We start from the raw sequence: 230,686 nt of genomic DNA, 5'->3' as shown, positions 1-230,686 counted from the left end.
CAACGGTTATTTGCTCCAAATACAGAACCTCCATCTCTTCTTACTGTTCCCTGCAAAAGATATTTGTCATTGTAGTTATAATTTACACGCGCAAATTGAGAAATCAAACGTGTCTTTTGATATGCCTGACTGTCTCCAAAATTCACCACATAACCTCCTACTGAAGTATAATTACTTAAAGCTAAATTATTATAGCCCACATTATCTACCGGAAAATTAGTTGTAGTAGCCTGAAAACCATTACCTAAAGTATTCTCCTGCCATGAGTATCCTAAGACAGCTTTAATTTTATGATCTCCTAATTCTTTATCCCAATTCAAGAAACTCTCTATAATATTATTGGTGTTTTCATAATAATTTCTTAATGCTGAACCATTTACACCAAAATTCACTAAAGTTTTTGTCAAAGGCGGATCTGGATTGTTGTAAAAGTTAGCACTATTATATTGAGAATAATAGCTATCATAAAACTCTCCGTGAGAAGTACTTAGTTTTTGATGAGCAATATTTAAATTATATGTAAATCCAAATGGAAGTTTTACTTCTGTAGTAAAATTTCCAATAAGATTATTTGTCTTAGTTTCATCAGTCCCGTGCTCAATTAAAGCTACCGGATTGAAATATCCTGTACTGGTAAAATTTTCAAAAAAACTGCCATCTTCATTTCTTACCGGAGAAACCGGAAGATGATTTATCGATTGTAAAAGAACCGTATTACGTTGAGGAACATTTACGTATTCACTAACAGAATTAGTAACATTTAATCCAAATTTTACTTTATCATCAAATGCATATTGTTCAACAGATAAACGGGCAATTACACGTCCAAAATCGTTTTTCTTAAGAATACCTTCTCTTTTAATAGAAGTAAGACTGGCAGAATAGCTACTTTTTTCACCTCCGCCACTTATAGATAAATTATGGCTACTGGACAGTGCTCCTGATCTTAAAATCTCATCTTGCCAGTTTGTGTTTGCTCCTTTATCATTTTCAGGAGTAAAATTCAAATTATTTTTGGTTGTAAACTCTCTCAATTGAGCAGCATTCATCATATCCAATTGATTCGAAACATTTTCAATACCAAAATAACTGTTGTAAGCAATCTGAGTTCTTTCCTTACTTCCTTTTTTAGTAGTAACCATGATAACTCCATTTGCAGCTCTGTTCCCATAAATTGCAGTCGCAGCAGCATCTTTAAGTACATCAATAGTTGCGATATCATCCGGTGAAATCATCGAAATATCCACACCCGGAATTCCGTCTACCACATAAAATGGACCTTGAGAACTATTTAAAGTAGAAACACCACGCATTACTACAGAAGCTGCTCTTGTTGGGTCACCACTGGATGAAATATTCAAACCGGCAACTTTACCCTGAAGCAATTGTCCCACATCACTAATCGCTCCTTTATTCATATCTTCTGCTTTAACAGAAGTTACAGAGGTAGTTAAATTTTTTCGGGATCCTTTACCGTAACCTACAACCACTACCTGCTCTAAATTATTAGCTCCTGAAAGTAATTTAATGGTCAGATTCGTTTTTGCCCCACTTAATTTAACACTTTGATCAGCAAAACCAACATAAGAAACCACTATTCCAGCATTTGGATTAGAAACTTCCAGTCTAAATTTTCCATCTAAATCTGTTACTACACCATTTTTCGTTCCGCTTTCTAAAACATTTGCACCGGGTAAAGGCAGATTCTGATCGTCTACCACCTTACCGGACACCTGTGTTTTTTGCGCCCACGAATTAATTGAAAACGCTATTAAGAAAAATAACGTCAATAATTTGAAATTGGTTTTTTTCATTTTAATTAGTATTAGTTAATAATATTATGGTAAAATTAACAGTATTGTGAATTTTCGGAATGGATAAATTCGTCAAAAACATATAAAATACAGTCAAAAAAGCACAACAAAAAAGCATTTAAAATATATTTTACACTTTTTATAGCAGTATTTTTTTAATTATAACCAATAAACACTCCTAATTAAGAAGATTTATTCATTTTAACAACCCTTAGCTTTATTATAAAGATGAAGTAGATTTTCTAAACGTTTTTAACATTTAAAAAACCTAAAAACAACCTAAATTCTTACTTCATAACATCATTACTTAATAAATCATCTCAATTGTTTCTTAAATCCATAAAAACAAATCTTCCTTCTAAATAAACATTATGTAATTTATTAAGTCAAAAATTATCACTATAAAAAATTTATCCATGTTTTTGAATCATTTATCCATTTTAAGAAACGGACATCTGTTTAATTTTGATATTCATTAATTCAGAAGAACATCTTCTCTTACAACTATTTACCATTATTTAAAAACAAACCCAAAATGGAAAAAATCAATAACTCAGACAAATTCAATAACCCAATGCATCAAATTGACGATTGGGAAGAAAATCTAATCGAACGCTATCCGGATCCTGCTGCTGACACAAAAGAAAAAGAAGAATTCCGTAATTACGTGGATTCAGAAAGAGTAGAAACCGTAAAAGAGTTTTATCGAATTAATCATACGTATCAGACTTATGATTTTGTGTGCGAAAAAGAAAAAGAGTTCTTAAAATTTGACCGAAAAGAAATGTCCTTATGGGAAGCAGTAGATTTCCTGAATACTTTAGTAGATGATAGTGATCCGGATATTGATTTGGACCAATTCCAGCATTTACTGCAAACATCAGAAGCCATTCGTGCCGATGGACATCCGGATTGGTTTGTACTTACCGGATTTTTACATGATATTGGGAAAGTGTTGTGCCTTTTTGGAGAACCTCAGTGGGCTGTTGTGGGAGACACATTCCCGGTAGGCTGTCAATTCTCAGACAAGATTGTATACCCTGAGTTTTTTGCTGCAAATCCTGATAGTACTAATAAAAAATACAATACTAAATACGGTGTTTATACTCCTAATTGCGGACTGGATCATGTAAAAATGAGCTGGGGACATGACGAATATTTATACCAAATCATGAAAGATTATTTACCGGAACCGGCATTGTACATGATTCGCTACCATTCTTTTTATTCTCAGCACCGTGAAGATGCTTATACGCATTTGATGACAGAACATGACATAGAAATGTTTGAATGGGTAAAAAAATTCAACCCATACGATTTATACACCAAAGCACCTGTCAAACCGGATTCAAAAGCTTTACGTCCTTATTACGAAGAATTAGTGGCTAAATATTTACCTGCCAAACTGAAATTCTAATTTTTTATCCTGTAAACTTAATATCCTTTTGAAATGTTATACACCTATTTAGGCTTTTTTGGATTCACGCTCCTAGTCATAATTTACACCAGTTACAAACTCCGAAAAGATAATCTTGACACTTCAAACGGCTATTTTCTGGCTGGAAAAAGTTTGACTGCTCCTATCATTGCCGGTTCGATGATACTGACAAATATTTCTACCGAACATTTAATTGGAATGAATGGGAGTTCATACAAAAACGGAATTATCGTTATTGCCTGGGAAGTTACCTCTGCAATAGCTTTAGTTATAGCTGCTATTTTTATAATTCCGCGGTTTATGAAAATGAAACTTACCACTATTCCTGAGTTTCTGGAAAAAAGATTTGATTCTCAAATTCGCTCTATCGTAGCTTTTTTATTAATGAGTTCTTTTGTAGTTACCTTATTGCCTATTGTTCTTTATTCAGGAGCTATTAATATTGAAAGCATTTTTGATTTCTCTGCGATATTTTCAATTTCAAAAGAACAATCTTTGGTTTACACGGTTTTAGTAATTGGCATTATCGGTTCAGCTTATGCTATTTTTGGAGGATTGAAAGCTGTTGCGTTTTCTGACACCCTTAACGGAGTTGGCTTAATGCTCGGCGGTTTATTAGTTCCCGCGATTGCTTTGTACCAAATTGGAAATGGGAATGTTTTTGAAGGTGTAAGTACCATTTATAACTTTGCTCCAAAAAAATTCGACATTATAGGAAGCGAAGATTCAGTATTGCCTTTTTCAACACTTTTTACAGGACTTATGATCAACCAGATTTATTTTTGGGGCATGAATCAAACCATTATTCAAAGAGCTTTTGGTGCTAAAAATTTAGTGGAAGCACAAAAAGGATTGATATACACCGGTGTTTTCAAATTATTTATGCCGCTGATTATTGTACTTCCCGGACTGATAGGTTATTATTATTTTCAGGAACAACATTATGACAAACCTGATTTAATTTACCCACTTTTAGTTAAAAAAGTTTTACCTACCTACCTGTATGGATTATTTGCAGCTGTAATTTTAGGAGCAGTACTAAGTACTTTTAACAGCGTATTAAATTCTGCAAGTACTATTTTTTGTATGGATATTTACAAAAAAAGTTTTAACAAAAACATATCAGACAAAAAACTGGTGTATTACGGGAAGATTTCATCGGTGGTGCTTGCTGTTTTATCTATTTCTGTAGCACCATTAGTAGCTTATGCTCCTTCGGGATTATATTTTTTATTACAGGAGCTGAACGGAATCTTTTTTATTCCGATTTCTTCAATCCTCGTAGCCGGTTTATTTTTTAAGCAAATCAATGCTGTCGGTGCTAAAGCCGGATTATTTTTTGGTTTTGTTTTCTATATCTTAACCTCATTTGTATTCAAAATAGATATTCATTTTGTCCATTTATGGGGAATTGAATTTGTTTTAAACTTCATCATTATGTTTGTATTTTCAAAAATGTATGCAACTTCAAAATCAAACACAGAATACGAAGAAAATTTAGCTAATAATTACGAGAAATCCTGGTCAGGAATAAATATTGCGGGAAGCATTTTAGTGTTCCTGACTATCCTGATTTATATTTTACTGTCATAATAGATTTAATTCATTTTCAAAACACGAAAAAACATTACCATGATAAAAAGCAATATTGATAAAGCTACAGGATTTGAAAAACGATTTGAAAACATCAACACGGTAGTTTTTGAAAATTCGAAAACAGCTTCTGTAGCCGTTGCACAAGAAATTGCAGCATTAATCCGATTGAAACAACAGCAAAATAAATCTTGTGTTCTGGGACTTGCAACCGGATCATCTCCAAAGGGTTTATATGCTGAACTGGTAAGAATGCACAAAGAAGAAGGTCTTAGTTTCAGCAATGTAATTACCTTCAATCTGGATGAATACTATCCCATGGAACCGGATTCCATCAATAGCTATGTCCGCTTTATGAAGGAATTATTATTAGATCAGGTAGATATTTTACCTGAAAACTATAATATCCCGGATGGTACTTTGTCTAAAGAAAAAATACAGGATTATTGTGCTCAGTATGAAGAAAAAATAGAAGCTTTGGGCGGAATCGATTTGCAAATTCTGGGAATCGGCGGAAATGGACATATTGGTTTTAATGAGTCGGGTTCTTTACAAAATTCAAAAACAAGATTAGTTGCCTTAGATCATATTACAAGAGTAGCTGCAAGTAAAGATTTCTCCGGATTAACTAATACACCAAGAACTGCTATAACTCTGGGAGTAAAAAAAATAATGGAAGCTAAACAGGTGATTTTAATGGCTTGGGGCGAAGGAAAATCAAACATTGTAAAAGCCTCTGCTGAAGGTACAGTGACCAATCAGATTCCGGCTTCTTTCTTGCAGGAACATGATAACGCTGTTTTTGTTTTAGATCAGGAAGCCGCTTCTAAACTCACCCGAATCAATACTCCATGGCTAGTTGAAAAAATTGTCTGGACCGATCAATTAACGCGGAAAGCTGTTTTACGAATGGCTCTGGATCTTAAAAAACCCATTCTAAGACTTACCGATGCCGATTATATCGAAAACGGAATGAGTGATTTATTAGCTGATTCAGGTCCTGCTTACAACATTAACATCAATATTTTTAATAAATTACAGCATACTATTACCGGATGGCCCGGAGGAAAACCCAATGCCGATGACAGCAACAGACCGGAACGTGCGGAACCGGCCCGAAAAAGGGTGCTTATTTTTAGTCCGCATCCAGATGATGATATTATTAGCATGGGAGGAACTTTTATGCGTTTGCAGGAGCAGGGTCACGAAGTGCATGTAGCTTATCAGACTTCCGGAAACATCGCTGTAGCCGATAGCGAAGCCGAGAGATTTGCCCGTTTTGTATGCGATTATAATGAAAAATTCAATATAAGCAGTCCGGAAGCAGCTACCATTTACCATAAGGCGCACGAGTTTCTTATCCATAAAAAAACAAGTCAAAAAGACATTTCTGAGGTAAGACATCTTAAAGGGCTTATTCGAAAAGGAGAAGCTCGCGCTACAGCTCATTTCGTGGGTTTAACTGACGATCAAATCCACTTTATGGACTTACCTTTTTATGAAACCGGAACTATTGAAAAGAAACCTTTAGGAGAAGCTGATATCCAACTAACAATGGATCTTATTGAAAAAACAAAACCACATCAGATTTTTGCTGCCGGTGATCTTGCCGATCCGCACGGAACACATAAAGTATGCTTAGATGCCATTCTGGAAGCCGTAAAAAATCTTAAGTCTAAAGATTTTATGAAAGATTGTTGGCTTTGGCTTTATCGTGGTGCCTGGCAGGAATGGGGAATTGACGAAATAGAAATGGCCGTACCTATGAGCCCTGATCAGGTATTGGCAAAAAGACATGGAATTTTTAAACATCAATCTCAAAAAGATGGTGTGGTTTTCCAAGGTACAGATTCCAGAGAATTTTGGCAAAGAGCTGAAGACCGAAATAAAGAAACTGCTGAATTATATGATCAGCTTGGTTTATCAAATTATGCCGCAATGGAAGCCTTTGTAAGATGGAAATTTTAAAAATAATACTCCATTTAGTTTTTACGAAAGCTGTGTGAATTTAGATAATTTGCACAGCTTTTAAAATAATATACTATATCGGTATTATTATTTTACAATGACACTTTCGATATAATTAGAATGTAAATGATTCTCAATAAAATTATAATTTGAAACTGCTTTCAGATATAAAAAAAACCTGTGAAAATAATTTCACAGGTTCTTCTAAACACTAAACTTATTTTAAAACTAACTTAATAAAAAAAACAATTTCCTAACCAAAAAAATTATTTTATTCTTCAGACACGATAGGTCTTTTATCCATTTCAACAGCAACATTCATAAGATACGCCACACCACTATCATTAATCATAGTCATATTAAGCGTATCCAACATGGCTAACTTTTTTGTCACCAGACCATTGAATTTATTATAAGAAATATTCATTTCTTTTAAATTATCTAATTTTTCTATCGACAGAGGCACTTGTCCCTGAAGATTATTCTCGAATAAACTAAAATTTGCTAACTGAGTCAGATTAGCAACATCCGGACTTAAAGTTCCGGTTAATTTATTACTGTTCAGCAACGCTACTTTTAGTGATTTCATTTGGTAAAAAGAAGACGGAATAACACCTTCAATTTCATTATTAAAAACAGCTAAAGTTTCCAGATTTTGTAAATTCCCTAAATTAGAAGGTAAATCGCCTGATAGCCGATTCATGTACAATTCTAATTTTCTTAATTGGTTTAAATTACATATTGAAGACGGAATAGCTTCTGATAAATTATTAAAAGATAAATCTAAAACTTTCAATTCCTTTAAATTTCCAAGACTATTAGGAATACTTCCTGAAAGCTTATTTTTATGCAGATTTAATTCTTCCAGACTTTGCAAATTCCCTAACTCTGCCGGAATGAATCCTACTAAGTTATTATCCTGTAAATCTAAAGCAATTACTTTGTCATTTATCACTTTAACACCTGACCAGGCAGTAACATCCTGCGATAAATCCCACTTTATTTTCCATTGACTACCATTTGTAGCCTCATACAATTTTATTAGAATTTCTTTGTCTGAAAGTGACACATTAGCCATCAGAGAAAATGAAGCAAAAAAGGCTAAGATTAAAGTAAAGATATTTTTCATATTTCCTGCTTTTGATATCGAGATTAAATATAACACAAAAAACGATTAAAGCACTAAAATAATCGACGAAATGCATATAAAAATAAAATAAAAAGGTATTAAACTTACAAATACACTCCTTTATTAAGGAAAAGAATTTTTATTTATATTTGAAATAACTAATCAAAACAAACAATTATATGGAAATTAATTTCTTAGCACTATTTGTAGCTGCTATATCAACACTAGTCGTTGGGTTTATCTGGTATAATCCAAAAGTATTTGGAACCCTGTGGATGAAGGAATCCGGTTTGACAGAAGAAAAAATGAAAGGAGCCAATATGCCTTTAATTTTTATCATGGCAGTTTTTTTCGCATTTCTGATTGCAATGGTTTTACAATTTTTAACCATTCATCAATGGGGTGCTTTTGGTATGATTGGAGGTGGAGCTGCCGCAGAGATTAAACCTTCATACGCTGCTTTCATGAATGATTATGGCACTGCATTCCGTACTTTTAAACACGGAGCCTTACATGGTTTCCTGACTGGTTTGTTTCTTGCTTTCCCTATGATTGCAACCAATGCCTTATTTGAACGAAAAAGCTGGAAATATACTTTTATAAATGGTGGTTATTGGATTATCTGTTTCATAATTATGGGTGGGATTATTTGTGCCTGGCAATAAAAAACAAAAAACTTCTCTGTGTTAGCAGCAGAGAAGTTTTTTTGCTTTAAAATAATTTTTCTATGGCTTTAGCCAAATCAAAATCTTTCTCTGTAACCCCTTTAGCATCATGAGTTGACAATCGGATATTAACTTTATTATATACATTAAATAATTCAGGATGATGATTTTTAGTTTCTGCCAGCACTCCCACCTGAACGATAAAAGCTAATGCCTGATTAAAATTCTTGAACTCAAATTTCTTTTCGATTCCGTCATTCTCAAAAATCCAGTCCTTTAGTTCCGACAGAAAAGATTGTGCTGTTATTTTATCATAAATTTTCATACGCCTGTTTTTTTATTATAAACTTAGTTAATTTTGAGGTTTTAGACTAACTCTTTCACTTAAAATAGTATCTTCGACGCTATTAATTCCGCAGCATTTGAAATCAGATTTTTCATTTAAAATATACAATACTGTTGATGCACTCAGCACGCAATGGGATCTTTTGGCAGCGAAAAACATTTTCCTTAGCAGAGATTATTTAAAGACTTTAGAAACTGCTGCTCCGGAGAATATGACTTGTCATTTTATCGCTCTATTCCATAATGAAAAGAATATTGGAATTGCGATTTCTCAATTTTTAGACTTAAGCAAAATTCCTTCTTTTGGAGACCGAGATAGTTGCCTGAGAACAAAAATCAGAAATTTTGTTTTTAAAAGAGTGGGCTCAAAAGTACTTATTATAGGTAATAATATGCTGACCGGACAAAACGGAATTGCATTTGATAAAGAAACAGATTTAACTACGGTCATAACTCTATTAAAACAAGCCACTGATTCTTTAGAAAAATACTTTATCAGGCAGGGTAATAAACCGCATCTTACTATTTTTAAAGATTTTTCAGAAACTGAAATTAAAGATTTTAATATTCCTGTCTTTCGTTCTTTTTACAGGTTTTCCACGCAACCTAACATGATCTTTAACATTAAGGACTCCTGGCATTCTTTTGATAATTATATTGCAGATTTAAGCAAAAAATACCGGGATCAATATAAGAGAGCTCAGAAAAAATCATCTGATATTACCAAACAAAAAATGAGTCTTAATGACATTATTCATCATAACCGACGCATCCATCAGCTTTATCTGAATGTGGCTCAAAAAGCTGCTTTTAATACTTTTTATCTGGGTGAACATCATTTTGAAACCTTCAAAAAAAACTTAAAAGACAAGTTTTTATTTTACGGATATTTTAGTGATGACAAATTAATAGGTTTCAACACCTTAATTAAAAATGGTGACGATATAGATACTTATTTTCTAGGATATGATGACACATGCCAAAAAGAAAAAATGCTGTATTTAAACATGCTTTATGATATGATAGGATACTCTGTCAATAAAAAATACAGTCGGATTATTTTTGCCAGAACAGCATTAGAGATAAAAAGTTCTGTGGGTGCCAAAGCGGTTCCCATGTATGGACTTATCAGACATAATAATCCTATTCTTAATCTGTTTGTTTCTAAAAGTTTTAGTTATTTTGAGCCAAAGATAGAATGGCAGGAACGAAATCCTTTCAAATAACTGCGGTTTTTAAAATAGCCACTTTCAATTTTTTAGTTGAAATAGCAATCTTCAGTTGTGTTTCTTTGTTACAGTATTCTCCATCTATTTGAAAGCTTGTTGGCTTATTAATAGAAATCATTGCTTTATCAGTAGAAATAACGGTTACATGTCCGGATGAGATGGGTATTTTACCCATAACTATTTTTAAAAAAACACTAAAAGTAATCTTCCTTAAAATAATTAGTTCAAACTTTCCATCACTCATAATTCCTATAGGATTGATGACCACCCCTGTTCCGTATTTCTGGGAATTAGCAATAACAATCATTTGGGCTTTAGTTTCAATCAATTGTTCATCATTTTTTATACTTACGTGAAATGATTTTCCGGCATTCATCAAGGTTTTAAATATTTGCAGCGCATAACCTACTTTCCCTCTGACAGCACTTTTTTCATAATTTTTAATTAAATCAGCATTCAGTCCTAAATCACTCAAATGGATACACATTTTATCATTAATCGTGATGTAATCTATCTCTACAAAACTATCTTCAAAGGCTATCGCTATATTCTCTTCCTGAGTTTTTGTCAGCCCCAGATCCGTTGCTAAACCGTTTGCAGATCCTACCGGTAAAATTCCAAAAATCACATCATATTGTTCTAACGCTTCGGCTACCAGCTTTATGGTTCCGTCCCCTCCGGCTATAATGACCCGTTCCGGATGAAACTGCTGATAATAGTCTCTCAATTTTTCCAAATCATCAATTCCGGTCGTTTCAAAACAATACAAATTGATATTCAGATATTTTGCATAATGCGATACCTGATCAATAAGGCCAGCTTTATTAACACCTCCCGAAATGGGATTAACAACCATTATCACATTTTTTTTTGACATTTTGCTTTATTTTATGCTTAAAAATAAGTAATTTGGAGTACAATACAAAAGAAACACTATAAATGAAACCCATTTTAAAATTATATCGCGGTTATGCCAATGATCAGGAATTAATTGTAATGGGACATGTATTCCTGCCCACAAAAGGCGAAGATTATGATTTTCAGGATAAACATTTTAAAAATGCAAGTTCTATTATAGGAATGTATCGAATGAAAACCTGGTCTAATGCAGATATTTATTTAACACATAACAACACCGTTATTCATACCAAGACACTAGGTGACGGTTATTTTAAATTCTGTATTCCGCTTGCCGAAGATGAATATGGATGGGTTAAATATCAGGTAAGTCTTAATTATAAAAAAGAAACAATTACCGCAAAAGACAGCTATATTCGTCCAAAAATCGACCATCTAGGAATCATATCTGATATTGATGATACTTTTTTAGTTTCTTATACCATGAATCCTCTAAAAAAATTATACAACTTATTATTTCATAATATCAACAGACGTAAAATTTTTGAAGATGTAACGGCGCACTATCAGGCATTAAGTGAGGCGGGCAGAAAGCAAAATGGAGAATTAAATACTTTCTTTTATGTTTCCAGCAGTGAATGGAATTTGTACCGTTTCATTGTAAAATTCACTGAAATCCATAATTTACCCAAAGCTGTTTTATTATTAAAAGACATTAAAACCAGTTTGTCACAATTTTTCTGGACCGGCAGAGGCGGTCACAATCATAAATTTGAAAAAATCAAACATATTTTGGAATTTTACCCTAATTTAAAATACGTATTGATAGGCGATGATTCACAGGAAGATCCTTATTTGTATGAAGCTATTGCTAAGATTTTTCCTTTGACTATTCAGGCAATCTACATTAGACAAACAAGCAAACGCAAAAAACAAAAAGTGATTAATACGCTTAAAAATCTCGAAAGTCTTAAAGTAGAAGTTTGTTATTTTAAGAAAAGTAAAGAAGCGATTGCGCATTCTAAAAGAATAGGATTGATCCAGTAAAATTTTAAAACCATATAGCTCCGCAAAATCTCCAACTTTAAAAATATTTTAATCTATTCTGTCACAGAAAAATTAGTCGGTTAAAACCTAAAATTACAGTCATAAAGTTACAAACCCTGCGGAGCTTAGGAAATAAATCCTACTACAAATTATCAATCTCTTCCTGAACGATTTCCCAATCTAATAACAACTGGTCTAAATCAGCTTTCTTTTTATTGTAAGCTTTAAAAAAAGCAGCATCTTCAATGTGTTTATCATAATTGGAAGCCAGCATTTTATCATCGTGCTGAATGTCTTTTTCTAACTGACTAATTTGGCTTTCAATTTTACTCAAACGGTTTTGCAAGGTCTTCCCTTTTTTCTGGTCTTCGTAAGAAACTTTTTTATTTTCTTTAGGAGCGGCCGTTTTAACCACTTCTTTTTTCTCTACTTCACGCATATTTTCCATATTACGCTGTTCCAGAAAAAAGTTGATATCTCCTAAATATTCTTTTATTTTTTGGTCTTTGAATTCGTAAACAATATTAGACATGCCCTGAAGAAAATCCCTGTCGTGAGAAACCAATAATAAAGTTCCACCAAATTTTTGTAAAGCGGCTTTCAATACGTTTTTAGACTTAATATCCAAGTGGTTCGTAGGCTCATCCATTAGCAACACATTTATAGGCTGCAATAATAATTTACACAACGCCAAACGGTTTCTTTCGCCTCCTGAAAGCACTTTTACCTTTTTCTCTACATCGTCTCCACGAAACAGAAACGAACCTAACATATCGCGTACTTTTGAACGGTTCGTATCCAATGCAGCATCTTCCATCGTTTGCAACAAGGTAATTTCGCCATCTAAATATTCGGCTTGATTTTGAGCAAAATACCCCAACTGAACATTGTGCCCTAATTTAATAATTCCATCGTATTCAAATTCATTCACCAATGCTTTGATAAAAGTAGATTTTCCCTGACCATTTTGTCCTACAAAAGCAATTTTACTGCCTCGTTCTACCAGCAACGAAATGTCTTTTAAAATGGTTTTATCTCCGTAAGCTTTGGTTACGTTTTCAGCTTCAATAACAACTTTTCCGGGCTCTTTAGATACAGGAAACGAAATATTCATCACTGAATTATCGTCTTCATCGACTTCAATTCGCTCTACTTTATCCAACTTTTTGATTAAAGACTGTGCCATCGAAGATTTGGTCGCACTATAACGGAATCTGTCAATCAGTTTTTGAGTTTCTTCAATCTTTTTGGCTTGATTTTTTTGAGTAGCCAATTGCTTTTCACGAAGTTCCTGACGCAATTCTAAATATTGCGAGTAAGGTTTATTGAAGTCATAAGCTTTCCCCAAAGAAATTTCAATGGTTCTGTTGGTTACATTATCCAAAAACATTTTATCGTGCGAAACAATCACCACTACACCGGGATAATTGCGAAGGAAATTTTCTAACCAAATGATACTTTCAATATCCAGGTGGTTGGTAGGCTCATCCAGCAACAACACATCATTATTTTGCAATAATAATTTGGCAAGTTCAATACGCATTCGCCATCCTCCCGAAAAAGTTTCCGTTTGATTGTCAAAAACCTCTCTTTTGAAACCTAAACCTAACAGAATTTTTTCGGTATCCCCTACATAATTATAACCGCCTAGCAATTCAAAGCGATGCGTATAATCAGATAAGTCTTCGATGATTTTAGTATATTCCTCACTTTCATAATCGGTTCGGGTAACCAACTGATGATTTATTTCTTCCAGCTTTTTCTCTACAATTTTAATTTCTGTAAAAGCTTCGTAGGCTTCTTCAAGCACTGTTCTTCCTCTTTCAAAATCAATATCCTGACGCAGGAATCCCATTCGGATGTCTTTTTCCTGAGAAATCACACCTGAATCAGGCTTGAAATCACCAGCTAACATTTTAAGCATGGTTGATTTTCCTGCACCATTTTTTCCGACTAAACCAACTCTGTCTCCGGCTCCCAATCGGAAAGTTACTTCTTCAAACAAATAAGTACCTCCAAACGAAACCGATAAATTGTGTATATTAAGCATATATTGTGACTAATGTTACATGGGTACTTTCTATAAAAATGTACCTTTGATAAAAATTTTTGCAAATGTTAAAAAAAGGATCCAAACTAAATAGTATTTTAACAGGAACTTGTCCTAAATGCCAAAATGAGAGCATGTATGTAGATAAAAATCCGTTTCATTTGGCTAATGTTTTAAAAATGAATACCAAATGTTCACATTGCGGTCTGACGTATCAAATTGAACCTTCCTTCTTTTATGGAGCTATGTATGTAAGTTATGGTGTGAATGTAGCCATAGGAATTGCAGCTTTCATTGTTTCTTATTTATTTTTTAATACCAGCTTAAAAACATCATTTATTGCCATCCTAGCAACCCTTATTATTCTGGGACCGCTGGTATTAAGATGGTCAAGAAATATATACATCAATATGTTTGTACATTACGATCCGAATTTTAAAGCCTGAAATTATCTTTTACGTTTTTCAAATCGGTTTATATTGATTTCTTTTTCCAAAGGAATTCCATATTCAATATTTTCGAATAATGCTTTGGCCATTGCCGGTCCGAGCATTACACCACGAGTTCCTAAACCGTTTAAAAGATGAATGGATTCATAATCAGTATGTGTTCCCACTAATGGTCTTCTGTCTTTTACTGTTGGACGAACGCCAGCAAAATGAGAAATAATTTCGAATTCGCAATTGATAATTTCCTTTATCCGATCTACTAATTCCTGTTTTCCTTCTTCAGTAGGCAAATCGGTTTTGTCTTTCCAATTGTAAGTAGCACCCACTTTAAATAATCCATCACCCAGCGGAAGAATAAACACAGAGGTATTTATAATGACATCTAAATCCAGATTAGGAGCTTTGATAATAAAAAGTTCACCTTTAGTTCCATCCAAAGGCAAATGACTGAAATAAGGATTAGCATGCATCCCAAAACCTTCAGCAAAAATAATGTGTTTTGCTTCAATATTTTTATAACGAATACTATCTGATAAAACTTCCAGAGCTTCATAATCAAACGATTCCAGCAGCATCAGTGATTCCTGTAAAAGATATTTTTTATAATTTTCTAATAAGGCTGCAGTATCTACATAACCCGTATGCAAAACCTCACCATAATGGAACGGAGAATCTATTCCTGAATACTTTTTTGTAATAATTGAAGCAGATAAAAAAGGAGCCAAAGCAGGTTTATCTGAAGCAGCAAACCAATTATTCTGTTCTTCGACAGAAAAGAATTTACGTAATATAGGCTTTTTAAAATCAACCTTAATCTGAAGTTTTTGCTCTAAATCAGCATAAAACTGATTCATCACAAGCAGTTGTTCCCGTGCCTGCCAGACTTCGCTGAAGCGCTTTAAAATAACCGGATTGTACAAACCTCCTGCAATTTTAGAAGAATTTTGAGAATCATTGTCCACTACCAAAATACTTTTAGCATTTGCTAATGCCATTTCAGAAAATGAAATTCCGGCTAATCCACATCCTACAATTAAATAATCAACCATACTTTTTAAATAAAACGCAAAAATACAGAAAACAAAAAACTCTTACCATCAGGTAAGAGTTTTTGTAAAAATATCATTGAAATTAATAATTCCACATATCCGATTCAAAATCACGGATTTTTTCTTTCACACGTTCAGCTTCCAGCAATTGGTTTTGAGCATTATCTTTCATATACTCTTTAATTTCTCTATCGCCATAAACGTTTTCTTCTTTGTAAATTACACTATTAAAACGTCTTGAATTTAATATTTGGTCAAAAGAAATAGGCATGGCCGAGTTTTTATTATTAAAAGCTTTAGCTTCATGCAAAACCTCTCTGGCATCAGGATAAAAAATCCAGAACAATTCAATATAATCCTTCTCGTCACTATTCATCGTGTACACATCCGGAGTAACCGGGCAAATAGCAAGTAAGCGGTATTTTAATTCGCTTTGACGCTTGTCGAAATACCAGAATCCTTTAATCTTGTATTGCGTTACATCCTGAGCTGTTAAATCAGATCTCAAAACATATTCTTCAGAAACAGTCTGACCGGCATTTATTTGTTCCCGACCGGCATCCGTAGTATCTATTCTGCTTAATGAAGCCTGAATATCTTTATAGGTCTTTTTTGTATTAAAATAACTATCAGAATACACTTCAGTTATCATTTCTTCTTTAATTGCCCGCGTTAAAACATCATATAGCGAACGTCTGTTTGAACCAATATTAGCGGTATCCACAGGGAAATAAAGAGGGAAATTAATTTTCTCACTCAAATCAATAATTTCCCATACCATTTTACCCATTAATACATCTCTATCATGAACATAACCATAAGTCAGAGGCTTATCATTATCTGAAATAAGTTGTGCAGGAGTCTTAAGACCAATTTCCTCCGGAATCTTAGCATTCAGTAAATTAGACTGAGCATAAGTAGCTATTCCTCCCAACAAAGAGATTGCAATTATCAAAAAATTTCTCATATTCATCATAGTGTCATTAATAAGAATTGACGCGTACCGCTATTGGTAAAACGTTTATTGAATTTCAAAAATAACCGGAGCTGTTCTTGGCAATAAATAATTACCTGCACCTACCAGTTTTGTTTTTATTTCAGAAATAGTAACCTGATCGCCTCTTCCCGCTTTAGACAGAACTGCTTTGCATTGCGCATTTAATTTATTACCCTGAACAACCACTGTAGGCTGACCGGTAATTTTTAAATTAAATCCAACAACATCCAGATTTACATCAAAATCAAAATCTTCTAATTTAGCTCCAATAGTAGCAATTTCAAGATTCGATTTAGGCCCTTTTACCACACCTGTTTCTCCTCTGATGGTACCTGTTGGACCAGGGATTCCTTTGATTCTGAATACTTTTTTGTCAGAAGCCACTTTTCCGTCTGACATTTTACCAGAAACGTTAATTACCACTTCGTTTCCTCCTTGCGGATTCATCACGTATTTTCCGTTTCCAACTTTAGACAAACCCGGAGCTGAAGCATTCACATCTTTATCTGAAATACCTGCAAACGAAATAGAGATTGGATTAGAAACCCCTCTATATACTACATTCATTTTATCAGCAGAAATAGTAGCTGAATTAGGCCTTGGAACTACCACATACTTTCCGGAGAATTTTAATGGAACTGTTTTTCCATCTTCCACAAAAGTAAATTGACCTCCAATAGTCTGCTCACCAACTCCACCAGCTGTCAAAGAAATAACTGCCTGACCATTAACAATTTTACCAGGTCCTGAAAAAGAGGTTGGCTTAGTATTTTCGTCATAACGCCCTAAAACTACTTTTCCAGTAACCGCTTCTCCCTGAAAATAAGCATTCTTATCCAAAACAACAATAGCCTGATAATTGCTATAAGAAGCCGCCGCTACTGCCGCTTTTCCTAAAGCTGCACTATACACATCAGATTCTGCTTTATTGATATCATTTTGCCATGCTGATAATTTTGCAACCGTAGCAATGGCAGGAAAATCTTTAAAATGGTACGATAAAAATTTTATAGCAATACCTTCTTTGTTTTTAACATCAGAAACATCAAATTTTGTTTCAATTTCATTCACAATAGCAGCATACTTTTTATCAGCTAAAGCTGCTTTCATATCTACTTTATATTGATTGATGGCGGCTATAATCTCATTACCTTTTTTATCATAACCTTCTCCGGTAAACCAATCTGCGATATTATCGCCTTTATCCATTTCTTCATAAGGCAGTTTTCCGGTTTCAGGATCTACTTCATAACCTTTAGTTGCCTGCTCTTTTAAAGAAGCAATGTAATTATAAAAATTATCTGTTATTGCTTTTACTTTGTGAGCTGTTACTGATGCTGCAGCAAATTCTCCTTTAGCTTCAGCTGCTTTAGCATCCAATGCGCCTAACATTTGTTCGTTAGACAGTTTTGAGTTTTGATTAGAACTTTCAAATTTTTCGTTCATTAATCCAAAACCTGATATTACTTCTTTTGAAACATTCATTGCCAACATAGCGATGAAAACCAAATACATCAGGTTAATCATCTTCTGTCTAGGGGTTAGTTTTCCTCCTGCCATATTTTCTAATAATTAGGTGTAGTAATTTTTTTCAATATCTATTTTCTGACTAATTATTATCCTTTATTATTCATTGCAGAAAGCATACCTCCATAAACATTATTCAATGAAGAAATGTTAGCTGTCATCGATTGCATTTGTTCTTTTAATTTAGATGCATTTTCAGCAATTTCTTTATTAGCCTCGGCATTTCGGGATGCACTTTCTAATTGTACTTTGTACAAACTGTTTAAAGCTTCCATTTGTGCAGCAGCCATAGACAATTCATCACTGTATTTTTTTGTAGCAGCAATTCCGTCAGCAGCAGGAGCAATACCTTTAGCAGCCGATTCGAAATTTTTGATACTATTTCCTAAACTTGCCATTAATTCACCATCGATTTTAGCATCTTTTAGTAAATTATCTAATTTTTGAGACAATAATCCCTGAGCTTCAGATGGAGATTCTGTTTTTTGTCTTTTATTGGCATTCGGTGTTCCATTCGCTAATTCAGGATAAACTAAAGTCCAATCCAATTCATCATCTACAGGTTCAAAAGCAGAAAGTGCAAAAATAAATGCCTCAGTTAATAAACCGATAGAAAGCATTAACGTACCTGTTAATGGTCCTATTTCGAAATGTGTAATTTTAAAAAGAGCTCCAACAATTACAACTGCTGCTCCCATTCCGTAAGCAAAATTCATTGCTTTTTTACCTAATAATGCCATAATCTTAAGTTTTTTTTTAGTTAGTGTAGGTGTTATTTATTAATAAATTAAAGGGGTATTCTAATTATCTTGTTTTTCCTGCGCCGCTGCCAGTTCCTGTAGTCTGAACTCCCATATAATCCTGAACTGTTCTAAAGCCAATAAAACTTCTGGCTGAATCAGCATATTCAAAATCTCTGGTACCTACCTGAAGGAAATAAGCAACATCTTTCCACGAACCACCACGGACTACTTTTCGTTTATTTGAAGCATCCAAAACATTTGGGTTCATAGTAGAAACATATTCGTATGCATTTGGGTCATAAGAAGAATCCGTCCATTCCGACACATTCCCTGCCATGTTGTAAAGATTATAACCATTAGGCTCATAAGATTTAGCTTCAACAGTATATAAAGCCTGATCTGCTGCATAATCTCCTCTGTTAGGCTTAAAGTTAGCTAAGAAACAACCTCTGTCATTTTTAGTATAAGGACCTCCCCAAGGATAAGTAGCTGATTCCAGACCACCTCTTGCAGCATATTCCCATTCAGCCTCTGTTGGTAATCTAAAAGAATTAATCAGGTCGCGACCACTCTTTTTAGATTTAATATAGGTGTTTTTATTTAGAGTTCTCCAGGCACAAAAAGCTTTAGCCTGTGTCCATTTTACTCCTACTACAGGATAATCGCCATAAGCTTTATGCCAAAAATAATCATTATGCATAGGCTCATTGTAGGAATAAGCAAAATCTTTAATCCAAACCGTAGTATCCGGATATACTTTTACTTCTTCTGTCCTGATAAAATCTTTTCTTTTACCCACCTTAGCTTTGGCTGCAGCCTGAATATCCATCCATGAATAACGAAATTTCAATTTATCAACATCAATAGTACGTAAACCGTTATAAGATTCTTCAATTGGAATATACATCGAATCCATAACCTCAGTGTAATATTCATCAGGATACAACTTAGGATCCTTAATTAGTTTGATATTTCTGTTCAGTCTTCTACCGGCATAAGGATCTTCATCAGTCCCTATACTATAATAATTATCATACATATATTTATCATAGGCTGTCATCTTCTCCGGATCTGCATCATTAAATGCAAAGTCTCCAATGCTTCCTGCTTTTTTTCCCTTACCATCACCAGGTTTAGCCCCGGTATCATCGGCTAAAATGGCTAATTTCATTCGTATAGTGGAATCCTTTACCCATTCTACAAACTGACGGTATTCACTATTTGTAATTTCAGTTTCATCCATATAAAAGGAACGAACAGTAACTGTCTTTGTCTGAGCATCCTGTACACCTGCTATATCTTCATCAGATTTACCCATGATATAGGCTCCACCTGGAACCAAAGCCATACCGTAAGGTTTCTCCGGATGCCATTTTGCACCTTTAACACCGACTAATTCTCCTTTATCACTAGATTTACCACAGCTTACTAAAAGTGACAAAATTGCCATAAACGCAATGAACTTCTTCATATAAATTCGGGTTATATATTCTTTATTTTTTAAGTGTGTAAACGTATTTATTATTTATTAATAAAACAATATTTTTTTTCTTTAATTAAATCCTTAACCAAAAGTAAAGTTAAATAAATTATAAAAAAAATATTTTATCGACAAAACGCAAAAAAATACGATTAAAAACACATTTGTCCGACGAAACGTATCTTTTTAATTGCAAAAAACACAGAAAAAACCTTTTTAAAGCACATTTTTTCTCTGCGCCTTCCACCATCTTTCCGGCAATTCCTGATTACAGGCTCCTAAATATTCTTCATAGGAACAAGGTAATAACGTATTTCGTTTTAATTTATTATTACCATCAGTAACAAAAGGAATTTCTATCCACCAACGGTCGGTTTTATCGCTTTTGTAAAACACTAAAGTCTCCTCTTCAATAGGCACGCTGTATTTTATATAATTTTCTCTGCTCCCAAAAGGATACTCATGAGAACGATAATGAAATCCTTCAATAAAATACCAGATAATTTGTGTAATTAAAACAGATTCCTGAGGTGAATTGTGGTGATTAAATACCCCAAATACAGAAACCTTATCACTGATTCCTGCATATCTTGCTAAGGCACATATTTCTTTTCCGTTAAATCCATTAGGAGCAAAAGAGGTAAAATTTCCTGAATCTGATGATTTTACGGCATTCAAATCCAAACTAACAATATCGGCATCTCTGAAAACAGGTTCTGCAATTGCAATATTATTTGAAACTTCCCCTAAACGATAGGCATCAAAAAATAATTTTTCAATTAAATCAATTTCCTCCTGAGAGTTATAGTAGGTCTGATAACCAATATTACAAAAATTAAACAGGTTATTAGGCTCATCAATAATCATTTGAGACAAATAGGAATTAGCAGACATGAGTTCCTCTTCTTTGCCAAAATCAAATTTACTGTCAATAGCGACTAAATTTACCATTTGTTCCAGTTCATCATAAGCACGATACATACTGTATGTCAAATCCTGACTACCTCCAATAATAACAGGTATGATTTTTCTTTTAATCAGATCAGAAGCTACTTTTCGTAAAGCAAAATAAGTATCTTCTTTAGAATTTCCCGGTAAAATATCACCCAAATCAGCAATACCGGCATGCCAGTTACCCGGAAACATACTATAAAATTCCTTTCTGAAAACTGATGAATCAACAAAATTCTCAGCATTACCACCTCTGTTTTCAGGAACAGCTATTAAAGCTATTTTTACGGTATCTAAATCCGGAAATTCATCTTTAGTATGAAAAACCACTTTACTGCCCAGTTGTTGAGAACTTAACGATTGTATCCATCGAAGTATATTATCATTTATTGGCTCCAGAAAATCAAATCCCATCATAATAATTTATGCTTAACTTTTTACTTCCTAAGAATAACAGGAAAGCTAAGGTTATTTCTTTTTAGTTGTCGTTTTTTTAGCTGCAGGTTTTTTAGCCGTTGTTTTCTTAGCCGGCGTCTTTTTAGCAGGAGTTTTTTCAGCAATCAAAGCCTGTACTTCTTCCAAAGTCATTTTTGAAGCATCAACATCTTTACTCAGTTCAATCTTGATTTTTCCTTTCAGAATTACTGAACGTCCCCATCTTGCTTTTTCAACTACAATTCCTTCTTCTTCCCAATTATGAATAACCTTATCAATATTTTTCTGAATTTTATCTTCTATCAAAGCCTCAATATCAGCTTGTGATAAATTATCAAAATCGTATTTCTTACTCACATTGATAAACATACCACCCCATTTGATAAACGGTCCAAAACGCCCTGTTCCTTTTTGCACTCCTTCACCTTTATAAGTAGCAATTGGAGCATCGGCTTTTATTTTCTCATCAATTAATTCCTGTGCTCTCTCTTTAGTAACCGCTAGTGGATCTTCTCCTTTTGGCAAAGAAATAAAAACACTACCATGACGTACATAAGGACCAAAACGGCCATTATTTACCTCTACTTCTTCCTCTTTATAAGTCCCTAAAGCTTTTGGTAACAAAAATAAATTCAAAGCTTCCTCTAAAGTGATATTTCCAATATTTTGCTCTTTCATTAAGCTGGCAAACTTCTTATCTTCATCTTCTGCATCACCAATTTGAGCCATTGGACCAAATTTCCCCAAACGAACTGATACCGGTTTTCCTGTTGCCGGATCCTTTCCTAAAATTCGCTCTCCACTTTCTCTGTCCGCATTAGCTTCAACATCTTTTACCGTTGGATGAAATTGATCATAGAACTCCTGCATCATGGTTGCCCATTCAATATTTCCTTCGGCAATTTCATCAAAATCCTGTTCTACTTTAGCCGTAAAATTATAATCTAAAATATTTCCGAAATTTTTCACTAGAAAATCAGTCACAATAGTTCCAATATCAGTAGGAACTAGTTTTCCTTTATCTGAACCTGTGTTTTCTTTCAGCAGCTTTTCTGCTAATTTACCAGATTGTAAAGTTAATTGAGTATAATTACGCTCACTTCCTTCCAAAGTTCCTTTCTCCACGTAATTTCTATTAATAATAGTAGAAATTGTTGGCGCATAAGTGGATGGACGACCAATACCTAATTCTTCTAATTTTTTCACTAAAGAAGCTTCAGTATAACGAGCTGGCGGACGGGAATATCGCTCCGTAGCGGTAATAAAATTATTTTCTAATCTCTCATTCACTTTCATTGCAGGCAACATTCCTTCCTGTTCTTCTTCATCGTCATCATGACCTTCTAAATATACTTTCAGGAAACCTTCAAAAAGCAATACTTCTCCGGAAGCAGTAAATATTTCCGAATGATTATTAGCTTCAATTTTCACATTGGTACGTTCTAATTTAGCATCACTCATTTGCGAAGCTAAAGTTCGTTTCCAAATCAAATCATACAAACGTGCCTGGTCTCTATCAATATTCACGGTGTGACGTGACATATCAGTAGGACGAATAGCCTCGTGAGCCTCCTGAGCTCCTTTGCTTTTATTAGCAAATGTCCTGGGATTAGAAAACTCCTTCCCGTAAGATTTTATGATTTCAGCTTCGGCAGCTTCCATTGCTTCTTTAGACAAGTTTACACTATCGGTTCTCATATAAGTAATCAATCCCGCTTCATACAAACGTTGTGCTAATTGCATGGTAATTCCAACAGGCAAATACAATTTACGCGCTGCTTCCTGTTGTAAAGTAGAAGTGGTAAATGGTGCTGTAGGTGATTTTTTTGTTGGTTTCGTTTCTAAATCTGAAACTTTATAAGCAGAACCGATATTTTTATTTAAAAAATCTTCGGCTTCTTTTTTGGTGTTGAAATTTTTAGGCAACTTAGCTTTGAATGATTTCCCTGCTTCATTTGTAAATTCTGCTACAACCGAATAGGAAGCTACTGCATTAAAATCCTGAATTTCACGCTCGCGTTCTACAATCAAACGAACAGAAACCGATTGAACACGACCAGCCGAAAGTCCGCCTTTAATTTTTCTCCAAAGTACTGGTGACAATTCATAACCCACCAAACGGTCTAACACCCTGCGTGCCTGTTGCGCATTCACTAAATTATAATCTATCTCACGGGGATTATCAATTGCTTTTAAAATAGCATTCTTAGTAATCTCATGAAAAACAATACGTTTTGTTTTGTTTTTATCTAATTTTAATTCTTCCGCCAAGTGCCATGAAATAGCCTCTCCCTCGCGGTCCTCATCGGAAGCCAGCCAAACCGTTTCGGCTTTCTTGGACAAAGATTTCAATTTAGTAACAAGAGCTTTTTTATCCGGAGAAACTTCGTATTTAGGTTTAAATCCATGTTCTACATCTACCCCAATTTCCTTCGAAGGCAAGTCGGCAATGTGCCCGTAACTTGACTCTACTTGGTAATCACTTCCTAAAAATTTCTCGATTGTTTTTGCCTTTGCAGGTGACTCAACTATTACTAAATTCTTTGCCATTGCTATATTTTTCTGGAACAAAAGTATCTATTTTTTTTAAATACAACGGCTTTAGATTTTTTTTTTGAAAGAATTAGTCACTATCACTAAATTATATATTCCTTTCCAATTTAATTTTAAATTCAAAAATTCAAAACCTCACTTTAGATTTTCATTTTTGAGATATCTACAAAACCTTTTGAATTCAAAAGCCTTAAATTTTGTTAATTCTTCATCTGACATCTTGTCATATCCGTTTGATTTCTCTTATCTTTGTGCTTTGAAACAACTCCAATGGAAAAGATTATTGAAGAGAGCAAACAAGGTGAAAATCTTGTACTGGAAAACAAACCAGAGAATACTAAAAAATTATATATTGAAAGTTACGGTTGTGCGATGAATTTTTCGGACAGTGAAATAGTTGCTTCTATATTATCCGGTAACGGATACAATACCACAACAGTTCTGGAAGAAGCCGATCTGGTTTTGGTAAACACCTGCTCAATTCGTGATAAAGCAGAACAAACTATCCGTAAGCGTTTAGAAAAATACAATGCGGTTAAACGCATTAATTCAAAAATGAAAGTCGGCGTTTTAGGCTGTATGGCCGAACGTTTGAAAAGTCAATTTCTGGAAGAAGAAAAGATTGTCGATTTAGTTGTTGGTCCGGATGCTTATAAGGATTTACCCAATCTGTTAAGCGAGGTCGAAGAAGGTCGTGATGCCATCAATGTCATTTTATCTAAAGAAGAAACTTATGGTGATATTTCTCCTGTACGATTAATGAGTAACGGAATTACTGCTTTAGTTTCTATCACCCGTGGCTGCGACAATATGTGTACGTTTTGTGTAGTTCCTTTTACCCGCGGACGTGAACGCAGCCGTGAGCCTCAAAGCATCATGACTGAAATACAAGATTTATGGGATAAAGGTTTTAAAGAAATCACGCTTTTAGGACAAAATGTAGACAGCTATTTATGGTATGGTGGCGGACTGAAAAAAGATTTTGAAAACGCCAGCGAAATGCAAAAAGCAACTGCTGTCAATTTTGACCAATTATTAGAAATGGTAGCGGTTTCTTTCCCAAAAATGCGTATTCGATTTTCGACTTCTAATCCGCAGGATATGCACGAAAGTGTGCTGCACATTATTGCTAAATATTCAAACATTTGCAAACACATTCACCTGCCGGTACAATCAGGAAGTAACAGAATTCTAAAGGAAATGAACCGTTTGCACACTCGCGAAGAATACATGACTTTGATTGATAAAATAAAAACCATTATTCCAGAAGCAGCCATTTCACAGGACATGATTGCGGGTTTCCCAACCGAAACTGAAGAAGATCATCAGGATACTATGAGTTTAATGGAGTATGTAAAATATAATTTTGGATACATGTATTCCTATTCAGAACGTCCGGGAACTTTGGCAGGAAGAAAAATGCAAGACGATGTTCCTGAAGAAACTAAAGCAAGGCGATTACAGGAAATTGTCGATTTGCAACAAAAACACGCCTGGTATCGATCGGAAGAATTCATTGGAAAAACCGTGGAAGTATTAATTGAAAAAGTTTCTAAAAAATCTAAGGAAGAATTCTCAGGTAGAAATTCACAAAGTATCACGGTGGTTTTCCCAAAAGAGAATTATAAAATAGGTGATTTCGTCAATGTAAAAATTAATTCCTGCACCAGCGGAACTTTAAAAGGAGAAGCTGTTGGTTTGAGCGAAATGAATTAAGTTTAGAAAAATGACAAAAAAACAAATACTCATCGTTATACTCACTTTCATCATTGGATTTGGAGCTACTTTCTATATTATTAGAACGTACTTTCCTAAACAGAAAGTAGAAAAAACAAATACCGTCAAAGATACTTTGACTAGTAATAAAGAATAATCTGCGAATCTACGTTTAACAAAAACCTCGCTACAAAAAAATGGAAACAGTTCAAAACATAAAACAACGATTTGAGATTATTGGGAATGACCCAAAGCTTAATCGTGCGATAGAAAAAGCCATTCAGGTAGCTCCAACAGACATTTCGGTACTGGTTACCGGAGAAAGTGGTGTGGGGAAAGAAAACATTCCCAGAATCATCCATTCACTTTCTCATAGAAAACACGGAAAATACATTGCTGTAAACTGTGGTGCTATTCCTGAAGGAACTATTGACAGTGAACTTTTTGGACACGAAAAAGGAGCTTTCACAGGTGCAACCAGTACACGTGAAGGTTATTTTGAAGTAGCTAATGGCGGAACAATTTTTCTGGACGAAGTAGGTGAATTACCTTTAACAACTCAAGTACGTTTATTAAGAATCCTTGAAAACGGAGAATTCTTAAAAGTAGGTTCTTCACAAGTGCAAAAAACCGATGTTCGAATTGTAGCTGCTACCAATGTCAACTTATTTAGTGCAATCGAAAAAGGAAAGTTTCGGGAAGATTTGTATTATCGCTTAAGTACAGTAGACATTACATTACCTCCTTTAAGAGACCGAAAAGACGACATCCATTTATTGTTTCGGAAATTTGCTGCCGATTTTGCTCATAAATACAAAATGCCACCATTAAAACTCGATGACAATGCAGTACAATTATTGCAAAAATACCGTTGGAGCGGAAACATTCGTCAGCTAAGAAACGTTGCCGAACAAATTTCGGTTTTAGAAACCAATCGCGATATTTCGGGTGCCACTTTACAATCCTATTTACCGCCTACAGAAGGCAGCAATCTTCCATCGGTAATTAAAAGCAATAAAAGCGAAAGCGATTTTAGTACCGAAAGAGATATTTTATACAAAGTGCTTTTTGACATGAAAAGCGATTTGAATGACCTCAAAAAACTGACTCTGGAACTGATGAAAAGTGGCGCTGCCAAAACTCAGGACATCAATCCGAATTTAATTCAGAAAATATATGGCTCTAAAAATGAAGACAGCGAAATAGAATTTGAAGAGCAACCGGTAACCGCTGTGATGACTCCAAATCACAATGAAAATTATAATAATACTGAAGACAATTACCTCTTTGCAGAGACCATTGAAGAAGAAGAAGTATTACGCTTAGAGCAAAAGGAAATCGAAATGATTAAAAAATCATTAGAAAAAAACAAAGGAAAAAGAAAAGCTGCGGCCGATGAATTAGGAATTTCTGAACGTACACTGTATAGAAAAATTAAACAATTCGATTTATAAAAAAATAAAAACTCAGATTCCAAATTCCAATTATTATATTTGAACCCAATTGGAATTTAGACATTGGGATTTTACCAATAAATAATATGAAAAAAACAATTTCTTTTTTTGCTTTGATTAGTCTCTTTATGTTGAGCAGTTGTGGTATTTACAACTTTACCGGAACCGGAAAAATTGATGCAAAAACTTTTCAGGTTAATTTCTTTCAAAATAACGCAGACTTAGTGGAACCTGGGATTGACAGAACTTTTACCTTAACACTTCAGGATCTTCTACAAAACCAAACTAATCTTAATCTGGTACAAAATGGTGCCGATTTAATTTATGAAGGAGAAATAGTAGATTACCGAATTAGCCCAATGACTGCCACTGCTGATCAGCAAGCAGCCCAAAACCGTTTAAAAATCAGAGTAAATGTACGGTTTACCAACAGAAATAAAGAGTCTGACGATTTCGAAAAAACTTTTGAATTTTATTACGATTATCCGGCTACCTCTCAGTTACAAGGCGCAGTTTTAACGACAGCATTAGATGAAATTTTTGAAAGAATTACCCAGGATATTTTTAATGAATCATTAGCTAAATGGTAAAATGTTGATTCGGTTATTTGTTGATTCGAATATTCGATACCAAATAACCAAATAACCAAATAAAACTTATGAACGTAACCGATTATACCTATTTAATCAATAAACCTCATACCATTACGCAAAAGCAAACACTTGCTTTAGAAAAAGTACTGGAGGAGTTTCCGTATTTTCAAAGTGCCAGAGCTCTGCGTTTAAAAGGACTTTATAACGCAAACAGTTACCAGTATAATTCAGCATTAAAAGTTACGGCGGCTCACACTACTGACAGAGCCGTATTATTTGATTTTATAAGTTCGGATGATTTTAATGCTATTCAGAATGATTTCTTCGAAAAGAAAAACAATGCGTTATTATCTATAGATGTGGTTGACAGCATCGAAATTAGTGCTGATCAAAAAACAGCATCTGTTATAAACAATGCTGAACCCGACAATGCTGAAAAAACTGCAAATACGACTGAAGAAAAATTAGAATTAGGAAAACCATTAGAGTTTTCTAAAAATGAGACACATTCTTTTCAGGAATGGCTGCAACTCTCCAGAATACAGCCTATAGTCAGAGCAACTGAAACCGAAAAAAGCACACAATTTAACTCAGAAGAAGAAGCGCTCAGAAAGAAAAAAGAGTCTATTATTAATAAATTTATCGAAAGTAATCCAAAGATTTCAGCAGTAAAACACGGAACACCGTCAATAAACATAGATATCAATAAAGAGGACACCAGCTCATTAATGACAGAAACTTTAGCCAAGGTATATTTAGAACAAAAAAAATATCAAAAAGCAATTCAGGCATATGAAATATTAATTTTGAAATATCCGGAAAAAAGTAGTTTCTTTGCAGACCGCATATCGGATATTAAGATTTTACAACAAAACAATAATAATTAAGTAATGAGCACATTTTCAATTTTTTTAGTTTTAATAACAATAGTTTGTTTCCTACTGATTGTAGTAATTATGGTTCAAAACCCTAAAGGAGGAGGATTATCTTCTACTATTGGCGGATCACAAATGTTAGGTGGTGTACAAAAAACCACTGACTTTTTGGATAAAAGTACCTGGACTTTAGCCATCGTTTTGATTGCTTTGATTTTATTATCAAGCTTAAGTTTCACGGGTTCATTAAGCGACACCGATTCTAAAATTATTGATACTACTGAAGCTGCTGCTCCTGTTACACAGCCTGCTCCTGCTACTCCAGTAGTTCCTGCAGCTCCTGCAAAATAATTAGTCTCTAATATAGATTAAAAAATGCCAGCCTGTCAAAGCTGGCATTTTCTTTAAGAAAAAATGGCAGTCAAAATGGAATGGCACAATTTCTGAAAATAGAACAGCATCAATAAAAATTATAATTTAAAATATAAAAACATGGCATTAAACATTAAACCACTTTCAGACAGAGTTCTTATCGAACCAGTTGCAGCCGAGACGAAGACTGCTTCAGGAATTTTCATCCCTGACACTGCAAAGGAAAAACCTCAAAAAGGAACTGTTGTTGCTGTAGGAAACGGAACAAAAGACCACACAATGACAGTAAAAATTGGAGATACCGTATTGTATGGAAAATATGCCGGTACCGAATTAAAACTAGAAGGTACGGACTATTTAATCATGCGAGAAGACGATATTCTTGCAATAATTTAAAACCCCCCACCCAACCTCCCCAAAGGGGAGGAGATTTGAATAAATAAAAGTATTTACAAACAAAAACCACCTCGGCTCCCTCTCCTTTGGAGAGGGCTGGGGTGAGGAAAAAATTAACGAAATGGCAAAAGACATAAAATTTGATATCGAAGCACGTGACGGATTAAAACGTGGTGTGGATGCATTAGCAAATGCAGTAAAAGTAACTTTAGGACCAAAAGGACGTAATGTAATCATTGGAAAAACTTTTGGAGGACCAACAGTTACTAAAGATGGTGTTTCTGTTGCAAAAGAAATTGAATTAAAAGACCCATTAGAAAATATGGGAGCTCAAATGGTTAAAGAAGTAGCTTCTAAAACTAATGATTTAGCAGGAGACGGAACTACAACTGCCACTGTTTTAGCACAGGCTATTGTAAAAGAAGGTTTAAAAAACGTTGCTGCCGGAGCTAACCCAATGGATTTAAAAAGAGGAATTGACAAAGCAGTCGAAACTATCGTTGCTGACCTTGCTAAACAATCTCAGGTTGTTGGAAGTGATTCAGATAAAATCAAACAAATTGCTTCTATCTCTGCAAATAATGACGAAATCATTGGCGAATTAATTGCTACTGCTTTCACAAAAGTAGGTAAAGAAGGAGTAATCACTGTTGAAGAAGCAAAAGGAACTGATACTTTTGTTGATGTTGTAGAAGGAATGCAATTTGACAGAGGATACCTTTCTCCGTATTTTGTTACCAATTCTGAGAAAATGGAAGTAGAACTAGATTCTCCATACATTTTATTATACGACAAAAAAGTGTCTTCTTTAAAAGAATTATTGCCTGTTCTTGAGCCGGTTGCACAATCCGGAAAACCATTATTAATTATTGCAGAAGATGTTGACGGAGAAGCGCTTTCAACTCTTGTTGTAAATAAATTGCGTGGCGCTTTAAAAATTGCTGCTGTAAAAGCACCAGGTTTTGGAGACAGAAGAAAAGCAATGCTGGAAGATATTGCTATCTTAACTGGTGGAACTGTAATCTCTGAAGAAAGAGGTTATACTCTTGAAAACACAACTATCGAAATGTTAGGAACTGCAAAAAGAGTTGCTATCGATAAAGACAACACTACAATTGTAAGCGGTGCAGGTGAAGCTGAAATGATTAAAAACCGTGTGAACCAGATTAAAGGTCAGATGGAAGTAACGACTTCTGATTACGATAAAGAAAAATTGCAGGAGCGTTTAGCTAAATTAGCCGGAGGTGTTGCAGTACTGTATGTAGGAGCTGCTTCTGAAGTAGAAATGAAAGAGAAAAAAGACCGTGTAGACGATGCACTTCATGCAACCCGAGCAGCTGTAGAAGAAGGTATTGTAGCCGGTGGTGGTGTAGCATTATTAAGAGCAAAAAAAACTTTAGCAAATCTAAAAGCTGAAAATGCTGATGAGGCTACCGGAATCCAGATTGTTTCCCGTGCTGTTGAAGCACCATTAAGAACCATTGTTGAAAATGCCGGTCTTGAAGGTTCTGTTGTAGTTGCAAAAGTTGGCGAAGGAAGCGGTGATTTTGGATACAATGCTAAAACAAATGAATATGTGGATATGCTAAAAGCAGGAATCATCGATCCTAAGAAAGTGACTCGTGTGGCATTAGAAAATGCGGCATCAGTTTCAGGAATGATTTTAACTACCGAGTGTGCTTTAATCGACATTAAAGAAGAAAACGCTGGTGGCGGAATGCCAATGGGCGGTGGAATGCCGGGAATGATGTAATTCCTAAATTCTCACAGATATAAAAAAACCGTTCTGATTCTTATCGGAACGGTTTTTTTTATTTTTCAGAATCAGTAACTTTTTTTTTTTACTCTTTCGTTTCTGTTGATTTTTTAGCTAATTTTAATATTACAGGCAACAAAGTCACAATAACCAATCCGATGATAATAAGTTCAATATGATTTTTTAAATCTATTTGATAGTTATTCAATAAAAAACCATACAAATAATGTCCTGCAAATATTAATATAAAAGACCATAAAAAGGAACTTATTACATTATAAAACATAAACTTTTTTTTCTCCATCATTACAATACCGGCTACAATGGGAGCAAAAGTTCTGAAAATAGGCAAAAAACGGGCAAAAATAATAGCTCTTCCTCCGTGTCTTTCAAAGAAAGCTTTAGACTGAACCAGATATTTTTTCTTAAACCAGAAAGTATCCTCTTTATTATACAAATAATAACCGCTTTTAGCTCCGAACCAATAGCCCACAATATTGCCTAAAATACCCGCAAAAGCTACCATAACCGAGAGTAAGGTGACATTGATAAAATCACTCTCAATAAACAGGATATTTTCAATCAATTCTCTGTTATAAATTCCCGCAAGAAAAAGAAGACTATCTCCTGGCAAAAAGAAACCTGCAAACAATCCTGTTTCAGCAAAAACAATAAACAATACAATAAAAACGCCTAGTTTAATTCCATTTATATCAAAATGAATATAAAAAAGCGGGTCTATCAGGTTTTTCCAATCAAAGCTATTCATTCGTCAGGATTTAGTCAAAAATATTTCGAGCGTGAAAGTAAGAATAAATTAGTTTAACCACAATTTATTCATTTGTTTTAAAGTTTTATTAACGATAAAAAATGAATTCTTATTTACTAAATGCATCTGTTTAATAAACATCAAAAATAAAACTCCTGTCCCATCAGTGGAACAGAACAATTTATACCATAGTTTTCTCTTATTTTTATTCGTAATTCATCAGCTGCAGCATGCTCTCCATGAACTAGAAATATTTTATGAGGCTTGTTCTTCAGTTCTGAAAGCCAATTCAACAAATCAGCCTGATCCCCGTGAGCCGAAAGACCATTTATTTCTATTATTTTGGCTCTTACTTTATAATAATTACCAAATATCTTAATTGACTTAGCTCCTTCAATTAATTTCCGTCCTCTTGTCCCCTCTGCCTGATAGCCTACTATAATAATTGTAGTTTCAGAAACCCCTATGTAATTTTCTAAATAACTCAAAACACGACCTCCGGTAATCATTCCGCTTGCAGCAATGACCACTTTGGCTCCTTTATTATTAATAGCAGCCAGTGTTTCTTCATAATCTGCATTAATAATAAACATTTTACTCATTGCCTGACAATCGGCTAAACTTAATTTATGCCACTGAGTATTATTAAAAAAAACTTCAAAAGCTCCTATTCCCATTGGAGAATCAAGAATATAAGGAATATTAGGAATTCGTCCTTCTTTTTTCAATTCCCACAATAAAAACATGATACTCTGAGCCCGTTCTACAGCAAAACTTGGAATGATAACCGTTCCTCCTTTTTTAAAAGTTTCATTGATATTATTTTCTAATTCCGTTTTTGGATCATTATCAGCATGCAAACGATCTCCATAAGTACTTTCTAAAAAAACCAGATCAGCATTTTGAGGTTTCACCGGCGGATACAATAAAACATCATTATCTCTCCCTAAATCTCCCGAAAAAACTAAAGTTTTACCTTCCAGTTCAAGACTTATACTACAGGCACCTATAATATGTCCTGCCGTAGTAAATACAGCTTCAATTTCCGGCTCAACACTTACTTTTACGTTAGGAGCTACAACATTAAAAAGCGGAAATACTTTCTTGGCTTCTTCTACAGTATATAATGGCTTCACTATTTCATGTTTTGAACTGTTTTCCTGAATGGCTTTTTTAGCATCTTCCTCCTGAATTTTAGCACTGTCAACTAATATTAACTTTGTAATTTCCATTGTAGGTCCGGTACAGTAAATTTTTCCCTGAAAACCCTGACTTACTAATCTTGGCAGCCAGCCACAATGATCTAAATGCCCATGAGTCAGTAAAACATAATCAATTGTATCTGCCAAAACGGGCAAAGGTTCCCAATTGAGTTCCCGCAAAGACTTTAATCCCTGAAACAGTCCGCAATCAATTAAAATACGGATTCCGTTAGTTTCTATTAAAGTTTTTGATCCTGTAACTGTTCCGGCTGCTCCTATAAATTTAATTTTCATGATATTATCTTTTAAAGTTTAACCGCATTTACAGAGTTCTGCTACTTCTTTCAACACATTTTTGATTCTGAAATTGCTTATCCCTATTTCTTTTAAATCAATTCTGTTAGCAACCAATTCTTTTACCAAAATAACATCCAGCAGCAGTAATTTTTCTTTTTCAGCCTTAGTTAAAGTGGTCAGGCAGGTTACGGGATACAAACAATCGTTATTATTCATCAATTTCAAATTCCTTTTTTCGGGATAATCCCAACTTAGTAAATGAATTCCGGAACATTCTGCAAAAGCTATAGCATCAGCAGTAAAACGGGTATTAGTAACTATCCAGCACTCAGAAATTTTCTCTTTATTCGAAAAAAGCGTGTAATTATTGAACCGTAAATCATTAAACCGGGAAAACACATATAACGGAATTTTCACATCTGAAACCCCTTGTTTACCTCCGTGAAATTTACATTCCACCATAGCAATTACATTGTTTTTTTTAATCAAAACATCTATTTCATGGAGCACACAATTGCCCTGTAGAATAACATTGGTCTGCGTCTGGTATTTTTGGGATTCAAAAATACGGGCTATGTATTTTTCGAAAAAGAATCCTTCCGGACCTAACATTTGGATTGCTGCCCGAAGATTGTATCGTGCCGCGTGAGAATTAGTATGATTTTTTAATAAAGCAAACGCCTTTTTATAAATACTTTTAGTTGAAATTCCCTCATAAACATCTTTAATGATTTCTTTTAAAATAAAATCTGCTGTAAATGTGTCTGCTCCTGACCTTAATAAAGATTGTCTAAGTTTATCAGGATTAAAATCAACAACAGCACCGGAATGTTTGACTACTTTCATAATTACTAATTATTTACTGTAACAACTTACTTAAAGTTACGTAAAAAATATTAGGAATTTCGCTTTTGAAAATAAAACCCGGGAATAAAAAGCAATACAAATAAAGGCTGAATTAAAAACCTTCGAATATAAAACAATAAAAAATTATTGTCAGAACCGTAAAAACGGATAACCAGAAAGAAGGAAATAATTAAAACCAAAAAAGCAATGAGGTATAGAAAGAATGAAAACTGAACCATCATTTTATCTTTGAAAATTACATAAATCAGTCCCAAAGAAATAATCATATTCAGTCCATACCGGAAAAGCAAATTAAAAATCAGACGAAAAACATCAAATTCCGGCAAATCCATTTTATTGAAATCACTTTTAAAATAAGCCAAAAACGGATCATAAAACAATGTAGTTTCATAAAAACGAACGAACACAAAACAAAGTAACAGCCCACAAGCGAGCAAAAGTTCCCGCCGATGAGTATAAATTTTATTTAGCATATAATGAAAATTTATTGACCCAGATTATCCATAAAATAAAAACAACTCCATAAATAAACAGCGGAAAAACAATTTCATGCAGCAATGACTGATGTTCCGGAAACCAATACAAAGCAAGACACAATAAAGCAATTCGGATTACATTTAGAATATAAATAAAAATACTCCCTCCAAAAATAAAAAACAAAGTCGGTTTTAATTTTCCCGAAAAAGAAACCACAAACGAAATAAACAAAATAATCACACTTACGGCATTGCAACCCTCAATCATTCGGGCAGCGGCCTGCTGATTATAATAAAAAATAATGTTAGTAGTTTTCGGAATTATTTTAATATAAAAATCGGCACCAAAAAAAGTAAGAAGCTGCATGGTATTTTCAGCAACTAACTGCGTTATTGAATCGACTTTATTTCCCTCAAAACCAGATAAAAAAAACTGATAAACAAGGCTTAAAATGAAATAAGTCAAAAAAAACTTTGCTAAAAAAACTAAAAAAGGGCGATACAGAATAAGATATTTTTTCAACTTTTTATTTTTATCAAATTTATGGAAAATAAAAATAATCTTTCCAGATTAAGATTTACTAAAAAAAAACAACAATTGTAATATAATACTGTAGTACATTTCATTATATTTGAAAAAAAAAAAAAAAAAAAAAAATTATTCAAATGAAAACCAACCTATTAACAGCCACATTATTATTAATTTCGATATCTTTTTTTGCTCAGAATAAAGACAGTAAAACTATTCTGCTTGATTCACTACATAACCCTACTACAGACAAAAACTACTCTTACATTAGAATCATTGAAGATTATAAAAGTAATAAAGACTTATACTCTGTTTCAGAATATACTAAATCAGGAAAGCTAAACATGAAGGCTTTTACTAAGGACAAAGACATCTTGAAATTTGAAGGACTACACATTGAGTATTACGAAAACGGAAACAAAAAGCAAGAATCCAACTATACAGACAGTAAACTTAATGGTAGTCGCTTTAATTACCATAAAAACGGTAATAAAAAACAAGAATCTAATTATATAGACAACAAACTTAATGGGTGGCAAATTGAATGGTATGAAAACAATCAAAAAAAATCCGAAAAAGAAATAACCTGGGATGATAAGAACAAAAAAAGCATCCTAAAAATCATTCAATTCTGGGATAAAGACGGACAACAAACTATAATCGACGGAAATGGTCAATATGAAGAAATAAGCGAAAAACATTCTGATACAGGTAATATAAAAAACGGTCTTAAAGATGGCGTATGGCAAGGAAAATATAATACAAAATATACGTACATCGAAAAATACCAAAAAGGAGAACTAATTTCAGGCATAAGTACTGATAAAGACAAAAATGAATATCACTATACTGTTTTAGAAAGCAAACCGGAACCGATAAAAGGAATTCAAAACTTTTATCAGTTCATTGGAAAAAACTTTAATATTCCAAAAGAATACAAATCATTAAACGGTAAAATATACATACGGTTTATTGTAGATAAAGAAGGCATAATAGTGGAACCTAAAATTATAAAATCATTAAACGAAACATTAGACAAAGAAGCAATTAGAGTTATAAGCAGTTATGAAAAATGGATTCCTGCCAAACAAAGAGGACAATATGTTAGAGTTTTATATAGCCTACCTATTACATTAAAAGCTTCAAAATAACAAAGAGATTCTCAAAACAATTTAAAATTGATAATAGCTTTACCGATTCAAAAAATAAAAAATACTTTTTGGGGTCATAATTGATAATTATTTTTTACTTTTGCAGCCGTCTATCAACTAATGATGAGACATACATAATAATCATTAAATAATATTAGCATGTACTTAACTAAAGAAGTTAAAGAAGAAATCTTCGCAAAACACGGAGGAAAAGCAGTAAACACTGGATCTGCTGAAGGGCAAATCGCTTTGTTTACATTTAGAATCAACCACTTAACTGGTCACTTGAAAAAAAATCGTCACGATTATAATACAGAGCGCTCCCTGGTAAAATTGGTAGGTAAAAGAAGATCTTTGTTGGATTACTTGAAAAAGAAAGAAATCAACAGATATCGTGAAATTATCAAAGAATTGGGTATTAGAAAATAATACATTAAAAGAGGTGCGCAAGTACCTCTTTTTGTTTACATAGTATTGCATAAAAAAAAGTTTGGTTTTTCATTTGGTTTTAGATTACAACAACTACACAACAACAACACAACTAAAACCCATTGTACAATCAAATTAAAGGAAAACTTATGATTCCACAAGTAAAACAAGAAATTATCGATTTAGGAGATGGAAGAAGCATCTCAATCGAAACAGGTAAATTAGCCAAACAAGCCGATGGTTCGGTTGTCGTTCGTTTAGGAAACTGTATGTTGCTTGCAACAGCAGTATCTGCAAGAACTTCTAACCCAGGTGTTGACTTTTTACCACTTACGGTAGATTACCGTGAAAAATTTGCAGCTGCAGGTCGTTTCCCTGGAGGTTTCTTCAAGAGAGAAGCACGTCCTAGCGACAGTGAGGTATTAACAATGCGTTTAGTTGACCGTGTATTACGTCCGCTTTTCCCGGATGATTACCACGCTGAAACTCAGGTAATGATTCAGTTAATGTCTCATGACGATAACGTTATGCCAGACGCATTAGCCGGTTTAGCAGCATCTGCCGCTTTAGCAGTTTCTGACATTCCTTTTTACAATTTAATTTCCGAAGTACGTGTTGCACGTGTGGATGGAAAATTAGTGATCAACCCTAGCAGAGAAGAATTGGAAAAATCAGACATCGATATGATGATTGGTGCTTCTATGGATTCTGTTGCGATGGTGGAAGGTGAGATGAAAGAAATTTCAGAAGCCGAAATGATTGAAGCAATTAAATTTGCTCACGAAGCAATCAAAGTACAAATTGCAGCACAACAACGTTTAAGAGCGGCGGTTGGAAATCCTGACTACAGAACCTATGAAGGTGAAGTAGAAGATGAAGCGGTTTATGCAAAAGTAAAAGCTGCTGCTTACGACAAATGTTATGCTATTGCAGCAGAAGCATCAGGAAAAAGCGAAAGAGGCGAAAAATTTGCTGCTGTAAAAGAAGAAGCGAAAGCTTTGTTTACAGAAGAAGAATACGCTGAAAACGCTGACTTAGCCGGATTAGTTGGAAAATATTTCTACAAAACCAATAAAGAAGCAGTTCGTAACGTAATTTTAGAACAAGGAATTCGTTTAGACGGAAGAAAAACAACAGAAATCAGACCTATCTGGTGTGAGACTGATTATTTACCTTCTGTACACGGTTCTTCATTATTTACACGTGGAGAAACTCAGGCATTAGCTACAGTAACTTTAGGAACTTCCAGAGAAGCAAACCAAATTGACTCTCCATCTGAACAAGGAGAAGAAAAATTCTACTTACACTATAACTTCCCTCCTTTCTCAACTGGTGAAGCTCGCCCTTTAAGAGGAACTTCAAGAAGAGAAGTAGGTCACGGAAACTTAGCACAACGTGCGTTAAAAAATATGATTCCTGCTGATTGTCCCTACACCATTCGTGTAGTTTCAGAAGTATTAGAATCTAATGGTTCTTCTTCTATGGCAACAGTATGTGCCGGAACTATGGCATTGATGGATGCAGGAGTTCAAATGGTGAAACCGGTTTCCGGAATCGCTATGGGACTAATTACAGATGGTGAAAAATTTGCGGTACTTTCAGATATTTTAGGAGACGAAGATCACTTAGGTGATATGGACTTTAAAGTAACGGGTACTGCTGACGGAATCACTGCCTGTCAAATGGACATCAAAATTGATGGATTGCGTTATGACATCATGGAACAAGCCCTATCTCAGGCTCGTGACGGACGTTTACATATCTTAGGAAAATTAGTTGAAACTATCGCTACTCCAAGAGCTGATGTTAAAGCACATTCACCTAAAATTATCACCAGAACTATTCCTGGAAGTTTTATTGGAGCATTAATTGGACCTGGTGGAAAAGTAATTCAGGAATTACAAAAAGCTACCGGAACTACAATTGTAATCAATGAAGTAGACGAACAAGGAGTTATCGAAATTTTAGGAACTGATCCTGCCGGAATTGAAGCAGTATTAGCTAAAATTAAATCGATAACTTTCAAACCTCAGGTTGGAGAAGCTTATGAAGTAAAAGTAATCAAAATGCTGGATTTTGGAGCTGTAGTTGAATATACTGAAGCACCAGGAAATGAGGTTTTATTACACGTATCTGAATTAGCATGGGAACGTACAGAAAACGTAACTGATGTAGTAAATATGGGTGATGTATTCCAGATAAAATACCTGGGAGTTGACCCTAAAACTAAAAAAGAGAAAGTGTCCAGAAAAGCACTTATCGCAAGACCTCCCCGTGAGACAAAACAAGAGTAATCAGATCTTAGTTTACTAAAGGTTAATTATAAAAAATCCCGACTCGTTGTAAAAAACGAGACGGGATTTTTGTTTTTCGCAACGATAAAATTAAATTAGTAAAATTTTTTGAAGATTTGTAACTTTTTTATAACTCCATACGTATAACCATTTGTACACTATAAAAAATGGGACAACAATAACATGAGACAACTTAAAATTACCAAGCAGGTTACCAATCGTGAAACTGCTTCATTAGACAAATATTTACAAGAAATTGGAAAAGTTGACCTTATTACTGCTGATGAGGAAGTAGAATTAGCACAAAAAATTAAAGCCGGAGATCAAAGAGCTCTGGAAAAATTAACAAAAGCCAATTTACGTTTCGTTGTTTCGGTAGCAAAACAATATCAAAATCAAGGATTAACCCTTCCTGATTTAATTAACGAAGGAAACTTGGGATTAATTAAAGCCGCACAACGTTTTGATGAAACACGTGGTTTTAAATTCATTTCGTATGCAGTTTGGTGGATTCGTCAATCGATTCTTCAGGCCTTAGCAGAACAATCCCGTATCGTTCGTTTACCATTAAATAAAATTGGTTCTATAAACAAAATCAACAAAATGTATGCTTTATTAGAGCAATCTAATGAGCGTCCGCCTTCTGCAGAAGAAATTGCAAAAGAACTGGACATGACCGTAAATGATGTAAAAGAGTCTATGAAAAACTCCGGTCGTCATTTATCTATGGATGCACCTCTTGTGGAAGGAGAAGATTCTAACCTTTACGACGTTTTACGTTCAGGTGAATCTCCTAATCCGGACAGAGAATTAATCCATGAATCATTACGTACTGAAATTGAGCGCTCTCTTGAAACATTAACTCCTCGTGAGGCTGATGTAGTTCGTTTGTATTTTGGTCTTGGTGATCAGCACCCAATGACTTTAGAAGAAATTGGAGAAACTTTTGACCTGACACGTGAGCGTGTTCGTCAGATTAAAGAAAAAGCAATCCGCAGATTGAAGCATACTTCCAGAAGTAAAATCTTAAAAACATATTTAGGTTAATCCTAATTTTATTATCTTAAACTCCGGCTCAGACCGGAGTTTTTTTTACACCAACAATCATTTATTTTGGGCGTGCCACCATCTGAAAAAAAAGAGCTAAGCCTCTTTGCGCGTATTTGCTCTTTTTTCCAGCTGCTGTCGTGCTATCCGCTCCGCTTTGGCGGAGTGCTCCTATCACTCACGCAAAAACTGCTCTGTCAGGAAAACATAATTTCTAATTTGATTTTGTACCTTTGCAAAAATTCAACACACAACACAACCATAATGAAAAACACACTTATTGCTCCATCAGTATTAGCTGCTGATTTTGCTAATCTGGAACGCGACGTCAAAATGATTAATACCAGTGACGCAGATTGGTTTCACATCGACATCATGGACGGCGTTTTTGTACCCAACATTTCTTTTGGAATGCCAGTTTTAGAAGCTATAAAAAGACATGCTACAAAAACTATCGACGTACATCTGATGATTGTTGATCCTGATCGCTACATTTCGACTTTCAAAAAGTTAGGAGCTGATATATTAACAGTTCATCTTGAAGCCTGTACCCATCTTCACAGAACCTTACAAGCCATCAAAGCTGAAGGAATGAAAGCTGGAGTTGCTCTGAATCCGCATACCAATGTTGATTTACTCGAAGATGTAATTAACGACATAGATATGGTGTTAATAATGAGTGTAAATCCTGGTTTTGGCGGGCAATCCTTTATTGAAAATACTTATGATAAAATCAGAAAGTTAAAAGCTTTAATCAATAAAAAAGGAGCTTCAACTATTATCGAAATTGACGGTGGTGTTACCAACAAAAACGCTGCTCAATTAGCAGAAGCCGGAGCAGATGTATTGGTAGCCGGAAGCTATGTTTTTAGCGCTTCCGATCCAATTGCAACGGTAGCAGATTTAAAAAAAATCACCAATTTGTAAAAAACCACCAAAGCCTTCTCAAACGAGAAGGCTTTTACATTTCGAAAATGCTAAAACAATTCACGAATCCTTATAAAAACCTATAAAACAAACAATTATATAAAAACCTACTCAAATTCTATAAAACTTTATCATCTAAATCAAAGAGCTTTGTCTAAGCTTTAATTACAAATTTAATTCTCCAATAAGATGATAAAAATTAAATCTCTCGCCATTTTATTCATTGCATTATTTAGCATACTCAGTTGCTCAAATGATAACGATTCAACCAATAACCCGGGTACAATTACAAATCCGGTAGAAACCGAAAACCCTAACACCAGTTTCAAACCGGCATTTAATGGGCAAACCCGTATAAATGGGATTCAAACCAATACGGATTATGAATCAAAAATAATTACTACCGCTCTGACAAAACCCTGGAGTATTAAAAGTCTTCCGGATGACAGACTATTAATAGCTGAAAAAGACGGTGCTTTTCGTATTGTAACCACAGCAGGAGAAGTAAGCGACCCAATTTCCGGAATTCCTGCAGTAAATGCTGCAAATCAGGGGGGATTATTAGGTTTTTGCTTGGATCCTGATTTTGAATCCAACAAATTACTGTATTGGGTATTTTCTGAAGCTGTATCTGGTGGAAACATTACAGCGGTTGCTAAAGGTAAACTATCCGGCGATTCAAAAAGTATAGAAAATACTACTGTTATTTACCGAACTACTCCTGCAAACAGTAGTACGCTTCATTATGGAGGACGTATCCTTTTTGACAAAACAGGAAACCTTTTAGTCAGTACCGGAGAACGCTCTGTACTTGAAACAAGACCATTAGCACAATCTACATCGACAAGCTTGGGCAAAGTCGTCCGAATAACAAAAAATGGACAAGCAGCTCCTGGAAATCCAACTTTTAATCAGTCACAATCATTAGCCGAATTGTACACAATTGGACATAGAAATCCTCAGGGATTAGCTATGCATCCTGTTACAGACGAAATCTGGCTCAGCGAACACGGACCTCGCGGAGGCGATGAAATCAACCGTTTAGAGGCAGGTAAAAACTATGGCTGGCCTGTAATTACTTATGGAATAGAATACGGTGGAGAAATTATTGGTGAAGGAATTCAGCAAAAAGAGGGCATGGAGCAACCCGCTTATTATTGGGATCCGGTAGTATCACCAAGCGGAATGACTTTTTATACCGGAAATCGAGTACCGGAATGGCAAAATAACCTTTTTATAGGAACTTTAAGTGGTATGCATATTGTTCGTCTCGCCATTAAAGAAAATCGGATCATTGGAGAGGAAAGACTTCTTGCTCAGGAAAACCAAAGATTTAGAGACATTACCCAGGGAAATGACGGCGCTTTATATGCTATTACTGATCAGGGCAGACTATACAAAATTGACAGGAAATAATATCAAAAGATTCTCTTTAAAATAAAAGCCTCAAAAAATAATCTTTTAAATCTGATTATTTTTGAGGCTATTTGAATGTGACCGCGGCAGGGTTCGAACCTGCAACCCTCAGAGCCGAAATCTGATATTCTATCCAGTTGAACTACGCAGCCATTATAATTGTAGATTGCAGAGTTTAGATTTTAGATCTAAAATCCGAAGTCTAAAACTGAAATTATTTTAAACTAATAATTTTTTTACAATAGTAGAAACTGTTTTTCCTTCAGCAGTTCCTCCTAATTGTGCAGAAGCTAATCCCATTACTTTTCCCATTGATGCAATTCCGGATGCTCCTGTTTCTGCAATAATTTTAGCAATGACTGCTTCAATTTCTTCTTCACTTAGCTGAGCTGGTAAAAACTTCTCAATTACAGCAACTTGCGCCAATTCCGGTTCAGCTAAATCAGGACGATTTTGCTCTGTAAAAATCCGGGCACTTTCTTTACGTGTTTTCACCAGACGTTGCAATAGTTTGATTTCTTCATCTGCTGAAATTTCTTCTTTTGATCCTGAAGAAGTCTGAGCTAAAAGCAATTCTGACTTAATTGCTCTCAAGGCTTCTAAAGCTACGGTATCTTTGGCTCTCATGGCTGATTTAATTTCCTCCATGATTTGTATTGATAAACTCATTGGTTTCTTATTATTAAGCAATAATGCTGTGTTTGACATTCTTTGTAAAAAGAGTTCAAGAGATAATACTTATCCTGAAACTCTGTTTTTTTTTTTGCGAAGGTAAAAAAAATAACCCGAAAATTAAATGCAACTTTCGGGTTATTGTATGCTAAAATGGATAGATTAATCTACGTTGTCGTGCAAATATGAATTATTAGAACGCAATTGCAAATCATTATTACTGTCTGTTCCAACCGAAATTCTTGAATTCGCATTATTATTAGTCTGATTATTTGAAATATCAATACCTAATCTTTTATAAGCTGGTTCTTTTTCATATTCATCAATCTTAGAAACATTATTATGAAACTTATAATTGAATTCTTTCAATTTTTTTCTTCTTTCATCAGCTCTTAAGCGTAATGTTTCTTCAATTGTCATTTCGATAGGAGAAATATCTTCTGCTTTTGAAAAATCTTCTGAAGGCATTTCTACTTTTTTCATAGTAATATTCAGTTCTTCAGGAATCACTTCTTCAACTACTTTTTCCGTCGGTTTAGACGAAATTAATTCGTTTTCGGCTTCCATATACTCTTCAAGAGAATATCTGATTACTCCTTTGTCTGACAATTCAGTTACAGGAACAAACTGCACAGCTTGGTTTACCTTAATATCTTTAGTTTCATTTGTCAGTTCAAATAAAATCTTTTCTTCTTTTTCCTGAACTGGTTCTGGTTTAACCGGCTCTGATTTAAAAAGAGGCAAATCAAAAGAAATAGAAGTTTGTTCTTGTTTTTCGATTGCTTTAGGCTCTTCAATAGTTGGTTGTTTTACCTCTTCAGCTTTTGGTGCAGAAAATGTAAATTCTTCTTCTTTTATTGGAGAAACAATTTCGAAAGTAACATCAATATTTTTAATAAATTCAGACATTGCCATCAATTCCTCGTTTCCCTCTACAGGAACAACTTTTTCTACCGGAGCAGCTGCAACAACTTCCTCTTCATCAATTAAGTCAAAAATAACTCTTTCTTCAACATTGCTTACCGGTTTATCAATATCTAAATCAAAACCTGCAACTGTATTGTTACTTAGATTATGAACACTTTTTTGTTCATCTTCCAAGGTATGAATGATTTTTTTTGGCTCCGTATTTACAATTCCGTTTTGTTGTTCAATATCAAATCCAGTTGCAATAATAGTTACTGCGACAGCATCACCTAATGTTTCATCTTCACCAACTCCCATGATGATATTAGCATTGTAACCGGCTTCACTTTGAATATGGTCATTAATTTCGCCTATTTCATCTAAGGTAATTTCGTTAGATCCAGAAACGATGAGCAACAATACGTTTTTGGCTCCTGTAATTTTATTATCATTTAGCAACGGAGAGTCTAAAGCAGCAATAATTGCTTCTTTAGCTCTGTTTTCGCCTGAAGCTACAGAAGAACCCATGATAGCAGTTCCGCTGTTTGCTAATACCGTTTTAGCATCACGTAAATCAATATTTTGAGTATAGTGATGCGTAATTACTTCAGCAATTCCTCTTGAGGCTGTTGCCAAAACTTCATCTGCTTTAGAGAATCCTGCTTTAAAACCAAGATTTCCATATACTTCTCTTAATTTGTTGTTATTGATAACAATTAAGGAATCGACTTGTTTACGTAATTTTTCAATTCCGATAAGTGCCTGTTCCTGACGCACTTTTCCTTCAAAGGTAAAAGGCAAGGTTACAATACCTACCGTCAGAATTTCTCTTTCTTTAGCCAGTTGAGCAATTACCGGCGCCGCACCGGTACCTGTACCACCACCCATTCCGGCAGTGATAAAAACCATCTTAGTATTGCGGTCTAACATTTTTTCAATGTCAGCAATACTTTCGATAGCAGATTGTTGCCCAACATCCGGATTAGCTCCGGCACCAAGACCTTCTGTTAAATTTACACCTAATTGAATTTTGTTAGGAACCCCACTATTTTGTAATGCCTGTGAATCCGTATTACATACAATGAAATCAACACCTTTGATTCCTTGCTTAAACATATGATTGATAGCATTACTACCGCCTCCACCTACACCTATTACTTTTATTACATTTGATTGATTTTTAGGTAAATCAAATGAAATACTTCCAAATTCTGAGTTGCTCGTCATATTATTTGGTATTTTGATATTAATATATTTTCTCTTTATTCTTCTTATTTTCTACTCTGCGTTATCTAAAAAATCTTTAATCTTATCCACGTAACGATCAAAGAAAGAACGCTTAATTTTTTCCCCTGTTGACTCTTCCTTTTTAGAAAAACTTTGCGTTTCTACCTCTTCTACTTCCTGCTGAATACGCTCTACAGTTTCAACAACCGGCTCCCGATAGAAAACATTTCTTTGAGAAACAACCTCTTCTTTTCTGGTTGCACTCTGTGTATTATTCGAGATACTGTTCATCACTAATCCCACTGCAGTGGCATATAGCGGACTGGAAAACTCTTCATCTGAATTTCCTGCTAAATGCTCATTAGGATAGCCTATTCTGGTATCCATTCCGGTAATATATTCCACCAACTGTTTGATGTGCTTTAATTGAGCACCACCACCGGTAAGTACAATTCCGGCAATTAGTTTCTTTCTTGGATCTTCATGACCATAGGCTTTTACTTCTGTAAAAACTTGTTCGATTATTTCCACCACACGGGCATGAATAATTTTTGATAAGTTTTTTAACGAAATTTCCTTTGGCTCTCTGCCTCTTAATCCCGGAATAGATACAATTTCGTTGTCTTTATTTTCTCCCGGCCATGCCGAACCAAATTTCACTTTCAATAATTCAGCCTGTTTTTCTATAATAGAACAGCCTTCTTTAATATCATCCGTAATGACATTCCCTCCAAAAGGAATTACCGCGGTATGACGAATAATTCCATCTTTGAAAATGGCCAAATCAGTTGTTCCACCACCGATATCGATTAATGCAACTCCAGCCTCTTTTTCTTCCTGGCTTAAAACCGCATCAGACGAAGCTAATGGCTCTAAAGTCAATCCTGACAGTTCGATTCCGGAACTTTGAATACAACGTCCTACGTTACGTATTGACGATGCCTGACCTACTACCACATGAAAACTGGATTCTAAACGCCCACCGTACATCCCGATAGGTTCTTTTATTTCCGATTGTCCGTCTATTTTAAATTCCTGAGGTAATACGTGGATAATTTCTTCTCCTGGCAACATGGCTAATTTATTCACCTGATCAATCAGTAATTGAATATCATCACCCCCTATTACTTCCTCCGGATTACTCCTGCTGATGTAATCTGTATGCTGAATACTGCGAATGTGCTGACCTGCAATCCCTACAACAACATCTTTTATTTTATAACCTGAATTAGTTTCCGCTTCATTTATTGCTTGCTGAATAGACTGAATAGTTTGTGTAATATTATTAACCACACCTCTGGCAACACCCAGACTTTTGGATTTTCCTACACCCAAAATTTCTAACTTACCATACTCATTTTTTTTGCCAATCATGGCAACTATTTTGGTTGTCCCTATATCTAGACCTACTGCAATATTCTCTTTTTCCATTTTCTATTATTTAGTGCAAACTACTTGTTTTGTAAACCTGAGGTCAATCTTCTTATATTTATACAATGTACTATCTAAAACTGCTTTTTGAAAAAAAGCTTTATAGTTCTTAAATTTTGTTTCAAAATTCACCATACTACCAAAATCTATCTGGTAATCGTAATTCCTATTGAACATTTTTAAGCCGGCATTAGGCATTACCTCAATAGCAATGATATTTTTTTTCAGAAAATCATCTTCATAAATTGCACAAAATAACTGTGCTAATTCTGCTTCATTCCTGCTGTTTATATTCCCTGAAACCAGAGGAACCCTAGCCGTAAAATTATCCGATAATGGCATCTTACCTCCCTTATAATCAATATAAAAAGATTCTACATCATTCACCACTCTGGCTACAGGAGTCTTTTGCTTCACAACCGCTTTTAGCACGCCATCAATACTTACAAACACATCAGATTCGTCAATCATCGCATTTGAATTTAGCTTTCTTTCCAGCTTATTCAAATCTAATTTATCTTTTTCAATAGCTAAGGGGTTACTCGTATTTTCTATTAACAATTTATTAACCGTTTCCTCTTTAACAAAAAGATTGTTTTCTCCTACAAAAAAGACCTTGATTGCGACTATTTTCCGTTTTTCATTTCGCTTTGAAGTGAATGAAAAAAGAAAAACAACTAATCCCAACATTAGGATTAATCTGATGTTTGTCCAATTAAATATTTTTTTCATTTAAAGCTGTTTTAATTGCTCCCACCATTTCACCAATATCCCCTGCCCCGATTGTAACCAGAATTGTTGCATCACTTTTCAGCATAGCTGGTATTAAACCTTCTTTAGAAACTATTTTTTTATCCTGATTCTCTATCATCGACAGCAACCATTCTGAGGTAATTCCTATCATAGGCAGCTCCCGAGCCGGATAAATATCCATCAATAACACTTCGTCAAACTGAGAAAGACTTTTTGCAAAATCATCAGCAAAATCCTTAGTTCTGCTAAAAAGATGCGGTTGAAAAACTGCCAGTACTTTTTTACCCGGATACAATTCTCTTACCGCCTGATGCACCGCATTAATCTCAGTAGGATGATGTGCATAATCATCAATATAAACCAGATTTTCAGTTCTGATCTGGTAAGAGAAACGCCTTCTTATTCCTTTAAATGAAGCTAAGGCTTTTGCAATGGCATCGGTTGGGGTGCCGAAATTTACTGCCATTGCAAGAGCCATTAAAGCGTTCATTAAATTATGCCTGCCCGGTAATCCAAACCGAAAATCTTTTAAAAGAGTAGTTGGTGTTTGTACATCAAATACATAACTGCTATTTTCTATTCTAATATTAAAAGCATTATAAGCTGCTGATTCATTTACTCCTACAGTCACTCCTGAAAGAGGTAAATCAGTAGTAATAAACAAATTAGATTTATCTTCTACTTTATCCGCAAACTCAGTAAAAGATTCTTTAATTGCTTTATCTGTTCCATAAATATCAAGGTGATCCGCATCCATCGAAGTCACACAAGCGATATTAGGGTGCAAATGCAGGAAAGAACGATCAAATTCGTCGGCTTCAACAACCGTTACAGTTTTTCCGCTTCCTATTAAATTTGAATTATAATTCTCTACAATTCCACCAATAAAAGCCGTAACATCAGCACCGCTTTCGTGCAAAATATGTCCTAAAATACTGGATGTAGTTGTCTTTCCGTGTGTTCCGGCTACAGCAAAACAAAAAGTATCTTTGGTTATAATCCCAAGAACTTCGGCTCTTTTTTTGACCTGATAATTACGCTCTAAAAAATAATTCCATTGTGCATGTGTTTTAGGAACTGCCGGGGTGATGATAACCAGCGTATTTTCCACAAAATAATCCTTAGGAATCAAATTAATATCATCTTCAAAATGAATATCAATACCACTTTCGATTAACTCATTTGTTAAAATTGTTGGTGTTTTGTCATAACCGGAAACCTGCTTTCCAATATACTTAAAATAACGTGCCAAAGCACTCATACCGATACCACCGATACCGATAAAATAAACATTATGTATTTGGTTTAGATTCATTTTTAATGTCAATATCAATTACAATGTCAACACTCAATAATTGACATCATGATTGGATTAATTATTCTTATTTTATTCTTTATGAAATTGTCATTGTCAAATGCTATTTAATCAATTTCACAATTTCATCTGCAATTTGCTTAGTTGCTTCCGGCAATGCGAGTTCTTTTATATTTTCACTCAATTGTGTTTGCTTTCCCGTATCTTTTAACAAAGCTTCAAAAACCAAACTAAATTCGGCGTCCAACTGTGATTCTTTCAACAATAGCGCTCCTTTTTTATCAACGATAGCTTTTGCATTTTTAGTCTGATGATCTTCGGCTACATTGGGCGACGGAATAAAAATAACCGGTTTCCCCACAATGCATAATTCTGATACCGAAGAAGCACCTGCACGAGAGATAATAATATCTGCCGCAGCATAAACAAAATCCATTTTTTCAATAAAAGCCACCACCTGAACATTTTCTGAATTGTATTTTTTATATTCTTCAAAATACAACTTCCCACATTGCCAGATAATCTGAACCCCTTGTGAAATAATATTCTTCAGTTCTTTCTCAATCAGCTGATTAATTCTTCTGGCACCTAAACTACCGCCAAGAACCAACAATGTTTTCTTTTTGGAATCCAGTTTAAAATATTCGATTGCTTCTGTTCGCTTACTTTCTATAGCAATCAAATCCTGACGAACAGGAGTTCCTGTCAAAATCATTTTCTCTTTTGGGAAAAAACGTTCCAGATTTTCATAAGCCACACAAATTGCATTAGCCTTTTTACTCAACAATTTATTTGTAATTCCTGGAAAGGAATTTTGTTCTTGAATTACTGTTGGAATTCCCAGCATATTTGCCATTTGTAACAAAGGACCACTGGCAAAACCTCCGGTTCCTATAACCACATCGGGTTTAAATTGCTTAATTATTTTTCGGGATTTCCATAAGCTGCTCATTAATTTCAACGGAAACATCGCGTTTTGCAATGTTAGTTTTCTTTGCAATCCCGCAATCCACAAGCCTTTGATAGCATAACCTGCCTGCGGTACTTTTTGCATTTCCATTTTATCCTGAGCTCCCACAAAGAGGAATTCAGCATCCGGAAATCTTGATTTTAATTCATTAGCAATTGCAACTGCAGGATAAATATGTCCTCCGGTTCCTCCGCCACTTAATATGAATTTATATTGTTTCATTACTATCAATCTATTTATTTAAAACAGCATTCATCGGATTTGCCACTTTATCTTCTATCGAATAAGACTCTTTTTCCTTTTCTTCAGAAGCCAATTCAGCATCAATCAATCGCTGAAGCGCTTCTTCTCTTTTAGCCGCTTCTTTCTGTTCCTGCTCTATTTCTTCTTCTTTTTTGGTTACACCAATGATAATTCCTAATGAAATGCAAGTCATCCAGATAGATGTCCCTCCACTACTTATCAAAGGCAAAGTCTGTCCTGTGACCGGCAATAATTCGACTGCTACCGCCATATTAATCATGGCCTGAAAAATCATTGGAAAACCAAGTCCTATGACGACTAATTTTCCAAATATAGTATTAGCCTTATGCGACGCAACCACAAACCGGAAAAGCAACAACAGGTACAAACAAAGCACACCTAAACCACCTACTAATCCATATTCTTCTACGATAATGGCATAAATAAAATCTGAAGAAGATTGGGGTAAAAAGTTCTTCTGAACACTTTTCCCCGGACCTAATCCGTATATTTTTCCTGATGCAATAGCAATTTTGGCTTTCTCTATCTGATAATCATCTTCATCCGGTTTATCAGTACTGAAATTTTCAATTCTGCTTTCCCATGTTCTGACCCTGCTAAAGAATTTTGCATCCGGAAAGGCTTTGGAAACCAAAACAAAAAAAGTAAGAAATACAATTCCCGAACCTACTATAATACCTATATATTTCATTGGATATTTCCCGATGAAAACTAACATTAATATCATTGAGAAAATTAACGCTGTAGTAGAAAAATTGGAAGGGAGAATAAATATCAGCGTAATAAAAACAGGCAACCACAGTTCCTTTAATGATGCTGCAAAATCAATCGGTTCTGTTCTTGTTTTAGACAAATAACGCGCTACAAACACAAATAAAACCAATGCTGCAAATGCTGAAGGCTGAAACGAAATCCCTACAAATGGAATCTGAATCCATCTGCTGGCATTAGCTCCTCCAATTACCGTTCCTTTGATCATTGTTATGGCTAAAACTATCCAGACAACAGGCAACAGCCATTTAGATATAGAACGGAAATAATGATAAGGTATTTTGTGAACGTAATAAATAATAGCAAAACCACAGCCAATATGAGCCAGATGTTTCAGTAAATACCCTAAAGTATTTCCTGTTCCATGCCCCAAATACGCCAAATTACTACTAGCACTAAAAACAGGCATAAAGGAAAACAGGGCCAATAAGGCCACAAATGACCAAATCCCTTTATCTCCTTTTAATCTGCTAATTAGTTGTTTCATTTTTAATTTAGATTTTAGATTTCTGATATTCGATTTTAGATTTACTTTTGATTTATTCGATTATTAACCGTCTTTAATGTACTTACAAAAATTGCAGTTAGCTCATTTCCTTCTTTCCAAATAGAATCTAATTCTAATTTATCAAACCATTGTTTTTCAATAATAATTTCTATCCAAAATAAAGTTTCATCTGCTTCTTCTAAAACTATATTCATTTTAGAAACAAATTCTCTATCACTTCTAGCTCTACAAACTGCTCTGTAATTAGCCCCAACAGAAGCTCCACTTCTTACTATTTGATTGGCAACAACTTTTGTCGAAATTGAATTTGGTAATTTTTCAACTAAATCAATTATCATCAAAGAAAAATTCTTTGTTCTTTGCTTGAGTTGATTTGTTGTCATACATAAATCCTTTGTGTAATTAGCTTCAATCAAAAATCTAAATTCTGAAATCTAATATCTAAAATTGAGAATTTACAAATTTTGCACTGCCTCTTTAAATTGTCTTCCTCTGTCTTCGTAATTTTCAAATAAATCAAAACTGGCACAAGCTGGTGATAATAAAACCGTATCTCCTTTTTCAGTAATACGTTGCGCCATTCTCACAGCATCGTTCATATTATTTACCTCTACCATAATGTCCACGACATTCCCAAAAGCATCAATAATTTTTCTGTTATCAACACCCAGGCAAATAATAGCTTTTACTTTCTCACGAACTAAAGCCATTAATTCATTGTAATCATTCCCTTTATCAACACCACCTACAATCCAGACAGTTGGTGAATTCATACTGTCTAATGCAAAAAAAGTTGCATTTACATTGGTTGCTTTCGAATCGTTGATGTATTGTACATTTTGGATTTTCAATACTTTCTCAAGACGGTGTTCTACACCCTGAAAGTTTGATAAACTTTCACGAATTGTTGCTTTTCTGATTTGCATCAATTTAGCTACAGAAGTTGCTGCCATTGCATTCTTTAAATTATGTTTTCCTTCTAAGGCAATTGATTCTGTTTCCATTGTAAATTCCTCTTGATTGATTATTGCTTCCATTGTATTATTTTTTATAAAGACTCCTTCTTCAAATGTTTTTACCAATGAAAAAGGAATTAATTTTGCTCTTGTTTTGTTCTTTTGTAACCAGTCTGAAATTGCTTCATCGTCTGCATCATAAATGAGATAATCCTCTTCAGTCTGATTCATCGTGATTCTGAATTTCGAATCAATGTAATTCTCATATTTATAATCGTAACGGTCCAGATGATCCGGACTGATATTCGTTATAATAGCGATATGCGGTTTATAATTTATAATTCCGTCCAGCTGAAAACTACTCAATTCTAACACATAACTATCGTATTTATCTTCGGCAACCTGTTCCGCAAAACTCTTTCCAATGTTTCCTGCCAGTCCCACATTCAATCCCGCAGATTTTAGCAAATGATACGTTAGCATTGTGGTGGTCGTTTTCCCATTGCTTCCGGTAATCCCAATTGTAACTGCTTTAGTAAAAGAAGCTGCAAATTCAATTTCAGAAATTACAGGAATTCCTTTCTCAATAAGTTTCTTAACAATGGGCGCTTTTTCCGGAATACCGGGACTTTTCATTACTACATCAGCATTCAAAATCAGAGATTCTGTATGCTTCTCATCTTCCCAATCGATACTGTTTTTTATAAGAACTTCTTTGTAACTTTCTTTTATTTTCCCAAAATCAGATACAAAAACATCATATCCTTTTTGCTTTCCTAATATGGCTGTTCCCACACCACTTTCGCCTCCACCTAAAACTACTAATCTCATACTATCTCAATTTTAAGGTAACTATTGAAAGTATCGCTAACATTATGGCTACAATCCAAAATCGGGTTACAATTTTACTTTCGTGATAGCCTTTCTTTTGATAATGATGATGCAATGGCGACATTAGAAAAATTCTTCGGCCTTCGCCAAATCGCTTCTTAGTGTATTTAAAATAACTCACCTGCAAAACCACGGACAAATTTTCTACCAGAAAGATTCCGCATAACAGTGGAATTAATAATTCTTTTCGGACTGCAATTGCCAGAACTGCTATAATTCCTCCGATTGTTAAACTTCCTGTATCACCCATAAACACGGATGCCGGATAGGAGTTATACCATAAAAACCCAATGAGTGATCCTACAAAAGCTGCAATAAAAACCGTCATTTCCCCTGAGTTAGGGATATACATAATATTGAGATAATTAGAAAAAATGATATTTCCTGAAACGAAGGTAAAAATGGCGAGTGCCAAGACCGAAATTGCCGACGTTCCGGCAGCTAGTCCGTCAATTCCATCGGTTAAATTAGCTCCGTTAGAAACGGCAGTAATAATAAAAATCACTACCGGAATAAAAATAATCCAGGCCCATTTTTCATATCCTTCACCGGTCCAGGCTAATAATTCGGCATAATCAAATTCGTTATTTTTAAAGAAAGGAATCGTAGTAGCAGTTGATTTTTCTTCTACAGCAGCAGGCATAATAAAGGCTTCGGTAGTAGTAGCCACCTTAAATACATCTGTTTTCCCTGTGTCAGTACGTACGGTTACCTGCGGATTAAAATACAATACACTTCCCACAATTAACCCTAATCCTATCTGACCAAAAACTTTAAAAATTCCTTTTAGCCCCTGTTTGTCTTTTTTAAATATTTTGATATAATCATCTACAAAACCAATTGTCCCCATCCATAAAGTCGTCACAATCAACAGAACAACATAAATGTTATGTAATTTGGCAAACAGAAAAACAGGAATTAAAGTGGCAAAAATGATTATTAAACCTCCCATTGTAGGTGTACCGGCCTTTTCATTTTGACCCGCTAAACCCAGTTCACGAACAGTTTCCCCTACCTGCTGTCTTTGTAAAAAACTAATGACTCTTTTTCCATAAATTGTAGATAACAACAACGAAAGAATAAAGGCCAGCGCCGATCTGAAAGTAATGTATTGAAACACTCCTGTACCGGAAAGATTCAATACTTTGTTAAAATAATCAAATAAATAATACAGCATAGTTTTACTATTTATGGAGTTGGTCTAAAATTTCTTTAACAATTTTCATATCATCAAAATCAGTTCGTATTCCTTTGATTTCCTGATACGTTTCATGTCCTTTTCCAGCAATTAAAATAATATCATTAGGCTGAGCCAATTGACACGCAATTTTTATAGCCTGTTTTCTGTCAGTTACAGCAAAAACTTTTTTATGATTTTGTGGCGGCACGCCCTGTTCCATCTCACTGATAATAGTATCCGGATCTTCATCGCGGGGATTATCTGAAGTCAGGATGGTTTTATTACTCAAATCAGATGCTATTCCGGCCATAAGCGGTCGTTTTGCTTTATCTCTGTTTCCTCCGCAGCCCACAATCGTTATCAATTGTTCGTTATTAGTGCGCACTTCATTAATGGTTTTCAAAACATTTTCTAAAGCATCCGGAGTATGGGCATAATCTACAATAGCAGTAATGTTAGTATCCGACACAATGTATTGAAACCTTCCTGAAACACTTTCTAATTCAGACAATAAACGAAGCGCTTCTAAAGAATCCATGCCTAATTCGATTGCAGTGGCATAAATAGCTAATAAATTATACGCATTAAATACACCAATTAATTTTACCCAAACTTCATTCCCTTCAATTTTTAACAAGGAACCTGACAATAAGTTCTCTAAAATTTGTGCTTTGTAATCGGCATACGATTTCAGAGCATAGGTTCTTTTTTGAGCCACTGTATTTTGCAGCATTACCGCTCCATTCTTATCATCAATGTTAGAAATAACGAAAGCAGATTTGGGTAAATTATCAAAAAAAGACTTCTTGACATCCCTGTATTCCGCAAAAGTAGGATGATAATCTAAATGATCGTGAGACAAATTTGTAAAAACACCTCCTGTAAAATGTAATGCTTCGGTACGTTTTTGATGAATACCGTGTGAACTTACTTCCATAAAGCAATACTCAACACCGGCACCAATCATTTTGTTTAGATAATGATTAATTGTAATGGAATCAGGAGTGGTATGAGTTGCTTTGAACTCCTCATCATCCACCAAAATTTTTACAGTAGAAAGCAAACCAACTTTAAATCCTGCTTTTTTAAATAATTGATATAATAAAGAAGCAATTGTTGTCTTTCCGTTCGTTCCTGTTATTCCCACCAGCTTTAATTTTTCAGATGGGTTTTCAAAATAATTAGCTGCCATAAATGCAAGCGCCTTATTAGTATCATTTACCTGGATATAAGTCACCTCATTGCGGAATTTTTCCGGAAAAGTATCGCAAATTATAGCTTTAGCACCTAAATCAATGGCTTTTTGAATGTAATCATGTCCATCTGAAACAGAACCCCGAATGGCAACAAACACATCATTGGCTTCGATTTTTCTGGAATCGAAATCCAATTTACCTATAGCGATATCAGTCGAACCATGAACGGCTTCAATTGCTACTTTATATAATATGTCTTTTAATAATCTATTCATTTTTTTATTTTTTCCCTGACTTTAAAATCAGGTAAGACTACAATAATTCTAATGTTATAGTTGTATTTTTAATAATATTCTGTCCCGCCTGAAGCGATTGTTTTTTTACTTTTCCAATTCCTTTTGTCCTGACATTCATTCCTAAATTTTCCAATAAAGCAATGGCATCCATTCCCGGCATCCCTTTAACATTAGGAATCAGTTGTTGTGATTTTTGAAGCTTAGCAAAATATTCATTATAGTTTTTCTCCTGTTTTGGAACTTTTCTGTCCAGTTTTTTGATTTCATTTGTCGATGGAACTTCCGTGAAAATCTTTTGGGCAATTCTCTTAAAAACCGGACCAGCAACACCAGCTCCGTAAAAATCACCTTTTGCTGTACTTGGTTTATGAACCACTACTATACAGGAATATTTTGGTTTATCTGCCGGAAAATACCCCACAAAAGAAGAAGCATAATGCATTGGAGTACCGTCTCTTTTTCCATAATTCACCTGAGCTGTTCCTGTTTTACCAGCCATAGAAAAATCCTTAGAATACAATTTAGATGCCGTCCCTCTTTTAACAACATTCTTTAAAACTTCTTTCAGTTTCAAAAGTGTCTCTTCAGAACAAATCTTAGGATTGATAACTTCTGGCTCCATTTTCTTAATGGTTCGGTTCCATTCTTTTATTTCAGAAACAAATTGTGGTTTTACCATCACTCCATTATTTGCAACGGCATTGTAATACGCTAAAGTCTGCATTGGCGTAACCGAAACACCATACCCAAAAGCCATCCATGGCAATGAAATATTAGACCAGTTTTTATCTGTAGGCTGCGGAATAAAAGGACGTCCTTCTCCTTTAAAATCCATGTGGAGCTTTTTATTTAAACCATAAGAATTAACACGGTTTACAAATTTTGACGGATTGTTTTTGTAATTATCATACACCGCCTGAACCAAAACGGTATTGGACGACAATTCAAAACCTCTCGCTAAAGATATTTTACCATAACCTCCTGTATGTGAATCACGTACAGATTTACCTGAATATTTTATAATTCCGCCATGAGTATCATAAACCGTACTGGTATCAGCTACTTTGTCTTCTAAAATAGTCATCAAATCAACTAATTTAAAAGTAGAACCTGGTTCATGAGATTCAGCTACCGCATAATTAGTGGTTTCATAATAAGTTCCATCGCTAGCTCTTCCTAGATTAGCAATCGCTTTCACCTGACCGGTATGTGTTTCCATTACCACAACGCAGCCGTGATCAGCCTCATAATCTTCCAGCTGCTTCAACAAAGCGTGATGTGCAATGTCCTGAATGTAAACATCAATTGTCGAAATCACATCGTATCCGTCCTGAGGATCTACCTCATTTAAATCGCGAATAGGTTTCCACTGTCCTTTAGCAATTTTCTGTTTTAAAATTTTTCCGTCTTTACCATTTAGATAATCCTTATATGCCCATTCAATTCCTTTTCCATCCGAATGCCCTTGCTGATATTGTCTCTCATAACCTATAGTACGCTCAGCGATTTTTCCTATCGGATGTTCACGAACTGTTTTTTGTTCAATGATAATTCCGCCTTTATAAGCCCCCAGATTAAACAAAGGAAAACCCTTTATTTTTATATAATCGGTATAACTCAGATCACGTGCTATTAAAAAATAACGGTTATTATTGGCTCTCGCTTTTCTTAATTCGTTTTTATAATAGGTCGCTGGTTTATTTAAAATAGTAGCCAAGGAATCCGCTAATGCATTAACATTTTTTTCAAAATTTTCTTTTTTTGGAGCCAAAGCATCAAAACGGATACTGTATTTTGGAATTGAAGTCGCTAGCAAACTACCATCAGAAGAATAAATATTTCCTTTATTAGCCGGAATAACAAAATTCCTAACCGTTCTTTCCTTAGCTAGTTCCCGATAATAATCACCTTCAACCCATTGAATATTGGTCAGCTTAACAGCGATTGCTATTGCCATTAAAAAAATAGCAAAAGCAACCAGATAAATTCGATACGATATGTACTTATCTTCTACTGCCATATTTTTTTCAAAAGACTTTTTTCTTCTTCTTTTTTAACTTTTATTTTTACAGGAGGTACTGTGGACGGAAAAATTTCTTTTTCTACCATTTTTTGTGAAACTGTTGATTCCATTCTTAATTTCATCAAGTCAGAACGTCTGTCTACAAACTCTGAACGCAATTCTTTCACCTCAGCAGTGAGTTCTGCAATCTTAAATACTTTTTGCTCGTAGCGCTGTGTATTAGCAATCATTATAATTGCCAGAACAATCAAAAAAACAATAAAACGCCAGTTTTTAACCGCATCTTCATCGATTAGAAATCTTGCTTTTAACAGATTGTAAATACTCATTTTCATAAATTATTAAATCTTTTCGGCAATTCTTAACTTAGCACTTCTGGCTCTGTTATTAACTTTTATTTCCTCTTCATCAGGAACAATCAGTTTTCCAATTAATTTAAAGGGCACCGAATAGTTTCCAAAAAAGTCTCGTTCCGGTTCTCCTTCAAACATTCCGTTTTTCATAAAACGCTTTACCAGTCGATCTTCCAGAGAGTGATATGAGATTACACTTAATCGTCCTCCCGGATTTAATACTTCAAGTGATTGTTCTAAAAATTCTTTTAAAACATCCATCTCCTGATTTACCTCAATTCGTATAGCCTGGTAGATTTGTGCCAATACTTTATTACGAACTCGTTCCGGTAAATATTTAACCAAAACTTCTTTTAATTCGTCGGTCGTTTTTACAGGCTTGCGCATTCTTGCCTCTATGATTGTTCTTGAAAGAACAGGTGCATTTTTCAGTTCACCATAATCTAAGAACACTCTTCTCAGATTAGCATCATCATATTCATTAACTACTTTATAAGCATTCAAATCATTTTTCTGACTCATTCTCATATCTAATTCGGCATCAAAACGGATCGAAAAACCTCTTTCCGGTACATCGAACTGATGAGAAGAAACTCCTAAATCTGCTAAAATTCCATCTACATTTCTTGCTCCGTAAAAACGTAAAAATCGTTTTATATTTCTGAAATTTTCATTGATCAGAACAAATCGTTCATCCGGAAGCGCATTTGCCAAAGCATCTTCATCCTGATCGAAAGCAAATAATTTTCCGTTAGGTCCTAGACGCTTTAAAATTTCTTTTGAATGTCCGCCACCACCAAAAGTAACATCCACATATATTCCGTCAGGCTTAATATTTAAACCATCAACTGTTTCTTTAAGCAAAACCGGATTATGATATTCCATTGTCGTTGTCATTTATATTACCCATTACCTCTTCTGCTAAATCTGCAAAATCAACTCCGTCATCAATCGATTGTTCGTATAAATCTTTATCCCAAATCTCTACAATATTTACTGCGGATGAAAAAACAACATCTTTAGCAATACTGGCAAAATTCACCAAATCCTTAGGAACCAGTAAACGACCTAAAGCATCAATTTCAACCACCTTAACACCGGCAGTAAACTTGCGAATAAAATCATTGTTCTTCTTAACAAACCGATTGAGTTTATTGATTTTTTGCATCATCAAATTCCACTCTTCCATTGGATACAACTCTAAACACGGCTGAAACAACGAACGCTTCAAGACAAAACCGTCCTGAAGTGAAGCAGCCAATTGCTTTTTTAAAGGCGCAGGCAATAAAACCCTCCCTTTAGCATCGACTTTACATTCATATGTCCCTATAATTGTATTCAAAAGAATCGCTTTAAATGATATAGAGCAAAAATATAAAAAATTTTACCACCTTTTACCACTTTTTACCACTTTGTTGATAAGTTTCACCACATTAGAACAAAAACCCTTAATTTTTGGACAATCAATGTATTAGCCTCCTCATCTTTTCTTACAGACAATAAGTTTTAATAACCAAAAACGCAGCTAAAAAAGCATCATTTTTGCGAACTTACAATTCAAAAAATTTCACAAAAAAAGAGTAGATAATCAATAACATAACTAAAATTATTATTCAGAAACTGAAGTAAATCTTTAAGAAGAGCTTCAAAAAAAGTTTTCAAAAACTCTTTTTTACTGATTATATCCTATATTTGTCGAAATTGAAATTCGCATTCCAAGAGCATGGACAAAAACTATAAAAAAGAAGGCAGATACAGCTATTACGAAGCAGGAGAAGGAAATCCTATTGTAATTTTGCATGGCCTGATGGGCGGCTTAAGCAACTTTGACGGAGTAGCCCGTTATTTTTCTGACAAAGGATATAAAATTGTTATTCCGGACTTACCCATATACACACAAAGTCTTTTAAAAACCAATGTAAAAAGCTTTGCCAAATATGTAAAAGACTTTATCACTTTTAAAGGTTTTGACAGAGTCATTCTTTTAGGAAACTCTCTGGGCGGACATATAGCTTTGTACCATACTAAAATGTACCCTGAAAAAGTAGCCGGACTTGTAATCACTGGAAGTTCAGGGCTTTACGAAAGCGCCATGGGAGATAGTTATCCAAAAAGAGGGGATTACGAATACATCCGAAAAAAAGCTGAAGATGTATTTTACGATCCCAAAATTGCTACACCTGAATTGATTGACGAAGTGTATGCCACCGTAAACGATCGTATTAAATTAATAAAAACTTTAACCATTGCTAAGAGTGCTATTCGTCACAACATGGCTAAAGATTTACCAAAAATGCATGTGCAAACCTGTATTATCTGGGGAAAAAACGACAAGGTTACTCCACCGGAAGTAGCAACTGAATTTAACAAATTGCTACCCAATTCAACCTTATACTGGATCGACAAATGCGGACATGCAGCCATGATGGAGCATCCGGATGAGTTTAACAATTTACTGGAAGACTGGCTTAACAAAACTAATTTAAAAGCTGCTTCATCAGTATAAAAAAGCTTTTTTACCTAAAAAATATGAAGATTAATACCGCCGAATTCGTAATTAGCAACTCAGATGTAAGCAAATGTCCCAAAGACTTTTTGCCCGAATATGCTTTTATAGGCAGATCAAATGTGGGAAAGTCATCATTAATTAACATGCTGACCAACCATAAAAAGCTGGCAAAAACATCAGGAAGACCTGGAAAAACACAATTAATCAATCATTTCCTAATCAACAATAATTGGTTTCTGGTAGATTTACCGGGTTATGGTTACGCTAAAGTTTCCAAAAAGACAAAATCTGTTTTTCAGCAGTTCATCACCGATTATTTTGAAAAAAGAGAACAACTTGCCTGTGCTTTTGTTCTGATTGATATTCGCCATGAGGCCCAAGCCATCGATATTGAATTCATGAGCTATATGGGCGAAAGCGAAATTCCTTTTTGTATTATTTTTACCAAAGCTGATAAAATCAGTAAAGTAAAAATTGACTCGCATGTTGCGGCTTACAAGAAACAGATGTTTGCCAACAACTGGGCCGAAATGCCTCCTTATTTTGTAACTTCTTCAACTGAAGGAACAGGAAAAGAAGAAGTTTTAAGCTATATTGACGAAGTAAATCAGGAGATCTTTAAGAACAACAGCGGCGGATTTTAAACATTCCCAACTTATCAATAAAAAATCCCAAATTTCAATTGTAAATATTGAAATTTGGGATTTTTTTATAGTTTTTACTTATTTAGTCAACTCTAATTTCTCCGCAAAATATTCACAGAAATCTTTCATCGTTGCTGACATTTTCTCATCACCTGTTGCCCGGTGAAAGGTATCCGACATAGCTACTAATGTCTGATGAAAGAAAATTTTCATTTCATCAACAGGCATATCCTTTGTCCACAAATCAATACGCATGCTCTCTTTAGCTTTACTGTCCCAAACAGACAACATAATTGCTTTAGATTCCTCCAATTCTATTCCGCCGTCTTTTGCAGTCCAGAACAATTTTTCCGGAATACGGTTTTCATCTAATTCTACAAGAAAATTTATTTCTGATTTATTTTTATCTGACATCACTTTTTAGGTTTATAATTTGACTTTTCGAATATTTCTTTTGCATTAGTCTGCATTAACTGAGGCAAAGATACTTCATTATTTTTCATATAAGAACGAACAATTTGCCATCCTGTCCAGGCACCCACATTACCCGGCGACTCATTATCTATTTCTAAATAAAATTTAGAAAAAGGAGCCGGATTCACAAAACGTGGCAACAACTTAGGATCATCATCATACAACAGTTGATTCTCAATAAAATAACGCCACATATAACTTTCATTTTCCTGACACCATTGCAATTGATCTGCGGTATATCCTATTTTATCTTCGTCATTATATTTCGGCAGCATCACATCTTTTAGGTACAATATTTTTCCGGCCCGAATCATAGCTGTCATAAAATTTTTCTCTGTATCAGTTTTTATCACTCTTTTCGATAAAGCTTCTACTACATCAGGCATCATTTGATTAGGTTCAAAATTCTGTTTAATATAATCTGGAAACTGATAAAACTTATGCTCTTTACCTAAATACATTTCGAGCGAAATAATCAATAAACTATCTGCATAAATCACTTTATTGTTATAATCCATTTCAGAGATAACAGTATAAACAGCAGGTGTTTTTGTTTTTGGAAAATAATATTTTACATGTTTAAAAACAGTATTAAGTTCTGCTTTATAAGTATCAAAATCAGAAAACTTTTTTTGGACCTCAGCATAAAGTTCTCTCCAAAGCGGATTTTGCATTTTCTCTAACCAAACTGCATCTTCATTTCCTACCGGGAAAAAAAACGGAAATTGTTTTTTAATTTTCGGTAAATCATTAGGTTTGGTTTCGAAAAATATTTTATCAAAACGAATCACTTTTAAATCTACAGGTACAGCCTCTATTTGTTTTTCTTTCTTAGTTGTCGTATTACAGGAGAAAAAAAAGAATAACAGAACTACGGAAAATACACAAGTTTTCATTTTATTTTATTTAAATTTGCATGATTATATCAGGATAACCAGTATGTTACTGAATTTTGTTCGCAAAGATACATTCCTGAATACTAAAATTTGAACTATTTATGACTAAAAAAAGCACTATCATAGTTGAACAGGTAAACACTCAGATTGTCAATTGGTTAAAATCTTATGCCGAAACTGCAAAAGTGAATGGTTTTGTAGTAGGAATTTCAGGAGGCGTAGATTCAGCAGTAACCTCAACATTATGTGCTCAGACCGGACTTAAAGTGTTATGCGTTGAAATGCCAATCCATCAGCATGAAAGTCATGTGAGCCGGGGCAAAGAACATATTGAACAACTTAAAAAACGTTTTCCAAATGTAAGTAGTGTACAAAGCGATTTAACATCGGTATTTGAAACTCTGAAAAAAGAAGTTCCTGCAAATTTTGAAGAAAATAAACTGAACCTGACATTAGCCAATACAAGAGCGCGACTAAGAATGACTACGTTATACTATTATGCCGGAGTTCATGGACTGTTAGTAGCAGGAACAGGAAACAAAGTAGAAGATTTTGGAGTAGGTTTCTTTACTAAATATGGTGATGGCGGTGTTGATTTAAGTCCAATAGCCGATTTAATGAAATCAGATGTCTTTGCATTAGCCGATTATTTAAAAGTCCCTAATTCAATATTAATTGCCCAGCCATCCGATGGTTTATTTGGCGATGAAAAAACAGATGAGCAACAATTAGGCGCCACTTATGACGAATTAGAATGGGCAATGACTGAAGATGAGAACAATAGTCCTCAAACCAACTACACTACCAGACAAAAAGAAGTCTTTGAAATTTATAAAAGACTGAACAAAATTAACCAACACAAGATGAATCCGATACCAGTTTGTGTCATTAATCGGATTTAATACGATTTTATCCATAAAAAAATTGTATTTCCAATTTTTTTACTAATTTTATATATATAATTCACACAAGAACAACCCTAAAAAAAATAAAATCATGATTAAAGTTTGTCTAGCTGATAACTTTCCAGTAGTACATTTTGGAGTAAAATCGTACTTCAAAGACCATTCAGACATATCGATTGTTGCCAATGTGGGCAGTTTTTCGATGATTCAGGATATTCTACAAACAAAAGAAGTTGATGTTCTGGTCTTAGACCTTGAACTTGAAGGTCTTTCGAGTATTTTTGAAGTAAAAGCACTTTTAAAAAATTTCCCTAAAACTAAAATTATCATTTTTAGTGGACTATCTGAACAAATCTACGCTCCCAATGCTATTAAAGCTGGAGTTTCAGGATATGTTCATAAAAAAGAAAAATTAGAGACTTTAGGTCAGTCTATAATCAAAGTAGATCAGGGTAAAATTATCATGAACGAAACAGTTAAGAAAAACCTGGCTTTAATTGCAAAACAAAGTAAAAGTGAACGTTTATACCGTAAACTTTCTAATCGTGAAGTAGAAGTATTACGCTACTTAAGCGGTGGAAAGAAAAACCATGAGATTGCTGAAATCTTAGGCCTTAACGAAAAAACAATCAGTACTTACAAATTGCGTTTATTAACTAAATTAAATGTTACCAATTTAGTTGATTTAGTAAACAAAGCTAAAAGTTTAGAGATCGTTTAATTAAAATCGGGACATGACCCTACCAAGTTTTTTTGAAAAAGCCCGAGTAAGTTCATTGTAATCTCTAATCATCATCAAAGACTCCATATTATCTGCATCAGGTGATATGGAGTTTTTTAATTCTTCAATTATCCTACCAACCAGATACCATCTCAAAGTCAAAATTGTTTCGGAAACATTTTGGCCTATTGTGTCCTGCTTTGTTTTTGGAAAAATATTCTGCCCTTCCCAATTGTGCATGACTAATCGTTCATCTTCCATTAAAATATCCGTCACTTCCTGAGCATATTCAGCAGGCAGATGCATCAAATAATGCTCTAAACTAAAACTATCGTGCTGAAGGTAATAATTAATCAAATCATTAAAAATATCCCGAAATAAAGGATTTGCCAATTCGACTTCATCTTCCTGAAGACTGAGGTAAATACGCTGAAAAACTTTATATGATTTCATTTCTGAAACATATACTATCTCACCATCTTCATTGGTTTTCATCAGAACATCTTCAAACTCCTCTTCTTTATTTCCATACAAAAGTAAAATTTCAATTATTTTGCGTTCTAAACGATACAAAACATCTACTTTTTCTGTGGTCTCGCCAGGATATCCCATTTCCCCAGGATAATCCTCCGGAGGTCCAAATCTGGGATCTTCAGGATCTCCGCCTGAATATCCTGTATTTTGTGGATTTTGATTTCTATGGACTTCAAAAGGTTTTTGCTCCTTTTGCTTTTTAGCAATTTCAGCAACATCTTTTTGAATCAATTGCGCTAAAGTACTCACCAAAACCTGCTCTGAAATATCCATAATCCGGGAGCATTCCTGAATATAAACTTCTCGCTGAATACGATCCGGAATTTTAGAAATACTTTGCACCATATCCCTAATCAAATCAGCTTTCTTGATGGGATCATTTTTAGCTTCATCCATCAAAAGAGAAGCTTTGAATTGTATAAAATCTTTAGCGTTATTTTCTAAATAAGCGACTAAATCATCGTGAGAAGTTTTTTTAGCAAAACTATCAGGATCATCACCTTCCGGAAAAGTACACACTTTAACATTCATACCTTCCTCCAGAATCAAATCGATTCCCCGAACAGAGGCCCGAAGTCCGGCAGCATCACCATCAAAAAGCACCGTAATATTTCTGGTCAGTCGGTTGATGAGCCTGATTTGATCGGGAGTTAAAGCTGTTCCTGAGGAAGCCACGACATTTTCAATTCCGGCCTGATTAAACTGAATCACATCCGTATAACCTTCAACCAAAAAACAATTATTCAGCTTAGCAATAGACTGCTTAGCCTGAAAAATTCCGTATAAAACTTTACTCTTATGATAAATTTCACTCTCTGGTGAGTTCAGGTATTTTGCTGCTTTTTTATCATTTATCAGAATACGCCCTCCAAAACCTAAAATACGCCCGGACATACTTTGAATCGGGAACATCACACGACCTTTAAATCGGTCAAAAGGGCGATCTTCTCTGGGAATTGTCAAACCGGTACTTTCCAGAAATTCTAACTTGTAACCTTTCCCTAAAGCCTCTTTAGTCAAAGCATCCCAGGTTTCCGGCGAATATCCTAAACTAAACTTCTTAATCGTTTCGGTAGTAAATCCTCGTTCTTTAAAATAAGACAGTCCAATAGCCTGCCCTTCTTCAGTATTTAAAAGTGTTTTATGGAAATAATCTTTGGCAAATTCCGAAACCAGATACATACTTTCACGGGCATCCATGTTGGCTTTTTCAGCATCCGTTTGCTCGGTTTCTTCAATTTCGATATTGTATTTTTTAGCCAGGTACCGAATCGCTTCCGGATACGTAAAATGCGAATGTTCCATCAGGAATGCCACGGAATTTCCGCCTTTTCCAGAACTAAAATCTTTCCAGATTCCTTTAGCAGGCGACACCATAAAGGATGGTGAACGCTCATCAGAAAACGGACTCAAGCCTTTGAAATTACTTCCTGCGCGCTTTAATTGCACAAAATCGCCAATAACTTCCTCTACACGGGCAGTTTCGAAAACAGTATCTATGGTCGCTTTTGAAATCAATTTTTAAGGTATAAAGTTAGAAAGTATCAAAGATACAATATCAATTCCAATGTCAAAAATCAATCAAATAGCAATGATAATTTTAATTAGAATACATCTTGTTAAAATTGTTATTGTAATTTATTTTATTGTCTATTTTTTCCGTTCGATAACGTAATTAACCATAATGATTAATGCTGTTTTAAAATCAGAATCGGGGTAATCCTCTAACAAATGAAGCGCTTCCTGCTGAAATTCGACCATTTTATTTTCAGCATAAGTCAAACCATTATTATCTTTCACAAAAGCAATCACTTCTTTAACGCGTTTCTTGTCTTTGTTATGATTTTTTATGGAATTTATGAGCCAGGATTTTTCTTTTTTTGAACAGGTATTCAAAACATGAATCAAAGGCAACGTCATTTTTTGTTCTTTGATGTCGATTCCTGTTGGTTTTCCAATAGCCTCTTCGGTATAATCGAATAAATCATCTTTTATTTGAAAAGCCATCCCAATGAGTTCTCCAAATTTTCGCATATTCTCCACTTGAATAGCATCTTCCGAAACCGATTTGGCACCCAAAGCACAACAGGCAGCAATAAGTGTGGCTGTTTTTTTTCGAATGATTTCGTAGTAAATTGCTTCGGTGATATCGAGTCTTCGGGCTTTTTCGATTTGGAGTAACTCCCCTTCACTCATTTCGCGTACAGCGACAGAAATAATCTGGAGCAAATCAAAATCGCCATTGTCTATAGAAAGTAATAATCCTTTTGACAATAAATAATCACCAACAAGAACCGCTATTTTATTTTTCCAAAGGGCATTGATAGAGAAAAATCCGCGACGACGGTTACTATCATCCACTACATCATCATGCACTAAAGTTGCCGTATGAATTAATTCAATTACCGATGCTCCACGATATGTTCTTTCATTAACAGTTCCTTCTGAAACCATTTTGGCTACCAGAAAAACAAACATCGGACGCATTTGCTTCCCTTTCCTGTTTACTATGTAATAGGTAATCCTGTTCAACAACGCCACTTGTGAAGACATTGATTCGTAGAACTTTTTTTCAAAAAGTTCCATTTCTTTTAATATGGGCTGTTTTATTTGAGAAGTAACATTCATTCGAGTCCAAATATACTGTTTTCCGAATAAAAAAACAGGAATTTTCACAACTGAAAGTCGTTTTTTATGCTTCTTTATTAGCTAATTGACCACAGGCAGCATCAATATCCTTACCGCGGCTTCTTCTTACCTTTACCACAACTCCAATAGACTCAAGCCCTTTTATATAAGCATTTATCGATTCTTCTGAAGCTTGTTGAAATTCACCATCATCAATCGGGTTGTATTCAATCAGGTTCACTTTACAAGGCACATATTTACAAAATTTCACTAATGCATCTACCGAAGCTTTATTGTCATTGATACCTTTCCAGACTACATATTCATAGGAAACTTTACTTTTAGTTTTTCGATACCAATATTCCAATGCTTCCCGTAAATCAGCCAAAGGAAAATTTTTGCTAAAAGGCATAATCCGGGCTCTGATTTCATCAATGGCAGAATGGAGAGAAACTGCTAACTTGAATTTTACCTCATCATCGGCCATTTTCTTAATCATCTTAGGAATCCCTGAAGTAGAAACAATAATCCGTTTTGGAGACATTCCTAATCCTTCTTCTGAAGTAATCATATCAATGGCTTTAATCACATTATTATAGTTCATAAGCGGTTCCCCCATTCCCATAAACACAATATTAGACAAAGGATGATTATAATACAGGCGACTTTCTCTGTCAATAGCCAGTACCTGATCGTAAATTTCGGCAGGTTCTAAGTTTCGCATTCTTTTTAATCGAGCCGTAGCGCAAAAATTACAATCCAAGCTACAGCCTACCTGACTGGAAACACAAGCAGTGGTACGGGTTTCAGTAGGAATTAAAACCGATTCTACCACCAAACCGTCATGCAAACGCACAGCATTCTTAACAGTTCCATCCTCTGAACGCTGCATTGCATCAACCTTAATATGGTTAATAACAAAATTATCTTCCAGCATGGCACGCGTTCCTTTGGACAGATTCGTCATGTCCTCAAAACTGTGCGCTCCTTTACTCCACAACCATTCATAAACCTGATTCCCACGAAATGCTTTATCGCGATTATTAACAAAAAAATCGCGTAATTCTTCTTTAGATAAGGCTCGTATGTCTTTTTTCTCGATTTGCATGCTGCAAATTTAATGACTATTTGTTGATTTGTTGTTTTGATAATTTGATAACTTTGTTCGAAATTGAAAAAAAATCAAAAATGCATTTCATCTCCCCCGAATTAGAAGACTACATCGAACAGCATTCTGAAAAAGAACCCGAATTATTAGCAGCATTAAATAAAGAAACCTATCAAAAAATTCTTTTACCCCGAATGCTAAGCGGTCATTTTCAAGGACGTGTTCTGAGCATGTTGTCTAAACTAATCCGTCCTGTAAATATTCTTGAAATAGGCACCTACACCGGGTATTCGGCATTGTGTTTATGTGAAGGAATGCAGGAAAACGGTCAACTTCATACGATTGACATCAAAGAAGAGTTAGTAGATTTTCAAAGAAAACATTTTGATAAATCTCTCTGGGGAAAACAAATTGTGCAGCATCTTGGTGAAGCTATTGACATCATTCCAACACTTGATTTAAAATTTGATTTGGTTTTTATTGACGCAGATAAGGAAAATTATCTGAATTATTTTGAATTAATAATTCCAAAAATGAATAAAGGCGGAATCATATTATCAGACAATGTACTCTGGAGCGGAAAAGTTTTAGAACCTTTAAATCCAAAAGATATTAGCACAAAAGTCTTATTAGAATACAACCGATTATTAAAGGAAGATCCAAGAGTTGAAACCGTTTTACTTCCCATACGTGACGGATTAACCGTCAGCAGAGTACTTTAATTTTATTATCTAAAGAAAAAGCGCAGATTTTTTTAGAATCTGCGCTTTTTCTTTATCGTTTCTATCCTACTAAAGCGGGAAATATTTTATTTGTGTAAACTGATAAATTTTAAAAACAAATAATCCTGTCATCGCTCCAAAAACATAACCACATAAAATATCCAGAGGATAATGCAATCCTAAATAAATACGACTGTAAGCAAAAACCAAAGGCCATAAAAACAGCAAGTAGGTGTATTTAAAATACTGCTTAAGTAAATGGTATATAAACATAGCAGCTGCCATCGTATTTGAAGCATGTCCGGAGAAAAAACTAAATGACTTGGAACTTTTTACAACCCGGATTACCGAAAGAATTTCAGGATTATTACATGGTCGTAATCGCTGGAAAGTGTACTTTACAAGGTTTGTAAACTGGTCAGTGATTAAAATAAGTACAGCAATAAATAAAACAACACAAAGAGTTTGCTTAACACCTATTTTTTTATAGATAAGATAAAACAAGAACAAGAAAAACGGAATCCAGTTAAACTGTTTGGTTATAAAAAGCCATAGCCCGTCATAAGATTCAGAACCTAATCCGTTTAAATAAACAAATAGCTTAACATCTAAGGAGAGAAGTTGTTCCAGCATTATCGACTACGTTTTACCGGACCTGCGATATCTTCAATATCTTCTTTCATTTTAGCTGCCTGAGCAACTGAATCTCCTAACAGGTCGTCTTTAACTTTATTTATCTGAGAATTAAAACCACCAGTCATTTCAGTTAATGATTTAGAATCTAAACCATTTTCTTCTGCTCCTTTTTGAATTTCACTCTTGATATCATTAGTAGCATTCTTTAACTGCGCCATAGCTTTTCCCATAGTTCTTGCAACTTCCGGTATTTTATCAGAACCAAAAAGCAACAGGACTATAAACATGATAAAGACTAATTCTCCTCCTCCTATACCAAACATATTCTATAATTTTAGCGCAAATATACCAAATTTCAAAAAAAGCTTCTTCTAATTTTTTCATAAAAAAGCTAATAACTCAGCAATGCTTTTTCAATTATCCTATTTCAAAAACAATTAGTTGGAATGTGTAATTCGCTTATATTCTTTATTTTTATTTATAAAAAAGTCCATCAGCTTAAACTCCTCTCCAGGCTGCATCAATTCACGGGATTTAGAATCATTTTCGCAATAAATCAAAAACAGTTTGATCTCATCATCTTTTAGATGCAATGTATTAGAAAAAAAAGAATAATTTAATTTTTGCAAAGCAAATTCAGAGAAACTGGTGTCTTTATAAAAATCATTTTTCTTGGGATTTTCTTTTCTTAAAACCCCAACAACATCTTTATAAATCCTGACAAAATCCATTCCGTTTTCAATTCCTCCTACAGGTGGCATTGTTTTATTTTTCGGAGAAGATTTCTCATCATCAAAAAACTTCATGTCTACATATTTTTGAGAATTCCCTCCTAAAGGATTTAATTCTTTTTTAGCACGGATAAGTACTTCTGCTAATTCATTTGTAAAAACATCCAGCTGTACTATAAGCCTTGGAATAATAAATTCTTTCTCGGTAAGTACAATCTTTTTAGATTTAAATGCTAAACTAGAAAAAACCAAAGTATCATTAACCTTTGCCTGAATTGTAAAAGAACCATATTGATTAACCAATACTCCTGTATTTGAATTAGCATTGAAAACAATAACATTTTCCACAGGAACTAACTCATTACGAACTTGACCTTCTAATGGTTTTCTGTCAGTCTGACTAAAAGAAATCTGAGCTAAAAGAAGAAAAAACAAGGCGCTTACTTTAGTTTTCATACACAATTATTTTGTTATAATTTTGAGCCAAAGTTAGAATATAAAACTTTGACAGAGTTTTGTTTTTAGATTTTAACGCTGAGACAAAATCATTATTTTCAATACAATACAACTGAAAATCCCTTATATAATCTCTCTTAATTTTTAAAGTCTCAATATAAAAATTTTCTTCAAAAAGATACTCCAATTTTGCCATTAATTGTTCTTTTTCGGATACCGCTAATTCCTTTTTCAATTGAGCAGTTCTTCCGGAGATCCAGTTTAACGGCCGGTCTAACAAACCCGATCTGGCCGTATACAATCTTCTTTCGGCAACAGTATATTTTTTTTGATCAGAGGGGATAATACCCAGACTTTCGGCAGTAATTTTAGATTCTTCTTTAATGACAACTTCTGTTAGTGGTATCCTTTCTGTTTGCAACTGTACGAGTAAAATCGTCTTTTCTAAATCAGACTTAACAATCACTTTTTGTAAAGTTACAAGATTTACTGCAGAAAATACAATGAGATCGCCTTCTTTTAGAAAAAGAGTAAAATTTCCGTTTTTATCGCTGGAAGTTGCTTTCTGAGTTGTTTTATTTACAATATTTACACGCTCAACCGCAGCAGAATCGACCTGGACAATTCCGTGAATTTCTTCCCTGTCAGAGTTTTGACAAAAAACTATCTGACAGAAAAAAAGTAAAAATAAAAAGTAAGTATTATTCGCTTTCACAGGCTAAAATCTGTTTGTATTTTCAGCTAACTCTCCTAATAATTCAATTGCTGTTATATTTTCTACTCTAATATTTTGCAAATTTCTCATTCTCCACCATACAATATTCAAAGTCTTTTTATAATCCAAAGGTAAATGCAAAGTATTAATAAAATGAACTCTATCAAGCATTTTTTCTAACACTGCCATATAAGGCTCCTTCTTCTCCACTTCCATTTCATTTTTCTAAAACCCGCAAGGGTAAAAATAAACCAGACCTATCCCAATTTGATACTAAAAGCTGGTAAATATTTGTTAATAAATAAAACAATAACGAAGCCTGTTTTATATCTTTATCTAAAAAAAACAATGAAAAACCTGCTTTTAGCAAGCACTTCTACCTTGCACGGAAGTGATTATCTGGAATATCTTCTTCCTGAATTAAAACATCATTTTAAAAATTGTAAAACAATACTTTTTATTCCCTATGCAAGGCCCAGCGGTATTTCATATGAAAAATATACCGAAAAGACAGCTTTGGCTTTCGCCAAAATCAACCTCCTGATACGCGGAATTCATGAATATGAAAACCCAGTGGAAGCCATTCAAAATGCTGAAGGCATTTTTACCGGAGGAGGCAATACCTTTTTACTGGTCAGCGAATTGTACAAAAATAAAATCATGATTCCGCTGAAGGAAACTCTGCAAAAAGGAATCCCTTATTTAGGCACCAGTGCCGGAAGTAATATTAGCGGTTTAACAATGCAGACTACTAATGATATGCCCATCGTCTATCCTCCAAGTTTTCAGACCTTAGGTCTGATTCCGTTTAATTTGAATGTGCATTTCCTGGAAGCTGATACACAATCAAAACACATGGGAGAATCCCGGGAAACCAGAATCAATGAATTCCATCAGTTTAACAATTTTCCCGTTTTAGGATTAAAAGAAGGAAGCTGGCTTGAAATAAAGAACAATAAAATAGTTTTAAAAGGAGATTTATCGGCAAAATTATTCCAAAAAAACAAAACACCAATTGATATTGCAGCAGAATCAGAATTGAGTTTTATCCAATAAAAAAACCGAAACTTTTAAGGTTTCGGTTTTAAAGAGCGAAAGACGAGGCTCGAACTCGCGACAACCAGCTTGGAAGGCTGGAGCTCTACCAACTGAGCTACTTTCGCATTAATTATGCTGCAAATATAAAGAATAAGTTAAGTTTAAAACAAATTTTTTGAGCATAATTTTTATTTAAAAACTCATTTAAACCCTAACATTTTTAAAACTAAATTGTTACCTCAGTACTTTTTTTTAGTTTTTATATTCCGGGCAAAACCATTATCATTATTTAAGACACCAAACGCGATAACTGCTTATACGATTTTGACGGATAGTAAATAAACAAACAGGTTTTATTTTGAATAGTCTCTATCAACTTATTAGTAACTTCTACCGGTACAGCCGGGCATCCAAGACTTCTTCCCAACCTTTTATTGTTTTGAATAAAAGAATTCGAAACATAATTAGCTCCGTGAACCACAACCGCACGGTTTCTAGCATTGTCGTTTATACCTTTCTCAATTCCGTCTAACCTTAAGGATTTACCATGTTTACCGTTATATACTTCAGCAGTGAGATAAAAACCTAAACTGCTTTTATAAGATTCTGCTGCGTTAGAAAAACTACTGGCATACTCCTGACCTGTATTTCTGCCGTGGGCAACAAGAGAATGTAACAAAATCGTACGGGTATCTAAATCAATCACCCATAGTCTTTTAGTATTTGCCGACAGGCTAAAATCAATCAGCGTAATTATATTCTTAGTAACTTTTCCCTGATCTTTTAGCTTATTAAACCCTACTAAAGCTTCTTTAAAGCTTTCTAAATTAGGCAAGCTAAAATTCGCAGAATTTAAGTCACTATAGATTTCCTCAACATTTGACAATTCTGTATTGACCTTCAATACATTAGTTTTTAAAATTTTGGAATTTGTGTTTGATCTGGAAAAAAACACATTTGTAGACATTAATAAAAAAACAAAAATAAAAGAGATTGTAAGCTTCTTGTAAATCATTGATTATTATTTAATTATACGGAATAAATTGACGCCAAAAGTAAAAAAAATTAACTCTAAAAAAAAACCAAAACAGTCACTATAAGAGGATTTTAACTTATTAGTAGCTATTTAAGCACAAAACCAGCTGTTAAAGAATTGTTAATTTAACCTTATTTTATTACTTTTGCCTTACATCTTATCCATGCATGAAGCCTTTCCGTTTATTAACATATTGCTTTTTCACGCTGCTAAACCTTAGTATTTATGCTCAAAAGAAAACCATTTTAGCAAAATCCAAAGAAGGGAGCATTGCAATAGACGGAAAACCTGACGAGCAGGACTGGGAAAACAATACTGAAACAGCCTCACAATTTATTATGTTTTTTCCGGATAACGGAAAGCCTATCGAAAAAGAAAAAAAAACAGAGGTAAAAATTCTGTATGACAATGAAGCTATCTATATTTCAGCTATTTTAAATGACAATGAAGCGGATAAAATTCAACGGGAACTAACAGAAAGAGATGTTTTTGGTGTAGCTGATCATTTTGCAGTTTACATTAATGGTTTTAATGACGGACAACAGGATTATCGATTTTATGTAAGTGCTTCCGGAACGCAAATGGACTGCCTGGCTACCGAAAGCAATGAGGATTTTAGCTGGGATGCTATTTGGCAAAGTAATGTAAAAATAACCCCTTCGGGCTGGACAGTGGAAATGAAAATTCCGTATGCCGCTATACGCTTTCCAAAAAACAAAAAACAAAAATGGGGCATTAATTTCATGCGGGAAATTAAGCGAAGAAACCAGAAATTTACCTGGAATCACATTAATACTAAAATTAGTGCCGTCCTGACACAATCGGGAGAAGTGGAAGGAATTGAAAACATACATCCGCCCACCCGCCTTTTTCTGATTCCTTACACATCTGCTTATTACCAGAAAGACAACACGAATAATGACAAAACCTTTAAAGCGGGACTGGATATAAAATACGGAATTAATGATGCTTTTACTTTAGACGCCATTCTGGTTCCGGATTTTGGACAAACTAAATTTGATAATGCAATCCTGAATCTAGAACCATTCGAACAACAACTCAATGAAAACAGGCCTTTTTTTACCGAAGGAACTAACTTATTCAATATAGGAAATCTGTTTTATTCCCGAAGAATTGGCGGAAGTCCAACACAAAATCCATTTTTAAATGAAAATGAAGAAATAACTAATTATCCTGCCAGTGTAGATTTAATAAATGCTGTTAAAATATCCGGAAGAACTAAAAATGGTTTGGGAATTGGTTTTTTAAATGCCGTCACCGAAAAAACATTTGCAACAATAAAAAACACAGCTACTAACAAGTCCAGAAAAGAAGTGATTGAGCCACTGACAAATTACAACATCTTAGTATTCGATCAGCGGTTCAGGAAAAATTCCTCTATTTCACTTATTAATACAAATACTTCCAGAAACGGCAGTTTCAGAGATGGAAATGTTACCGGATTAATATTCGATTTAAACACAAAAGCAAACTCTTATAATCTTTCAGGAGATTTCAAATACAGTACTATTAATGACATTCAGGATTACAACGGTTTTAAAACCTATCTTACATTTGCAAAGACAAGCGGCAAATACAGGTACATTCTAACCGGAAAATACATTTCTGAAGATTATGATGTAAATGACTTAGGAATTATTTTTTACACTAATTATCATAACGCTTACGCCAATGCGAGTTACAGAATACTAAACCCAACCCGATTTTTTAACACCTTTGCTATTGAACAGGAAGTCAATGCAGAGATACAAAATACTACAGGAAAACTACAGGAATTCTGGTACAAAACATTAGTCAAAACCACAACATTAAACAATCATTATTTTGAAACTGCCGTTTTTATAACTCCATTTGAGAATTTTGATTTCTATGAAGCCAGGCATACAGGCAGCTACGTCTACATACCCAAAAGAATCTACAGTTATATGGGTGTAGAATCTAACAGAAACAATAATTTAACGATTGATGTTACCTTATCAGGAACAAAATATTATGAAAAAGGAAGGTTTACTTATGGAATTTATGCCGGACCCAAATACCGTTTTAACGACAAATTCTCTTTATCTTATCATTTAGACTACAATCATGAAGATAATGATATTGGCTGGGTAGCTACAGATGATTCAAATATTATTCTGGCCAGAAGAAATACAGAAACACTTCAAAATGATTTTGCCGGAAAGTATTCCATCAACAACAAAATGACTATCAACCTCATTGCGCGCTATTACTGGTCTTATTCTGACAATAAAGAGTTCTTCAGTTTACAAAAAAACGGTTATTTAGCACCAAATAATGGCTTTGACAGTAATAAAAACAGGAATTTTAATTCTTGGAACATCGATTTATCTTATTCCTGGTGGTTTGCTCCTGGAAGTCAGTTGACGGTATTGTACAGGAACTATGCGCAGGAAGAAACAAATACCGTGGAAAGAAATTTAAACAGAAACATTAAAACCATTTTTAATGCTAATATGACAAATATTTTTTCAGTAAGCCTGCGTTACTTTTTGGATTACAATAGTATAAAAAACAAATTCTAGCATACATTTATTTCAACAAAGAAAGCGTTTCACAACAAAATCTTCATTTTTATCGTTGCATAATTTATAAACAGATAATAGTCGTTTAATTCGTAGAGAAGATTTTAGAAAAAATTTATCTTTGTTGAAAATTAAAAACTAATGAGCAAAAAAGTAATCTTAATGATTTTAGATGGTTGGGGAAAATCACCTGACCCTAAAGTATCTGCAATTGATAATGCAAATGTTCCTTTTATAAACAATCTTTATAAAAAATATCCCAGCGCACAACTTAGAACTGATGGTTTACATGTAGGTTTACCGGAAGGACAAATGGGAAACAGCGAGGTAGGACACATGAATCTTGGTGCCGGAAGGATTGTTTATCAGGATTTAGCTAAAATTAATTTGGCCGTAGCCAATAAAACTCTGGCTCAGGAACAGGTATTAAAAGATGCTTTTCAATACGCAAAAGATAACAATAAAAAAGTTCATTTCTTAGGATTAGTTTCCGATGGAGGTGTTCACTCACATACTTCTCACTTACGTGGATTAATAGACGCCAGTCAGGATTACGGATTAAATCAGGTGTATGTTCACGCTTTTACTGACGGAAGAGACGTTGATCCTAAATCAGGAAAACAATATATTCAGGATTTAGAAAATTATATTGCTGATACACCTGTAAAAATTGCCTCAGTGATTGGTCGTTATTATGCAATGGATCGTGATAAACGCTGGGAAAGAGTAAAACTTGCCTATGATCTGGTTGTAAATGGTGAAGGTGCAAGAGCAATTGACCCTGTAGCTGCAATTTCGGCAAGCTACCAAAACGATATAACTGATGAATTTATCAAACCTGTTGTTATTGTTAACGAAAAAGATCAGGCGTTAGCAACCATTCAGGAAGATGACGTGGTGATATTCTTTAATTTCAGAACAGACAGAGGCCGCGAATTGACTGAAGCGCTGTCGCAACAGGATTTCCACGAACAAAACATGCATAAATTGAATTTGTACTATGTTACATTAACCAATTATGATGAAACGTATCAAAATGTCAAAGTAGTTTACAATAAAGATAATATCACGGAAACATTAGGAGAGGTTTTAGAAAAAGCGGGTAAAAAACAAATTCGTATTGCTGAGACAGAAAAATATCCACACGTAACTTTCTTTTTCTCCGGAGGAAGAGAAACTCCTTTTATAGGGGAATCCCGCATCCTTAGAAATTCACCTAAAGTTGCCACTTATGATTTGAAACCGGAAATGAGTGCTTATGAATTAGCCGATGCACTTTGTCCTGAACTGGAGAAAGGAGAGGTAGATTTTGTATGTCTTAATTTTGCCAATGGAGACATGGTAGGACATACCGGAATAATGGAAGCAGCAATTCAAGCCTGTGAAGCTGTAGATAAATGTGTTGAAAAAGTTATCACTACTGCCCTTGCAAATGGATATTCTACTCTTGTAATTGCTGACCACGGTAACTGTGAAACCATGATTAATCCTGACGGAAGTCCTAATACAGCACACACAACTAATCCTGTCCCTTTTATATTAGTTGATAATGACCAAATTAAGGTTCATGACGGAGTATTAGGTGATATTGCACCAACCATTTTAGACTTAATGAAAGTAGTACAACCTGCTGTTATGTCCAGTCATTCTTTATTGGTGAAATAATTTCAGTAAAATAATTCAAAAAAAAGCTGTTTCAAAAATCTGAAACAGCTTTTTTGTTATAGTAATTGCTCCGCAAAATAAATTATAAGACCTACAATCCCACCTACAACGGTTCCGTTTATCCGGATAAACTGAAGGTCTTTTCCAACCTCTAACTCTAATTTATCAGCTATTTCTTTTTTATCCCAGCTTTGTACAGAAGTTGCAATTAAATCCCCAATGGCTTTTTTATTTCGAATCAAAACACTCAACAAATCAATCTTTATAAAGTTATTAATCTTAGTAGTCATCACTACATCATTTTGAATATTCGAACCAAAATTCCGAATCATTCTGGTTAAATTTAATTTAATTTCAGAACCCTCTCCTTTCTCTAAATCAGTAAGAACAGCATTTTTTAATTCCTGCCAAATCGAACCAATGTATTCCTGAACTTCATCCTTCTGCGTAAATTCAAGAATTACAGTAGTGATTTTTTGCTGCATTTCTGGAGATTTTTTTAACTCTTCAATAAAATTAAGCACGTACAAATTAATTTTTTTCCGAATAGAACTCTCCGGTTGTTTTGCCATATCGAGAAATTCATAAAGTCCGTTAAAAACGCCATCGGCAATTTTTTTATCAGCAACACCCAGCGTATACCAGGGCGTAGCATTTTTAACTTTTTCCCGGATTTCCATTCTGTTTGCTTCTAATTCCGCTGACAGAATACTAAGTACATTGGTTATCAATTGGGCTTGTTTATCATCTTTTGACAAAGATTCCAAACCTATTGCAATCCACTCACCAAAATTCAATTGCTTCAATTTAATGTGAAATTGTTGCTGAATGAACTCTTTTACATTTGTATCATCTATTGTTTTTAAAACTCCGGGAATCACATTCTCTACGACTAATGAGGAAATAATGGCAGCGTTTTTCTCCTCTTTCAACCAATTAGTTGCTTTTGCTGCAAAATCAAATTCGTCCAGTTTAACTTCGAGTTTTTCCTTAATTAAAAATTCGTCTGAAACAAAAGTCCCCAAGTTCCGCCCTATAGCATCTTTATTATCAGGTATTAAAGCAGTATGCGGAATCGGAATTCCTAAAGGGTGTTTAAACAAAGCCACAACAGCAAACCAGTCGGCAATTCCGCCCACCATTGCTGCTTCACTAAAAGCTTTTAACCAGCCTATTTTATAATAAAATCCTAAGAAAAAACAAATCACAGCTGACCCCAGAACACAAAGAGCAACACTCTTCATTTTAATTAAATCTTCTTTCTTAATATGATTGTTATCCATTCTATTTTAATTTTTTACAATCTCTAATTTACTAATTTCTTTCCAGACACTTTTCTTTTTCAAATCAAATTATCAATCATTGAGTTACAAAAACGCTATGAAATTTTTCCAACATTAGAATAACATTAGAATTAGCTGCTTTTTGATATAATTAAATGTTAAAATCCCAAAATTAAAAGTAACACTATTAAATTTGTATAAAAAAAATTGTCAATGAATAATCTGTTGGATAATTTCAAAATAATAGTTAACGAAAAACTATACCTTAAAGACCCTGAAACTTCCGAGTTGGGAAAGAAAATAATCCAAAACAGCATCTTATTGATTGATGAAATTGGATTAGAACACTTTACTTTTAAAAAACTTGGAGAAAGAATCAGGTCTAATGAAAGTTCTGTTTACCGTTATTTTGAAAACAAACACAAACTGGCTATTTATTTATCTGCATGGTATTGGGGATGGATGGAATACAAACTTATCTTTGCTACCAACAACATCCGGAACCCAGATGAAAAATTAGCTAAAGCTATCACCGTAATAACAGAAAAAATTGAAGATGACGATAGTACCAAACATATTAACGAATCTGTTTTAAATAAAATTATCATAGCTGAATTCAATAAAACACTTTATACTAAAGATGTCGATGAAGAAAATAAAGACGGCTATTTTTTTGTTTATAAAAAAATAATCAATCAGTTAGCCAGCATTATTCAGGAAGCTAATCCTGATTATCCTTACCCAAAAAGTCTGGCATCAACAATAGTAGAAGGAAGCTTACACCAGCATTTTCTGAATGATCATTTAAACACTATAACAGACTGTAATGAATCAACAAGTGTAACTTCATTTTACTTTGATCTGGCAAACCGAATATTAAAAAATAAAATATAATTCCTATTATGACACCATTAAAACGATTTTACAATTTACTTCAATTGGATAAAAAAGATGTAGCACAGATTTTTTTCTATGCCATCTTTGCCGGATTAATCAGTTTGTCTTTGCCTTTAGGTATTCAGGCAATTATTAATTTTATACAATCGGGGCATGCCAGTGTTTCCTGGATAGTTTTAATCATTATAGTAATTATTGGGGTCGCGCTTGTAGGGATTTTATCCTTAATGCAACTTCGTATTACTGAAAATCTACAACAGAAAATATTTATCCGGGCATCGTTTGAATTTGCAAGCAGATTACCTAAAATAAAATTTGAAGCACTTTACAATTCTTATCCGCCGGAAATTGCCAATCGATTTTTTGATACATTAACCATTCAGAAAGGAACTTCTAAATTGTTAATTGACTTTTCTGCTGCTTTACTGCAAATCGCTTTTGGTCTTATCCTCTTATCTTTATACCATCCGTTTTTCATTATTTTTGGAATCCTGTTGTTCTTTTTATTGTATTTTATATTTAAATTTTCTTATAAATCAGGAATGGAAACAAGCTTGAAAGAATCAAAGTTCAAATATAAAGTTGCAGGCTGGTTACAGGAAATTGCCCGTAATAATTTTAGTTTCAGAAATGACCTGAATTACAACTATGCGCTACAAAAAAATGATTCTATTGTTTCTCATTATATTGACTACCGTGAAAAACATTTTGATGTTATTAAAAAACAATTTATCCAGTTAATTGGCTTTAAAGTTTTGATTACAGCAACTTTATTATCTGTTGGAGGTTATTTAGTACTATCTCAACAAATGAATATTGGCCAGTTTGTTGCTGCCGAAATCATTATTTTATTAGTGATAAATTCTGTAGAAAAAATCATTCTGGGATTAGAAACTTTCTATGATGTATTAACTGCTGTCGAAAAAATAGGTCAGGTTGCCGATATGGAGCTTGAAGAAGAAACAACCGATACGTTTGACAACTGTTATACTAATATCAGTTTAGAAACTGAAAATCTGATGTTTAGATTTCCGGATTCAAAACAAAAAACCCTGAGCATGATTAATTTAAAAATTGATCAGGGTGAACGCATATTTCTGGACGGAAAAAACGGCTCGGGAAAAACCACATTAATTCGTGTGTTATCCGGATTGTTGCAACATAGTGCCGGTTCTTTTTACATAAACGATGATACATTTAAGAAAATCAACCTCAAACAATATCGTTCACAAATAGGATCCATCATTTATGGAGAAACCCCTTTTGAAGGAAGTATTTTAGATAACATTACCTTTAACAACAAATCTGTAAGTCAGGAAAATTTAAAATGGGCTATTTCTGGATTACAACTTAATAGTTTGATTAAATCATTGCCGGAAGGACTGGAAACCATTATTTTTCCTGAAGCGAGACAACTGACCTCGTCTAATGTACAAAAGATTTTATTAGCCAGAAGTATCATCAACAAGCCTAAAATCCTTTTTTATGAAGATCCAACTGATACTATGGATGAAAATGTTGCAAATGAAATTATTGATTTTTTAACCGCAAAAGAGCATAACTGGACAATAATTGTTTCTTCTAAAAACCCCTATTGGAAAACAAAGAGCAATCGCATCATTACAATGGAAGACGGTAAAATAATGGCAGACTTAAAAAAATAAAAAAATGCTGAATATTTCAAATAACAACAAGCCTAAACAATCCTTAGCGCAGTTTAAAACGGTTAGAACGCTTGAAAGCAAAGTGCATTATAAAATTCTGAATAAGATTATCGTTGGTATTTCGATAATTGGAATTGCAACGTTATTTTTACCCTGGACCCAAAACATTTCGGGATCTGGTGCGGTAACAACCTTAAAACCCAATCAACGCCCGCAATCTATACAAAGCGTTATTTCCGGACGTATTGAAAAATGGTATGTGCAAGAAGGAGATTTTGTTCGAAAAGGAGATACAATCTTATTTATCTCAGAGATAAAAGAAGATTACATGGATCCTAATTTAGTTCAAAACACTAAAAACCAGGTAGAAGCTAAAAAAAGTGCTGTTAACTCTTATGAATCTAAAGTAGTCAGCTTAGAGAATCAGTTAACAGCAATTGAAGCTGAAAAAAATCTGAAACTGGAGCAGGCACACAATAAAATTAAACAGGCTCATCTTAAAATTAAAAGTGACAGTATTGATTTAGTTGCAGCACACACCCAACTTAAGATTGCTACAACACAATTCAATCGTGCTATAAAACTAAATAGTGAAGGATTAAAACCCTTGACTGATGTAGAAGAAAAAAAACTGAAACTTCAGGAAACAGAAGCTAAAATCATTAATCAGGAAAATAAACTATTAACCAGTAAAAATGATTTAATTAATGCAAAAGTTGAAATAAGCAGAATCAAAGCAGAATATTCTGAGAAGGTTTCTAAATCTCAAAGTGATAAATTTACTGCTTTGAGTAATCAATATGATGCAAAAGCTCAGGTAAACAAATTGGAAAACCAACATGCTAATTACAGCATCCGTAACAAAATGTATTATATCCGGGCAGCTCAAAGTGGTTATATCAACAGAGCGTTACAATCAGGAATAGGCGAAACTGTTAAAGAAGGAACTGCTATAGCAACCATTATGCCTGCCGCTTATGAAATTGCTGTTGAAACGTATGTAGACCCTATAGATTTGCCTTTAATTCATAAAGGTGAAAAAGTGCGGGTTTGGTTTGATGGATGGCCGACTATTGTCTTTACCGGATGGCCTGATATTTCTTATGGTACTTTTGGAGGAACAATTGTGGCCATAGAAAATTTCATCAGTCCTAACGGAAAATACAGAGTCCTGATTGCTCCTGACAAAGAAGAAGCCAAATGGCCTAAAGAATTAAGTATTGGCTCTGGCGCTCAAACGCTGGCTTTATTAGATACAGTTCCTATCTGGTTCGAAATCTGGCGAATTTTAAATGGATTCCCGCCTAATTATTATAAACAAGAAACACCAACAAACAAAGAAAAGAAATAATGAAAAAACTTTTCTACATATTCGTATTTTTCCCTTTAACATCGCTTATTGCACAGGACTCAGTTCCTAAAGAACTGAGTTATAATGAATTTCTGGGGTATGTAAAAAAATACCATCCTCTGGTCAAAAATGCCCGGCTGACACTCAACAAAGCGCAAGCCGACTTGATGATGGCAAGAGGAGCTTTTGATCCAAAAATCGAGGTAGATTATGCTAAAAAACAGTTTAAAGACAAAGAATATTACTCCCTTCTGAACAGCAGTTTTAAAATTCCAACTTGGTATGGAATTGAAATCAAAGCGGGATTTGAAAACAACGAAGGTTATTATTTAAATCCGGAACATACAACTCCTGTAGATGGATTAGCTTCTCTGGGAATAAGTATTCCTGTGGGACAAGGTTTGTGGATTAACAAAAGAATGGCTGACTTAAGTAAGGCAAAGACTCAAATAAGATTAAGCGAGGCAGAGGTCAAACTACAGGCCATTGCTGTGTTATATGATGCTTCATTAGCTTATTTTAACTGGAAAAAAAACTATGAAGAAGTACAATTATATCAAAATTATATTCAGAACGCAAAATCAAGGTATAAAGGAATTCAGGCCTTAATTGAACAGGGAGACAAACCTGCAATTGATAGTATTGAAGCGGGAATTACCGTTAAAAACAGGCTTTTAAGTCTGGAAGATTCCAATCTGAAACTGGCTAAAGCTAAACTGGAATTATCCAATTATCTGTGGCTGGATAATGCTGTTCCTATGGAAATTTCAGATGAATTAATCCCTGAAACGCAACTGGAAAGTACAATTCAGGAAACTCTAAAAACCAACAGTTTACTTACAGAGTCAAATACATTAGATAATCATCCAAAAATCAATGCCCTACAAAGTAAAATTGACATTTTAAATATAGAGCGCAAATTAAATGCTAATGATTTACTGCCTAAAATCAATTTAGGCTATTCTTATCTGTCTGATGCTAATTATCTTAAAGATTTTGACAGAGAAAATTACAAAGTAGGTGTTGATTTTTCTTTTCCTCTATTTTTAAGAAAAGAACGCGGTAAATTAAAATTAACCAAATATAAAATTCAGGAAGCTGAATATATTATAGATGTGGAAAGACAACAACTTTCAAATAAAATTCAGGCACAAAAAACAGAAATTCAATCGCTTAACAGACAATTGGAAATTATCAAAAGATTAGCTCAGGATAATAAAACCATGCTGGATTCAGAGGAACGGTTATTTACTTTTGGAGAAAGTTCCTTGTTTTTAATCAACACCCGCGAAAACAATCTGGTTAGTGCTAAACTGGCTCAGATAAGTTTATCCAACCGGTTTTATATTTCAAATTCCGAACTTTTTAAAATTATGGCGAATCCGGATTAAATAATTTTTAAAATTGTACTTTTGCCGACTGAAAATCCGAAATTATGATTATAGTAAAATCACGTGAAGAAATAGAATTAATGCGCGAAAGTGCCTTAATCGTATCAAAAACATTAGGAATGCTGGCTTCTGAAGTAAAAGAAGGGGTAACTACTCTGCATCTTGACAAACTGGCTGAAGAATTCATTCGTGACCACGGAGCTGTGCCTAGTTTTCTGGGGTTGTATGGTTTTCCAAACTCGCTTTGCATGAGTCCAAATGCTCAGGTAGTACACGGAATTCCTAACAATACTCCTCTGGTAAGCGGTGATATTATTTCTATTGATTGTGGTGCCTATAAAAATGGTTTTCACGGTGATCATGCCTACACTTTTGAAGTGGGTGAAGTAGCTCCGGAAACTAAAAAATTATTGCAGGTAACTAAGGAGTCCCTGTATGTGGGAATCCGTGAGTTTAAAGCCGGAAACCGTGTTGAAGATGTGGGAAATGCAATCCAGAAATACACTGAAGGCCACGGCTACGGAGTAGTTCGTGAATTAGTAGGCCACGGTCTTGGACAAAAAATGCACGAAGATCCGGAAATGCCGAATTATGGTAAAAAAGGACGCGGAAAACTTTTTGTAGAAGGAATGGTAGTTGCACTGGAACCGATGATTAATCAGGGAACACGTAATATCAAACAACTAAAAGACGGCTGGACAATTCTTACTGCCGATGGAAAACCTTCGGCTCATTTTGAACATGACGTCGCTTTGATAGATGGAAAACCGGAATTGCTTTCTACTTTTGCATATATTTATAAAGCTTTAGGAATTGAAAGCAATGAAGAAGATGAGTTTAGAAAAATCCCATTGGTATTATAATGAAAAAACTTTTCAAACTCGTCCTTAATACCATTCCCCGTCCATTATTAATTCGCCTGAGTTATGTGGCCCGTCCTGTTATTGCTTATTCGTTAAAAGGAAATAATTTTACAGATCCTATTGACGGGAAAAGTTTCAAATCGATGTTGCCTTACGGTTATGAAGAACAACGCAATAATGTTCTTTCACCGAGCACACTTTCACTGGAAAGACATCGTTTGCTTTGGTTGTATCTGAATGAACAAACTGATTTTTTTACAGCTCCTAAAAAAGTACTCCACTTTGCACCGGAACAGGCTTTTTATAAACGATTTCGAAACCAGAAAAACCTGGATTATACTACAACTGATTTATTTTCACCTCTGGCAGATGTAAAAGCTGACATTTGCAATCTACCATTTGAAGACAATCAATATGATGTAATCCTTTGCAATCATGTTTTGGAACATATTCCTGATGATACTAAAGCCATGCAGGAATTGTATCGGGTTTTAAAACCAGGCGGAATGGCTATTTTACAAATCCCGCAAGATTTAAATCGTGAAGTTACATTTGCTGACGACTCAATTACCGATCAAAAAGAACGTGCTAAAATTTTTGGTCAATACGATCATGTACGCATTTATGGCAGGGATTATTTTGACAAATTGAGAAGTATTGGTTTTAATGTTATTGAAGAAGATTATACCAGCAAAATCAGTTCTGAATTAGTAGAAAAATATTGTCTGGCTAAAGGAGAAATAATACCTGTTTGTTTCAAATAAAACTATAAAAGACTACTCCGCTTAGATAATAAATTATGGCTTAATTTGTTATATTTACACCATAGCAATTAAAATTATGTCTAAATCTTTTATTTTAGGAACTTTTTTTATTTTCCTTTTTACTTTAGCTACGGCTCAGGTTCAAAAAGAAATGACTCCGCCATATAATATTAAAACCGTTACTTTTGTAAAGAACAATGAGAATGTAGTTCCGGTTTTTGAATTAGGCAGTTCATTCGAATTTCAATTTGATGATCTTTTTGGTAATGAAGCTAACTATTATTATGAAATCATTCATTGTGACTACAATTGGATTCCTTCCAACATTCCTAAAAACGAATACTTACGGGGCTTTGACAACCAAAGAATTCAAAATTATTCCAATTCTTTTAATACCTTACAACTTTATTCACATTACAGTTTAAGCATCCCTAATCAGTTTACACAACAATTGCGTTTAAGCGGAAATTATATTCTTAAAATTCTAAATGATGACAAAGAAGTTGTTTTTTCCAGAAAATTCAGGCTTTATGAAGATATTGCATCAGTCCCTTTACAAATAAAAAGAGCACGAAACATTAGTGTTGTCGAATACAAGCACAATTTAGATTTTGCCATAAAATCACAAAATCTTACTTTTCAAAATCCTCTGAAAAATATAAACGTAGTTTTAATTCAAAATGGAAATTTCAATACCGAAATAAAAAACATCAAACCACAATATACTATTGGAAATGATTTAATATACAAATATGATATTGAAACCCAGTTTTGGGCAGGAAACGAATTCTTATATTTTGAAAATAAAGATATTAGAGTAGCTAACAATAATGTGGCCCGGGTAGATGCCAGTACTGATATTTACAATTGCTTACTTTATACTAATAATGCCCGAAGAAATTCCCCTTATACCTTATTCCAGGATATCAATGGAAATTTTATGATAAAAAACACAAACGCAACAAACAATGATATTGAAGCTGATTATGCCTGGGTTTATTTTAGTCTTTCAGCACCTGCATACAGACTGGACAAAGGAATTTATGTGAGCGGAATGTTTAATAACTATAGTTTATCGCCAGAAAATAAGATGGATTATAATGAGAAAAAGGGAATTTATGAAAAAGCAATTCTGATTAAACAAGGGTTTACAAACTATAATTATGTAATTGCAGACAATAAAGGTGGCATTGATAATGAAAATGCGATAGACGGAAATTTCTATCAAACAGAGAATGAATACACTGTTTTAGTATACTACAAAGAGAATACCGGGCGGTATGACAGAATCATCGGCAAGGGTACTGCTAACTCCCTGAACATCATTAATTAAAAAAAGTTTTAAAAATGAGGAATACGAAATGAAAATTTTGTAATTTTGTCCTTATTAAACATAGATTTAATATTTTACTATGGTTTCTCAGATAACAAGAGGCATAAAAATAACCGTTTTGACTAGTTTTGAAGGCACTTACTTCAAAAACTACAAGATTCATTTTGCCTTTAGTTACCATATCACGATTGAAAACCACAGTAAAGATTCTGTACAACTTACCTCCCGTCATTGGGAAATATTTGATTCTCTGAACAATATTGAAGTGGTAGATGGTGAAGGAATCATTGGTAAAAAACCTGTTTTAAAACCGGGTGAAAATCATACTTACAGTTCAGGTTGTTTACTTTCCTCTCCTTATGGAGCTATGAAAGGACATTTCAACATGATAAATTTTACCAATACCAAAACTTTTAAGGTAATCATTCCTACTTTCAGACTGTGCGCTCCATTTGCGCTTAATTAATTACTGCTTACTTCAATTACCTCATCTTTTGTTATTGCATAAACAATATCATTTTCTGTGGGCATTAAATAACAATTCCCTGTAAATTCTCCAAATGCCGGAAAGATTAGTTGCTTCTGTTTTCTAAAAAAACAAGATACATTTAAAAATTGCCTGCCCAAACCTCTTAATTTAACTCCCGGATGGATGTGCCCGCAAAAATTAAAAAACGCTTCACTTTCTGTAGGATGGTGTGTTAACAGAAAATCATCAATTACCAACTCATTATAAATTTCGATATCCAAATCAGAATAATGATGCTTGCCTATGATATCATGATTACCCTCAATCAGGATGACTTGTTGAGAGATCTTTTTTTTCCAAGCTACAAATAACGCCCATTCATTGTTGATTTTGCTATGAAATAAATCACCCAGAAAAATGATAATTTCTGAATCAAACAATTCTAAAACGGCATTTAAACGTGTAAAATTTTCCTGACTTGCATCTTTAGGAATCCCAATTCCGTATTTTCTAAAGTGTGCTACTTTGCCAAAATGTACATCTGAAATCAAAAGTATTTTTTTCTCTTTCCAAAAAACAGCACCTGATGGATGCAAAATAAATTCCTGATTATTAATTATTATCTTCATAAACAATTATTTCATATAACTGGCTGTCATTTTTTTAATTCTTTCCAGTAGCGTTTCGCTGGATAATTTTTCCCGTAGCCGGTCTGTAATTATCGGAAAGCTAAAGGGTGTTGGCTTTTTACATTGTTTCCATACAATCTTTTGCTGGTTGATTCTTTCTAAAGCCTGGATCAAACGCCCTTCTTCCAGCTGATGTTCAAAAGTTTCGGTAAAAGCCTGCTGAAGCAATAAATTATCCGGTTCATAATCCCGGAACACTTCAAACAATAACTGCGAACCACTTTGCAAATGTTTCGCTTTAACGGGTTTTCCGGGCATTCCGGTAAAAACTAATCCGGCAATTACTGCAATATCTCTGAATTTTCTTCTTGCCATTTCGGTTGAATTCAGACTTTTTTGTAAATCCTGATGTACATATGCTGTGGAAAATAAATTATTATCAAAAACTGCTTCCATATCAATTTCCTGATCCGATAGCAATTCGAAACCATAATCATTATATGCTAAAGAGAAGGTTATGGAAAACAACAGACTAATCCGGTATGCCAGCATACTCGCCAAAGCTTCATGCACAAATCTTCCTTCAAAAGGATAAAAAACGGCATGAAATCCTTCTCTGGTTTTAAACGTTTCTATTAAAAATTCATCGGCATCAGGAACAATACTTTCCTTACGTTGCCTTTCAAAAATGGGCTTTAAAGCTTTGAGTTCCGGCGTGAGTTTAGCGGTATTGGCAGCATATAATTCCACCCGCAATAATTCACTCATTTGTACTGACAACGCCATTCTTCCTCCCATCCAGCTAACCGTTCGTGATGCCTTTTTAGGATCTGCTTTTCGTACCAGTACCTGCATATTTTTAATTCGGAATAATTCCAGTTTTTTTCCGGCAAAAGTAAAAACATCTCCCGGTTGCAATTTAGACGCAAACCATTCTTCAATAGAACCAATGTAACCACCGCTCAGAAACTTCACATGCAATGCCGAATCTCCCACAATTGTTCCAATTTGCATCCGATGGTGCATAGCAATAAACCGGTTATTGATTTTGAAACGTCCATCTTCTTCAATCTCTACCTTTTTAAATTCATCATAAATATGAAGACTCTGACTTCCATTGGTAATAAAATTCAGTATCCAGTTCCAGTTTTCTTTGGTAATATTCTGATAACAAAAAGTCTTTTTTACTTCTTCAAAAATAATGTCCGGAAAAAAACCATCCGAAACCGCTAAGGTATTCAGGTATTGCACCAGTACATCCCAACTATTTAAATATGGAATTCTGTCTTCTACAATAGTTTTGTCCACTGCTTTTTTCAGAGCCGAAGCTTCAATTAATTCGATAGCATGGGTAGCAAGAAAATAGATTACACTTTCTTTTCCGGGCTGGTGTCCGCTTCGTCCTGCTCTTTGCAAAAAACGCGCCACTCCTTTTGGACCTCCTATCTGAATAATTGTTTCAACAGGCGCAAAATCGACCCCTAAATCCAGACTCGAAGTACAAACCACAACTTTTAGTTCTTCATTTCTAATAGCATTTTCAACCCACAAGCGGGTTTCTCTGCTGATACTTCCGTGATGCATGGCCATTTCGCCGGCAAATTCCGGATATTTTTCCAGAATAGCCTGAAACCATATTTCACAGGCAGAACGCACATTAGTAAAAATTAAAGTCGTTTTGCTATTTCTGATGATCTTCGCCACCTCATCAATCAAATGTAACCCCATGTGTCCGCGCCACGGATAACTGTCCATTTTTTCAGGTAATATCGAAAGCACTTTTATTTTTTTGTTAATATGAGCCTTTATCAAAACCGAATTCTGATACGCTTTTGAATCAGGCCCCAATAACACCTGTTGCGCTAATTCCAGATTTCCTATGGTTGCAGAAATTCCCCAGATTCGCATTCCGGCTGCAACCGTTTTTAAACGAGACAACGCCAGTTCCATTTGAACACCGCGTTTTGTTCCTAACAATTCGTGCCACTCATCAACTACAATAGCAGAGCAATTCGCAAAAGTTTTAGCAAATTCTTTAGATGCCAAAAGCAATTGTAAACTTTCAGGTGTTGTAATTAATAAATCGGGCATTTTTTTACTTTGTTTGGTTCTTTCGCTTTGCGAAGTATCTCCGGATCGAATCCCAACTGTCAGTGGCAAATCCAAATCTTCAACAATGCGGTCAGCAGCTTGTTTAATTTCAACAGAAAGTGCCCGTAATGGCGTAATCCAAATGGCTTTTAATCCGGGTTTGTGCCTGGTTTTATAATTGGGATTCTTTTTCATGTAATCCAGAACTATCGGAAACCATAAGGCATAGGTTTTTCCGCTTCCTGTAGGAGCGTTCAGTAAACCATTTTTTCCCTGTAAAAAGGCAGTCCAGGTTTGAGTCTGAAAAGGAAAAGCCTTCCAACCCTGTTTTTTAAACCAATTCTCTGCAATAGTATATAGTTCTTCTCTGTTCATGAGGAAGTTTTCACTTTAAGGAATCATATTTTTTAAATCTTCAATGGAATTTGCGTCTTCAATTTTTTTGTCATGCCGCCATCTCAGAATCCTTGGAAAACGCGTTGCAACGCCACTTTTATGCCTTTTTGAAAGTGCAATCCCTTCAAATCCAATTTCGAAAACCAATTGTGGCGTAACACTCCGGACAGGACCAAATCGCTCCAACGTATTATTCTTTATAAAATTATCTACTTTTCGAAATTCAGCATCGGTTAAACCGGAATATGCTTTTGCAAAAGTTACTAATTCTTTTTCGCCTTGTTCATTATTTTGCCAAAGGGCGAAAGTATAATCCGTAAAAAGATTCGAACGACGACCATGCCCCCGCATGGCATAGGTCAAAACCGCATCAATTACCAAAGGTTCTACTTTCCATTTCCACCAGTCTCCTTTTTTCCTTCCTACCTGATACGAAGAGTCGTTTCGTTTCAGCATCAAACCTTCACTTTTCATTTCGCGAGCCCGCATTCTTTCGGTAGTTACCTCTTCCCAGGAACAAAACAAAACTCTTTCTGAGAGTTGAAAATTGGGCAGCTTATCTTTTACAATATCATACAGTTGTTCCAGTAATAATCGTCTTTCTGAATAAGGCAAATTTCGAATATCCTGTCCTTTCCATTCTAAAATATCGTAGGCTTTTAGAATTACAGGTACTTTTTGCAACAATGTTTTACTTACGGTTTTACGACCAATACGGGTTTGCAAATCATTAAAAGTCCCTATTTCTCCTTCCGGAAATGCTAAAATTTCAGCATCAATAACAGTTCCGTTTGGGATTATTCCAATAAAAGACTGAAACTCCGGATATTTATCTGTGACTAACTCCTCTCCTCTTGACCAGACATACATTTCATTTTCCCGAATAATAGTTTGCGACCGGATCCCGTCCCATTTATGTTCTATCGACCAGTCTTCAGGATTTCCCAGACTTTCTATGTTATCTTCAATGGGATAGGCAAGATAAAAAGGATAAGGTTTTGACAAATAATCACTGCTTTTTTCATCCAGAATCAATTCCTGAAAAGTGATCGCATTGGGATCCCAATTCCCCATTAATTTATAAGCCAGAGCATCTTCATCAACATTTTCTGCACGGGACAAAGCTCTGGTCATTAATTTTTGGCTTACGCCAATTCGCAAACTTCCGGTAATTAATTTGGTAAAAACAAAGCGCTCATAATAATTCAAAGCCAGCCAGTTCTGCTGTAAATATTCTTTTTTTTCTGCATCTGATTTCTTTTTTAATGCAATGATTTCCTGTAGAAATTCGGTCAGACTTTTATCCGAATGTTCTTTTGTGGTGGGAATAATCAAAGCGATAGTTTCTGCCAGATCGCCCACAATATGATAACTTTCTTCAAAAAGCCATAACGGAATATTCGCCAGTTCGTTTGCCCAGGTACGCAATAAAGTCGTGTTCACAGGTCTGGGCGGACGCCGATGGGACAAAATTGCAATGGTCCACACCTTATCTTCCGGAGATGCATTTTTAAAATAGGCTGTCAGTGCATCTACTTTTACATTGGTTTTATTAGAACTGTCAAGGGTTTTGATAAGTTGGGCAAAATTTTTCATCTAAAGTTCTTTTTCCGTTTCCACATCTTTTTCCGTTTCTTCGCTTTCTCCTTCATATTGTGTTTTCTCTGTTCGGGCATCATAACCCAATTCTCTTAGATATTTCGAAAAAATATCGGTGTAACCGTGCGTACATATTATTTTCTCAGCACCGGTCGCTTTGATGCTGTCCAATAAAGAAAACCAGTCACAATGGTCGCTTAATACAAAACCTTTGTCAATAGCCCGTCTGCGTCTGGCTCCGCGAAAAGCCATCCAGCCGCTTGCAGAACCCGTCACAAAAGGCGTCATTTTTCTAATCCATACACTTCCGTGAGCACTTGGCGGAGCCAGAACAATATTTCCTGCAAAATCTTCTTTTTTGGTTTCACGGGTTATTAATGTTGTAGGTGGAAAATCCACCATCGGACGCAAAACATTCGTCATGTTTTCAATTGCTCCGTGCGTGTAGATTTTACCGATGTCAGTATCTAAATATTTTAAAAGCCGTTGTGCTTTCCCTAAAGAATACCCAAAAAGAACAGATGTTTTTCCCTCAGCTTTATTTTCTGCCCACCAATTATTGATTTCAGTAATCACTTCGGCTTGCGGAGTCCAGTTGAATGCCGGCAGCCCAAAAGTGCATTCGGTGATAAAAGTGTGGCATTTTACAACTTCATAAGGAACAGCAATTCCGTCATCTTCCATTTTATAATCTCCTGTAAAAACCCAGACTTCTCCTTTATGTTCCACTCGAATTTGTGAGCTTCCTATAATATGCCCGGCCGGGTGCAGTGAAAATTTCACGTTATTGATCACAAATGTTTCTCCCCACTCTTTTCCAGTTACATTTATTTCGCCCAAACGATGCTTAATAACAGGAACATTAGTATGATGTGTAATATAATTTTGATGCCCCCAGCGTGCATGATCAGAATGTCCGTGGGTTATAATAGCGTTCTTTACCGGTCGCCAGGGATCGAGATATACATCGGCCTGTTGACAATAAATTCCTTTATCATTAAAAGCTAAAAGTGGAATTTTCATAATCGTTCTTTTATATAGAAAACAGTGCTTTCATTGGTACCAAATTTAATTCTTAACCAGCTTAACTACCTTATAATTTCATTCGATTAATTTATTAAATTCCAACATTTTAATATTGTATTGGGAGAGAAATAAAAATAAGCTTTGTATTTTTGATAAAATCAATAATTTATAATTTAAATAGTACAATATGCTAAAAGGATTTTTCAAAGTACCCAAAGCTGTCAACGAACCCGTAAAAGGATATGCTCCTGATTCTCCCGAAAAAGAAGCCGTTTTATCTGCTTACAAAAAAATGTGGAATGCTAAAATTGACGTTCCGCTATATATTGGAAAAGAAGAAATCAGAACCGGAAACACTCAAAATATTACTCCTCCGCACGATCACAAACATATAGTAGGTAGTTATCATATTGCCGAAAAAAAACATATTGAAAGCGCCATTGCAAATGCTTTAGCATCAAGAACAGCCTGGGCTAACATGGCCTGGGAACAACGTGCCGCTATTTTCCTGAAAGCAGCCGAATTAATTGCCGGACCTTACAGAGCCCGAATTAATGCCGCAACGATGATTGGTCAGTCTAAAAATATTCATCAGGCAGAAATTGATGCTTCCTGTGAATTAATCGATTTTCTACGTTTCAATGTCGAATTTATGACACAAATTTATGCAGATCAACCTACTTCTGACTCTGCTATCTGGAACAGACTCGAATACCGCCCGCTGGAAGGTTTTATTTATGCCATCACCCCTTTTAACTTTACGGCTATTGCTGCTAATTTGCCTGCAAGTGCTGCTATGATGGGAAATGTGGTAGTCTGGAAACCGAGTGACAGTCAGGTTTTTTCGGCAAAAATTATTATCGAAGTTTTCAAAGAAGCAGGTCTTCCTGATGGTGTTATCAATGTCGTTTTTGGAGATGCTGCCATGATTACCGATACTATTTTAGCAAGCCGAGATTTTGCAGGATTGCATTTTACCGGTTCCACTCATGTTTTTAAAGATCTTTGGGCAAAAATTGGAAGCAACATTCATCATTACAAAACCTATCCAAGAATAGTAGGTGAAACAGGTGGAAAAGATTTTATTATGGTTCATCCAAGTGCCAATGTAAAACAAGCTGTTACCGGAATGGTACGTGGTGCATTTGAATTCCAAGGGCAAAAATGTTCCGCAGCATCCAGAGTTTATGTCCCAAAAAGTTTATGGCCAGCTATTAAAGACCAACTTACAACGGATATTAAATCTCTAAAAATGGGGTCTCCTGAAGATTTTGGGAATTTTATCACAGCTGTAATCCACGAAGGCTCTTTTGATAAATTAGCCGGGTATATTGACAGAGCTAAAAATGATGCCGATGCCAAAATTATCATCGGAGGGAATTATAACAAATCTGTTGGTTATTTTATTGAGCCAACCGTTATTCTGACCACAAATCCGAAATACATTACGATGGAAACCGAATTATTTGGTCCTGTTTTAACTATTTATATTTATGAAGATTCTGATTGGGCAGATACTTTAAAACTTATCGACGAAACATCTGATTATGCACTTACAGGAGCTATTTTTAGTCAGGATCGTTATGCAATCGAGGAAGCAACTGTAAAATTACAAAACGCATCAGGAAATTTATATATCAATGACAAACCTACCGGAGCCGTTGTAGGTCAACAACCTTTTGGGGGTGCCAGAGCATCGGGAACGAATGATAAAGCAGGTTCTGTTTTAAACTTACTGCGTTGGGTTTCACCAAGAACAATTAAAGAAGTTTTTGTCTCTCCGGAAGATTACAGATATCCGTTTTTAGGAGAATAGATTCTGATTTTAGATTTTAGAAATCAGATTTTAGATTTAAAAAAACTACCCAAATTCAAATTAGTTGAATTTGGGTAGTTTTTATTTTTTTATTCTGTAGAAATCTAAAAAGGCAAACTATTAAAAACCATAATCTGAAATTGTGCTCTGCTGTTATTGGTCATCATTTGCGACATAATTCCAGCTTCGACTTTTATACTTTTGTTAAAACAATACCCGATTCCGCCATAGAGGCGATTTCTATCAAACTGATTCTGTTCTGTATTCAGAAAGATTTCATTGTATGCAGAAGCATAAACAGCATTTTTCTCCATTACTTTTTTATTGATGGGGACATTCAAAGAAATAAAATAACGCAACCGCAATTTGAAATCATCTTTTACAAATCGTTCTTCAATCCTATAACGATGCTGAATATTGATTCTGCCAAATTGTTGTTTTGTGATAAACTGTTGAAAAATGCGATGCTCATCGGTTTCCAGTTTATCATCCGTTCCTGCCACATAAGGCTCGGAATGAATATAAGCATATCCCAACAACAGATTATTATTGTTTTCGGATAAATCATACCCTATCCCTGTTCGCAATAATAATTGTTCCAAATCTCCGGCAAAATTATAATTACGGTATTGCACTTCGTTATGCCAGTTCCAGCGATTATTAATTTTTTGATTTCCAAAATACAGAAACCAGTTTCCTGTATCCGTTTTTTGTGCGTTTAGATTAGCAGCTACAAGTAATACTAACAAAAAACAGCCTGATCGTAATTTGTTTACCATTATAATTCTGAAAAATTTAAAAGTTAAAAAGTTATTTTGTTCACAAATTTTAAACCACAAACTTCAACGGTAAATGCACCACTTTCTTTGTTTCAAAAAATTCATCTTTAAAATGATCTGCTAAATCGTATTGTGTGGCTTTTGGAAAATCTTTTAATTCTTCAGATAAATCTCCCCCTTTTAAGTACAGAATTCCATTTTTTAATTCGTGCTTCTGTTGCTTCTTGATTTTGGTTTTTACCCAGGAGACAAAATCCGGCATATTAGTTACAGCACGACTCACGATAAAATCAAAATCACCTTTTACATTTTCGGCACGAATTTGTTCTGCTTTTACATTTTTAAGTCCTAAAGCATCAGCCACTCCCTGAACTACTTTTATTTTTTTAGCAATTACATCAATCAGGTAAAAACGGGTATCGGGAAACAGAATAGCCAATGGAATTCCCGGAAATCCGCCACCGGTTCCCACATCCAGAACATAACTGCCAGGTTCAAATTTCATGATTTTAGCAATTCCTAAAGAATGCAGCACGTGTTTAGTATATAAGGAATCAATATCTTTTCGGGAGATTACATTTATTTTTTCATTCCAATCGTGGTATAAAAAATCCAGTTTTTGAAATTGTTCTTTTTGAATATCGGTCAAATCCGGAAAATAGCGCAATATTTCGTCCATCGTTTTATTTTTTTTAACAAAAGTACTATTTTTAAGTTTGAAATATTTAACTCAATTTTGCAGAGTTAAAATTTATAAATAATTATCTTTGAACGCTATTTTTGAATTATATGAATACAACCGCACCTACATTTGCTAAGCAAGACAAACTAAAGTTTTTTAGAACGCTTAACTCGCGGGTAAACAATTACTTCAAAGAAAATAACATTTCAAAAGCAGGTAATTGGAAACTCCATTTAAAAGCGATTATCCTTTTTACCGTTTTCCTTGTTCCTTATTTTTTAATTCTTACCCTTAATATGCCTTTTTGGGCACACCTGCTTTTAACTATTGTTATGGGAATTGGGATGGCCGGATTGGGTATGAATGTCATGCATGATGGCAATCATGGTTCTTATTCGAATAAAAACTGGGTAAACAAAATTATGGGCGGAACCATTTATGTGTTAGCCGGAAATGTCTACAACTGGCAGGTACAACATAATGTACTGCACCACACCTATACCAATATTCCCGGGCATGATGAAGACTTAGACGCAGGAAGAATCATTCGTTTTACTAAAAGTGCTAAATGGCATCGTTTTCATCGTTTTCAACATTATTATTCTGTTTTTCTATATGGATTATTGACTTTTAATTGGGCAATTACAACCGATTTTAAGCAAATGAGAAACTATCTGAAAAGAAAATTATCTTATGGTGAACCTAAAAGTCCTAAAATTTTATGGACTACTTTAATCATCACTAAGATTATTTATGTTGCTATCTGGATTGTTTTACCAATCGTAATTGGAATTGTCTGGTGGAAAGTATTAATTGGATTCTTTATCATGCATTATACTGCAGGATTGATTTTAAGTATTGTTTTCCAATTGGCTCACGTAGTAGAAGAAACCGAAAATCCTTCACCCAATGAATTAGGGGAAATGGAAAACACCTGGGCTATTCACCAATTATTTACCACAACTAATTTTGCTCCTAAAAACCGATTAGTAAACTGGTACACCGGAGGTCTAAATCATCAGATAGAACATCATATTTTTCCAAATATCAGTCACATTCATTATGGCAAAATTGCAAAAATTGTTCGTGAAACCGCACAGGAATGCAACCTGCCTTATTATGAATACAAAACCATGCGAGATGCAATTATTGCACATTTCAGGCATTTAAAAGAATTAGGAATGAAACCAGAAATGGCTTAAAAAAATAAATGAAGTACCTGGTACTTTTGAACAATAATTAATTAAAATAAATAATTAACCACCCTGTTTCCAATAAAAAAACTCAGGGCTATCAACACTTTATTAATGAGTAATCCACTTTCAGACAGAATTAACAATCTTGCTACATCACAAACATTAGCAATGGCGGCTTTGGCCAGAGAATTAAAAGCGCAGGGTAAAGACATCATCAGTTTAAGTTTAGGAGAACCTGACTTTAACACGCCTGACTTCATTAAAGAAGCCGCTAAAAAAGCGATTGACGAAAACTACAGCACCTATTCGCCGGTTGACGGATATGCTGAATTGAAAGATGCTATCTGCAGAAAATTCAAGAGAGACAATGACTTAGACTACAAACCAGCAAATATTGTAGTTTCTACAGGAGCTAAACAGTCTTTATACAACATTGCACAGGTAATGTTAAACGACGGTGACGAAGTAATCTTACCAGCACCTTACTGGGTTTCTTACTTCGAAATTGTAAAATTATCAGGTGGAGTTCCTGTAGAAGTTCCCACTTCTGTAGAAACTGATTTCAAAATCACACCGGAACAATTAGAAGCGGCTATCACACCAAAAACTAAAATGATGTGGTTCTCTTCTCCTTGTAACCCTTCTGGATCTGTTTACAACAGAGAAGAATTAACAGCTTTAGCTAAAGTTTTAGAAAAATACCCAAACATCTATGTAGTAGCTGACGAAATCTATGAGCACATCAATTTCTCAGGAACTTTTTGCAGTATTGCATCTGTTCCGGGAATGTTTGACAGAACCATCACTGTAAACGGAGTTGCAAAAGCTTTTGCTATGACCGGATACAGAATTGGATACATTGGAGCACCGGAATTTATTGCTAAAGCCTGTACTAAAATTCAGGGACAGGTAACTTCAGGAGCAAACTCTGTGGCACAACGTGCTACTATTACTGCAGTAGATGCTGATCCATCAGTATTAAACCACATGGTTCAGGCTTTCCACAGCCGTAGAGATTTAGTTGTTGGCTTATTAAAAGAAATCCCAGGAATTAAAATCAACGTTCCGGAAGGAGCTTTCTATGTATTCCCTGACGTTTCTTCTTTCTTCGGAAAAACTTTAAAAGGAACTGAAATCAAAGATGCTAACGATGTTTCGATGTATCTTTTAGCAGAAGCTAATGTAGCAACAGTAACCGGTGATGCTTTTGGAAACCCGGACTGTATTCGTTTTTCTTATGCAACCAGCGACGAATTGTTGAAAGAAGCATTAAAAAGAATTAAAGATGCTTTAGCTGGATAGTCTAAAGTTCGATTTTCATATAATCAGCCTCAAGGAAACTTGAGGCTTTTTTTGGCACTAATTTTGTGATAAATGCGCCAAATCAACCAACCCTATAAACCAATTATGAATAAAAAATTTACTTCAGGTTTTCTTAGAAAATCAGTTATTCTGCTCTTATTAATTTTCGGAATTAGTTCACACATGCAGGCGCAACGAATAGTAGAAAAACTAAATCGAGGTCTTGTTGCCACGCGTGTCAACCCCAATCAGGTATATATTAACTGGCGAATGCTGGGAACCGAACCTACAGATGTAAGCTACAATTTGTATTGCAATGGCAAAAAAGTGGCAGAAAGTCCTTTTACTACAAAAACCAATTTCACTCACGAAACAACCACAGATGACAACTATTATATCCGTGCGATTGTGGATGGTAAAGAAGAAGCTGCTTCAGAAACCGCGAATGTATAGGCTAATCCCTATTTAGATATACCGATGCAAATTCCCGCTGGCGGAACCAGTCCTGACGGACGTGCTTACACTTACAACGTAAATGATTGCAGTGTGGGCGATGTGGATGGAGACGGACAATATGAAATTTTTGTAAAATGGGATCCTTCCAATGCGCATGACAACTCGCACAAAGGCTATACCGGAAATGTATTTATTGATTGCTATCGTCTGGACGGAACTTTGCTCTGGAGAATTGATTTAGGAAAAAATATTCGTGCCGGAGCACATTATACCCAATTTATGGTATATGATTTAGATTCGGACGGAAAAGCTGAAATGGCCTGTAAAACTGCCGATGGAACTATCGACGGAACTGGAACAATAATAGGATCAGCTACTGCAGATTATAGAAATGAAAACGGATTTATCTTATCAGGCCCTGAGTTCTTAACGGTTTTTAATGGATTAACTGGTAAAGCAATGGCAACTACTGATTATTTACCTGCCCGTGGCGGAAACGGTATTGGCTGGGGTGATGATCATGGCAATCGTGTAGATCGTTTTATTGCAGCCGTTGCTTATCTGGATGGAGAAAAACCTAGTCTGGTTATGGGACGCGGTTATTACACCAGACTTGTTCGTGTGGCATGGGACTGGAGAGATAACAAACTTTCTAAACGATGGATTTATGACAGTGACGATGCTGAAAACAAAGCTGCCCGCGGACAGGGAAACCATCAGATGACTGTGGGTGATGTTGACGGAGACGGGAAAGACGAAGTCTGTAATGGCAGTAATGCGATTGATGATGACGGAACAACATTATATTCCAATGGTCTGGGGCATGGGGATTCTCTGCACATGACTGATATGGATCCCGATCGTCCCGGACAGGAAGTATGGCAATGTCATGAAAGTCCCAGAAGTTACGGTCAATACGGACTTGAATTCAGAGATGCCAAAACCGGAGAACCATTATGGGGTGTAAATGGTCAGGGAATCGATGTAGGTCGTGGTCTGGCTGCTGATATTGACCCTCGCCATAAAGGCTATGAATACTGGGGTTCAGTAGGAAATTTATACAATTGCAAAGGAAACGAAATAGGAACTGCTAAACCTTCGATGAATTTTGCCATCTGGTGGGATGGCGATTTAAGCAGAGAATTATTAAACTCCAACAGAATTGACAAATGGGATTACACCAATGCTAAAAGCGATAATTTACTAACTGCTACAGGTTACAAATCAAACAACGGAACAAAAGCAACACCTTGTTTAAGCGCGGATCTTTTTGGAGACTGGCGTGAAGAAGTAATTTTACGCAAAGAGGATAATACTGCTATTAGAATTTATACTACTAACATCCCTACTGATCATAAATTATATACATTGATGCACGACACCCAATACAGAGTAGCGATAGCCTGGCAAAATTCATCTTACAATCAGCCACCTCACCCTGGTTTCTATTTAGGTACAGATATGACACCACAAACTAAACCAAATGTAGTTGTGCCAAAAACAACTAAATAATTTTCTAATAAAACGATGAAAGACAAAGCCTCAGGTAAAACTTGGGGCTTTTTTGTGGCGTGTCCCTAAAGGGTCGGGCTATTCGCTGCAATCTTTATGTTTTTAAAGGAAAAACATAAAGGATTTCCACTACTATCCCTCACGCAAATCCCAATCCAAACTAGATAATTTTTTATTCTGCTTCACAAAGAATTATGTCATTGTATTCTATTGCTAACCGGGCCATCAAAAACTCAATATTCGTTTTATTTTTTGATTTCAAAATACTACTGTTTTTTTCATCCTCCACGCAATAATATTGAAATCCTTTGATGTGCTCTTTAGGAATACGTAACTTTTTTGTATAATATTCTTCATCAAAAAGATATTCTATTTGATTTAACAAACTAGATTTTTTTTCGATTTCAATCATATGCTTAATTGATTTAGTCCGACCATTTATAGCATTTATAATTGGGTCAAGTTCTAAACCTCCACCCAAAAGTCCCAGTAAGTGTATGGGTTTAAAATCACCTGCCGTGTACAATTTTCTTTCCATCTGAGTAAAATGTTTTACTTTTTTAGGAATAATTCCCATCGAAACGGCATTTATTTCCGGATGTTTGTTAACTACCACTTCATCAAGCTGATTGATTTTATCAAACATTTTGATGGTTAAAAATTCTGATTTCAAATCTTCTTCTTCAATAAGCTTACGATGGATTTCTAAATTAGAAGAAGAAAAAACTAATAAATCTTCGACTTTTGCCAAAATATAAAATTCACCATTACTGTCGCTTACAGTAGCTTTTTCATTAACGATATTCACAATCGTGACTCCATCAATATTTCCGGAATTTGCCACTATTTTTCCATGAATTAGTTTCCCTTCAACAGATTGTCCAAAACTCCATTGAAATAAAAAAAACAGCAGTAATGGTAAAAATCCTTTCATAAGCAGGAAAATAAAATTATTTCTCTCCTATAAAAGTATTACAAAAGCTACATACCTCATTGTTAAAAAGTTGGTAAATTTTTCAGTGAGAAAACACATTAGCATTCGCAATTCTGAAATTTTATAAAAACGTCCCGAAATAGTATAAGATTAAAAAGACTTACTATCCCCATCTTTGTAATATATAAATCATTAAAAATCAATATCATGACAAATACAGATGAAAACAGAACAGAAATAGTAAGCACATTAGACGGACTAATTGCCATTTTGGAAGATGGTAAACTAGGATATACCAATGCTGCGGAACATGCAGAAGAACCACTGATTAAATCGAATTTTACAAATTATGCCCGCGAACGTGCTTTGTTCATTGTTGAACTTCAGGATGAAATCAACAGATTAGGAAAAACAACAGATACTGCAGGAGGCGGACCATTAGGTGCTATACACCGTGCATGGATTGACATTAAATCAACATTTACAAGTAATGATACCGAAGCAATTATAAATGCCTGCATTACCGGTGAAGAAGCGGCTGTCGAAAAATACGAAATGGCTTTAGAAAATGAACATCTTAGTCCTAATCAGGTAGCACTCATCAGCAAACAACTCAATAGTATCAGAGCTGTTTTAATGAAGTTAAAATTAAACTCCTAATTAGCACTCTACAAATACAATAACCTCAGGACTTTCTGGGGTTATTTTTTATAAAAACAGACCATCTTTCACTTTTTAAAATTTAGACATGAAAACTTCTTTATTGCAAAATATTTTCAGAATACTGCTAGGCTCTCTTATGGTACTGGCCGGTGTAGGTCATCTCACTTTTCAACGTCAGGAATTTACGGCACAGGTACCTATGTGGCTGCCCAGAGATCCAGCTTTTATAGATTTTGTAGTAGTTTTTTCGGGGGTTGTAGAGATTGCTCTGGGTCTGGCAATGATTTTTCTGTCTAAATATCGTATTCAAATCGGAATTGCTTTAGCCGTATTTTATGTGTTGGTATTTCCGGGAAATATATCACAGTATACCAATGGCATTAGTGCTTTTGGTCTCGACACTAATCAAAAACGATTCATACGTTTGCTGTTTCAGCCCGTATTAATTGTATGGGCACTCTGGTCTACCAATGCGTTATACTATATAATTAACAGAAATAAGAAACCATAAGAGCAGCTATGCAGCTTATATCGTCCTGTACATTTTTCGATATCTGGAAGGTGACATTTGGACAAATTTCTGAAACTGACGATTAAAAAAACTCAGATTATTATAGCCTACCTGATACCCTATTTCCGATGCGGTTAAATCCGTATTGATCAACATTTTAGTCGCCAAACTAATTTTGTACTCATTGATAAATTCAAAAAAAGACTTGCGAAAGGTTTTCCTGAAAAAGCGACAAAAAGAATCCTTATTCATCGCTATTTTTTGAGCAATATCCTCTAAGGTAATCTGCTGATTGTAATATTCTTTGACATAATTGTAAATCAAATTGACACGCTCGCTTTCCTTCACCGTCAAATTGCTCGTAAAACCTTCTCCTGCCAAACAATTATGATGAGCTTTGGTCAATTCTTGTAAGATTTGCAAAAAAGACAAAAGCCGCTCAAAAGGAGGCAAATCGATTAATTCCAACATTTTTTTTTCGACCAACAGCGCATGATCTTTAGGGAAATGAATTCCACGCGAGGCCAGTTGCATCATTTGCCTGATGTATTGAAACTCTTCTTTTTCTAACCAACCGCTCAGCAAATCTTCATCCCATTGGATAATAATACAGCGCACTTCTTCCTTTTGTTCACCAACCGTTTTCCAGCAATGCGGCAAATTAGAACCCACTAAAACCAAATCGCCGTACTCAAAATTAGCCATATTATCCCCCACATACCGAATCCCACTGCTACCCAAAATATAAGTCAGTTCATACTGCGGATGAAAATGCCAGGAAGCGATAAATTCTTTTCCTTCAAAAATACTGGTTCTGAACGAACTCCCCGGCGACGGGCTAATACTTCGGTATTCTGCTTTCATAGACTCTAAACGGATGTAAAACGGTAAAAATAACACTATTTTGCATCAATATAGTGTCTGAAATTGCTTTTATAATGCAAATAGTGTTTATTTAAGATTTGTAATATTGCAGATACTAAAATCATTACAGCATGAACTCATCGATCGCCATTAGAGACGTAAAACTATACAAAGCGACTTCCACGCTTAAAAAACCAATTGCCGATGCTACCCATACGCTAACCGAAATCTCCTTTATTGTGATGAGAATCCAATTAGAAAACGGCATCATTGGAGAATCCTATTTATTGTCTTTTCAATATTCTCCCAATGCCATTGTAGGTGCTTTAAAAGATATTATTCCGGTTATAAAAGGTTATAATGTCAATGAAACTGCGGCTGTTTACCAAAAACTAGACGAATTAGCGGAATATTTTGGAAACCAAGGCGTATTGCGTTGGGCACAAGCCGCTATCAACATCGCCATGTGGGATGCCTGGGGAAAAACTTTGGGACAACCCATCCATAAAATCTTAGGCACACACAAAGAAAAAGTTTCCATTTACGGAAGTGGCGGTTGGATTTCCTATTCTATTGACGAATTGATTGAAGAAGTAACCAATTATGCCGACCGTGGTTTCAAAGCGGTAAAAATAAAAGTAGGTTCTCCAAAAGTGAGCACCGATGTCGAGCGTTTGCGTTTAGTGCGTGAAGCCGTGGGCGACAAAGTCGATATTATGATGGATGCCAATCAGGGAATGGATTTGCCATCGGCAATGAAACTGGCGCGCGAAGCCAGGGATTTAAACATCAACTGGTTTGAAGAACCCATCCATCACCAGAATTTCCAGGGTTATGAAATCCTGAAAAACCACACCGGAATTTCACTGGCTATGGGAGAAAGAGAATTTGACACTTTGCCGCTTAGAGAATTAGCCACCCGAAATGCCTTAGACATTTGGCAACCCGATATTTTGAGAATTGGTGGTGTCGAAGCCTGGCGCGAAAGTGCGGCTTTGGCTAAAAGTTTTCACCTGCCTGTGCTCCCACATTATTACAAAGATTATGATGTTCCGTTGTTGTGTACCATTTCAAATGGCGTGGGCGTGGAATCTTTTGACTGGGTCGATCCATTAATTGACAACCCAATGGTTATTCAGGATGGTTTTGCAAAACCGCACGATTTACCGGGCTGGGGGTTTCGTTTTATCGATGACCGAATGACTGAAATTAAGTTGTAAACCAGATCCAATAGGTAATTCAATTACCGCAACAACGAGCCTCATTGTAATGAATGAGGCTTTTTTTTGTCTCAATGACAAAATAAAAAAGTCAATATTCAGTCCAAAAATACGCGACATAGCCTGTTTTAACGGAGTTATACACCGGTAAAACAGGCTAAGTACTCCCCAAAATGGGTATAATACCACCTACAAAACAGGTGTACTATACCCTGAAAACAGGTGTACACCACCTATAAAACGGGAGTACTTATACCTATTTACAGGTGTAATAGGGCATTTTTAACGGAGCAATGGGTGCTTAAAAGGAGGTTTAACTGGAATTTACTTCTCTAAAAGAATTAAAAGGAAATAATTAGAGAGCAGAACTTTTGTAAGATATTTTCATATATTTGAAAACTATATAAGTCTGACAATAATCAGACTTACATACAAGTTAGGCAAGATTATAAGAAATCTCATAATCAGAATTCATGCAAGATAAAGATATTAAAAAATTAAAGAGAGTATTAGATTACAAAGGTCGTCAAGACTTATCTGCTTTATTAAGTAATTCCATATCATATCTTGATGAATCAAGTACATTTGGAAGTAGATGGTATTCAAGATTAAGCACATTTGAGATAAAGTCTCATCCAAAAATTCAAGCGGAAATTGATAAACTTTCACCAGCTGATAAACAAGAAATATTTAATGCAGTATTACAAATTTATCCTTTAAAAGATAATGAACCAGAAATAACCCAAGTTACATATTTTCCAGATTTTGAAATAGAAACTACTGACTTGGTTGAAACTAAAGAGTTAGATAGAATTTCTTTTGAATACATACACGAGCAGATAAAAAAGTGTAATTCCAAAATAGCTGAAAAAGATTATGACGGTTCCATAACAAATGCCAGAACTTTAATTGAATCAATTTGCCTATTCATTGTCGAAACTAAAACACAAGAAAAATATGAATATGATGGTAACTTAATTAAATTATACAAAGTAGTTTCAGCAATATTAAAAATATCTCCAGGAGATTCTGAAAATGAATATCTAAAACAAATTTTATCAGGGATTTTTAGCATCATAAACGGTGTTTCCGGACTTCGGAATTCTTATAGTGATTCACATGGAAATGGACCATTGAAATCTGAATATAAAATTGAGGAAAGGCATGCTATATTAAGTGTTAATTTAGCGAAAACAATTTCAGAATATTTATTTTTAAGCTTTGAAAAATCACAATGACAACATTACTTAACAACTCGCAACGCCGTTAATTGAAATTTGAAAAACCCAAATACTAGGCTTAATTTACTTTCAGATCCACTGTAAATAAAACGTTTTGAAATATTAAACAAACAATTATAATTAAATAACTATTATGAAAAAAACAATTACATTTTTCACTATTTTTTTGTCAATTATTACTATGTATGCACAAGAGGACATCAACTTATTGACTTACGAAAACACTCAAGACATTAACTTTTTCAGCTCAATTAAAAGTGGTTCTCAAGTAAAAGAATATTTAACAACCAGTAAGAATAGTGTCAAAATAGGTGATACTTTAGTACTAGGAGTACCTACATCTCAAGAGATGAATACTAGAACTTACTCAGGTAGTTATGGAACCAAAGCAAGAGGAGGTGTGGGACAATCAAGAAGTACTTCTAAAAAAACTTACGAATTTGTACAAATGGGCAGACCTGCTGGATTTGGAAGTATTATGACAGCCATGGGCGGAGATGCACAGAATATGGCAGACAATAGTTTAAAGAATACTACCGTTGTTGTCAAGGAAATAAAAACATATCATAGGGGTAGTAAAAACAAACCTTTGTACGTTATTATGGTTTTGGGAGAAATAAATGGTAGAGCTTTTGGAATAAATAAATATTTAAGCGTAATGGATACCGAGTTAGCGATTGAGTCTGGTGAAATTTTATTAAAAAATAGAAAAATGACTAGAGATGAAGCTATTGCAAAATTAAAAGAATCAAAAGAATTGATGGAAATTGACATGATGAGTAAAGACGAATTTGAAAAATTAAAAACAGAACTTACTCCAATCATTATGATTAAAAACTAAGAATAATACTTATTAGAATATAAGTAACTACGATTCCCTATGGCAGTCTAAGTTTAGTACTTGTGACCATAAAGATTAAATTATAGAACAATACTTTTACTTATAAATAGTTTAAAATTTGAAGTCGCAATACTCCAAATTTTAAACTATTTTTGTTTTCGCAATAAAATCATAAAAATGGCAAAAATCCTCCTTCTCGGCTCAGGCGAACTTGGTAAAGAATTTGTAATCGCAGCACAACGCATCGGGCAAACTGTGATTGCAGTTGACAGCTATGAAAATGCTCCGGCTATGCAAGTGGCTCACGATTTTGAAGTGATTAATATGCTGGATGGCGACGCTTTAGATAAGATTGTAGCCAAACACAATCCTGACTTCATCGTTCCTGAAATAGAAGCCATTAGAACCGAGCGTTTTTACGATTACGAAAAACAAGGCATTACCGTTGTTCCATCGGCTAAGGCGGCCAACTTTACAATGAATCGCAAAGCCATTCGTGACTTAGCTTCTAAAGAATTAGGATTAAAAACTGCCGAATACCGTTACGCTACAACAGCCGAGGAATTACGAAAAGGCGTTCTTGAAGTAGGCATTCCTTGTGTCGTAAAACCATTAATGTCTTCGTCAGGAAAAGGACAATCTACGATAAAAACCGAAGCTGATATTGAAAAAGCATGGGAATATGCTGTAGCAGGTTCGCGTGGTGATGTGGTGGAAGTAATTGTGGAAGCTTTTGTAAAATTCAATTCGGAGATTACTTTATTGACCGTAACTCAAAACAACAATCGTACTTTATTCTGTGCGCCAATTGGTCACCGTCAGGAACGTGGCGATTATCAGGAAAGCTGGCAACCTGCCCGAATTTCCGATAAAGATTTGTACGAAGCGCAGGACATGGCCGAAAAAGTAACCGAAGCCTTAGGTGGAGCAGGACTTTTTGGCGTTGAATTTTTCATAGCCGATGATGGTGTTTATTTCTCTGAACTCTCGCCTCGTCCGCATGATACCGGAATGGTAACACTGGCAGGAACACAGAATTTCAACGAATTCGAATTGCATCTAAGAGCGGTTTTGAGTTTACCCATTTTCGAAATTACCTTAGAAAAAACAGGAGCAAGTGCGGTTATTTTAGCATCTGAAAATAGTTCGAATCCAACATATACTGGAATTGAAAAAATTGCTGCATTGCCTAAAACTGATTTTAGAATCTTTGGTAAACCATCGTCAAGAATGTACCGAAGAATGGGAGTTGCATTAGTTAATGATACTTTAGAAACACCAATTGAAGAAGTTGTAGAAAAGGCCGTAAAAGCGGCGAGTTTAGTGAATGTAAAGTAATTTTCTTTTTTGCTTAATCAAAATTAACTAATCCAATATCTCATCTATAACGGTTCTCGATACATTTTTTATTTCATTGCATTACGTAAAAAACATTACCAATCGCGTTTTTAATAAAAGTAAAATTATGGTTTACCAATTTTCTTTTTTGCTTGATCAAAAAAGAAACAAAAAAATCAAGTCTTACACTTCCTCGTCGGTCAAATTAGTTTTCAAATGCTAAAAGAAAAGAACTCGCTGCGCTCAAACAACTTTTCTTTTTACGCATTCTTCAAACATTTGACGCTCGACTGCGGAAGCTAAGGACAATGAATTCGTTAAATAAAAGTAATTTGCGCAATTTGCGGTTAAAAATCTATATTAAAAAAAATAACTCCTAATCTTTTTTCAATAATCGGAAAGCGGTGGGTGTTACACTCGTGTGTTTTTTAAACAAGCGACTAAAATAAGAATAATCGTCATAGCCCAACTCGGTTGCTATTTCATTGACGGTCCAGTTTTTATCCAGCAGCATGCGTTTGGCTTCCAGCACTACCCGATCCACAATTACTTCGGTGGTTGTTTTTTTTAGGATTTCATTACAAATTCGATTCAGATGTTTCAGCGTAATATGAAGCTCCGATGCGTAATAAGCCGCCGATTTTTCTTCTTTGAATTTTTGCTCTAAAAGTTGTTCCAGATTTTTAATTTTCACATTATAAGAATGCGCTTCATGAACATGAATCTGACTGTACTTCCGTGCCAACTCAATGTGAATACTGTCCAAGAGATTCATAATCTTATCCCGCTTCAATAACTGATTGCTTTGACTTTCGGCAATTAAGTTTTCAAAATAAGGCAAAACCTGATTGATTTCTGCTTCCTCTAAAACAATTTCAGGACTATTTTGTACCGAAAAATAAAAAGGATAATCCTCGATTTTTTTATTACCAAAATATAAATTATACATTTCAGCCGTATAGAAAACAATAAAACCTTCTATATCTTCAGACAAAATCCAATGGTGCATTTGCCCGGGCTGTAACACAAAAACACTACCCGGACGAATATCAAAGCGATCAAAATCGACTTCGTGCATTCCGGAACCATTGATAAAAAAAACCAACAGATAAAAATTATGGCGGTGCGGTTTCTCTATAAAACTATGGCTGACCAAATGATTTTTAAACGTATTAATATACAAATCACTGCTAACTGAATTGCAGTTGAACTGTTCGATACTATAAACGGGATATTTTTTCATTCTGACAAATGTCTTTTTTGTGCTACAATAAGCGAATATAGAAAATAGCCGGCAGATAGCTAATAAATACCTTTGTAAAAAAACAGAAATTATGTCAAATACACTTATCCATATTCTGAAAAATGATTGTCCGCATTGTCATCAGGGGAAAATTTTTAAAGAAAAAAGTATTTTTTTCCGGTTTGGTTTTCCAAAAATGAATGAATACTGCCCACATTGTCATTATAAATTCAAAAAAGAACCAGGTTATTTTTTTGGTGCCATGTATGTGAGTTACGGGCTGACGGTAGCTCAGGGAATTACGACTTATGTGATTGCCAGTTTCTTTTTTAAAGAAACCTTCGACCTGAGAATCATTCCTGCTATCATGGCAGTTATAGTCGCTTTAGCACCTTTAAACATTCGGCTATCCCGCTTGTTATGGATTTATATGTTTAAAAATTATTCGAATTAAGCAAAGCAACACCTATTGTCCCTATAAACTCTGGAATAAAAAAGACCACTTCCTTATCGGAGAGATAAGGAAGCGGTCCAAACAAACTAAACTAACCACCAATTAAGTTTTCTTTTTATTTATAAGCCTCGTTTTGAGTAATTACATTAGGATTCTGATTAATTACTAAAAACGGAACCGGTAACAGCAAATCATCTGCTGTTTCAATAGTTATATTTTTACTGCTGTTTTCAATCACTGTAATTGCTCTTCCGGTTCTGATCAAATCAAACCAACGATGAAATTCGGATGCAAATTCTACCTGTCTTTCATGTTCTAATGCCAGTTCGATTGTATTGTACTGAGCCGGATAACCCGCAGTACCATAAGCTGCTAAACCTACACGGTTACGAACTTCATTCAGATATTTAGGATCAGAAGTTGCTTCTGTAAGCATTAACAGCACATCAGCATATCTGAGAATCATAAAATTATTATCCGAAGCCTCTCTTAAACCGCTCACCGGGGCTGCAGTATCTTTCCATTTGATTGGAAATTTTACATCTACAGTTGCTCCGCTGGCTGTCTGATAGCCATTTTGGATAGAAATATCACGTCTGGGATCTCCAGCTTCATAAGCATTCCACAAATCATCGGTAATCTGATTGAATCCGCCACCCCAGGACGTAACAACCCGGTTATCAACCGGAGTGAACATTGCCCAGTATAAACTGTACGGATTAGAAATACCGCCTTTGTATTGAATTTCAAAAATAGACGATGCTCCGTTTTTTTTAGTTAAATTCCATAAATCTGCATAAGGAACCAGGCTGAACCTGCCATATACTTTCATTAACGCCTCAATCGCTTTAGGTTTATTTCCCATAGTTAAATACACTTTCCCCAAGAGTGTATTTGCTGCTTCCTGACTGGCAGCACCTACAAAACGCTGACTGGTTTTCACCGGTAATTTTGCGGCAGCAAATTCAAGATCTTCAATAATCTGTGCATAAACCTGTTCTTTAGGCGTACGTCCCTGAGCATATGAATCAGCCACACTTAAAGGAGTGGTAACCAGAGGCACGTCGCCCCAGGCACGAACCATATCAAAGTAATACAAGGCACGTAAAAACTTAGCTTCACCAATTAATGCCTCCTTAGTAGTAAAATCCAGCTTTTCGGCACTGACAATGATGTTATTTACAATATAAATAGCTTTGTAGTAATTGTTCCAGAAATTAAAAACCAATTCATTATCAATCGCCATGGTATGCAATTCAAAGCCTTCATAATCCTGAATTCTTCCGGCGGCATTGTCACTATAGGCGTTATCAGACATTAGCTCCCCATAAAAAGATGGCAGACTCTCAGGACCGTACAATGTATAAAGTGAATTATAAGCTGACCATAATGCCGTTTGAATATCCTCTTGAGATTTATAAAATTCTACTTCATTAGCATTTGAAATAGGAGCTTTGTCTAAAAAGTCGCCACTGCATCCTAACAGGAATAGGTTGCAAAAAAGTGTTATATATAATATCTTTTTCATTTTTCTTATGTTTTAATGATTTGTATCGTTTTTTTAGAAACTAATATTTACTCCCGCAGTAGCTGTAAACGGATTAGGATATGCTCCGTAATCAAAACCTACCATGACACCGGACTGATACGTACTGCCTTCAGGATCAAAACCTAAATAATCAGAGAAGACATGTACATTTTCCATATTCAGATATAATTTTACATTACTCAGTTTCATTTTTTCCACAAAAGTTTTAGGCAGATTATATCCTAAACGAATATTCTGAATACGAACAAAGGAACCGTCTTCCACCCAATAACTGGATCCAAAATCACGAACAGTTGTTGGCAGCATACGTGGTTTAGGAATCATTCCGTTACCCGGTTCTGCTTCCGATTTCCAGTAATTATTCACAACGGAATACATATTTCGGTTACCGCCTCCTACTCCTGATTTCAAATAACGGGCATTATGATTAAGAATTTCACCTCCCTGAGAACCTCTTAATAAAACGGAAAGCTCAAATCCTGCATAAGAAAAATTATTAGTCAGACCCCATTGAAAATCAGCCTGATTGTTTCCAAGATAGGTACGGTCATTAGAATCAATTTCACCATCATTGTTAACATCTCTTACTCTTGGATCACCCGCTTCACTTCCCGGCCATACGGGATAAGCATTATTGTCTAATTCAGCCTGTGACATGATAACACCATCAATAACATACCCATAATACATTCCAATAGGTTTTCCTACAGCTGTACGCGAAGTCATACTACTTACATTAATATCTATTGGAGCATCATTAACCCCCAGTTTCAATACTTTATTGCGATTTGCAAAAATATTAAGATCAGTACTCCATTTAAACTCACTGTCAATATTTTGTGTGCTGAGATTTAATTCAAATCCTCTGTTCTCCAGTTCTCCGATGTTTGTTAAAGTGGTTGAGAATCCTGAAAGAATAGGAATAGGAACATTCAGCAATAAATCTTTTGTTTTCGAATAATAAATATCTCCGGTAAATTTTACACGCCCATTAAAAACACTAAAATCAATTCCAAAATTAGTCTGACCTGTTTTTTCCCATTTCAGATTTTTATCAGCAAAATTAGTGGTATAAATTCCCTGGTTTACAGTACCTGAGCTCACATACGGACTGTACCCCAACACCCCGATTGATCCGTAATTTGGAATCTGGTTGTTACCTGTAGCTCCATAACTCAATCTGGCTTTCAGGTTACTAATCCAGGAAACCTCTTTAAGGAAATCTTCTTCAGAAACACGCCATGCCAGCGACCCTGATGGAAAATATCCCCATCTGTTATTATTACCAAAACGGGACGAACCATCCGCTCTGATAGCTGCCGAAGCCAGATATTTTCCTTTGTAAGAATAATTGGCACGAGCCAGATAAGATACCAGCGACCATTCTTCAGAAAAAGTGTTACCTGCATTGACAACTCCTGCATTTAAAGTATGGACTAAATCATTAGGAAAGTTTCCGGCAGTCATACTACTCAGATCAGTAGTCTGTTCCTGAGCAGAATAACCCGCCAGTATATTTAAATTATGATCTTCATTGAAGGTTTTATTATACGTTAATGTAGTTTCTGAAATCCAGTTGTTGGATTGTAAGGTTTTAAAATCAGCCTGCGCCGGAACCCATCCGGAATATCCCCAGTTTTGTCCTGCATTCCAGTAAAAATTATGAACGGTATTTTCAATATTAGAACTTGCAGAAGTTTTAATCGTTAAATCTTTTATAATATCCCACTCCAGATAAGAAGTAACGGTTGCTATATTAGTTACTTTTTTAGCTGTTGCTTCTCTTGTCAAAGCATACGGATGCCAGAGCTGGAAGCCATATTTTGTAAAAGTATTCCAAATAGAAGCTGGATCTTTAAAACCAAGACTTCCTGTTTCAACATACAATGGAAAAAAAGGATTACTTTGCAAAGCCAGACTCACTACATCACTTTTCCCTCCGGTTCCGTAAGGAGCTTCATTGGCGCGACTCAGTCCTATATTTACTCCCATACGTACTTTATCATTGAACTTATGTTTAATATTAGATCTCAAATTGATTCGGTCATAGGTATTCCTGTCCACTACCCCTTCTGAATCTAAATAACCCAGTGACACCATAAATTGTGTTTTCTCACTACCACCGGATGCCGAGAGTTGAAAGTTTTTATTATGTGCGGTTCTGAAAGCCACATCCTGCCAGTCAGTTCCCTTGCCAATACGGGCAATCCATTCCGGATCAGAGAATTCTACTGGAACAAGAGTATTATTCCCTCTTACCGCAGTGGGGTTTGCTGCAACAATAGTAGCCCATGAATTATTTCTGGCGGCAGTATTAAAAGCAATAAACTCTGAAGCATTCATCATGTCGGTTTTACGGTTTACATGTGAAAAACCGGTTTCAAAAGTGGCATCAATTTTAGTTTTTCCCGCTTTTCCCTGTTTAGTAGTAATAATTACCACACCATTAGCTCCTCTGGAACCATAAATAGCCGCAGAAGAGGCGTCTTTTAAGATATCAATTGATTCAATGTCGTTTGGATTAATAAAGTTCAGTGGATTTCGGTTAAAACTCAAATTACTCCCTGAACTAATTCCGGTATCCGTTGAATTTGTGGTATTATCTTCCAGCGGAATCCCATCAATTACATAAAGCGGTGTAGTTCCTGCGTTGATTGAAGAAGCACCACGAACTTTAACCGTAGGAGCCATACCGGGTGCACCCTGAGATTGCGTGATTTGCACTCCTGTTGCCTGTCCCGCCAGCGATTGCAGCACATTACTATTAGACCTTCCTTCCAGTTTATCGGAACCAACAGAAACCACTGATCCGGTCAAATCTTTTTTCTTCACGGAACCGTAACCAACCACTACTACTTCTTCTAAGGTTGCAGAATCTTCTTCTAATTTAATTACCAGATTAGTTTCTCCGTTTGTTTGAATTTCTTTTGTTTTAAAACCAATATAAGAAACAACCAATATGGCTTTACTGCTTTTTACTTTTATTGAAAAATTACCATCAAAATCCGTTTGAATTCCGTTTTTAGTTCCTTTTTCAACGATATTTACTCCGGGTACAGGCTGGCCTGAATTATCAGTAACCTTCCCGCTTATTACTTGTTGCTGTACATAATTATTTGTAGTTACAGGCTTTTCTTTAATTAAAATGGTATGATCATCAGTAAGTTCAAAATGGAGATTATTAACTGAAAGACATTGCCCTAATAATGTAGATACTGCAATTTTGCCTTTTTTCAGTGCTATCTCCGGCATGTCTTTAAAAACTTTTCTGGGATAGATAAAGTTTAAATCCGTCTGTTGTTTTATAATTTTAAAAACCTCATAAATGGTTACAGACTGGTCTTTATCTATGGTTACATTTACTTGTGCAAATGTGCTGTGTACATTCAGACAAAAAACATTGGTACACCATAAAAAGATAAATGCTCTCATAACAGTTTTAATCAGCTTTTCTCTGCCGAGATCAAAAACATTCAATACTTTAATTTTCATAATTTTCTGGTTTGCTTGGTTATACAATGGATTAACAGATTAAATGGGCGGAATAAAGAAAGCATAATGAGCTTTACTTTGTGGTTTATTCCAGAACTACTTGTTTGTCTTTTATTTCATAGTTTTTAATAATTTTAAAATATTTAATACTCTTCAGAATTTCATCTAATGTTTGGGTTTTTCTTAAAACACCATCAAAAATTTCATTTTCAATTGCTTTATTTTTAAATATAAAATCGACATCATACCAGCGCGATAATACCTTCACCATATCTTTAAGAGTTATTTTTTCGAAAGTAAAAACCCCTTCTTTCCATGATATTTCACTGTAGACCTCTATTTTTTTTACAACCGGATTGTTTGTTATCGTATTTAAACTTAATTGTTGATTGGGCGTTAATTTTAGTTTTTTATTTCCAATATTTACCGCTACTTTCCCCTCGACTAGAGTGGTATAACTATGAGCATCATCTTTATACGCTTTGATGTTAAATTCGGTACCTATTACATCAACCTGCTGTTTGTTACTTAATACTTTAAAATGAGCTCCTTTATGCTTTACAGCAGGCGATACGGCAAAATAAGCTTCCCCGTACACTAATTCTACTTCTCTTGTTTGTCCCTCAATAAATGCTACCGGAAATTTTAATTTAGTTTCCGAATTCAGCCAGACCTGAGTACCGTCGGATAATTTAATAAAGAACTTTCCTCCTCTGGGAATAGTCAGATAATTATAAACTACTTCAGCTGTGTTTTTTTCATCAGCTTCATAAACGATTCCGGCACCATTACTTTTAGCATTCTGGGTTTGAAGTGATGTTCCGTTTACTAAAGCAATCTGAGAACCGTTAGCCAGTGTAAGTGTTGCTTTATCCGTACCGGGTTCCAGGCTTTTTGGGTGCTGTTTTATCACTACCGGAATAGCAGAGTCCGGCTTGTTGAAAATATCATCCCTAAAGAAATAGCTCATCGTTAAAAGTCCCACAAAAATTGCTGCTGCAGCATATTTGATAAAATAGAACTTGTTTTTTGATGTCTTTGGCTGTTTTTGCGGAGTTGCTAATATGGTGTTCTGAATGCGAATAGCGTCCTGCTCTGTCATCATGGGTTTCTCGTCTAAAATTGCGAGTACTTCTTCTACAGTTGGAAGTCCGGTTGAATCCGTTAAATCCTGCACATACTGTACTACTTCATCAACCTCTTTTTCAGAACATTGATTCAGAATGAACTTTTTTAATATTTTTTGGATATGAGTATCGTGTTGCATAATATACGTTCTTATATATAATACAGATGAGAAAACGAAAAGTACTATCGGGTATTATTATTTTTTTTGAAAAATAATAAATTTACCTCCAAAAAGAAACAAATACAAACAAAAAGAAAGTGAAAAGAAAGTGAAAAAGAAGAAAATCTGAAGGGATTTTTTACGAATTTATTCTAACCAACGGGCAGAAATAAGGCTTATAAGAAGTGCAACATCACCGTGAGTTTCTAAAAAATCTCTAATTTCGGCTAAGGCCTTACTCATTTGACCTTTTACTGTACTTACAGAAATATTCAATTCTTTACTGATCTCCTCATAACTCATTTCTTTATTACGGGACATTTCAAAAATAATTCGACGCTTAGGAGGCAATTGTTCAATAGCTTTGTTCTTTATGGCATCATAATCAGCATCTGCAATGGTATCTTCAACAGGATTGTATGATTTTTGGCTGTTGTAAAATACCTCTTCTTTAAATTTACGATTATTTGCTATTTTACTGATCAGATTAAAAGTTAAGTTGCGTGTAATAGTAAACACATAAGATTTAAACGATAAATCAGGATTAAGTCTGTCTCTATGCTGCCAGATGTTCAAAAATACATCCTGCACTATTTCTTCTGCAAAAATCTGGTTTTTAAGCATACTTAAACTATAAGCATAAACATCATTATGATAGTAATTAAAAAGCTCACTAAAAGCTTTTTCATTTCCTTCCATAAGATTTACAACCAGTAGTTTGTTATTAAGTTCTTTTGTTTCAGACATTACAAAAATTTGCTAAATATAGAAATTGCCGATTTATTACGAATCAGTCTGTTAAAATTAAAAATTCTTAGTGAGCGTAACGCTAAATGCTAATATACCAATTTAAACAACAAATTATTGAATTTAAGAATATATAAAAAATAACATTCTGAATGAAAAACTTTAAGCATACTCCAATTTAAAAAAGAACAAAAAAAATTAAAAATAAGTATATTGCGTAATCAAATTTTAAATAAAAAGAACGATGTCCCTGATCATAAATAACATAGAAAAAATTGTTTCACTAACCCCTGAAGAAAAAGAACTCTTCCTAAATAAAACAGAAATTCGACACTACAAAGCAAAAAGTATTTTATTGAATTCAGGCGAAGTTTGTAAATATTCTTATTTTGTGAATTCCGGGATTTTGAGAAGTTTTAACATTAACGACAACATTGTAGAATATGTTTTAAGTTTTGCCTGTGAAGGCTGGTGGATGGGTGACATGTACAGTTTAATTTCGCAAAAACCTGGAAATCTATTTATTGAAGTAATAGAAGACGCAGAAGTGGTATTACTTTCTAAAGAAAACCAGGAACTGCTTTATAGTGAAATTCCAAAACTGGAACGTTTTTTCAGAATTCTGACCGAAAATTCATTAGTGGCCAATCAGGAACGATTAATGGATAATTTAAGTTTGTCGGCCGAAGACCGTTTTGATAAATTCAATAAAAGATATGCTTCTCTGGCTCATAAAATACCTCAAAAACAAATTGCTTCCTATATAGGAGTAACACCGGAATTTTTCAGCAAAATGAAATCACGTTTATTGCGAAAATAAACAGCCGCTTGAACAATCTGGTTCCTTACCAGTTTGCAAAAGAAACGCCTATCCCTATTGTTGTCTGGCTTACATTATAATCAATTAAAGTTTCTCCATAACCGTGAAAAACCTGAGCATGCCCCCTTAAATGTCCATGAATAGGAAATACATAATTCAGCTGAATATTCCCTTTTTCAAAAGTACTGAAAGAATGGTTTATGATAGTATAAAATTCATGTTTACCAAAGTGGGTGCCTAATTCTAATTCTGCATCTCCCACATATCTGGTAATTCCCGGATTTTCGTCTTCGGTATCCGGCATACGATACCAGGGTCTGAAATTCACAGTCCAGTTGTTGAATTCGTAACCAATATTTAAAATAATTCTATTCCAGCTTCTCGAAGTAGGAATATCTTTTCCATTAGACTGATGGTTGAGTATAATTCCAAAAGTCCTTATTTTTCCCTGAAACAAATCAATATTCACCGGAAAATTTAAAATTATTTCCGGCTCATAATTTAGTTCTCTAAAAGCTCTGGACAACTTTTTATTATAAACCTGCCAATGCGCTTTTTGAGTATATCCAGCCCATAAATCTCCTGTACCAAAGAATAGTCCCTGAAATAATTTAGTTTTAAAACTGATTTGGAATTTAGTTTCAATATTATTGAAAATGTTTTTTTCATCCGTGGCAAATTCGCCGCTTTCATCAAAAGGCGCTTCATTTCTTTTGCTCGACCAACGTGCTGCAGCAAAATAAATAGGACGATAGGAAACTAATCTAAAAGTTCCTTTTTTATCAATACTATCCAATTCCCATTGTTGGGATATATTTTTTCTAATAATTAATTTGTTATAATCCACCTGAGAAAAAGCACTTGAAGAGATTAAAAACAAAAATACCAGCACTTTATATAACTTGATCATTCCGGGAATTTTAGATTATTTTCTAATCACAAAAGTACTTACTGTTTGCACCATTCATGTTGCAGCTATTTCTAATATATTTATATAATTATCATACTGAATAACTATACACCCCAAAAAAAACAGTAAATTCATGTTTTCTTTTTCTTAATCTAGGTTAAGTGCAAAATGCTTATGACAGGGGTATCTTTGTAATATAATAATCAATAAAACAAAAAATATCATGGCAACTACAGTTTTTCACAAAGCAGATACAAGAGGACACGCAGATCACGGATGGTTAAATGCATACCACAGTTTTAGTTTTGCAAGCTGGTACAATCCGGACAGAGTACAATTTGGAGCACTTCGTGTTTTAAATGATGACACTGTTGCGGCAGGAATGGGTTTTGGAACACATCCGCATGACAATATGGAAATCATTACCATTCCGCTGGAAGGAGATTTAGCTCATAAAGACAGTATGGGAAATGAATCTACTATCAAAAACGGAGATGTACAGGTAATGAGTGCCGGTTCAGGAATAAGACACAGTGAGTTTAATCCAAACGCTGACCAGAGAACAAAATTATTTCAAATATGGGTTTTCCCAAAACAAAGAGATGTTACTCCAAGATACCAGCAAATCACACTGGACAAATCTCTAGAAAAAAATGATTTTGCTCAGATTTTATCCCCTGATGCTGAGGACGCAGGAGTATGGATTCATCAGGACGCCTGGTTTTATTTAAGTGATTTTGATGCTGATTTTTCTAAAAAACTATCCCTTAAAAAAGAAGGCAACGGTTTTTACATTATGAATATAGAAGGAGAAATCGAAGTAAATGGCAATACATTAGAAACAAGAGATGCGATAGGAATCTGGGAAACTGCCGAAATTGAAATTAAAGCTAATAAAGCTTCTAAATTTTTAGTAATGGAAATCCCAATGAAACACTAAAAAAATAAAAATCATGGAAGAAACTATTGGATTAGAATACAACGAAAGAAAAGGTTATTTTTACGTAGCAGTAAACAATGCACAAGCTGCAAAAATGACTTTTGTTTTTGCCGGACCACACAAAATAATCATTGATCATACAGAGGTAAATCCGGAATACAATGGCAAAGGATTTGGAAAAAAAATGGTTGAAAAAGCCGTTTTATTTGCCAGAGAAAAAGAATTAAAAATTCTTCCTTTGTGTCCGTTTGCAAAAAAAGTTTTTGATAAAACTCCTGAATTTAGTGATGTTTTATAATTTATAAAAGGTTTTAGATTAGTAATTATATCATGAAAAACATATTAGAAAAAGACATCACGGCACACATTGGTACTCAAAAATATTTTTCCACGATTAGCTGGCGTAACGGCCAGTTTATCATGGATGAACCTGAAAACATTGGAGGAAAAGATTTAGGTCCCGATCCTTACACCGCTCTTTTAGCTTCATTGGCCAGCTGTACTATCGCCACTTTACGCATGTATATTGACCGTAAAGGCTGGGATATTCCCGAAATAAACATTACCGTAAATGCCGCTCAGGAACAAGAAGGAGAATTTGAAACCATTTTTTCCAGACAGATTACTTTTTCTAAGGAAGTAACTACAGCACAGAAAGAAAAATTGATTCTTATTGCCAATAAATGTCCTGTTTCTAAAATTTTAAAAGGAAAAATAACTATCAAAACCCAACTTTGATTATGAATCCGCAAGACATCACAAAAGAATATTCCAATGGTGAAGTTACAATTGTGTGGCAATCAGGAAAATGCGTTCATTCAGCAAATTGTGTCCGCAATAATCCTGATGTCTTTCAGCCAAAAGAAAAACCATGGATAAAACCGGAAGGTTCAACAACAGAAAAAATTATTGACACGGTAAAAAAATGTCCTTCGGGAGCGTTGACTTACTTTTTAAACAAATAATAATGACTAAAAAAATTATTGCTTTTGGAGCTTCATCCAGCACCAATTCTATCAACAAACAATTAGCTGCTTATGCGGCATCTCAATTTGAAAACGCAGATACAGAAGTCCTGGACTTAAACGATTATGAAATGCCTATTTTTTCTTTAGACAGAGAAGCAAATAGCGGGATTCCGGAATTAGCCCATCATTTTTTTGAAAAACTGGGAACTGCCGACCTGATTATTGTTTCGCTTGCTGAGCATAACGGAGCTTATTCTACGGCATTTAAAAATATTTTTGACTGGACTTCCCGAATAAATCCTAAGTTTTTTCAAGGGAAACAAACGCTTATTTTAGCTACTTCTCCGGGACCAAGAGGAGGTCTTACTGTTTTAGAAATTGCAAAAAACCGTTTTCCTTTTCAGGGTGCTGTAGTTAATGGCAGTTTTTCCCTACCTAGCTTCAATGAAAATTTCAATGCTAATGAAGGAATTACAAATGAACAACTTAAAAATGATTTGTTGGAAATTATAGAATCTATCGAACTTTAATCCCGTCAAACCCTATGAGAAAGCGTTACATACAGTGACGCTTTTTTATTTTGCTAAAAATTAAACCTTTACAAAGACTCTTTTTTTTACAATATGCTGTAAAACAGGATTCCGGACTAAGATATTCGCAAAACGGAAATTTAAAATTTAATTTTGCAAAATTTTAAGAACACAATATCTATTTTTGGTACAGTGTAAAAAAAATCATTTATGAAACTACTTATTGTTGAAGACGAACCTAACCTTCTATCTATTATACGAAAAGGACTTTCGGAGAAAAACAATGAAGTAAGCGTCGCTCTTGACGGAACCACAGCTCTGGAAATGATTTTAAATCATAATTTTGATGTAGTAATTTTAGATATCATGCTTCCGGATATTAACGGAATCGAAATTTGCAGACGCCTGAGAGCTGCTAAAAATTTTGTTCCTATTTTACTTTTAACTGCATTAGGAACCACTGAAAATATTGTTACCGGATTAAATTCCGGTGCTGATGATTATCTGGTAAAACCATTTAAATTTTCTGAATTAGAAGCCCGGATTTCTGCCTTAGCCCGAAGATCAAATCAGGAACATAAACCAAATGATCTGATTAAAATAGATGATTTGGAAATTGACTGCAGGGCAAAATCAGTAAAAAGAAACGGAGCACTTATTCAGCTAACCGCTAAAGAATTTAAATTATTACATTATTTAGCCCGCAATGCCGAAAACATCTTATCCCGGGAAAAAATTTTAGATAATGTTTGGGATATCAATTTTGACATGAATACAAATGTTGTTGATGTCTACATTAATTATCTGAGAAATAAAATCGATAAACCTTATCAAAATAAACTAATCCACACCATTAAAGGCTTAGGGTACATTCTAAAATCATAATTTATGCAAATCAGAAAAAAAATAACCATCACTTATATAGCATTATCGTGCTTTAGCACTTCGCTTTTGTGCCTCGTTATTTTTTCTCTGTTCAAGCAAAACAACGAATACTATTTTATAAAAAGACTTCAGGACAGAGCTAAAATTGCTTCCTCAGCTCATTCTCAAAAAACCGTAGAGAAGAAAAATTATTTTCAGGAATTCAAAAAAGGAGGATTAGAAGAGCTCATTGAAGAGAAAGATTATATTTTAAAAGTAAAAGGAAAAAACACCTTTGAATACAATACCGATTTAAACCTGCCGCCGGAATTTTACAATACGATAATGAAAAAGGGCTCCAGCTGGTTTGAAGAGGATTACCGCTATTATTACGGACAACTATTTGGGGAAGGAGAACACAAACACATAGTAATTGTTACAGCAAAAGACCGCCGTGGCAATACAAGTGCAATCTATATTTTACAAATTTTGCTTTTTGGAGGTGTTGGATTTTTTATACTGGCATACTTTTTTGGTCAATTTTTTGCACAAAGAGTTATCAACCCTATCGCCCGCATTACCAAAGAAGTACAAAGAATCAGCGCATCAAATCTTCACAACAGACTGGCTGATACAAACGGAAAAGACGAGATTTCTGATTTGACTGAAACTTTTAACGACATGCTGGATCGTTTAGAAACTTCATTTGAAATTCAGGCAAATTTTATTAATAATGCTTCGCACGAATTAAAAACGCCCATTACCACTATTATTGCCGAAACAGAAATCATGCTCCTGAAAGACCGGGACAAAGAAGAATACATCCATTCCTTAGAAAATATCAACAAACAGGCTTCCAAGCTGGGAAATCTTACCGAAAGCCTTTTAAAACTAACCCAAACAGGCTATGATGGTACTAAGCAGGTATTGGATATTGCGCGAATGGACGAAATCCTTTTAGAAGCAAAAGCTTCTATTGATACTCTTTTTCCGGATAACCGCGTTAACATAAAATTGAAATCCATTCCGGATGATGAATCCCTGTTAACCATTCCCTGCAACCGCCCATTGTTAGAACTGGCCTTGAATAATATTATTTCTAATGCTGTAAAATATTCTAATAACGATGAAGTCTTTGTAATTTTGTCTGTTGATAAATCAAAAATTAAGATCGCCATTACTGATATTGGAATTGGAATTCCGCCTGAAGATATTCCTTACTTATACGAACCTTTCTTCAGAGGAAAAATTGCTTCTAAATACAATGGATACGGACTGGGATTGCCTTTAGCCATGAAAATAATCCGAATGCATAACGGAGAACTTCAAATTCAGTCAGAAACCGGGAAAGGAACGGTTGTGAATATCACTTTTGAAAAAAAGTAACATTAGAATTTCTAATTTACATTCTTAGGGAATTTTAATTTTAACCAAAGTACATTCTAATAATCAACAACTTAATTTGTATGTATACCTAAATAATACATATGAAAAATTTATTAATACCTTCCACATTAGAATTAGATACTATAAATGCTGTCAAAGTTGCAATTCAGCAATCCAAAGGAAAACAATGTACCTTAACCTTAGCCTTAGTAAGCGAAATTCCTGACACCTATTCTACAGCAACTTTTTTGAGAAGTATGAAAAGTGAGCTTTCTGCATCCCAAAAAAATGTATTAGAATATTGCAGAGAACTGGTTACTATTTCACAAAACTGTACTCTTAAAATCCATTATCAGTACGGAATTTCGACTCCGCTAGTGAAAAATTTAATTGAACATCTGGGCATCGAATTAACTATTCTTACTCCATCATACAGAAACACTGAAAAAAGAATTCACAATCAGTTTGTACAAATCCTTTGCAATTGTAAAAATCCTATTTTACATCTCAGCTCAAATTTTGAAGAACAGCAGCTGTCCAAAGCTATGTATCTGGAACAAACAAAATCTAAAATACAACTTGAAGATTTACAGGAATTAATTCCTGATCACTTTAGTTTCAAGATTGTAAGCCAGGCTAAAATTTTTAATGATCAGAATACTGAAGATCTTGAATTATTGTTAAATGATGCAATAACTAAAAATAATATTGATCTCTTAATCGAAACCCGAAAACCAAAAAAGATTAAACTAAAAAAAGAGAACATACATACTACCGAAAATTTTGGGCTGCCTATTTTATCATTGTATGAAGAAATTGTCTAGTGTGTAAAAATTATTAATTATAAAAAGAAAAGCATGTTATTAAAAAAGAAAATCCCAATGAAATATGTACTGGGAAAAATTAGAGTAGAGCTTTTTCTGGTCATTTTATACGCAATAACATTTGAAGCATTTAATACTTATTATGACAATGAGGCTATCAATATTCCTATTGCCATTCCCACAATTGTAGGAACTATTATTTCGTTGTTACTTGCTTTCAAATCGAATCAGGCTTATGATCGCTGGTGGGAAGCCCGTATTGTATGGGGCGCCATTGTAAATGACTCCAGATCATTAATACGTCAGGTCAGTTCTTTTTACAAAGACCCTGATTTTTCAATTGAAGCAAATGATTTCAAGGAAAATTTTGCCAAAAGACAAATTGCCTGGTGCTACAGTCTTAATCAGTCGCTTAGAGAAAAAGATCCTTACAAATCAATTAAGAGAATCTTAAACGAGGAAGATTTTCAATATGTCAAGAGACATAAGCATGTGCCAAATGCTATATTAATGCTGCACTCAAAAGCGTTAAGAAATGCATATGAAAATGACAAAATAAATACTTATCAACAGGTAGAGATAGACAATACTCTTACCCGCCTATGTGATTATATGGGGAAATGCGAACGAATAAAAAACACCATTTTCCCAACTACTTACAGTATGTATATGAGATTCACCCTTTGCCTCTTTATTATTTTATTGCCTTTTTCCTTAACAGATTTATTGGGCTGGTTACAAATTCCACTAGTAACAACAATTGGGGCAGCATTTTTCCTTATCGAAAAAATGGCAATTCATTTACAGGATCCTTTTGAGAATAAACCAACAGATACTCCGATGACGGCTATTTGCGGTACTATTGAAAAGAACTTAGTTCAGATGATCCATGAATTTCGTGATGAATTTGAGTTTCCTCATAAAAAATCAGAAACAGAACTTCAGGATAACCGTGCGGTGAAAAACCCGTATTTTGTACTCTGACAATACTGTTATTGCAGTATTATTTTTTATTTCTTAATCTAGGTTAAGTGTTGTTTTCTTATCGTTACTGTAAATTTGTAGTATTAAAATAAAATAATAATTAAAAAAAATACAATTATGGCAACTATTAAATGGACAATTGACCCAACACATTCAGAAGTTGGATTTAAAGTAAAACACATGATGTTTACAAATGTTTCTGGAAAATTTGACACTTATGAAGCATCTGTTACTACTGAAGATGATAATTTAGAAAGTGCAGCTATCGAATTTTCGGCTGATATTAATTCTATCAATACCAATAACGCCGACAGAGACAATCATTTGAAAAGCGGTGACTTTTTTGATGCTGAAAACCATCCAAAGCTGACTTTCAAATCTACTTCAGTCACTAAAGACGGTGAAGATTATAAATTAACGGGTGATCTAAGCATAAGAGGTGTAAGCAAACCGGTTACACTTGCAACTGAATTTAGCGGATTCATGAAAGACCCTTGGGGAAATACAAAAGCAGGATTAAACATTTCAGGAAAAATAAACCGAAAAGACTGGGGATTAAACTGGAATTCGGCTCTTGAAACTGGTGGTGTCTTAGTTGGAGAAGAGGTACGCTTAAACATCGAAGTACAATTAATCCAGGAATAAAGATTATTAATCGCTGATTCTTTTAAATACAAACGGCTAAACTTTAAATTTGAAGTTTAGCCGTTTTTGTATCTTTTCTGTTAAATCCTAAAAAAACACTACTTTTGCATCCCGATTGAATAATTTTTCAATCTTTTAATAATGTCACCCTGAGCGCGCCGAAGGGTTAATCTTTAAATTAGAAAAATATGAAGGCATATGTATTTCCGGGTCAGGGAGCACAATTCACTGGAATGGGCAAAGACTTATATGAAAACTCACCATTAGCAAAAGAATTATTCGAAAAAGCCAATGAGATATTAGGTTTTCGCATCACAGATATTATGTTTGAAGGAACTGCAGAAGAATTAAAAGAAACTAAAGTTACCCAACCGGCAGTTTTTTTACACTCAGTTATTTTAGCTAAAACCCTGGAAGATTTCAAACCAGAAATGGTAGCGGGTCACTCTTTAGGGGAATTCTCTGCTTTAGTGGCTAATGGCGCTTTATCATTTGAAGACGGATTAAAATTAGTTTCCCAAAGAGCTTTAGCGATGCAAAAAGCCTGCGAAATAACTCCTTCCACAATGGCTGCTGTGTTAGGATTAGCTGATACTATTGTAGAAGAAGTTTGTGCTTCTATTGACGGAGTTGTGGTTGCTGCAAACTACAACTGTCCTGGACAATTAGTAATTTCGGGTGAATTTAAAGCAGTTGAATTAGCTTGCGAAAAAATGAAAGAAGCAGGTGCAAAACGTGCGTTGTTATTACCGGTAGGTGGTGCTTTTCACTCACCTATGATGGAACCGGCAAGAGAAGAACTGGCTGCAGCTATCGAAGCAACTACTTTCTCAACTCCAATTTGTCCTGTTTATCAAAATGTTTCGGCAAGCGCAGTCTCGTCCGCAGACGAGATTAAGAAAAACTTAATCATCCAATTGACCGCTCCTGTAAAATGGACGCAATCGGTACAACAAATGATTGCTGATGGTGCTACTTTATTTACCGAAGTTGGTCCAGGAAAAGTATTAACCGGATTAATTGGAAAGATCAATAAAGAAGCTGCTACTGCAAATGCATAAGTAGATTTAGAAAATAAACAATACAGAATCCTCATAAACCAAATGTTTGTGAGGATTTTTCTTTATTAAAAAATTTTGAAATACAAAATAGCCCCATAATTGCAGCCTGATTTTTAGCTATCTTTGTTCAAAGATTTTCTTTTTATGATTCCAAATTTACGAACAGTAAACGTTACCCGATACATTACACCACTTAGAGAAGGTGGCTCCTTACCTGCATTGGCGGAAGCCGATGACGATTTTAAATATGTCTTAAAATTCAGAGGAGCTGGTCATGGCGTAAAAGCTTTGATTGCCGAATTTTTGGGTGGTCAAATTGCAAAAATTTTAGGTTTACCAGTACCTGAATTAGTTTTTGCCGAATTAGATGAGGCTTTTGGGAGAACAGAAGCCGATGAAGAAATTCAGGATTTATTAAAGTTTAGCCAGGGTTTAAACTTAGGTTTACATTATTTATCCGGAGCCATCACTTATGATGCAGCAGCCAATGATTGTGAAGCTTTATTAGCTTCAAAAATTGTTTGGTTAGACGCTTTCATTACGAATGTTGACCGGACTTTTAAAAACACCAATCTATTAATCTGGAAAAAAGAACTTTGGTTGATTGACCACGGCGCTTCGTTTTATTTTCATCATTCCTGGACTAACTGGGAAAAAACAGCTGTAACGCCTTTTGCCTTAATTAAAGATCACGTTTTACTTCCTAAAGCATCTTATCTTGAAGAAGCACATGAAACATTTACTGCTAAACTAAACGATTCCATCCTTGAAGAAATTGTCAATCAAATTCCGGAAGATTGGTTGCAATGGGAAGATCAAACTATAAGTCCAGCCGAAATCAAAGCCATTTATTTTCAGTTTTTAAGCCTGCGCTTACAAAACGCCGAAATCTTTTTAAAACAAGCTCAGGATGCACGAAAAACACTTATATGATTATGCTGTCATTCGTGTGGTACCAAGAGTAGAACGCGAAGAATTCATTAATGTGGGATTAATGCTGTATTGCAAGCGTCAAAAGTATTTACGCATTCAGTATCAAATTCCTGCAGCTAAAATCAATGCTTTTTGCAAAGAATTTGATTTGGAGCAACTCAAAATTAATTTAGATTCTTTTGTGGCTATTTGCGAAGGCCAAAAAAACGCAGGTCCAATTGCTCTATTTGAAAAAGACGAACGCTTTAGATGGCTTACCGCAGTAAAAAGTTCAAGCATACAAACCTCAAGACCACATTCGGGTTTTAGTGATGATTTAGACAGCACTTTTGAAAAACTGTACCAAGAATTGGTTTTGTAATAAAAAATCCCAAATTAACCTAAGTTAATTTGGGATTTTTAAATTATTACTTTCTGTTTATACAGGCAATTTGTACGCTTGTCTCGCTACTAACAGCCATTTCCCTTTTTGCTTTTGCCAAACTAACATAATACCTATTTTGATATCTTTTTCAACACCACTATCCTTAGTATGTGCAGCCAAATTGTGTCTTACTATCGCAACATCTCCAATAACTTGAATACTTTGATTTTGAAATTCTATCGTTACAAAATCCGATTCACCATTCAGTAATTTTTCAATAAAAACGGTTTGATCCTGAAGTACGCCACTGGAATGACCATAGCTCAAATCCTTTGATGTTAATGCTTTCAAGTTCGCTTCAGTAGGATCTATCAAAGCTTTTCGAAGAGCTTCTACCTGATTTGCAACCGCAGTTTCTTCATTTGAAACAGTTTTTGTTTGCGCCCGATTTGAAAATGAAATTAATACTAAAACAAGCAGTAAGAAATACTTTTTCATAATTATTTATTTAAAAATTCTAAAATACTATCTGTAATAAACTGAATTTGTTCGTCTTCTAATTCTGTATGTATAGGAAGTGCAATAACTTCTTTAACCAACTCATTCGTTACCGGAAAATCCTCTTCGTTATAACGAACATCAGCATACGCTTTTTGCGAATGCAATGGAATTGGATAATAAATAGCACAAGGAATTCCTTTATCTAACAAATGCTGCATCAATGCATTTCTATCGGCATTGATAATGCGTAACACATATTGATGAAAAACATGATTGTTTTCTGTATGGTCAAATGAAGGTGTAATAATATTTACATGACCCGCTAAAGCCGTATTATACTTAGCCGCCGCTGTACGACGAGCTTCATTATAATCATTCAAAAATGGCAATTTAGCATTTAAAACCGCTGCCTGAATACTGTCTAATCGTGAATTTACACCTACCACATCATGATGATAACGCTCGTACATTCCGTGATTTACAATTCCTCTAATGGTATGTGCCAACGCATCATCATTGGTAAAAATAGCTCCGCCATCTCCATAACAACCTAAGTTTTTAGATGGAAAAAATGAAGTAGCACCTATATGACCTATCGTTCCTACTTTTGATTTTATTCCTTTCGAAATATAATCCGCTCCTATAGCCTGAGCATTATCTTCAATAACATATAAATCATGTTCCTTAGCCAAAACCATAATATCATCCATATTTGCCGCACGACCAAATAAATGTACCGGAACAATTGCTTTTGTTTTAGGTGTAATAGCTGCTTTAATTCTTTCCAAAGAAATATTCATAGAATCCACATCAACATCTACCAAAACAGGGGTTAATTGTAACAAAGCAATTACCTCGACAGTTGCAGCAAAAGTAAAATCGGCAGTAATTACCTCATCTCCTGGCTGTAACCCTAATCCCATCATCGCAATTTGCAATGCATCTGTACCATTCGCGCAAGGAATTACGTGTTTTACTCCTAAATAATCTTCTAAAGATTTTTGAAACTGATGCACCTGAGGTCCATTAATATAAGCAGTATTATCTAAAACTTCCTGAATAGAAGTATTTACTGTAGCAGCAATTTTATCATATTGACTTTTTAAGTCAACCATTTGAATTTTCTTCATTTCAAATTAATTAATAGTTAGAAAGCTGTTGTTTATACACTTATTCAACAACAATAAAACTTTCATAAAAGGGAAACAAAAATAGGTATTATTGATTTCAAACCAATGATTTTAAGCCAAAGAAATGTATTTTAGCCCCAAAAAATATCCGAATGCTTTTTCTATACAATTTCATCATTACAATTGCCGATTTATTCTTAAAAATCGTAGCACTTTTTAGTCCAAAAATGAAACTGTTTGTTTCAGGAAGAAAAACAGTTTTTGATACGCTTTCGCAAAAGATAGACACAAAAGACAAAACCATTTGGTTCCACGCCGCTTCTTTAGGCGAATACGAACAAGGGCTTCCTGTTATTGAAAAAATAAAAGAAAAATATCCTGCACATAAAATTGTACTAACTTTCTTTTCTCCATCAGGTTATGAAGTCAGAAAAAATAACGCCGTAGCAGATGCAACAGTGTATTTACCAATAGATACTAAAAAAAATGCACAAAAGTTTCTAAAACTAGTTCATCCTGAAATGACTTTCTTTATTAAATATGAATATTGGCCGAATTATCTGAACGAATTAAAGAAATCAAATACCCCTACATATTTAATCTCAGGTATTTTTAGAGAAAACCAAATGTTTTTTAAATGGTACGGACAATTTTACAGAAATGCATTAAATAGTTTCACTTTCTTTTTTGTCCAAAATGAAAAATCTAAAAAACTGCTACTTGAGTTAAACCATACAAATGTGGCGGTTTCCGGCGATACACGCTTTGACAGAGTAGTTAGCATTTTAGAAAAAGACAACACTTTAGATTTTATTGCTGAGTTTAAAAACAACACGACTACTATAGTAATAGGAAGTTCATGGCCAAAAGACGAAGACCTTTTAGTTAAATACATCAATTCTACTACACAAAAAGTAAAATTCATCATTGCGCCACATAATATAAAGAGCGAGCAAATCCAACAATTAAAAAACAACATAACTAGAAAGACCGTATTATTCTCTGAAAAAGAAAACAAACACTTAGCAGATTTTGATGTATTCATCATTGACACTATCGGGATACTGACAAAAATATACAGCTACGCTGACATTGCTTATGTAGGAGGTGGTTTTGGCAACCCTGGCATACATAACATATTAGAGCCGGCCACTTTTGGTGTACCCATAGTAATTGGACCTAACTATTCTCATTTTGCCGAAGCAATTGATCTGGTAAATCTTGAAGGTTGTGTTAGCATTTCAAACAGCAACGAATTAACCGAAACTTTCGATTGTTTGCTTACAAACGAAATTTATCGTAAGAAAAAAGGCGATATTTGCGAAAGCTTTGTAAAAAATAATAAAGGAGCGACATCTATAATTTTAGGGGAAATTTAATAGACACTGAAACCATTTCTAAACAAAAATTAGAAAATCAGTATTTTAAAAATATTCTTTTTATACTAAAAAATAAAAAAAGAAACCCATTATCCGAATCGCAAAAATCATGGATTAAAAAAATTTTATTCTTAAAAAACAAACCCTCCATTTTCGGAATCTCTAAATACAGCGTTTTAGCTGAATTAAAAAAACATAAACAACTCACAATCAAAACACTAAAAACAAGAGTCAAAAAAACATTATTCACAGCCATTTAAGAAAAATCTTTTGAATACAATTCAAATATCATATACAAAACTTACATTTTATTGCGCAAAATATAATCGAATAATATTTTAAAAAAAAAATGAAAAAATATTTTACATATCAAAAATTTTATATCTTTGCCTCGAATTAATAATTAACCTTTTATAATAAAGTAAGATGAAAAAAGTATTTTTAAGTTTAGCTGTAGTTGCTGTTTTAACTGTTGTATCTTGTAAAAAAGCTGAAGCTCCTGCTGAAGAAGTTGCTGCTGACACTACTGCTGTAGTTGTTGACACTGCTGCTGTTGCTGTTGATACTGCTGCTGTTGCTGTTGATACTGCTGCTGTTGAAGCTCCTGCTGCTGAGTAATTTTAAATTACAGTAAAAAATAAGCCGTTACAATGTAACGGCTTTTTTTATGCTTATTATTTTATCTTCACTCACAACATTCTTCCTGCTAATCTTCAAAAACAAAATCATTATTAGCAAAATCTAATATCTCTGCTTTCGAACCATATTTTATTATCTCATCAATTCCTTTCTGAACCATTAATTCAGTACTGTATTTCCTGCTTACAGCAATAACCCGGCCTTCTGACACAACACGAAAAAAAAACTTCCCTTTCGAAGTCTTAAATTTAACAAATGAACAAGTCTCAAACACTGATCGCAAATACTCCGCATCAGCCTCACAATCCATCCTTAATTCATACGCATTACTCGTGAAAATAGTTTTTCCTTTTCTTGAAGTAAATTCAAACTTATAATCTCCGCTAAATCTTTTACTAATAACAAAAGTGCCCATATTTTCTATTCAAACAAATTTCAAAAATCACCTCTATAACAAGCCTTAAATTACCAAATTAAACAACAAAAAACTGATTTTAATAGAAATAAAAAAAGCCCCAAACATTAGTTTGAAGCTTTTTGTACTCAGAGCGGGACTTGAACCCGCACGAACATTGCTGTTCACTGGATTTTAAGTCCAGCGTGTCTACCAATTTCACCATCCGAGCATTATCTGATGCTGAGCGAAAAACGGGGCTCGAACCCGCGACCTCGACCTTGGCAAGGTCGCGCTCTACCAGCTGAGCTATTTTCGCATTATCAATCCTTAAAAAGAACCGCTATACTTGTTGTGTATTGCGGATGCAAATTTAGAACTTTTTTCCGCCTAAACAAGACTTTTTCGAAAAAAAATTCAATATTTTCAGTAAGGTTTTGATTTACTTTACTTTAAAAGTAAAAATTATTTTCTGGTCAGCATTCTTTTAATTTCATTAAGCTTCATTAAAGCTTCCACGGGAGTAACCGAATTAATATCGATATTTAAAATCTCTTCTTTTATTTCTTCCAGCAAAGGATCATCCAGATTAAAGAAACTCATTTGCATTTCTTCCTTATCCGATTTGATGCCGTTTAAAGCATCACCAGAATGATCTTTTTCCAGCTTTTTCAAAATCTTTTGTGCTTTCAAAATTACAATCTGAGGCATTCCTGCCATTTTTGCTACATGAATACCAAAACTATGTGCACTCCCCCCTTTTACCAATTTCCGAATAAAAAGTACATTATCCTTTAACTCTTTAACCGATACATTATAATTTTGAATACGTTTCAGGGATTCTCCCATTTCATTTAACTCATGATAATGAGTAGCAAATAACGTTTTAGGTTTTGAAGGATGCTCATGCAAAAATTCAGCAATAGCCCAGGCAATCGAAATCCCGTCATAAGTACTGGTTCCTCTTCCTATTTCATCCAGCAAGACTAAACTTCTGTCAGAGATATTATTTAGAATTGAAGCCGTTTCGTTCATTTCAACCATGAAAGTGGATTCTCCCATCGAAATGTTATCACTCGCCCCTACTCTGGTAAAAATCTTATCCACTACGCCCATTTTTACACTATCGGCTGGAACAAAACTTCCCATCTGAGCCAACAGTACAATTAAAGCTGTTTGACGCAAAATAGCCGACTTACCCGACATATTAGGCCCTGTAATCATTATTAATTGCTGTGTTTCTCTGTCTAAGAATACATCATTAGCAACATAAGGAACCCCCACAGGCAATTGTTTTTCGATAACCGGGTGTCTTCCGTTCTTAATATCTAATTCAAAAGTTTCATCCAGTTCCGGACAAACATACTTATTTTCAATGGCTAATTGTGTAAAAGAACACAAACAATCCAGTTGCGCCACTAAATTTGCATTTAATTGCACGGGTTTAATATAGGTTGCTATCCAGGCTACTAATTGTTCGAATAATTCTGTTTCTATTTTATGAATCTTTTCTTCAGCACCCAGAATCTTAGCTTCATATTCTTTCAATTCTTCAGTTATATACCTTTCTGCATTAACCAGTGTTTGTTTGCGGATCCATTCTGCAGGAACCTTATCTTTGTGCGTATTTCTAACTTCAATATAATAGCCAAAAATATTATTAAAAGATATTTTTAAAGAAGAAATTCCGGTTCTTTCAGATTCTCTTGCCTCAATACCTTCTAAAAACTCCTTTCCGGAAGTAGAAATCGCCCTCAACTCATCTAATTCCTGACTTACCCCTTTTGCAATAGCATTTCCTTTAGCAATAGCTACCGGAGCATCCTGATTTAAAGTTATTTTGATTTTTTCACGCAACAAATCGCAACTGTGCAAATTATCACCTATTACTTTAACCGCTTCCTGAGGACTTGCCAGAGCTAATGTTTTTATTGGTATTATCGCATCTAAAGATTCTTTTAAATAAACCACTTCACGAGGAGAAACTTTTCCGGCTGCAATTTTAGAAATCAAACGCTCCAAATCAGAAATCTGCTTAATCTGGTATTGCATTTTTTGCAACACCTCCTGATTTTCTTTCAGATAAAAAACCACATCATGACGGCTTTGTACTTTTTTGATATCTTTTAGTGGCAGTGCCAGCCAGCGTTTTAATAAACGACCTCCCATTGGCGAAAGCGTTTTATCAATTACATCCAAAAGTGTTACGGCATTAGGATTATAACTGTGATACAATTCGAGATTTCTTATAGTAAATCGGTCCATCCACACATAAGCATCCTCAGCAATACGCTGAATAGCCGTTATATGCTGTACTTTGTTGTGCTGTGTTTCGGAGAGATAATACAAAATTGCCCCTGAAGCTATTATTCCTTCTTTCAGTTCTTCTACGCCAAAACCTTTTAAGGAAACTGTTTGAAAATGTCTGGTTAGCGTTTCAAAGGCATAATCTTCTTTATAAATCCAGTCTTCTAAATAAAAACAATGAAAATCTTCTCCAAAATGTCCTTTAAAATCATTTTTATTGTTTTTTTGAATCAAAACCTCCGAAGGACTGAAATTTTGTAATAACTTATCAATATACTCAGCATTTCCCTGAGCTGTTAAAAACTCACCTGTAGAAACATCCAAAAAAGAAATTCCAATGCATTTGCTGGTAAAATAAACCGAAGCCAGAAAATTATTCGTTTTAGAATGTAAAACTTCATCGTTCATAGAAACACCGGGCGTCACTAATTCAGTCACACCGCGTTTTACAATTGTTTTAGTCATTTTAGGATCTTCAAGCTGATCACAAATAGCCACACGAAGCCCTGCTTTGACTAGTTTTGGCAGATAAGTATTGATTGAATGATGTGGAAATCCTGCCAGTGCAGTCTCTGTTTCTGATCCTGCTCCTCTTTTAGTGAGTGTGATTCCCAGTATCTTTGAAGACCTGATAGCATCCTCTCCAAATGTCTCATAAAAATCACCCACCCTAAACAACAAACAAGCGTCAGGATACTTTCTTTTTATCTCATTATACTGCTTCATTAACGGGGTTTCCTTCGCCACTTTATCTTTAGATGCCAATTTTATAGTCTGTTTAGTTTATGTGAAAAATTTATGAAAGCGAATTTAAAAATTTTATAATGAATAACTACCACTTCAAAAATTAAAAATATTTTTAAGGATTTTTTATACCATTGGCATGATTTTTTCTTTAGCTTTGTTCTACAAACAAAATTCTAATAAAAATGAAAAAGATAATTTTACTTGCTGCACTAGTTGTTTTTGGAGTTACTACTTCTAAAGCACAGGAAACAACAAAAAAAATCAAAGCTACTGCTACTAAGATGGCAAAAGTAAACGGAGCGGGAATGGTTTTTGAAAATGAAACTATAGATTACGGAACTATTGCTCATAATGCAGACGGAAAACGCGAATTTGTTTTCACAAATAACGGAAACAAACCATTAATCATTACAAATGCTGTAGGTTCTTGTGGGTGTACAGTACCTTCAACTCCAAAAGAACCAATTGCTCCTGGAGCTAAAGGTGTAATTGGAGTAAAATATGCAACTGACAGAGTTGGAGCTTTTTCAAAAACGGTAACGGTATCTTCTAATGCTGCCGGACAACCTACAAAAACTTTAACAATCAAAGGAACAGTACTTCCTGATGATGCAAAAAAGAGCTAATTTTTAAATTATATAACTTTCAAAAAGCTTCCCTTTCCTAAAATCGGAAGCTTTTTTTATTTCATAAATTATTTTCTAAAATGAGAAAACTAGAAAACAGTGAATTAGAACGCAAATCCATCGAAGATTTTAAAAATTCAGAGAAAACACCTCTTATTTTGGTTCTGGACGATGTACGCAGTTTACACAATATTGGTTCGGTTTTTAGAACCGCAGATGCCTTTCTGATTGAAAAAATTTATTTGTGTGGAATCACCGCAACACCACCCAACAAAGAAATTCATAAAACTGCTTTAGGAGCCACCGAAACTGTAAGCTGGGAACATAACGAAAATGTAATTGACACTATAAGCACTTTAAAAAAGCAAGGAATAATCACACTGGCTATCGAACAAGTAGAAAGTGCTGTTTTTTTACAAAATTTTGAAGTCAAAGAAAATCAAAAATATGCGCTGGTTTTTGGAAACGAAGTTCATGGTGTAGCTCAGGAAGCTGTAGCTGCATGTGATGGCTGTATTGAAATTCCACAATTAGGAACCAAACATTCCTTAAATATTTCAGTGAGTGCCGGAATTGTAGTCTGGGATTTATTTCAAAAAATACATTGGTCAAAATAAGCCCATCTCAAAAAAAATAATACTTTTATAATATGAGAACCAAGCTTTTGCATATTATAATAATCATAGTATTATTGATTAAAACCACATGTTATTCAAGCATTATTGATCCGCCAACTATAACAGCAGACGGAAATAATATTTATTGCCCACAAACGTATACAAAGATTGCAGAAAATGTTATTATCTCTAATGATGATGAATCAGAAACAAGTACAGATGCAGTGTATATTCAAATAGCTTCCGGTTACGTAAACGGACAAGATATCTTAAAATTAAATGATGATTATATTGCTGCTCATCCTGCGATAACAAGTTTTTTTAATGTTACTGAAGGCAAGCTTAAAATTTACAGTACTGCCGGCACTTTAGTCCCTTACACTGAATTTATTAAAGCTATTGAAGCCGTGGAGTTTTTCAATTCATCTGCGAGTCCGTCCGGATCAAGGAGTTTTTCAATCAGCATAGGGATTGGAAATTTGAGTTATTTACCCCGAAACGGACATTATTACGAATACGTTCCTTCATATGGAGTCTCCTGGACAAGAGCAAAATACGAAGCTGGTATTCGCAAATATTATGGGCTACAAGGCTACTTAGCCACTTTGACAGCTGCGGATGAAGCCCAATTAGCCGGTGCACAGGCTCCAGGTGCAGGATGGATTGGAGGAAGCGATGCCCAAACGCAAGACGTATGGAAATGGGTTACAGGCCCCGAGGCCGGGACAACTTTCTGGATTGGAAAAACCAATGGATATGCAACCGCTCCTTATTATTATGCCAATTGGAACTCCCCTAATGAACCTAATAATGCTACAAATAGTAATAAACCAAATGGCGAAAACTATGCCCATATAACCGCTCCGGCTGTTGGAAGACTCGGAACCTGGAATGATTAACCTGATCAAGGCGATCCTCCAAACGTTATTAATTACCATCCCCGGGGATATATTGTTGAATATGGCGGAATGCCCGGAGATCCTGTATTAAAACTTTCAGCGAGCACAATTCTTACTATACCACAAATTACCAGTACTACACCAGCTGCAAGATGTGATAACGGATCACTAACTCTAAAAGCAACCGCTTCGGTCAGCACCATAAGCTGGTATGACGCTCCTGCCGGAGGAAATTTATTAGCAACAACTGATAGTTTTACCACCCCTTTTTTATCAGCCACCACCTCTTTCTATGTTCAGGTCACTGACTGTGAATCTACAAGATTAAAAGTTACAGCAACTATCAATACTATTCCAACCTTAAACATCCCTAACACAACAGTTCCTCTATGCGGAACAGGAACTAGTACTTTAACAGCATCTACTGATTTCGGAATTATAAACTGGTACGCGTCTTCTGCCGATACCACCATTTTAGGAAGCGGAGAACAATTCACAACTCCTGTACTTACTGAAAATACCACTTATTATGCCGAAGCAGTTAATAATGGATGCAGCAGCGGAATCAGAATTCCTGTGAATATTGTAGTATACCCTAAACCCGAAGTAACAGATGAAACTGTCATTTTATGCAAAGGATCTGAAACAGAACTAAATGTCGGATTAACAGATATGCAATATTTGTGGTCTACAGGTGACACATCGGAACAAATCACAGTCAACACTGCTGGTACTTACACTGTAGATATTACTAACCCCGACAATTGTACCAGTAGAAAAACAATCACCGTTTTGGAGCGCAATATCCCTGAAATCAACTATATTGATGTGAATGAAACCACAGTAGTGATCTATCCTAAAAAAGAAGAAAACTATTTTGAATACGCTGTTGACGGTATTAATTATCAAAATTCCAATGTCTTTTTTAATGTTTCAAGCGGTTTACATACGGCTTATATAAGAGAAATTAACTTTTGCGGAACAGCTGTTAAAGACTTTATAGTTATAAATGTTCCAAAATTTTTTACTCCGAACAACGATTCTTTCAATGATCGGTGGGAAATTAACGGACTGCATTTTTACCCCGGAGCTTCGGTAACAATTTTTGATCGCTATGGAAAGTTAATCCATATTTTAAACAGCAACAATCCCAGTTGGGATGGAACTTATCATAAAAAAATGCTTCCTGCTGCTGATTATTGGTATGTACTAAAAATTGATGATTCAGGAACTGAAAAACGGGGTCATTTTTCTTTAAAAAGATAATTTTATTCCTGAATTTTCTTTTGAATTTCGTCTAAAACAAAAAGATAATCCTCTTGATTATTGACAAAATCCCTGTTACTCATATCGATAATTAAAACATCTAAACCGGTTTGCAGATTCAGATAATCCAAATAAGCTTCATTAATTTTTTCTAAATATCCAACCGAAATTCCCTGCTCATAACTTCGTCCTCTTTTTTGAATATTTTTTAACAACTGCTCCGGTTTTTGCAATAAATAAACATACAAATCCGGCTTGGGCATTTCTTTATAAATAATCTCAAATAACTTTTTATACAATAAAAACTCCTGCTCTTCCAGAGTAACTTTTGCAAAAATCAATGATTTAAAAACATGATAATCGGCTACCAGAAAATTGTTTTCTAAATTCAAAAGTTTTAAATTTTCAGAAAGCTGTTCATATCGGTCAGCTAAAAAAGATAATTCTAATGAAAAAGCATACCGTTCCTGATCGGTATAAAATTTCTCTAAAAAAGAATTATCTGCAAACCGTTCAAATAATTTTATACCCTTAAAATCTTCAGCTATTTTATTAGCCAGTGTTGTTTTTCCCACTCCAATATTTCCTTCAAAAGCGATATATTTTATCTTTTGAAAAAAAATAGTATTCTGTAACGGGTTTTCTAAAGATTCTACTACAATACAGTCTCCCTGATCCGGACAATCGGTTATTAATTCAGCAATTGTTTTGTGAAAAACAGGATGCACCCAGTTGATTTTTAAATCCTGAAAAGGCAACAAAACAAATTTCCGGTTCTGCATTAACGGATGCGGTATACTAAGCACTTCCGTTTTGATAATTTCCTCATCAAAAGCAATCATGTCAATATCTATAACCCGGGATTGATAACCGCTTTCATTTTTGCGTATACGACCTAACTTTTGCTCAATCGATAATGCTTTCAGAAGAACTTCCTGAGCCGAAAACTGGCTGTGTAAAATTAAGGCACAATTATAGAAAGCATCGCTGTCAAAACCCCATGCCGCCGTTTCATAAACACGGGACAGCCTGATTATCGTTCCTATTTCCCGATGTATCAGGCAGATGCATTTTTTGATTGTTTTGAGTCGGTCGCCCTGATTACTCCCAATGGATAAGATAACCTGATGTTGTGCTTTCATATTAAGCACAAATTAACTAAAGAATTTTAGAAATAACAATATATTTGCATAAAGTGTCAGCATCCTATTTCAATACAACAATCAGGAATGAGAATGTTTTTCACTAATAAATCAAAACTATTATTATGAAGTTTTTAAGTAATGTTATTGCGACTGTTGTAGGGTTGTTTGTATTTTTAATGCTGTTTTTCTTCGGAATTATATTCATTGCCGCAATTTTTGGTGGAGAATCAGAAACAGAAAGCCTTAAAAATAATTCAGTAATTGAATTAAATCTTGAAGACATACATTATGACTATGCCGGAAAATACAAAGATCCGTGGATGAGTTTTTTCTCTGAAGAAAAAAATATTGGACTTTCAGATGTCATAGATGCTATCGATGTTGCTTCAATTGATGATAATATCAAAGGTATTTCCATCTTAAACAACAATTCCCAATTAGGAATGGCACAAACTAAGGACTTGAGAAATGCTTTAGAAAACTTCAAAAAATCAGGTAAATTTATCATGGCTTATGCTAATAGCTATTCACAAAAAGAATACTACCTGAACTCCGTGGCTAATAGTATTTACTTAAACCCTGTAGGCGAACTTGATTTTAAAGGGTTATCTTCTGAAATTATGTTTTTCAAAGATTTACAGGAAAAAACAGGTGTAAAAATGGAAGTACTCCGACATGGAAAATACAAAAGTGCTGTTGAACCTTTTTTAGAAGATAAAATGAGTGATGCAAACAGAGAACAAACAACAGTATTATTAAACAGCATCTGGAATTCTGTTGCTGCTGATATTTCAAAAAGCAGAAAACTCTCGATCAGCAAATTAAACGAAATAGCCGATGGACTGCTGGCCCGGACTCCTGAAATGGCTAAAAAAGAAAAACTTATCGACCATATTACCTATGAAGACATTTATCATAATGACATTAAAAAAGCACTAAAAGCAGATACTGAAAAAGATTACAATAAAATATCAATCACTGATTACACACGCAAAATGACTACAACCGCAGTTATTACGGAAAGCGATAACAAGATTGCTATTATTTATGCTCAGGGAGAAATTCAAAGTGGCGAAGGTGATGTAAATACTATTGGCGAAGGTTCTATGCGCCGTTCCCTGCAGGAAGCCCGAAAAGACAAAAAAGTAAAAGCAATTGTATTAAGAATTGATAGTCCCGGAGGAAATGCACTGACTTCCGATTTGATCTGGAGAGAAGTAGAATTAACTAAAAAAGTAAAACCTGTAGTGGTTTCTATGGGTAATTATGCTGCTTCGGGAGGCTATTATATTGCCTGTAATGCCAACACTATTTTTGCTCAGAATAACACCATAACAGGTTCAATCGGAGTTTTTGGAATTTTACCTAACTTTAATGAGCTATCTAAAAAAATCGGCATTAACACAGAACAGGTAAAAACACATGAAAATGCTGCAAGTTACAGCCCGTTTGTTCCTGTAGATGAAAAATTCAAAGCCGTTACCTTAGAAAGCATTGAACATATTTACAAAACCTTTGTACATCATGTTGCCGAAGGACGAAAAATGAATTTTTCAGCAGTTGATTCTATTGCTCAGGGAAGAGTATGGTCTGGTTCTGAAGCATTAAAAATTGGTTTAGTAGATAAAATCGGAGGTTTGAATGCTGCTGTTGCTGAAGCGGCACGTTTATCAAAAATTAAAAATTACAGCACTCAGAATTATCCTGAATATGAAAAAGATTTCGACGATGTACTTTCTCAATTTCCTTTTGCAAGCAGTAAAAAGAATATAATAAAAGAAGAAATTGGTACAGAAAATTACCAGTTATTACAGCAAGTTAAAAAATTCCAATCCCGAAAAGGAGTCCAGGCGATTATGCCTTTTGAAATTTCGATAAATTAAAAAAAAATCGGTTTGAGTTTAAACTCAAACCGATTTTTTTTAAATAGAATTTCTATCAATAAAGTTAAACGGATTTTTAATTTTTCCCGATTCTTTATTTAAAATCATACTGGCAGCAGTCGCTCCCATGACTTTAAAATCAGTTGAAATGACCGTGATTCCCAACAATTCTTTCAAAGGAGTATCATTATAGGATATCACACCTATTTCTCTACCTAATTCAAAATCTTTATCTCTTATTTGTTTAACCAGACTCACTAAATCTGATTCTTCGATTGTAATAAACAAATCTCCTTTTTTCAACACAATATCATCATAAACCTCTCTTAAAATCTCGTACTCTAATCCTGAATCAACACAAAACCTTTTAAACCCGTTGAGAATCCTTCTGGGATAAGGATAAACAGAACTTTCGGGATAAATTAATATTAGTTTATTATATCTTGAAATCTTTTCGATACCTTGTTTTAAAGCACCATAAATATCGTTTTCATAATCCTGACAAACTTCAATTATGGAATCTTCAATTCCTTTATTATTATCTAAGATGACTAATTTTTCTTTTGGAATTTTATTAATTGCCTGTAAAACGCTCTCTCCCGAACTAAAGTGGGTTAAATTATCCGTTTTAAAATGAGGCATAATTACATAATAATCATATACTCCTATGTATTTATCAATTAAATTAAGGAACAATGTCTGATCACAATGGTAAATGTGTAAATCTGTCTGAGAATTTCCTCCAATATTATTTATAAAGGAATTGTAAATTCTCATTTTATAAGAACTTAACTTATTGATTAAAAAAAGTACATTAACTTTTGCAATTAACTTGGTACGTGTTACATAATATCCCTTACCTCTGATAGGAGTTATTATCTTTCTTTTTTTCAGAATATTATATGCTTTTTCAACTGTGTCCCGTGAAAGATAAAATTCCTCACTAAGCATATTGATAGAAGGCAACTTTTGATCCATCTGTAATTTGCCTGTAGAAATACTATCAATTATCGAGTCTACTATCTGTTTGTATTTTGGGATTCTTGAGTTTTCACTTAAACTCATTGAAAATGAAACTCCCTCATCAATCATCTCTTTTGTCAAAAACTTTTCCATTTCCCTATAAATTAATTTTACTTTTCCATACGAACAATTCTCTTTTCAATTTAAAAAAAGAGAAATTAATATCTCCAAATAAACCCATGTAACCAATTACCAAATATAAAAATAATTTTACTATAAAAAATAAAAAGTCCAAAAATAAAACAAAATCACTATAATTTACGAAAAAATATATCATATACACAAAAGCCGGATTGATTGTGTAAAAACTAATCAAACCGGCTTTAAAATTTATGTAGCGATGTTAAATAAAAAATTTATTGTTTCATTAACTGCGTAAGTACTGATTTTGGTATTTCTAAAACAGTTCCGTGACGGGTTCCTGAAGGGAAACTAATTTTATCCGAAACATCTTCCCAGCCGGTTCCTGTTTGTTTTAAAGCACCGTATTTATGATCTCTGTACTTATCAAAATACACCATCCACTTTCCGCCTATTTTAATAGCTGTTGGTCCTTCTGCCCAGTAATTCCCTGTAATTGGAGTACTGGCTTTTGAATAAGGCCCTGTTAATTTATCACTATATGCTACTTTAAGATTTTTTTGCACAGGAACTTTTGTTTCATCTTTTAAAAACATAATATATCCTTTATCATCTTTCATAATCGAAGAATCAATTACATTAAAACTGGGCTCATAAAGTAATTTTGTCGGCGCATAAGTTTTAAAGTCCTTCGTAGTGGTATAATAAATTCTGTGATTATAGCCGGTATCTTCAGTAGATTGTGTTTCAGGAAATTTTCCTGTTACAGTACTCGCCCAGTAAATCATGTATTCTTTCTTCTCTTCATCATAAGTGATTTCGGGAGCCCAGGTATTACGTGTTCCGTTTTCATGAGTCATAACCGGTAAAAATTCCTGTTTTGACCAATGGATTAAATCTTTTGAAGAAGCATATCCTATCCCTTTATCAGTCCAGCTCACTGTCCACACCATATGATACAAGCCATCACCTCCTTTTATAATACAGGGATCTCTCATAAGTTTATCTTTACCTACTTCCGGAGTCAGAAACGAAGCATCGTTTTTCAAAGATTGCCATTTATATCCATCTTCACTGTAAGCGAAATGCAAGCCATCTTCACCATTTCCTTTGAAATAAGAAAAAAGATAAACCGATTTTTCAGCTATTATTTTATTAGCCGTTAACCAATGTTCCAAAGCTTTTGGCCAATCGGTATTTGTACCCACTACCCCAAGTCCGAAACCATGACCTCCATTTTGATAAATATGCATTTCGGCAGGAACTTTATTCTTTTTCAAAGCCATATAATAGTTAATACTATTCTCTACCGGAACAGCACCATCATCTGTTGCATGAATTAAGAATGTAGGCGGTGTATTTTCATTTACTTCTTTTTCATTCGAATAGTTAGCAATCAAATCAGCCGAAGCTGTTTTTCCTAAAAGGCTTTCTTTCGAACCATTATGTGTGATTCCGTTTTCCATAGAAATTACCGGATAAATCAGCATCGAAAAATCAGGACGTGCACTCATATCATCCTTAGCATCATATACTTTATCCAAATAATGAGTGGAAGCCGTTGCGGCTAAATGACCTCCTGCCGAGAATCCGATGATTCCAATTTTATCCGCATCCAAGTTCCATTTTTCAGCATTTCTGCGAAGAACACGAATAGCTTCTTGTGCATCCTGTAATGGCCCCACCGTTTTATCCTTCATGATATCATCGGATGGCAAACGGTATTTTAATACAAAGGCCGAAACTCCAATAGAATTAAACCATTCAGCTACTTTTATTCCTTCTTTATCAATAGATAAAACTGAATATCCTCCTCCGGGACAAATAACAACTGCCGCATTTTTAGATGATTTGTTTTCAACCAAAAACGGCATTAACGTTGGTTCAGTTACCTTTCTGATTCCTGTTCGGTTGCCTTTTGAATCCAATCTTGGTTCTTCTTTGTAAGCTTCATTTTTAATCGCTCCCGGAACCTTATCCCACAATGCAAATGCCGCACTCTCCTGAGAAAAGCCATTTAGTGAAAATCCCACTAAAAAAGCAATTCTAAAAAATAATCTTTTGTTTACTTTAATCATATTTTATTTCATTAATTGTATCCTTTTTATAAATAATCTAATTATTGTCTTTCAAAACATCCTAAATCCGGTGCGTTACCTTTAAATGAAAAACCTAAATCAATTCCCGCATCTAGTAATTTACTTAAAGGTGTTAATTTTAAGAAATCAGTGTCGGGCAAACTTCCATCTGCCTGACGCGGAGCCATCAATAATTTTTCATCAAGACTCCTGAAATCAGAAGCGGTTACATTTATATTAGCCAAATCAAAAGAATTGTTTTTCAATACACAACGGGATTTATCAATATTTGCTAACTCCCTAACTTTAGCATCAAACCCCAGATTATTAACTAATTCATGATTCCATCCGGGACCATCCGTTCCAAAATCAACAGGATTTAGAGCCAGACAATTAAGCATATCATAATTTATTCTGTTTTTATAAGCCGTATTATTGTGCCAATAATTGCCTTCTAAATGATGATTAGCATAAAATCCGCCTTGTTTATTTCCAACCGCCAAGCAAAAACGGATTGTGTTTTTGGGAATTGGAGTGTAATTAGCAATTACATTGCTGTACGGATTTCTGCCTTTAGCATAACCACCTGCCTTAAACCCGTTTCCATCAGCTCTGGACACAAAATCAGGAGTGTAACCATTGTAAAAAGCCCAGCAGTTTTCTATCAAAACAGCTTCGGCATTATTGATTAAATCAAAGCCATCATCACTATTAAACCACGCACGACAACCTCTGAAAACATTATTGATATCTCCTTTTTGAAGATGAGCACCAAAACCATCGGTATTACCACCCTTTCCTCCTTCGGAGACAGAATCCCAGTTATTGTAAGCATCGCAGTTTAATATCAGATTATTTGAACCACTCAGCATATAAACTCCAATAGCCATATTATCATGCATATTGAGTTGTTCCAAAACATTATGACTTCCGCGAACTTCAAAACATTCTGATTGAGTGTGGGTTTTAATTGTTACCTGAACACCTCTAACTTCTATTCCTTTTATTCGAATATAATTTGCATTTACTAAAAAGGCGATGATGCGTTTTCCGGCAGGCTTAATGTTTTTATAATCAAAAACCGGTTTTTCATTTTTATAAGCCAGATAAGAAATTCCGTTTTTATCTAATTTAGTAACATATGCCCAGATGCCTCTTGACTGTGCAATTTGTTCCTCTCTCATCGAATAATTTCCTCCTCTTATAAAAACCGTATCACCTGAACCGGCTAGCTGCTGTGCTCTTTGTATCGTTTCAACAGGATTTGTAATTGTTCCGTTATGAGCATCATTTCCCGAAGGAGCAACATAGAATTCTTTTGCAAAAAGAAAAAAGCTATTCAAAAACAGTACGGCAATCAGGATTTTAGATTTCATCTTACAGCAATTGATTTTAATTAAAAAGGGAAGCTTAAATAACTTCCCTTTTCCTGTTACAAACTATTAAGCTTACTTACAGGAAGAAAGCAAAACAGTATTTCTTAATTATTTCATTTTGTAAATTTCTGATCCGGCTAACAAGAAACAACCCAAACCATAATCTTCAAAATCAGGAATTTTATCATAGCTTAATGGCATACCATCCTTTGGTTCTTTTCCTGTAGATTGCAGGTATCCTAAAAATCCATTTTTGTGCAAACTCTCAGTGGTTAATGCTTTCCAGGCTTTTTCAATAACCGGCAAATAGGTTTTCTTATCTAAAAGACCATTGTTAATGCCATAAGCAATTCCATAAACAAACAAAGCAGTTCCCGATGCCTCTTTTTCTCCATAATTATTTGGATCATGCAAACTTGCATTCCAGAAACCGTCGGCTCTCTGAATAGGCACTAAGGCTTTCGCCATTGCTTTCAAATCTTTTACATATTGTGCTCTGTGAGGTGCATTTTCAGGAATGATGGTCAATACTTTTGCCAATGCTCCAATTACCCAACCGTTTCCGCGGCTCCAGTAACAGTCTTCTCCGTTTGGTTCTTTATAAGGAGGATCAAAATCAGCATCACGCCACCACAAACCGTCTTTTGGATTGAATAATCCATTATCCCCGTGTTTATTTCTGGAAAACATATACATTTCATACATTTTCTCATAATACTTATTATCGTTTTCTAAAACACCCATTTTAGCAAAAACCGGCATCCCCATCTGAATAGCATCAATCCACGACCAATCGTCATTTTGTGGAGTATTCAGCAACATATTAATATTTGCTCTCGTATTTTTAAGTTTTTTAGCATCCGGTTCTAAATTATACAAATCAATATAGGTTTGAGCCGCACAATAATTATCCGCGTTGCGTGTGGTATTTCCACCTCTGAACCCCCATTTGTGGAATTCTGCCCAGTCGTAAGCATATTTATAATAAGCTTCTTTTGGATAGATTTCGTGCAAAGCCATTAATCCTTCATAATATACTCCGCGGGTCCAGATATTACTTGGGCGTTCTGTATTAGTGATAATTGTTTTTCCGGTATCTGGCCATTTGTCCATGAAATATTTATTAGCCAATTCCATTTGAGCCAGTACTTCCTTCTTGTTAAAAGGATTTTGCGCACTCAAAGCCGAATTGTATAATAAAAAAGAGGTAACGATTAAAACCAGTTTCTTCATTTGTTTATTTTTTGTGAATTAATAATAAATTTAAAGTTCCTATTTTTGATAAAAATAATTAATTAGGTAAAAATAGCTTAAGAGTCTCGCTTTTCCGTCCTGTAGCATCCTGCTAAATTAAAATTTATAATCAATTTTCGGCATAAAAATTGCGATTCGGACACAGAAATTAAAAAAATACTGCCTCTCAATATTTTTTGCCTGAAATTTTCAAAAACAAACATTCACTAAAATGAACCGATTAAAAACGATTACAGTACTCACTTCAACAATGTTAATCCTGCTTTGTTGTAATACAAAAAAAAACTTAAAGACACCAACTGAGACCATCAACATCATGACCGAAAATGAAGTGGGTGTAAAAATGCTTTCTGACGAAATAGAACCGGTCAAAGCTCCTTTTACCACAATCAATTTTGAAAAACCCCTATTCCCTTCTGAAAAAATAATTTTAAGATTATCTGCTACAGAATTAAACACTGCAAAAATTCAAAAAGCAATTGACGACTTAAGTACTAAAGGTGGCGGAACGGTTATTGTTCCTGACGGAAAATGGCTCACCGGAAGAATCCAGCTGAAAGATAACATTAACTTTCACTTAGAGAATGATGCTGAATTAATTTTTAGTGGCGAAATAAAAGATTTTCTCCCGGTTGTTTTTACCCGAATTGAAGGAATTGAAGTGATGTCTCTGGGTGCTTGTATCTATGCTAATGGAGCAACTAATATTGCTGTTACCGGAAAAGGAAAGCTTGTTGGACCTCAGCCGGGATCTATTCGTGACCGCATTTTAACAAAAGACGTGATTGATAATGTGATTGATCCCAAAACATCCGTTTCTGAGCGAATTGTTGACGGAAAAAAACAAGACTGGATTTTCCCTCCCATGTTTATTTCGCCTGTTAATTGCAAAAAGGTTTATATCGAAGGTGTTTCATTATCCAACACTGCTTTTTGGAATATTGTTCCTATTTACTGTGACAATGTCATTATTCGGGGTGTTACAGTAAATTCTGCCGGAATAGCCCGCGGTGACGGAATTGACATAGAATCCAGCAAAAATATATTAATTGAATATTGTGATCTTAGCACTGGTGATGATTGTTTTACCATGAAAGCCGGCCGTGGAGAAGATGGCATCAGAGTCAACAAATCAACCGAAAATGTAGTGGTACGTTATTGCCTGGCTTTAAAAGGACATGGCGGAATCACCTGCGGAAGCGAAACAGCAGGAATGATTCGAAACCTCTATGTTCATGATTGCGTATTTAATATAGAAGGAGTTGGCATCCGTTTTAAAACCCGAAGATCACGTGGTGGAGGTGGCGAAAACATAACCTATGAACGCTTCAGAATGAATCTGGAACAAACAGCTATCAAATGGGATATGCTGGGTTCTTCCGGCAGTGTGGGTGACCTAGCAGATCGCTTACCGGCAAGACCCATTAATAAACTGACTCCAAAATTTCGAAATATCACAATCAAAGATATCATTATCGAAAACTGCTCCACTTTTATAAAAGTTTTTGGAATTCCCGAATCCCCGGTAACCAATTTAACGATTAAGAATGCCAATGTGAATTGCACCGAATTATTTAACGCACATGATCTTAAAAATGCTGCTTTTCAGAATATGTCAATTACAACCAAAGATTCCTCTTTATTTTTATTAGATTCTAAAAATATTGTTTTTGACAACATTGATTTTAATACACCTGAGTATGTAAAACTGGCTATCAAAGGTGGCTCTTCTGATTCGATTATTGTTCGTTCCTCTAAAAACATTCAAAACAAAATATTTTTAAAATAAGGCTATTAAAACAAAAAACCTTCCCAATTGTAATCTTATTCAAATTATAATTGGGAAGGTTTTCTTTTTAAAAAAAATTAAAACGGTTTAATTCACTTCATTTTTCAAAGGAGTTATCGTAACCGGACTTGTTAAACCGGAAGGCATTGGAGTCCATTTAGTAGCATCAAATTTATTATAATCCTTATCCACCATATTAATTTCGTAGAAAATCTTCCATTCTTTTCCTTTCATTTCCATATCGCGAACTCTATTGGCAGAAAGATTAGTCACCTGAACTTTCAACTCATTTTTCCCTTTCTTCAATTTTCCTAAATTGATTGTAAATGGTACAGACCACGCTTCACCGATATACTCCCCATTCAGCCAGATTTTAGCACTTTCTCTCACATCACCCAGATTTAATTGCCAATTATCCGCAGCTACTTTTGGTGCATCAAATTGCAAAGTATATAGTGCCGTTCCTGAAAAAGCTTCAGTTTCAGGGCTAATTTTAGTCCATGATTCTAATGTACTTATTTTTGCAGGAGCCGGTAAAGCAGGTCCTCCTTTTTCAAAAGTCAGCTTCCAGTCTCCTTTTAATACAATAGGCTCAGCTGCAGCTTCATAATATTTCCAAGGTTTTTCAGAAGCAGTATTTTCGGTTTTCAAAAGCAATGATTTTCCGGATTCAATACGAAGTTTTACTAAAGTAGTTTGCCCTTCTTTCTTAACTATTGCATTTCCTGTCTTTCTGTTTAACGGATCTAAAATCAATACCTCTTTATTGGCTACAGCCAAAGGGATAAAACCTTCAATAGTCTTAGCAGTATGATTTACCAGATAATAGATTTTTTCTCCATCCAAATCTCGTCTGATGAATTTTAAACCGGTTGTTACCAATGTTTCCGGTTGTTCATTGGCTTCCGCCAAAGCTTTAAACAAATCATTTACCGGATTTACTATTGTTTTGTTTGACGAAAGTAATGCCTCTAATTTTTCATTTTGTGCTTGATATTCATTGAACCCCGGAACCGATTTTGGCAAACCTTCAAAAATAATGTGTGCTCCTTCTTTTTTCAAAGCAATCAGTTTTTCTAAAGTTGGCAATGGCATTTTATCACAATTAGGAACTACTAATGATTTATAACTACCACCAGGCAAAACTAACATTCCGTCTTTTACTTTTGCCTGAGCAATAAAAGCATCTGAAACAAAATCAACGCCGTAACCGTTTTCCATTAATTTTTTAGTAGTATCATAAAACGGTGTTCCATGCAGCCACTCTTTCAACGAGTGAATCTTAAATTGGAAAAATAAATTTCCGCCTAAATTTTTTCCCCAGGTATCATAGACCGGGTAATACAATAAAGTTTCATTGTCCGGCTTTCCAGCCTGTAATAAGGATTGACAATTAGCAATGTAATTGAATAAGCCCGAAGCATCTTCCCAGATAGAATTCGTAGCATTAAAATTCACCGAAGCATAAAATTTCCATCCCGGCCATTCCGCTCTTTTAGGTGAATAAGTTGAACCGTGAAGAAAAACGTGATTGATTCCGTTAAGCATTAAATCCTCAACTTCCGGTTTACATTGTGACAAAGCCGTTTTAAAATGATCTCTCAACCACGTAAAAGTTTCTGAAGAAGTCAATGGTTTTCCGGCAATATGAGCTGCCGAAGAAGAAAACTTTAACATAACAGGATCAGCATCTCCATCACGAATATCTTCTTTTTCACGTCTGAATCCCGGGATATCATAAGGCATGGAACCAAAAGTTTCACACTCAGGAATATCAGCAGAGGCATATAAATCAATTAAATTCCCCGGAGAACCGTGTGCCTGTAACTTCGTTTTATAATTTTTAGAATTAGCCCATTTAGTCCACGGTAAATCAAACTTATTCAATAATAAATCAGAAATGGTTTCTCTGTAATCACTTTTAATTCTGTTTCCAATTTCAGAATCCTCTTTACTCAACAACTGCGGAAAGTATTTTTTCAAATCATATCCTCTTCGTTTTTCAAATTCCTGTAGAAAAAGTGGCGTAAAATCAGTTCCATACACTTCATAACTATCATTAAAAATAGCTCTCAGCTTTCCTTCAAATCCTGCTAATGCTTTATCAAAAGGAACCACATAAGCATTCAGCGCTTCAGTAGAAAAATGATCTAAAGTATAGCCTTTACCTCCGGGTGCAGCACGTTTTACCTGCTGCCCTGTTTTCCCTGCAAAAATGGCATACAGCGTATAATTTGTTTTTTTAGCCTTCCAGTTTAATACATTTCCTTTCAATTCATTTGTCAAATCAAGATAAGAACCATCAGCTCCGTAAGCGGAAACAGCTAATAATTGCGCCGGAACTTTCTCCTGAGCCGGATCTGCTTTTATATCCTTATTAAATTGTTCGTTTTTCTTTACCTCATATTTCTCCACGACTAATTTAGTTGCGGCATTTTCTAAGGAAACCTGAGGTCCGCCATAAGGCCAGCCTGTTCCCAGAACCATATCAACCTGCAGACCTAAACTATCAGCAATCTTTACTGTATAGCCCAGCATTTCCATATATTTAGGAGACAAATAATCTATAAAATTACTCTCTTCTCCTTTTACACCGTAAATAGGGGTGATTTCTACACCTCCAATTCCAACTTTTTGAAAATCGATTAAACTGGATTTTAAATTAGGCTTGTCTACAGCGCTTCCCATCCACCACCAGCGTGCCCATGGTTTGCTTACATTTTTAGTTTCCGGCCACGCAGTTTCTGATTTATTTTGCTGAGCAGCACCGTTTAAAGAAAACAAAATTCCGATGACAAACGGAAGATAAGTAAGTTTGATTTTCATTGAATTGTATTTTAATGATTTGTGAACACTTTTTAAAATAGTTTAAAACCACAAAACTATTTAAAATTATTTCTGTTTGAACAGCGAAAAATATTAAATACTTGCCTTTAATGCATCCTGCACCATCCTGTTTGGCATAAATTGATTATCAGTTGTTTTTTTAATCTACCGGATATTTTGCAGCATCTCCACATTGGATGAATAGCTAATAAGTATTTTTATAATATTCATAATTATTTTAACAGTATTTTTTTATTTTAAAAAAATAATTAATTAAAAAATAATAAAAGAATAAATGATTTTAACAAAAAACAAAAATAATTAATATACTCAGGTAATGGATTTCCCTGTAAAAACAGGCAATACAGACACAGCAGGATAGTTAAAAATATCTGAAAAATTATTTTTGAGTTAATTGCTAACCGTAATACAAGTTAATTATGAAAAACAAACTTTTTTATTTATTGAGTATGCTAATGGTTCTTTTGCTAAGTTCCAACATGTATGCTCAGGAAAAATTAGTCAAAGGAAAAATCATCGATGAATCAGGACTCCCGATCCCCGGAGTTTCCTTAGTTATCAAAGGAACAACTAAAGGAAGTACAACTGACATGGATGGAAATTATTCCATTTCAGCGAAACCGGGAGATGTTATTGTGTTTACTTATTTAGGCTATACGGCATCTGAACAAAAAGTAGGAACCTCAAACACTTACAATATCTCATTACAGCCTTCAAATTCAGAACTTGAGGAAGTTGTTGTTGTCGGATATGGTACTCAAAAGAAAAAATTAGCAACCGGTTCAATGTCTTCTATAAAAACAGATAATTTTACTGAAAGACCTATTTCAAGAGTTGATCAAGGCCTTGTTGGTCAGGTTGCAGGTGTTAGAGTTAAACAAACATCAGGGCTTCCCGGACAACCATTTAGCATAAATATTCGCGGAACCGGCTCTATTACTGCTGGAAACGAACCATTATATGTTATAGATGGTTTCCCTATACATACCGAGGGAACAAGTAGTAGTGGAGGTTTTTCTAATGGAAGCCCTTTAGATAATATGAACCCAAATGACATTGCATCGATTGAGGTCTTAAAAGATGCTGCCGCCGCTGCCATTTACGGATCAAGAGCTTCTAATGGAGTAGTTTTAATCACAACCAAAAAAGGTAAAGTGGGTAAACCAAAATTCACCTTTAATACTTATACAGGTGTAAACAAGGAAGCTAAAAGAGTAGATATGCTCAGTGCAGAACAATGGATTAACAGAGCTAAAACTATGATAGATTATCAGTGGGTCAATTCAGGAATTACTGGTGCAACTGCAGATCAAACTGTTGACGAAAGAAGAGCAGTTTTTAATGCTAATAATGCTGCGAATGTTGCCGACCTTGGACCAACTGAGTTTAATACCAGTTATATGTATGACCCACGCTGGGATATAGAAGGACATCCTGGATTAGATTATATCAATTGGCAGGATGTGATTTTCCGTACAGGTATTTTTAACAATTATCAACTATCAGCATCAGGCGCTACAGATATGGTTAACTATTATGTTTCTGGAAATTATCAAAAAAACAAAGGATATATTATTGGCACAGATTATAGCCTGTATTCCGCCAGAGCGAATATCGATGTAAATTTCTCTGAACATCTAAAAATGGGGATCAACATTGCTCCTTCATATTCAATTAAAAATGATCCGGGTGTTGAAGGAAAAGACAGTACTATTCATAAAGCTCTTGGTGCAACGCCGGTTTTTGAAAGCACTACAAATGATGAAGGAGAAAAATATACTACACGTTACGCATGGGGAAGTAGCACAACAAGTATGTTACCACTTTTAAGCAGAACAGGTAAGAATTCTATGTTTAGAAACCTGCTTTCAGGTTACATTGATTATGAAATTATTAACAACTTACATGCTAAGAGTACTATAAACTTTGATAATGCAGACAATACATTTGAAGGATATACTCCAAATGATGCACTACTCAGCATTAGAGGGAACTATAACACCTATCGAAGACAAAATATAGTTAACGAAAACACTTTAACGTATAGCGGAACAATTAAAGACAATCACAACTTCACATTACTTGCTGGACAATCTTATAATTCTTATCAAATAACTAGTTCCAATCTTTCATCTGGAAGTCTTTACAATAGCTATACTATTGAGACACTACCCTCAGGCTCAACTGGTAGCACAAATTCTGAAAAAAATGTTCAAATCTCCTACTTTGGAAGACTTCAGTATGATTTTAAAGAAAAATATATTCTTTCTGCAAGTATAAGACGTGACGGATCTTCAAAATTTGGTATTGCACAAAGATGGGGTACTTTCCCTTCTCTTTCTCTGGGATGGATAGTTACTGAAGAAGATTTTATGAAAAATGCAACCTGGCTTAACAGTTTAAAATTAAGAGCCAGTTCAGGATTAAATGGTAATAATAACATTGGTAACTATGCTGCTTTTTCAACTTTAGCTTCCTATAATTACGCTTTAGGAGGAGGAACAGGACTAGGAAAAGGAGTATCAGGCATACCAAATCCTAATTTACATTGGGAAAAATCGCAGTCAAATGATTATGGTATTGATTTCGGAATATTAAATAATAAAATTTCCGGATCATTTGATTATTACACAAAAACAAATAGTGATTTATTACTGAATGTACCAGTTTTAGCTGCTTCAGGTAACACAAGCTTGCTAACAAATATTGGCAAGGTAAGAAATCAAGGTTGGGAATTTGAATTGAATACTGCTAATATTACAACTAAGGATTTTCAATGGAAAACTTCAGCAAATATCAGCTACAATACTAACAAAGTTTTAGCATTAGGACAAGATCAGGATAAAATCGAAATTAACTCAAGTTTTAGTGGTGGGGTTCCTTTTTACAAATTAGAAGTTGGAAAACCAATGTACACCATCTTTGCTATTAAACAAGATGGGGTGATTACTCAGGCAGACATTGATAAGGGTGGAACTACCTGGTCAGGTAAACCTTTAGTATTAGGTGATCCCAGATATGTAGACCAAAATGGAGATAGTAAAATAACAACAGACGACCGTGTTGATGTTGGAAATCCTAATCCTAAATACATTTGGGGGATTACCAATACATTTAAATACAAAAACTTAGATTTAAACATCCTGGTACAAGGTCAAAATGGAGGATACATTTATAGTTTGTTAAGTAGAGGAATCAACCGTACCGGAATGGGTGCTGTTGAAAACAATCTTGACGTAAACCCTGCAGTAAGAGGAAACTGGAAAACGAATTTTGGATATGTCCCTAATACTGACTGGTTATACAAATCAGATTACATCAGTATCAGAAACATTACTTTAGGCTATAATCTTTCCAGTGCTTTAAAATCATTGAGCAGAATCGACAATGCAAGAATATATATAAGTGCTGAAAACTGGTTTTACAAAGACAAATACAAAGGAGGATTTAACCCTGAAGCTGCTAATGTTTCTGGTAGTAATAATGACAGCTTCCCAGTTCCTGCCGATTATGGCGGAGCACCACTAGCTAAATCTCTTGTATTAGGGCTTAATATTAATTTTAATTAAAACAAAGATGAAAAAACATATCTATATAATTGCAAATCTTCTTGCTGTTTTTGCTTTAGCATCTTGTGAAAGCGAACTCAACCAAATTCCACTATCACAGGAAACAACAGAGAATTTTTATTCGACTCAAAATGATTTTATTCAGGCTCGAAATGCTACTTATTCTTATGCTTTTCACGGCGCTAATGAGTATGGTTATCCTAACAGAATATTAAATTTAAGCGAAGTACGATCTGATAATTTTTATGCTACCACACAAGCTTCAAGAGATTGGGAAGGTATTAATAATTTTTTCACATCACTAAGTACCAACCCTTTAATAAAAGAAGCTTATGTATCTAATTATAACGCAATCTATAAGGCGAATCAATTATTAGAAAAATTAGAAAGTAACGGAAATGTAATTACAGCTGAAACTGAAAGAACATACATGAAGGCAGAAGCTAGCTTTTTAAGAGCATTTTGCTATTTTGATTTAATTCGTTGGTTTGGGCGAGTTCCGCTCATAAAAAACACATTATCCCCTCAAGAAGTTTCTAAAATAGGCAGAACACCTGTTACAGAAATTTATAATTTAATTCTTTCCGATTTACAGTTTGCAGTAGACAATCTTCCTCCATCTTATGACGAAGCTAATTATGGAAGAGTGACTAAATACGGGGCTAAAGGATTATTAGCTCAAGTATATATGACTCGTTCATCCCCAAATTATGGTATAGACGGTGCAATGCTTGGATTAAATGAATGGGATAAAGCATATCAACAACTTAATGATATAAAAATTAGTAATCAATTTGTATTCGCTACTGATTATGCTTCAATATTTAAAACTGAAGGAAACGCTAACAAAGAAAATGTTTTGGTTATACCATATTCTCAAAATACTGGTAATGGAGTTGGTGGAAACTTTGAAATTGAGCTAGGATATCAACCGTATTTTGCTTCCTTAAATTTATCTGAACAAGGCTCATTAGAATACAAACCCATTTCTTCCTCATTTCTAAGCATGTTTGATGTTAATGACACCCGTAGAGGAGTGACTCTGGCAGAAACTTATACAGTTACATCTGGTACATATTTAGGTACATATACAGCAAATCCTGTAGTAAAAAAATATATTGATGCATCCAGATATGGAAATGGAAGAACTGATTGGGGAGTAGACTTTATTGTTTTAAGATATACTGATGTTTTAATGTTAATGGCAGAATGTACACTCCACGGAGGAGGTGGATCACAAGCAGATGTAGATAATATAGTCAACGACATTAGAGAAAGAGGAGGTCTGGCGAGAGATGCAAGCAATGTTGATTTAAACCGATTATTCAACGAAAGAAGAATGGAATTTTTCGGAGAAGGAACAAGATGGTTTGATTTAATAAGATCCGGGAATGCAATAGCTACACTGAATGCATGGAAGACCTTAGAAGACACCTCAGGTAGCCTTGGCATTATAGACAAAAATTCATTGTTATATCCAATACCACTTCAGGAATTCCTGACGGCTCCTGGCTTGTACGATCAAAACCCGGGATACGATTAATATGCTAAACAATACTTAATTAACTCACAAAAAGACAAGTTAATTTTACCGTATAATCCAACAAAAAATCCATCTCAGTTTTAATATTCTGAGATGGATTTTTTTTATTAATATCAAACTATTTCGTTTTTGTAGTATCTGCTGGTTTTTTCTTCTTGTTGAATAAATTGTTTAATAAATCAGTAGCTTTAGCTTTTACTTCTTCTTTGGCTTTTTCCTGAGTTTCAGCTTTTGATGCAGGAACAGCTGTTTTAGCAGTATCTCCTGGTTTTTTATTCTTATTTAAGAAATCAGTCAAAGCAGAAGTTCCTTTAGTAACTAATTTCTGTTTTTGCTGCTGAACGAGCTGATTGGTCAGATTAGTCACTGCTGTTTTTAAATCGGTTGTTATTTTAGGCTTAGAAAAAGTTCCGGTCAACATGGCTTTAACAGGAATGCTTTCCAGTTTTTGAGCATCGGCAGCAGATAATTTTGCAATAAGCGCATTAGCTTCCGTACCTAAATATTTTGCCGGAACATTAAACTTAATATCATAATTCATGCTTTGGTCAAAACCATGCGTTCCTCCAATAGTTGCCTGTATATCCTGATATTTAATATTAAATGGTTTCACGTTTACTCGTCCGTTGTCAAAAGTTATTGCCGCCTTTAAATCATTTAAATTGATTTTGCTTAAATCTAAAAATTTAATATTCGAACTTAAAGCATTTAACAATGTCGAATTCTTTTCATTAACTGTTGTTGAAAGAAACTGACCTAATAAATCTCCTGAAATTGTTTTTAAATCAGGAGTAAATTCTTTTGCATCCAGATTTCCGTTTAGTTTAATCGTAGAATTGAGTTTACCATTTACAATTCCTGCAATTGGCGCCAATTTTTTAAGCATATCTAACTGGGTAAAAGATTGTGCAATATCCACCTGTTTCATCCCTAAATCCATATTAAAGACAGGTACCTTCCCTTTTGTGGACACCGAACCGCTTAGTCCCACTGAACCTCCAAAAATTGAAGTCTTCACATCTTCCATCGTTAACTTTTCATCTTTTACAATTAATTTTCCGGAAACATCTCTCAGGGTTAAATTATCATATAAAACTGTATTGGCTTTTGCAGTAAGCGTACAGTCCAAAAAAGCCGGAATCTTCATTGCTTCCGAATCTTTCTTTGTTTCATCTGAAGAAGTTTTTTCATCCGTTGTGGTCATAAAATCATCGACTGCTATCTGATTAGAAGTCAGATTAAAATTCCCCTGTAAATTTTGATTTTTAAAAATATATCCGTAAAAATTCTCTAAAACACCAGTAACGTTCAAATCACTTTTTCCTGTAGAGGCACTAAACTGTTTTAAGTTTACTCTGGACGGATTAAAAACGATTTCAGCTTTATTAATATTCATGGATTTACCATTTTCATCGGTATATTTAAAACCAGACAAGCTTATGGCTCCCGCATTATTAATGTTCTGATACTGGCTTTTTTCTACTGATTGCATGTCAAATTTAGTAGTGACATCGGCTTTTAGTATTCCGCTTAAAGGTTTGTCTAATTTAACAGGATATGCTTTTGTTACATTTGCTAAATTGATGGTTCCTTTTAGCATCGCATCAACAAGAGCATTTTCGGTGATGTTTTTAATATTAGCTTTAGCATTAAAAACATCCTGATCAATCCTGAAAGAAAGTTTATCTATGTTAACATAAGTATCGTTCAAAATCCCCGTTTGATTGATAATTTTAGTATCTATAACAATATTTTGCACTGATTTTGGCAAATCAGGATATTTAAAAGATGCATTATCTGAAGTAATTTCGACATTGAATTTTGGTACAGTAGTATCTGAATAGATTCCTTTGGCAAAACCTGTAACCGTAAAATCGCCTGTTGTTTTTACATTATCCAGATTGGCCGCATAAGTGGCAGGAATCACGCCTAAGAAGTTCTTAAATGAAGATGTTGGGGTTTTAAATTTCAAATCATATTCCTGACCCGCATCAAGTAACTGAATAAAACCGTCAAATTCTAATGGTAACTGATTGATTAAAGCCTTATTTTCTTTAAAAGTATATCTGTTATTTTCCAAATCAATTCCTAAAACGGCATCTAAATTCAGGACAACATTTTTCATGTAATTTACTTTGTCCATATCCAGACTGATTTTAGCCGATGACTGCGTATCCAGATCTAATTTAGAAGCAGCAAAATCTCCTGTTCCTTCATGATTCAGACTGTCGATAAGCATTTTTATTTTGGACCTTTCATCAAAATAGCGAAACTGAAAATTATCGATTTTATAATTCTGAATATTCAGTGCTAAGGGTTTACTTTCGGAATTCTGACCTTCTTTTTTGTCGTCTTTAATCGCAATATCATAATTTCCAATTCCATCTTTATTGAAAATAATATTGATTAAACCATTTTTTGAATTAATTCCATCAATATTTATGGGTTCATTATCGCCTTTAAAAAGTTCTTTAACAGACATTTTTAAATTTAACTCTCCCAGAGAAATCAATGTATCTCCTTCAAAAGGCGCCTTATTAATGATGGCCAGTTCTTCAATGGTGACATTTGCATTTGGAAAATTCTTAAACAAACTCAGATTAGCATCAGCAAAACTTACTTTAGCATCAACTTTTTGATTAATCGCTTCAATAATTTTCGCTTTTATCTGGTCCTTAAAAAAATAGGGAATAGCAAATAATGATCCTATAAATAAGAATAAAATAGCTCCTGTAATTAGCAACACTTTCTTTAACATGATGATGGAATTTTATTTAATAGTAAACTATTACAAAAATACCGCTTTAGAAGCTATCGGTTTTATAATATTTTCATAATATCTTATAATTTCAAATCATAATCCTAATATACACCATTCAAAAAAGCCTATTCACAATTAGTTTTCAATAAAATTAACCCTATACATCAATACGCACTACCGAACCTTCCGCTCCACGAATATTAAAAACAGTACCATCTTCAAATAATAAGTATTGCCCTTTTACTCCGGTTAATTTCCCCTCAAAAACAGGAGTTTTATCTAAATTTAAGCTTTTTACTTTTGTCGGATACTGCAAGACCGGATACTCTATCTGATACAAATCAATTTTATCGGAATAAAAATATTCCTGAACTTCGGCCGGAATTAAATTCTGTAATTTTAATCGTTCTGCAACCAGATCTACCGCTTCTATATCATTGGTTAACATTTTACGCCAATTGGTTTTATCTGCATAATGATTTTTCAATGCAACCTCGGTTATTCCTGCTAAATAGCGATTTGGAACCTCAACAACAGCAATGGCTTCATTAGCCCCCTGATCAATCCATCGTGTAGGTACCTGAGTTTTTCGTGTTACCCCTACTTTTATCTCGCTTGATAAAGCTAGATAGACAATATGAGGCTGCAATTGCGCTTTTTCTTCATAAACCAGATCTCTGTCAGCAATCCCTAAATGTGCAGTACTCAGCTCAGGCCTCATAATCCAGTCGCCCGCTGCAGCACTGGAATAAAAGCAATCATAACAAAAACCCTGACGATAGACTTTCTTTTTTTTACTGCAATTTAAACATTGAAAATCTACAAAACTGATAGTAATATTTTTGTTTAACAGCTGATTTACGTTTAAAAAACTAGTTTCAAAAACCAAATAATATTGAATTGGGTTTCCGTATTCTGTTTGCATCTTTGTGAGTACGCCTTCGTATTGCATTAAGTTTGGATTTTAAAAAGTTTGATGTTTCGTAAATTTTCCTATTTTTGGTAAAGTTATTATTCCTAAGGTAATTTTCATAACCCTATTTTTTAAAAATGCCAATACAACTCCTCAATTCATTTGCCTCCTGGGTCTTAAAACAACGAATTCATCAGATTGAACTCTTTGTAAAATATCCTAATGAAGTTCAGGAAGAATTACTTATGAACCTCATTGCTGCCGCAAAAAATACGGTGTTAGGCAAAAAATATGATTATGCTTCCATTAATTCCTATGCTGTTTTTTCAGAAAGAATTCCGATTTCTACTTATGAAGAATTACAGCCACTGATTGAAAGAACTCGTCAGGGAGAACAAAACGTTTTTTGGGAATCTCCTATAAAATGGTTTGCAAAATCCAGCGGAACAACCAATGCTAAAAGCAAATTTATTCCTGTAAGTAACGAAGCCTTAGAAGATTGTCATTATAAAGGCAGTAAGGATTTGCTGTGCATGTATCTGAATAACAATGAAAATTCAGAACTCTTTACAGGCAAAAGTTTACGTTTGGGAGGGAGTTCTCAAATTTATGAAGACAACAACAGTTATTTTGGGGATTTATCAGCGATATTAATCGAAAACATGCCTATATGGGCTGAATTCAGCAGTACGCCCAGCAACAAAATTTCGCTGATGAGCGAATGGGAATCTAAGATGGCTGCGATTATTAATGAGACCAAAAGAGAAAATGTAACCAGTTTTGCCGGTGTTCCTTCGTGGATGCTTGTGCTGATGAACAGAATGCTCGAAGAAACCGGTCAGGATAATCTGCTTGAAATATGGCCAAATCTGGAAGTTTATTTTCATGGTGGCGTAAGTTTTAACCCGTATCGGGAACAATACAAAAATTTATTACCTAAAAAAGATTTTAAATACTACGAGATTTATAATGCTTCAGAAGGTTTTTTTGCCATTCAGGATTTAAATCATTCCAATGATTTACTACTAATGCTGGATTACGGAATCTTTTACGAATTCATTCCTATGGATACTTTTGCAACTCCTAATCAAAAAGCTGTGCGTCTGGCCGACGTAGTATTAGATAAAAACTATGCTGTCGTAATTACAACCAATTCTGGATTATTTCGTTATTTAGTGGGCGATACCGTACGCTTTACTTCTCTGAATCCATTTAGAATCAGAGTAACCGGAAGAACCAAACACCACATCAATGTTTTTGGTGAAGAATTGATGGTTGAAAACACTGATATGGCTTTAGATAAAGCCTGTCAGATGACAAGAGCAGAAATTAAAGACTATACCGTTGCACCGGTTTTCATGAATGGTAAAGAAAAAGGAGCTCACGAATGGATGATTGAGTTCAAGAAAAAACCTGAAGACATGAAAGTTTTTCAAAAAGCGCTCGACGAAACTTTGCAAACCTTAAATTCAGATTATGAAGCCAAACGCTACAACAACATGACCCTAAATCCTTTGGTCATCAATGTTGCCAGAGAGAATTTATTTTATGATTGGTTGAAAGACAATAACAAACTGGGCGGACAACACAAAATTCCGAGATTATCCAATCAAAGAGATTATCTCGAACAATTGAAAAGGATGCAGGAGAAAGTGATTGTATAACAAAACCTCAATTCGGCTGAATTAAGGTTTTGTCAGCAATTCTATCATTCATTTTCATAATTATTGTTTCCCGTTTTTGTCAAAATTAACCATCCAGTTAATCCCGAATTGATCGGTAAGCATCCCAAAATAAGCCCCCCAAAAAGTATCATTCATAGGCATATGAGGATTTCCCTGTTCTGAAAGCCCATTAAATATTCTATCAGCCTCCTCTTTACTTTCCACATTCACAGAAATAGAAACATTACTCCCAAAAGTAACATCACCACTTGCTGAATTACTGTCACTTCCCATTAACATCATTGAGCCAACAGGCAGACATACATGCATAATCCTATTACCATCCTCTTCAGACAGTTCAGGAGAATCAGCGTCTTTAGGCATATCCTTAAATTTTCCCAAATACGGTATTTCACCACCAAAAACAGATTGATAAAACAAAAATGCTGCTTCGCAAGTGCCGTTAAAAATCAAATACGGATTAATTGTTGTCATACATTGTATTTTAAATTAATGATTATGCTTCCGAAAGTTCTTTGATTATGGATAATGCCTTTGCAAAAGCATCATTGAAAAAAACTACATATTTTTCAGTCGTATCTACTTTAGCCTCCAGAACAGTTATTCCATCTGTTTCTGTCAGACTATACGTTTCCATCGCATTAACCCATTCCTGAGTAGCCGAATCGACAGGCTCTATTTCAAAATTTTTAATCATTGCCAAATGCTTAAAGGCCATGTATTCGTTTACCTTTTTTTTCTCAATAACACTATGCATTCCTTCACCGTTTGGGGTAAGAAATTGTATTACACTCCCTTCCTTCCAATCGCTTACAGCATAAGTTCCTTCACAAAAAACAGCTGCCCATTTCCTGTAAGTTGTATCATCCCATAAAAGTGACCAGACTTTTTCTTTGGGAGCATTAATTTCAATTTTAAAAGTTAATGTTTTCATATTCTAATCTATTAAAATTATATTTTACATCATTTTTAGTTCCATAAAAGAAAAACAAATTCTAGCTGTAGTTTCTGAATTTTTACTTGAGCTGTAACTATTTTTTCCTTTTCTTGAATTATAAAAATACAATTTTTAATTAAATTCCATAAAAAAACCTTAGTTCAAAAATCAGAACCAAGGTTTCTTATATGCTAGCATTGAGCATTTTATATATCGTCCATCATATCAATATGGCGGTCATGATATCCTAATAAATACAAAACTCCATCGAGACCCAAACTGGAAATGGAAGTAGCTGCGCTTTCTTTTACCGTAGGTTTAGCATGGAAAGCAATTCCTAATCCGGCCAGATTAATCATTGGTAAATCATTAGCCCCATCACCCACAGCAATGGTTTGATTGATATGAATGCCTTCTTTTTCAGCAATAGCTTTTAGAAATTCAGCTTTCTTTTGACCATCAACAATATCACCTATATAGTTTCCTGTTAATTTTCCGTCTTTAATTTCCAATTCATTCGCATGAACATAGTCAATTCCTAACTCTTTTTGCAAATAGTTTCCAAAATAAGTAAAACCTCCTGAAAGAATCGCAGTTTTGTATCCGTAGTATTTCAGTGCTTTCATCAATCGGTGTGCTCCTTTAGTAATAGGCAAATTGATTGCTACATTATGCAACACATCTTCGCTCAAACCTTCTAATAAAGCCATACGTTTCTTGAAGCTTTCACTAAAATCAATCTCTCCGTTCATGGCCGATTCAGTAATTGCTCTTACCTGCTCACCCACTCCTGCCAGCTCTGCCAGTTCATCAATCACTTCAGTTTGAATTAGTGTAGAATCCATATCAAAACACACCAAACGTCTGTTTCTTCTATAAATAGTATCCTCCTGAAAAGAAATATCCACATCTAAACTTCTGGAAACCAACATAAAACTAGCCGTCAATACTGTTTTATCAACAACTTCACCCGAAACAGATAATTGCACACAGGAACGCGGATAAATCTCCGTTTCTACAATGGAGGTTCTTCCGGTTAATCGTTTTATAGAGTCAATATTTAAATTTTGGTCTGACATTATTTTAGTTACCGCTGCCAGTTGAGCTGCAGTGAGTTTTTCGCCCAAAATATTAATGATATAACGCTGTTTAGACTGCGTTTTTACCCATTTTTCATAATCTTCTACGGTAATTGGGATAAACTTTACTTTAATACCTAATTCATACGCTTTAAACAATAAGTCTTTTAAAACCGGCGCTGAAGAAGAACCTGCTTCGATTTCGAACAAAATCCCTAACGAAAGTGTATCATGAATATCAGCCTGTCCTATGTCCAAAACAATGGCATTATACATTGCCAACACTGATGTTAAACCAGCTGTAACCCCTGGTTTATCCTGACCAGAAACTTTTAATAAAATAACCTCTTTATCCTCAATTGCCATTTTTAATCTATATTGATTTTAGAAGCGACAAAAATCGACAATAAATTGCTTATAAAAAAACAGATTTTGTGTTTTTTACACAGAGATAATTTCAAATAAAATACCCCAACAAAAAAACCTGCTCAAACTAATGAACAGGTTTTGAATATTTTATTTTAAAAAAAAATCTTTAAGAAGCAATCTCTAATCGTTTCAATAAATTTTTATTCAAAGTTTCCTTTGCATAATCTACGTCAATTTCAAGTATTTTATCATCAGAACTTGGCAATTCATACATAGCGTCCGTTAAGATAGCTTCACAAAGGGAACGCAATCCGCGGGCTCCTAATTTATATTCCAATGCTTTATCTACAATAAAATCCAAAGCATCATCAGTAATAGAAAATACTACCTCATCCATTGAGAACAACTTTTGGTACTGCTTAATTAAGGCATTTTTAGGCTGTGTTAAAATTGAACGCAGGGTTTCTCTGTCCAATGGATCCATATGAGTTAACACGGGCAAACGACCTATAATTTCCGGAATCAATCCAAAGTCTTTAATATCTTTAGGAATAATGTATTGTAACAAGTTTTCCTTATCAATATTATCTTCATTTTTTGAAGTAGAATACCCGACAGCCTGACGGTTCAAACGTTTCGAAATAATACGTTCTACTCCATCAAAAGCACCACCGGCAATAAACAGAATGTTTTGTGTATTGACTTCTACAAATTTTTGATCCGGATGCTTACGCCCTCCTTTTGGTGGTACGTTTACAACTGTTCCTTCTAATAATTTCAATAAAGCTTGTTGCACACCTTCTCCTGAAACATCTCTGGTAATCGATGGATTATCGCTTTTACGGGCAATCTTATCTATTTCATCAATAAATACAATGCCGCGTTCAGCCTTAGCCACATCATAATCAGCCGCTTGTAAAAGACGTGTCAGAATAGTTTCGACATCTTCACCTACATAACCAGCCTCCGTTAAAACTGTAGCATCTACGATAGCCAAAGGAACATCTAACATTTTAGCAATGGTTTTTGCTACTAATGTTTTTCCGGTTCCGGTTTGTCCCACCATGATGATGTTACTTTTTTCAATTTCTACCTCATCGTCCAGTTGCTGTTGCATTAAACGCTTGTAGTGATTGTAAACCGCTACTGACATTACTTTTTTAGTCTGGTCCTGCCCTATTACATACTGATCCAGAAAAGCTCTGATTTCTTTTGGCTTCTGCAAAATCAAATCGCCAATTAATTTTGAACTTCCGCTAGATTTCAATTCTTCCAGAACAATTCCGTGAGCCTGTTCGATACATCTGTCGCAAATGTGCGCATTAATACCAGCAATCAACAAATTAGTTTCTGGCTTTTTCCTTCCACAAAACGAACACTCTAATACTTCTTTTGCCATTCTTTATTTAAGTTACTAAGCTGCAAAGATACTAAGTTTCTAAACTTTAAAAACTTACCTCCTTGTAGCTTAATATTTTTATTTTTGTTTGAATTTCAAATTACAAATCCTTAGAAACTTAGTATATCAGTAACTTGAAAACTTTAAAAATTATCCTCTTATTAATACCTCATCAATCATTCCGTATTCCTTAGCTTCGGCAGCTTTCATCCAGTAATCACGCTCACTGTCTTTATGCACTTTATCAAAAGTTTGTCCGGAATGTTGCGAAATAATATGATACAATTCATCTTTTAATTTCAACATTTCACGTAAGTTGATTTCCATATCAGTAGCCACTCCCTGAGCTCCTCCTGATGGCTGATGAATCATTACTCTTGAATGTGGTAAAGCCGAACGTTTTCCTGCTGCACCCGCACACAACAATACTGCTCCCATAGAAGCTGCCATTCCTGTACAAATAGTTGCTACATCAGGCTTGATGTATTGCATCGTGTCATAAATTCCTAATCCTGCGTAAACGCTTCCTCCCGGAGAGTTCAGGTAAATCTGAATATCTTTAGAAGCATCGGCACTTTCTAAGAAAAGTAATTGTGCCTGAACGATGTTTGCAATCTGATCGTCAATTCCTGTTCCCAGAAAAATAATACGATCCATCATTAATCTTGAGAAAACGTCTAATTGCGAAATATTCAATTGACGTTCTTCAATAATATAGGGAGTCATATTAGTAGGATTCATTGCCGCTACTATTTTATCATAGTACATTGCATTTACTCCTTGGTGCTTTGTAGCAAATTTTTTAAATTCTTTACCGTAATTCATTTTTTTATGTTTAAAGTTTGAAAGTCTAAAGTCCGAAAGTCATATAAAACCTTAAATCAAAGTTTATACCTTTCTGTAAATGATGCCAATTTGTCTTCTTTGTATCTTTAAAAAGTTTCCGTTTTCAAGTCCTTGTACCCGAAACTTTTAAACAAAAGAGCGTCAAAAAAAACTTCTGACGCTCAAATATACTTATTTTTTATTATTTAGCCTTTGTAATAAAATCATATTATTTTGACTTTCGACTTTATTACTTTCGACTTTACAGACTAATATTTATTCTCCGTAAGACGCAGCAATAAATTCATCGTAAGTCACTTCTTTAGTTGTTGGATTTGCTTTTTCTTTAAACAATTCCAATAATTTTTCAGCAACTACCTGATCAGAAAGTCTTTTTACTTCGTCCTGGTTAGATAAAACTCTGGCAACAATTCCCTGAACTTCTTCGTCAGTTGGGTTTGTTTGACCAAATTGAGCCATTTGAACTCTGATATTTTTAGCTGTAAACTCTTTTAAGTCTTCAAAAGTGATTTTGATATCATTTTGAGCCAAAGCTTTTCCTTCGATTAACTGGAAACGCAATCCTTTTTCAGAACGTGCGTATTCTACTTCAGCTTCTTCAGCAGTTAATTTTTTCTCACCTACTGTCTGTAACCATTTTTTAAGGAATTCAGAAGGCAATTCGAATTTTGTATTTTCGATTAAAAATTCTGTCACATCACCTAATAATTTTTGGTCTGCCTGTTGCGCAAATTGAGATTCAGCATCTTCTTTAATTTTTGCTTTCAAATCTTCTAACGAAGCTACATTTCCTTCTCCGAACAATTTGTCGAACAATTCCTGATTCAATTCAGCCGGTTCAGAAACAGTAATTGCTTCGATAGTAAAATCTACATCAATTGCTAAACCGTGAACGTTATCATGACCTACTTTTAAGTAATCCATCAATTGGTGATCGTCTTCAAATAAACCGCTAGTGTTTACAGTAACAACATCACCCACTTTTTTACCAATGAATTTATCAGCAGTCGCTTTGTCTTTAAAAATATCTAAAGTGATAGTAGTCGTGTTACCAATTCCTTCCGCTTCGTTAGTAAAAATCCCTTTAATATCAGAATTTGCTTCAACAGCATCCTGAGGAATTGCATTACCAAATTGTTTTTGGATACGAGCTACTTGTCCGTCGATTAATTTATCATCAGCAGTAACTACATATTTTACGATATCGTTTTTAGCATCTAAATCCAATTCAAAGTTTGGCACTAAACCAATTTCGAATTCAAAAGTCAATTCTTCAGCTGACCAATCTAAATCTTCGTTTACTTTAGGAAGTGGAGTACCCAAAAGATTTAATCTTTCAGACTGAATATAACGCTCTAAAGCCAGGTCAACAACTTTCTTAACCTCTTCTTGTTTAATTCCTCTTCCGTATTGTTTTTCAACTAAGTCTTTAGGCACAGCCCCTTTTCTAAATCCTTTTACTTGTGCTAAAGGCATTTTTTCGTTGATTCTTTTGGCTACCTGACCTTTGTAATCCATGTGTACCACAGTCATTACAATGGTTTCAGTTACAGCATCTATTGCTACTCTTTTAATATCCATCTTCTTCTTTAATTTACATAATAAAATTGGCTGGCAAAATTATAAAATTTTAACCAGCCAACCAAGCTTTTTTTCCCGAAGCTTCGGGATTGAATTTCAACGAGTTCAAGATGCTAAAGTCCATCTCATTTCCAAGCTTTTATTTGGGCATGTCCCTTCGTAATCTGATCCATGGAACTAAGGATGTTTGCTACAAACAAAGTTCACAGAACTCCTAATTCAAATAAACATCGAGTGAGGTAATCTTTATATTTCCATTACTATTCTTCACGCCAGTCCCACAAAAAACCACATTATACTTTTCCAAAAAAACTCCACCAACTGTAAGAATATTTTTTATATTTGATAATTAAAAATTAAATAACCGCTACTAACCATGAAAAAAACCACTTTGTTAATACTATGCATTGTATCAATGATAGCCAATGCTCAGGATAAAAAAATATGGGCTAAGTCATTCATCAACAAGCAAGCTCCTGAACTCATTGTAGAAAAATGGATCTCTGAACAACCTTACATAACAAAAGATAAGTTTATACTAATCGATTTTTGGGCCAGTTGGTGTGGCCCATGCAAAAGAGCGATCCCTAAATTAAATAATTTTCAAAAAGAATTTAAAGATGATTTAATTATAATAGGAATAAGTGACGAACCTGAACATGTAGTCAAAAACCAAACCAATCCTGCCATTGAGTATTTTAACGCTATTGATACTAAAAAAAGATTATACAATATTTTTGAAGTAACCGGAATACCACATTGTGTTATTATCAATCCGGCCGGAGTTGTAGTATGGGAAGGTTTTCCCTATTTACAGGGACATGAGTTAACTTCAGATGTTATTAAAAATCTAATTAGCGAGTCCGATAAATTAATCTTAAAAAATACCACGGAAGCTAATATTTCTAAATACTCTTCTCTTTCTATTGGTGAATTGAATGACAGAAAAACAGAATTAGAACTTGAAGCTAATTATATTTTAGTAAATGATTACTTAGAACAAATAGAAAGAGAAGATGTAAATCACATGGCATTAACAAAAATTGATCATGGAATTGTAACATCCTATTGGGAAAATGCTACAGAGTTAAAAACCTATTACAAGAACTGGAAAGAAGCAGTCTCAAAAATAAGTGCTTTTGAAAAAGAGCATGCACCGGAACTTCAGGAATTAAGCACCCAATTTAAAAACAAAACAATCGATAAAGAGGTGTACCTGAGAGAAAACCGAACAATAAGAAACTATTTAAGTTCAAAATATCCAAATGAGTACACAGAACTTTCGACAAATCATATCAGAAACCTTAAAACCATGTGGAAAGCAACTGCAAGGTATATGCTGGAAGATTATAAAAAACAAAAGAAAACATTTCCTGTATACTGGATTCCCGAAAATGACAGAGTAATTTCAGAGAAAAAGAAAAAATACAGTCTCATCAATCAAGAAATTATTGCTGTACAAAATGAAATAAAAAAAAGAATCTAAAAGCAATCAATAACCATCATCATGCTAGAATTAATCTGGGGAATATTCAATTTTGCAGTGCTAATTTACTTTGTAATTATTTGCTTTAAAGCAGTGAATGTTATTCGTGAAAATTTAGGAGGCACAGCCACTCTTATTCTTGTTTTAGGTCTTATATCTTTTAAAATAAACTCAAAAGATGAAGACAAAAAAAACAAAAACTTTTGACTTACAAAATGTATCCCAAAAAACAGAACCTGAAAATTTTAAAGGAAACACTTTTTTTAATGACATAAAACTTGAACACACTCTTTTAACAGATTTTCACATGTTAATTAGATACGGAGCAGATAATAATGAAATCAAGTTGTTAACAGCTTTTGTAAACAGGACAGGAATCGAAATGGGAACCGAATGGAAACCTTCTAGTGTATTTCTAAATAAAATCAACTATAATTTATATGAATATCATGTTTCCGGCTCAATCGACTGGAAAATGTTAGGAATTAGAATTTACAGCCAGTCAAAAGAATTTGATGGAAAAATTGAATTAAAAAAACAAAATACAATCAATCAATGAAAAAATTAGCATTTACAATTCTAGCGGGATTAATTTCTCTAAGCTTTTTTGGACAGGAAATTACAGGTCAATGGCATGGTGTTTTAAAAGTTCCGGGAGCACAATTAAGATTGGTATTTAATATCGAAAAAACAGCAAATGGCATTAGCGCGACAATGGACAGCCCGGATCAGGGAGCCAAAGGAATTCCGGTAAGCAGCAGTAGTTTTGAAAGCTCAGTATTAAAAATGGCTATCGCTCAGGCTCAAATTGCATACGAGGGAACCTTAGGAACAGACAACACCATTATTGGTAATTTTAAACAATCGGGACAAAATTTTCCTTTGAATCTATCAAAAGAAAAAGCAGAAAAAGAAATACCTATTCGACCACAAGAACCTAAAAAACCGTATTCTTATTATTCTGAAGATATTATTTTCGAAAATAAAAAAGCAGGAATAGCTTTATCAGGCACACTAACATTACCTAAACAAGAAGGAGTTTTCCCAGCGGTGATTTTAATTAGCGGCAGCGGACCTCAAAACAGAGATGAGGAATTAATGGGGCACAAACCATTTCTGGTACTTTCTGACTACTTAACTAAAAACGGAATTGCCGTATTACGTTATGATGACAGAGGAGTTGCAGCCTCAAAAGGGGATTTTAAAACTGCCACAACTGCAGACTTCGCCACAGATGCTGAAGCCGCAATTGAGTATTTAAAAACCAGAAAGGAAATCAACAAAAGTAAAATTGGCTTAATCGGACACAGCGAAGGCGGTATAATTGCCCCAATGGTTGCAACCCAATCTAAAGACGTAGCTTTTATCATTTTACTGGCAGGAACAGGAATTCAGGGTGACCAATTGCTTTTGTTGCAACAACAATTAATCGGGAAAACATCAGGAATGAGTGCTGAAGCATTAGAAAAAATCAAATTCAACAATACTCAAATATTTGACATTATAAACAAATCTACCAGCACCGAACAATTACAAACTGATTTAGCCCATTATTTAAAACAAAATCCCAGCGCTGAAAAACCGTCCGGAATGACTGAGGAAGAATTTGTAAGATTGCAAATGCAACAAATTGCAACGCCCTGGATGCAGTATTTCATCAAGTACAATCCTGCAACAGCATTAGAAGAAGTAAAATGTCCGGTATTAGCCCTTAACGGCGAAAAAGATTTACAAGTACCTCCAAAAGAAAATTTAGCAGCCATAAAAGCAGCCTTATCAAGAGGAGGAAATAAAAATGTAAGCATAATAGAACTTCCTAACTTAAACCATTTGTTTCAGGAATGCGAAACGGGTTCACCACAGGAATATGCAACCATTGAACAAACACTCGCCCCGGTTGCTTTAACCGAAATAACGAAGTGGATAAAAACTCAGACGAATTAAAATCAGACATCATATTTATCTGCTTCTTCATTTTAAAATTATTTGTTACCAAACAAATAAAAAAAACACCACAGTCTCAACAAACTCGTTTTCAACAAAACGAGTTTGTTTTTTTATAAACCAGAGCAAACTCATTTATTCAATATCATTAGAATTAAAAATAAATTTTGTTATTCAAAACAATACTGATATATTTATACAACACAGCAATCAGCCATATGTTTGGAGCCCCTATAAGCATGCTGATATTTAAAATTCCCACTAAGAATGCAACAACCTACTATACCCATAAATGAAGAAAAAAGAATTGCAGAATTAGATTCTTATAAAATAATAGGCGAATTAGAAAGTGAAGATTATGATTTTTTAACTCAAATGGCAGCCCAAATATGCGAGACTAAAATTGCCCTAATTAGTTTAATAACTAATGACAAACAATGGTTTTTATCGCATCATGGTATAAAAGAAAGAGAAACACCAAAAGAATTAGCTTTCTGTGCACATGCCATTAATCAACCCGAAAATGTTTTTATTGTTGAAGATGCCCGAAAAGACAAGCGTTTTCAGGATAATCCGCTGGTTACGGGTTACCCAACGGTAATTTTTTATGCAGGTATGCCATTAGTAACAGAAAATGGTTTCCCTTTAGGAACAATCTGCGTTATTGATGATAATCCTAAAAAACTGTCCGAAAAACAGATTAATTCTTTAAAACTGCTTGCTAAGCAAGCCATCAAGTTACTCGAACTTCGAAAAAAAACATCATTATTAGAAGAACAAAATAACACCCTCAAAAAAACAAATCTTTTATTCAACGAAAGTCAACGCATTAATAAAATTGGTGCCTGGGAACTCGACATCAAAACCGGAAGTGTTTTCTGGACTGATGAAGTCTATCAAATTCATGAAGTAGCCAATGATCTCATTTTTGACAAAACCAAAGGAATTGAATTTTACCATCCTGACGATAGACATATTATTATAAATGCCTTAGAAAACACTATAAATACAGGAGAACCTTTTGATGTTCAATGCCGTTTTATTACTGCAAAAAACAATTTTAAATGGGTACGTTCCTCAGGAAAAGTATTGGAAGAAAATGGAAAAAGAACCAAACTTTTTGGGACTTTTCAAGACATAACTGAAATAAAAGAAAGACAGGAAAAACTTCGTGTCAGCGAAGAGACTTTTAGAGCTAACTTTGAACAGGCAGCCATTGGTATGGCTTTGCTTAATGAAAAAGGACAATGGTTAAAAGTCAACAAAAGACTATGCAAAATACTAGGTTACACCAAAGATGAATTACTAAAACTCACTTTCCAGGACATTACCTTTCCTAATGATTTAGAAACCGATTTAATTCTCCTTGAAGAATTAATTGGAGGAAAACGCGATGGCTATACCATGGAAAAACGCTATTTCCATAAAAACGGAGAAATCGTCTATGTGATTCTGGGCGTATCAATGGTAAAAGATGAAAACGGAAAAATTCTTTATTTTATTTCTCAAATTGTAGATATTACAACTCAAAAAACCTTTGAAATCCAATTAGCAAATATCATTGCTTATAACCAAGCTCTCTTGGATGCTAGTACTCAAGTTGCTATTATTGGAACAGATACTAAAGGAATTATTACTACTTTCAATGAAGGAGCAGAACAACTATTGGGTTATGATGCTGAAGAATTAATCAACAAACAAACACCTGAGCTTATTCATATTCAGGAAGAAGTAGAAGCTGTTGCGCAAAATCTTCTTGAAGAAACTGGAGAAAAAACAGATGGTTTTGATGTTTTTGTTCACAATGCAAAAAAAGGTAAAGCAGAAACCAAAGAGTGGACTTACAAAAGAAAAGACGGCAGTACATTTCCTGTTTTACTTTCAGTAACCGCAATTAAGCAAAAGAAAAATATTAGCGGTTTTCTGGGAATAGCTACAGACATTACCCAAATGAAACAAGTAGAACGCGAAATATTATCATTACTTGAAATTGCTGAATCTCAAAATGAGCGATTAAAAAACTTTGCTTATATCGTTTCACACAATTTGCGTTCCCATTCTGGCGGCATCAGCTCTTTAATGGAATTAATCGAATCTGAATTTCCGGACTTTAGCCAGACAGATTATTTTGATTATTTAAAAAAATCATCCATTAATTTATCCGAAACCATCAAGCACCTCACTGAAGTGGTTCAGATTAACCTCTCGGCAAAAGAAAAACTGGAAAGCGTTTTCTTAAAACCATTTATTGACAAAAACACCAGCAGTCTGATGTCTGTAGCAAAAAAACAAAACATACGGATTATTAATGAAGTTAAAAAAGAAACCACTATCAAAGTAATTCCGGCTTATCTGGACAGTATTATCATGAATTTTATGACTAATGCTATTAAATACAGTTCAAAAGAAAGAGAAAGTTTTGTAAAAATCCAAACCGAAGAAACCCCAAAACATGTCATTCTGAAATTCATTGACAATGGTTTAGGAATAGATTTAAACAAACACGGACACAAACTTTTTGGTATGTACAAAACTTTTCATCAACATGAAGACTCCAGAGGTATTGGTTTGTTTATTACCAAAAACCAAATTGAATCTATGAATGGTAAAATTGAAGTCGAAAGCGAAGTAAATATTGGAACTACTTTTAAAATATATTTCGAGCATGAAAAAATCGATTCACAACTATTTTGTTAAACCCTATTTAAATCCACATTCAGCTGACAACAGTGTTCAATTTGACCTCTTTTTCAAAACAGCAATTTCATCACCCACTTTCAAACTCCCTTCCTGTAATGCGATTACATTTTGACCAAAAATTACTTTTTTATTTACTGTCTTATATTTTGACAAAGTACGCAAAGGCTCTTTACCGTCAACAGCACCTGATTCAGGATTTACAGTAACGATAACGCACCTTCCGGAAGGTTTAACACCAAAAAAATCTAAATTCCCAATAGTAAATCCCTTCCAGCTTTCTTCTTCATAAGGCTCGCCACCGGTGAAAACAAAATTAGGTCGGAATCGTTTTACAGAAAGAGCCGTTTCTAAACGTGAATTCAAATCATCTAAGGAAGACTGACCAATAATTAAATACGGAAATCCATCTGAAAAAGACGTAATATCACTTTGCGAAACAGCATAATTGGGATCTACTTTCCGCTGACTTTCATCAGGCATATAAACTAATCGAACCTTAAAGCCCAATCGGTCTGTAAACCAATTGTTGGCTTCAGCACTTACCTCATTAGCGTGTACCTTATCTTCCCAGACCATAACGCAAACTTTATTTTCCGATTTTACCGAGCTCTCATTCAGGCTAATACGCAATGCTTCAGACTGTCTGCCTTTATAGCTAATTTTTAAAAAACCATTGTTAATTTCAGGCTGAAATAAAGCCAGTTCAGGATATTCCCTTTGGGTAATAAAAACACCATGTTCATCCACAAGCATCCATCTACGGTCGTGTTCTAAACCTCGAGGCATCACCTTTGACTCTTTTAAGGCTATTCCGCCTAATGATTTTACAGGATAAATCCAGATTTCTGAAAGTTGCAGCATTATAATTATTTTTTATCAAAAATACGAATTACAAACAAAGACTATTAATAATTAAAATTCAATCCAAAACCTATCCCCATATCACTATCATAATGTGTTGTAATTCCCATATTTTTACCCACAATATATTTAAATCCTGCCATATATTCTTTATCAGTATTTACCATAAAAGTCATTCGCAAACGTTTTGAAACAGGAATATCTTCCCGCATTAATTGCAAACGTACATTTCCGTCATGATAGACTTCTGCTTGTGCAACTACTAAAAGTGGTAAGGTATAATTGACTCCTAAACTAAACTGAAGTCGTTTATCCTTAGTACTTTTTTGTCCAAATAAATTCTGCTCCACTTCTCCATGTTCTAATTTTCGATAACGGGCATCAAAACCAATAAAAGGCATCAACCATTGATTTCTCCCGATATACCTTCCAATATGAGTTTCAGATTCGTAACTATGATGGTCTTTATATCCTAATCGCCATTCGGTACCAAAACTCCATCTTGCATTTTGAAACATCAACTGACCATCATTCCCATTGGTAGCAAAATCATTTTCTGCCATAAAATGCAAGCTATTACTTTCGGCTTGTAATTTCTTATAAGCCGCTTCTTTATTAGGCAAAAGAGGATTTACTGCTGAGTTTTCATAGCTAAAAACCCGATTCATACCTGCCATCATGTGGTACAAAATATGACAATGAAAAAACCAGTCTCCATCTGTATTGGCGGCAAATTCTATTGTATCGGTCTCCATAGGCATAATATCCAAAACGTTTTTTAAAGGCGCATAATCCCCCTGACCATTCAGTACTCTAAAATCATGTCCGTGCAAGTGCATTGGGTGACGCATCATCGAATTGTTGTACAAAGTAATCCTAACATTTTCTCCTTTTTTAATCAAAATTTTATCTGTTTCTGAAAGTACTTTATTGTCCATACTCCACACATACCGATTCATGTTTCCAGTCAATTCAAAACGTAATTCATGAACAAGAGCATCCTCAGGAAGTGTAGTTTTTACAGTCGATTTCAACATCGAATAATTCAAAGTAACAATATCCGATTTTTTAGAATCCATTGCGTGAGCGGAATGATCCATTTTATTTTCACTCATTTCCTCCCCTCCTTTGGAGGGGTTGGGGGAGGATTCGGGGTACATTACGGAATTCATATCCATTTTTTGCAGACTCATTTTCATACCCATATCATTCATGGTTCCATCTATATTCATCATCTCGTTCATCATTTTCATGCCTTCAAAATATTTTAATTTAGGCAAAGTATGTGCGGCTTTCTTAACACCTTCTCCAATATAAATAGAAGCAGATTTGGTTCTGTCTTCTGGCGTGGCTAAAAAAGCATAAGAAGTATTTTTCTCCGGAATGGTCACAATTACATCATAGGTTTCAGAAACCCCAATAATCAATCGATTCACTTCAACGGGTTCTACATCGTTTCCGTCATTAGCCACTACAGTCATTTTTCCACCAGCATAGGTCAACCAAAAATAAGACGATGCTCCGGCATTAGAAATTCGCAAACGCACTTTGTCGCCTGCTTTAAATTGAGACAATTGGCTTTCATTCTGCCCGTTGATTAAGAATTTATCATAATATACATCACTCACATCCATAGCCAGCATCCGTTTCCATTCGTTGTTTAATTTGGTTTTAAAATGCCCTTCTTTTATTGCTTCAGTATAACTTTGAGTCGTTCCTTTTTTAATGGCAAACCAATCGGTAGCATTGTGCAGCATCCTATGAACATTATCAGGCTTGTAATTAGTCCATTCACTCAAAATAATGGGAACTTGTGGAATATCATCAATACCCTTTCTAAAAGTTTCATCTTCTGGTTTTTTCTTCAAAATCAATGCACCATACATTCCTATTTGTTCCTGCATTCCAGAATGACTATGATACCAATGTGTCCCATTTTGAATTATTGGAAAAGTATATTTATGTGTTGTTCCGGGTTCAATAGGCATCTGAGTCAAATAAGGAACACCATCCTCTTTATTAGACAAAAACAATCCATGCCAATGCAAAGAAGTTCCTGTTTTTAATTTGTTATGCACATAAATTTCAGCTGTATCTCCTTCGGTAAAAGTTAATGTTGGCATTGGAATTTGACCGTTTACAGCAATGGCATGTTTAGATTTTCCAGCAAAAGTTACCATTGTGTCACGAACAAACAAATCATAACGTACCTTTTTAGAAATAGTTTTTGGTAAAACTTTCTTTTCTACAACGGTGCTTTCTTTTGGCAAATCAGCGGGTTTAGTTGGTTCACTCTTAGATACCTCAATTTCTTTTTTAATCTTTACAGGATTTTTAGGAATTGACTTTACTGGGATCTCCTTTTTAACTGCTTCTTTTTTAGACTTCTTAATTTTCACTTTTACCAATTCCATGCCACATTTCGAACAATCTCCAGATTTTGATTCATGAATTTCAGGATGCATTACACAAGTATAATAGTAATCTTGAGCTACTTTTTTTTCCTGAGCATTTACAAACTGACCCATCACAAAAAAACAAAACAGGTATAATATCTTATTCATGATTTCTATAATTTTAAATTACGCAATCGCAACGCATTCGCAATTACCGAAACCGAACTAAAACTCATTGCCAAGGCAGCAATCATTGGTGAAAGCAAAATTCCGAAAAATGGATATAAAATACCCGCAGCAACAGGAATTCCCAGTATGTTATAAAAAAAAGCGAAGAATAAATTCTGATGAATGTTTTTCATCACCGCATGGCTCAATTGTTTGGCTTTTACAATTCCTTGCAAATCGCCTTTTACCAGCGTAATTTTTGCACTTTCAATCGCTACATCGGTTCCGGTTCCCATTGCAATCCCAATATCTGCTTGCGCTAATGCCGGAGCATCATTAATTCCGTCTCCGGCCATAGCCACAATCTTGCCTTCGGACTGCCATTTCTGAATCACTTTGAGTTTATCCTGCGGCAAACAATCTGCCACAAACGAACTCAGATGCAACTGATCAGCTACAGCCTTAGCGGTGTTTTTGTTGTCTCCGGTAAGCATAATCACTTCAACCCCCTGATTTATTAGTGTTTTTATGGCCTTAACACTATTCTTTTTTATAGCATCAGTGATGGTTACAAATCCTGCAGCAGTTTCATCGATTGAAATATAAGAAACTGTTTTTCCAAGCTTTTGCTCAGCTGTAACTTGTTTTTCTAATGATTCCTCAACCGAAACTTTCAGTTCATCCATTAATTTTTTATTTCCTAAAGCCACTTTTTTATTAGAAACCATTCCCACTACCCCTTTTCCTGTTACGGATTCAAATTGTTTAGTTTCTGATAATTTTATGTTTTTCACTTCCGCAAAATGGACTACAGCCTGCGCCAAAGGATGTTCGCTATATTGATTTAAAGAAGCAATTATTTGTAACAACTCATCTTCGTTGTTATGAATCGCATACAGTTTTTCTACAGAAGGTTTTCCTTCTGTAATTGTTCCTGTTTTATCAGTAACGAGTACGTTTACCTTATCCGTTTTTTCTAAAGCTTCAGCATTTTTTATCAATATTCCTGATTGGGCGCCTTTACCCACTCCCACCATTACTGACATGGGTGTGGCTAAGCCTAAAGCACAGGGACAGGCTATAATTAAAACTGCAACAGCATTAATAAAACCATACATCAAAGCATTTTCTTCGGGACCGAATTTTGCCCAGACGAGAAATGTAATCACCGAAACAGCGACTACTGCGGGCACAAAATATTTTGCAATTTTATCCGCTAATTTTTGAATTGGTGCACGGGATCGACTGGCATCATTCACCATTTGTATAATTTGCGAAAGCAGGGTTTCCGAACCAACTTTTTCTGCCACCATTATAAAAGACTGATTGCCGTTAATGGTTCCTGCCACTACCGCATCGTCTGCTTTTTTATCTACCGGAATGGGTTCTCCCGAAATCATTGACTCATCAATAGTACTTTCTCCTTCAACTATTTTTCCATCCACGGGAATTTTGTCTCCCGGTTTTACACGTAATAAATCCCCTTTTTTGATATCGTGTATCGAAATCACTTTATCTTTTCCATCCAGTACCAAAACTGCTTCAACAGGCGCTAACTTCATCAGTTCTTTCAGAGCACCGCTGGTTTTATTATGCGCTTTGGCTTCTAATAGCTGTCCTAATAAAACTAAGCTTAAAATAACAGTTGTTGCTTCAAAATAAAGATGCACACTTCCACCATCGGTTTTAAATTCAGCCGGAAAAAATTCCGGAAAGAGTAATCCGAAAACACTAAATAAAAAAGCCATTCCTGAACCGATTCCGATAAGCGTAAACATATTGAGATTCCAGGTAACTACTGATTTCCAGGCACGTTTAAAAAACATCCAAGCTGCATAAAAAACCACCGGAAGCGATAGCACAAATTGCACCCAGTTCCAGGTTTTCATATTCGTAATTCTCATTAAAGGATTATTAGGAATCATATCTGACATAGCAATAATGAAAACAGGAATAGTAAACAGCAATGCAATTTTCATTTTATGCTCTAAATGAGTATAGCTTTTATTTTCTTCCTCTTCAGATACTTCCACGGTTACTAAATCCATCCCACAAACAGGACAATTTCCGGGTTCGTCATAGACTTTGTCCCCTTCGCAAAACATAGGACAATAGTATTTACCCACTGCATTTGGTGGCGGAGCCGGAGCAACTGTTTCAGTTACTTTTAATTTTAAATCATTAGGATTAAAAACTTTTATAGTATAATTTCCTGCCTGAGCAATCACTTCCTGAAACTGAGAAATCTGGATGGGTTCTTGCATCGAAATCTCGGCTTTTGGCGGATCTAAAGTGACTTCCGCTTCTGCTCCTTCTATGCTGTTGAGTGCATTTTCAACTTTTGTCCGGCAAGAATTACAATGCATCCCACTGATGGTATAGCTGTACTTTTTCATGTTTCTTTATTTGATATAACAAATTTCAAAATTAAAAACACGCACACTATTACATAATTATGGAAACGATTTGTATGATTTATAATTCGTCTATCTGCCTTCTTTTTTTGTCTTCTAGCTGTTTGAATTGTGTCGGCGTTATTCCAGTAGTCTTTTTAAATTGATTGCTCAAATGCGCCACACTACTATAGTTCAACTGAAAAGCAATTTGACTCAGACTAAGTTCGTTATAAATCAATAATTCTTTTACTTTTTCTATTTTTTGAGCAATAAAATAATGCTCGATTGTAATTCCTTCGGTTTCAGAAAACAAATTGCTCAACGCACTATAATCCTGTTTTAAATCATCGACAATGTAACCGGACAAGTTTACTTTGAGTTTCTCATTCTGATAATGAACTAAGGTTACAATCAGATTTTTTATTCTTTCAATGGTTTTGCTTATTTTATCATCCAATAATTCAAAACCTAAGTCTTTGAGGTCTTCAGACAATAAGTGTTTTTGTGTTTCACTCAGTTCTTTCGAAATCTCAACCTGCCCCAACTGCATCGAAAGTATCGGAATTTCTATTTTTTCGAAGACTGTCTTCACTGCCATTTCGCAGCGGCTGCAAACCATATTCTTGATATAAACTCTCATTTTGGAAATTATTTTTTTGAACTTAACAAAAAAATCCTAACTCAAGATGAAGCCAGGATTTTAATGAAATTAATTTTGTGGTTAATAAATCAAAAATGATTATTGAATTTCTTTAATCATTCCGCCACAGCTTAGCATTTCAGAACCATAATACGGATTTCTGATTTCTTTCAGTTCGCTTATCCAATAACCACTTTTTCCTTCATTATACATTGGGCAATAATCCTGAAACAATTTTTTATTGGTTCCAAAAGTAGCAATCAGATTAGTAATATCTTTACTTAAAACAGCAAAATACATTCTTTGCTGCGCAATTTTTCCATCATTTGAAACAATTAATTCTGCTTGCTCTTTTGCCTCATCAGTAATATTCAAATATTTAGTCAATAATTCTTTCGTAATCTTATCGGTTTTAGTCGCTGAAACTGCTTGGGCAAAATCATGGGCTGCTTTTGTAGCTTCTTTTCCATCATCATTTGCCAGAGCATTTTTAATTTTTAAATATGCATCAATAATTGCATCTGTTGAAACGGACGCTTTAACCGCATCACTAACTTCTGTTATTTCAACTTTAGTATCACCTGCTTCAGCCTGTTTTACCGGTTCTAAATCCATTCCGCATTCTTTACAAATATCGCCTTTTTTCCCAATTTCTTCAGGGTGCATTGGACAGCTATATTTCGCATCGGTTTTTACAATTACTTGTCCTTCGGTAGTTTTTTCCTCTTTATTTTTTTGATTACACCCCAGAACAAGCACTGCTAATAAAACAGAACTCAGTAATATTTTTTTCATTTTTCAAATTTTAAAATCATTAAACTAATTGGTTACATTAAAAAAAGTATACTCTAATTTGAGTAAAATACTATTAGCGCTAATGCGTTGCATATCCGAATACACCTGACGCCTGTAAGCCAGATCTATTCGGGCCTGACTGTTGATAATAAACTGAACCGAAGGTACAACATCTAAATAAGATTTCCCATTTTGATTCAGTCGCTGACCTAAAAATTCCAGCATTGCATTAATGTTTGTTTGCTTAAAATTAGTATATTTTTTAGGATACATCAATTGCCCGACCGAAAAAGTATAATTCATTGCACTGTTACTGAAGTCCTCAGGAAAAATATTATTCTGATTATTCAGGGCTCTTTCATAACTAATACTTGCACTCAAAGCGGTTTTATTGATTAGTTGCGTTGCCACAGTTCCAATTTCATATCCTGAATTCATCCCCATAGTTTCAATATCCTCCTGATGAATCTGCGCATTACTGGTACTTAGTCTTCCGTAAGCCGCCAATCGAAAATGACTATGCAAGTCGTCAACTGATAAAAAACGGTATTTAGCATATAAACTACCTCCTTCTAATTTTAAATCCCCTCCTCTGTCACTTAAAAATGCCGAAGCATGAATCATCCAGTCTTTGTTGACGCCCCACATCAATTCGGGCATGTTATGATAATTGTACCCCTCTGTTTTCTTGAATGCAAAAAGACTCATGTCTCTCAATCCTATTGAAGCCGTAGGCATATTACTGGCTGGCTCAGTCATGACAAACAACTCCTGTGCGTTAGTTTGAAGAGATAAAAAACTTACTATGATTGCAAAATATTTCATTTAAATTGTTTTTACATAATAAATCCCTTCCTCTTTCCCTGAAACAGTGTATTTTAAGAGCATTTTTGCCGTTTTTTTATACTCTTTTTTTGTAACAAAACCGCTGTTTAATATTTTTAGCCTTAATTTGTCACCTTCCGGTTTCGTAACAGGGTTTACAAAAACATAAGTCCCTGTTTCGTTTTTAAAACTGCTGTTGTCTTTGGGTTTTACATTCTCGGCATTCATAGTCAAAATCATAGAACCAACAAAAAAACCTGTTTTTTCAATATTATGCTTTAAATCCTGCGGAGTTATTAAACTGTTCTTTTTAAAATTTACCACAAATGTATTGCTGTTCAGATCGATCATTACTTTTTCTACTTCAGGCATTGCTTTCAATTGTTTGTTGATGGCGTTAGAACACATGGAACAGGTCAAACCTGTCGCCGTAATTTCGGCTTTTGAAATTTGTGCATACGAACTTGTCATGCCTATGAGCAGCATCAGAACAATGAATCTTTTTATAATTATATCTGTTTTCATCTTTTTATTTTTTTGAAGTTTATGAGTTCACTACAGTCTTAAGCCTAATTCTCTTAAGACTGTAGTGAAATGAACTATTTAGCTATTTTTTAGCCTCTTTTTTAATTGTATTTCTATCATATTGACAACAGCTGTGAAGTTTATTGTACTGCTTATCATTAGCAACAAATTCTTCATTTTCATAACCGGCATCAGCAATCCGTTTTAAAATTTCTTCCGGATTTGTCTTTGAGGAATCATAAGTTATTTGTGCTATTTTTGAATCTACATTCCAGTTTACCATCGCAGTTTTCTTAATATTTCCGGCAGTTTCAATAGTCTTTTTACACATTTCGCAATTGCCTGCTATTTTTACGTTGGCTGTTTTTTTATTTTTAATTTGTGCATTAATGCTTAGCATTGACAGCAATACGAATGTTGCTGTCATTATTTTTTTTAATGATTTCATGATTGAATGTTTTTTTGTGAACAGGCTAATTCATAACAAATAGTCTCAATAAACTATTGCCTTTTAAATTGCCCTGAAAGAATAAATGAATTTATAAGTAATTTGCTTTCAAACAGACAGACCAATGGCTATCAGCAAAGAAAATTAGCCTATTTTAGGAATAAGCCAAAGTGTGGCATATCCGTCCAAAGGAACAGATATAGCCTGAGAAAAGTTTTGTTTTTTTTCTGAAAAATTGAAATTCATATTTAGAATTTCATATTGAATTGAGGAAGCAATTGCAATATTTACTGAAGATACATTACACATGAACTGTCCACATTTACCGGAACAGCCTTTGTCTTTTGATTCTTTAGACTGTGTTTTTTTACTACAGCAATCTTTCATTTTTGTTTTAGAAGTCATTTCCATCTTACAGGAATGATTGCCTGAATCGGTACCACATGCATAGGTTGATCCGGGCATCAGGAAGAAGCCCAGCAATACAATCAATATGAAGTGGATTTTATTCATTTTCGAATCTTACAAAGCACAAAATTAAACATTTTTGCTTCGGCAAAAGTAAAAACACTGTGTTTTATGATTTTTTTATAAATCGATCTGACTATTTATCTCCTAACAAAAGACTCACAAGTGACTGTGAAACCGATAAAATAATGCTGAATAATAATGCTGTAAAGAAGTTATCAACATCAAATCCGCCTACAATGTTGTCACATAAAATAATTATCAGACCATTAATCACCAACAGAAATAATCCCAGCGTGAAAATGGTTATAGGTAAAGTAAACAACACCAAAACCGGTTTAATAAAAAGATTGAGTAAACCCAAGACTACAGCAACAAAAAGTGCAGTTGTAAAACTCGCTACATGAACGCCACTCATAAAATGAGAAATCAATAATACTAAAACTGAAGTAGTAAGAACTTTTATAATTAATTTCATTTCTGCCTATTTTTTAAACTTTTATAAAAGTACAATTATTTTTAAATAATAAAATCACAAGGACAAACATTCGTGTTTTATTTTGCAATTCTACCAGTTGTTTTATTCAAAAAAATTATTTCCAATGCTTAGCTAAAAGTTCCGCTTCTTTTCTGGTCAGATGAATTACCGAACCATGCTTTTGAACCGAAAAATTAGTGCGTTTCATCACTCCCTGATCAAAATGTCCCAAATTAGTAAAGGTTTTAAAATCGGTAGTTTCAGCAAATCCAAAATTGTGTGGATTTACACTAAAAACATCATACATCAACACCCATTTACTCTCACCAATACGCTTAAAAACATTAGGCGCTTCACATGATTTTTTTTCAAAATCAATTTGTTCCGGCTGGTACACATAATCTGTATTTATTTTATCCGAAAAGGCCACTTTAATCCCTCCCGGACTTTCCTGTGCCACATACATCATGCAAAATCTTCCGTCAGGTAATTTTGTAATATCAGCATCTAAAATTTGTTTGGTTTCATCCGGATAATCAAAAAGAATTTCCGGAGTAGTTTCAAGAGCTGTAAAATCCTTATTCATATAAGCATAATACAATTTGGTCTTTCCTTTTCCCTTTCGCATGGTAAAATAAATCATGATTCTGTCTTTAGCTTCATCATAAATCAGTTCAGGTGCCCACACGCAACCCACATTCCATTCGGGATAAGCTTTATTAATATCTAAAACAGAATGCGACCAGTGAATCAAATCTTTGGATTTCATCAAAACCAAATCCCGATTATTTCCCCAATCGTATTTATCTCCGGGACGTTCCCATTCGGTGTCACGATAGCCTTTTTGTTTGCCGTAAATATGTAAATCGGTCATGGCAATGTAAAAATAACCATCGTTGCCACGCATGATATAAGGATCGCGAATTCCTTTTTGCTCTGCAATAGTATCCCCGGCAACAACAGGTTTCCCGCTATTAACATCCGTAAATGTATAGCCATCATCACTCAGGGCAAAATACAATCCGTGGGTATCATCTTTAAAATAAGTCATTAAATACGCATCCATTTTTGGATGGCTGTTTTTATTTTTCACAGAACTGCAGGCTGAAAAAACAAGCGTTAAAAAAATGAGAACAATTGCTTTTGTATTTAGAGCTTTTTCTTTAAAGCGAATAAATGTGTACATTTTATTTTGGTATAATGGGTTAAAAAGTTAGTTTTCAAAACAGAACAAACATAAGTGTTTTTTATACATTTATCAAAACATATTTAAAAAAAGCAGCAAATACATAATTGCTGCTTTCGATAATAAATTAAAAAAAATGTTTTTATTTCAAAAACGAAATGACCATTTGAAAAAATAACGCTGGATTTTCAGCATGAAGCCAATGTCCGGCATTTGGAATTGTTTCCAGTTTCATTAACGGGAAATGCTCGGCAATATTTTCAATATCGGAATCTAAGATATAATTAGAACTACCTCCACGTATAAAAAGAGTTGGTTTTTCAAAAATTAATTCAGAGGGCAATGCCACTCCTATTTCTTCAATTTTCTTATTAAACACAGATAAATTAAACCGGAAAGCTAACTGTCCCGGCTCATGCCAATATAGGTTTTTCAATAAAAACTGCCTGGTTCCAAAATCAGTTATATACTGACTTAAGATTGCTTCCACATCTGCACGACTTGGTTTTACCGAAAAATCTACAGCATTCAGTCCCGCTAAAATAGTCTGATGATGTGGCGCATAATATTTTGGTCCAATATCAGCTACGATTAATTTATCGACCATTTCAGGATATCTGGAAGCAAAAAGCATTGCCGCTTTTCCTCCCATCGAATGCCCCAATAAATTAACAGATTGTAAAGCATGCTCCTGACAGTATTCCAGAATATCCTGAACCATTAATTCATAACTAAAATCTTCTGATTGCACGCTACGCCCGTGATTACGCATATCGAGCATATGAACCTGAAAACCTTTGTCAGCAAATTGTCCTCCTAAAGTTTTCCAGTTGTCTGACATTCCCAGAAATCCATGAATAATTAAAAAAGCTTTTCCTTCTCCTTCTATTTTTGAATAAAGCATTTGATTCTATATTTTAGATTGCAGATTTTTAGATTGCAGAAATGATTTCAAAACAAAATCAACACTTTTCAATCTAAATCAAACTATTATTTTAATTTTCGTAAATACATATTAACCACGTTTTCTAAACCAAGATACAAAGCCTCAGCAATTAAAGCGTGACCAATAGAAACCTCTAATAATCCGGGGATATTTTGTTTAAAAAACTGAATATTATCCAAACTTAAATCATGTCCTGCATTGATTCCTAAACCCAATTCATTGGCTAAAACAGCCGATTTTACATATGGATCAATTCCTTTCTCGTTTCCTAAACTGTATTGATGTGCAAAAGCTTCGGTATACAATTCAATTCTGTCCGTTCCGGTTTTTTTAGCACCTTCAATCATTTCTAATTCAGGATCCACAAAAATGGAAGTTCTGATTCCGTTGCGCTGAAATTCCTGTATCATCTCGGTTAAATACGCCTGATTTTTAATGGTATCCCATCCTGCTGAAGATGTAATAGCACCTATAGCATCAGGAACCAGAGTTACCTGATCCGGCTTAGACTCTAAAACTAAATCTACGAAATTATGTTGCGGATTACCTTCAATATTATATTCTGTATAAACAATTGATTTTAAATCGCGCGCATCCTGATAGCGAATGTGACGTTCATCCGGACGTGGATGGATGGTGATTCCCTGTCCACCAAATTTTTGAATATCAGTGGCTACTTTTAATAAATCGGGAACATTTCCCCCACGGGCATTACGTAAAGTAGCTATTTTATTGATATTTACACTTAACTTTGTCATTAAAAACGTTTTTTAATTACGAAAAACTATAACCTGGTTACAAAAATACAAAGTAAAAGCTAGGCGTTTTTGCCTTTTTTTGATTATTTTGCATAAAAATTGAGTACTCAGATAAAATGGATATTACAAACTACATAACGAACGATTTTAAAGCCATTGACAGTCAGGAATCTATTGCTGTTGTAAGGGATTTTTTAGGAGATTTCAATTTCTCTCATTTCCCTGTTTTAGAAGACGGCGTATATATAGGTAGTGTTTCGGCTGAAGACATTGAAACTTTTGAAGAACAAAAAACAATAACTGATTATAAATACAGTCTGGAACCATTTTTCACAAGGACAAATGCTATCTGGCTGGAAGTTCTGGAAGTTTTCGCCAAACATCATTCTAACTTGATTCCTGTTTTAGACGAAAACAATATTTATGCAGGATATTATGAGCTTGAGGATATTATGAGCTTTTTTAACCAGACTCCTTTTTTAAAAGAACAAGGACGTATTGTAAAAATCAGGAAAGGAGTTTTGGATTATTCAATGAGTCAAATCACTCAGATTGTTGAAAGCAATAATGGTAAACTTTTAGGTTTGTTTATTTCGGAATCTGACATTAACAGCGTTGAAGTAACTATAAAAATAAGTTCGGGAGCTATTAATGAAATTATCCAGACTTTCAGAAGGTATAATTATGAAATAATTTCAGAACATCACGAAGACTCTTATATCACTAATTTAAAAGAACGTTCAGACTATTTAGACAAATACCTTAACATGTAACCCCAATGAAGATAGCCATTTACGGTCAATATTATCAAAATAGCACAGAACCTATCATTAAAGACATCTTTGTTTTTTTTAACAGAAACAATATTGAAATCGTTATAGAGTCAAATTTTTTAGCATTAATTCAGGAAAAAAAGATTATTGAAAAAGAATACAAAACATTTTCTTCCCATAACGAATTAGACAGCAGTTTTGACATGCTTTTAAGCATTGGCGGAGACGGAACTATATTAAGAGCAGCCACCTTAGTGAGAGATTCCGGCATTCCTATTTTAGGGATTAATGCGGGGAGGCTGGGATTTCTGGCCACCGTTCAAAAAGAAAACATTGATGAATTTTTACAAATTGTAATCGAAAAAAGATATACTCTTTCCAAAAGAACTCTGCTGAGTCTGACCTCTTTTCCTGAAAATGAAGCTTTAAATGACATTAATTTTGCCATGAATGAAGTTTCTGTAAGCCGGAAAGACACTACATCGATGATTACTATTGATACTTATCTTAATGGAGAAATTTTAAACTCATACTGGGCAGATGGTTTAATTATTTCAACGCCTACCGGTTCAACAGGATATTCTTTAAGTTGTGGCGGTCCCATTCTTACTCCGGATGTACAAAGTCTGGTCATCACCCCTATCGCCCCACATAATCTCAATGCAAGACCCCTTGTAATTCCTGATGCAACAGAAATCATGTTAAAAGTTTCCGGGAGAGAAGAAAATTATCTGGTTTCATTAGACTCAAGAATTACTTCGGTTAGAAATGAATCCGTATTAACCATTAAAAAGACTCCTTTTCAAATAAATATGGTTGAAATACCTAATGAAACTTTCTTAAAAACATTAAGAACAAAATTGCTTTGGGGAGAAGATAAAAGAAATTAATTTTTTAAAATCTTCATTTTATACAATACGCGTCAATTTTCCCGTTTTAGTTTAACAAAAACTAATTCTGATTAAGGTAAATTATTATTTTTTCAAAAAAAGGTACATTTATTTTAATCAGCATTGATTCGTATTGATAATTATTATATTTGCAAGCAATTTTCTATGAAAATGAAAAAAATTTTAAGCATAGCAGCCGGTTTATTTTTGTGCGGGACATTACAGGGACAAATACACGAAATAGGTGTTTTTCTGGGAGGCAGCAATTTTATTGGGGATGTGGGTAAGACCACCTATATCGCTCCTAATGAGCCTGCTTTTGGTATTTTGTACAAATGGAACAGAAGTCCAAGACACTCGTGGAGAATTTCATATTCTCAATCTGCAATTACTGCTGACGACCTTGATTCAGAAGAGTCTGGCAGAAGTCTGAGAGCCTATCATTTTGAAAATAGCATAAAAGAACTATCTTTAGCCCTTGAATTCAACTTTTTTGATTTTAATCTTCATACTTTAGACCAGAAAATCACACCGTATGTGACTTCCGGAATAAATGTTTTAAGATACGATGATTTATATATTGAAGCTGGTGAAACAAAGAAAAACAAAGGAAGAAACTCCATTGCAATTCCGATGATTCTGGGAATAAAATCAAATATTTCGAGAAGACTGATACTTGCAGCCGAAATTGGAGCACGCTATACTTTTACAGACAATCTGGACGGAAGTAATCCTAAGGAAGAAAGTTTTAGCGACCTGAGATTTGGAAATTTAAACAATAACGACTGGTATGTTTTTTCAGGTATAACATTAACGTATACCTTTGGCGAAAAACCATGCTATTGTGCAGAATAAGAAATGAGTGTACTAGATACTATAGATAAAAGCAATTTGCCTCAGCACCTGGCCATCATTATGGATGGAAATGGCCGCTGGGCTAAAAAACAGGGTTTATTAAGAACAATAGGTCATGAAAACGGAACTAAATCAGTACGGGTTACTATAGAAAGCTGCATTAAATTAGGGATAAAAAACCTTACTTTATATGCCTTTTCTACTGAAAACTGGAACCGGCCAAAACTGGAAGTAAAGACACTCATGAAGATACTGATAAATTCTTTGCAAAAAGAATTTATTACTTTTCAGGAAAATGGCATCAAACTCAACGCAATCGGGAACTTAGACATGATGCCAAAATCAGCCCAGAAAGAGCTTTTGGAAGTAATAGAAAAAACGAAGAATAACTCCCGAATGACGCTTACATTAGCCCTCAGTTATGGGTCGAGAGAGGAAATTGTAAACGCTGTAAAGAGAATTTCTGATAAAGTTAAAAATAATATAATTTCAATCGACTCTATTGACGATTCAATTATAAATGAGCATCTTTACACGCAAAATTTGCCTGATGTCGATTTATTAATCAGGACAAGTGGAGAACACAGGATAAGCAATTTCTTACTATGGCAAATTGCTTATGCTGAATTATTTTTTTCTGAGGTTATGTGGCCTGATTTCAGAGAAGAGCACCTTTATGAGGCGCTTAGTAGTTATCAAAAAAGAGAACGTAGATTTGGAAAAACAAGTGAACAAATTAAATAATTTTTTAGTGTTGAATAAAAGTATAAAAGCATTACTTTCCCTTGCATTGTTGGGAAGTTTTTCACAAATTAAGGCACAAGACAGAGTACCATTCGACCAAGGTAAAAAATATATATTAGCTAAAGTTGAACTGACTAATAAAATTAGTTTTAACGATCAGACTGTAGTGACGTTTGCCGGATTGCAAAAAGGTCAGGAAATTACTGTACCGGGAGAACAAATTAGTTCTGCCATCAAAAAACTTGGAAAACTGGGCCTTTTCGACGAAATTGCTTTTTACGTCAACCATATAGATAATGACAGCATTTATCTGGATTTAGACATCGTAGAATTACCAAAACTGAATGATGTTAAATTTACAGGTGTTAAAAAAGGTAAAGTTGAAGGACTCATCAAAGACAATAGCCTGACAAAAGGTAAAGTGGTAAATGAAAACTTAATTACTACAACTAAAAATTACATTGAAAATAAATATAAAAAAGACGGTTATTTTAAAACCAAAGTCAACATTAATGTTGTAAAAGATACCGCTACCATCAATCAGGTAAACATGGTGGTGAGTGTAGACAAAGGCGACAAAATAAAAATCAGTAATATCGATTTTGAAGGCAATACCAAACTATCAGATAAAAGTTTGCGTAAAGCGATGAAAAATACGAAACAAAAAAATCCTATCCGATTATTAAAAGCCTCTAAATTTATCAAAGAAAAATACAAAGAGGATTTAGAAAAAATAATTGAAAACTACAAAGAAAAAGGATATCGAGATGCGCGTATTGTCTCAGATTCAGTAGCATATAATCAAAAAAAGAATACTTTAGATATTAAAATAAATATTGAAGAAGGAAATAAATATTATTTTGGCGACATCAAGTTTTTAGGAAATTCCGTATATTCAGATCAGTTTTTAAACAGAATCTTAGGTATAAAAAAAGGGGAAACCTATAACGGAGTTTTACTGGAAAAACGAATTGCCGACAAAACGAAACCTGACGGTGAAGACATTACCAATTTATATCAGAATAACGGTTACTTGTTTTCAAATATCAATGCTGTGGAGGTAAAAACAGCTAATGACACTATTGACTTTGAGATCAGAGTCACCGAAGGACCTTTGGCTTATTTCAACCACATCACAGTAGTAGGAAACGATAAAACAAATGACCGCGTAATCTACCGGGAATTAAGAACAAAACCGGGAGAAAAATATAGCAAAGAAGAGCTGGTAAGAACGGTTCGGGAAATTGGTCAATTGGGTTATTTTGATCCGGAATCTATTGATCCTAAATTTAAAAATGTTGATGGTGCTGCAGGAACCGTAGATATTGAATACAATCTTGTAGAAAAAGGCTCCAGCCAGATAGAATTACAGGGTGGTTACGGTGGAGGTGGCTTTATCGGGACACTGGGACTTTCGTTCAACAATTTCTCAGCAAGAAATATCATGAACAAAGCTGCCTACAAACCGCTTCCTATGGGAGATGGTCAAAAAGTATCTTTGCGCTTACAAGGAAGTACTTATTTCCAGACGTACAGTGTTTCTTTCTCTGAGCCATGGTTTGGACAAAAAAAACCGGTACAATTTAGCACCTCTATTTCATACAGTAAACAATTTGCAAACAATTTCACTACTTTCAAAGTAGATAAATCCCAAAGTTTTAACATATTTACCGTATCTGTAGGTCTTGCAAAAAGATTAACTGTTCCGGATGACTTTTTTGTATTGTCACAGTCTATCAGTTATCAGCATTACGATTTAAATAATTATAACACTGGGTTATTTACATTTGGAGACGGAGCCTCAAGAAACCTTGCTTATACAGTAGGACTTTCCAGAAGCAATAAAGGGGTAAATCCTATATTCCCTACTTATGGATCTGAATTTAGTCTTTCAGCTAAGATAACGCCACCTTATTCATTATTTAACAAAATAGATTACAAAGCTTTAGAGCAAGAAGAAGCTTACAAAGCAAAAAATAGTGACGGGAATTATATAGATTCAAATGGAAATGTAGTAGCTACTTTTCAGGAAGCAAGAGTTGATCAGGGAAAATTAGACCAGAAGAAATTTAATTGGCTTGAATATTATAAAATTAAATTTAAAGCTGATTGGTATACCAAAGTTTATGGTAAATTTGTTTTAAGAACATTAACTGAATTTGGATTTCTGGGTGCCTATAATCAGGACAGAGGACTGGTTCCTTTTGAACGTTTTTATGTAGGTGGAGACGGTATGGCTAATTATTCTATGGACGGAAGAGAAACAGTACAGTTGAGAGGGTATCCAAACAACTCTTTGACACCAATCATTGACGATGCAACTGACCCTAGAAACGGACAACAAATCGGAGCTACGGTATACAATAAATTCTCAATGGAATTACGTTATCCTATAACATTAAAAGCGGCAGCATCCATTTATGCATTGGCATTTTTAGAAGCGGGTAACTCTTTTGAAAATTTTAAAAGCTATAATCCATTTGACATTAAACGTTCAGCCGGAGTTGGTTTAAGAGTATTTATGCCGGCATTTGGGTTATTAGGAATTGATTTCGGACATGGATTTGATGCCTTGCCAGGATCGAATACTCCAAACGGATGGGAAACTCATTTCATTATTGGACAACAATTTTAAAAAAATTGAGTTCTGATTTTCTAATACTTTAAGTTATGAGAAAACATTTTTTATTTCTATTTTTAGCCTCGATCGCTATCAGCAGTGTGCATTCGCAAACCCGTGGAAACAGAGTGGGTTTTATTGACATGGAATACATTTTACAAAATGTAAACAGTTACACAGAAACAAATGCATTACTAGAGGAAAAAGCAGAAAAATGGAAACAGGAAATAGAAAGTAAAAAATTAGAAATTAATAAAGTTAAAGAAGCACTTACAGCAGAAAAACCTCTTTTAACCAAATCACTAATTGAAGAACGGGAGACAGAAATTACATTCCTTGAAAATGAATTATTAGATTTGCAGCAAAAAAGGTTTGGTCCTAATGGCTTATTAATGAGCCAGAAATCATTATTAGTTAAACCTATTCAGGATCAGGTATTCACAGCAGTTCAGGACATTGCCGAAGCAAAAAAATATGATTTTATCTTTGATAAATCTTCTGATTTAACCTTATTGTTTGCGGATAAACGATTTGACATCAGCGATCAGGTATTAAGGATAATCAATCGTACAGAAAAAAGAGAACAGCTCAGTAAAAAAGAATTAGCTGCAGAACAGGAAAAAGAAGAGAAAGAAGATGCAATAGCCGATAATCCAAATCTTGCCGAAAGACAAAAGGTTCTTGATGAAAGAAAAGCGGCCAGAGAAAAAATATTAGCTGATAGAAAATTAGCTCAGGAACAAAAGAAAAAAGAATACGAAGAACGCAGACAAAAAATTCTGGATGACAGGGCTGCCAAAAAAAATGGCACGGTTTCTGAAACAACTAAAACAAACAGCGCTAATCCCGCTATAACAAATGAACCAAAAACTGTACAAGAAGACGCTCCTACAGAAGCCGAAATAGCCAAACAAAAAGCTATAGAAGCTAAAGAAAAAGCTGTTGAAGACAGAAAAAAAATAATTGAAGACCGTAAAAAAGCATTAGAAGAAAGAAGATTACAAATTATTCGACAGCGAGACTCTATAAAAGCCGCCAGAGAAGAAAAATTAAAACAATAAATTAATTACTTAATATTTTAAAACCAATGAAACAAATTAAAACTTTATTAATTGCCGCTCTATTCGCTTTTGGAGCAAATCAGACTATCAGCGCTCAAGCAAAGACAGCTCATGTAGATGTAAGTGAGATAATGACAAAAATGCCAGCTATGCTAGATGCTCAAAATCAATTAGAAAAATTAAGCACTACATATGATGCCGACTATAAAAAAATGATTGAAGAATATCAGGCAAAATTGAAAAAATACGAAGCTGAAACTACAACAGTAACTGATGCTGTAAACACTGAACGCGCTAAAGAAGTACAGGATATGCAAAAAAGAATCACTGACTTTAGAGACAATGCTCAAAAAGAATTGCAACAAAAAGAATCTGATATCGTTAAACCATTAATGGAAAAAGTAAGAGCTTCTATCCAAAAAGTGGGGAAAGCTAAAGGATATCAATACGTTTTAGACGGTGCTAGTCTTTTATTAGCTGATGGACCAAACATTACAGCTGACGTTAAAAAAGACTTAGGATTCTAGTATTCAAAGCAAAAAAATTAAACCGCTCTTTTTTCTACACAGAATCGAGCGGTTTTTTTATAACTAATTCTTAGGAAAATTAATCGCCAGCTATTAAATTTGTTTTAATGGATAACAATAAGCCCATAGGTGTTTTTGACTCCGGTATAGGAGGAACTTCGATCTGGAAAGAGATTCACAATCTTTTACCTAACGAAAAAACCATTTATTTAGCCGACAGTAAAAATGCTCCTTACGGAGAGAAATCCAAAGAGGAAATTATCCGTTTAAGCATGAAAAACGTCGATTTTTTGCTTAACATGAATTGCAAATTAATTGTAGTTGCCTGCAATACTGCTACTACTAATGCCATAAAAGAATTAAGAGCACATTATGACATTCCGTTTATAGGAATTGAGCCAGCCATCAAACCCGCTGCAACCAACTCAAAAACACAAATCATAGGTATCCTGGCTACTAAGGGAACTTTAAACAGTGAGCTTTTCCATAAAACCACCGAAATCTACCATCACACCAAAATCATTGAGCAGATAGGCTATGGACTAGTGGAACTGATTGAAAACGGACAAATAGAATCACCAGAAATGAATCAGTTACTTCATTCTTATTTAGAACCAATGATTGAAGCGAATATTGATTTTCTTGTACTGGGCTGCAGTCATTACCCCTATCTTATCCCTCAAATAAGAAAAATTATCCCCAATCACATTCATATAATTGATTCCGGTTTGGCAGTGGCCAGACAAACGCAGAATGTATTACACACAATCGGTTTTAATACAGATAACAATAACACGCCCATTTTTTACACCAATACCAATCCAAAAGTGTTAGAAAACATTTTGGGTAACAAATATCTTGTGGAGGAAAAATTATTTTAAATTATAATATTCAGAAAAAGAAAATAGTATTGACTGATAAATGCATTCCAATAAGTGAAAGTTGCGAAACTTCATTTTTTATTCTCCCTCTTTAAACCAGCTGGAATATAATAGATAATTGTCTGCAATACGTTCAATTTCACCTGCAAAATCGGATTGATTAAGGTCCTTCACTTTTTTAGCCGGAACCCCAGCCCAGATTGAACCTGAACTGACTACGGTATTTTGAGTAACTACAGCACCTGCCGCAATAATCGAATTACTTTCTACAGTACAATTATCCATTACAATGGCTCCCATTCCTATGAGAACATTATCCTGAATCACACAACCGTGAACAATCGCATTATGTCCAATTGAAACATTATTCCCAATAATTGTGGGATATTTTTGATACGTACAATGAATCACAGCGCCATCCTGAATATTAACCTTGTTGCCTATTTTGATATAATTAACATCACCTCTTAAGACTGCATTAAACCAAACACTGCAAGATGTCCCAAAACTTACATCACCTACAATCGTAGCGTTTTCAGCAATGTAACAATCCTCAGGAATAGCAGGTGATTTGCCTTTGATGGTTTTGATTATCATTTTGAATAAAATTAATTAATTGCCGGACAGTTACATTCGTATTTCTCCCGCTTACAGAATAAATTAAGTCCTAAGGTAATCTGATGAAATCCACCAGTACCAAACTTTACATCCCCACCTAAATGGGAATAGGTATAAGCAAACATCGCATTGCCGAAATTAACACCAACAATGGGTGTTACAGATTGATATCTTTGTTTAGAAGTACCGTTTCCTGTATTAAACTCTGCTCCGTCAAAACTGCTTCTATAAGACAAACCTCCCCACAAAGTTCCAAAATCCAAATTTTTATAAACTTTCAAATTCAGATCTATTGCCTTTTCTGTCGTTGTTTCGGTGTATTGAAACAGTACTGAAGGTTCCCATAAAATTCTGGATTTGTCACCAAAAATGTATCCTGTACTCAGAATATACTTTCTTAAATTATCACTTTCTACACCACTATAAATTTCTCGTCGGGTTTCAATTGCATTTTTAACGGTACCGTGAACATAAAAATCCAGATAATTATAGGACATCCCAAAATCAACATTAAAATAGGAATCTTTCTGAACAATTGTTCCATTAACCGTTGGATCAAAATCTCCTGATTGTAAAAAAGAAGTTTCATCCAGATTACTCTGAATTAAACCTCCGCTGATCCCAAAAGACAACTGGTTCAAATCGATTTCATCTCTGGAAAACATTAAATGATATGCATACGTAAGTTTTATACCTTTTTGAGAATGATAACCATTTTTATCGTTAAAAAGAATAATTCCGCCTCCTGCTTTTTCTCCTATTCTTCCATTAATACTTAAAGTCTGAAGCGCAGGTGCATCTTCCTGATCAAACCATTGTTTCCGGGCAGTGAGTCTGAGTTTAGTACAATTAGATGCTCCTGCCATCGAAGGATGAAGTAAGTAATAATTATCCGAAAGATAATCAGAATATACCGGAATTCCTTCTTGGGAATAGGCACACAGACCAATAAAAAAACAGATGACAAAGTATCTAATTTTAGTATACATTTAAAAAATATTAATCAAAGTGAATTGAAAAATTGAAAGAAACTCTGTCCAAAAACAAAAGTTAAGTTAATTTATTCATTAATAATTCAAATATAGTTATTCATAGAAAATAACTTTACTAAATTTGTAAAAATTTACAAAAATCATGACAAAAATAACTATCAAAGAAACACAAAATCCAACAATATTAAAGTTTGAGTTTGAGGATTTTATCACCAAGAATGAAAGTTTTGAGTTTAAAAATATAGACGAGGCTAAATCTTCTCCTCTGGCGCAACAATTATTTTATTTACCGTTTGTAAAAACTGTTTACATTTCAGGTAATTTCATAGCAGTAGAAAGATTCAGTATAGTAGAATGGGATGATGTTAAAGAAGCAGTTGCTGAACAAATTCAGGAATTTGTAAACAAAGGAGGAACTATCATTACACTGGATGAAAATAAACCTAAAAAACAACCTGTTACCGTTTACGGAGAAACAACTCCTAATCCGTCAGCTTTGAAATTTGTGGTAAGCCGAATGCTGACAAAAAACGCTGTTGAATTTAAAAATATTGACCAGACTGCAGCTTCTCCTCTTGCAAAAGAATTATTCAAATTCCCTTATGTAAAAGAAATTTTTATTGACGAAAACTATATTTCGGTAACCAAATACGATTTGAACAGCTGGGACGAAATCACATTAGAACTACGAACTTTCATCAAACAATATATTGAAAATGGCGGTGTAGTTCTTGACGAAAGTGTAACTATCAATGCCGAAAAACAAGAACAAATAAAAACGGAAGAGTTTGATAAACTGGATGTTACTTCTCAACAAATCATTAATATTTTAGAGGAATATGTAAAACCGGCTGTAGCTGCCGACGGCGGAAATATTGCTTTTGAATCCTATGACGAAGAAAGTAAAACTGTAAAAGTAATTCTTCAGGGTGCTTGCAGCGGTTGTCCATCATCTACTTTTACTTTAAAATCAGGAATCGAAAACATGTTAAAAAGCATGCTTAACGATGATAGAATTCAGGTTGAAGCGATTAACGCTTAAAACAAAATCACTATAAAACCGAAAAAGCGTTTCTACCGAAACGCTTTTTTTATTGTATTACTCTTTCATTACTATTTTTTAGAAGTAGTTATCATAAAATCTTTCAGATAATATGGCTCGAAATAAGCCACATCTGCAAAATCTTCTTTTAAGAATTTTTCATAACTCAAAACACTCATTTCGTTAGCGGACGGATATTTTATATCTTCTAAAAAAACAAAATTAGATTTAGTTAATACTTCTTTACACTTATCGGCACAATCACCCACAAAATACAATTTCTCCTCCAATTCCTGAAAAGATTCTTCTGTTATAACTTCTGCAAGAATGCTTCTTTTTTGCTCTAAATTGGCAGAAAAAACAGTACTATACACTTCCATTCTTCTGGCATCAAGCATCGGAATAATTAATCCATCATCAACTTTAGCCTGAGCTGCTAATGCCTGCAAAGTATCTACTGCAATTAACGGAATTCCTAATGCATAACACAATCCTTTTGCAGCCGAAACACCTATCCGCAATCCTGTGTAAGAACCCGGTCCCTGACTTACTGCAACAGCAACTAAATCTTTAAAATTAATTCCGACGGCAGCGATACTCTCTTCTATAAATACATGCAAACGTTCAGCATGAGAATATCCTTCTTCGGCAATTTGATTACAAATAATAGTTTTACCGTTTTTAGCGATGGAAACAGAACAGTTTTTTGTTGCCGTTTCTATATTAAGTATATAATTGTTCAATGTATTTTCTTTTATTTTACAAAAGTCTTAAAATTTAAAAAAAGAATAAAAAAGTAAAATCTATTTCTTATTATTTTGAGATTTCACCATTACTTTATCTCCCGAATTTAATTCCTTACTCACTATTGTATAAGGTCCTGTAATGACATTATCTCCTTTTTTAACTCCGCTTAAGATTTCAATATTAGTATCATCCTGAATTCCGGTTTTAACAATCGTGATTTTAGCTTTATCTCCTACTTTCAGAAAAACACACTCAAATTTTTTATCGCTTTTTGGAGCTGCATTTTTATTTTCTTCTTTCTCTTCAGGCATTTTTTTATCCAATACAGAAACGGCTGTTGTATCGGATTTTACAACCACTGCACTAATTGGCACTGCCAGAACATTTTTTCTGGTTTTGGTAATAATATCTACTGTAGCTGTCATTCCTGGTCTAAATGGGGAATAGGTTTCAGGTTTACCTTGTAACAAATCTTCATAGGATTCTTTTAAAATCCGAACTTTAACTTTAAAATTAGTTACCTGATCTGCTGTTAAATCAGAACTTGCCGAATTAGAAATACTTGTTACCACCCCTTTAAACTTCTTTTTCAGATAGGCATCTACTTCCACATTAGCCTCATCGCCTTCTTTAATCTTCACAATATCATTTTCATTCACATCTACTTCTACTTCCATATTATTTAAGTTGGCAACTCTTAGAAGTTCCGTTCCTGCCATTTGTTGTGTTCCTAAAACACGTTCACCTAATTCAACATTCAATACCGAAATAGTCCCGTCGGCAGGAGAATAAATTGTAGTACGCCCTAAATTATCTTTTGCTTCATTTACTGAAGCCGAAGCACTCTGAACCGTATAAAAGGCATTTTGCTTAGTGGCTTTAGCAACTTCATATGATGCGATTGCCTTGTCCCAGTCGGATTTTGAAATGATTCCTTTTTCATATAAGGTTTTATTACGTTCATAACTGGATTTAGCTTCTTTAAAAGAGGCTTCACTTTGAGTCAATCCGGCTTTACTACCTGATAAATTGGATAAAGAACGATTATAGCTTGAAGTATATAAATCAGGATTTATTTTCACTAATAAATCTCCTTTTTTAACCACCTGACCTTCTTTTACATTTAACAGAATAATTTCTCCGGAAACTTCAGGAGCAATTTTCACTTCTATTTCCGGCTGAATTTTACCGGTTGCTGATACTGTCTCAACAATAGTCATAGGAACTACTTTGGCAATTTCTATTTCTTTAAAGTCTTCTTTATTTCCTAAAATTCCTTTTTTACCTAAAACAAGTAATACTCCGATTACGACTATAAAAACAGCCAGAAGGATATAAATATTTTTCTTTGACATAACTTTATTAATTTTTTATAATTGGAATTCCAAAGTAGAATTCTAATATTTTTGTTTTAAAAATATAATCGTATTTGGTTCTTAAAACTTCCGACTGCGCATTTGAAAGCAAGGTTTGTGACTGGCTTAAATCAAATGAATTCATCAGTCCTACTTCAAATTTTTCTTTGGAATAATTATACGATTGCTCCCTGGAATCCAATGCTTCGATTGCTGCTTCATAAGCTTTCAAAGCGCCTTTAACATCTGTAAAGGCTGTATATACATTACGCTCTAAATCTAATTCCTGTTGCTCTAAAGCTATTTTTGATTTTTCATAATTTACTTTAGAACGTTCTACATTATTTCTAACAGAAAAACCATTAAAAACGGGAACGTTTAACTGAAATCCAAAAGACTGTCCTTTATTATCATTAAACTGATCTATAAATTTAGGGGGTGATTGTGTCCCTATAACAGCACCTGTATTATCTCTTAAAGCAACATCCGCATAAGAAACACGACTATTAAAATTGTAAAAACCTCTCAAAGTTGGCTGATAAGCTCCTTTTGCAATCATTACATTTTTTTGCGCTATTTCTAAATTAGTCTGAGCTATTTTTAATTCCATTCGCTCTTGTCTGGCCTTATCGTAAATGGCTGTAGGAGTTTCAGAAAGTATATCTTGCTCCATTTGAAATTCATTTGTATCAGCAATATCAAAATTATCAAAACTCTCCAATTGTAAAAGTTGTGCTAAACTTAATTTAGAGATTAGTAAAGCATTTTCTGCGTTGATTATTTTTTGATTGTCAGCAGCAATAGTGGCCTTAACATCTAATAAATCACCTTTAGGCAAATTTCCGGCATTTACCAGTTCCTGAGTTCTGTTTAATTGTTTATTATCAATTGCCAGTTGTTCATTTTGTACTTTTAAATTTTCTTTGTTAAAAAGTACCTGCAAATAAGCATTGGCAACATTTAATGCAATATCATCTTTCATTTTTTGCAATTGATATTTTGCTGCAACAATAGAAAGATTTGTTCTTCTTAAGGTATTTAAATTTTGCAGACCTCTGTAAATATCAATTCCTACACTGGCTCCGGCAGAAGTAAACTGCGTAGTCTGATTTTGCAAAATTCCTGTAGTAATATCCTGATTTAAACCAATATTCCAGGAATGAGAAGCCGAAGCGGAAACAGAAGGTAAAAAGCTGCCAAAAGCATCTTTTTTATCAATAGCTGCAGATTGTGTGTCTAGTTCTGATTGTCTGATAGAGATATTATGGTCCAGAGCATATTGCACACATTCTTCCAGTGTCCATTGTTTTGATTGTGCCTGGCCTGATAAGCTAAACCCCAATAATACTGCAAAAACAAAATGATTGTATTTTTTTATTTTCATATTTTTCGAATGAAAGCATAGTAAGACACTACGCAAATTTAACATTTTTTAAACCAAAAGGCATTTTTCAGGCTTCAATTTATTTTTTATCTCCTTCGGCAATCAAACCCTGGTTCCAGATTTTAATTTTATCTGATTTTTTGATACCGCTTTTAACCTGAACATAAATGCCGTCACTCACTCCTAAAACCACCTCTCTTCTTTGAAATTTTTGAGGAGCTGTTTCGATTTCGACATATGGTTTTTGAGTTTTTTTATCGAATTGCACTAAGGATTCCTTAATTGCCACTGCTTTATTCACTTTTTCTAAAATAATCGAAGCATTTGCACTTAAACCAGCCCGGATAAAAGTGGCATCTTTATTCTCCAGAGAAGCTTTAATTTCAAACTGGATAGCACCATTTTCCGCAACACCTTTAGGAGCGATATAAGTTAAAACCGCATCAAATTTTTTATTTTCAATAGCACCAACTGTAATTTCAATAGGCATATTTTCTTTGATTTTCCCTACTTCTGATTCATCAATTTTTCCAACAAAAATCATTCTTCCCACATCAGCAACACTGGCAATGGTAGTTCCTTCATTAAAATTATTACTTTCGATAACCTGATTTCCTACTTTTACAGGAACATCCAGAATCATTCCGTTTACTGTAGAACGAATCAGTGTATTGGCATAGTTTCCTAACGAAGATGTTGTTCCTGTTTTTACAATATCCAGACTTTGCTTAGCGGCCAGATAATTTTGTTTTGCCTGATTGTAAGCTAATTGTGCGCCATCAAAATCATTGGCCGAAATAACGTCTTTTTCAAATAATGTTTTTTGTCTTTGAAAAATTTTCTCCTGATTATCTAATGCAATTTTGGCTGTCTGCACCTGATTTTGGGTACTACTCACATTAGAAACATTGGCTACAACCTTAATTTTAGCAATTTTATCGCCAGCTTTAATTTTTTCACCGGCTTTAATAAATATTGTTTCAATAATTCCTGAAATATTAGGCTTAATTAAGACCTCTTCATTAGGCTGAATATTACCTGTTGCAATAGTATTTTTCACAATAGTTTTAATGGTAGGCTTTTCAGTTTTAAAAATTATTGAGGGTGCCTGATTTTTTGCATACAAATAGTAAAGCGCCCCAAAAAAAACTATTACAATGATAACTAAAATGGCTATCGTTATTCCTTTTTTCATTTTTGTTTATGGTTTAATCGATTATTCTGACTGATCATTTATTCTGCTCTTAAAGCATCTACAGGTTTTACGTTAATTGCTGTTTGAGCAGGTATTAAACCTGCCAGCAGACCGGAACCTACCAATATTAACAGTGCTATAAATACAACCCGTAAATCAACACTGGGATTAGCAAACATCATATTGCTTTCTGGTGGCATCGAATCTAAAAAAACATTTAAAAGCATAATAACGCCTGTTGCGACAGCTATTCCTAACATACCCGATATAATAGTCAGAAAGATGGATTCAGTTAAAATCTGACTGCGGATTGCTCCCGGAGTGGCTCCTAAAGCTCTTCTGATTCCTATTTCTTTAGTACGTTCTTTAACCACTATAAGCATGATATTTGAAATTCCTATAACCCCTGACAACAATACCAGAGTCCCAACAAAATAAGCGATGATTTTTAGAATAGTAAAAAGACTCTGTACTTTATTGAATTCTTCATATAAGTCAAAATTCCCCACTGCTCTGTCATCTTTTGGATTGATAGAATGTAAATTTTTAATTAACTCTAAAATTCTTGGTTTTAATTTAGTAATAGATACTTCGTCTTTAGCGGTAAGTGCCATCCATCCTACTTTATCTCCGTAATTAAAGGCTTGCTGAAATGTGGTAAACGGAATAAAAATATTTTTCTGTTCCTCTTCTGCATTTCCTCCCTGCTGTTTCGATTTATACACTCCGGTTACCATAAAATTAATTCCGTTAATCTTTATGTATGTCCCAATGACTTCTTCTTCTTTTGCATAAAGTGCAGCGATAACTCCTTTCCCTATAACTGCTGTCTTTCTTTTTTCATTGATATCCTGCTGGTTTATAAAACGTCCCTGAACAATATCCATAGGTTGCTGCTTAATGAGTTCCGGATAATCCCCATAAATTGTAAACGCAGCCGTTTTTGTCCCTCTGACCACGTTATTTGTACCATTAAAATTACCCAATTGATTGCGAGGCGAAACATATAACAAATCAGGCAGAGCCTGTTTTAAAGACTGAACATCACTATTTCTAAAATCATAACGACGTACTTTAGGAAGTCCTTTATATGCTTTAGAGGTAGTCTGACTCCACATAAACATGGTATTAGTAGCTATTCCGTCAAAACCTTTTTTTACACCATTTTCTAAACCATTTCCTGCGGCAAGCAGGATTACCAATATAAAAACACCCCAGAAAACACCAAATGCTGTTAGAATCGTTCTAAAAACATTAGCCGTTAAGGCCTGTAAAATCTCTTCCCAATTATCTTTTCTAAACATAATTATTCATCTCTGAGTGCTACAATCGGTTTTATTTTAGCAGCTCTGTAGGCAGGAAAAAAACCGGCTACTGCTCCGGCAAACACAAGTAAAACAAGCGTTGTTAATGCTACACCAAAATCTACTTCCGGATTTCTGAAATATTCGCTTTGTACCATTGGCCCCGCTATTTCCAGCAAAAGCAAACTGGCTAATAAACCTGAAAAACCGGCAATAGTGGTAATAAAGACAGATTCATGAAGAATCATGGAAATGATAGAAAACGGCGAAGCACCAAGTGCTTTTCTGATACCAATTTCTTTTGTTCTTTCTTTTACGATAATCAACATGATGTTACTTACCCCTACCACACCCGCAATAATAGTACAAATACCTACCCACCAGAAAAACAATCGGATATAGAGATTTAAGTCGTAAAATTGTTTTGCATTTTCTACCGAATTATAAATTCCGATAGCACTGTCATCATCCGGCGCAATGATATTTTTACTTTTTAATAATTCTTTCACTCCCTCGGTGAATTTTTTTGATTGGGCTAATGCTTCGTCATAATTGGCTTTTTTATTCAACACGAACATCATTCCGCTTATTTTATCACCAGCACCAAAAGCGCGTTGGCTGGTAGTTACCGGCATATATACTCTGGATTCTTCTCTTTCTCCTGCAGGATCCGTAAAAACGCCTATTATTTTAAAATTGATTCCATTAGCCAGTATTATTTTGCCAAGAGGATCAGCATCCTTAAACAAATCCTGTTTAATCTTCAGTCCTATTACCGCAACTTTTTCATGATTTTTTAAATCATTATCATTTATAAATCGCCCCTGGATGATTGTAGCATTTTCAAGTGACAAATAATCAGGATTGACACCTCTGAGCTGATAATTACCTGATTCTTTTCCAAATGTAACTGCACCACCCCAGGTTATTCTGGATTTTGATTTTTTATTAATTTCCGAATCATATTTTTTTACCGGAAGATCATAATCGCTGTTACGCAACTGGATCTGTCTGCCAGGATTCAGACCTTTATATTGTTTGGTAGTAACATTCGACCAGACTTCGATAATTCCTTCAGCATCATTTTCAAACTGTTTTTCAATTCCGTTCTGAAGTCCCTTGCCGGCTCCTAATAAAATCACCAGAATAAAAATCCCTGAAGCCACAGAAACTCCGGTAAGAAAAGTTCTTAAGCGGTTTTTAGAAATAGCATCAAATATTTCCTGCCAGCGTTCAATATTAAACATAAGACGAAGCTCTAACCTGTTCTACCATTTTATCATCAATGATTAATCCGTCTTTCAGAACCACATTTCTTTTACACATGGCTGCAATATCCGGTTCATGAGTAACTATCAAAATCGTTTTCCCTTCATCATTAATCCCCTGAATCAGCTCCATAACTTCATACGAAGTTTTTGTATCTAAAGCTCCGGTAGGTTCATCAGCAAGCAATACTTTAGGATTCGATGCCAGTGCTCGGGCTATGGCAACCCGCTGTTTTTGTCCTCCCGAAAGTTCATTGGGCAAATGATGATAATGCGTTCCTAAACCTACTTTCTCCAGATATTTCATTGCAATCTCATAACGTTCTTTTCTTTTTATACCCTGATAATATAAAGGCATTGCAACATTATCAAGTGCTGTCTTATAATTGATTAAATTGAAAGACTGAAATACAAATCCTAAAAATTTATTTCTATATCTGGAAGCAACGGTTTCATTTAGTTTTTTTATGGGAGTTTTATCCAGAATGTAACTGCCGGAATCAGCTTCATCAAGAATTCCCAGAATATTGAGAAGTGTAGATTTTCCGGATCCTGATGATCCCATGATAGCAACCAACTCCCCTTCTTTGATATTAAAATTAATTCCTTTTAACACATGAAGTTCAGAACTTCCCATTTTATAGGACTTATGTAAATCTTTGATTTCAATCATGGTGCGGTCAAATTTTAAAGCAATAATATGAATTTTATTACCTTTTTTTTGATAATAAAACGTTAATAATTATTTTAACTTTTTAATTCTGAGTATCAAATATATCAAATTTCATTTGTTATAAATAATGATTCATTTCTTTTTGTAATTTTGTCACTACTAAAACTATTCTTACAATGAGATTTCTCTCGCTATTTTACGTCTGTTCCGTTTTATTTCTTTTAACTAATTGTGCTTCGACTCAAAAAATTGCTACATTAAAACCAGAACCGGATGATGCCAGTCCGATAGTGTACAATAATGTTCCTTCTTTTATTAATTTACCTATTACTATAAAACTGAAAGACATCGAAAATCAGACTAACACTATTCTGAACGGCTTAATCTATGAAGATAAAAATATCGAAGATGATGACATTGAGATGAAAATCTGGAAACTTGCTCCTATTTCTATAAAAAATAATCAAACTAATAACCAAAAAATAACCACTATACTTCCGCTAAAAGCGACAGTAAAATACCGTATTGGCACCAAAACAATGGGTGTTAACCTATATAACACTAAGGAATTTAATTTAAACGGTGTAATAACCCTGAACAGCACGGTAAACTTAAACAACTGGAAACTCAAAACTCAAACTGAGTTAGGCTCTTTAGAGTGGAATGAAAGCCCGACAATGACCGTTTTTGGTAAAAACATGCCTGTTACCTACTTAATAAATCCGTCGATTAAATTATTTAAATCTAAAATTGAAAAAAAGATTGATGAGACTATTGCGAAATCTATGGATTTTAAACCAAATGTTCTGGCAGCTTTAGAGAAAATCTGTACTCCTTTTCAAATGAATGAAGCCTACGAAAGCTGGCTGAGGATAGTTCCAGCTGAAATCTATTCGACAGCAGCACATCTAAAAAACGATTCGTTTGTATTGCAAATGGGAATGAAATGCAATATGGAAACTATAATAGGGCAAATTCCCGAATCTAAATTTGATGTTAATAAAATCACTTTAAAAGCTGTAACCAGAATTCCAAATCAGATTACAGCAAATATTGTAACCGTTTCCAGTTATCAGGACGCTTCCAGAATAATGAAGAAAAACTTTAGCGGTCAGGAATTTAGTTCCGGAAGCAAAAAAACCAAAGTACAGGACGTTAACATCTGGCACAAAAGCGGTAAGATGGTCATTGCATTAGATCTAAGCGGTTCCATAAACGGAACGGTATACTTGGCTGGATTTCCTAAATACAATTCCGATAAAAAAGAAATATATTTTGACGGATTAGATTATGTTCTGGATACTAAAAATAAACTGATGCGTACCGCAAACTGGCTGGCGCAGGGAATTATATTAAGAAAAATTCAGGAAAGCTGTCGTTATTCCATTCAGCCTAATCTTGAAGAAGGAAAAAAGACAATGCTCAATTATTTGAACAACTATTCTCCTATGCCGGGTGTTTTTGTAAATGGAAAAATGGAAGATATACAATTTCAAAAAATAGAACTCAGCCAGAATGCCATTATTGCTTTTGTAAAAGTAAACGGCGAAATCAACATAAGTGTTGATGGCTTAAAATAATTATTTTGATTTATTTTTCTTCATTCGATAAATCATATATCCAATAATCGCTACCAGCAAATAAGGAATAACCATCAAATAAACAATTCCGTCATTGACAGCCTCCGCCTGAGCGTTATTAGCATCTCCTCCTAAAGCAGCTCTACACATGGCACATTGGGCATTTGTAGTAACAGAGAATAGAATATAGAAAATAGAAAACAGAATCTTCATTTTTCCATTATGACTTGCAACTTCTGACTTCTGACTTCTGATTTTAGTAAACATAATATGGAGAGATCATTAAATAAACTACTACACCGGTAACTGCAACGTACAACCAGATAGGAAAAGTAATTCTGGCAATTTTTCTATGTTTATCAAACACTTGTGCCAATGCCCTAACATACGTAATCAATACAAGTGGGATAATAGCTATAGATAAAATAATATGGGTGACCAATATAAAATAATATACATATTTAATAACTCCTTCACCTCCAAATTTAGTAGAATCAGAGGTCATGTGATAGGCTACATACATCACTAAGAAAGCAGCAGAACAAGCTATAGCGGTTTTCATTAAATTTTCATGCAAACTTACCTTTCCGCTTTTTATAGCTCTTACAGCCAGAATTAACAGAATAGCAGTAATCCCGTTTACTGTAGCATAAATTGGGGGTAAAAAAGAAAGCGGCTGTACGTCAAATCCTAATTTTCTTAAATTAACACCAAAAAGCAGCGCAACCACTAGTGGAATTACAATCGATAAAGTTACAATCCACTTATTATATTTTTTTTCTAAATTTTGATTTTCCATGATTTATTCTGCTAATAAAATACTAATATCCTGTTGAATATCTCTCACACCTGATTTTTCTAATCCGTCATAATATAAAATTGGATTGCCAAAATCGTCTTTTCGACAACGGATATTTCCATTTTTATCAATCAAAGCAAACATTCCTGAATGTTCAAACCCACCGTTTACTTTGCTGTTCTCTCCTGCATAAAGATTAAATCCTTTATTAGCCAAATCAAAAATTTCCTGTCTGTCTCCCGTTAAAAAATGCCAGTTGGAGGATTTAACCCCTAACAATTCTGCATGCGATTTTAAAACTTCAGGGGTATCATGTTTAGGATCTATAGTAATAGAAACAATTCCGAAATTAGGATTCCCAAAGAATTTCTTTTCCAGAATCAACATATTCTGATTCATTTTAGGACAGATAGAGGGGCAAGTTGTAAAAAAGAATTCCAGCACATATACCTTACCTTTATAACTTGCATTACTTATGGTTTGATTATCCTGATTAACCAATTCAAATTTTGGTGCCGGACCTATTTTCACCAAACCTCCTTCAGCATTGGATTCGGAAGATACTTTATCCAAACGGTCTACTTTTACGACAGCTCCATTTTGAATACGCGAAATAATTTTGGGAACTGCATAAATTCCAAAAATTAAAATGATAAACGAAATTCCGATATATGATTTATTTTTGAACATAAAAAGTAGATTTACAATTGTTTGCTAGCGTTATGATTTTTCTTAAGAGCTGCACGGTATTCATAAAGGATAATTTTAAAATCATCTAACATATCGTTACTCAGCTCAGAGGGATGAAAAGTATTGTAACCTTCTTTATATTCTTTTTCCTCTTTCCGACCTCTTAAATTTCTGTTTTTATCAATAATAAACACATTTGACGTACCAAAGTCAGCATCTAATTTACCCACTAATTGTAACTGATTATAAAAAGTCTGAATTTCATCAGGAGTAGTAAACACAAAATGCCATTGGGAGACATCGGTAAAATCATCAAAAGCATCCATAATGCTTTTTACATCTTTTTCTGTTCCTAAAGGACATACCATAACAAACTGCAAATCCTGAAAACTATGATACCGCTGATAAATCTTTTCATTCAGATTAAAGAGATTGCCTCTGTTTTTTAAAATTTGTGTCCCGGAAAAACCAAGAATAGTAATTTTATTGTCTAATGTAACCTTTTCTCCATTTAAAGATTTCCAGTTGCCTAAATCAGCAACTGTGGGAGTAATAACAGGAAGTTTTGTAAAACTGTTGACGCCTGAAGCAAAAAAAAGATAAGCTACAATTGGCAAAACGAATAATACAAAAAGAACAATATTTTTTTTCATCAGACTTGAAATAATTTAAATGCAAAAATAAAAAAAGGCACGCAAATGCGTGCCCTTTTTTTGAATTAATATAGTGTTAAAAATTCCATTTAATGGTCGAATCTTTAAAAACCCCATAAATATAATGCCCTTCAGTCAACAGAATGAAAAGTAAGTATACGACAAGAAAAATAACCGTTGAAACGATAGACCATCTCAGACTTGCAGTTTCACCCTCAAGGTGCATAAAAGCCCAAACGATGTAGTATGCCTTAAATATTGTAAGGGCATAAAATATCCAGTTTAACAAACTTAAACCAAGAAAATGACCGTGGTGCAAAGCGTCCGGTTTATAAATACCTAAAACAACTTCTATAATTGTAACTACTGATAAAATCCCAAATACTTTCCAGATTCTACCTATATTTGATACATGCTCGTGTGACATAATAAATAAACTTTAAAAATTAAACCAGATAGAAAACGGTGAATACAAATACCCAAACTAAGTCAACAAAGTGCCAGTATAATCCAACTTTCTCTACCATTTCATAGCTTTTTCTCTTCTCATAAGTTCCAAGCAATACATTAAAGAAAATAATAATATTGATAATAACTCCTGAGAAAACGTGGAAACCGTGGAAACCGGTTATAAAGAAAAAGAAATCAGCAAATAACTTACTTCCATATTCATTTCTGATTAGATTTGCTCCTTCAACCACTACAGCTGCATCAGCTAATCTTTCTTCAGACTCGGCTCTGGAAAGAATTGTTTTTTGTTTGTCTTTTATAAGCTCAGTTCTGATCAACACATCCGGATTTGCTTTAAAACCTGCCTGAACCTCAGCTACAGTGTAAGAAGCCATATCAGCTTCTTCCATAAACCATGTACCATGGCTTCTGGTCAACTGCTCTCTTTCTTTAGGTAACTTAACAGCAAAATCAGCTAAAGCAATTTGCTTGCCGTCTTTAACAAACTGAAGAATACTTCCTCCTTTTGTTTCGATAGCTCCGTACTCCCCTTTAATGAAATTTTTCCATTCCCAGGCTTGTGAACCAACGAAAATCAAACCACCAATAATGGTTAAAAACATATATACAATTACTTTATTTTTCTTCATTTGGTGACCTGCATCAACAGCTAACACCATTGTTACAGATGAGAAAATCAAAATAAAAGTCATTAATGCCACATAATACATTGGAGCAGAAACTCCATGCATAAATGGAAAGTGAGTAAACACTTCATCGGCCAATGGCCAAGTTTCAATAAATTTAAATCTAGAAAACCCATAAGCCGCTAGAAATCCAGAGAACGTTAAGGCATCTGATACGATAAAAAACCACATCATCATTTTACCATAACTTGCGTTCATAGGCTCATTGCCGCCTCCCCAAGTTTTTTCACTATTTGCAGTAGTAACTGTCGCTTCCATAAAAGTTATTCGTTAAAAAGTTCCCAAATTTACGTTTTTTTCTTATTTAAAGAAATATAAAAATAAAAATAATAAAACCCACAACAAGTCTAGAAAGTGCCAATACATTGCACCTAGTTCTATACCAAGAGTTTGAGTCGAATTGTATTTTTGTTTAAAATGATTATAAATTATAATTAAAAGTGAAATTAATCCTCCCGCCAGGTGCAACAGGTGCATAAAGGCAATAATATACAAGAAAGTCACTGTTATCGAGCTTCCCTGACCTGTCATGTAATATCCACTTTCTATAATCTGACCAAAACCTGCAAATTGTGATACCACAAACAAAACTCCTAAAACTAAAGTAGCCAGAAGCATCGTAGTGGTTTTATTACGATTGTCTTTTTCGATTGCTTTTTTTGCCGTGTAAAAAGTTACACTACACCCAATAATTATTATTGTACTAAAATAAAAAGCTGTTGGCAATTCAAAATCTTTTAACCAGTCTACTCTGGATTTACTTACCACAAAAGCACTGGTAAGTCCTGCAAACATCATAGTCATACTAATCATAGCAAACAACAAAATCAGCTTATAAGATCTTGCCGTTCTCTCTTTTTGCTCTTGAGCCGTTATTGAAACTTCCATAACTATCTTAAAAATTTATCAATTATATAAACCAATTGCAACAACGAAATATAAGAAACACTTACCAGCATTAATGTTCGCGCTGCTTTTGCAGTTTTAATTTTATAAAGCCTCACTGCATAATACAGCATCCAAAGTCCTAATAAAAATACAACTACTGCCGCATAAGGAGAAATAAACAACTTTCCTGTATAACCTACACAAGGTAATAAAGAAGCAATTATCAGCCAAACAGTATACAAAATAACCTGCAAAGCCGTTCCATTATCTTTCTTCCCGGTAGGCAGCATAAAAATCCCTGCTTTTTCATAGTCTTCGTACAAAAACCATCCGATTGCCCAAAAATGAGGAAACTGCCAGAAAAACTGAATTAAAAATAAAGTTCCTGCTTCAATACCAAAATTCCCTGTTGCCGCAACCCAGCCCAGCATAAACGGAATAGCGCCAGGAAATGCTCCCACAAAAACAGACAAGGAAGTCACTGTTTTTAACGGAGTATAAACACTGGTATATAAAAATATCGAAATTGCCCCAAACATAGCAGTTTTGGGATTAATCAAATACAATAAGGTAAGCCCTATTACAGTAAGCAAACTTGCTACAAATAAAGCAACATTAGCAGACATTCTTCCCGATGGAACAGGACGGTTTTTAGTACGGTCCATCAAAGCATCAATGTCTTTTTCAATAACCTGATTAAAAGCATTAGAAGCGCCTACCATACAGTAACCACCTACACACAACATCAGTAAAACAGACCACTGAAAAGGCTGTGCAGTATTGAAACCCAGTAAATATCCGGCTATAGAAGAAAACAACACGCTAATAGCCAATCCAGCTTTAGTGATTTCTTTAAAATCGGTAAAAATCGCTTTAAGTGAAAGTGTATTTGTAGTTGTGCTCAATGCCGTTTTCATTACGTTTTTATAAAACTGCTGCAAAAGTAACGCATCGAAAGGGAATTGGCAAAAAACTAATCATAAAATATTGTTGAAGAAAAATTTAAGTCATTTTTTAAACTCAAGTAAAAACCAAAACATTTTACTCAATAATATTCATTCTGATATTTTGCAGTATTTTTCTATTTTTTAGAAATACACAACATTTCTTTTTATAAATTAAATTTTTGATGAACACCACTATTCTTCAGGTACTTCTGCTGAGTTCACGATTCTCTCGAGAGTACCTACCCTATCGAGACCGCAATATCATATCAATAATCAAAATACCAGTTAAAAATATCCGAACGCAAACCGACAGAAAACCAATTGGTACTTTCCTTAATAGTCGTAGCGGTATTTTGCACCGGCTTAAAATCTCTGTAAATATAACTCGCAAATAGTTTTAGATTGGTTGACGGATTAATCAGATAACCGCCCTGAATATCAGCCATAAAAAAATCAGTTTTATTACCTTGCCCTACTTTTACATCTGAATCAGCAAAACGTTCTTCATCATAATCACGGTAGATATTTACTCCATAATTAGAATTTGCGCCGGAATCAGCAAAATCAAATCCTCTTACGCCAATCGTAAATTTAGCATCTGCAAAAAGCCTTCCTTTATGATAACGCGCAATAGCTAAAAACTCGCTGAAATTTCCGCCCCATTGATGTCCTAAACTTTGATTGTTATGCCCGTAATTTGTAATAGGATCAGAATGGGAATACACATAAGGACGAATTCTGTTATATTCAATCTGGAATAACAAATTAGCTACATTAAAAGCATTGTAATACTTAGCACCTAACTGATAACCGTATTTATTTTTCCAGCTATTATCACGTTCTTTAATATCTCCTAAAGAGAATTCATCTAAAATAAATTGGCCGTAAAAGTTAATTTGGTTATCCCATTTATACTTAAATGTCAGCCCCAGAACTGCATTTCCGGATCTTGAAGAAGAACCAAACTCCACCGAACGGTAAAAAATAATCGGATTGATAAAATTAGCATCAAAACCTCTGTCGTTCGTATTAGCCCAGACTACTGACTCAAAAAATCCTAAATTCAATTTATTGGAAACATTCCAGCTCAGATAATGATTAGCCATAAATTTAGTAGCATACGTTCTATCTTCCGTTACCTCAGGCCGGACATCTTTGAGCCACATAAAGGTATTAGTATATTTTAGTTTCCAAAATGTTGTATTTAATTTAAAATACGGATACGGACTAGCGCCGTCACTTTCTAACAGAGAGCGGTAACCGTCACCAATAAAATTCCTGCCATATCCCAATTGTAAATCAAAAAATTTGCCTGGCGAAAAAGTTAAATTGGCTTCCGCCAAAGGAAAATCATACGCATCAGCCTTAAAACCTTTTGCAATTCCCATTCCCGGAATAATAGCCGGGTTTCCTCCGGAAGGCTTTATTGATTCAGCATAGCGGTTGAAATAAGCTGCAAAACGTCCCTGACTTTCAAAAATAGTAGTCGAAAAATTAAGTTTTTCTCCTAACCCACCTCTAAAATTAACAGCTCTTGTATTCACAAAAGTATTGACTGAAGTGTTCCCTGAAGCTCTACCCAATTGTAAATCCAATACCGGATTTAGAGAGAACCAATAATCTTCGCCACGTATTTCTACTGTATTTTCATTCCACAATTTTCGGGTCCACCAGCCTGTAGCCTTTTTTTTCAGTTTTTCATTCTCTTTTTTAAAATTATAGTATTTGGAAACTTCAGCATATGAAAAAGGCTTCGAAGCTGTATGATTATTACTGCCCACCTTATTGATAGCGGCGTCAAATTGCGCATAATAACTATGCGAAAAAGGAATATTTAAATGACTTTCAAACTCGGGATTGTTGTATTTTTTATAAACAATACTATCTAATTCTGTAAGCTGCTTAGTAGTGTTTCTAAGAAAATCAGCCTTAACCAGATTTTCATTTGCAATAGTTTCGGTACTTTTTAAAGGAATTGCAATGGTAATATTGTATTTAGAATATTCGGGTCTTCCATTATATGTTCCGGGATTAATTTTAGGAAATTTTGCAAAAACACGCTTTGCTTCATCAATTAATTGTTCATCCACAGCATTTACATAAATTACTTTAAAAATGCCATTCACATCCACTTCAAAAAGTACTTTTACATTTCCTTTAAAATTGTGCTGCATTAAATTTTCCGGAACAACAAAATTTTGAAATATAAAATCCTGGACTTCTGAATAAAAACAATTTTCTAAATTTTGATTTTCCAGATTTTCACAGTCAGGAAAAACAGGAAATCGTCGTGCACTTAAAACTGATTCTGAATTTGAATCCTGATTTTGGGCATGACCCAACCCCGTAATAAAACATAAAAATAAAACCAAGAGGCTTTTTCTCATACCTGTTTCCATTATAAACTTAATACTTATTTTGGTTGTTTTCTCCATTTACAATAGCTTTTGCTGCCGATGTACCAATGCGTTTTACTCCTAATTTTATCATGTCCACAGCATCCTGATAATTACGTACTCCGCCTGCAGCTTTTACTGAAAGTGGAGATGCATTTTCTAACATCATAATTAATGAAGCAATAGTAGCACCATTAGGTTCATCATTTTTTGTTTTATAAAATCCTGTTGAAGATTTAACAAAAACTCTGGCATAATCAGTTTCCTTAAAATTGGCAATCACAATATTTTTAATCAAAGCTGACAACTGAATAATCTGTTTATCGCTCAAAGCAGCAACTTCGATAATCCATTTTATTATTTTATTATTGGCTAAAGCCAATTGCGTTCCTCTTAAAATTTCTTCCTTAACCAGTTCTGTCTCTCCTTTCTTAAAAGCCTCATAATTGCACACAAAATCCAATTCGTCAGCACCATCAGCAATGGCCTGATTCGCTTGTGCTAATTTATCTTCAACAGCCGATTTTCCCAGCGGAAAATCAATCACGGTTCCTGTTTGAAGAAGTGAACCTGCTTCAGAAATCATACTATGAGATAAAGCAACCATTTCCGGACGAATCATAATTAATTTAAAACCTTCCTGAATAGCTTCACTAATATACTGCTTTACTACAGCCTGGTTTTGACTTTCATCAAGTCCAGCCTGAAAAGCAGTTTTTAAATAAGTTGAATCTAAAAATAACCGAATATCCATTTACTGTCCATTTAATAAACTGCTCTGTCCACAAAAATACATTTAATACTATTTAAAATTCTTTTTAAGACATTTTTTATTGAATTATCAGAAAATAAAACAGACTTCAGCTATTGGCAGAATCTCCATATTTACTGCAGCATGGAACAAACAGTAAAAGAAAATCTTAAAAAAAAATCCCGCCGAAGCAGGATTTTCTGTTTATTCACAGTTTTTATTTTTATCTAAAAAAGCAATAGTCATAACAGCCACTAATGAACCGCTTGTATTTGCTAAAACATCCAAAGGGTCTCCGCTTCTGTATGTTGTAAAATAATTTTGAAACAGTTCTATTGCGATACCAAAAAGGAATGCCATCAATAAAACTATTTTCAAAAGCTTATCCCGGCTTTGTTTTTTAAAATAAAAACGGAGTGCATAAAACCACAAAGCACTAAATACAAAATAAAAAAAAGCATGAACGAATTTATCGACATAAGGAATTGTTATTGCAGGAAGCTCACTCATTCGCACCAAACACATGTACAGAATAATTCCTGTCCATAAGAGAGCAATTCCTAAACAAATTTTCTTAAGCACCAATCAGTTCTTTATATCCTTCAGCTGTTAATAAGGTATCAAATTCAGCTAAATCTGAAACTTTTATTTTTATCATCCATCCTGCTCCGTAAGGATCAGTGTTTACCAGTTCAGGATCATCTTCTAGTCCGGTATTGAATTCTATAATTTCACCCGATAGAGGTAAAAACAAATCAGAAACTGTTTTTACTGCTTCAACAGTACCAAAAACTTCATCTTTTGCTAAGGTTTGGTCTAAAGTTTCTACTTCAACATAAACAATATCACCTAACTCTTTTTGAGCAAAATGCGTGATTCCTACTGTTGCAATATCTCCTTCTAAACTCACCCATTCGTGGTCTTTAGTGTACTTTAAACCTGCTGGTATACTCATAGTAATAATAATTGATGTATGATAATTATTTTTTTTGCAAATGTAATAATCTTCAAATTAAATCCTGTTTAGATTATCTAAATTAATTCCCAAAATTATATCGGAGCGTAATTCCTGAACGAATATTTGTTATAGGAAAAGAAGTAGATACTACTGCTTTAGAAAAGGAATGATCATAATAAAAAATTGCTGTTAGATTTTTACTGAATGAATAATCAGCAGTTACTTTCACAGACCATAGGTTTTGCCCTCCGGCTAATTGATTGTTATCATAATCCAGATAACGTACAATAGTTTGATTATTTCTGTATGACAAATCAGCTTTCAGATTAATATCTCCTTTGATCACTCCGGTAGGATTATCAGCCAGTCTCGAAGAGAAAATAACATTTTTAAAACGATATCCTAATCCTACAATATATTCAACTCCTTTTACTTCAGTCAATAAATTATTGTCAAAACTCATCGATAAAGCGCGGTCTTTTTTGATTTCAGTTAAAACTTTTAAGGAATTTTTCAACTCAAAATCCATACGAACCAGCGGACTGAATTGCTCCACTAAGTTGATATTAGACATAATTATTTTGTTATAAAAATTCCCACTGTCATCAGTTCCTGAAGGGTTATTATCAAAATCAAAATTAGACCGGTACTGATTAACTGTATAAGATGCTCTGTAGGCGTGTTGTAAAGAAAAGCGTTTAAAATTCTTCTTAAACATACCATAACGCATCAGTCCATTATATTTTACTGTCCAGTTAGGTATAGGAAAACTTCTAAAAATACCTGTAGAAACCTTATCTACATCAGTTCCTGTATAAGCTGCTATAAAAGCCGGCAATAACACTGCCTGATTATTTTTACCATATCCTTTTGGGAATCCTTCGTCATCCAAATTAGCGGGATTAAAGATATCAATTCCTCTTTCTGTAGCTAATCGATTTGCAACCAAAAGTCTGTTCATTCTAAAATCATCAAAAGCAGCCGATGTATTCTCATCACTTTGAGAGAAAGCTGTTTTGATTAAAAGTGTAGAAATAGAAAACATTCCGTAATTGTATGGAGAACGGGAATTATAAGCTCCTTCAGAAGAGACATCATATTGCTCTGAAAAATTTTCAGAAAATGACCTGTCCATCGTCAGGTCAATTTTTAAGTCCGGAAACAAATCTACATTGGCAGTAGCTTTAAATACCTTATTAGTCACCTGAGTATAATTTTGATTGAACTCCTGATAGTTTGTCAGCCAGCCGTTTTTAGCAGCTTCATAACGTACATCATCCTGACTTCCAAAGATAAATCCTAACGAAGGTCTTGAAGACCCCAGGAAACCAATACTGGGTGTATAGCCCGGTAAGAAAGTTCCACTGTTCTCTGTATAATTAATCTGGATATTCTTAACGCTGGTCAAAACTCCAATTAATCCGTCTGTAAACACATTTCCTTGTGCTTGTGATTTAACTGGGGCACTCGTTATTTTCTGTCCTGGTTTTGGTGCTACAGCCGGTGCTTTTCTAACCGCAGGTTTTTTGGATAATCCTAAATATTTATACAGCATATCCATATTAAAACTTGCATTCAGGTTATTAGTACGGGCATTCTGAACCGTATTTCCTAAATTATAACCTACACCGTCAACCACTATTTCAGATAAAGCGTTCGCTGATTTCTGCCAGCTATAATCTCCTGTATAAGAATAATTGGCTTTTACAAAACTAAATAACGGAATCTTGTTAATTGGAATATCATAATTTAATACTACTTGTTGTGTATGATGATTAGGATCTCCAATATCCCAATAATTATCCCAAATAGAGAAATCTTCAATAGGCTGATCATCCTGATCTAAATAATTTTTGACCAGATTATTAGTTGAAGCAGCATAACTGAATTTTAATGATTTAGTTAGATTATAATTAAAACCGTAATTGTAATTAAATCCAAAATTCCTTCTGTACAATGGGTCTAATTCAAGTCCGGGAACATTATCAACTTGTCTAAACTGCTGACGGTTGTACTGCCTGTTAATATTAGTATTAAAAGTAATATTAGAAGGCAGATAGTTAAAATTAAAATCACTTAACAGCTTCCAATAGGTGCTTTTCTTCATGAATTTTGTTTTCTTGAAAGGCTCGACCGGTTTGTTTTCAAAACTATAAGCATAATCTACTGAAGTACTGGCCTGTTGATCCAGATAATCTTCAATTTCATAATCATGACGCTCTACCTTATTGAAAGACTGAGAGAAAGTAAAATTTTCAGGATCATAAACATGTGGTTTTTGTTCCGCTCCTCTTTGCTTTCTCACACCTATAAAATTGATACTGATTCTCTTAGTATAATCTATGGCTCTGTTTCTTAAATTAGCTCTGTCACTGGCATCATCTGTTTCTCTTAAAAGCTGTTTTAATTTAATATCCTGATTGAAGGGATCGTACTCGGGCTTAATCGTTTCTTCCCCAACACTATAATTAAATGGCAGGTTAATACCCCATTTATTGGGTAGTAATTTCCCTAAATTCAAATTAGTCACAATATTATATTGCTGAATATCTTCTCTGCTTCTCTCATTGGGTCCCTGTTCAATAGTACCAAAACCTACAGTACTCATTCGACCTGTTGCAGAGACTGTTGCAAAATCGGCAAGATTAGTATCTACATTCAACACAGCCGCCATACCTCCATGGTTATCCATATCAGCTAAGCGAAGTTCATTAAACCATACTTCTCCTTTAATATCCTGATGCAATTCGTTATTTTTAATTCCTACCATCAAAGTACGCACCAGTCCAAAATTAGGATTTCCTTTTATTCCCAGACGAAGCTTATTAACCTTATTACTTAAACTTCCGTCGAGCTCGTCTTCATTTTTATAATAAATCCCGTCAAGTGGCAGTGTACTTAAATCTACTCCCATGGCCTCAATTTTTAATTTTGTCAGCAAGTCTAATGATAAATCTATTTCATTCGCTTCCGGCCAAACTTGCTCTGGTGTATAGACACAATTTCCATCAGTGGTTTTGGTAACCTTTAGTGGTATTTCTATCTGATAAAAATTCTGAGTAAAATCATTTCCAAATCTAATAAAACCTACCATCTGATCGTCTTGCAGTTCAATTTCTCCTTTTAAAGATTCCGCATGTAAAAACATTTTTAATTTCTTAAACTGACGCATGTCTACGCTTACATTTTTAAAAACAGCTCTTGAATCTTCCGGTTCTAAACCACTGCCGGAAACCCGTAATGATAATGATTGTTCGTTTTGATTAATTAAAGTATTATTATTGTACAGCTGCTCTCTTTGTACATCTGGTGGTGTTACATAGTTTACGGGACAGCGTTCATTATTTTCCTGAATATTAACGGCAATAACGTCGAGTTCTGTATCATCATCATCAATATTAGTGTCATTAAAATCCAGAGAATTTGTATATCTTCTCCAATCACCACGTACTAAATCTAAAGCTCCAAAACGTACCGTAACTTCTTCTTCAAATCCGGTCATAAACATTCTCATGAAACGGATTGATCTGAAATCAGTAATATTTCCAATAGTATTCTGCGGTTGAGAAACCGGAATTTTAAACTGAATCCATCTTGCAGTTGTGACTTGTCCGTTAGGCAGAGTAGCCTGAGTCTCTCTGACGTCTGTTACATAATTCTGACCTACACTCATATCAGGTTTCATATCAATGCTGTATTCATAATAAGCATTAATAGTATTCATTGTATTGTCTCTGTTGATATCTTCAACATCAGGCAATGTGGTTGCTCCTTGGTTAGGATCATTGATATCTACAGCCGAATTTCCTTCAACTCCATTGTAATTTTTATAGCGTTCTTTTACACTACCCGAAGTGTTAAGATAAAAAGTATAATCATCCGCAGCCGGATCAGGCTCAGAGGCAAAATTATCATAAACCGCCGCCTCTGCATTATTAGACAAACCATCCAATCCAACATCCTGGTTTTTTCTATTATTGGGATCGGTGTCAAAAGCATAAATTAAGGATTGTGAGGCAGGTACCTCTCCCCAAACTGGGCGGGGATTTACTAACACCTGATCCGGCCCCAGACCATTTTCATACTGTTTTCTTCCGTCTTTAAGAATGTCTTCTGATATTTCTCCTAAGTTAAAATAAATTTTACCCGTATTGGTTGGTTCGGATTTTCCATTTCCCACATAGGGATCCAGAACCCAAAACTGAATATACTCTACGTTACCCTGTTCAAAATTAGTAGATGTTAAGGAACGCATAATCCCTCCAAAATTTTCCTTTGGATTCAGATTAAAATTAGAATTATTATTATACGGACCTCTTTCGGAAGGAAAATATGTTAAGTCCAGCGTACTAATTACCTGTGTTTGCCCTTGCGCAATATCAGTTAAAGGATAAAGTTCTTCACTGTAAATTCGTCTGGTAGCGTTTAATGAAATATCATCATTGGATATCCCTGAAGGTTTTTGAACATAAAAAACAGGATCAATAGTATACCATGCTAATTTTGCTCTTTTATAGCCATATGTCAAATCATTAGCCTTTGCATTAAAATTATAGGTACTATAGGTGTTTTCTTCCGGTGTTGATGCGAGACTCCAGGCATAAGCTGAACGCATATCAATAGTAGACTGTGAACCTTCAAAATCATCCACATACAATGTAGACTCACCATTAAACTGATCTGCCTTAGGAGTATCAGGTTTTAAAAATGCAATTTCACCTCGCACTGATAAATTGGAAGGGACATCAGTATCTATATTGGGAAGCATATTCACTAATCTGGTAAAGAAAGGTACTTCTGTAGAAAAATTAGTATTGAATCCAAAAATAGTATTATTTACAGATTCCTGACCATAACTTGATTTTTGTGTAAATGGCTTTTCGGTCATTTTAAGAAAAGTTCCTCCTAAAGTAAAATTATCCGAAAATTTATGCTCCACATTCACTCCCATAAATCTTCGGGTTTGTTGTCCAAAAATAGTGTTGTTTTCCAGAGAAACATTGATGGGTGTATTAGAAGCCTGAAGCGAAGGATCCAGAATCTGAACTCTTCCCAATTGATAATTCACACTATAATCTACTCCTTCCACTAAAACTCTTCCTCCAGCAGTTACTACTACTGAACCCTGCGGCACATTGAAAGCACCTATAGGAATTCCGTCACCGGCGGATGATTTGTATTTTCCTCTTAATAAAAACTTATTCTTCTCACTATCCTGCAAAGCACCTGATTGTGTATTCCGATACATATTTCGAAACACATATTTTCTCTGATTGGCATTGTAGGTATTAACATCATCGTAATCCTCACCCGAATTAGGAGTAGATAATTTAGAAAATAATAATTCTCCAAAGGGTTCTTTAGTGGTAAAAATAATTCGTCCGTTTTGAGTATCCATTGTCAAACCGGAAACAAAATCAAAAAAACCATCTCCCCCTACCTGGCGGTCATTATTGTAATTTAATTTATCTAAATTAAAAACATTCAATAACGGTGTTTCCTGCACTCTGTTATCAGGAGAAGGATTTTCCGGAAATGGAGTTCCTGTAACCGGAGTAATATAGTTTAATGGAGAAGGATCTGTATAAAGGATATTAAATCTAAAATCCTCCTGTTTAATTTGGTAAGCACCTGGAATTTGATAAATATTTTTCATCATTAAATTCCATACCGGATTTTTGACATTCGTCAAATTGCTTTTTAGCATTTTCAGAATTAGGCTTTGCGTAATCACTGCCTGAGTAGACTGCGGCGTTCCTGTAACTAATGTGGCATCGACACCGTCATTCCCAAATTCACCAACCTGATACACCTGATCACCTATGGTATACTCATAAGCAACAGCTAAAATTTCATCATTACTTAGTCTTTGCTGCAACGAAATATATCCCAATTGCGGATGATAGGTATATTCATTTGTTGTTAATTTTCGGGCATTTTCTAATTTAGAGTAATCCTGGCCTTCACTTACCGTAGCATTAAAACCGGAACCTGCCGTTGCCATTTCACGGATATTATTATTTAACAATCCGCTACCAGACTGAATTTGTGCCGGATCATATTTATTATTGGAATTATCCGAGGGAGAATCTACTGGTTTATTAAACATTCCCGCCGGAGAGGCTAAAACTACCACTTCACTATCTGCTAAACCTGTAAGTTGTGATTCTCCTAAATCCTGCAACGCTATTACATTTCTCAGATTATTAGAAGTTGTATTTAAACGGGTTTGCTTGTTAGTTACCCAGACTTCAATACGGGTTATTTGTACCCGGCTGTCTATAAAAGGATAATTTTTTAAAGCAATATCATATCGGTCTCTAAAATACTGTGATAAGAAAAAGTGTCGGTCATTATCATAATCTAATGCAAAAACATCAAAATCCTGTATAGTCCCGCCTCCTTGTGAAACAACTGATTTAGTTTGTGATTTTTGTTCCGAATAAACACCTGTAACTGTAGTTTTACCAAATTGCAACTGGGCTTTTACACCAAATAAACTTTGCGCTCCCCGAATTAAAGAGCTATTTAAAGGCATACTTACATTTCCAACTTCTATTTTCTGAATAATATCATCTTCGGTTGGTGTGTATTCTAATTTTAATAAATTTTGAAAAGCAAAAGTAGACTGCGTATCATAATTAGCGTTGACATTGAGTCTGGTCCCCACCTTTCCCATTAAACTCATACTGATTCTCTGGTCAAAATCAAAAGCTAAATTAGAGCGGTTTCTTGGAGAAAAGGACGGATTATCCTGTTTTGTAAAACGTACCCCCATGTCCATTTCAACAGAACCTGTAGGTTTTACATCAATAGTATTGCTTCCAAAAATAGATTCAAACAAGCCTGAATTTACATAATAGCGGGGTAATAAATCTTTTTTATCGGCTTCACTTCCGGATTTCTTTCCATCTATTGCATCTGATTTTTTCTTGAAATATTCTTTCATAGACTCTTTCAAAACCAGATTTTCATATTCTTCAGGTGTTAAAATAATAGGATACTTAATCGAGAATCCATCCACTGAACTCGTGTAAATATATCGGTCCGTTTTTGGGTCATAAGTATACGCCTCCTGAACAGTTTTAGGATTTTTTATTTGAACTTTTCCAAGGGAATATCCAGTTTTTGTGGTATCCTGAGCTGATTCATTTACTTGAGCCAATGATACAAAACTGCATAATAAAACTGCCAAAACAATACAAATTTTATGCATACAATGGTTTATTTGCTGTATTTTATAAGCTTTTTAATGCTTGTTTAATTATAGATTCAACAGATGCTTCCGGATCTTCTTTTACAATTCTCTCAATTACCTTTTCAGAAGCTTTCCTGACAAATCCTAAAACTTCTAATGCAGATAACGCTTCATCTCTGTTTGTATTGCTTAGTGACATAGAAACTTCATCTAAATCATACAACTTCAAAATTTTATCTTTCAAGTCTAAAATTACTCTCTGAGCGGTTTTACTGCCTATCCCTTTAATTGACTGTATTGTTCCCACATCACCGGATGCGATGGCATTAGTAATCTGTTTTGGATCTAAAGAGGACAACATGGTTCTTGCAATTCCTGCTCCAATACCGGAAACAGAAATTAATAATTTAAAAATCTCTCTCTCTGATTTTTCGAAAAAACCAAATATTGTATGGGCATCTTCTTTAATCTGAAGATAAGTAAACACCTTAACAAAATCATTTTGAGGAAGTAAAGAATAAGTATGTAATGAAATATGAACCTCATATCCCACTCCTCCGCAATCAATAATAAGCTGTGTGGGTGATTTTTCAACTAACTTTCCCTGTAAATGTGCAATCATTTAGTATTTTTTACAAAAATATATTTTATTTATGTCTGTTTTCTTTTTCCTGAGCATGAATTACAGTAATAGCTGCCATATTTACCATTTCTTCTACACTTGCTCCTAACTGAAAAATATGAACCGGTTGTCTCATCCCCATCATTATAGGACCTATAGAACCTGTCTGATACAATTCCTTCATCAATTTATATGTAATATTAGCCGAATCCAAATTTGGAAAAATTAAAGTATTGACTTTTTTTCCGGCTAATTTTGAAAAAGGAAATTTTTCTGTTAACATTTCAGGATTCAGTGCAAAATCAGCCTGAATCTCTCCATCGATAATTAATTCGGGATGATTTTTATGCAAATAAGCGACCGCATCTCTGACTTTAGAGGCTTTTTGATTGGTAGAAGAACCAAAATTAGAATAAGAAACCATTGCAATAACAGGTTCTACTCCAAAAATCTGAGCCGTTTTTGCTGTCATTAATGCAATTTTAGCTAATTCCTCTGCTGATGGATCAATATTAATTGCAGTATCTGACAGAAACATAGGACCACGCGAAGTCATCATCATGTTTGTTGTTGCAATTACAGAAACATCGGATTCTTTATCAATCAACTGTAACATAGGTTTTACCACAGTTGCATAACTTCTGGTATATCCTGTTACTAATCCGTCTGCTTCAGCGGTATTGACCATCATTGCAGCGAAATAATTTCTTTCCCGCATTAATTTTTGCGCATCTAATAAGGTGATTCCTCTCCTTTTTCTGGATTCCCAGTACGCTGTTGCATATCTGCCCCTTCTGGAATTTTCTTTAATTTCCTTGGGATCAATAATTTCAACATCAGCATCAAAACCTAATTCCTCCTTTAATTCCTGAATAATGGTTTTATCACCTAATAAAACAGGGAATCCTATTCCTTCTTCATGAACAATCTGAGCTGCCTTTAAAACATTTAAATGATCTGCTTCCGCAAACACAATTCTTTTAGGATTCATTTTAGCGCGATTGCTAATTAATCGAACCATTTTATTATCATTCCCTAATCGTTCTATGAGCTCTTCTTCATATTTATTCCAATCTGTAATTGGATTCAAAGCCACTCCTGATTCCATTGCCGCTTTTGCAACAGCAGGAGAAACAACACTAATTAATCTTGGATCAAAAGGTTTAGGAATAATATACTCTTTTCCAAAGACTAATTTTGTAGCCCCATAAGCCACATTTACCTGTTCCGGAACCGATTCTTTTGCTAATGAAGCCAGCGCTTTTACAGCAGCCATTTTCATTTCTTCATTAATTTTAGCAGCACGAACATCTAATGCTCCCCTGAAAATATATGGAAAACCTAAAACATTATTAACCTGATTAGGATGATCAGATCTTCCTGTAGCCATAATAACATCTTTACGGGTTTCGATAGCCAGATTATAATCAATCTCCGGGTTAGGATTTGCCATCGCAAAAACGATTGGATTTTTAGCCATGCTTAAAAGCATATCCGGACTCATAATATTCCCTGAAGACAATCCTATAAAAACATCAGCATTATTAATCGCTTCAGCAAGTGTAACAGGCTCAATGTCCTGAGCATATTTTTGTTGCAAAGCTGAAAGAGAAGTATTGTTTTTAGTCAAAACTCCTTTACTGTTAAACATTAAAATATTTTCTTGTTTAACTCCTAATAAAACATACAAATCGGCACAAGCCAAAGCTGCTGAACCTGCTCCGGAAATGACCATTTTTATATCAGATGCTTTTTTCTTAGCTAATTCCAGCGCATTTATCAAAGCCGCTGCGGAAATAATTGCCGTTCCGTGCTGATCATCATGCATTACAGGAATGTTCAATTCTTCTACTAAACGTCTTTCAATTTCAAAAGATTCCGGAGCTTTGATATCTTCTAAATTTATCCCCCCAAAAGTAGGAGCTATATTTTTGACCGTCTGAATAAATTCTTCTACGTTTTTAGTATTAATTTCAATATCAAAAACATCAATATCAGCAAAAATTTTAAACAACAGCCCTTTTCCTTCCATTACCGGTTTAGAAGCTTCCGGACCAATGTCTCCAAGTCCCAAAACTGCTGTACCATTACTAATTACAGCAACCAGATTTCCTTTAGCGGTATATTTATAAACATTATTAATATCCTTCTCTATTTCTAAACAAGGTTCTGCGACACCTGGCGAATATGCTAAGGATAAATCTCTCTGAGTAGCATACTTTTTTGTTGGAACAACCTGAATTTTACCTGGCGTGGGTTTGGCATGGTACAGTAAAGCTTCTCTTCTTTTGCTATCTTTATTCATAATGGCAGTTTTATCTTATACACAAAGATAGAAGTCTTAACTTAAAAAGTTAACATTTTCATAATTCTTTTAAAAAAAACACAATTATCTCCACAAAAAAAGCCGCAAAACGGTGCGGCTTAAACAAATTATGTGGTAAATAAATAGAATAAAAAATTACAATTGGGTACTATTGATATAAGAATCTAATAATTGAATTGTTTCTTTTTGCTTTTCAATTATAGACTTAACCACGTCACCTATAGAAATAAGTCCAATCACTTTCTCTTCTTCCACAACAGGTAAATGCCTGATTCTTCTTGAAATCATCAGTTCCATACAAGCATCTAAATCATCGTTCGGACTTACCGTTATTACCTTCGAAACCATAATATCCTGAACTAAGGTGTTCTTTGATGATTTATTATTAAGAACAATTTTCCTCGCATAATCTCTTTCAGATAAAATTCCCTTTAGCCGGCCTTCTTCAATAATCAATATTGCGCCAACATTTTTCTCTCCCATTACCTTTATAGCATCATAAACGCTAATGGTTGAAACAATGGAATAAACATCGTTTCCTTTCGTGCTTAATATTTGATTTACAGTCATATTACGAAATTTTTAATATCTATAAATATATAAAAAAATCGTTAATATGCATCTTCAGGTGTTTATTTTTTTCGATTCTAATTACTTCAAAAAATCAATATTTCTTTTCAGTCCCTGGAATTTTGTTCTTTTAACGGGAGAGTCTTTGAAAACAATTTTAAAAGTTTCTTCGGTCATTTCTTCCCAATCTTTTTTGGTCATAGACAGTAAATCCGGATTAGGATTAAACAAAGGTTCGTTATGGCTCTTAGAAAATCTGTTCCAGGGGCAAACATCCTGACAGGTATCGCAACCAAAAACCCAGTCATCAAATTGCCCTTTCATTTCGGCAGGTATATTTTCTTTTAACTCTATAGTAAAATAAGAAATGCATTTACTTCCGTCAACAATGTAGGGAGCAATAATCGCCTGTGTAGGACATGCATCGATACAGGCTGTGCAATTCCCACAATGATCGGTCACGGCATAGTCATACTCTAATTCCAAATCAATAATTAATTCGGCTATAAAATAAAACGAACCTGTTTTCTGAGTTAATAAATTACTGTTTTTTCCAATCCACCCTAAACCACTTTTTGCCGCCCAGGCTTTATCTAAAACAGGAGCAGAATCTACAAACACGCGCCCTGAAACTTCACCGATATTTTCCTGAACAGAAAAAAGCAGTTCTTTTAATTTTTCTTTAATTACAAAATGATAATCCTGTCCGTAAGCATATTTGGAAATCTTATAAGAATCCTGAATTTGTTCCTGTTGGGGATAATAATTTAATAAAAGTGAAACGACACTTTTAGCATCATCAACGAGTAAAGTGGGATCTAATCGTTTATCAAAATGATTTTCCAT

Annotated in this window: 202 protein-coding genes and 4 tRNA genes (2 of these 206 only partly in view); 87 read left to right on the top strand and 119 right to left on the bottom strand. The window is 34.5% G+C overall.

Annotation, left to right across the window (positions count from 1 at the left end; translation table 11 throughout):
• Positions 1 to 1,814, bottom strand: partial view of a SusC/RagA family TonB-linked outer membrane protein gene (locus tag ACSV4D_RS01570; protein WP_439226870.1) — the 5' portion only. It extends 1,201 nt beyond the left edge of the window; the window shows 1,814 of its 3,015 coding nt (coding positions 1–1,814); the start codon lies at positions 1,812 to 1,814; its stop codon lies beyond the left edge, outside the window.
• 535 nt (positions 1,815 to 2,349) lie between these two features.
• Here ACSV4D_RS01570 and ACSV4D_RS01565 point away from each other — a divergent pair.
• From ACSV4D_RS01565 to nagB, 3 genes are read left to right on the top strand one after another with little or no spacing between them, the layout of a single operon-like run.
• Positions 2,350 to 3,231 carry an inositol oxygenase family protein gene (locus tag ACSV4D_RS01565; protein WP_439226869.1) on the top strand — a complete coding sequence of 294 codons (882 nt, stop codon included), beginning with the start codon at positions 2,350 to 2,352 and terminating at the stop codon, positions 3,229 to 3,231.
• Between the two features lie 33 nt (positions 3,232 to 3,264).
• Positions 3,265 to 4,845, top strand: a complete 1,581-nt coding sequence (locus ACSV4D_RS01560; protein ID WP_408081067.1) for a solute:sodium symporter family transporter — start codon at positions 3,265 to 3,267, stop codon at positions 4,843 to 4,845.
• Positions 4,846 to 4,884: 39 nt separating this feature from the next.
• Positions 4,885 to 6,813 carry a glucosamine-6-phosphate deaminase gene (nagB, locus tag ACSV4D_RS01555; protein WP_439226868.1) on the top strand — a complete coding sequence of 643 codons (1,929 nt, stop codon included), beginning with the start codon at positions 4,885 to 4,887 and terminating at the stop codon, positions 6,811 to 6,813.
• A gap of 271 nt (positions 6,814 to 7,084) precedes the next feature.
• On the opposite strand, the gene ACSV4D_RS01550 is transcribed toward nagB, so the two are convergent.
• Positions 7,085 to 7,942 (bottom strand): leucine-rich repeat domain-containing protein, encoded by an 858-nt coding sequence (locus tag ACSV4D_RS01550; RefSeq protein WP_439226867.1) that lies wholly within the window; start codon positions 7,940 to 7,942, stop codon positions 7,085 to 7,087.
• A 179-nt stretch (positions 7,943 to 8,121) separates the two neighbouring features.
• Here ACSV4D_RS01550 and ACSV4D_RS01545 point away from each other — a divergent pair, with 179 nt between their 5' ends.
• Positions 8,122 to 8,607: a DUF1761 domain-containing protein gene (locus ACSV4D_RS01545; protein WP_439226866.1), complete on the top strand. Its 486-nt coding sequence runs from the start codon at positions 8,122 to 8,124 to the stop codon at positions 8,605 to 8,607.
• Positions 8,608 to 8,653: 46 nt separating this feature from the next.
• On the opposite strand, the gene ACSV4D_RS01540 is transcribed toward ACSV4D_RS01545, so the two are convergent.
• Complete coding sequence (locus tag ACSV4D_RS01540) at positions 8,654 to 8,932, bottom strand: 4a-hydroxytetrahydrobiopterin dehydratase (RefSeq protein WP_408081063.1); 279 nt, start codon at positions 8,930 to 8,932, stop codon at positions 8,654 to 8,656.
• Between the two features lie 97 nt (positions 8,933 to 9,029).
• Here ACSV4D_RS01540 and ACSV4D_RS01535 point away from each other — a divergent pair, with 97 nt between their 5' ends.
• On the top strand, positions 9,030 to 10,178 hold the full coding sequence (locus tag ACSV4D_RS01535; RefSeq protein WP_408081062.1) for an 8-amino-7-oxononanoate synthase: 1,149 nt from the start codon (positions 9,030 to 9,032) through the stop codon (positions 10,176 to 10,178).
• On the opposite strand, the gene ACSV4D_RS01530 is transcribed toward ACSV4D_RS01535, so the two are convergent.
• A complete protein-coding gene (locus ACSV4D_RS01530) occupies positions 10,171 to 11,058 on the bottom strand; it encodes a diacylglycerol/lipid kinase family protein (RefSeq protein WP_439226865.1) in 888 nt (295 codons plus the stop codon). The genes ACSV4D_RS01535 and ACSV4D_RS01530 overlap by 8 nt on opposite strands.
• Positions 11,059 to 11,120: 62 nt before the next feature.
• On the opposite strand from ACSV4D_RS01530, the gene ACSV4D_RS01525 reads away from it, so the two are divergent.
• Positions 11,121 to 12,086, top strand: coding sequence for an App1 family protein (locus tag ACSV4D_RS01525; RefSeq protein ID WP_439226864.1), 966 nt, complete (start codon positions 11,121 to 11,123; stop codon positions 12,084 to 12,086).
• 142 nt (positions 12,087 to 12,228) lie between these two features.
• Here ACSV4D_RS01525 and ACSV4D_RS01520 read toward each other — a convergent pair whose 3' ends face one another.
• Complete coding sequence (locus ACSV4D_RS01520) at positions 12,229 to 14,136, bottom strand: ABC-F family ATP-binding cassette domain-containing protein (RefSeq protein WP_439226863.1); 1,908 nt, start codon at positions 14,134 to 14,136, stop codon at positions 12,229 to 12,231.
• Between the two features lie 65 nt (positions 14,137 to 14,201).
• On the opposite strand from ACSV4D_RS01520, the gene ACSV4D_RS01515 reads away from it, so the two are divergent.
• The gene (locus ACSV4D_RS01515) at positions 14,202 to 14,582 is read left to right on the top strand and encodes a DUF983 domain-containing protein (protein ID WP_408081058.1); all 381 of its coding nucleotides are present in this window, start codon (positions 14,202 to 14,204) and stop codon (positions 14,580 to 14,582) included.
• Positions 14,583 to 14,584: 2 nt separating this feature from the next.
• Here the strand turns inward: ACSV4D_RS01515 and ACSV4D_RS01510 are convergent, their stop codons facing one another.
• The 7 genes from ACSV4D_RS01510 to topA all read right to left on the bottom strand — a co-directional run bounded on the left by ACSV4D_RS01510 (position 14,585) and on the right by topA (position 24,317).
• Positions 14,585 to 15,634 carry an NAD(P)/FAD-dependent oxidoreductase gene (locus ACSV4D_RS01510; protein WP_439226862.1) on the bottom strand — a complete coding sequence of 350 codons (1,050 nt, stop codon included), beginning with the start codon at positions 15,632 to 15,634 and terminating at the stop codon, positions 14,585 to 14,587.
• Between the two features lie 82 nt (positions 15,635 to 15,716).
• Complete coding sequence (gene gldN / locus ACSV4D_RS01505; RefSeq protein ID WP_408081056.1) at positions 15,717 to 16,607, bottom strand: gliding motility protein GldN; 891 nt, start codon at positions 16,605 to 16,607, stop codon at positions 15,717 to 15,719.
• 48 nt (positions 16,608 to 16,655) lie between these two features.
• Positions 16,656 to 18,191 (bottom strand): gliding motility protein GldM, encoded by a 1,536-nt coding sequence (gldM, locus tag ACSV4D_RS01500; RefSeq protein ID WP_408081055.1) that lies wholly within the window; start codon positions 18,189 to 18,191, stop codon positions 16,656 to 16,658.
• A gap of 56 nt (positions 18,192 to 18,247) precedes the next feature.
• The gene (gldL, locus tag ACSV4D_RS01495) at positions 18,248 to 18,898 is read right to left on the bottom strand and encodes a gliding motility protein GldL (RefSeq protein WP_408081054.1); all 651 of its coding nucleotides are present in this window, start codon (positions 18,896 to 18,898) and stop codon (positions 18,248 to 18,250) included.
• Between the two features lie 64 nt (positions 18,899 to 18,962).
• Positions 18,963 to 20,372 carry a gliding motility lipoprotein GldK gene (gene gldK / locus ACSV4D_RS01490; protein ID WP_439226861.1) on the bottom strand — a complete coding sequence of 470 codons (1,410 nt, stop codon included), beginning with the start codon at positions 20,370 to 20,372 and terminating at the stop codon, positions 18,963 to 18,965.
• 225 nt (positions 20,373 to 20,597) lie between these two features.
• The gene (locus tag ACSV4D_RS01485) at positions 20,598 to 21,746 is read right to left on the bottom strand and encodes a formimidoylglutamase (RefSeq protein WP_439226961.1); all 1,149 of its coding nucleotides are present in this window, start codon (positions 21,744 to 21,746) and stop codon (positions 20,598 to 20,600) included.
• Between the two features lie 54 nt (positions 21,747 to 21,800).
• Positions 21,801 to 24,317 carry a type I DNA topoisomerase gene (topA, locus tag ACSV4D_RS01480; protein WP_408081052.1) on the bottom strand — a complete coding sequence of 839 codons (2,517 nt, stop codon included), beginning with the start codon at positions 24,315 to 24,317 and terminating at the stop codon, positions 21,801 to 21,803.
• Between the two features lie 273 nt (positions 24,318 to 24,590).
• Between topA and miaB the strand changes: the two genes are divergently transcribed.
• The 7 genes from miaB to groL all read left to right on the top strand — a co-directional run bounded on the left by miaB (position 24,591) and on the right by groL (position 31,479).
• Entirely contained in the window at positions 24,591 to 26,036 is a 1,446-nt protein-coding gene (gene miaB / locus ACSV4D_RS01475) for a tRNA (N6-isopentenyl adenosine(37)-C2)-methylthiotransferase MiaB (RefSeq protein ID WP_439226860.1), read from the top strand.
• Positions 26,037 to 26,233: 197 nt separating this feature from the next.
• Complete coding sequence (locus ACSV4D_RS01470; protein WP_408081050.1) at positions 26,234 to 27,490, top strand: sigma-54 interaction domain-containing protein; 1,257 nt, start codon at positions 26,234 to 26,236, stop codon at positions 27,488 to 27,490.
• Between the two features lie 86 nt (positions 27,491 to 27,576).
• Positions 27,577 to 28,080: an LptE family protein gene (locus tag ACSV4D_RS01465; protein ID WP_439226859.1), complete on the top strand. Its 504-nt coding sequence runs from the start codon at positions 27,577 to 27,579 to the stop codon at positions 28,078 to 28,080.
• Positions 28,081 to 28,148: 68 nt separating this feature from the next.
• Positions 28,149 to 28,970 (top strand): tetratricopeptide repeat protein, encoded by an 822-nt coding sequence (locus tag ACSV4D_RS01460; protein ID WP_408081048.1) that lies wholly within the window; start codon positions 28,149 to 28,151, stop codon positions 28,968 to 28,970.
• Between the two features lie 3 nt (positions 28,971 to 28,973).
• Entirely contained in the window at positions 28,974 to 29,309 is a 336-nt protein-coding gene (gene secG / locus ACSV4D_RS01455) for a preprotein translocase subunit SecG (protein ID WP_408081047.1), read from the top strand.
• A 141-nt stretch (positions 29,310 to 29,450) separates the two neighbouring features.
• Complete coding sequence (locus ACSV4D_RS01450; protein ID WP_073241214.1) at positions 29,451 to 29,726, top strand: co-chaperone GroES; 276 nt, start codon at positions 29,451 to 29,453, stop codon at positions 29,724 to 29,726.
• A 121-nt stretch (positions 29,727 to 29,847) separates the two neighbouring features.
• Positions 29,848 to 31,479, top strand: coding sequence for a chaperonin GroEL (gene groL / locus ACSV4D_RS01445; protein WP_439226858.1), 1,632 nt, complete (start codon positions 29,848 to 29,850; stop codon positions 31,477 to 31,479).
• A gap of 88 nt (positions 31,480 to 31,567) precedes the next feature.
• On the opposite strand, the gene ACSV4D_RS01440 is transcribed toward groL, so the two are convergent.
• From ACSV4D_RS01440 to xrtF, 5 genes are all read right to left on the bottom strand, one after another.
• Positions 31,568 to 32,251 carry a DedA family protein gene (locus tag ACSV4D_RS01440; RefSeq protein WP_408081045.1) on the bottom strand — a complete coding sequence of 228 codons (684 nt, stop codon included), beginning with the start codon at positions 32,249 to 32,251 and terminating at the stop codon, positions 31,568 to 31,570.
• Positions 32,252 to 32,391: 140 nt separating this feature from the next.
• Complete coding sequence (locus ACSV4D_RS01435; protein ID WP_439226857.1) at positions 32,392 to 33,747, bottom strand: MBL fold metallo-hydrolase; 1,356 nt, start codon at positions 33,745 to 33,747, stop codon at positions 32,392 to 32,394.
• A gap of 18 nt (positions 33,748 to 33,765) precedes the next feature.
• Positions 33,766 to 34,596: a restriction endonuclease gene (locus tag ACSV4D_RS01430; protein WP_439226856.1), complete on the bottom strand. Its 831-nt coding sequence runs from the start codon at positions 34,594 to 34,596 to the stop codon at positions 33,766 to 33,768.
• 50 nt (positions 34,597 to 34,646) lie between these two features.
• Positions 34,647 to 35,090: an exosortase F system-associated membrane protein gene (locus tag ACSV4D_RS01425; RefSeq protein ID WP_408081042.1), complete on the bottom strand. Its 444-nt coding sequence runs from the start codon at positions 35,088 to 35,090 to the stop codon at positions 34,647 to 34,649.
• Positions 35,080 to 35,616, bottom strand: a complete 537-nt coding sequence (xrtF, locus tag ACSV4D_RS01420) for an exosortase family protein XrtF (protein ID WP_408081041.1) — start codon at positions 35,614 to 35,616, stop codon at positions 35,080 to 35,082. Before xrtF ends, ACSV4D_RS01425 begins: the two co-directional genes overlap by 11 nt.
• Before the next feature lie 143 nt (positions 35,617 to 35,759).
• Here xrtF and ACSV4D_RS01415 point away from each other — a divergent pair, with 143 nt between their 5' ends.
• The 6 genes from ACSV4D_RS01415 to ACSV4D_RS01390 all read left to right on the top strand — a co-directional run bounded on the left by ACSV4D_RS01415 (position 35,760) and on the right by ACSV4D_RS01390 (position 42,886).
• The gene (locus tag ACSV4D_RS01415) at positions 35,760 to 36,773 is read left to right on the top strand and encodes an energy transducer TonB (protein ID WP_439226855.1); all 1,014 of its coding nucleotides are present in this window, start codon (positions 35,760 to 35,762) and stop codon (positions 36,771 to 36,773) included.
• Between the two features lie 159 nt (positions 36,774 to 36,932).
• Positions 36,933 to 37,202: a 30S ribosomal protein S15 gene (gene rpsO / locus ACSV4D_RS01410; protein ID WP_408081038.1), complete on the top strand. Its 270-nt coding sequence runs from the start codon at positions 36,933 to 36,935 to the stop codon at positions 37,200 to 37,202.
• A 149-nt stretch (positions 37,203 to 37,351) separates the two neighbouring features.
• Positions 37,352 to 39,496, top strand: coding sequence for a polyribonucleotide nucleotidyltransferase (locus tag ACSV4D_RS01405; RefSeq protein ID WP_439226854.1), 2,145 nt, complete (start codon positions 37,352 to 37,354; stop codon positions 39,494 to 39,496).
• A gap of 183 nt (positions 39,497 to 39,679) precedes the next feature.
• Positions 39,680 to 40,543, top strand: coding sequence for a sigma-70 family RNA polymerase sigma factor (locus tag ACSV4D_RS01400; protein WP_026707723.1), 864 nt, complete (start codon positions 39,680 to 39,682; stop codon positions 40,541 to 40,543).
• Positions 40,544 to 40,807: 264 nt separating this feature from the next.
• Entirely contained in the window at positions 40,808 to 41,470 is a 663-nt protein-coding gene (rpe, locus tag ACSV4D_RS01395) for a ribulose-phosphate 3-epimerase (protein ID WP_439226853.1), read from the top strand.
• Between the two features lie 189 nt (positions 41,471 to 41,659).
• A complete protein-coding gene (locus ACSV4D_RS01390; RefSeq protein WP_439226852.1) occupies positions 41,660 to 42,886 on the top strand; it encodes a PQQ-dependent sugar dehydrogenase in 1,227 nt (408 codons plus the stop codon).
• 78 nt (positions 42,887 to 42,964) lie between these two features.
• Here the strand turns inward: ACSV4D_RS01390 and ACSV4D_RS01385 are convergent.
• The 16 genes from ACSV4D_RS01385 to mraZ all read right to left on the bottom strand — a co-directional run bounded on the left by ACSV4D_RS01385 (position 42,965) and on the right by mraZ (position 59,940).
• Positions 42,965 to 43,038 (bottom strand) — tRNA-Arg (locus tag ACSV4D_RS01385).
• 67 nt (positions 43,039 to 43,105) lie between these two features.
• The gene (locus tag ACSV4D_RS01380) at positions 43,106 to 43,555 is read right to left on the bottom strand and encodes a GatB/YqeY domain-containing protein (protein WP_439226960.1); all 450 of its coding nucleotides are present in this window, start codon (positions 43,553 to 43,555) and stop codon (positions 43,106 to 43,108) included.
• A 165-nt stretch (positions 43,556 to 43,720) separates the two neighbouring features.
• Positions 43,721 to 45,691: a cell division protein FtsZ gene (gene ftsZ, locus ACSV4D_RS01375; RefSeq protein ID WP_439226851.1), complete on the bottom strand. Its 1,971-nt coding sequence runs from the start codon at positions 45,689 to 45,691 to the stop codon at positions 43,721 to 43,723.
• A 51-nt stretch (positions 45,692 to 45,742) separates the two neighbouring features.
• Entirely contained in the window at positions 45,743 to 47,122 is a 1,380-nt protein-coding gene (gene ftsA, locus ACSV4D_RS01370) for a cell division protein FtsA (protein WP_439226850.1), read from the bottom strand.
• Between the two features lie 6 nt (positions 47,123 to 47,128).
• Positions 47,129 to 47,854, bottom strand: coding sequence for a cell division protein FtsQ/DivIB (locus tag ACSV4D_RS01365; RefSeq protein ID WP_408081031.1), 726 nt, complete (start codon positions 47,852 to 47,854; stop codon positions 47,129 to 47,131).
• Complete coding sequence (murC, locus tag ACSV4D_RS01360; protein ID WP_408081030.1) at positions 47,838 to 49,190, bottom strand: UDP-N-acetylmuramate--L-alanine ligase; 1,353 nt, start codon at positions 49,188 to 49,190, stop codon at positions 47,838 to 47,840. The genes ACSV4D_RS01365 and murC overlap by 17 nt, the downstream gene beginning before the upstream one ends.
• A gap of 103 nt (positions 49,191 to 49,293) precedes the next feature.
• A complete protein-coding gene (murG, locus tag ACSV4D_RS01355; RefSeq protein ID WP_439226849.1) occupies positions 49,294 to 50,382 on the bottom strand; it encodes an undecaprenyldiphospho-muramoylpentapeptide beta-N-acetylglucosaminyltransferase in 1,089 nt (362 codons plus the stop codon).
• 10 nt (positions 50,383 to 50,392) lie between these two features.
• Positions 50,393 to 51,682 carry an FtsW/RodA/SpoVE family cell cycle protein gene (locus ACSV4D_RS01350; protein WP_439226848.1) on the bottom strand — a complete coding sequence of 430 codons (1,290 nt, stop codon included), beginning with the start codon at positions 51,680 to 51,682 and terminating at the stop codon, positions 50,393 to 50,395.
• 41 nt (positions 51,683 to 51,723) lie between these two features.
• The gene (locus ACSV4D_RS01345; RefSeq protein WP_439226847.1) at positions 51,724 to 52,086 is read right to left on the bottom strand and encodes a four helix bundle protein; all 363 of its coding nucleotides are present in this window, start codon (positions 52,084 to 52,086) and stop codon (positions 51,724 to 51,726) included.
• A gap of 72 nt (positions 52,087 to 52,158) precedes the next feature.
• The gene (murD, locus tag ACSV4D_RS01340) at positions 52,159 to 53,490 is read right to left on the bottom strand and encodes a UDP-N-acetylmuramoyl-L-alanine--D-glutamate ligase (protein WP_439226846.1); all 1,332 of its coding nucleotides are present in this window, start codon (positions 53,488 to 53,490) and stop codon (positions 52,159 to 52,161) included.
• A 1-nt stretch (position 53,491) separates the two neighbouring features.
• Positions 53,492 to 54,727 (bottom strand): phospho-N-acetylmuramoyl-pentapeptide-transferase, encoded by a 1,236-nt coding sequence (gene mraY, locus ACSV4D_RS01335; protein ID WP_439226845.1) that lies wholly within the window; start codon positions 54,725 to 54,727, stop codon positions 53,492 to 53,494.
• A 7-nt stretch (positions 54,728 to 54,734) separates the two neighbouring features.
• Complete coding sequence (locus ACSV4D_RS01330; protein WP_439226844.1) at positions 54,735 to 56,201, bottom strand: UDP-N-acetylmuramoyl-L-alanyl-D-glutamate--2,6-diaminopimelate ligase; 1,467 nt, start codon at positions 56,199 to 56,201, stop codon at positions 54,735 to 54,737.
• Positions 56,202 to 56,238: 37 nt separating this feature from the next.
• Positions 56,239 to 58,242, bottom strand: a complete 2,004-nt coding sequence (locus tag ACSV4D_RS01325) for a penicillin-binding protein (protein ID WP_408081024.1) — start codon at positions 58,240 to 58,242, stop codon at positions 56,239 to 56,241.
• Positions 58,233 to 58,580 carry an FtsL-like putative cell division protein gene (locus ACSV4D_RS01320; protein WP_408081023.1) on the bottom strand — a complete coding sequence of 116 codons (348 nt, stop codon included), beginning with the start codon at positions 58,578 to 58,580 and terminating at the stop codon, positions 58,233 to 58,235. The genes ACSV4D_RS01325 and ACSV4D_RS01320 overlap by 10 nt, the downstream gene beginning before the upstream one ends.
• 6 nt (positions 58,581 to 58,586) lie before the next feature.
• Positions 58,587 to 59,495 (bottom strand): 16S rRNA (cytosine(1402)-N(4))-methyltransferase RsmH, encoded by a 909-nt coding sequence (gene rsmH / locus ACSV4D_RS01315; RefSeq protein WP_439226843.1) that lies wholly within the window; start codon positions 59,493 to 59,495, stop codon positions 58,587 to 58,589.
• On the bottom strand, positions 59,470 to 59,940 hold the full coding sequence (gene mraZ, locus ACSV4D_RS01310; RefSeq protein ID WP_408081021.1) for a division/cell wall cluster transcriptional repressor MraZ: 471 nt from the start codon (positions 59,938 to 59,940) through the stop codon (positions 59,470 to 59,472). Before mraZ ends, rsmH begins: the two co-directional genes overlap by 26 nt.
• A gap of 381 nt (positions 59,941 to 60,321) precedes the next feature.
• Between mraZ and ACSV4D_RS01305 the strand changes: the two genes are divergently transcribed.
• Both ACSV4D_RS01305 and yihA read left to right on the top strand, forming a co-directional pair.
• A complete protein-coding gene (locus tag ACSV4D_RS01305; RefSeq protein WP_408081020.1) occupies positions 60,322 to 61,104 on the top strand; it encodes an alpha/beta fold hydrolase in 783 nt (260 codons plus the stop codon).
• 23 nt (positions 61,105 to 61,127) lie between these two features.
• Positions 61,128 to 61,751 carry a ribosome biogenesis GTP-binding protein YihA/YsxC gene (gene yihA, locus ACSV4D_RS01300; protein WP_408081019.1) on the top strand — a complete coding sequence of 208 codons (624 nt, stop codon included), beginning with the start codon at positions 61,128 to 61,130 and terminating at the stop codon, positions 61,749 to 61,751.
• A gap of 78 nt (positions 61,752 to 61,829) precedes the next feature.
• Here the strand turns inward: yihA and gldC are convergent, their stop codons facing one another.
• Together gldC and gldB are read right to left on the bottom strand one after the other, a co-directional pair.
• Positions 61,830 to 62,165 (bottom strand): gliding motility protein GldC, encoded by a 336-nt coding sequence (gene gldC, locus ACSV4D_RS01295; protein ID WP_408081018.1) that lies wholly within the window; start codon positions 62,163 to 62,165, stop codon positions 61,830 to 61,832.
• Entirely contained in the window at positions 62,165 to 63,121 is a 957-nt protein-coding gene (gene gldB, locus ACSV4D_RS01290; protein WP_439226842.1) for a gliding motility lipoprotein GldB, read from the bottom strand. Before gldB ends, gldC begins: the two co-directional genes overlap by 1 nt.
• A gap of 101 nt (positions 63,122 to 63,222) precedes the next feature.
• Between gldB and nadE the strand changes: the two genes are divergently transcribed.
• Complete coding sequence (nadE, locus tag ACSV4D_RS01285; RefSeq protein WP_408081016.1) at positions 63,223 to 64,023, top strand: NAD(+) synthase; 801 nt, start codon at positions 63,223 to 63,225, stop codon at positions 64,021 to 64,023.
• Positions 64,024 to 64,117: 94 nt separating this feature from the next.
• Positions 64,118 to 64,747 (top strand): LuxR C-terminal-related transcriptional regulator, encoded by a 630-nt coding sequence (locus ACSV4D_RS01280; RefSeq protein WP_408081015.1) that lies wholly within the window; start codon positions 64,118 to 64,120, stop codon positions 64,745 to 64,747.
• Here ACSV4D_RS01280 and dnaG read toward each other — a convergent pair whose 3' ends face one another.
• The 3 genes from dnaG to rlmN form a co-directional block, all read right to left on the bottom strand.
• On the bottom strand, positions 64,748 to 66,799 hold the full coding sequence (dnaG, locus tag ACSV4D_RS01275; protein WP_408081014.1) for a DNA primase: 2,052 nt from the start codon (positions 66,797 to 66,799) through the stop codon (positions 64,748 to 64,750).
• Between the two features lie 132 nt (positions 66,800 to 66,931).
• Positions 66,932 to 67,909 carry a polyprenyl synthetase family protein gene (locus tag ACSV4D_RS01270; protein ID WP_408081189.1) on the bottom strand — a complete coding sequence of 326 codons (978 nt, stop codon included), beginning with the start codon at positions 67,907 to 67,909 and terminating at the stop codon, positions 66,932 to 66,934.
• Between the two features lie 64 nt (positions 67,910 to 67,973).
• Positions 67,974 to 69,017, bottom strand: a complete 1,044-nt coding sequence (rlmN, locus tag ACSV4D_RS01265) for a 23S rRNA (adenine(2503)-C(2))-methyltransferase RlmN (RefSeq protein ID WP_439226841.1) — start codon at positions 69,015 to 69,017, stop codon at positions 67,974 to 67,976.
• An 80-nt stretch (positions 69,018 to 69,097) separates the two neighbouring features.
• On the opposite strand from rlmN, the gene ACSV4D_RS01260 reads away from it, so the two are divergent.
• Positions 69,098 to 69,739 (top strand): O-methyltransferase, encoded by a 642-nt coding sequence (locus ACSV4D_RS01260; RefSeq protein ID WP_408081012.1) that lies wholly within the window; start codon positions 69,098 to 69,100, stop codon positions 69,737 to 69,739.
• Between the two features lie 69 nt (positions 69,740 to 69,808).
• Here the strand turns inward: ACSV4D_RS01260 and ACSV4D_RS01255 are convergent, their stop codons facing one another.
• The 5 genes from ACSV4D_RS01255 to ACSV4D_RS01235 all read right to left on the bottom strand — a co-directional run bounded on the left by ACSV4D_RS01255 (position 69,809) and on the right by ACSV4D_RS01235 (position 72,493).
• On the bottom strand, positions 69,809 to 70,372 hold the full coding sequence (locus ACSV4D_RS01255) for a phosphatase PAP2 family protein (protein ID WP_408081011.1): 564 nt from the start codon (positions 70,370 to 70,372) through the stop codon (positions 69,809 to 69,811).
• Positions 70,372 to 70,698, bottom strand: a complete 327-nt coding sequence (locus tag ACSV4D_RS01250; protein WP_408081010.1) for a Sec-independent protein translocase subunit TatA/TatB — start codon at positions 70,696 to 70,698, stop codon at positions 70,372 to 70,374. Before ACSV4D_RS01250 ends, ACSV4D_RS01255 begins: the two co-directional genes overlap by 1 nt.
• Positions 70,699 to 70,812: 114 nt before the next feature.
• The gene (locus ACSV4D_RS01245; protein ID WP_408081009.1) at positions 70,813 to 71,562 is read right to left on the bottom strand and encodes a hypothetical protein; all 750 of its coding nucleotides are present in this window, start codon (positions 71,560 to 71,562) and stop codon (positions 70,813 to 70,815) included.
• Entirely contained in the window at positions 71,552 to 72,277 is a 726-nt protein-coding gene (locus tag ACSV4D_RS01240) for a hypothetical protein (RefSeq protein ID WP_439226840.1), read from the bottom strand. The genes ACSV4D_RS01245 and ACSV4D_RS01240 overlap by 11 nt, the downstream gene beginning before the upstream one ends.
• 3 nt (positions 72,278 to 72,280) lie before the next feature.
• The gene (locus ACSV4D_RS01235) at positions 72,281 to 72,493 is read right to left on the bottom strand and encodes a hypothetical protein (RefSeq protein ID WP_439226839.1); all 213 of its coding nucleotides are present in this window, start codon (positions 72,491 to 72,493) and stop codon (positions 72,281 to 72,283) included.
• Between the two features lie 132 nt (positions 72,494 to 72,625).
• Between ACSV4D_RS01235 and pepE the strand changes: the two genes are divergently transcribed.
• The gene (gene pepE, locus ACSV4D_RS01230) at positions 72,626 to 73,333 is read left to right on the top strand and encodes a dipeptidase PepE (protein WP_408081006.1); all 708 of its coding nucleotides are present in this window, start codon (positions 72,626 to 72,628) and stop codon (positions 73,331 to 73,333) included.
• 34 nt (positions 73,334 to 73,367) lie between these two features.
• Here pepE and ACSV4D_RS01225 read toward each other — a convergent pair.
• Positions 73,368 to 73,440, bottom strand: a tRNA-Gly gene (locus ACSV4D_RS01225).
• 164 nt (positions 73,441 to 73,604) lie between these two features.
• Entirely contained in the window at positions 73,605 to 74,219 is a 615-nt protein-coding gene (locus tag ACSV4D_RS01220; protein WP_439226838.1) for a murein L,D-transpeptidase catalytic domain family protein, read from the bottom strand.
• 299 nt (positions 74,220 to 74,518) lie between these two features.
• Here ACSV4D_RS01220 and ACSV4D_RS01215 point away from each other — a divergent pair, with 299 nt between their 5' ends.
• Positions 74,519 to 76,915 carry a DUF5916 domain-containing protein gene (locus ACSV4D_RS01215; RefSeq protein ID WP_439226837.1) on the top strand — a complete coding sequence of 799 codons (2,397 nt, stop codon included), beginning with the start codon at positions 74,519 to 74,521 and terminating at the stop codon, positions 76,913 to 76,915.
• A gap of 141 nt (positions 76,916 to 77,056) precedes the next feature.
• Complete coding sequence (gene gpmI, locus ACSV4D_RS01210; protein WP_408081003.1) at positions 77,057 to 78,580, top strand: 2,3-bisphosphoglycerate-independent phosphoglycerate mutase; 1,524 nt, start codon at positions 77,057 to 77,059, stop codon at positions 78,578 to 78,580.
• Positions 78,581 to 78,636: 56 nt separating this feature from the next.
• On the opposite strand, the gene ACSV4D_RS01205 is transcribed toward gpmI, so the two are convergent.
• Entirely contained in the window at positions 78,637 to 79,863 is a 1,227-nt protein-coding gene (locus tag ACSV4D_RS01205; RefSeq protein ID WP_439226836.1) for a DUF445 domain-containing protein, read from the bottom strand.
• A 213-nt stretch (positions 79,864 to 80,076) separates the two neighbouring features.
• On the opposite strand from ACSV4D_RS01205, the gene ACSV4D_RS01200 reads away from it, so the two are divergent.
• The 8 genes from ACSV4D_RS01200 to apaG all read left to right on the top strand — a co-directional run bounded on the left by ACSV4D_RS01200 (position 80,077) and on the right by apaG (position 88,592).
• Positions 80,077 to 80,757, top strand: a complete 681-nt coding sequence (locus tag ACSV4D_RS01200) for a TetR/AcrR family transcriptional regulator (RefSeq protein WP_408081001.1) — start codon at positions 80,077 to 80,079, stop codon at positions 80,755 to 80,757.
• 8 nt (positions 80,758 to 80,765) lie between these two features.
• Complete coding sequence (locus ACSV4D_RS01195) at positions 80,766 to 82,424, top strand: peptidase domain-containing ABC transporter (protein ID WP_408081000.1); 1,659 nt, start codon at positions 80,766 to 80,768, stop codon at positions 82,422 to 82,424.
• Positions 82,425 to 82,428: 4 nt separating this feature from the next.
• Positions 82,429 to 83,775 carry an HlyD family secretion protein gene (locus ACSV4D_RS01190; protein WP_439226835.1) on the top strand — a complete coding sequence of 449 codons (1,347 nt, stop codon included), beginning with the start codon at positions 82,429 to 82,431 and terminating at the stop codon, positions 83,773 to 83,775.
• On the top strand, positions 83,775 to 85,166 hold the full coding sequence (locus ACSV4D_RS01185; RefSeq protein WP_408080998.1) for a TolC family protein: 1,392 nt from the start codon (positions 83,775 to 83,777) through the stop codon (positions 85,164 to 85,166). The genes ACSV4D_RS01190 and ACSV4D_RS01185 overlap by 1 nt, the downstream gene beginning before the upstream one ends.
• Before the next feature lie 44 nt (positions 85,167 to 85,210).
• Positions 85,211 to 86,029 carry a type I methionyl aminopeptidase gene (gene map, locus ACSV4D_RS01180; RefSeq protein WP_408080997.1) on the top strand — a complete coding sequence of 273 codons (819 nt, stop codon included), beginning with the start codon at positions 85,211 to 85,213 and terminating at the stop codon, positions 86,027 to 86,029.
• Positions 86,029 to 86,793 carry a class I SAM-dependent methyltransferase gene (locus ACSV4D_RS01175; RefSeq protein WP_439226834.1) on the top strand — a complete coding sequence of 255 codons (765 nt, stop codon included), beginning with the start codon at positions 86,029 to 86,031 and terminating at the stop codon, positions 86,791 to 86,793. Before map ends, ACSV4D_RS01175 begins: the two co-directional genes overlap by 1 nt.
• A gap of 76 nt (positions 86,794 to 86,869) precedes the next feature.
• A complete protein-coding gene (locus ACSV4D_RS01170; RefSeq protein ID WP_439226833.1) occupies positions 86,870 to 88,126 on the top strand; it encodes a DUF5103 domain-containing protein in 1,257 nt (418 codons plus the stop codon).
• A 79-nt stretch (positions 88,127 to 88,205) separates the two neighbouring features.
• Positions 88,206 to 88,592 carry a Co2+/Mg2+ efflux protein ApaG gene (gene apaG, locus ACSV4D_RS01165; RefSeq protein ID WP_073241343.1) on the top strand — a complete coding sequence of 129 codons (387 nt, stop codon included), beginning with the start codon at positions 88,206 to 88,208 and terminating at the stop codon, positions 88,590 to 88,592.
• Here the strand turns inward: apaG and pdeM are convergent.
• The 4 genes from pdeM to ACSV4D_RS01145 are packed head-to-tail and all read right to left on the bottom strand — an operon-like array spanning position 88,589 to position 94,333.
• Positions 88,589 to 89,224, bottom strand: coding sequence for a ligase-associated DNA damage response endonuclease PdeM (gene pdeM, locus ACSV4D_RS01160; protein WP_439226832.1), 636 nt, complete (start codon positions 89,222 to 89,224; stop codon positions 88,589 to 88,591). The genes apaG and pdeM overlap by 4 nt on opposite strands.
• Positions 89,225 to 89,230: 6 nt before the next feature.
• Positions 89,231 to 91,690, bottom strand: a complete 2,460-nt coding sequence (locus tag ACSV4D_RS01155) for a ligase-associated DNA damage response DEXH box helicase (protein WP_439226831.1) — start codon at positions 91,688 to 91,690, stop codon at positions 89,231 to 89,233.
• Positions 91,691 to 91,705: 15 nt separating this feature from the next.
• Positions 91,706 to 93,307 (bottom strand): ATP-dependent DNA ligase, encoded by a 1,602-nt coding sequence (locus ACSV4D_RS01150; protein ID WP_439226830.1) that lies wholly within the window; start codon positions 93,305 to 93,307, stop codon positions 91,706 to 91,708.
• Complete coding sequence (locus ACSV4D_RS01145; protein ID WP_439226829.1) at positions 93,308 to 94,333, bottom strand: ligase-associated DNA damage response exonuclease; 1,026 nt, start codon at positions 94,331 to 94,333, stop codon at positions 93,308 to 93,310. It lies immediately after the preceding gene.
• Between the two features lie 190 nt (positions 94,334 to 94,523).
• Between ACSV4D_RS01145 and pruA the strand changes: the two genes are divergently transcribed.
• Positions 94,524 to 96,152 carry an L-glutamate gamma-semialdehyde dehydrogenase gene (gene pruA / locus ACSV4D_RS01140; RefSeq protein ID WP_439226828.1) on the top strand — a complete coding sequence of 543 codons (1,629 nt, stop codon included), beginning with the start codon at positions 94,524 to 94,526 and terminating at the stop codon, positions 96,150 to 96,152.
• 104 nt (positions 96,153 to 96,256) lie between these two features.
• Here the strand turns inward: pruA and ACSV4D_RS01135 are convergent, their stop codons facing one another.
• Positions 96,257 to 96,931, bottom strand: coding sequence for a DUF2490 domain-containing protein (locus ACSV4D_RS01135; RefSeq protein WP_439226827.1), 675 nt, complete (start codon positions 96,929 to 96,931; stop codon positions 96,257 to 96,259).
• A 49-nt stretch (positions 96,932 to 96,980) separates the two neighbouring features.
• Positions 96,981 to 97,610 carry a 16S rRNA (guanine(527)-N(7))-methyltransferase RsmG gene (rsmG, locus tag ACSV4D_RS01130; protein ID WP_408080988.1) on the bottom strand — a complete coding sequence of 210 codons (630 nt, stop codon included), beginning with the start codon at positions 97,608 to 97,610 and terminating at the stop codon, positions 96,981 to 96,983.
• A gap of 110 nt (positions 97,611 to 97,720) precedes the next feature.
• On the opposite strand from rsmG, the gene ACSV4D_RS01125 reads away from it, so the two are divergent.
• The 4 genes from ACSV4D_RS01125 to ACSV4D_RS01110 all read left to right on the top strand — a co-directional run bounded on the left by ACSV4D_RS01125 (position 97,721) and on the right by ACSV4D_RS01110 (position 102,079).
• A complete protein-coding gene (locus ACSV4D_RS01125; protein ID WP_439226826.1) occupies positions 97,721 to 98,815 on the top strand; it encodes a fatty acid desaturase family protein in 1,095 nt (364 codons plus the stop codon).
• A 105-nt stretch (positions 98,816 to 98,920) separates the two neighbouring features.
• A complete protein-coding gene (locus tag ACSV4D_RS01120; protein WP_439226825.1) occupies positions 98,921 to 100,111 on the top strand; it encodes a pyridoxal phosphate-dependent aminotransferase in 1,191 nt (396 codons plus the stop codon).
• Positions 100,112 to 100,216: 105 nt separating this feature from the next.
• The gene (locus ACSV4D_RS01115; protein WP_439226824.1) at positions 100,217 to 100,564 is read left to right on the top strand and encodes a hypothetical protein; all 348 of its coding nucleotides are present in this window, start codon (positions 100,217 to 100,219) and stop codon (positions 100,562 to 100,564) included.
• Positions 100,565 to 100,582: 18 nt separating this feature from the next.
• Positions 100,583 to 102,079 carry a rhamnogalacturonan lyase gene (locus tag ACSV4D_RS01110; RefSeq protein ID WP_439226959.1) on the top strand — a complete coding sequence of 499 codons (1,497 nt, stop codon included), beginning with the start codon at positions 100,583 to 100,585 and terminating at the stop codon, positions 102,077 to 102,079.
• Positions 102,080 to 102,251: 172 nt separating this feature from the next.
• Here the strand turns inward: ACSV4D_RS01110 and ACSV4D_RS01105 are convergent, their stop codons facing one another.
• Entirely contained in the window at positions 102,252 to 103,013 is a 762-nt protein-coding gene (locus tag ACSV4D_RS01105) for a hypothetical protein (RefSeq protein WP_439226823.1), read from the bottom strand.
• 207 nt (positions 103,014 to 103,220) lie between these two features.
• On the opposite strand from ACSV4D_RS01105, the gene ACSV4D_RS01100 reads away from it, so the two are divergent.
• Positions 103,221 to 103,673: a ferritin-like domain-containing protein gene (locus ACSV4D_RS01100; protein ID WP_408080983.1), complete on the top strand. Its 453-nt coding sequence runs from the start codon at positions 103,221 to 103,223 to the stop codon at positions 103,671 to 103,673.
• A gap of 88 nt (positions 103,674 to 103,761) precedes the next feature.
• Positions 103,762 to 104,187 (top strand): DoxX family protein, encoded by a 426-nt coding sequence (locus tag ACSV4D_RS01095; RefSeq protein ID WP_408080982.1) that lies wholly within the window; start codon positions 103,762 to 103,764, stop codon positions 104,185 to 104,187.
• A gap of 15 nt (positions 104,188 to 104,202) precedes the next feature.
• Here ACSV4D_RS01095 and ACSV4D_RS01090 read toward each other — a convergent pair whose 3' ends face one another.
• Complete coding sequence (locus ACSV4D_RS01090; protein WP_439226822.1) at positions 104,203 to 105,051, bottom strand: AraC family transcriptional regulator; 849 nt, start codon at positions 105,049 to 105,051, stop codon at positions 104,203 to 104,205.
• 131 nt (positions 105,052 to 105,182) lie between these two features.
• Between ACSV4D_RS01090 and ACSV4D_RS01085 the strand changes: the two genes are divergently transcribed.
• From ACSV4D_RS01085 to purT, 4 genes are all read left to right on the top strand, one after another.
• A complete protein-coding gene (locus ACSV4D_RS01085; RefSeq protein WP_439226821.1) occupies positions 105,183 to 106,271 on the top strand; it encodes a mandelate racemase/muconate lactonizing enzyme family protein in 1,089 nt (362 codons plus the stop codon).
• A gap of 473 nt (positions 106,272 to 106,744) precedes the next feature.
• The gene (locus ACSV4D_RS01080; protein WP_439226820.1) at positions 106,745 to 107,509 is read left to right on the top strand and encodes an abortive infection family protein; all 765 of its coding nucleotides are present in this window, start codon (positions 106,745 to 106,747) and stop codon (positions 107,507 to 107,509) included.
• Between the two features lie 136 nt (positions 107,510 to 107,645).
• Positions 107,646 to 108,353, top strand: a complete 708-nt coding sequence (locus tag ACSV4D_RS01075; RefSeq protein WP_439226819.1) for a hypothetical protein — start codon at positions 107,646 to 107,648, stop codon at positions 108,351 to 108,353.
• A gap of 177 nt (positions 108,354 to 108,530) precedes the next feature.
• Positions 108,531 to 109,691: a formate-dependent phosphoribosylglycinamide formyltransferase gene (purT, locus tag ACSV4D_RS01070; RefSeq protein WP_439226818.1), complete on the top strand. Its 1,161-nt coding sequence runs from the start codon at positions 108,531 to 108,533 to the stop codon at positions 109,689 to 109,691.
• 376 nt (positions 109,692 to 110,067) lie between these two features.
• Here the strand turns inward: purT and ACSV4D_RS01065 are convergent, their stop codons facing one another.
• On the bottom strand, positions 110,068 to 110,934 hold the full coding sequence (locus tag ACSV4D_RS01065) for a helix-turn-helix domain-containing protein (RefSeq protein ID WP_439226817.1): 867 nt from the start codon (positions 110,932 to 110,934) through the stop codon (positions 110,068 to 110,070).
• A 91-nt stretch (positions 110,935 to 111,025) separates the two neighbouring features.
• Here ACSV4D_RS01065 and ACSV4D_RS01060 point away from each other — a divergent pair, with 91 nt between their 5' ends.
• A complete protein-coding gene (locus ACSV4D_RS01060; protein ID WP_439226816.1) occupies positions 111,026 to 111,388 on the top strand; it encodes a DUF983 domain-containing protein in 363 nt (120 codons plus the stop codon).
• 115 nt (positions 111,389 to 111,503) lie between these two features.
• On the opposite strand, the gene ACSV4D_RS01055 is transcribed toward ACSV4D_RS01060, so the two are convergent.
• From ACSV4D_RS01055 to ACSV4D_RS01040, 4 genes are all read right to left on the bottom strand, one after another.
• The gene (locus ACSV4D_RS01055) at positions 111,504 to 112,916 is read right to left on the bottom strand and encodes a RagB/SusD family nutrient uptake outer membrane protein (RefSeq protein ID WP_439226815.1); all 1,413 of its coding nucleotides are present in this window, start codon (positions 112,914 to 112,916) and stop codon (positions 111,504 to 111,506) included.
• Positions 112,917 to 112,949: 33 nt separating this feature from the next.
• Positions 112,950 to 116,429, bottom strand: a complete 3,480-nt coding sequence (locus ACSV4D_RS01050) for a SusC/RagA family TonB-linked outer membrane protein (protein ID WP_439226814.1) — start codon at positions 116,427 to 116,429, stop codon at positions 112,950 to 112,952.
• Positions 116,430 to 116,514: 85 nt separating this feature from the next.
• Entirely contained in the window at positions 116,515 to 117,696 is a 1,182-nt protein-coding gene (locus tag ACSV4D_RS01045; protein ID WP_439226813.1) for a FecR family protein, read from the bottom strand.
• A 168-nt stretch (positions 117,697 to 117,864) separates the two neighbouring features.
• Complete coding sequence (locus ACSV4D_RS01040; protein ID WP_408080971.1) at positions 117,865 to 118,464, bottom strand: RNA polymerase sigma-70 factor; 600 nt, start codon at positions 118,462 to 118,464, stop codon at positions 117,865 to 117,867.
• 244 nt (positions 118,465 to 118,708) lie between these two features.
• On the opposite strand from ACSV4D_RS01040, the gene ACSV4D_RS01035 reads away from it, so the two are divergent.
• Positions 118,709 to 119,284, top strand: a complete 576-nt coding sequence (locus ACSV4D_RS01035) for a Crp/Fnr family transcriptional regulator (RefSeq protein ID WP_408080970.1) — start codon at positions 118,709 to 118,711, stop codon at positions 119,282 to 119,284.
• 25 nt (positions 119,285 to 119,309) lie between these two features.
• Here the strand turns inward: ACSV4D_RS01035 and ACSV4D_RS01030 are convergent, their stop codons facing one another.
• The gene (locus tag ACSV4D_RS01030; RefSeq protein WP_408080969.1) at positions 119,310 to 120,194 is read right to left on the bottom strand and encodes a phospholipase A; all 885 of its coding nucleotides are present in this window, start codon (positions 120,192 to 120,194) and stop codon (positions 119,310 to 119,312) included.
• 223 nt (positions 120,195 to 120,417) lie between these two features.
• Here ACSV4D_RS01030 and ACSV4D_RS01025 point away from each other — a divergent pair, with 223 nt between their 5' ends.
• The 13 genes from ACSV4D_RS01025 to ACSV4D_RS00965 all read left to right on the top strand — a co-directional run bounded on the left by ACSV4D_RS01025 (position 120,418) and on the right by ACSV4D_RS00965 (position 129,690).
• On the top strand, positions 120,418 to 121,134 hold the full coding sequence (locus ACSV4D_RS01025) for a pirin family protein (RefSeq protein ID WP_439226812.1): 717 nt from the start codon (positions 120,418 to 120,420) through the stop codon (positions 121,132 to 121,134).
• A gap of 13 nt (positions 121,135 to 121,147) precedes the next feature.
• Positions 121,148 to 121,432 carry a GNAT family N-acetyltransferase gene (locus ACSV4D_RS01020; RefSeq protein ID WP_408080967.1) on the top strand — a complete coding sequence of 95 codons (285 nt, stop codon included), beginning with the start codon at positions 121,148 to 121,150 and terminating at the stop codon, positions 121,430 to 121,432.
• A gap of 32 nt (positions 121,433 to 121,464) precedes the next feature.
• On the top strand, positions 121,465 to 121,872 hold the full coding sequence (locus ACSV4D_RS01015) for an OsmC family protein (protein WP_439226811.1): 408 nt from the start codon (positions 121,465 to 121,467) through the stop codon (positions 121,870 to 121,872).
• A gap of 2 nt (positions 121,873 to 121,874) precedes the next feature.
• Complete coding sequence (locus ACSV4D_RS01010; protein WP_408080965.1) at positions 121,875 to 122,099, top strand: (4Fe-4S)-binding protein; 225 nt, start codon at positions 121,875 to 121,877, stop codon at positions 122,097 to 122,099.
• A 2-nt stretch (positions 122,100 to 122,101) separates the two neighbouring features.
• Entirely contained in the window at positions 122,102 to 122,632 is a 531-nt protein-coding gene (locus ACSV4D_RS01005; protein WP_439226810.1) for an NADPH-dependent FMN reductase, read from the top strand.
• A 210-nt stretch (positions 122,633 to 122,842) separates the two neighbouring features.
• Positions 122,843 to 123,517 (top strand): response regulator transcription factor, encoded by a 675-nt coding sequence (locus tag ACSV4D_RS01000; protein ID WP_408080963.1) that lies wholly within the window; start codon positions 122,843 to 122,845, stop codon positions 123,515 to 123,517.
• Positions 123,518 to 123,520: 3 nt separating this feature from the next.
• Positions 123,521 to 124,882, top strand: coding sequence for a HAMP domain-containing sensor histidine kinase (locus tag ACSV4D_RS00995; protein ID WP_408080962.1), 1,362 nt, complete (start codon positions 123,521 to 123,523; stop codon positions 124,880 to 124,882).
• Positions 124,883 to 124,983: 101 nt separating this feature from the next.
• Positions 124,984 to 125,706 carry a hypothetical protein gene (locus ACSV4D_RS00990; RefSeq protein WP_408080961.1) on the top strand — a complete coding sequence of 241 codons (723 nt, stop codon included), beginning with the start codon at positions 124,984 to 124,986 and terminating at the stop codon, positions 125,704 to 125,706.
• A gap of 57 nt (positions 125,707 to 125,763) precedes the next feature.
• Positions 125,764 to 126,690: a bestrophin family protein gene (locus ACSV4D_RS00985; RefSeq protein ID WP_408080960.1), complete on the top strand. Its 927-nt coding sequence runs from the start codon at positions 125,764 to 125,766 to the stop codon at positions 126,688 to 126,690.
• 117 nt (positions 126,691 to 126,807) lie between these two features.
• On the top strand, positions 126,808 to 127,335 hold the full coding sequence (locus tag ACSV4D_RS00980; protein ID WP_439226809.1) for a YceI family protein: 528 nt from the start codon (positions 126,808 to 126,810) through the stop codon (positions 127,333 to 127,335).
• A 188-nt stretch (positions 127,336 to 127,523) separates the two neighbouring features.
• A complete protein-coding gene (fabD, locus tag ACSV4D_RS00975) occupies positions 127,524 to 128,396 on the top strand; it encodes an ACP S-malonyltransferase (protein WP_439226808.1) in 873 nt (290 codons plus the stop codon).
• Between the two features lie 144 nt (positions 128,397 to 128,540).
• The gene (locus ACSV4D_RS00970) at positions 128,541 to 129,329 is read left to right on the top strand and encodes a HipA family kinase (RefSeq protein WP_439226807.1); all 789 of its coding nucleotides are present in this window, start codon (positions 128,541 to 128,543) and stop codon (positions 129,327 to 129,329) included.
• Complete coding sequence (locus tag ACSV4D_RS00965) at positions 129,307 to 129,690, top strand: DUF3037 domain-containing protein (protein ID WP_439226806.1); 384 nt, start codon at positions 129,307 to 129,309, stop codon at positions 129,688 to 129,690. Before ACSV4D_RS00970 ends, ACSV4D_RS00965 begins: the two co-directional genes overlap by 23 nt.
• A gap of 57 nt (positions 129,691 to 129,747) precedes the next feature.
• On the opposite strand, the gene ACSV4D_RS00960 is transcribed toward ACSV4D_RS00965, so the two are convergent.
• Positions 129,748 to 130,191, bottom strand: a complete 444-nt coding sequence (locus ACSV4D_RS00960) for a nuclear transport factor 2 family protein (protein ID WP_439226805.1) — start codon at positions 130,189 to 130,191, stop codon at positions 129,748 to 129,750.
• 2 nt (positions 130,192 to 130,193) lie between these two features.
• Positions 130,194 to 131,324, bottom strand: coding sequence for a DegT/DnrJ/EryC1/StrS family aminotransferase (locus tag ACSV4D_RS00955; protein ID WP_439226804.1), 1,131 nt, complete (start codon positions 131,322 to 131,324; stop codon positions 130,194 to 130,196).
• A 152-nt stretch (positions 131,325 to 131,476) separates the two neighbouring features.
• Here ACSV4D_RS00955 and ACSV4D_RS00950 point away from each other — a divergent pair, with 152 nt between their 5' ends.
• Together ACSV4D_RS00950 and ACSV4D_RS00945 are read left to right on the top strand one after the other, a co-directional pair.
• A complete protein-coding gene (locus tag ACSV4D_RS00950; protein WP_439226803.1) occupies positions 131,477 to 132,703 on the top strand; it encodes a 3-deoxy-D-manno-octulosonic acid transferase in 1,227 nt (408 codons plus the stop codon).
• 426 nt (positions 132,704 to 133,129) lie between these two features.
• Positions 133,130 to 133,321 (top strand): PG1828 family lipoprotein, encoded by a 192-nt coding sequence (locus tag ACSV4D_RS00945; RefSeq protein ID WP_408080952.1) that lies wholly within the window; start codon positions 133,130 to 133,132, stop codon positions 133,319 to 133,321.
• 88 nt (positions 133,322 to 133,409) lie between these two features.
• On the opposite strand, the gene ACSV4D_RS00940 is transcribed toward ACSV4D_RS00945, so the two are convergent.
• The 4 genes from ACSV4D_RS00940 to mutS form a co-directional block, all read right to left on the bottom strand.
• A complete protein-coding gene (locus ACSV4D_RS00940; RefSeq protein WP_439226802.1) occupies positions 133,410 to 133,757 on the bottom strand; it encodes a YegP family protein in 348 nt (115 codons plus the stop codon).
• Positions 133,758 to 133,882: 125 nt separating this feature from the next.
• A tRNA-Leu gene (locus ACSV4D_RS00935) sits at positions 133,883 to 133,968 on the bottom strand.
• A 14-nt stretch (positions 133,969 to 133,982) separates the two neighbouring features.
• A tRNA-Gly gene (locus ACSV4D_RS00930) sits at positions 133,983 to 134,055 on the bottom strand.
• Between the two features lie 146 nt (positions 134,056 to 134,201).
• Complete coding sequence (gene mutS / locus ACSV4D_RS00925) at positions 134,202 to 136,808, bottom strand: DNA mismatch repair protein MutS (protein ID WP_439226801.1); 2,607 nt, start codon at positions 136,806 to 136,808, stop codon at positions 134,202 to 134,204.
• Positions 136,809 to 136,972: 164 nt separating this feature from the next.
• On the opposite strand from mutS, the gene ACSV4D_RS00920 reads away from it, so the two are divergent.
• The 4 genes from ACSV4D_RS00920 (at position 136,973) to ACSV4D_RS00905 (ending at position 140,198) form a co-directional block, all read left to right on the top strand.
• Positions 136,973 to 137,416 (top strand): DUF1573 domain-containing protein, encoded by a 444-nt coding sequence (locus ACSV4D_RS00920; RefSeq protein WP_408080949.1) that lies wholly within the window; start codon positions 136,973 to 136,975, stop codon positions 137,414 to 137,416.
• 80 nt (positions 137,417 to 137,496) lie between these two features.
• The gene (locus ACSV4D_RS00915; RefSeq protein WP_439226800.1) at positions 137,497 to 138,033 is read left to right on the top strand and encodes an RNA methyltransferase; all 537 of its coding nucleotides are present in this window, start codon (positions 137,497 to 137,499) and stop codon (positions 138,031 to 138,033) included.
• Between the two features lie 32 nt (positions 138,034 to 138,065).
• Positions 138,066 to 138,932, top strand: a complete 867-nt coding sequence (locus tag ACSV4D_RS00910) for a hypothetical protein (protein WP_439226799.1) — start codon at positions 138,066 to 138,068, stop codon at positions 138,930 to 138,932.
• Positions 138,933 to 139,001: 69 nt separating this feature from the next.
• Positions 139,002 to 140,198 (top strand): T9SS type B sorting domain-containing protein, encoded by a 1,197-nt coding sequence (locus ACSV4D_RS00905; RefSeq protein ID WP_439226798.1) that lies wholly within the window; start codon positions 139,002 to 139,004, stop codon positions 140,196 to 140,198.
• Between the two features lie 2 nt (positions 140,199 to 140,200).
• Here ACSV4D_RS00905 and folK read toward each other — a convergent pair whose 3' ends face one another.
• A complete protein-coding gene (folK, locus tag ACSV4D_RS00900; RefSeq protein WP_439226797.1) occupies positions 140,201 to 141,340 on the bottom strand; it encodes a 2-amino-4-hydroxy-6-hydroxymethyldihydropteridine diphosphokinase in 1,140 nt (379 codons plus the stop codon).
• A gap of 125 nt (positions 141,341 to 141,465) precedes the next feature.
• Between folK and sppA the strand changes: the two genes are divergently transcribed.
• Positions 141,466 to 143,226 carry a signal peptide peptidase SppA gene (sppA, locus tag ACSV4D_RS00895; RefSeq protein WP_439226796.1) on the top strand — a complete coding sequence of 587 codons (1,761 nt, stop codon included), beginning with the start codon at positions 141,466 to 141,468 and terminating at the stop codon, positions 143,224 to 143,226.
• Positions 143,227 to 143,265: 39 nt separating this feature from the next.
• On the opposite strand, the gene ACSV4D_RS00890 is transcribed toward sppA, so the two are convergent.
• The 4 genes from ACSV4D_RS00890 to ACSV4D_RS00875 all read right to left on the bottom strand — a co-directional run bounded on the left by ACSV4D_RS00890 (position 143,266) and on the right by ACSV4D_RS00875 (position 149,017).
• Positions 143,266 to 144,342, bottom strand: coding sequence for a GntR family transcriptional regulator (locus ACSV4D_RS00890; RefSeq protein ID WP_408080944.1), 1,077 nt, complete (start codon positions 144,340 to 144,342; stop codon positions 143,266 to 143,268).
• Positions 144,343 to 144,605: 263 nt separating this feature from the next.
• On the bottom strand, positions 144,606 to 146,408 hold the full coding sequence (locus tag ACSV4D_RS00885; protein WP_439226795.1) for a prolyl oligopeptidase family serine peptidase: 1,803 nt from the start codon (positions 146,406 to 146,408) through the stop codon (positions 144,606 to 144,608).
• 41 nt (positions 146,409 to 146,449) lie between these two features.
• Positions 146,450 to 147,784, bottom strand: coding sequence for a right-handed parallel beta-helix repeat-containing protein (locus ACSV4D_RS00880; RefSeq protein ID WP_439226794.1), 1,335 nt, complete (start codon positions 147,782 to 147,784; stop codon positions 146,450 to 146,452).
• A 108-nt stretch (positions 147,785 to 147,892) separates the two neighbouring features.
• A complete protein-coding gene (locus ACSV4D_RS00875; RefSeq protein WP_439226793.1) occupies positions 147,893 to 149,017 on the bottom strand; it encodes a glycoside hydrolase family 88/105 protein in 1,125 nt (374 codons plus the stop codon).
• 232 nt (positions 149,018 to 149,249) lie between these two features.
• On the opposite strand from ACSV4D_RS00875, the gene ACSV4D_RS00870 reads away from it, so the two are divergent.
• Positions 149,250 to 150,827 (top strand): glycoside hydrolase family 28 protein, encoded by a 1,578-nt coding sequence (locus tag ACSV4D_RS00870; RefSeq protein ID WP_439226792.1) that lies wholly within the window; start codon positions 149,250 to 149,252, stop codon positions 150,825 to 150,827.
• 87 nt (positions 150,828 to 150,914) lie between these two features.
• On the opposite strand, the gene ACSV4D_RS00865 is transcribed toward ACSV4D_RS00870, so the two are convergent.
• Positions 150,915 to 153,653, bottom strand: a complete 2,739-nt coding sequence (locus ACSV4D_RS00865; protein ID WP_439226791.1) for a glycosyl hydrolase — start codon at positions 153,651 to 153,653, stop codon at positions 150,915 to 150,917.
• A gap of 440 nt (positions 153,654 to 154,093) precedes the next feature.
• On the opposite strand from ACSV4D_RS00865, the gene ACSV4D_RS00860 reads away from it, so the two are divergent.
• Both ACSV4D_RS00860 and ACSV4D_RS00855 read left to right on the top strand, forming a co-directional pair.
• Positions 154,094 to 157,243: a SusC/RagA family TonB-linked outer membrane protein gene (locus tag ACSV4D_RS00860; RefSeq protein ID WP_439226790.1), complete on the top strand. Its 3,150-nt coding sequence runs from the start codon at positions 154,094 to 154,096 to the stop codon at positions 157,241 to 157,243.
• A 7-nt stretch (positions 157,244 to 157,250) separates the two neighbouring features.
• Positions 157,251 to 158,786, top strand: coding sequence for a RagB/SusD family nutrient uptake outer membrane protein (locus tag ACSV4D_RS00855; RefSeq protein WP_439226789.1), 1,536 nt, complete (start codon positions 157,251 to 157,253; stop codon positions 158,784 to 158,786).
• Positions 158,787 to 158,904: 118 nt separating this feature from the next.
• Here ACSV4D_RS00855 and ACSV4D_RS00850 read toward each other — a convergent pair whose 3' ends face one another.
• Together ACSV4D_RS00850 and ACSV4D_RS00845 are read right to left on the bottom strand one after the other, a co-directional pair.
• Positions 158,905 to 161,544, bottom strand: coding sequence for an AsmA family protein (locus ACSV4D_RS00850; protein ID WP_439226788.1), 2,640 nt, complete (start codon positions 161,542 to 161,544; stop codon positions 158,905 to 158,907).
• A 160-nt stretch (positions 161,545 to 161,704) separates the two neighbouring features.
• Positions 161,705 to 162,499, bottom strand: coding sequence for a DUF2797 domain-containing protein (locus ACSV4D_RS00845; RefSeq protein WP_439226787.1), 795 nt, complete (start codon positions 162,497 to 162,499; stop codon positions 161,705 to 161,707).
• A gap of 98 nt (positions 162,500 to 162,597) precedes the next feature.
• Between ACSV4D_RS00845 and ACSV4D_RS00840 the strand changes: the two genes are divergently transcribed.
• Entirely contained in the window at positions 162,598 to 164,124 is a 1,527-nt protein-coding gene (locus ACSV4D_RS00840; protein ID WP_439226786.1) for a GH3 auxin-responsive promoter family protein, read from the top strand.
• A 60-nt stretch (positions 164,125 to 164,184) separates the two neighbouring features.
• Here the strand turns inward: ACSV4D_RS00840 and ACSV4D_RS00835 are convergent, their stop codons facing one another.
• From ACSV4D_RS00835 to ACSV4D_RS00810, 6 genes are all read right to left on the bottom strand, one after another.
• On the bottom strand, positions 164,185 to 164,619 hold the full coding sequence (locus ACSV4D_RS00835) for a VOC family protein (RefSeq protein ID WP_439226785.1): 435 nt from the start codon (positions 164,617 to 164,619) through the stop codon (positions 164,185 to 164,187).
• A gap of 22 nt (positions 164,620 to 164,641) precedes the next feature.
• Positions 164,642 to 165,079, bottom strand: a complete 438-nt coding sequence (locus tag ACSV4D_RS00830) for an SRPBCC domain-containing protein (RefSeq protein ID WP_439226784.1) — start codon at positions 165,077 to 165,079, stop codon at positions 164,642 to 164,644.
• Between the two features lie 209 nt (positions 165,080 to 165,288).
• Positions 165,289 to 166,527, bottom strand: coding sequence for a phosphoserine phosphatase SerB (gene serB / locus ACSV4D_RS00825; RefSeq protein ID WP_408080931.1), 1,239 nt, complete (start codon positions 166,525 to 166,527; stop codon positions 165,289 to 165,291).
• 169 nt (positions 166,528 to 166,696) lie between these two features.
• On the bottom strand, positions 166,697 to 167,929 hold the full coding sequence (clpX, locus tag ACSV4D_RS00820) for an ATP-dependent Clp protease ATP-binding subunit ClpX (RefSeq protein ID WP_408080930.1): 1,233 nt from the start codon (positions 167,927 to 167,929) through the stop codon (positions 166,697 to 166,699).
• A gap of 150 nt (positions 167,930 to 168,079) precedes the next feature.
• Positions 168,080 to 168,754 carry an ATP-dependent Clp endopeptidase proteolytic subunit ClpP gene (gene clpP / locus ACSV4D_RS00815; RefSeq protein WP_073241462.1) on the bottom strand — a complete coding sequence of 225 codons (675 nt, stop codon included), beginning with the start codon at positions 168,752 to 168,754 and terminating at the stop codon, positions 168,080 to 168,082.
• Positions 168,755 to 169,030: 276 nt separating this feature from the next.
• Positions 169,031 to 170,356, bottom strand: coding sequence for a trigger factor (locus tag ACSV4D_RS00810; RefSeq protein ID WP_408080929.1), 1,326 nt, complete (start codon positions 170,354 to 170,356; stop codon positions 169,031 to 169,033).
• Between the two features lie 376 nt (positions 170,357 to 170,732).
• On the opposite strand from ACSV4D_RS00810, the gene ACSV4D_RS00805 reads away from it, so the two are divergent.
• The 4 genes from ACSV4D_RS00805 (at position 170,733) to ACSV4D_RS00790 (ending at position 176,483) form a co-directional block, all read left to right on the top strand.
• Positions 170,733 to 171,842, top strand: coding sequence for a TlpA family protein disulfide reductase (locus tag ACSV4D_RS00805; RefSeq protein WP_439226783.1), 1,110 nt, complete (start codon positions 170,733 to 170,735; stop codon positions 171,840 to 171,842).
• A 178-nt stretch (positions 171,843 to 172,020) separates the two neighbouring features.
• Complete coding sequence (locus ACSV4D_RS00800; RefSeq protein ID WP_439226782.1) at positions 172,021 to 172,401, top strand: hypothetical protein; 381 nt, start codon at positions 172,021 to 172,023, stop codon at positions 172,399 to 172,401.
• Complete coding sequence (locus ACSV4D_RS00795) at positions 172,398 to 173,786, top strand: alpha/beta hydrolase family protein (protein WP_408080926.1); 1,389 nt, start codon at positions 172,398 to 172,400, stop codon at positions 173,784 to 173,786. The genes ACSV4D_RS00800 and ACSV4D_RS00795 overlap by 4 nt, the downstream gene beginning before the upstream one ends.
• 267 nt (positions 173,787 to 174,053) lie before the next feature.
• Positions 174,054 to 176,483 carry a PAS domain S-box protein gene (locus tag ACSV4D_RS00790; RefSeq protein WP_439226781.1) on the top strand — a complete coding sequence of 810 codons (2,430 nt, stop codon included), beginning with the start codon at positions 174,054 to 174,056 and terminating at the stop codon, positions 176,481 to 176,483.
• Between the two features lie 36 nt (positions 176,484 to 176,519).
• Here ACSV4D_RS00790 and ACSV4D_RS00785 read toward each other — a convergent pair whose 3' ends face one another.
• The 13 genes from ACSV4D_RS00785 to ACSV4D_RS00725 all read right to left on the bottom strand — a co-directional run bounded on the left by ACSV4D_RS00785 (position 176,520) and on the right by ACSV4D_RS00725 (position 189,376).
• Positions 176,520 to 177,347, bottom strand: coding sequence for an MOSC domain-containing protein (locus tag ACSV4D_RS00785; protein ID WP_439226780.1), 828 nt, complete (start codon positions 177,345 to 177,347; stop codon positions 176,520 to 176,522).
• Positions 177,348 to 177,391: 44 nt separating this feature from the next.
• Positions 177,392 to 179,911: a multicopper oxidase domain-containing protein gene (locus ACSV4D_RS00780; protein WP_439226779.1), complete on the bottom strand. Its 2,520-nt coding sequence runs from the start codon at positions 179,909 to 179,911 to the stop codon at positions 177,392 to 177,394.
• 5 nt (positions 179,912 to 179,916) lie between these two features.
• Complete coding sequence (locus ACSV4D_RS00775; protein WP_439226778.1) at positions 179,917 to 182,307, bottom strand: heavy metal translocating P-type ATPase; 2,391 nt, start codon at positions 182,305 to 182,307, stop codon at positions 179,917 to 179,919.
• A 79-nt stretch (positions 182,308 to 182,386) separates the two neighbouring features.
• Positions 182,387 to 182,947, bottom strand: a complete 561-nt coding sequence (locus ACSV4D_RS00770; RefSeq protein ID WP_439226777.1) for a helix-turn-helix domain-containing protein — start codon at positions 182,945 to 182,947, stop codon at positions 182,387 to 182,389.
• A gap of 99 nt (positions 182,948 to 183,046) precedes the next feature.
• Positions 183,047 to 183,742: a DUF3347 domain-containing protein gene (locus tag ACSV4D_RS00765; RefSeq protein ID WP_439226776.1), complete on the bottom strand. Its 696-nt coding sequence runs from the start codon at positions 183,740 to 183,742 to the stop codon at positions 183,047 to 183,049.
• Between the two features lie 24 nt (positions 183,743 to 183,766).
• Positions 183,767 to 184,567, bottom strand: a complete 801-nt coding sequence (locus ACSV4D_RS00760) for a hypothetical protein (protein WP_439226775.1) — start codon at positions 184,565 to 184,567, stop codon at positions 183,767 to 183,769.
• Positions 184,568 to 185,092 (bottom strand): heavy-metal-associated domain-containing protein, encoded by a 525-nt coding sequence (locus tag ACSV4D_RS00755; protein WP_439226774.1) that lies wholly within the window; start codon positions 185,090 to 185,092, stop codon positions 184,568 to 184,570. It lies immediately after the preceding gene.
• Between the two features lie 82 nt (positions 185,093 to 185,174).
• Positions 185,175 to 185,540: a heavy-metal-associated domain-containing protein gene (locus ACSV4D_RS00750; RefSeq protein ID WP_439226773.1), complete on the bottom strand. Its 366-nt coding sequence runs from the start codon at positions 185,538 to 185,540 to the stop codon at positions 185,175 to 185,177.
• Positions 185,541 to 185,684: 144 nt separating this feature from the next.
• Positions 185,685 to 186,053 (bottom strand): hypothetical protein, encoded by a 369-nt coding sequence (locus ACSV4D_RS00745; protein WP_439226772.1) that lies wholly within the window; start codon positions 186,051 to 186,053, stop codon positions 185,685 to 185,687.
• A gap of 91 nt (positions 186,054 to 186,144) precedes the next feature.
• Entirely contained in the window at positions 186,145 to 186,486 is a 342-nt protein-coding gene (locus tag ACSV4D_RS00740) for a phage holin family protein (protein ID WP_408080915.1), read from the bottom strand.
• Positions 186,487 to 186,601: 115 nt separating this feature from the next.
• Entirely contained in the window at positions 186,602 to 187,552 is a 951-nt protein-coding gene (locus ACSV4D_RS00735; RefSeq protein WP_439226771.1) for a glycoside hydrolase family 43 protein, read from the bottom strand.
• Between the two features lie 262 nt (positions 187,553 to 187,814).
• The gene (locus ACSV4D_RS00730; protein ID WP_439226770.1) at positions 187,815 to 188,576 is read right to left on the bottom strand and encodes an alpha/beta fold hydrolase; all 762 of its coding nucleotides are present in this window, start codon (positions 188,574 to 188,576) and stop codon (positions 187,815 to 187,817) included.
• A gap of 86 nt (positions 188,577 to 188,662) precedes the next feature.
• Positions 188,663 to 189,376, bottom strand: coding sequence for a pyridoxine 5'-phosphate synthase (locus tag ACSV4D_RS00725; protein ID WP_439226769.1), 714 nt, complete (start codon positions 189,374 to 189,376; stop codon positions 188,663 to 188,665).
• Between the two features lie 116 nt (positions 189,377 to 189,492).
• Here ACSV4D_RS00725 and ACSV4D_RS00720 point away from each other — a divergent pair, with 116 nt between their 5' ends.
• From ACSV4D_RS00720 to murI, 8 genes are all read left to right on the top strand, one after another.
• A complete protein-coding gene (locus ACSV4D_RS00720; protein WP_439226768.1) occupies positions 189,493 to 190,149 on the top strand; it encodes a CBS domain-containing protein in 657 nt (218 codons plus the stop codon).
• Positions 190,150 to 190,154: 5 nt separating this feature from the next.
• Positions 190,155 to 191,039 (top strand): NAD kinase, encoded by an 885-nt coding sequence (locus tag ACSV4D_RS00715; protein ID WP_408080910.1) that lies wholly within the window; start codon positions 190,155 to 190,157, stop codon positions 191,037 to 191,039.
• 171 nt (positions 191,040 to 191,210) lie between these two features.
• Positions 191,211 to 191,894 (top strand): DUF6089 family protein, encoded by a 684-nt coding sequence (locus ACSV4D_RS00710; RefSeq protein ID WP_439226767.1) that lies wholly within the window; start codon positions 191,211 to 191,213, stop codon positions 191,892 to 191,894.
• A 3-nt stretch (positions 191,895 to 191,897) separates the two neighbouring features.
• The gene (locus ACSV4D_RS00705) at positions 191,898 to 192,638 is read left to right on the top strand and encodes an isoprenyl transferase (RefSeq protein WP_408080908.1); all 741 of its coding nucleotides are present in this window, start codon (positions 191,898 to 191,900) and stop codon (positions 192,636 to 192,638) included.
• On the top strand, positions 192,571 to 195,273 hold the full coding sequence (gene bamA, locus ACSV4D_RS00700; protein WP_439226766.1) for an outer membrane protein assembly factor BamA: 2,703 nt from the start codon (positions 192,571 to 192,573) through the stop codon (positions 195,271 to 195,273). Before ACSV4D_RS00705 ends, bamA begins: the two co-directional genes overlap by 68 nt.
• Positions 195,274 to 195,308: 35 nt before the next feature.
• Positions 195,309 to 196,319: an OmpH family outer membrane protein gene (locus ACSV4D_RS00695; protein WP_439226765.1), complete on the top strand. Its 1,011-nt coding sequence runs from the start codon at positions 195,309 to 195,311 to the stop codon at positions 196,317 to 196,319.
• 26 nt (positions 196,320 to 196,345) lie between these two features.
• Positions 196,346 to 196,846, top strand: a complete 501-nt coding sequence (locus ACSV4D_RS00690; protein WP_408080905.1) for an OmpH family outer membrane protein — start codon at positions 196,346 to 196,348, stop codon at positions 196,844 to 196,846.
• A gap of 107 nt (positions 196,847 to 196,953) precedes the next feature.
• Positions 196,954 to 197,727, top strand: coding sequence for a glutamate racemase (gene murI, locus ACSV4D_RS00685; RefSeq protein ID WP_408080904.1), 774 nt, complete (start codon positions 196,954 to 196,956; stop codon positions 197,725 to 197,727).
• A 78-nt stretch (positions 197,728 to 197,805) separates the two neighbouring features.
• On the opposite strand, the gene ACSV4D_RS00680 is transcribed toward murI, so the two are convergent.
• Positions 197,806 to 198,324, bottom strand: a complete 519-nt coding sequence (locus ACSV4D_RS00680) for a gamma carbonic anhydrase family protein (RefSeq protein WP_439226764.1) — start codon at positions 198,322 to 198,324, stop codon at positions 197,806 to 197,808.
• An 11-nt stretch (positions 198,325 to 198,335) separates the two neighbouring features.
• Positions 198,336 to 199,334: a PorP/SprF family type IX secretion system membrane protein gene (locus ACSV4D_RS00675; RefSeq protein ID WP_408080902.1), complete on the bottom strand. Its 999-nt coding sequence runs from the start codon at positions 199,332 to 199,334 to the stop codon at positions 198,336 to 198,338.
• A gap of 145 nt (positions 199,335 to 199,479) precedes the next feature.
• Here ACSV4D_RS00675 and ACSV4D_RS00670 point away from each other — a divergent pair, with 145 nt between their 5' ends.
• Entirely contained in the window at positions 199,480 to 200,379 is a 900-nt protein-coding gene (locus tag ACSV4D_RS00670) for a NifU family protein (protein WP_408080901.1), read from the top strand.
• Positions 200,380 to 200,450: 71 nt separating this feature from the next.
• On the opposite strand, the gene tsaB is transcribed toward ACSV4D_RS00670, so the two are convergent.
• The 7 genes from tsaB to ACSV4D_RS00635 form a co-directional block, all read right to left on the bottom strand.
• The gene (gene tsaB, locus ACSV4D_RS00665) at positions 200,451 to 201,122 is read right to left on the bottom strand and encodes a tRNA (adenosine(37)-N6)-threonylcarbamoyltransferase complex dimerization subunit type 1 TsaB (RefSeq protein WP_439226763.1); all 672 of its coding nucleotides are present in this window, start codon (positions 201,120 to 201,122) and stop codon (positions 200,451 to 200,453) included.
• Positions 201,123 to 201,182: 60 nt separating this feature from the next.
• Entirely contained in the window at positions 201,183 to 202,481 is a 1,299-nt protein-coding gene (locus ACSV4D_RS00660; RefSeq protein WP_408080899.1) for an efflux RND transporter periplasmic adaptor subunit, read from the bottom strand.
• A 7-nt stretch (positions 202,482 to 202,488) separates the two neighbouring features.
• Positions 202,489 to 203,865, bottom strand: a complete 1,377-nt coding sequence (locus ACSV4D_RS00655; RefSeq protein ID WP_439226762.1) for a TolC family protein — start codon at positions 203,863 to 203,865, stop codon at positions 202,489 to 202,491.
• 79 nt (positions 203,866 to 203,944) lie between these two features.
• Positions 203,945 to 205,060, bottom strand: coding sequence for an efflux RND transporter periplasmic adaptor subunit (locus tag ACSV4D_RS00650; RefSeq protein WP_439226761.1), 1,116 nt, complete (start codon positions 205,058 to 205,060; stop codon positions 203,945 to 203,947).
• Between the two features lie 38 nt (positions 205,061 to 205,098).
• Positions 205,099 to 206,364: an ABC transporter permease gene (locus ACSV4D_RS00645; protein ID WP_439226760.1), complete on the bottom strand. Its 1,266-nt coding sequence runs from the start codon at positions 206,362 to 206,364 to the stop codon at positions 205,099 to 205,101.
• A 2-nt stretch (positions 206,365 to 206,366) separates the two neighbouring features.
• Positions 206,367 to 207,611 (bottom strand): ABC transporter permease, encoded by a 1,245-nt coding sequence (locus ACSV4D_RS00640; RefSeq protein WP_439226759.1) that lies wholly within the window; start codon positions 207,609 to 207,611, stop codon positions 206,367 to 206,369.
• On the bottom strand, positions 207,604 to 208,305 hold the full coding sequence (locus ACSV4D_RS00635) for an ABC transporter ATP-binding protein (RefSeq protein ID WP_408080894.1): 702 nt from the start codon (positions 208,303 to 208,305) through the stop codon (positions 207,604 to 207,606). The genes ACSV4D_RS00640 and ACSV4D_RS00635 overlap by 8 nt, the downstream gene beginning before the upstream one ends.
• Before the next feature lie 176 nt (positions 208,306 to 208,481).
• Here ACSV4D_RS00635 and ACSV4D_RS00630 point away from each other — a divergent pair, with 176 nt between their 5' ends.
• Positions 208,482 to 209,885, top strand: a complete 1,404-nt coding sequence (locus ACSV4D_RS00630; RefSeq protein WP_439226758.1) for a DUF4403 family protein — start codon at positions 208,482 to 208,484, stop codon at positions 209,883 to 209,885.
• On the opposite strand, the gene ACSV4D_RS00625 is transcribed toward ACSV4D_RS00630, so the two are convergent.
• The 17 genes from ACSV4D_RS00625 to queG all read right to left on the bottom strand — a co-directional run.
• Positions 209,886 to 210,152 carry a hypothetical protein gene (locus ACSV4D_RS00625; protein ID WP_408080892.1) on the bottom strand — a complete coding sequence of 89 codons (267 nt, stop codon included), beginning with the start codon at positions 210,150 to 210,152 and terminating at the stop codon, positions 209,886 to 209,888.
• Positions 210,142 to 210,684 (bottom strand): DUF420 domain-containing protein, encoded by a 543-nt coding sequence (locus ACSV4D_RS00620; protein ID WP_439226757.1) that lies wholly within the window; start codon positions 210,682 to 210,684, stop codon positions 210,142 to 210,144. The genes ACSV4D_RS00625 and ACSV4D_RS00620 overlap by 11 nt, the downstream gene beginning before the upstream one ends.
• 3 nt (positions 210,685 to 210,687) lie before the next feature.
• Positions 210,688 to 211,374 carry an SCO family protein gene (locus tag ACSV4D_RS00615; RefSeq protein WP_439226756.1) on the bottom strand — a complete coding sequence of 229 codons (687 nt, stop codon included), beginning with the start codon at positions 211,372 to 211,374 and terminating at the stop codon, positions 210,688 to 210,690.
• Between the two features lie 11 nt (positions 211,375 to 211,385).
• On the bottom strand, positions 211,386 to 212,027 hold the full coding sequence (locus ACSV4D_RS00610; protein ID WP_408080889.1) for a hypothetical protein: 642 nt from the start codon (positions 212,025 to 212,027) through the stop codon (positions 211,386 to 211,388).
• Positions 212,028 to 212,103: 76 nt separating this feature from the next.
• Entirely contained in the window at positions 212,104 to 212,454 is a 351-nt protein-coding gene (locus tag ACSV4D_RS00605) for a cytochrome C oxidase subunit IV family protein (RefSeq protein WP_439226755.1), read from the bottom strand.
• Between the two features lie 19 nt (positions 212,455 to 212,473).
• On the bottom strand, positions 212,474 to 213,442 hold the full coding sequence (locus tag ACSV4D_RS00600) for a cytochrome c oxidase subunit 3 (RefSeq protein ID WP_439226754.1): 969 nt from the start codon (positions 213,440 to 213,442) through the stop codon (positions 212,474 to 212,476).
• Positions 213,443 to 213,484: 42 nt separating this feature from the next.
• Complete coding sequence (locus ACSV4D_RS00595) at positions 213,485 to 214,072, bottom strand: cytochrome c oxidase subunit 3 (RefSeq protein ID WP_439226753.1); 588 nt, start codon at positions 214,070 to 214,072, stop codon at positions 213,485 to 213,487.
• A 2-nt stretch (positions 214,073 to 214,074) separates the two neighbouring features.
• On the bottom strand, positions 214,075 to 214,989 hold the full coding sequence (cyoE, locus tag ACSV4D_RS00590; RefSeq protein ID WP_439226752.1) for a heme o synthase: 915 nt from the start codon (positions 214,987 to 214,989) through the stop codon (positions 214,075 to 214,077).
• A 296-nt stretch (positions 214,990 to 215,285) separates the two neighbouring features.
• Entirely contained in the window at positions 215,286 to 217,406 is a 2,121-nt protein-coding gene (locus ACSV4D_RS00585; protein WP_439226751.1) for a gliding motility protein RemB, read from the bottom strand.
• Between the two features lie 19 nt (positions 217,407 to 217,425).
• The gene (deoC, locus tag ACSV4D_RS00580) at positions 217,426 to 218,169 is read right to left on the bottom strand and encodes a deoxyribose-phosphate aldolase (protein ID WP_439226750.1); all 744 of its coding nucleotides are present in this window, start codon (positions 218,167 to 218,169) and stop codon (positions 217,426 to 217,428) included.
• 201 nt (positions 218,170 to 218,370) lie between these two features.
• A complete protein-coding gene (locus tag ACSV4D_RS00575) occupies positions 218,371 to 218,748 on the bottom strand; it encodes a VanZ family protein (protein ID WP_439226749.1) in 378 nt (125 codons plus the stop codon).
• Positions 218,741 to 219,121: a glycine cleavage system protein GcvH gene (gene gcvH / locus ACSV4D_RS00570; RefSeq protein ID WP_408080881.1), complete on the bottom strand. Its 381-nt coding sequence runs from the start codon at positions 219,119 to 219,121 to the stop codon at positions 218,741 to 218,743. The genes ACSV4D_RS00575 and gcvH overlap by 8 nt, the downstream gene beginning before the upstream one ends.
• A gap of 82 nt (positions 219,122 to 219,203) precedes the next feature.
• A complete protein-coding gene (gene sprA, locus ACSV4D_RS00565; protein ID WP_439226748.1) occupies positions 219,204 to 226,340 on the bottom strand; it encodes a cell surface protein SprA in 7,137 nt (2,378 codons plus the stop codon).
• 22 nt (positions 226,341 to 226,362) lie between these two features.
• Positions 226,363 to 226,944, bottom strand: coding sequence for a Holliday junction branch migration protein RuvA (gene ruvA / locus ACSV4D_RS00560; RefSeq protein ID WP_439226747.1), 582 nt, complete (start codon positions 226,942 to 226,944; stop codon positions 226,363 to 226,365).
• Between the two features lie 25 nt (positions 226,945 to 226,969).
• Complete coding sequence (locus ACSV4D_RS00555) at positions 226,970 to 229,249, bottom strand: NADP-dependent malic enzyme (protein ID WP_408080878.1); 2,280 nt, start codon at positions 229,247 to 229,249, stop codon at positions 226,970 to 226,972.
• 156 nt (positions 229,250 to 229,405) lie between these two features.
• Positions 229,406 to 229,840: a CBS domain-containing protein gene (locus ACSV4D_RS00550; RefSeq protein WP_408080877.1), complete on the bottom strand. Its 435-nt coding sequence runs from the start codon at positions 229,838 to 229,840 to the stop codon at positions 229,406 to 229,408.
• Between the two features lie 81 nt (positions 229,841 to 229,921).
• Positions 229,922 to 230,686 carry the 3' portion of a tRNA epoxyqueuosine(34) reductase QueG gene (gene queG, locus ACSV4D_RS00545; protein WP_439226958.1) on the bottom strand. It continues 159 nt past the right edge of the window, so the window shows 765 of its 924 coding nt (coding positions 160–924); its start codon lies beyond the right edge, outside the window — the gene reads right to left on this strand; the stop codon is at positions 229,922 to 229,924.

This window comes from Flavobacterium sp. ARAG 55.4 (assembly GCF_051846875.1).
Lineage (GTDB): Bacteria > Bacteroidota > Bacteroidia > Flavobacteriales > Flavobacteriaceae > Flavobacterium > Flavobacterium plantiphilum.
This window is presented reverse-complemented; position numbering and strand designations above follow the sequence as displayed.

Excerpts from the sequence above, each read along its gene's own strand:
- murI (WP_408080904.1), top strand. The coding sequence starts at position 196,954 with ATGGATAACAATAAGCCCATAGGTGTTTTTGACTCCGGTATAGGAGGA.
- ACSV4D_RS00995 (WP_408080962.1), top strand. The coding sequence starts at position 123,521 with ATGCAAATCAGAAAAAAAATAACCATCACTTATATAGCATTATCGTGC.
- ACSV4D_RS01025 (WP_439226812.1), top strand. The coding sequence starts at position 120,418 with ATGGCAACTACAGTTTTTCACAAAGCAGATACAAGAGGACACGCAGAT.
- ACSV4D_RS01200 (WP_408081001.1), top strand. The coding sequence starts at position 80,077 with ATGAATAATCTGTTGGATAATTTCAAAATAATAGTTAACGAAAAACTA.
- ACSV4D_RS00810 (WP_408080929.1), bottom strand. The coding sequence starts at position 170,356 with ATGGATATTAAAAGAGTAGCAATAGATGCTGTAACTGAAACCATTGTA.
- topA (WP_408081052.1), bottom strand. The coding sequence starts at position 24,317 with ATGGCAAAGAATTTAGTAATAGTTGAGTCACCTGCAAAGGCAAAAACA.
- ACSV4D_RS01540 (WP_408081063.1), bottom strand. The coding sequence starts at position 8,932 with ATGAAAATTTATGATAAAATAACAGCACAATCTTTTCTGTCGGAACTA.
- ACSV4D_RS00840 (WP_439226786.1), top strand. The coding sequence starts at position 162,598 with ATGCCAATACAACTCCTCAATTCATTTGCCTCCTGGGTCTTAAAACAA.
- ACSV4D_RS00770 (WP_439226777.1), bottom strand. The coding sequence starts at position 182,947 with ATGAGAGTTTATATCAAGAATATGGTTTGCAGCCGCTGCGAAATGGCA.
- ACSV4D_RS00795 (WP_408080926.1), top strand. The coding sequence starts at position 172,398 with ATGAAAAAATTAGCATTTACAATTCTAGCGGGATTAATTTCTCTAAGC.
- ACSV4D_RS00945 (WP_408080952.1), top strand. The coding sequence starts at position 133,130 with ATGAAAAAAGTATTTTTAAGTTTAGCTGTAGTTGCTGTTTTAACTGTT.
- apaG (WP_073241343.1), top strand. The coding sequence starts at position 88,206 with ATGGTTTCTCAGATAACAAGAGGCATAAAAATAACCGTTTTGACTAGT.
- map (WP_408080997.1), top strand. The coding sequence starts at position 85,211 with ATGATTATAGTAAAATCACGTGAAGAAATAGAATTAATGCGCGAAAGT.
- ACSV4D_RS01550 (WP_439226867.1), bottom strand. The coding sequence starts at position 7,942 with ATGAAAAATATCTTTACTTTAATCTTAGCCTTTTTTGCTTCATTTTCT.
- ACSV4D_RS01000 (WP_408080963.1), top strand. The coding sequence starts at position 122,843 with ATGAAACTACTTATTGTTGAAGACGAACCTAACCTTCTATCTATTATA.
- ACSV4D_RS01045 (WP_439226813.1), bottom strand. The coding sequence starts at position 117,696 with ATGCAACACGATACTCATATCCAAAAAATATTAAAAAAGTTCATTCTG.
- ACSV4D_RS01415 (WP_439226855.1), top strand. The coding sequence starts at position 35,760 with ATGAAAACCAACCTATTAACAGCCACATTATTATTAATTTCGATATCT.
- clpX (WP_408080930.1), bottom strand. The coding sequence starts at position 167,929 with ATGGCAAAAGAAGTATTAGAGTGTTCGTTTTGTGGAAGGAAAAAGCCA.
- ACSV4D_RS01080 (WP_439226820.1), top strand. The coding sequence starts at position 106,745 with ATGCAAGATAAAGATATTAAAAAATTAAAGAGAGTATTAGATTACAAA.
- ACSV4D_RS00645 (WP_439226760.1), bottom strand. The coding sequence starts at position 206,364 with ATGTTTAGAAAAGATAATTGGGAAGAGATTTTACAGGCCTTAACGGCT.
- rsmH (WP_439226843.1), bottom strand. The coding sequence starts at position 59,495 with ATGACAACGACAATGGAATATCATAATCCGGTTTTGCTTAAAGAAACA.
- ACSV4D_RS00640 (WP_439226759.1), bottom strand. The coding sequence starts at position 207,611 with ATGTTTAATATTGAACGCTGGCAGGAAATATTTGATGCTATTTCTAAA.
- nagB (WP_439226868.1), top strand. The coding sequence starts at position 4,885 with ATGATAAAAAGCAATATTGATAAAGCTACAGGATTTGAAAAACGATTT.
- ACSV4D_RS01460 (WP_408081048.1), top strand. The coding sequence starts at position 28,149 with ATGAACGTAACCGATTATACCTATTTAATCAATAAACCTCATACCATT.
- ACSV4D_RS01435 (WP_439226857.1), bottom strand. The coding sequence starts at position 33,747 with ATGAAAATTAAATTTATAGGAGCAGCCGGAACAGTTACAGGATCAAAA.
- rpsO (WP_408081038.1), top strand. The coding sequence starts at position 36,933 with ATGTACTTAACTAAAGAAGTTAAAGAAGAAATCTTCGCAAAACACGGA.
- cyoE (WP_439226752.1), bottom strand. The coding sequence starts at position 214,989 with ATGAAAACGGCATTGAGCACAACTACAAATACACTTTCACTTAAAGCG.
- ACSV4D_RS00850 (WP_439226788.1), bottom strand. The coding sequence starts at position 161,544 with ATGTTAAAGAAAGTGTTGCTAATTACAGGAGCTATTTTATTCTTATTT.
- ACSV4D_RS01440 (WP_408081045.1), bottom strand. The coding sequence starts at position 32,251 with ATGAATAGCTTTGATTGGAAAAACCTGATAGACCCGCTTTTTTATATT.
- ACSV4D_RS00635 (WP_408080894.1), bottom strand. The coding sequence starts at position 208,305 with ATGATTGAAATCAAAGATTTACATAAGTCCTATAAAATGGGAAGTTCT.
- fabD (WP_439226808.1), top strand. The coding sequence starts at position 127,524 with ATGAAGGCATATGTATTTCCGGGTCAGGGAGCACAATTCACTGGAATG.
- ACSV4D_RS00660 (WP_408080899.1), bottom strand. The coding sequence starts at position 202,481 with ATGTCAAAGAAAAATATTTATATCCTTCTGGCTGTTTTTATAGTCGTA.
- ACSV4D_RS01390 (WP_439226852.1), top strand. The coding sequence starts at position 41,660 with ATGATAAAAATTAAATCTCTCGCCATTTTATTCATTGCATTATTTAGC.
- ACSV4D_RS00880 (WP_439226794.1), bottom strand. The coding sequence starts at position 147,784 with ATGAAATCTAAAATCCTGATTGCCGTACTGTTTTTGAATAGCTTTTTT.
- sprA (WP_439226748.1), bottom strand. The coding sequence starts at position 226,340 with ATGCATAAAATTTGTATTGTTTTGGCAGTTTTATTATGCAGTTTTGTA.
- ACSV4D_RS01525 (WP_439226864.1), top strand. The coding sequence starts at position 11,121 with ATGAAACCCATTTTAAAATTATATCGCGGTTATGCCAATGATCAGGAA.
- ACSV4D_RS01255 (WP_408081011.1), bottom strand. The coding sequence starts at position 70,372 with ATGCTGGAACAACTTCTCTCCTTAGATGTTAAGCTATTTGTTTATTTA.
- ACSV4D_RS00725 (WP_439226769.1), bottom strand. The coding sequence starts at position 189,376 with ATGACAAAGTTAAGTGTAAATATCAATAAAATAGCTACTTTACGTAAT.
- ACSV4D_RS00735 (WP_439226771.1), bottom strand. The coding sequence starts at position 187,552 with ATGGATGCGTATTTAATGACTTATTTTAAAGATGATACCCACGGATTG.
- secG (WP_408081047.1), top strand. The coding sequence starts at position 28,974 with ATGAGCACATTTTCAATTTTTTTAGTTTTAATAACAATAGTTTGTTTC.
- ACSV4D_RS00855 (WP_439226789.1), top strand. The coding sequence starts at position 157,251 with ATGAAAAAACATATCTATATAATTGCAAATCTTCTTGCTGTTTTTGCT.
- ACSV4D_RS01560 (WP_408081067.1), top strand. The coding sequence starts at position 3,265 with ATGTTATACACCTATTTAGGCTTTTTTGGATTCACGCTCCTAGTCATA.
- ACSV4D_RS01065 (WP_439226817.1), bottom strand. The coding sequence starts at position 110,934 with ATGAAAAAATATCCCGTTTATAGTATCGAACAGTTCAACTGCAATTCA.
- ACSV4D_RS01530 (WP_439226865.1), bottom strand. The coding sequence starts at position 11,058 with ATGTCAAAAAAAAATGTGATAATGGTTGTTAATCCCATTTCGGGAGGT.
- ACSV4D_RS00690 (WP_408080905.1), top strand. The coding sequence starts at position 196,346 with ATGAAACAAATTAAAACTTTATTAATTGCCGCTCTATTCGCTTTTGGA.
- ACSV4D_RS00680 (WP_439226764.1), bottom strand. The coding sequence starts at position 198,324 with ATGATAATCAAAACCATCAAAGGCAAATCACCTGCTATTCCTGAGGAT.
- ACSV4D_RS01260 (WP_408081012.1), top strand. The coding sequence starts at position 69,098 with ATGCATTTCATCTCCCCCGAATTAGAAGACTACATCGAACAGCATTCT.
- murD (WP_439226846.1), bottom strand. The coding sequence starts at position 53,490 with ATGAGATTAGTAGTTTTAGGTGGAGGCGAAAGTGGTGTGGGAACAGCC.
- ACSV4D_RS01135 (WP_439226827.1), bottom strand. The coding sequence starts at position 96,931 with ATGGTAAACAAATTACGATCAGGCTGTTTTTTGTTAGTATTACTTGTA.
- ACSV4D_RS01190 (WP_439226835.1), top strand. The coding sequence starts at position 82,429 with ATGCTGAATATTTCAAATAACAACAAGCCTAAACAATCCTTAGCGCAG.
- ACSV4D_RS00695 (WP_439226765.1), top strand. The coding sequence starts at position 195,309 with ATGAGAAAACATTTTTTATTTCTATTTTTAGCCTCGATCGCTATCAGC.
- ACSV4D_RS00550 (WP_408080877.1), bottom strand. The coding sequence starts at position 229,840 with ATGACTGTAAATCAAATATTAAGCACGAAAGGAAACGATGTTTATTCC.
- ACSV4D_RS01235 (WP_439226839.1), bottom strand. The coding sequence starts at position 72,493 with ATGGAAGTGGAGAAGAAGGAGCCTTATATGGCAGTGTTAGAAAAAATG.
- ACSV4D_RS01150 (WP_439226830.1), bottom strand. The coding sequence starts at position 93,307 with ATGAAAAATTTTGCCCAACTTATCAAAACCCTTGACAGTTCTAATAAA.
- nadE (WP_408081016.1), top strand. The coding sequence starts at position 63,223 with ATGACTAAAAAAAGCACTATCATAGTTGAACAGGTAAACACTCAGATT.
- ACSV4D_RS00745 (WP_439226772.1), bottom strand. The coding sequence starts at position 186,053 with ATGAATAAAATCCACTTCATATTGATTGTATTGCTGGGCTTCTTCCTG.
- ACSV4D_RS00790 (WP_439226781.1), top strand. The coding sequence starts at position 174,054 with ATGCAACAACCTACTATACCCATAAATGAAGAAAAAAGAATTGCAGAA.
- ACSV4D_RS00600 (WP_439226754.1), bottom strand. The coding sequence starts at position 213,442 with ATGGAAGCGACAGTTACTACTGCAAATAGTGAAAAAACTTGGGGAGGC.
- ACSV4D_RS00905 (WP_439226798.1), top strand. The coding sequence starts at position 139,002 with ATGCCCGGAGATCCTGTATTAAAACTTTCAGCGAGCACAATTCTTACT.
- gcvH (WP_408080881.1), bottom strand. The coding sequence starts at position 219,121 with ATGAGTATACCAGCAGGTTTAAAGTACACTAAAGACCACGAATGGGTG.
- sppA (WP_439226796.1), top strand. The coding sequence starts at position 141,466 with ATGAAGTTTTTAAGTAATGTTATTGCGACTGTTGTAGGGTTGTTTGTA.
- ACSV4D_RS01015 (WP_439226811.1), top strand. The coding sequence starts at position 121,465 with ATGAAAAACATATTAGAAAAAGACATCACGGCACACATTGGTACTCAA.
- ACSV4D_RS01380 (WP_439226960.1), bottom strand. The coding sequence starts at position 43,555 with ATGAGTTTATCAATACAAATCATGGAGGAAATTAAATCAGCCATGAGA.
- ACSV4D_RS01325 (WP_408081024.1), bottom strand. The coding sequence starts at position 58,242 with ATGGCAGTAGAAGATAAGTACATATCGTATCGAATTTATCTGGTTGCT.
- ACSV4D_RS00720 (WP_439226768.1), top strand. The coding sequence starts at position 189,493 with ATGGATATTACAAACTACATAACGAACGATTTTAAAGCCATTGACAGT.
- mraY (WP_439226845.1), bottom strand. The coding sequence starts at position 54,727 with ATGCTGTATTATTTATTTGATTATTTTAACAAAGTATTGAATCTTTCC.
- ACSV4D_RS01175 (WP_439226834.1), top strand. The coding sequence starts at position 86,029 with ATGAAAAAACTTTTCAAACTCGTCCTTAATACCATTCCCCGTCCATTA.
- ACSV4D_RS01020 (WP_408080967.1), top strand. The coding sequence starts at position 121,148 with ATGGAAGAAACTATTGGATTAGAATACAACGAAAGAAAAGGTTATTTT.
- ACSV4D_RS00615 (WP_439226756.1), bottom strand. The coding sequence starts at position 211,374 with ATGTTCAAAAATAAATCATATATCGGAATTTCGTTTATCATTTTAATT.
- ACSV4D_RS00775 (WP_439226778.1), bottom strand. The coding sequence starts at position 182,307 with ATGAAAAAGTACAGCTATACCATCAGTGGGATGCATTGTAATTCTTGC.
- murC (WP_408081030.1), bottom strand. The coding sequence starts at position 49,190 with ATGAATCTAAACCAAATACATAATGTTTATTTTATCGGTATCGGTGGT.
- ACSV4D_RS00780 (WP_439226779.1), bottom strand. The coding sequence starts at position 179,911 with ATGAATAAGATATTATACCTGTTTTGTTTTTTTGTGATGGGTCAGTTT.
- ACSV4D_RS00950 (WP_439226803.1), top strand. The coding sequence starts at position 131,477 with ATGCTTTTTCTATACAATTTCATCATTACAATTGCCGATTTATTCTTA.
- ACSV4D_RS00800 (WP_439226782.1), top strand. The coding sequence starts at position 172,021 with ATGAAGACAAAAAAAACAAAAACTTTTGACTTACAAAATGTATCCCAA.
- ACSV4D_RS00985 (WP_408080960.1), top strand. The coding sequence starts at position 125,764 with ATGAAATATGTACTGGGAAAAATTAGAGTAGAGCTTTTTCTGGTCATT.
- rpe (WP_439226853.1), top strand. The coding sequence starts at position 40,808 with ATGAAAAACACACTTATTGCTCCATCAGTATTAGCTGCTGATTTTGCT.
- ACSV4D_RS01170 (WP_439226833.1), top strand. The coding sequence starts at position 86,870 with ATGTCTAAATCTTTTATTTTAGGAACTTTTTTTATTTTCCTTTTTACT.
- ACSV4D_RS00835 (WP_439226785.1), bottom strand. The coding sequence starts at position 164,619 with ATGACAACAATTAATCCGTATTTGATTTTTAACGGCACTTGCGAAGCA.
- ACSV4D_RS00785 (WP_439226780.1), bottom strand. The coding sequence starts at position 177,347 with ATGCTGCAACTTTCAGAAATCTGGATTTATCCTGTAAAATCATTAGGC.
- ACSV4D_RS00585 (WP_439226751.1), bottom strand. The coding sequence starts at position 217,406 with ATGAGAAAAAGCCTCTTGGTTTTATTTTTATGTTTTATTACGGGGTTG.
- pdeM (WP_439226832.1), bottom strand. The coding sequence starts at position 89,224 with ATGAAGATAATAATTAATAATCAGGAATTTATTTTGCATCCATCAGGT.
- ACSV4D_RS01010 (WP_408080965.1), top strand. The coding sequence starts at position 121,875 with ATGAATCCGCAAGACATCACAAAAGAATATTCCAATGGTGAAGTTACA.
- ACSV4D_RS00965 (WP_439226806.1), top strand. The coding sequence starts at position 129,307 with ATGCACGAAAAACACTTATATGATTATGCTGTCATTCGTGTGGTACCA.
- ACSV4D_RS01090 (WP_439226822.1), bottom strand. The coding sequence starts at position 105,051 with ATGAAAGCAGAATACCGAAGTATTAGCCCGTCGCCGGGGAGTTCGTTC.
- ACSV4D_RS01055 (WP_439226815.1), bottom strand. The coding sequence starts at position 112,916 with ATGAAAAAGATATTATATATAACACTTTTTTGCAACCTATTCCTGTTA.
- ACSV4D_RS01245 (WP_408081009.1), bottom strand. The coding sequence starts at position 71,562 with ATGAAAACTAAAGTAAGCGCCTTGTTTTTTCTTCTTTTAGCTCAGATT.
- ACSV4D_RS01520 (WP_439226863.1), bottom strand. The coding sequence starts at position 14,136 with ATGCTTAATATACACAATTTATCGGTTTCGTTTGGAGGTACTTATTTG.
- ACSV4D_RS01510 (WP_439226862.1), bottom strand. The coding sequence starts at position 15,634 with ATGGTTGATTATTTAATTGTAGGATGTGGATTAGCCGGAATTTCATTT.
- ACSV4D_RS00730 (WP_439226770.1), bottom strand. The coding sequence starts at position 188,576 with ATGCTTTATTCAAAAATAGAAGGAGAAGGAAAAGCTTTTTTAATTATT.
- ACSV4D_RS00675 (WP_408080902.1), bottom strand. The coding sequence starts at position 199,334 with ATGTATACTAAAATTAGATACTTTGTCATCTGTTTTTTTATTGGTCTG.
- ACSV4D_RS00610 (WP_408080889.1), bottom strand. The coding sequence starts at position 212,027 with ATGAAAAAAAATATTGTTCTTTTTGTATTATTCGTTTTGCCAATTGTA.
- pruA (WP_439226828.1), top strand. The coding sequence starts at position 94,524 with ATGCTAAAAGGATTTTTCAAAGTACCCAAAGCTGTCAACGAACCCGTA.
- deoC (WP_439226750.1), bottom strand. The coding sequence starts at position 218,169 with ATGGATATTCGGTTATTTTTAGATTCAACTTATTTAAAAACTGCTTTT.
- ftsZ (WP_439226851.1), bottom strand. The coding sequence starts at position 45,691 with ATGACGAGCAACTCAGAATTTGGAAGTATTTCATTTGATTTACCTAAA.
- ACSV4D_RS01005 (WP_439226810.1), top strand. The coding sequence starts at position 122,102 with ATGACTAAAAAAATTATTGCTTTTGGAGCTTCATCCAGCACCAATTCT.
- ACSV4D_RS01035 (WP_408080970.1), top strand. The coding sequence starts at position 118,709 with ATGTCCCTGATCATAAATAACATAGAAAAAATTGTTTCACTAACCCCT.
- ACSV4D_RS01430 (WP_439226856.1), bottom strand. The coding sequence starts at position 34,596 with ATGAAAGTAGTCAAACATTCCGGTGCTGTTGTTGATTTTAATCCTGAT.
- ACSV4D_RS00890 (WP_408080944.1), bottom strand. The coding sequence starts at position 144,342 with ATGGAAAAGTTTTTGACAAAAGAGATGATTGATGAGGGAGTTTCATTT.
- ACSV4D_RS00955 (WP_439226804.1), bottom strand. The coding sequence starts at position 131,324 with ATGAAGAAAATTCAAATGGTTGACTTAAAAAGTCAATATGATAAAATT.
- ACSV4D_RS01195 (WP_408081000.1), top strand. The coding sequence starts at position 80,766 with ATGACACCATTAAAACGATTTTACAATTTACTTCAATTGGATAAAAAA.
- bamA (WP_439226766.1), top strand. The coding sequence starts at position 192,571 with ATGAGGCGCTTAGTAGTTATCAAAAAAGAGAACGTAGATTTGGAAAAA.
- ACSV4D_RS01120 (WP_439226825.1), top strand. The coding sequence starts at position 98,921 with ATGAGTAATCCACTTTCAGACAGAATTAACAATCTTGCTACATCACAA.
- ACSV4D_RS01565 (WP_439226869.1), top strand. The coding sequence starts at position 2,350 with ATGGAAAAAATCAATAACTCAGACAAATTCAATAACCCAATGCATCAA.
- ACSV4D_RS00960 (WP_439226805.1), bottom strand. The coding sequence starts at position 130,191 with ATGAAAAAGTATTTCTTACTGCTTGTTTTAGTATTAATTTCATTTTCA.
- folK (WP_439226797.1), bottom strand. The coding sequence starts at position 141,340 with ATGAAAGCACAACATCAGGTTATCTTATCCATTGGGAGTAATCAGGGC.
- ACSV4D_RS00750 (WP_439226773.1), bottom strand. The coding sequence starts at position 185,540 with ATGAAATCATTAAAAAAAATAATGACAGCAACATTCGTATTGCTGTCA.
- ACSV4D_RS00670 (WP_408080901.1), top strand. The coding sequence starts at position 199,480 with ATGACAAAAATAACTATCAAAGAAACACAAAATCCAACAATATTAAAG.
- purT (WP_439226818.1), top strand. The coding sequence starts at position 108,531 with ATGGCAAAAATCCTCCTTCTCGGCTCAGGCGAACTTGGTAAAGAATTT.
- ACSV4D_RS01155 (WP_439226831.1), bottom strand. The coding sequence starts at position 91,690 with ATGAACAGAGAAGAACTATATACTATTGCAGAGAATTGGTTTAAAAAA.
- ACSV4D_RS01515 (WP_408081058.1), top strand. The coding sequence starts at position 14,202 with ATGTTAAAAAAAGGATCCAAACTAAATAGTATTTTAACAGGAACTTGT.
- ACSV4D_RS00870 (WP_439226792.1), top strand. The coding sequence starts at position 149,250 with ATGAACCGATTAAAAACGATTACAGTACTCACTTCAACAATGTTAATC.
- ACSV4D_RS01345 (WP_439226847.1), bottom strand. The coding sequence starts at position 52,086 with ATGACAACAAATCAACTCAAGCAAAGAACAAAGAATTTTTCTTTGATG.
- ACSV4D_RS00630 (WP_439226758.1), top strand. The coding sequence starts at position 208,482 with ATGAGATTTCTCTCGCTATTTTACGTCTGTTCCGTTTTATTTCTTTTA.
- ACSV4D_RS01105 (WP_439226823.1), bottom strand. The coding sequence starts at position 103,013 with ATGAAAGGATTTTTACCATTACTGCTGTTTTTTTTATTTCAATGGAGT.
- ACSV4D_RS00980 (WP_439226809.1), top strand. The coding sequence starts at position 126,808 with ATGGCAACTATTAAATGGACAATTGACCCAACACATTCAGAAGTTGGA.
- ACSV4D_RS01270 (WP_408081189.1), bottom strand. The coding sequence starts at position 67,909 with ATGAATGTTACTTCTCAAATAAAACAGCCCATATTAAAAGAAATGGAA.
- ACSV4D_RS01545 (WP_439226866.1), top strand. The coding sequence starts at position 8,122 with ATGGAAATTAATTTCTTAGCACTATTTGTAGCTGCTATATCAACACTA.
- groL (WP_439226858.1), top strand. The coding sequence starts at position 29,848 with ATGGCAAAAGACATAAAATTTGATATCGAAGCACGTGACGGATTAAAA.
- gldM (WP_408081055.1), bottom strand. The coding sequence starts at position 18,191 with ATGGCAGGAGGAAAACTAACCCCTAGACAGAAGATGATTAACCTGATG.
- ACSV4D_RS01400 (WP_026707723.1), top strand. The coding sequence starts at position 39,680 with ATGAGACAACTTAAAATTACCAAGCAGGTTACCAATCGTGAAACTGCT.
- ACSV4D_RS01425 (WP_408081042.1), bottom strand. The coding sequence starts at position 35,090 with ATGCTAAATAAAATTTATACTCATCGGCGGGAACTTTTGCTCGCTTGT.
- ACSV4D_RS01075 (WP_439226819.1), top strand. The coding sequence starts at position 107,646 with ATGAAAAAAACAATTACATTTTTCACTATTTTTTTGTCAATTATTACT.
- ACSV4D_RS00860 (WP_439226790.1), top strand. The coding sequence starts at position 154,094 with ATGAAAAACAAACTTTTTTATTTATTGAGTATGCTAATGGTTCTTTTG.
- ACSV4D_RS01470 (WP_408081050.1), top strand. The coding sequence starts at position 26,234 with ATGGAAACAGTTCAAAACATAAAACAACGATTTGAGATTATTGGGAAT.
- ACSV4D_RS01085 (WP_439226821.1), top strand. The coding sequence starts at position 105,183 with ATGAACTCATCGATCGCCATTAGAGACGTAAAACTATACAAAGCGACT.
- ACSV4D_RS01450 (WP_073241214.1), top strand. The coding sequence starts at position 29,451 with ATGGCATTAAACATTAAACCACTTTCAGACAGAGTTCTTATCGAACCA.
- ACSV4D_RS00620 (WP_439226757.1), bottom strand. The coding sequence starts at position 210,684 with ATGGAAAATCAAAATTTAGAAAAAAAATATAATAAGTGGATTGTAACT.
- ACSV4D_RS01485 (WP_439226961.1), bottom strand. The coding sequence starts at position 21,746 with ATGGGATTTGATTTTCTGGAGCCAATAAATGATAATATACTTCGATGG.
- ACSV4D_RS00875 (WP_439226793.1), bottom strand. The coding sequence starts at position 149,017 with ATGAAGAAACTGGTTTTAATCGTTACCTCTTTTTTATTATACAATTCG.
- ACSV4D_RS01350 (WP_439226848.1), bottom strand. The coding sequence starts at position 51,682 with ATGAAACAACTAATTAGCAGATTAAAAGGAGATAAAGGGATTTGGTCA.
- ACSV4D_RS01050 (WP_439226814.1), bottom strand. The coding sequence starts at position 116,429 with ATGAAAATTAAAGTATTGAATGTTTTTGATCTCGGCAGAGAAAAGCTG.
- ACSV4D_RS01040 (WP_408080971.1), bottom strand. The coding sequence starts at position 118,464 with ATGTCTGAAACAAAAGAACTTAATAACAAACTACTGGTTGTAAATCTT.
- miaB (WP_439226860.1), top strand. The coding sequence starts at position 24,591 with ATGGAAAAGATTATTGAAGAGAGCAAACAAGGTGAAAATCTTGTACTG.
- ACSV4D_RS01320 (WP_408081023.1), bottom strand. The coding sequence starts at position 58,580 with ATGAAAATGAGTATTTACAATCTGTTAAAAGCAAGATTTCTAATCGAT.
- ACSV4D_RS00920 (WP_408080949.1), top strand. The coding sequence starts at position 136,973 with ATGAAAAAGATAATTTTACTTGCTGCACTAGTTGTTTTTGGAGTTACT.
- ACSV4D_RS00915 (WP_439226800.1), top strand. The coding sequence starts at position 137,497 with ATGAGAAAACTAGAAAACAGTGAATTAGAACGCAAATCCATCGAAGAT.
- ACSV4D_RS00990 (WP_408080961.1), top strand. The coding sequence starts at position 124,984 with ATGAAAAATTTATTAATACCTTCCACATTAGAATTAGATACTATAAAT.
- ACSV4D_RS01205 (WP_439226836.1), bottom strand. The coding sequence starts at position 79,863 with ATGGATAACAATCATATTAAGAAAGAAGATTTAATTAAAATGAAGAGT.
- ACSV4D_RS01280 (WP_408081015.1), top strand. The coding sequence starts at position 64,118 with ATGATTAAAGTTTGTCTAGCTGATAACTTTCCAGTAGTACATTTTGGA.
- ACSV4D_RS00885 (WP_439226795.1), bottom strand. The coding sequence starts at position 146,408 with ATGATTAAAGTAAACAAAAGATTATTTTTTAGAATTGCTTTTTTAGTG.
- gldC (WP_408081018.1), bottom strand. The coding sequence starts at position 62,165 with ATGTCAGATAAAAATAAATCAGAAATAAATTTTCTTGTAGAATTAGAT.
- ACSV4D_RS01330 (WP_439226844.1), bottom strand. The coding sequence starts at position 56,201 with ATGAATAGATTATTAAAAGACATATTATATAAAGTAGCAATTGAAGCC.
- ACSV4D_RS01215 (WP_439226837.1), top strand. The coding sequence starts at position 74,519 with ATGAAGCCTTTCCGTTTATTAACATATTGCTTTTTCACGCTGCTAAAC.
- rsmG (WP_408080988.1), bottom strand. The coding sequence starts at position 97,610 with ATGGACGAAATATTGCGCTATTTTCCGGATTTGACCGATATTCAAAAA.
- ACSV4D_RS01465 (WP_439226859.1), top strand. The coding sequence starts at position 27,577 with ATGAAAAAAACAATTTCTTTTTTTGCTTTGATTAGTCTCTTTATGTTG.
- ACSV4D_RS00650 (WP_439226761.1), bottom strand. The coding sequence starts at position 205,060 with ATGAAAAAAGGAATAACGATAGCCATTTTAGTTATCATTGTAATAGTT.
- gldK (WP_439226861.1), bottom strand. The coding sequence starts at position 20,372 with ATGAAGAAGTTCATTGCGTTTATGGCAATTTTGTCACTTTTAGTAAGC.
- pepE (WP_408081006.1), top strand. The coding sequence starts at position 72,626 with ATGAAAAACCTGCTTTTAGCAAGCACTTCTACCTTGCACGGAAGTGAT.
- gldL (WP_408081054.1), bottom strand. The coding sequence starts at position 18,898 with ATGGCATTATTAGGTAAAAAAGCAATGAATTTTGCTTACGGAATGGGA.
- ACSV4D_RS01030 (WP_408080969.1), bottom strand. The coding sequence starts at position 120,194 with ATGATCAAGTTATATAAAGTGCTGGTATTTTTGTTTTTAATCTCTTCA.
- ACSV4D_RS00655 (WP_439226762.1), bottom strand. The coding sequence starts at position 203,865 with ATGAAAATAAAAAAATACAATCATTTTGTTTTTGCAGTATTATTGGGG.
- yihA (WP_408081019.1), top strand. The coding sequence starts at position 61,128 with ATGAAGATTAATACCGCCGAATTCGTAATTAGCAACTCAGATGTAAGC.
- ACSV4D_RS01115 (WP_439226824.1), top strand. The coding sequence starts at position 100,217 with ATGAATAAAAAATTTACTTCAGGTTTTCTTAGAAAATCAGTTATTCTG.
- ACSV4D_RS01185 (WP_408080998.1), top strand. The coding sequence starts at position 83,775 with ATGAAAAAACTTTTCTACATATTCGTATTTTTCCCTTTAACATCGCTT.
- ACSV4D_RS00555 (WP_408080878.1), bottom strand. The coding sequence starts at position 229,249 with ATGAATAAAGATAGCAAAAGAAGAGAAGCTTTACTGTACCATGCCAAA.
- ACSV4D_RS00970 (WP_439226807.1), top strand. The coding sequence starts at position 128,541 with ATGATTCCAAATTTACGAACAGTAAACGTTACCCGATACATTACACCA.
- ACSV4D_RS00845 (WP_439226787.1), bottom strand. The coding sequence starts at position 162,499 with ATGCAATACGAAGGCGTACTCACAAAGATGCAAACAGAATACGGAAAC.
- ACSV4D_RS00765 (WP_439226776.1), bottom strand. The coding sequence starts at position 183,742 with ATGAAAAAAATATTACTGAGTTCTGTTTTATTAGCAGTGCTTGTTCTG.
- murG (WP_439226849.1), bottom strand. The coding sequence starts at position 50,382 with ATGAAACAATATAAATTCATATTAAGTGGCGGAGGAACCGGAGGACAT.
- gldB (WP_439226842.1), bottom strand. The coding sequence starts at position 63,121 with ATGAAAACTTGTGTATTTTCCGTAGTTCTGTTATTCTTTTTTTTCTCC.
- ACSV4D_RS00595 (WP_439226753.1), bottom strand. The coding sequence starts at position 214,072 with ATGGAAGTTTCAATAACGGCTCAAGAGCAAAAAGAGAGAACGGCAAGA.
- ACSV4D_RS00705 (WP_408080908.1), top strand. The coding sequence starts at position 191,898 with ATGAGTGTACTAGATACTATAGATAAAAGCAATTTGCCTCAGCACCTG.
- ACSV4D_RS01095 (WP_408080982.1), top strand. The coding sequence starts at position 103,762 with ATGAAAACTTCTTTATTGCAAAATATTTTCAGAATACTGCTAGGCTCT.
- ACSV4D_RS01100 (WP_408080983.1), top strand. The coding sequence starts at position 103,221 with ATGACAAATACAGATGAAAACAGAACAGAAATAGTAAGCACATTAGAC.
- ACSV4D_RS00830 (WP_439226784.1), bottom strand. The coding sequence starts at position 165,079 with ATGAAAACATTAACTTTTAAAATTGAAATTAATGCTCCCAAAGAAAAA.
- ACSV4D_RS01365 (WP_408081031.1), bottom strand. The coding sequence starts at position 47,854 with ATGAAAAAAATATTTAATTGGACAAACATCAGATTAATCCTAATGTTG.
- ruvA (WP_439226747.1), bottom strand. The coding sequence starts at position 226,944 with ATGATTGCACATTTACAGGGAAAGTTAGTTGAAAAATCACCCACACAG.
- ACSV4D_RS00805 (WP_439226783.1), top strand. The coding sequence starts at position 170,733 with ATGAAAAAAACCACTTTGTTAATACTATGCATTGTATCAATGATAGCC.
- clpP (WP_073241462.1), bottom strand. The coding sequence starts at position 168,754 with ATGAATTACGGTAAAGAATTTAAAAAATTTGCTACAAAGCACCAAGGA.
- ACSV4D_RS01250 (WP_408081010.1), bottom strand. The coding sequence starts at position 70,698 with ATGTTTGGTATAGGAGGAGGAGAATTAGTCTTTATCATGTTTATAGTC.
- ACSV4D_RS01060 (WP_439226816.1), top strand. The coding sequence starts at position 111,026 with ATGTCAAATACACTTATCCATATTCTGAAAAATGATTGTCCGCATTGT.
- ftsA (WP_439226850.1), bottom strand. The coding sequence starts at position 47,122 with ATGGAAAAAGAGAATATTGCAGTAGGTCTAGATATAGGGACAACCAAA.
- gldN (WP_408081056.1), bottom strand. The coding sequence starts at position 16,607 with ATGAATATGAGAAATTTTTTGATAATTGCAATCTCTTTGTTGGGAGGA.
- ACSV4D_RS00760 (WP_439226775.1), bottom strand. The coding sequence starts at position 184,567 with ATGAAATATTTTGCAATCATAGTAAGTTTTTTATCTCTTCAAACTAAC.
- serB (WP_408080931.1), bottom strand. The coding sequence starts at position 166,527 with ATGGCAATTGAGGATAAAGAGGTTATTTTATTAAAAGTTTCTGGTCAG.
- ACSV4D_RS00710 (WP_439226767.1), top strand. The coding sequence starts at position 191,211 with ATGAAAAAAATTTTAAGCATAGCAGCCGGTTTATTTTTGTGCGGGACA.
- ACSV4D_RS00755 (WP_439226774.1), bottom strand. The coding sequence starts at position 185,092 with ATGAAAACAGATATAATTATAAAAAGATTCATTGTTCTGATGCTGCTC.
- ACSV4D_RS00865 (WP_439226791.1), bottom strand. The coding sequence starts at position 153,653 with ATGAAAATCAAACTTACTTATCTTCCGTTTGTCATCGGAATTTTGTTT.
- ACSV4D_RS00715 (WP_408080910.1), top strand. The coding sequence starts at position 190,155 with ATGAAGATAGCCATTTACGGTCAATATTATCAAAATAGCACAGAACCT.
- ACSV4D_RS01305 (WP_408081020.1), top strand. The coding sequence starts at position 60,322 with ATGGACAAAAACTATAAAAAAGAAGGCAGATACAGCTATTACGAAGCA.
- ACSV4D_RS01125 (WP_439226826.1), top strand. The coding sequence starts at position 97,721 with ATGAATACAACCGCACCTACATTTGCTAAGCAAGACAAACTAAAGTTT.
- ACSV4D_RS00910 (WP_439226799.1), top strand. The coding sequence starts at position 138,066 with ATGAGAACCAAGCTTTTGCATATTATAATAATCATAGTATTATTGATT.
- ACSV4D_RS01145 (WP_439226829.1), bottom strand. The coding sequence starts at position 94,333 with ATGAAAATTCCACTTTTAGCTTTTAATGATAAAGGAATTTATTGTCAA.
- ACSV4D_RS00940 (WP_439226802.1), bottom strand. The coding sequence starts at position 133,757 with ATGGGCACTTTTGTTATTAGTAAAAGATTTAGCGGAGATTATAAGTTT.
- ACSV4D_RS00605 (WP_439226755.1), bottom strand. The coding sequence starts at position 212,454 with ATGTCACACGAGCATGTATCAAATATAGGTAGAATCTGGAAAGTATTT.
- ACSV4D_RS00625 (WP_408080892.1), bottom strand. The coding sequence starts at position 210,152 with ATGTTTACTAAAATCAGAAGTCAGAAGTCAGAAGTTGCAAGTCATAAT.
- ACSV4D_RS01405 (WP_439226854.1), top strand. The coding sequence starts at position 37,352 with ATGATTCCACAAGTAAAACAAGAAATTATCGATTTAGGAGATGGAAGA.
- ACSV4D_RS00740 (WP_408080915.1), bottom strand. The coding sequence starts at position 186,486 with ATGAAATTAATTATAAAAGTTCTTACTACTTCAGTTTTAGTATTATTG.
- gpmI (WP_408081003.1), top strand. The coding sequence starts at position 77,057 with ATGAGCAAAAAAGTAATCTTAATGATTTTAGATGGTTGGGGAAAATCA.
- rlmN (WP_439226841.1), bottom strand. The coding sequence starts at position 69,017 with ATGCAAATCGAGAAAAAAGACATACGAGCCTTATCTAAAGAAGAATTA.